Source organism: Pseudoalteromonas sp. AWM4_233 (genome assembly GCF_056158285.1).
Genome location: NZ_JBSWSZ010000001.1, coordinates 3342018 through 3572703 on the forward strand (window position 1 = coordinate 3342018; position 230686 = coordinate 3572703).

The 230686-nt window shown below is 42.0% G+C and carries 197 protein-coding genes, 5 tRNA genes, 6 rRNA genes and 2 riboswitches (2 of these 210 only partly in view); of the genes, 57 read left to right on the forward strand and 151 right to left on the reverse strand.

The features are described 5' to 3' along the window. The 3 genes from thiC to ACXAC4_RS15215 all read right to left on the reverse strand — a co-directional run. Window positions 1-1611 carry the 5' portion of a phosphomethylpyrimidine synthase ThiC gene (gene thiC / locus ACXAC4_RS15205; protein ID WP_475163068.1) on the reverse strand. The gene continues 339 nt to the left of window position 1, outside the view, so 1611 of the gene's 1950 nt are visible here — the first part of the coding sequence; it begins with the start codon at window positions 1609-1611; the stop codon falls past the left edge of the window. 131 nt (window positions 1612-1742) lie between these two features. After that, window positions 1743-1843, reverse strand: a riboswitch (TPP riboswitch). 32 nt (window positions 1844-1875) lie between these two features. Continuing rightward, complete coding sequence (locus tag ACXAC4_RS15210; protein ID WP_475163070.1) at window positions 1876-2322, reverse strand: META domain-containing protein; 447 nt, start codon at window positions 2320-2322, stop codon at window positions 1876-1878. Between the two features lie 31 nt (window positions 2323-2353). Further along, window positions 2354-2743, reverse strand: coding sequence for an acyl-CoA thioesterase (locus ACXAC4_RS15215; protein ID WP_058031117.1), 390 nt, complete (start codon window positions 2741-2743; stop codon window positions 2354-2356). 187 nt (window positions 2744-2930) lie between these two features. Between ACXAC4_RS15215 and ACXAC4_RS15220 the strand changes: the two genes are divergently transcribed. Then, on the forward strand, window positions 2931-5012 hold the full coding sequence (locus tag ACXAC4_RS15220) for a TonB-dependent receptor (protein WP_475163071.1): 2082 nt from the start codon (window positions 2931-2933) through the stop codon (window positions 5010-5012). A gap of 58 nt (window positions 5013-5070) precedes the next feature. Here ACXAC4_RS15220 and speD read toward each other — a convergent pair whose 3' ends face one another. The 11 genes from speD to rpe all read right to left on the reverse strand — a co-directional run bounded on the left by speD (window position 5071) and on the right by rpe (window position 15264). Next, window positions 5071-5880, reverse strand: coding sequence for an adenosylmethionine decarboxylase (gene speD / locus ACXAC4_RS15225; RefSeq protein WP_058031119.1), 810 nt, complete (start codon window positions 5878-5880; stop codon window positions 5071-5073). An 84-nt stretch (window positions 5881-5964) separates the two neighbouring features. Then, on the reverse strand, window positions 5965-6378 hold the full coding sequence (locus tag ACXAC4_RS15230) for an OsmC family protein (RefSeq protein WP_349285086.1): 414 nt from the start codon (window positions 6376-6378) through the stop codon (window positions 5965-5967). An 81-nt stretch (window positions 6379-6459) separates the two neighbouring features. Continuing rightward, complete coding sequence (locus ACXAC4_RS15235; RefSeq protein WP_058031121.1) at window positions 6460-6795, reverse strand: DUF3802 family protein; 336 nt, start codon at window positions 6793-6795, stop codon at window positions 6460-6462. 153 nt (window positions 6796-6948) lie between these two features. Further along, entirely contained in the window at window positions 6949-8421 is a 1473-nt protein-coding gene (gene astD / locus ACXAC4_RS15240; protein ID WP_475163074.1) for a succinylglutamate-semialdehyde dehydrogenase, read from the reverse strand. Window positions 8422-8436: 15 nt separating this feature from the next. Beyond that, window positions 8437-9453 (reverse strand): arginine N-succinyltransferase, encoded by a 1017-nt coding sequence (gene astA, locus ACXAC4_RS15245; RefSeq protein ID WP_475163076.1) that lies wholly within the window; start codon window positions 9451-9453, stop codon window positions 8437-8439. 69 nt (window positions 9454-9522) lie between these two features. Next, window positions 9523-10734, reverse strand: a complete 1212-nt coding sequence (locus tag ACXAC4_RS15250) for an aspartate aminotransferase family protein (RefSeq protein WP_475163080.1) — start codon at window positions 10732-10734, stop codon at window positions 9523-9525. A 299-nt stretch (window positions 10735-11033) separates the two neighbouring features. Continuing rightward, window positions 11034-12209: an HDOD domain-containing protein gene (locus ACXAC4_RS15255; RefSeq protein ID WP_475163082.1), complete on the reverse strand. Its 1176-nt coding sequence runs from the start codon at window positions 12207-12209 to the stop codon at window positions 11034-11036. Window positions 12210-12243: 34 nt separating this feature from the next. Continuing rightward, window positions 12244-12831 carry an anthranilate synthase component II gene (locus ACXAC4_RS15260; RefSeq protein WP_475163085.1) on the reverse strand — a complete coding sequence of 196 codons (588 nt, stop codon included), beginning with the start codon at window positions 12829-12831 and terminating at the stop codon, window positions 12244-12246. A 56-nt stretch (window positions 12832-12887) separates the two neighbouring features. Further along, on the reverse strand, window positions 12888-13892 hold the full coding sequence (trpS, locus tag ACXAC4_RS15265; RefSeq protein ID WP_349285091.1) for a tryptophan--tRNA ligase: 1005 nt from the start codon (window positions 13890-13892) through the stop codon (window positions 12888-12890). A 26-nt stretch (window positions 13893-13918) separates the two neighbouring features. Beyond that, window positions 13919-14584 (reverse strand): HAD-IA family hydrolase, encoded by a 666-nt coding sequence (locus tag ACXAC4_RS15270; protein ID WP_475163088.1) that lies wholly within the window; start codon window positions 14582-14584, stop codon window positions 13919-13921. Next, complete coding sequence (gene rpe / locus ACXAC4_RS15275; protein WP_475163090.1) at window positions 14581-15264, reverse strand: ribulose-phosphate 3-epimerase; 684 nt, start codon at window positions 15262-15264, stop codon at window positions 14581-14583. Before rpe ends, ACXAC4_RS15270 begins: the two co-directional genes overlap by 4 nt. A 228-nt stretch (window positions 15265-15492) precedes the next feature. Between rpe and ACXAC4_RS15280 the strand changes: the two genes are divergently transcribed. Further along, the gene (locus ACXAC4_RS15280; protein WP_475163091.1) at window positions 15493-15795 is read left to right on the forward strand and encodes a hypothetical protein; all 303 of its coding nucleotides are present in this window, start codon (window positions 15493-15495) and stop codon (window positions 15793-15795) included. A 20-nt stretch (window positions 15796-15815) separates the two neighbouring features. Continuing rightward, window positions 15816-15983 (forward strand): DUF2970 domain-containing protein, encoded by a 168-nt coding sequence (locus tag ACXAC4_RS15285; RefSeq protein ID WP_475163093.1) that lies wholly within the window; start codon window positions 15816-15818, stop codon window positions 15981-15983. Window positions 15984-16097: 114 nt separating this feature from the next. Here the strand turns inward: ACXAC4_RS15285 and ACXAC4_RS15290 are convergent, their stop codons facing one another. From ACXAC4_RS15290 to ACXAC4_RS15330, 9 genes are all read right to left on the reverse strand, one after another. Then, window positions 16098-16937, reverse strand: coding sequence for a Dam family site-specific DNA-(adenine-N6)-methyltransferase (locus ACXAC4_RS15290; protein ID WP_475163096.1), 840 nt, complete (start codon window positions 16935-16937; stop codon window positions 16098-16100). 190 nt (window positions 16938-17127) lie between these two features. Further along, entirely contained in the window at window positions 17128-18600 is a 1473-nt protein-coding gene (locus tag ACXAC4_RS15295; RefSeq protein ID WP_475163100.1) for an AAA family ATPase, read from the reverse strand. Next, the gene (gene aroB, locus ACXAC4_RS15300) at window positions 18600-19670 is read right to left on the reverse strand and encodes a 3-dehydroquinate synthase (protein WP_475163102.1); all 1071 of its coding nucleotides are present in this window, start codon (window positions 19668-19670) and stop codon (window positions 18600-18602) included. Before aroB ends, ACXAC4_RS15295 begins: the two co-directional genes overlap by 1 nt. A gap of 19 nt (window positions 19671-19689) precedes the next feature. After that, window positions 19690-20208, reverse strand: coding sequence for a shikimate kinase AroK (gene aroK / locus ACXAC4_RS15305; protein WP_138478285.1), 519 nt, complete (start codon window positions 20206-20208; stop codon window positions 19690-19692). 162 nt (window positions 20209-20370) lie between these two features. Next, window positions 20371-22422, reverse strand: coding sequence for a type IV pilus secretin PilQ (locus ACXAC4_RS15310; protein WP_475163104.1), 2052 nt, complete (start codon window positions 22420-22422; stop codon window positions 20371-20373). Between the two features lie 18 nt (window positions 22423-22440). After that, on the reverse strand, window positions 22441-22983 hold the full coding sequence (locus ACXAC4_RS15315) for a pilus assembly protein PilP (RefSeq protein ID WP_475163107.1): 543 nt from the start codon (window positions 22981-22983) through the stop codon (window positions 22441-22443). Beyond that, a complete protein-coding gene (locus tag ACXAC4_RS15320; RefSeq protein WP_349285100.1) occupies window positions 22984-23586 on the reverse strand; it encodes a type IV pilus inner membrane component PilO in 603 nt (200 codons plus the stop codon). A 12-nt stretch (window positions 23587-23598) separates the two neighbouring features. After that, window positions 23599-24171, reverse strand: a complete 573-nt coding sequence (locus ACXAC4_RS15325) for a PilN domain-containing protein (protein WP_475163109.1) — start codon at window positions 24169-24171, stop codon at window positions 23599-23601. Further along, the gene (locus tag ACXAC4_RS15330; RefSeq protein WP_421965357.1) at window positions 24159-25238 is read right to left on the reverse strand and encodes a pilus assembly protein PilM; all 1080 of its coding nucleotides are present in this window, start codon (window positions 25236-25238) and stop codon (window positions 24159-24161) included. The genes ACXAC4_RS15325 and ACXAC4_RS15330 overlap by 13 nt, the downstream gene beginning before the upstream one ends. 131 nt (window positions 25239-25369) lie before the next feature. Here ACXAC4_RS15330 and ACXAC4_RS15335 point away from each other — a divergent pair, with 131 nt between their 5' ends. Then, on the forward strand, window positions 25370-27820 hold the full coding sequence (locus ACXAC4_RS15335) for a penicillin-binding protein 1A (RefSeq protein ID WP_475163110.1): 2451 nt from the start codon (window positions 25370-25372) through the stop codon (window positions 27818-27820). Window positions 27821-27901: 81 nt separating this feature from the next. Here the strand turns inward: ACXAC4_RS15335 and metL are convergent, their stop codons facing one another. Together metL and metB are read right to left on the reverse strand one after the other, a co-directional pair. Further along, window positions 27902-30250: a bifunctional aspartate kinase/homoserine dehydrogenase II gene (gene metL, locus ACXAC4_RS15340; protein ID WP_475163113.1), complete on the reverse strand. Its 2349-nt coding sequence runs from the start codon at window positions 30248-30250 to the stop codon at window positions 27902-27904. Between the two features lie 6 nt (window positions 30251-30256). Continuing rightward, a complete protein-coding gene (metB, locus tag ACXAC4_RS15345; RefSeq protein WP_475163115.1) occupies window positions 30257-31480 on the reverse strand; it encodes a cystathionine gamma-synthase in 1224 nt (407 codons plus the stop codon). Window positions 31481-31779: 299 nt separating this feature from the next. Between metB and metJ the strand changes: the two genes are divergently transcribed. Continuing rightward, window positions 31780-32103: a met regulon transcriptional regulator MetJ gene (gene metJ, locus ACXAC4_RS15350; RefSeq protein WP_058031143.1), complete on the forward strand. Its 324-nt coding sequence runs from the start codon at window positions 31780-31782 to the stop codon at window positions 32101-32103. A 74-nt stretch (window positions 32104-32177) separates the two neighbouring features. Here metJ and ACXAC4_RS15355 read toward each other — a convergent pair whose 3' ends face one another. After that, window positions 32178-33431 carry a malic enzyme-like NAD(P)-binding protein gene (locus ACXAC4_RS15355; RefSeq protein WP_058031144.1) on the reverse strand — a complete coding sequence of 418 codons (1254 nt, stop codon included), beginning with the start codon at window positions 33429-33431 and terminating at the stop codon, window positions 32178-32180. A 598-nt stretch (window positions 33432-34029) separates the two neighbouring features. Next, window positions 34030-34245 carry a 50S ribosomal protein L31 gene (gene rpmE / locus ACXAC4_RS15360; RefSeq protein WP_058031145.1) on the reverse strand — a complete coding sequence of 72 codons (216 nt, stop codon included), beginning with the start codon at window positions 34243-34245 and terminating at the stop codon, window positions 34030-34032. A gap of 254 nt (window positions 34246-34499) precedes the next feature. On the opposite strand from rpmE, the gene priA reads away from it, so the two are divergent. The 5 genes from priA (at window position 34500) to ACXAC4_RS15385 (ending at window position 39625) form a co-directional block, all read left to right on the forward strand. After that, complete coding sequence (priA, locus tag ACXAC4_RS15365; protein WP_475163118.1) at window positions 34500-36671, forward strand: primosomal protein N'; 2172 nt, start codon at window positions 34500-34502, stop codon at window positions 36669-36671. A gap of 7 nt (window positions 36672-36678) precedes the next feature. Further along, window positions 36679-37212 carry an SPOR domain-containing protein gene (locus ACXAC4_RS15370; protein WP_475163119.1) on the forward strand — a complete coding sequence of 178 codons (534 nt, stop codon included), beginning with the start codon at window positions 36679-36681 and terminating at the stop codon, window positions 37210-37212. Between the two features lie 84 nt (window positions 37213-37296). Further along, a complete protein-coding gene (gene hslV / locus ACXAC4_RS15375) occupies window positions 37297-37815 on the forward strand; it encodes an ATP-dependent protease subunit HslV (RefSeq protein ID WP_058031148.1) in 519 nt (172 codons plus the stop codon). 9 nt (window positions 37816-37824) lie between these two features. After that, window positions 37825-39153 (forward strand): HslU--HslV peptidase ATPase subunit, encoded by a 1329-nt coding sequence (gene hslU, locus ACXAC4_RS15380; protein WP_475163122.1) that lies wholly within the window; start codon window positions 37825-37827, stop codon window positions 39151-39153. 88 nt (window positions 39154-39241) lie between these two features. Next, window positions 39242-39625: a gamma-butyrobetaine hydroxylase family protein gene (locus ACXAC4_RS15385; protein WP_475163124.1), complete on the forward strand. Its 384-nt coding sequence runs from the start codon at window positions 39242-39244 to the stop codon at window positions 39623-39625. A gap of 68 nt (window positions 39626-39693) precedes the next feature. On the opposite strand, the gene ACXAC4_RS15390 is transcribed toward ACXAC4_RS15385, so the two are convergent. Together ACXAC4_RS15390 and ACXAC4_RS15395 are read right to left on the reverse strand one after the other, a co-directional pair. Next, complete coding sequence (locus ACXAC4_RS15390; RefSeq protein ID WP_475163125.1) at window positions 39694-41550, reverse strand: methyl-accepting chemotaxis protein; 1857 nt, start codon at window positions 41548-41550, stop codon at window positions 39694-39696. A 130-nt stretch (window positions 41551-41680) separates the two neighbouring features. Next, complete coding sequence (locus ACXAC4_RS15395; protein WP_475163127.1) at window positions 41681-42709, reverse strand: glycosyltransferase family protein; 1029 nt, start codon at window positions 42707-42709, stop codon at window positions 41681-41683. A 251-nt stretch (window positions 42710-42960) separates the two neighbouring features. On the opposite strand from ACXAC4_RS15395, the gene rraA reads away from it, so the two are divergent. Both rraA and ACXAC4_RS15405 read left to right on the forward strand, forming a co-directional pair. Then, window positions 42961-43470: a ribonuclease E activity regulator RraA gene (gene rraA / locus ACXAC4_RS15400; protein ID WP_349285111.1), complete on the forward strand. Its 510-nt coding sequence runs from the start codon at window positions 42961-42963 to the stop codon at window positions 43468-43470. Further along, window positions 43470-44522 (forward strand): formimidoylglutamase, encoded by a 1053-nt coding sequence (locus ACXAC4_RS15405; protein WP_475163131.1) that lies wholly within the window; start codon window positions 43470-43472, stop codon window positions 44520-44522. Before rraA ends, ACXAC4_RS15405 begins: the two co-directional genes overlap by 1 nt. A gap of 14 nt (window positions 44523-44536) precedes the next feature. Here ACXAC4_RS15405 and ACXAC4_RS15410 read toward each other — a convergent pair whose 3' ends face one another. Both ACXAC4_RS15410 and hutI read right to left on the reverse strand, forming a co-directional pair. Next, window positions 44537-46315: an EAL domain-containing protein gene (locus ACXAC4_RS15410; protein ID WP_475164167.1), complete on the reverse strand. Its 1779-nt coding sequence runs from the start codon at window positions 46313-46315 to the stop codon at window positions 44537-44539. Window positions 46316-46346: 31 nt separating this feature from the next. After that, window positions 46347-47570 (reverse strand): imidazolonepropionase, encoded by a 1224-nt coding sequence (hutI, locus tag ACXAC4_RS15415; RefSeq protein ID WP_475163132.1) that lies wholly within the window; start codon window positions 47568-47570, stop codon window positions 46347-46349. A gap of 112 nt (window positions 47571-47682) precedes the next feature. On the opposite strand from hutI, the gene hutC reads away from it, so the two are divergent. After that, window positions 47683-48402: a histidine utilization repressor gene (gene hutC, locus ACXAC4_RS15420; RefSeq protein WP_475163133.1), complete on the forward strand. Its 720-nt coding sequence runs from the start codon at window positions 47683-47685 to the stop codon at window positions 48400-48402. Window positions 48403-48409: 7 nt separating this feature from the next. Here hutC and ACXAC4_RS15425 read toward each other — a convergent pair whose 3' ends face one another. Further along, entirely contained in the window at window positions 48410-49165 is a 756-nt protein-coding gene (locus ACXAC4_RS15425; RefSeq protein ID WP_475163135.1) for a Rossmann-fold NAD(P)-binding domain-containing protein, read from the reverse strand. Window positions 49166-49305: 140 nt separating this feature from the next. Here ACXAC4_RS15425 and ACXAC4_RS15430 point away from each other — a divergent pair, with 140 nt between their 5' ends. Further along, window positions 49306-51336 carry a methyl-accepting chemotaxis protein gene (locus ACXAC4_RS15430; RefSeq protein ID WP_475163137.1) on the forward strand — a complete coding sequence of 677 codons (2031 nt, stop codon included), beginning with the start codon at window positions 49306-49308 and terminating at the stop codon, window positions 51334-51336. Between the two features lie 107 nt (window positions 51337-51443). Next, the gene (hemN, locus tag ACXAC4_RS15435) at window positions 51444-52814 is read left to right on the forward strand and encodes an oxygen-independent coproporphyrinogen III oxidase (protein WP_475163140.1); all 1371 of its coding nucleotides are present in this window, start codon (window positions 51444-51446) and stop codon (window positions 52812-52814) included. A 71-nt stretch (window positions 52815-52885) separates the two neighbouring features. Here the strand turns inward: hemN and envZ are convergent, their stop codons facing one another. Together envZ and ompR are read right to left on the reverse strand one after the other, a co-directional pair. Beyond that, window positions 52886-54187: a two-component system sensor histidine kinase EnvZ gene (gene envZ, locus ACXAC4_RS15440; protein ID WP_475163143.1), complete on the reverse strand. Its 1302-nt coding sequence runs from the start codon at window positions 54185-54187 to the stop codon at window positions 52886-52888. An 8-nt stretch (window positions 54188-54195) separates the two neighbouring features. Further along, window positions 54196-54915: an osmolarity response regulator transcription factor OmpR gene (gene ompR, locus ACXAC4_RS15445; RefSeq protein ID WP_138478239.1), complete on the reverse strand. Its 720-nt coding sequence runs from the start codon at window positions 54913-54915 to the stop codon at window positions 54196-54198. A gap of 182 nt (window positions 54916-55097) precedes the next feature. On the opposite strand from ompR, the gene greB reads away from it, so the two are divergent. Both greB and ACXAC4_RS15455 read left to right on the forward strand, forming a co-directional pair. Next, window positions 55098-55571, forward strand: coding sequence for a transcription elongation factor GreB (gene greB / locus ACXAC4_RS15450; protein ID WP_058031162.1), 474 nt, complete (start codon window positions 55098-55100; stop codon window positions 55569-55571). Window positions 55572-55659: 88 nt separating this feature from the next. After that, window positions 55660-57984: a Tex family protein gene (locus ACXAC4_RS15455; protein WP_475163145.1), complete on the forward strand. Its 2325-nt coding sequence runs from the start codon at window positions 55660-55662 to the stop codon at window positions 57982-57984. 80 nt (window positions 57985-58064) lie between these two features. Here ACXAC4_RS15455 and ACXAC4_RS15460 read toward each other — a convergent pair whose 3' ends face one another. The 3 genes from ACXAC4_RS15460 to bioH all read right to left on the reverse strand — a co-directional run bounded on the left by ACXAC4_RS15460 (window position 58065) and on the right by bioH (window position 60126). Further along, on the reverse strand, window positions 58065-58970 hold the full coding sequence (locus ACXAC4_RS15460; protein WP_475163146.1) for a putative metalloprotease CJM1_0395 family protein: 906 nt from the start codon (window positions 58968-58970) through the stop codon (window positions 58065-58067). A 5-nt stretch (window positions 58971-58975) separates the two neighbouring features. Next, window positions 58976-59284 carry a hypothetical protein gene (locus ACXAC4_RS15465; protein ID WP_475163148.1) on the reverse strand — a complete coding sequence of 103 codons (309 nt, stop codon included), beginning with the start codon at window positions 59282-59284 and terminating at the stop codon, window positions 58976-58978. A 104-nt stretch (window positions 59285-59388) separates the two neighbouring features. Then, a complete protein-coding gene (bioH, locus tag ACXAC4_RS15470; protein WP_475163150.1) occupies window positions 59389-60126 on the reverse strand; it encodes a pimeloyl-ACP methyl ester esterase BioH in 738 nt (245 codons plus the stop codon). Window positions 60127-60182: 56 nt separating this feature from the next. On the opposite strand from bioH, the gene ACXAC4_RS15475 reads away from it, so the two are divergent. Beyond that, entirely contained in the window at window positions 60183-60887 is a 705-nt protein-coding gene (locus tag ACXAC4_RS15475; RefSeq protein WP_475163152.1) for a ComF family protein, read from the forward strand. Here ACXAC4_RS15475 and ACXAC4_RS15480 read toward each other — a convergent pair. Next, window positions 60849-63404, reverse strand: coding sequence for a M14 family metallopeptidase (locus ACXAC4_RS15480; RefSeq protein WP_475163155.1), 2556 nt, complete (start codon window positions 63402-63404; stop codon window positions 60849-60851). The two genes, ACXAC4_RS15475 and ACXAC4_RS15480, sit on opposite strands and share 39 nt — an antisense overlap. Window positions 63405-63550: 146 nt before the next feature. Between ACXAC4_RS15480 and nfuA the strand changes: the two genes are divergently transcribed. Beyond that, window positions 63551-64126, forward strand: coding sequence for a Fe-S biogenesis protein NfuA (gene nfuA, locus ACXAC4_RS15485; protein WP_475163156.1), 576 nt, complete (start codon window positions 63551-63553; stop codon window positions 64124-64126). Window positions 64127-64128: 2 nt separating this feature from the next. Then, window positions 64129-64404 carry a hypothetical protein gene (locus tag ACXAC4_RS15490; RefSeq protein ID WP_475163158.1) on the forward strand — a complete coding sequence of 92 codons (276 nt, stop codon included), beginning with the start codon at window positions 64129-64131 and terminating at the stop codon, window positions 64402-64404. Here the strand turns inward: ACXAC4_RS15490 and ACXAC4_RS15495 are convergent. After that, the gene (locus ACXAC4_RS15495) at window positions 64349-65680 is read right to left on the reverse strand and encodes an MATE family efflux transporter (protein ID WP_475163159.1); all 1332 of its coding nucleotides are present in this window, start codon (window positions 65678-65680) and stop codon (window positions 64349-64351) included. The genes ACXAC4_RS15490 and ACXAC4_RS15495 overlap by 56 nt on opposite strands. Between ACXAC4_RS15495 and ACXAC4_RS15500 the strand changes: the two genes are divergently transcribed. After that, window positions 65657-66694, forward strand: a complete 1038-nt coding sequence (locus ACXAC4_RS15500) for a polysaccharide deacetylase family protein (RefSeq protein ID WP_475163160.1) — start codon at window positions 65657-65659, stop codon at window positions 66692-66694. The two genes, ACXAC4_RS15495 and ACXAC4_RS15500, sit on opposite strands and share 24 nt — an antisense overlap. On the opposite strand, the gene ACXAC4_RS15505 is transcribed toward ACXAC4_RS15500, so the two are convergent. The 24 genes from ACXAC4_RS15505 to tesB all read right to left on the reverse strand — a co-directional run bounded on the left by ACXAC4_RS15505 (window position 66684) and on the right by tesB (window position 91108). Further along, window positions 66684-67715: a protein-glutamate methylesterase/protein-glutamine glutaminase gene (locus tag ACXAC4_RS15505; protein WP_475163162.1), complete on the reverse strand. Its 1032-nt coding sequence runs from the start codon at window positions 67713-67715 to the stop codon at window positions 66684-66686. The two genes, ACXAC4_RS15500 and ACXAC4_RS15505, sit on opposite strands and share 11 nt — an antisense overlap. A gap of 8 nt (window positions 67716-67723) precedes the next feature. Beyond that, window positions 67724-68341 carry a chemoreceptor glutamine deamidase CheD gene (gene cheD / locus ACXAC4_RS15510; RefSeq protein ID WP_421965330.1) on the reverse strand — a complete coding sequence of 206 codons (618 nt, stop codon included), beginning with the start codon at window positions 68339-68341 and terminating at the stop codon, window positions 67724-67726. Window position 68342: 1 nt separating this feature from the next. Beyond that, on the reverse strand, window positions 68343-69155 hold the full coding sequence (locus tag ACXAC4_RS15515; protein ID WP_475164169.1) for a CheR family methyltransferase: 813 nt from the start codon (window positions 69153-69155) through the stop codon (window positions 68343-68345). A gap of 101 nt (window positions 69156-69256) precedes the next feature. Next, window positions 69257-71974 (reverse strand): methyl-accepting chemotaxis protein, encoded by a 2718-nt coding sequence (locus ACXAC4_RS15520; RefSeq protein WP_475163164.1) that lies wholly within the window; start codon window positions 71972-71974, stop codon window positions 69257-69259. 23 nt (window positions 71975-71997) lie between these two features. Further along, a complete protein-coding gene (locus ACXAC4_RS15525; RefSeq protein ID WP_138478211.1) occupies window positions 71998-72483 on the reverse strand; it encodes a chemotaxis protein CheW in 486 nt (161 codons plus the stop codon). Continuing rightward, window positions 72484-74589: a chemotaxis protein CheA gene (locus ACXAC4_RS15530; RefSeq protein WP_475163167.1), complete on the reverse strand. Its 2106-nt coding sequence runs from the start codon at window positions 74587-74589 to the stop codon at window positions 72484-72486. 14 nt (window positions 74590-74603) lie between these two features. Continuing rightward, window positions 74604-74966, reverse strand: coding sequence for a response regulator (locus ACXAC4_RS15535; protein ID WP_058031180.1), 363 nt, complete (start codon window positions 74964-74966; stop codon window positions 74604-74606). Window positions 74967-74980: 14 nt separating this feature from the next. Continuing rightward, window positions 74981-75247 (reverse strand): STAS domain-containing protein, encoded by a 267-nt coding sequence (locus ACXAC4_RS15540; RefSeq protein ID WP_349285132.1) that lies wholly within the window; start codon window positions 75245-75247, stop codon window positions 74981-74983. A gap of 155 nt (window positions 75248-75402) precedes the next feature. Further along, a complete protein-coding gene (locus tag ACXAC4_RS15545) occupies window positions 75403-76005 on the reverse strand; it encodes an SCO family protein (RefSeq protein WP_475163168.1) in 603 nt (200 codons plus the stop codon). Beyond that, a complete protein-coding gene (gene cyoE / locus ACXAC4_RS15550) occupies window positions 75993-76892 on the reverse strand; it encodes a heme o synthase (RefSeq protein WP_475163171.1) in 900 nt (299 codons plus the stop codon). The genes ACXAC4_RS15545 and cyoE overlap by 13 nt, the downstream gene beginning before the upstream one ends. Beyond that, the gene (locus ACXAC4_RS15555) at window positions 76889-77890 is read right to left on the reverse strand and encodes a COX15/CtaA family protein (RefSeq protein ID WP_349285135.1); all 1002 of its coding nucleotides are present in this window, start codon (window positions 77888-77890) and stop codon (window positions 76889-76891) included. Before ACXAC4_RS15555 ends, cyoE begins: the two co-directional genes overlap by 4 nt. An 8-nt stretch (window positions 77891-77898) precedes the next feature. After that, a complete protein-coding gene (locus ACXAC4_RS15560; RefSeq protein ID WP_475163173.1) occupies window positions 77899-78387 on the reverse strand; it encodes a transmembrane cytochrome oxidase associated protein in 489 nt (162 codons plus the stop codon). Further along, the gene (locus ACXAC4_RS15565; protein WP_475163175.1) at window positions 78377-79099 is read right to left on the reverse strand and encodes an SURF1 family protein; all 723 of its coding nucleotides are present in this window, start codon (window positions 79097-79099) and stop codon (window positions 78377-78379) included. Before ACXAC4_RS15565 ends, ACXAC4_RS15560 begins: the two co-directional genes overlap by 11 nt. A 20-nt stretch (window positions 79100-79119) precedes the next feature. Beyond that, complete coding sequence (locus ACXAC4_RS15570; protein ID WP_349285138.1) at window positions 79120-79989, reverse strand: cytochrome c oxidase subunit 3; 870 nt, start codon at window positions 79987-79989, stop codon at window positions 79120-79122. Window positions 79990-79997: 8 nt separating this feature from the next. Beyond that, the gene (locus tag ACXAC4_RS15575) at window positions 79998-80549 is read right to left on the reverse strand and encodes a cytochrome c oxidase assembly protein (RefSeq protein WP_475163176.1); all 552 of its coding nucleotides are present in this window, start codon (window positions 80547-80549) and stop codon (window positions 79998-80000) included. Window position 80550: 1 nt separating this feature from the next. Beyond that, window positions 80551-82131, reverse strand: a complete 1581-nt coding sequence (gene ctaD, locus ACXAC4_RS15580; protein ID WP_349285140.1) for a cytochrome c oxidase subunit I — start codon at window positions 82129-82131, stop codon at window positions 80551-80553. A gap of 2 nt (window positions 82132-82133) precedes the next feature. Further along, window positions 82134-83273 (reverse strand): cytochrome c oxidase subunit II, encoded by a 1140-nt coding sequence (coxB, locus tag ACXAC4_RS15585; protein WP_475163179.1) that lies wholly within the window; start codon window positions 83271-83273, stop codon window positions 82134-82136. A 249-nt stretch (window positions 83274-83522) separates the two neighbouring features. Next, the gene (lexA, locus tag ACXAC4_RS15590) at window positions 83523-84140 is read right to left on the reverse strand and encodes a transcriptional repressor LexA (protein WP_349285142.1); all 618 of its coding nucleotides are present in this window, start codon (window positions 84138-84140) and stop codon (window positions 83523-83525) included. A gap of 416 nt (window positions 84141-84556) precedes the next feature. Beyond that, window positions 84557-84670: ribosomal RNA gene (gene rrf / locus ACXAC4_RS15595) — 5S ribosomal RNA — on the reverse strand. 118 nt (window positions 84671-84788) lie between these two features. Then, a 23S ribosomal RNA gene (locus ACXAC4_RS15600) occupies window positions 84789-87670 on the reverse strand. Window positions 87671-87924: 254 nt separating this feature from the next. Beyond that, window positions 87925-88000 (reverse strand) — tRNA-Ala (locus ACXAC4_RS15605). 43 nt (window positions 88001-88043) lie between these two features. Then, window positions 88044-88120: transfer RNA gene (locus ACXAC4_RS15610), tRNA-Ile, on the reverse strand. Between the two features lie 75 nt (window positions 88121-88195). Continuing rightward, window positions 88196-89728 (reverse strand): 16S ribosomal RNA (locus tag ACXAC4_RS15615). Together the 16S, 23S and 5S rRNA genes with 2 tRNA genes alongside form the textbook arrangement of a ribosomal RNA operon. 516 nt (window positions 89729-90244) lie before the next feature. Next, window positions 90245-91108 (reverse strand): acyl-CoA thioesterase II, encoded by an 864-nt coding sequence (tesB, locus tag ACXAC4_RS15620; protein WP_475163181.1) that lies wholly within the window; start codon window positions 91106-91108, stop codon window positions 90245-90247. A gap of 124 nt (window positions 91109-91232) precedes the next feature. Here tesB and ACXAC4_RS15625 point away from each other — a divergent pair, with 124 nt between their 5' ends. After that, the gene (locus ACXAC4_RS15625) at window positions 91233-91697 is read left to right on the forward strand and encodes an EVE domain-containing protein (RefSeq protein WP_475163183.1); all 465 of its coding nucleotides are present in this window, start codon (window positions 91233-91235) and stop codon (window positions 91695-91697) included. Window positions 91698-91754: 57 nt separating this feature from the next. Here the strand turns inward: ACXAC4_RS15625 and ACXAC4_RS15630 are convergent, their stop codons facing one another. Continuing rightward, window positions 91755-92819, reverse strand: a complete 1065-nt coding sequence (locus tag ACXAC4_RS15630) for a potassium channel family protein (RefSeq protein ID WP_475163184.1) — start codon at window positions 92817-92819, stop codon at window positions 91755-91757. A 174-nt stretch (window positions 92820-92993) separates the two neighbouring features. Here ACXAC4_RS15630 and ACXAC4_RS15635 point away from each other — a divergent pair, with 174 nt between their 5' ends. From ACXAC4_RS15635 to ACXAC4_RS15655, 5 genes are all read left to right on the forward strand, one after another. After that, on the forward strand, window positions 92994-93938 hold the full coding sequence (locus tag ACXAC4_RS15635) for a chemotaxis protein CheV (RefSeq protein WP_475163186.1): 945 nt from the start codon (window positions 92994-92996) through the stop codon (window positions 93936-93938). A 149-nt stretch (window positions 93939-94087) separates the two neighbouring features. Beyond that, window positions 94088-96253 (forward strand): DNA helicase II, encoded by a 2166-nt coding sequence (gene uvrD / locus ACXAC4_RS15640; protein ID WP_390449578.1) that lies wholly within the window; start codon window positions 94088-94090, stop codon window positions 96251-96253. Next, a complete protein-coding gene (locus tag ACXAC4_RS15645) occupies window positions 96231-98297 on the forward strand; it encodes a tRNA(Met) cytidine acetyltransferase TmcA domain-containing protein (protein WP_475163189.1) in 2067 nt (688 codons plus the stop codon). Before uvrD ends, ACXAC4_RS15645 begins: the two co-directional genes overlap by 23 nt. A 46-nt stretch (window positions 98298-98343) precedes the next feature. Beyond that, complete coding sequence (locus tag ACXAC4_RS15650; RefSeq protein WP_475163190.1) at window positions 98344-99384, forward strand: ABC transporter substrate-binding protein; 1041 nt, start codon at window positions 98344-98346, stop codon at window positions 99382-99384. Between the two features lie 43 nt (window positions 99385-99427). Continuing rightward, window positions 99428-100276 (forward strand): CZB domain-containing protein, encoded by an 849-nt coding sequence (locus ACXAC4_RS15655; protein ID WP_421965761.1) that lies wholly within the window; start codon window positions 99428-99430, stop codon window positions 100274-100276. Window positions 100277-100370: 94 nt separating this feature from the next. Here the strand turns inward: ACXAC4_RS15655 and typA are convergent, their stop codons facing one another. After that, window positions 100371-102194 (reverse strand): translational GTPase TypA, encoded by a 1824-nt coding sequence (gene typA, locus ACXAC4_RS15660; RefSeq protein ID WP_058031200.1) that lies wholly within the window; start codon window positions 102192-102194, stop codon window positions 100371-100373. Window positions 102195-102760: 566 nt separating this feature from the next. Between typA and glnA the strand changes: the two genes are divergently transcribed. From glnA to ACXAC4_RS15690, 6 genes are all read left to right on the forward strand, one after another. Next, the gene (gene glnA, locus ACXAC4_RS15665; protein WP_058031201.1) at window positions 102761-104167 is read left to right on the forward strand and encodes a glutamate--ammonia ligase; all 1407 of its coding nucleotides are present in this window, start codon (window positions 102761-102763) and stop codon (window positions 104165-104167) included. A 205-nt stretch (window positions 104168-104372) separates the two neighbouring features. Continuing rightward, window positions 104373-104894 (forward strand): DUF4124 domain-containing protein, encoded by a 522-nt coding sequence (locus ACXAC4_RS15670; protein WP_475163196.1) that lies wholly within the window; start codon window positions 104373-104375, stop codon window positions 104892-104894. Window positions 104895-104962: 68 nt separating this feature from the next. After that, the gene (gene glnL / locus ACXAC4_RS15675) at window positions 104963-106045 is read left to right on the forward strand and encodes a nitrogen regulation protein NR(II) (RefSeq protein ID WP_475163199.1); all 1083 of its coding nucleotides are present in this window, start codon (window positions 104963-104965) and stop codon (window positions 106043-106045) included. Continuing rightward, window positions 106042-107442, forward strand: a complete 1401-nt coding sequence (ntrC, locus tag ACXAC4_RS15680; RefSeq protein ID WP_475163202.1) for a nitrogen regulation protein NR(I) — start codon at window positions 106042-106044, stop codon at window positions 107440-107442. Before glnL ends, ntrC begins: the two co-directional genes overlap by 4 nt. Before the next feature lie 20 nt (window positions 107443-107462). Then, window positions 107463-107921, forward strand: coding sequence for a Crp/Fnr family transcriptional regulator (locus ACXAC4_RS15685; RefSeq protein WP_475163204.1), 459 nt, complete (start codon window positions 107463-107465; stop codon window positions 107919-107921). 98 nt (window positions 107922-108019) lie between these two features. Then, window positions 108020-108190 (forward strand): hypothetical protein, encoded by a 171-nt coding sequence (locus ACXAC4_RS15690; protein WP_171037261.1) that lies wholly within the window; start codon window positions 108020-108022, stop codon window positions 108188-108190. Between the two features lie 56 nt (window positions 108191-108246). Here ACXAC4_RS15690 and ACXAC4_RS15695 read toward each other — a convergent pair whose 3' ends face one another. The 7 genes from ACXAC4_RS15695 to nudE form a co-directional block, all read right to left on the reverse strand. Next, window positions 108247-109485, reverse strand: coding sequence for a cysteine desulfurase-like protein (locus ACXAC4_RS15695; RefSeq protein WP_475163207.1), 1239 nt, complete (start codon window positions 109483-109485; stop codon window positions 108247-108249). Between the two features lie 9 nt (window positions 109486-109494). Further along, window positions 109495-110127, reverse strand: a complete 633-nt coding sequence (locus ACXAC4_RS15700; protein ID WP_138630925.1) for a 2OG-Fe dioxygenase family protein — start codon at window positions 110125-110127, stop codon at window positions 109495-109497. Between the two features lie 461 nt (window positions 110128-110588). Further along, window positions 110589-110665 (reverse strand) — tRNA-Met (locus tag ACXAC4_RS15705). A gap of 57 nt (window positions 110666-110722) precedes the next feature. Beyond that, window positions 110723-110799 (reverse strand) — tRNA-Met (locus tag ACXAC4_RS15710). A 58-nt stretch (window positions 110800-110857) separates the two neighbouring features. Next, window positions 110858-110934 (reverse strand) — tRNA-Met (locus tag ACXAC4_RS15715). Window positions 110935-111127: 193 nt separating this feature from the next. After that, window positions 111128-111928, reverse strand: coding sequence for a 3'(2'),5'-bisphosphate nucleotidase CysQ (gene cysQ, locus ACXAC4_RS15720; RefSeq protein ID WP_475163210.1), 801 nt, complete (start codon window positions 111926-111928; stop codon window positions 111128-111130). A gap of 3 nt (window positions 111929-111931) precedes the next feature. Then, on the reverse strand, window positions 111932-112495 hold the full coding sequence (nudE, locus tag ACXAC4_RS15725; RefSeq protein ID WP_475163212.1) for an ADP compounds hydrolase NudE: 564 nt from the start codon (window positions 112493-112495) through the stop codon (window positions 111932-111934). A 61-nt stretch (window positions 112496-112556) separates the two neighbouring features. Between nudE and yrfG the strand changes: the two genes are divergently transcribed. Further along, a complete protein-coding gene (yrfG, locus tag ACXAC4_RS15730) occupies window positions 112557-113213 on the forward strand; it encodes a GMP/IMP nucleotidase (RefSeq protein ID WP_475163214.1) in 657 nt (218 codons plus the stop codon). Window positions 113214-113221: 8 nt separating this feature from the next. On the opposite strand, the gene ACXAC4_RS15735 is transcribed toward yrfG, so the two are convergent. The 16 genes from ACXAC4_RS15735 to ACXAC4_RS15810 all read right to left on the reverse strand — a co-directional run bounded on the left by ACXAC4_RS15735 (window position 113222) and on the right by ACXAC4_RS15810 (window position 145303). Continuing rightward, a complete protein-coding gene (locus tag ACXAC4_RS15735; protein ID WP_390449520.1) occupies window positions 113222-113842 on the reverse strand; it encodes a dUTP diphosphatase in 621 nt (206 codons plus the stop codon). A 52-nt stretch (window positions 113843-113894) separates the two neighbouring features. Beyond that, on the reverse strand, window positions 113895-116237 hold the full coding sequence (locus ACXAC4_RS15740; protein ID WP_475163218.1) for a fatty acid cis/trans isomerase: 2343 nt from the start codon (window positions 116235-116237) through the stop codon (window positions 113895-113897). Further along, the gene (locus ACXAC4_RS15745) at window positions 116237-116602 is read right to left on the reverse strand and encodes a hypothetical protein (RefSeq protein ID WP_475163223.1); all 366 of its coding nucleotides are present in this window, start codon (window positions 116600-116602) and stop codon (window positions 116237-116239) included. The genes ACXAC4_RS15740 and ACXAC4_RS15745 overlap by 1 nt, the downstream gene beginning before the upstream one ends. Before the next feature lie 111 nt (window positions 116603-116713). After that, window positions 116714-117379: an SDR family oxidoreductase gene (locus tag ACXAC4_RS15750; RefSeq protein WP_475163227.1), complete on the reverse strand. Its 666-nt coding sequence runs from the start codon at window positions 117377-117379 to the stop codon at window positions 116714-116716. Window positions 117380-117435: 56 nt separating this feature from the next. Beyond that, a complete protein-coding gene (locus ACXAC4_RS15755) occupies window positions 117436-118239 on the reverse strand; it encodes a VOC family protein (RefSeq protein WP_475163229.1) in 804 nt (267 codons plus the stop codon). Window positions 118240-118354: 115 nt separating this feature from the next. Then, window positions 118355-122830: a PKD domain-containing protein gene (locus ACXAC4_RS15760; RefSeq protein ID WP_475163231.1), complete on the reverse strand. Its 4476-nt coding sequence runs from the start codon at window positions 122828-122830 to the stop codon at window positions 118355-118357. A gap of 257 nt (window positions 122831-123087) precedes the next feature. Then, window positions 123088-132465, reverse strand: coding sequence for a leucine-rich repeat domain-containing protein (locus tag ACXAC4_RS15765; protein WP_475163234.1), 9378 nt, complete (start codon window positions 132463-132465; stop codon window positions 123088-123090). A 116-nt stretch (window positions 132466-132581) separates the two neighbouring features. Next, window positions 132582-133571 carry a hypothetical protein gene (locus tag ACXAC4_RS15770; protein WP_475163235.1) on the reverse strand — a complete coding sequence of 330 codons (990 nt, stop codon included), beginning with the start codon at window positions 133569-133571 and terminating at the stop codon, window positions 132582-132584. A gap of 2 nt (window positions 133572-133573) precedes the next feature. Next, window positions 133574-134512 carry an autotransporter outer membrane beta-barrel domain-containing protein gene (locus ACXAC4_RS15775; RefSeq protein WP_475163237.1) on the reverse strand — a complete coding sequence of 313 codons (939 nt, stop codon included), beginning with the start codon at window positions 134510-134512 and terminating at the stop codon, window positions 133574-133576. 378 nt (window positions 134513-134890) lie between these two features. Continuing rightward, window positions 134891-135952: an OmpA family protein gene (locus ACXAC4_RS15780; protein WP_475163239.1), complete on the reverse strand. Its 1062-nt coding sequence runs from the start codon at window positions 135950-135952 to the stop codon at window positions 134891-134893. A gap of 125 nt (window positions 135953-136077) precedes the next feature. After that, window positions 136078-137868: an ABC transporter ATP-binding protein gene (locus ACXAC4_RS15785; RefSeq protein ID WP_475163243.1), complete on the reverse strand. Its 1791-nt coding sequence runs from the start codon at window positions 137866-137868 to the stop codon at window positions 136078-136080. Beyond that, the gene (locus ACXAC4_RS15790) at window positions 137868-139289 is read right to left on the reverse strand and encodes a protein adenylyltransferase SelO (protein WP_475163244.1); all 1422 of its coding nucleotides are present in this window, start codon (window positions 139287-139289) and stop codon (window positions 137868-137870) included. Before ACXAC4_RS15790 ends, ACXAC4_RS15785 begins: the two co-directional genes overlap by 1 nt. Further along, window positions 139289-139987 (reverse strand): DNA-3-methyladenine glycosylase I, encoded by a 699-nt coding sequence (locus ACXAC4_RS15795; RefSeq protein WP_475163246.1) that lies wholly within the window; start codon window positions 139985-139987, stop codon window positions 139289-139291. The genes ACXAC4_RS15790 and ACXAC4_RS15795 overlap by 1 nt, the downstream gene beginning before the upstream one ends. Window positions 139988-140400: 413 nt before the next feature. Then, window positions 140401-140514: ribosomal RNA gene (rrf, locus tag ACXAC4_RS15800) — 5S ribosomal RNA — on the reverse strand. Between the two features lie 118 nt (window positions 140515-140632). Continuing rightward, window positions 140633-143514, reverse strand: a 23S ribosomal RNA gene (locus ACXAC4_RS15805). Window positions 143515-143770: 256 nt separating this feature from the next. Further along, a 16S ribosomal RNA gene (locus ACXAC4_RS15810) occupies window positions 143771-145303 on the reverse strand. 578 nt (window positions 145304-145881) lie between these two features. Here ACXAC4_RS15810 and ACXAC4_RS15815 point away from each other — a divergent pair. Then, entirely contained in the window at window positions 145882-146355 is a 474-nt protein-coding gene (locus ACXAC4_RS15815) for an RNA recognition motif domain-containing protein (protein ID WP_475163251.1), read from the forward strand. On the opposite strand, the gene murI is transcribed toward ACXAC4_RS15815, so the two are convergent. Both murI and ACXAC4_RS15825 read right to left on the reverse strand, forming a co-directional pair. Then, window positions 146352-147122, reverse strand: coding sequence for a glutamate racemase (murI, locus tag ACXAC4_RS15820; protein WP_475163256.1), 771 nt, complete (start codon window positions 147120-147122; stop codon window positions 146352-146354). The genes ACXAC4_RS15815 and murI overlap by 4 nt on opposite strands. Window positions 147123-147183: 61 nt before the next feature. Then, window positions 147184-148284 carry a DUF5610 domain-containing protein gene (locus ACXAC4_RS15825; RefSeq protein WP_475163260.1) on the reverse strand — a complete coding sequence of 367 codons (1101 nt, stop codon included), beginning with the start codon at window positions 148282-148284 and terminating at the stop codon, window positions 147184-147186. Window positions 148285-148464: 180 nt separating this feature from the next. Here ACXAC4_RS15825 and trmA point away from each other — a divergent pair, with 180 nt between their 5' ends. Then, entirely contained in the window at window positions 148465-149562 is a 1098-nt protein-coding gene (trmA, locus tag ACXAC4_RS15830) for a tRNA (uridine(54)-C5)-methyltransferase TrmA (RefSeq protein ID WP_475163265.1), read from the forward strand. A 5-nt stretch (window positions 149563-149567) separates the two neighbouring features. Here the strand turns inward: trmA and ACXAC4_RS15835 are convergent, their stop codons facing one another. From ACXAC4_RS15835 to ccoG, 5 genes are all read right to left on the reverse strand, one after another. Continuing rightward, a complete protein-coding gene (locus tag ACXAC4_RS15835; protein WP_475163269.1) occupies window positions 149568-150032 on the reverse strand; it encodes a 2-thiouracil desulfurase family protein in 465 nt (154 codons plus the stop codon). Between the two features lie 57 nt (window positions 150033-150089). Continuing rightward, window positions 150090-150719: a thiol:disulfide interchange protein DsbA/DsbL gene (locus ACXAC4_RS15840; RefSeq protein WP_475163272.1), complete on the reverse strand. Its 630-nt coding sequence runs from the start codon at window positions 150717-150719 to the stop codon at window positions 150090-150092. Between the two features lie 13 nt (window positions 150720-150732). Beyond that, a complete protein-coding gene (locus ACXAC4_RS15845; RefSeq protein ID WP_475163276.1) occupies window positions 150733-151362 on the reverse strand; it encodes a thiol:disulfide interchange protein DsbA/DsbL in 630 nt (209 codons plus the stop codon). 16 nt (window positions 151363-151378) lie between these two features. Further along, entirely contained in the window at window positions 151379-152353 is a 975-nt protein-coding gene (locus ACXAC4_RS15850; protein WP_475163279.1) for a serine/threonine protein kinase, read from the reverse strand. A 68-nt stretch (window positions 152354-152421) separates the two neighbouring features. After that, window positions 152422-153846 (reverse strand): cytochrome c oxidase accessory protein CcoG, encoded by a 1425-nt coding sequence (ccoG, locus tag ACXAC4_RS15855; RefSeq protein WP_475163281.1) that lies wholly within the window; start codon window positions 153844-153846, stop codon window positions 152422-152424. A 235-nt stretch (window positions 153847-154081) separates the two neighbouring features. Here ccoG and ACXAC4_RS15860 point away from each other — a divergent pair, with 235 nt between their 5' ends. After that, window positions 154082-154441 (forward strand): hypothetical protein, encoded by a 360-nt coding sequence (locus tag ACXAC4_RS15860; RefSeq protein WP_138477870.1) that lies wholly within the window; start codon window positions 154082-154084, stop codon window positions 154439-154441. Next, on the forward strand, window positions 154441-154650 hold the full coding sequence (locus tag ACXAC4_RS15865; protein ID WP_475163286.1) for a hypothetical protein: 210 nt from the start codon (window positions 154441-154443) through the stop codon (window positions 154648-154650). The genes ACXAC4_RS15860 and ACXAC4_RS15865 overlap by 1 nt, the downstream gene beginning before the upstream one ends. Before the next feature lie 33 nt (window positions 154651-154683). Here the strand turns inward: ACXAC4_RS15865 and ACXAC4_RS15870 are convergent, their stop codons facing one another. The 13 genes from ACXAC4_RS15870 to gspC form a co-directional block, all read right to left on the reverse strand. Beyond that, window positions 154684-155262: a UPF0149 family protein gene (locus ACXAC4_RS15870; protein ID WP_475163290.1), complete on the reverse strand. Its 579-nt coding sequence runs from the start codon at window positions 155260-155262 to the stop codon at window positions 154684-154686. After that, window positions 155262-156020: a type II secretion system protein N gene (locus ACXAC4_RS15875; RefSeq protein WP_475163293.1), complete on the reverse strand. Its 759-nt coding sequence runs from the start codon at window positions 156018-156020 to the stop codon at window positions 155262-155264. The genes ACXAC4_RS15870 and ACXAC4_RS15875 overlap by 1 nt, the downstream gene beginning before the upstream one ends. A 1-nt stretch (window position 156021) precedes the next feature. Continuing rightward, window positions 156022-156495 carry a type II secretion system protein GspM gene (gene gspM / locus ACXAC4_RS15880; protein WP_475163294.1) on the reverse strand — a complete coding sequence of 158 codons (474 nt, stop codon included), beginning with the start codon at window positions 156493-156495 and terminating at the stop codon, window positions 156022-156024. Then, the gene (gene gspL, locus ACXAC4_RS15885; protein WP_475163297.1) at window positions 156492-157697 is read right to left on the reverse strand and encodes a type II secretion system protein GspL; all 1206 of its coding nucleotides are present in this window, start codon (window positions 157695-157697) and stop codon (window positions 156492-156494) included. The genes gspM and gspL overlap by 4 nt, the downstream gene beginning before the upstream one ends. Beyond that, window positions 157694-158695, reverse strand: coding sequence for a type II secretion system minor pseudopilin GspK (gene gspK / locus ACXAC4_RS15890; protein WP_421964861.1), 1002 nt, complete (start codon window positions 158693-158695; stop codon window positions 157694-157696). The genes gspL and gspK overlap by 4 nt, the downstream gene beginning before the upstream one ends. Further along, window positions 158692-159381, reverse strand: a complete 690-nt coding sequence (gene gspJ / locus ACXAC4_RS15895; RefSeq protein WP_421964862.1) for a type II secretion system minor pseudopilin GspJ — start codon at window positions 159379-159381, stop codon at window positions 158692-158694. Before gspJ ends, gspK begins: the two co-directional genes overlap by 4 nt. Window positions 159382-159383: 2 nt before the next feature. Beyond that, a complete protein-coding gene (gene gspI / locus ACXAC4_RS15900) occupies window positions 159384-159758 on the reverse strand; it encodes a type II secretion system minor pseudopilin GspI (RefSeq protein ID WP_058031235.1) in 375 nt (124 codons plus the stop codon). Further along, window positions 159755-160351 carry a type II secretion system protein gene (locus ACXAC4_RS15905; protein WP_475163302.1) on the reverse strand — a complete coding sequence of 199 codons (597 nt, stop codon included), beginning with the start codon at window positions 160349-160351 and terminating at the stop codon, window positions 159755-159757. Before ACXAC4_RS15905 ends, gspI begins: the two co-directional genes overlap by 4 nt. 5 nt (window positions 160352-160356) lie before the next feature. Further along, window positions 160357-160785 carry a type II secretion system major pseudopilin GspG gene (gene gspG / locus ACXAC4_RS15910; RefSeq protein ID WP_475163304.1) on the reverse strand — a complete coding sequence of 143 codons (429 nt, stop codon included), beginning with the start codon at window positions 160783-160785 and terminating at the stop codon, window positions 160357-160359. Window positions 160786-160842: 57 nt separating this feature from the next. Further along, window positions 160843-162066, reverse strand: a complete 1224-nt coding sequence (gene gspF / locus ACXAC4_RS15915) for a type II secretion system inner membrane protein GspF (protein WP_475163307.1) — start codon at window positions 162064-162066, stop codon at window positions 160843-160845. A gap of 2 nt (window positions 162067-162068) precedes the next feature. Beyond that, complete coding sequence (gene gspE / locus ACXAC4_RS15920) at window positions 162069-163550, reverse strand: type II secretion system ATPase GspE (RefSeq protein WP_475164171.1); 1482 nt, start codon at window positions 163548-163550, stop codon at window positions 162069-162071. A gap of 61 nt (window positions 163551-163611) precedes the next feature. After that, window positions 163612-165678, reverse strand: a complete 2067-nt coding sequence (gspD, locus tag ACXAC4_RS15925; protein ID WP_475163309.1) for a type II secretion system secretin GspD — start codon at window positions 165676-165678, stop codon at window positions 163612-163614. Window positions 165679-165702: 24 nt separating this feature from the next. Continuing rightward, window positions 165703-166596 (reverse strand): type II secretion system protein GspC, encoded by an 894-nt coding sequence (gene gspC / locus ACXAC4_RS15930; RefSeq protein WP_475163312.1) that lies wholly within the window; start codon window positions 166594-166596, stop codon window positions 165703-165705. A 212-nt stretch (window positions 166597-166808) separates the two neighbouring features. On the opposite strand from gspC, the gene hslR reads away from it, so the two are divergent. From hslR to ACXAC4_RS15945, 3 genes are all read left to right on the forward strand, one after another. Further along, window positions 166809-167219, forward strand: coding sequence for a ribosome-associated heat shock protein Hsp15 (gene hslR / locus ACXAC4_RS15935; protein ID WP_058031241.1), 411 nt, complete (start codon window positions 166809-166811; stop codon window positions 167217-167219). Between the two features lie 10 nt (window positions 167220-167229). After that, complete coding sequence (hslO, locus tag ACXAC4_RS15940) at window positions 167230-168075, forward strand: Hsp33 family molecular chaperone HslO (RefSeq protein WP_475163319.1); 846 nt, start codon at window positions 167230-167232, stop codon at window positions 168073-168075. 261 nt (window positions 168076-168336) lie between these two features. Further along, window positions 168337-169875: a phosphoenolpyruvate carboxykinase gene (locus ACXAC4_RS15945; RefSeq protein WP_058031243.1), complete on the forward strand. Its 1539-nt coding sequence runs from the start codon at window positions 168337-168339 to the stop codon at window positions 169873-169875. A 433-nt stretch (window positions 169876-170308) separates the two neighbouring features. Here the strand turns inward: ACXAC4_RS15945 and ACXAC4_RS15950 are convergent, their stop codons facing one another. The 8 genes from ACXAC4_RS15950 to ACXAC4_RS15985 all read right to left on the reverse strand — a co-directional run bounded on the left by ACXAC4_RS15950 (window position 170309) and on the right by ACXAC4_RS15985 (window position 178530). Next, entirely contained in the window at window positions 170309-170983 is a 675-nt protein-coding gene (locus tag ACXAC4_RS15950; protein WP_475163325.1) for a hypothetical protein, read from the reverse strand. Further along, a complete protein-coding gene (locus ACXAC4_RS15955; protein WP_475163327.1) occupies window positions 170980-171627 on the reverse strand; it encodes a hypothetical protein in 648 nt (215 codons plus the stop codon). Before ACXAC4_RS15955 ends, ACXAC4_RS15950 begins: the two co-directional genes overlap by 4 nt. 113 nt (window positions 171628-171740) lie before the next feature. Next, the gene (locus tag ACXAC4_RS15960) at window positions 171741-172853 is read right to left on the reverse strand and encodes a GGDEF domain-containing protein (protein ID WP_475163330.1); all 1113 of its coding nucleotides are present in this window, start codon (window positions 172851-172853) and stop codon (window positions 171741-171743) included. Window positions 172854-172947: 94 nt separating this feature from the next. After that, entirely contained in the window at window positions 172948-175335 is a 2388-nt protein-coding gene (locus ACXAC4_RS15965) for an EAL domain-containing protein (RefSeq protein ID WP_475163333.1), read from the reverse strand. Next, window positions 175328-176518, reverse strand: coding sequence for a hypothetical protein (locus ACXAC4_RS15970; protein ID WP_475163336.1), 1191 nt, complete (start codon window positions 176516-176518; stop codon window positions 175328-175330). Before ACXAC4_RS15970 ends, ACXAC4_RS15965 begins: the two co-directional genes overlap by 8 nt. A gap of 228 nt (window positions 176519-176746) precedes the next feature. Next, window positions 176747-177148: a hypothetical protein gene (locus ACXAC4_RS15975; RefSeq protein ID WP_475163338.1), complete on the reverse strand. Its 402-nt coding sequence runs from the start codon at window positions 177146-177148 to the stop codon at window positions 176747-176749. Window positions 177149-177376: 228 nt separating this feature from the next. Further along, window positions 177377-178165 carry an EAL domain-containing protein gene (locus ACXAC4_RS15980; protein ID WP_475163340.1) on the reverse strand — a complete coding sequence of 263 codons (789 nt, stop codon included), beginning with the start codon at window positions 178163-178165 and terminating at the stop codon, window positions 177377-177379. 14 nt (window positions 178166-178179) lie between these two features. After that, window positions 178180-178530, reverse strand: coding sequence for a winged helix-turn-helix domain-containing protein (locus tag ACXAC4_RS15985; protein WP_475163341.1), 351 nt, complete (start codon window positions 178528-178530; stop codon window positions 178180-178182). 381 nt (window positions 178531-178911) lie between these two features. Here ACXAC4_RS15985 and ACXAC4_RS15990 point away from each other — a divergent pair, with 381 nt between their 5' ends. Beyond that, entirely contained in the window at window positions 178912-179202 is a 291-nt protein-coding gene (locus ACXAC4_RS15990; protein ID WP_475163343.1) for a hypothetical protein, read from the forward strand. 76 nt (window positions 179203-179278) lie between these two features. Here the strand turns inward: ACXAC4_RS15990 and ACXAC4_RS15995 are convergent, their stop codons facing one another. The 6 genes from ACXAC4_RS15995 to ACXAC4_RS16020 form a co-directional block, all read right to left on the reverse strand. After that, window positions 179279-180502: a sensor histidine kinase gene (locus ACXAC4_RS15995; protein WP_475163347.1), complete on the reverse strand. Its 1224-nt coding sequence runs from the start codon at window positions 180500-180502 to the stop codon at window positions 179279-179281. A 3-nt stretch (window positions 180503-180505) separates the two neighbouring features. Next, complete coding sequence (locus ACXAC4_RS16000; RefSeq protein ID WP_475163349.1) at window positions 180506-181195, reverse strand: response regulator transcription factor; 690 nt, start codon at window positions 181193-181195, stop codon at window positions 180506-180508. A gap of 59 nt (window positions 181196-181254) precedes the next feature. Next, window positions 181255-181770: a DUF2489 domain-containing protein gene (locus ACXAC4_RS16005; RefSeq protein WP_138477839.1), complete on the reverse strand. Its 516-nt coding sequence runs from the start codon at window positions 181768-181770 to the stop codon at window positions 181255-181257. Beyond that, window positions 181770-182363 carry a Der GTPase-activating protein YihI gene (gene yihI / locus ACXAC4_RS16010; RefSeq protein ID WP_475163350.1) on the reverse strand — a complete coding sequence of 198 codons (594 nt, stop codon included), beginning with the start codon at window positions 182361-182363 and terminating at the stop codon, window positions 181770-181772. The genes ACXAC4_RS16005 and yihI overlap by 1 nt, the downstream gene beginning before the upstream one ends. Beyond that, window positions 182360-183019, reverse strand: coding sequence for a class I SAM-dependent methyltransferase (locus tag ACXAC4_RS16015; protein WP_475163352.1), 660 nt, complete (start codon window positions 183017-183019; stop codon window positions 182360-182362). The genes yihI and ACXAC4_RS16015 overlap by 4 nt, the downstream gene beginning before the upstream one ends. A 652-nt stretch (window positions 183020-183671) precedes the next feature. Then, window positions 183672-184304, reverse strand: coding sequence for a c-type cytochrome (locus ACXAC4_RS16020; RefSeq protein WP_058031249.1), 633 nt, complete (start codon window positions 184302-184304; stop codon window positions 183672-183674). Window positions 184305-184611: 307 nt separating this feature from the next. Between ACXAC4_RS16020 and yihA the strand changes: the two genes are divergently transcribed. Then, window positions 184612-185274, forward strand: coding sequence for a ribosome biogenesis GTP-binding protein YihA/YsxC (gene yihA, locus ACXAC4_RS16025; protein WP_475163354.1), 663 nt, complete (start codon window positions 184612-184614; stop codon window positions 185272-185274). Between the two features lie 5 nt (window positions 185275-185279). Here the strand turns inward: yihA and ACXAC4_RS16030 are convergent, their stop codons facing one another. The 3 genes from ACXAC4_RS16030 to polA all read right to left on the reverse strand — a co-directional run bounded on the left by ACXAC4_RS16030 (window position 185280) and on the right by polA (window position 189838). Continuing rightward, entirely contained in the window at window positions 185280-185798 is a 519-nt protein-coding gene (locus ACXAC4_RS16030) for a DUF1285 domain-containing protein (protein ID WP_475163356.1), read from the reverse strand. A 26-nt stretch (window positions 185799-185824) separates the two neighbouring features. Further along, window positions 185825-186394, reverse strand: a complete 570-nt coding sequence (locus tag ACXAC4_RS16035; protein ID WP_475163359.1) for a YceI family protein — start codon at window positions 186392-186394, stop codon at window positions 185825-185827. 696 nt (window positions 186395-187090) lie between these two features. Beyond that, a complete protein-coding gene (polA, locus tag ACXAC4_RS16040; RefSeq protein WP_475163362.1) occupies window positions 187091-189838 on the reverse strand; it encodes a DNA polymerase I in 2748 nt (915 codons plus the stop codon). 419 nt (window positions 189839-190257) lie between these two features. On the opposite strand from polA, the gene elbB reads away from it, so the two are divergent. From elbB to ACXAC4_RS16055, 3 genes are all read left to right on the forward strand, one after another. After that, a complete protein-coding gene (elbB, locus tag ACXAC4_RS16045; RefSeq protein ID WP_475163364.1) occupies window positions 190258-190908 on the forward strand; it encodes an isoprenoid biosynthesis glyoxalase ElbB in 651 nt (216 codons plus the stop codon). A 166-nt stretch (window positions 190909-191074) separates the two neighbouring features. Then, on the forward strand, window positions 191075-191467 hold the full coding sequence (locus ACXAC4_RS16050) for a c-type cytochrome (RefSeq protein ID WP_058031255.1): 393 nt from the start codon (window positions 191075-191077) through the stop codon (window positions 191465-191467). 154 nt (window positions 191468-191621) lie between these two features. Next, window positions 191622-194195, forward strand: coding sequence for a diguanylate cyclase domain-containing protein (locus ACXAC4_RS16055; protein ID WP_475163367.1), 2574 nt, complete (start codon window positions 191622-191624; stop codon window positions 194193-194195). Here ACXAC4_RS16055 and rep read toward each other — a convergent pair. Then, on the reverse strand, window positions 194184-196199 hold the full coding sequence (gene rep / locus ACXAC4_RS16060; protein WP_475163368.1) for a DNA helicase Rep: 2016 nt from the start codon (window positions 196197-196199) through the stop codon (window positions 194184-194186). The genes ACXAC4_RS16055 and rep overlap by 12 nt on opposite strands. 161 nt (window positions 196200-196360) lie before the next feature. On the opposite strand from rep, the gene ubiK reads away from it, so the two are divergent. Further along, complete coding sequence (gene ubiK / locus ACXAC4_RS16065; protein WP_138477818.1) at window positions 196361-196633, forward strand: ubiquinone biosynthesis accessory factor UbiK; 273 nt, start codon at window positions 196361-196363, stop codon at window positions 196631-196633. A gap of 53 nt (window positions 196634-196686) precedes the next feature. Here ubiK and can read toward each other — a convergent pair whose 3' ends face one another. The 8 genes from can to ilvG form a co-directional block, all read right to left on the reverse strand. Further along, window positions 196687-197343 (reverse strand): carbonate dehydratase, encoded by a 657-nt coding sequence (gene can, locus ACXAC4_RS16070; RefSeq protein ID WP_475163370.1) that lies wholly within the window; start codon window positions 197341-197343, stop codon window positions 196687-196689. 9 nt (window positions 197344-197352) lie between these two features. Continuing rightward, the gene (locus ACXAC4_RS16075; protein WP_475163372.1) at window positions 197353-198540 is read right to left on the reverse strand and encodes a methyltransferase; all 1188 of its coding nucleotides are present in this window, start codon (window positions 198538-198540) and stop codon (window positions 197353-197355) included. Window positions 198541-198565: 25 nt separating this feature from the next. After that, a complete protein-coding gene (locus ACXAC4_RS16080; protein WP_475163374.1) occupies window positions 198566-199648 on the reverse strand; it encodes an ABC transporter substrate-binding protein in 1083 nt (360 codons plus the stop codon). Window positions 199649-199726: 78 nt separating this feature from the next. Then, a complete protein-coding gene (ilvA, locus tag ACXAC4_RS16085) occupies window positions 199727-201268 on the reverse strand; it encodes a threonine ammonia-lyase, biosynthetic (protein WP_475163376.1) in 1542 nt (513 codons plus the stop codon). 2 nt (window positions 201269-201270) lie between these two features. Continuing rightward, window positions 201271-203127, reverse strand: coding sequence for a dihydroxy-acid dehydratase (ilvD, locus tag ACXAC4_RS16090; protein WP_475163379.1), 1857 nt, complete (start codon window positions 203125-203127; stop codon window positions 201271-201273). A 120-nt stretch (window positions 203128-203247) separates the two neighbouring features. Then, entirely contained in the window at window positions 203248-204168 is a 921-nt protein-coding gene (locus ACXAC4_RS16095; RefSeq protein ID WP_475163380.1) for a branched-chain amino acid transaminase, read from the reverse strand. Between the two features lie 52 nt (window positions 204169-204220). Further along, window positions 204221-204466: an acetolactate synthase 2 small subunit gene (gene ilvM / locus ACXAC4_RS16100; protein ID WP_058031265.1), complete on the reverse strand. Its 246-nt coding sequence runs from the start codon at window positions 204464-204466 to the stop codon at window positions 204221-204223. Beyond that, window positions 204466-206112, reverse strand: coding sequence for an acetolactate synthase 2 catalytic subunit (gene ilvG / locus ACXAC4_RS16105; protein ID WP_475163386.1), 1647 nt, complete (start codon window positions 206110-206112; stop codon window positions 204466-204468). The genes ilvM and ilvG overlap by 1 nt, the downstream gene beginning before the upstream one ends. Before the next feature lie 514 nt (window positions 206113-206626). Here ilvG and ACXAC4_RS16110 point away from each other — a divergent pair. From ACXAC4_RS16110 to ACXAC4_RS16140, 7 genes are all read left to right on the forward strand, one after another. Further along, on the forward strand, window positions 206627-207511 hold the full coding sequence (locus ACXAC4_RS16110; protein ID WP_475163389.1) for a TraB/GumN family protein: 885 nt from the start codon (window positions 206627-206629) through the stop codon (window positions 207509-207511). Window positions 207512-207650: 139 nt separating this feature from the next. Next, window positions 207651-208271, forward strand: a complete 621-nt coding sequence (locus ACXAC4_RS16115; protein ID WP_475163393.1) for a hypothetical protein — start codon at window positions 207651-207653, stop codon at window positions 208269-208271. Window positions 208272-208467: 196 nt separating this feature from the next. After that, a riboswitch (Lysine riboswitch) is annotated at window positions 208468-208660 on the forward strand. A 114-nt stretch (window positions 208661-208774) separates the two neighbouring features. Further along, window positions 208775-209659 (forward strand): 4-hydroxy-tetrahydrodipicolinate synthase, encoded by an 885-nt coding sequence (gene dapA, locus ACXAC4_RS16120; protein WP_475163397.1) that lies wholly within the window; start codon window positions 208775-208777, stop codon window positions 209657-209659. A gap of 11 nt (window positions 209660-209670) precedes the next feature. Beyond that, window positions 209671-210411, forward strand: a complete 741-nt coding sequence (locus ACXAC4_RS16125) for a 2,3,4,5-tetrahydropyridine-2,6-dicarboxylate N-succinyltransferase (protein ID WP_138477796.1) — start codon at window positions 209671-209673, stop codon at window positions 210409-210411. After that, window positions 210411-211616 carry a PLP-dependent decarboxylase gene (locus tag ACXAC4_RS16130; RefSeq protein ID WP_475163402.1) on the forward strand — a complete coding sequence of 402 codons (1206 nt, stop codon included), beginning with the start codon at window positions 210411-210413 and terminating at the stop codon, window positions 211614-211616. Before ACXAC4_RS16125 ends, ACXAC4_RS16130 begins: the two co-directional genes overlap by 1 nt. Window positions 211617-211624: 8 nt before the next feature. Next, window positions 211625-212737 carry a succinylglutamate desuccinylase/aspartoacylase family protein gene (locus ACXAC4_RS16135; protein ID WP_475163404.1) on the forward strand — a complete coding sequence of 371 codons (1113 nt, stop codon included), beginning with the start codon at window positions 211625-211627 and terminating at the stop codon, window positions 212735-212737. A 179-nt stretch (window positions 212738-212916) separates the two neighbouring features. Continuing rightward, on the forward strand, window positions 212917-213942 hold the full coding sequence (locus tag ACXAC4_RS16140; RefSeq protein WP_475163406.1) for a phospholipase A: 1026 nt from the start codon (window positions 212917-212919) through the stop codon (window positions 213940-213942). Between the two features lie 273 nt (window positions 213943-214215). On the opposite strand, the gene ACXAC4_RS16145 is transcribed toward ACXAC4_RS16140, so the two are convergent. Further along, window positions 214216-215109, reverse strand: a complete 894-nt coding sequence (locus ACXAC4_RS16145) for a bifunctional GNAT family N-acetyltransferase/hotdog fold thioesterase (protein WP_475163408.1) — start codon at window positions 215107-215109, stop codon at window positions 214216-214218. Window positions 215110-215305: 196 nt separating this feature from the next. Between ACXAC4_RS16145 and ACXAC4_RS16150 the strand changes: the two genes are divergently transcribed. Beyond that, window positions 215306-215995 (forward strand): spermidine synthase, encoded by a 690-nt coding sequence (locus tag ACXAC4_RS16150; RefSeq protein ID WP_475163413.1) that lies wholly within the window; start codon window positions 215306-215308, stop codon window positions 215993-215995. Here the strand turns inward: ACXAC4_RS16150 and dtd are convergent. The 3 genes from dtd to ACXAC4_RS16165 all read right to left on the reverse strand — a co-directional run bounded on the left by dtd (window position 215992) and on the right by ACXAC4_RS16165 (window position 218403). Beyond that, window positions 215992-216429: a D-aminoacyl-tRNA deacylase gene (gene dtd / locus ACXAC4_RS16155; protein WP_475163418.1), complete on the reverse strand. Its 438-nt coding sequence runs from the start codon at window positions 216427-216429 to the stop codon at window positions 215992-215994. The genes ACXAC4_RS16150 and dtd overlap by 4 nt on opposite strands. 110 nt (window positions 216430-216539) lie before the next feature. After that, window positions 216540-217478: an alpha/beta fold hydrolase gene (locus ACXAC4_RS16160; protein WP_475163421.1), complete on the reverse strand. Its 939-nt coding sequence runs from the start codon at window positions 217476-217478 to the stop codon at window positions 216540-216542. 25 nt (window positions 217479-217503) lie between these two features. Then, a complete protein-coding gene (locus ACXAC4_RS16165) occupies window positions 217504-218403 on the reverse strand; it encodes a virulence factor BrkB family protein (RefSeq protein ID WP_138477903.1) in 900 nt (299 codons plus the stop codon). Between the two features lie 87 nt (window positions 218404-218490). Here ACXAC4_RS16165 and ACXAC4_RS16170 point away from each other — a divergent pair, with 87 nt between their 5' ends. Next, window positions 218491-219141: a DUF2959 domain-containing protein gene (locus tag ACXAC4_RS16170; protein ID WP_475163422.1), complete on the forward strand. Its 651-nt coding sequence runs from the start codon at window positions 218491-218493 to the stop codon at window positions 219139-219141. A 725-nt stretch (window positions 219142-219866) separates the two neighbouring features. Here ACXAC4_RS16170 and ACXAC4_RS16175 read toward each other — a convergent pair. The 12 genes from ACXAC4_RS16175 to rpsJ all read right to left on the reverse strand — a co-directional run bounded on the left by ACXAC4_RS16175 (window position 219867) and on the right by rpsJ (window position 227167). After that, entirely contained in the window at window positions 219867-221891 is a 2025-nt protein-coding gene (locus ACXAC4_RS16175; RefSeq protein WP_475163423.1) for a S9 family peptidase, read from the reverse strand. A gap of 311 nt (window positions 221892-222202) precedes the next feature. Further along, window positions 222203-222460 (reverse strand): 30S ribosomal protein S17, encoded by a 258-nt coding sequence (gene rpsQ, locus ACXAC4_RS16180; RefSeq protein ID WP_058031279.1) that lies wholly within the window; start codon window positions 222458-222460, stop codon window positions 222203-222205. Then, window positions 222460-222651, reverse strand: coding sequence for a 50S ribosomal protein L29 (rpmC, locus tag ACXAC4_RS16185; RefSeq protein ID WP_058031280.1), 192 nt, complete (start codon window positions 222649-222651; stop codon window positions 222460-222462). The genes rpsQ and rpmC overlap by 1 nt, the downstream gene beginning before the upstream one ends. Next, entirely contained in the window at window positions 222651-223064 is a 414-nt protein-coding gene (gene rplP, locus ACXAC4_RS16190; protein ID WP_058031281.1) for a 50S ribosomal protein L16, read from the reverse strand. The genes rpmC and rplP overlap by 1 nt, the downstream gene beginning before the upstream one ends. Window positions 223065-223077: 13 nt before the next feature. Continuing rightward, complete coding sequence (rpsC, locus tag ACXAC4_RS16195) at window positions 223078-223779, reverse strand: 30S ribosomal protein S3 (RefSeq protein ID WP_058031282.1); 702 nt, start codon at window positions 223777-223779, stop codon at window positions 223078-223080. 12 nt (window positions 223780-223791) lie between these two features. After that, window positions 223792-224124: a 50S ribosomal protein L22 gene (gene rplV / locus ACXAC4_RS16200; protein WP_058031283.1), complete on the reverse strand. Its 333-nt coding sequence runs from the start codon at window positions 224122-224124 to the stop codon at window positions 223792-223794. A gap of 12 nt (window positions 224125-224136) precedes the next feature. Continuing rightward, on the reverse strand, window positions 224137-224415 hold the full coding sequence (gene rpsS, locus ACXAC4_RS16205) for a 30S ribosomal protein S19 (protein ID WP_010367084.1): 279 nt from the start codon (window positions 224413-224415) through the stop codon (window positions 224137-224139). Between the two features lie 16 nt (window positions 224416-224431). After that, window positions 224432-225256 carry a 50S ribosomal protein L2 gene (gene rplB / locus ACXAC4_RS16210; protein WP_058031284.1) on the reverse strand — a complete coding sequence of 275 codons (825 nt, stop codon included), beginning with the start codon at window positions 225254-225256 and terminating at the stop codon, window positions 224432-224434. Between the two features lie 17 nt (window positions 225257-225273). Beyond that, window positions 225274-225576 carry a 50S ribosomal protein L23 gene (gene rplW / locus ACXAC4_RS16215; protein WP_058031285.1) on the reverse strand — a complete coding sequence of 101 codons (303 nt, stop codon included), beginning with the start codon at window positions 225574-225576 and terminating at the stop codon, window positions 225274-225276. Further along, window positions 225573-226175 (reverse strand): 50S ribosomal protein L4, encoded by a 603-nt coding sequence (rplD, locus tag ACXAC4_RS16220; RefSeq protein WP_058031286.1) that lies wholly within the window; start codon window positions 226173-226175, stop codon window positions 225573-225575. The genes rplW and rplD overlap by 4 nt, the downstream gene beginning before the upstream one ends. Window positions 226176-226192: 17 nt before the next feature. Then, window positions 226193-226828 carry a 50S ribosomal protein L3 gene (gene rplC, locus ACXAC4_RS16225; protein WP_058031287.1) on the reverse strand — a complete coding sequence of 212 codons (636 nt, stop codon included), beginning with the start codon at window positions 226826-226828 and terminating at the stop codon, window positions 226193-226195. A 27-nt stretch (window positions 226829-226855) separates the two neighbouring features. Next, window positions 226856-227167, reverse strand: coding sequence for a 30S ribosomal protein S10 (rpsJ, locus tag ACXAC4_RS16230; protein WP_058031288.1), 312 nt, complete (start codon window positions 227165-227167; stop codon window positions 226856-226858). Window positions 227168-227547: 380 nt separating this feature from the next. Here rpsJ and plsB point away from each other — a divergent pair, with 380 nt between their 5' ends. Continuing rightward, entirely contained in the window at window positions 227548-229974 is a 2427-nt protein-coding gene (plsB, locus tag ACXAC4_RS16235; protein ID WP_475163431.1) for a glycerol-3-phosphate 1-O-acyltransferase PlsB, read from the forward strand. A 505-nt stretch (window positions 229975-230479) separates the two neighbouring features. Here the strand turns inward: plsB and rplQ are convergent. Continuing rightward, a protein-coding gene (gene rplQ / locus ACXAC4_RS16240) for a 50S ribosomal protein L17 (protein ID WP_058031289.1) crosses the window boundary here: on the reverse strand, window positions 230480-230686 show its 3' portion. 192 nt of this gene lie beyond the right edge of the window; only the last 207 of its 399 coding nucleotides appear in the window; its start codon lies off the right edge, out of view; the stop codon is at window positions 230480-230482.

The window sequence follows — 230686 nt, forward strand, 5'->3', positions numbered from 1 at the left end:
AATTTGTGCACCTGGGTGACCTTTTGCTAAATCAGCTGCGTGAGCGGCGATTTTGTATGTGATAAGGCCTTCTTTCACGTCTTCTTTGTTTGGTAGACCTAAGTGCTCTTTTGGTGTTACATAACACAGCATCGCCGTACCATACCAAGCGATCTGCGCAGCACCGATACCAGAAGTAATATGGTCGTAACCCGGTGCGATATCGGTCGTTAATGGACCAAGTGTATAGAAAGGCGCTTCATGGCAGTGCTCTAATTGCTCGTCCATGTTTTCTTTGATCATATGCATTGGCACATGACCTGGACCTTCGATAAACACCTGAACGTCATGCTCCCAAGCAATCTTCGTCAGTTCACCTAAAGTGCGTAACTCTGATAATTGTGCTTCATCGTTGGCATCTGCAATTGAGCCCGGACGTAAACCATCACCCAGTGAGAAACATACGTCATACTGCTTCATGATCTCACAGATGTCTTCGAAGTGTGTGTATAAGAAGTTTTCTTTATGGTGCGCTAAACACCACTTCGCCATAATTGAACCACCACGCGATACAATACCGGTTACACGTTTTGCCGTCATCGGTACGTAGCGAAGTAATACACCAGCGTGGATCGTGAAGTAATCCACACCCTGCTCTGCTTGTTCAATCAGCGTATCGCGGAAAATTTCCCATGTTAGGTCTTCAGCAACACCATTTACTTTCTCAAGTGCTTGGTAAATTGGTACGGTGCCGATTGGCACTGGTGAGTTACGTACCACCCATTCACGCGTCTCATGGATATAACGACCAGTAGACAAGTCCATTACCGTATCTGCACCCCAACGCGTTGACCATACTAGCTTCTCAACTTCTTCTTCGATTGAAGAGGTAACAGATGAGTTACCAATGTTAGCGTTCACTTTTACTAAGAAGTTACGACCAACAATCATTGGCTCTGATTCAGGGTGGTTGATGTTGTTAGGAATGATAGCTCGACCACGTGCAACTTCTGAGCGAACGAATTCTGGTGTGATAAACTCTGGAATTTCAGCACCAAACGACTCGCCTTTGTGCTGTTGCGCTAATAATTCTTCACGAATTTTTTCACGGCCCATGTTTTCACGGATCGCTACGAACTCCATTTCTGGGGTAATAATGCCCTGACGCGCATAGTGCATTTGCGTGACGTTTTTACCCTTTTTAGCACGACGAATTTTAGGTAAGTGCTCAAAACGAATGTGATCAAGACCTTCATCAGCCATGCGCTGTTGAGAGAACTGTGAGGTTACAGACTCCAGCTCTTCTGTGTCGTCACGCTCTAAGATCCACTGCTCACGGTATTTAGGTAAGCCCTTGCGAACATTTAGTTCAAAGCCCGGCTCTGTATAAGGGCCTGATGTATCGTAAACACGGATTGGGTCATTTTTCTCAAACACAGGGTTTTCTTCTGTGCCACCAATAAAGCTGTCGCTTAGAGTGATTTCGCGCATACCCACACGTACACCCGCCTGCTCACCTTCTACATACACTTTTTGTGAGTTTGGAAACGGTTGACCAGTAAGGTTATAAATATATTCTGATGCCGCGGCACGGGTTTCGCGACGGCTTGGCTTGCTACTATTGTTTGACATGACTTGCCTCATGGTTAGTTAAGGTGTCTTGTCAGATCTCCAGATGGAGAGAGATGGGGGTTAGCCCAATTGGTCCGAGCTAAATGCATGCACGACGCATCTTAGCTTTTTGCAGCCAGCAAAGATATTTGCTTGCAAGGCAGCTTGTTCCCTACGCAGGTTTTAACCTGATCAGGTTCACGGATCCCGCAAATAATGCGATCTCAGCCCGAAGGCACTCCGACAAGTAACGAATTGAGTGCAGTCTACTTCATAAACAATGGCTTATTCAAGACCATCTAAACGTTTAAAGGTCAGGATTGGCTTACCATTTAGTATTAGCGCCTTATCTGACACCGTAAGAGGCACACCGATTTCTAACATATTCAGTAGCATACGCTCTTGTTCATCGAGCTCATCGGAGCAGAGCATTTTTGTCATGCCGATTTGCTCAACATACAGCTGATTGTCTTCAATACGGGTTTTACCAAAGAAGCGGTTGCATCCAGTGTGGCCCATGATCTGATTGTCTTCAACGAGCTGAATGCGCATCTCACTACTAGTCTGCGCAACCTCATCAATCTGACTTAATTGCCAATGCCCTTGCGGTAACGTCTTTTCAGAGAAAGGGTTAAGGCTATTTGGATCATCCCACACCATGGTACATCCTGATAAAACAGCAGAGCCTGCTAAGCCCAAAACAATGGCCAAAGTAGGTAACTTATTTTTCATGCAAGGTTTCCTATGTTTAGGGCTTAATTTTTTATGTAAATAACTGCTCAAGTTGCTCAGGCACAAATGGGCGACCTTTTGCATTTACCGATGTGCCTGTCACAACTGCATCCAGCATCAGTTTATTATCTGCTGCGCGGATCACCTTTTGATTAAAGGCGAATTTCAAACGGCTTAAACGCTCCACTTCGACTTCAACGTAAAATGCATCGCCTGGCTTTAATGAGTCTTTGTAGTTCATTTCTGAGCGGATCACCACTAAATTGACCTTATCACGTGCAAGTTGCGCAAAATCGATATTTTTAGCTGCCAAAAACTCATGTCGTGCATGCTCTAGATAATTGAAATAGACGCTGTTGTTGACGATGCCTTGTAAGTCGCACTCGTAGTCACGCACTTTAAACTCAACTTTGAAACTCATTTAATCCTCATTAACTCGGTGATGTTGGCCGCAGTTATAACACAATTAAACATAGTTTCACTTCTCTGTATGGTCTGATTTGTTAGAATAGCCAGCGCGTGCCGAACTTAACTACTGATTTTGAATTGAACAAAACTGATATTCATAACGTATGCACGCCTCACTATCAAAACGGAATAGCCTGAAAATGAAAGCAAAAATCTCTTTGTTATGCGCAGCCATGCTGCCTTTATTTGCCGCTAATGCGGTTGCTGAGCAAAATAGCCTTGAAGTGATTGAAGTCACCGGTGACTTCAAAAAAGAAAGCATTCAAACCTTAAGCGCCAGTGCCAGTGTATTAGGCGAGCTAGAAATTACACAACGTGGTGCCAGCTACCTAGATGAGATTTTAAATTCAGCGGCTAACGTCAACTTCACAGCTGGCGCATCTCGCGGTCGCTTTGTACAGATCCGTGGCGTTGGTCTTCGCTCTCAATTCCAAGACCCAATCCAGCCTAGTGTGGGCTTACTCATCGATGGTATCAACTACTCAGGCCTTGGTGGCAGTGCATTGTTATTTGATGTTGAGCAAGTGGCGGTTTATCGCGGCCCGCAGGGAACTCGCTATGGTGCAGATGCCATGGCAGGTATGATTGATATGCAAACCACTGCGCCTAGCCAAGATAAAGCATTGAAGGTGAAGTTAGGTGTTGGCAACTATAATAGTTATGAAGCAGGTATTGCTGCAGGCACTGGCTTAACTGATAGCTCAGCTATCAGAGTGAGCGCGTTCCAACGTAAATCAGATGGCTATACCGATAACCTATATCTGGATCGCCCAACCCAAGAACAAGATGAGCAAGCTTTACGATTGAAGCTTAATAATGAATGGAGCGACAGCTTTAATACTTCAATTGCTGTACATCACATCAATATCGAAAACGGTTATGATGCATTTACACTTGATAATAGCCGCAACAGTGTTGCTGATGAACCGGGCCAAGATAACTTAGAAAGTGATGCTTTCTCTTTAACTGCAAATTACACCGGCTTTGAAACAGTCAATATCACAACAACGGTAACTGGACTGCAAGCAGACTCACTGTATAGCTATGATGAAGACTGGGTATGTAAAAACGCCAACCAAGCAAGTTTATGTGCAGCAGGTCTTCACCCTTGGGGTTACAGCTCTACTGATATTTATTCACGTGATACTGAAAAAGGCACTTTCGACCTGCAAGTAAGCGCTAAACAAAATGACTGGGTTGTTGGCCTTTATTCTGAGCGTCGTGATGTAGACTTAACTCGTATCTATAATGACCCAAGCAATCCTTTCAATTCTAGTTTTGATATCACTAACACCGCTGTGTATGGCCAAAAAGTAACATCAATCGCAAAAGATGTTGAGCTGATCACCGGATTACGTGCAGAAAGCTATGAAGCTGACTACAAAGACAATAATGGCTTTTCAGAAACAACCGATAAAACCATGCTAGGTGGTAAGGTTGCACTAGAGTATCAAGTTGTCCCACGTACAATGGTCTACACCAGCCTCTCTCGTGGCTACAAAATCGGTGGTGTAAACGGCGAGGCGCTTGCGAAAGCGAAAGATAAAAACCTAAATATTCAGCCAGAGAACTACACCTTCGACCCTGAATATTTATGGAATGCCGAATTTGGTGTGAAAGGCAAATCTGAAGATAAGAGCCATACTTTGCGTGTCACTGCTTTCTACATGAAACGTGATGATATGCAATTGAAGCAATGGCAAGTTCAAGACCAACAATTCGCTGGATATTTAGATAATGCTAGCTCAGGCAAGAACTATGGTTTTGAAGTAGAAGGTACAAAACAATATACAGAACGCCTTGCTCTTAACTATAGCTTTGGCTACTTACGCTCAAAAATTAAAGGTTTCACAACTTCTGATGGCATCAATCAGCACGGCAGAGATCAAGCACAAGCACCTAAATATCAATATGCGTTCAGCTTTAACTATGCGCTAACAGATAAGCTAGAAGCACAACTTGGCTATGAAGGTAAAGATAGTTATTACTTCTCAGACAGTCATAACGACCAAGCGCCTAATCAAAATCTGATTAATGCAAGTATAAGCTATCATAGAGATAACTGGTCACTGACTGCTTGGGGAAGAAACCTGGCTGATAGAGACGTGCCTGTTCGCGGCTTTGAGTTCGGTAATAATCCACTTAAAGAGTACGCGACTGAAAATTACTACCAGTATGGCGAGCCTCGCCTTGTAGGTTTGACGTTTAAATATGAGTTATAAAACTTAGACATAAAAAAAGCGCGCATTTAAAAGTGCGCGCTTTTCTTGTTCTAATAGATTAACCTAATTCAGGTAGGTTGCGACCATAAAATACTTCTTGGATCTCACGCTCTACTTTCGCGCGGATTTCTTTTTCTTCTTCTGCACTTAAATCATCGGTACTTAAGCCGAATAGATAAGTATTTAGATCTGTCTCTTTTAACATCATCTTAGTGTGGAATAAGTTTTCTTGGAAAACATTCACATCCACCATGTGATACGCTTCTTTGGTATCTTCTGTCATGTAATTCTGGATTGAGTGAATTGCATGATCAATGTAGTGTTTTACCCCTGTGATATCACGAGTAAAGCCACGTACACGGTAATCGATTGTCACCACATCCGACTCTAAAGAGTGGATTAAGAAGTTCAACGCTTTGAGCGGAGAGATCACACCACAGGTTGATACTTCGATATCTGCGCGGAATGTGCAAATACCATCGTTAGGGTGCGCTTCAGGATAAGTGTGAACACAGATGTGACTCTTATCTAAATGTGCAACCACTGACTCAGGAAGAGGTCCTGGTGTCTCGTTACTATCAAATGTCTGCTGCTCTACAGGCTCTTCAGACACAAGAATCGTTACACTTGCACCTTGCGGATCATAGTCTTGGCGAGCAATGTTCAGCACATTTGCACCAATGATATCGACAACTTCTTTAAGAATATCCGTTAGACGATCAGCGCTATATTGCTCATCAATGTATTCTAAATATTCTTTACGCTGTTGCTCCGTTTTAGCGTAACAAATGTCATAGATACTAAAGCTTAAACTTTTCGTTAAGTTATTAAAGCCATGGAGCTTAATTTTATCAAAGGGCTTGTTCACTATACTCAACCTTTAAACAATAAATCTGCAACGCAGAACTCAAAGAGGGCGGATTTTATACGAAAAATCCGCACTGAAAAAGCGTTATTTTGCAACGCTTTCAACAACCTCATGACTGTGAGTAATTTCTACTGTTTTATCAAGCATTAAGGCCACAGAACAGTACTTCTCAGCAGACAGCTGAACTGCGCGTGCAAGGTGCTTTTCAGAAACATTTTTACCGGTAACTACAAAGTGTAGATTCATTTTGGTAAATACTCTAGGCGCACTTTCTGCACGCTCTGCTGTTAGCTTAACTTCAACATTCTCAACCTGTTGTTTTGCTTTTTTTAGAATGCTCACCACATCCACCGATGAACAACAACCCGTCGACATTAAGACCATTTCCATTGGGCTTGGCGCAGCACCATCAGCGCCTGTATCAAATACCACATTATGGCCAGACTGTGAGCGGCCAATAAAAGTATCGCCATCAACCCACTTAATATTCGCTTCCATTTTTTACCTCTATAAATACAAAAACCGCCTGAAAGCGGCGGTGTTATAAAATGCTATAAACTGTTTGAGACTGCAATTATTTTAGATTGCGGCGTCGAATAGGTTTTTAACCAAACCTGCAAACTCTTCTATAAACTCTCGTTGCTCTTTGGTCACTCGCTGCTCTGTCACGCTAGACAGCACTTCTTGCAAGTCATAGACGATACCATCAACCTCACGGACAATTAAGCTACGTTGCTCAGTTGATAGCTCTGTATTTTGCTCACAGATTTTTATTACGTACTCAGCAATGACATCTTCAATTAACTCCATCACCCTTGGTGCACCTGGCTCAATCTCACCAGGCTTTTCAAACAAGGTTAAATTGTGGGTTAAGTACATTACTAACTCATCATAGCCCTGTTTATCTAATACCATAGTTTGTCCACCTGAAACTCTCAAAGCATCTCCTATTGATTTAAGCAGAAACTCACATGCATTGCTACTTTTACAGCTAACGGATGAAAAAAAAGCAGCCTAAGCTGCTTTTTTTAATACTTTTATTCTACCTAAATAGATAGAGACTGTGAATTAGTCGATTGATAAACCTGGGCTTAATGCACCTGGCAATGTCACCTTTTCTAACTCAACAGACGCTACTGGGTAAGCACAGTAATCTGCTGCATAATATGCACTTGCTCTGTGGTTACCTGATGCGCCAATACCACCGAACGGTGCTGCACTTGATGCACCTGTGATAGGACGGTTAAAGTTTACAATACCTGCACGAATACGACGTAAGAAGTGGTCGTAATCTTCAGCATTGTCACTTAATAGACCAGCAGAAAGACCAAAACTTGTATCGTTTGCTTTTTCGATTGCTGCATCAAAGTCTGTGTAACGGAATACTTTTAATAATGGACCGAAGTGCTCATCATCTGGGAAGTCAGTGACATTTGAACACTCAAGGATACCTGGTGTTACAAAGCCTGTGCCTTCTTTATGTGTAAGTTCGATGATAGTCTCAGCGCCTAAGTCAATCAGTTGCTGCTGTGCTGCAACCATACCTGCCGCCGCTTGATTTGAGATCATAGAACCCATGAATGGCTGTGCTTCATCATCAAAGTTACCCACTTTGATTGCTTTTGTTGCACGTACTAGGTGCTCAAGGATCGCATCACCCTGCTCGCCAGCAGGTAAGAATAACTTACGGGCACACGTACAACGTTGACCGCTTGAGATAAATGCAGATTGAATGATGTCGTGAACGACCGCTTTCGTATCAGACGCATCTTTTACGATTAATGGGTTATTACCACCCATTTCTAGCGCAAGAATTTTACCTGGCTGACCAGCAAACTGCTCATGAAGGATATGACCTGTACGAGAAGAACCTGTGAAGAATAAGCCATCGATACCACGGTGAGAAGCAAGTGCTTTACCTGTTTCTACTTCACCTTGTACTAGGTTGATCACGCCTGCTGGAAGGCCTGCTTTTTCCCAAAGCTTAAGTGTAAGCTCAGCAACATAAGGGGTTAGTTCTGACGGCTTAAAGATAACCGTATTACCCGCTAACAATGCAGGCACGATGTGACCGTTTGGTAAGTGACCAGGGAAGTTATATGGGCCAAATACAGCTACGACACCATGTGCTTTGTGGCGAATAACCGCGCGGCCAACTGGCATTGCGTTTTCAACCACACCTGTACGCTCATGGTAAGCTTTTTCTGAAATGGCAATTTTACCAACCATAGCACCCGCTTCAGTACGCGTTTCCCACAGTGGCTTACCTGTTTCTTTCGCAATCGCAATTGCCAGCTCTTCACTGTTTTCTTTTAACTGCTCAGCAAAACGTTTAACAACCTCTAAACGTGCTTCAAATGCCATGTCGCTCCAGCTATAAAAAGCTTCACGCGCTGACTTAACTGCAGTATCAACTTGCTCAGCCGTTGCTGAGTTTGCTTGCCAAATAACTTCGTTGTTTGCTGGGTTCAGTGATGAGAATGCCTCACCTTGACCTGCTAACCATTCACCATTAATAAATTGTGCGGCATGTGTTGTCATAATAAATCTCTATATTTATATAGTTGCGATGCTGACTTTGTCACCATCCACTAAATTCAATGCGTTTGCCAACTCAGCTGAGATAACGACGTTATCAGTATTGTCATCAATCTGAAGCTCAGCAACGGTTGCACGATACCCTTGAAGTTTATCATTTGCAATCATCACAGGTGAACCACCTGGATTATCGCCAATTGACACTGTTTTGAAGCTTGATGAACGTACTGTACGAATATTATCTACTTTTGCTTCAACTGTCGGACCTGCGTCGAAAATATCAACATAGCCGTTAAAAGTGAAACCTTCACTCTTAAGTAGCTCAATCGCTGGGCGCGTATTATCGTGTACTTGGCCAATCACTTCTTGCGCTTCTTCACTCAACAGATTCACATAAATTGGGTATTTTGGCATAAGCTCAGCAATGAACACTTTCTGACCGATACCTGTTAGGTAATCTGCCGTTGGGAAATCCATTGAGAAGAAGTGCTCTTCAAGCCATTGCCAGAATGGGCTTTGACCATTTTCATCTGATACACCACGCATTTCAGCGATAACCGTATCTGCAAAGCGCTGCTGATGTTGTTTAATAAACATAAAACGCGACTTTGATAGCAACTTGCCATTAAAACCTCTGCGATGCCCTTCTTTCAAGAACAAGGTACATAACTCAGTGGCCCCCGTGTAGTCGTTACACAGAGTCAGAATATCAACCGCTTTATAAACATTTAAGGTGCGTGATGAATGGATCACCTTACTAAGGTGGTAATGATAAAACGCATCATCTAAACCAACAGCTGCTTCAATCGCGCTGGTACCCACTACTTCGCCAGTTTCAGTGTCTTCTAAAACGAACAAATAGCCTTCATCAAAAGGGACATCCGTTTCTTTTTTGAAAGACGCTTCAGAGCGTTCGATTTTGCTTTGTAATAGCTCTTCATTATTTGGTAATGAAGTGAAACCATGACCTGATTCATGGGCAATTTTTAAAAGCGCTGGATAGTCGCTTTGCTGGATTGGGCGAAGGATCATCATGAGTCCGCTTACTCCTAAAAAGTTAACTTGACGGTAGACAAGGCCAAGCAAGCTTGGCCACTCAAGGAATTAAGCGTTTGCAGCTACAACTGCAGCAACTGCTTTTTCGAAACGAGCCATACCTTCACGGATATCCGCTTCAGGAATAACCAATGATGGCGTGAAACGAACAACGTCTGCACCAGCTACAAGTGACATCACACCTTCTTTTACGCCTGCTACTAAAAACTCTTTCGCACGGCCTTTGTATGTTTCGTTTACAACACCACCTAATAATAGACCTTTACCACGAATTTCGCTGAATACGTTGTACTTGTCATTAATTGCAGTCAGTAGTTCACGGAATAGTGTTTCTTTCTCTTTAACACCGTTTAAAACAGCTTCATCATTTACCGTATCGAATGCCGCTTCTGCAACAGCACAAGCTAGCGGGTTACCACCGTAGGTAGAACCGTGTGTACCAATCTTTAAGTGCTTCGCGATTTCAGTCGTTGTGATCATCGCACCGATTGGGAAGCCACCGCCTAGCGCTTTTGCAGTTGTAAGAATATCTGGAATAACATCTAAACCTTGGTAAGCGTATAGGTCACCAGTACGGCCAACACCTGTTTGTACTTCATCAAAAATTAGCAGCGCATTGTGCTTAGTACACAACTCACGAACACCTTTAACAAAGTCAGCTTCTGGAGATACGATACCGCCTTCACCTTGAAGTGGCTCCATCATCACAGCACATGTGTTATCAGAAATTAATGCTTCAAATGCAGCTAGGTCGTTATAGTCACAGTGAACAACATCACCTGGCTTAGGACCAAAACCATCAGAATAAGCAGCTTGACCACCCACAGTTACTGTGAAGAAAGTACGACCGTGGAAGCCTTTGTTGAATGAGATGATTTGTGATTTTTCAGCACTGAAGTTATCAAGCGCAAAACGACGCGCTAATTTAAGTGCTGCTTCGTTCGCTTCTGCACCTGAGTTTGCAAAGTAAACTTTCTCAGCAAATGTTGCGTCTGTTAATTTTTTCGCTAAACGCAATGCAGGCTCGTTTGTCATTACATTTGATAGGTGCCAGATTTTTTCACCTTGCTCTTTCAGCGCATTAACTAATGCTGGGTGACAGTGACCTAAACAGTTAACAGCGATACCACCTGCAAAGTCGATAAACTCGCGGCCTTCTTGATCCCAAACGCGAGAACCTTCGCCTCGAACTGGAATAACTGCTGAAGGTGCATAATTAGGTACCATTACCTGATCGAATAATTCACGATTAATAGTCATTTTCTATCCCCATAAAGTTGAGTTAGGTGCGCTAAAACTAGTATTGAGTGTAGCTAGTTCGCGGCTAAAAATAGCCGTATGGCACAAATTTCATTCACCCATTATTTCAGAAAAAAACCTTAAAGTCTCATTTAAAACTTTCATAGAGCCCTTGATATTCAAGGGTTTGGGATAGTTTTTCATAGTGAGTGAATAACTATTTAGGTGCACTCGATAGATTTGACTGTTAAGAAAAGGAAAAGCCACTAATCGAGTTAATTAGTGGCTTGAATGAATAGTCGCAAAAAAAATCTTAAATTTTACAAAATTGTTAGCTGTAAACTATTAAAGTTACATTTTGCTAGCGTAGTGAGTTCCTCTTTTGATAACCCCAGGTGAGCAAACCAATGAGCTGCTTCATCCTTTTCGATAAACTGATTGTCTTTGAGGATCATATACAGACTGTAGCCATGTGCCTTTCGCAGTACCTGACTAAGAGGTAAATAATCGGCTGACTGACTATGCGACTGAGGTAAATAATTAGCAGCGAACTCTTCCATCGGCGCCATAAATGGCAAATATCTAAACGCCATTTTTTCTATCAATTTAGCCGAGAGATTTGCTGAGTGATTGAGCAAAAGGCCCCTTAAAAAGAGTGGATCAGGTGATAGCTCTAAAAGTGCAGAGTGAAGGTCTTTATGGTTTTTATCACGCGCGATGCGCACCTTTTCCTGCCAGACCTTTTCAAACGTTCTTAGATACAAGCGCGTTAAAGCGACTTTACCCACATCTAATAACATACCTAGCGTAAAAGCATGCTGCTCTTTTACACCGTTCAATTCAGCTAAATGCTTTGCTGCAATTCCCGTTGTCATACTATGATCACGGAGTTTGCGCTTTAATAAAGGAAATGGCGATGTATCGTGAGGCATCCAGTGACGCATTGCAAAAGTCGGAATGACCATTTGTAAATTCTCAAGCCCAAGATAACGTAGTGCAAGTGCTGGCGTGTCAACTTTGACTGTGACACCTTTTGAGCTTTGCTTACGATACTGCGGTAAATTTACTAAGGAGACCAGGTCTCTGCCTAACCAGGTTAATTCATTAACCAAAGGTTCAAGGCGTCCAACCGACGCTGACTTAACGCCCAATATATCTAAAATAGTCGGTACCGCATCCTGAATGCCAACAATCTCATGATAGATATTATCAATATCATCCATTTGTTGTTGAATTGATGACTCTATAATTTGATGCAAATGATTACTGGCTTTCGCAATATATTTATGGTGACTGGTGCTGCTCTCTTTTCGTTTTGCTGCCGCAGCAATTTCAACCTCAAGCATGGTACGTTGCGGTATCTTCTCACCATAATTTAGGTCTAGAGTATGAATATACCCTAACTGTTGCTGCGCAAAGTTATGACTAATAAACAAATCATGTGCCCGCTCATTGAGCGCGATTGAAATCCTTAATTGCCGAGATAAGTCAGTCATTGAACGTTCTTATATTCCTATTAAAGCGTTGCTTTTACTTAGAAAAGCGGCGAATAAAATTGTTGAGTAAAGCTAAACCTTGTTCTGTAAGTATCGCTTCAGGATGAAATTGCACACCTTCTAAGGCCATTTCAGTATGGCATAAGCCCATTATTTCATCCACTTGTTGCATGCCATTCTCTGTCCATGCAGTAATCTCAAGGTCTTCAGGCAAGCGCTCTTTGGCAACAATCAAAGAGTGATAGCGGCACACGGTGAGTGGATCTGGTAAACCTTGAAACACGCCTTTATTTGTATGGCGAATTTGCGACGTTTTACCATGCATGACTTCTTTGGCTCTTATCACTTGTGCGCCTAGAGCTTGTGCAATCGTTTGATGACCCAAGCAAATTCCTAGTATTGGAAACTGACCTTTTAATTGCTCAACAACAGACAAAGAAATGCCCGCCTCATTGGGGCTACAAGGTCCAGGAGAGATCACTATATGTTCAGGGTTAAGCGCTCTTATATCAGCAATACTCAACTCATCGTTTCGTTTTACTACAACGTCTTGATCTAAGCGTTGGAAATACTGCACTAGGTTATAGGTAAACGAGTCGTAATTATCGATCATTAATAACATAGAAATTTCCATAAAAAAGCCAGGCGATAAAGCCTGGCCTAAATTATAAAACCAAATTATGGACGAGGTATGAAGCCAACTGCATCATAAACCGCTTTAAGCGTCTGCTCAGCGCGTGCGCCCGCTTTTTCTGCACCATTACGCATGATGTTATCTAACAGCGTTTGATCTTCACGAATTTCTTTGAAACGCGCTTGAATTGGTTCGATCATATTCACCACTGCCGCAGCGGTATCTTTCTTCAAATGACCATACATTTTGTCAGCATATTCTGGTACTAAATCTTCTACTGAGCGTTTTGTCGCCACTGACAATAAAGTAAGAAGGTTTGATACACCCGGCTTTTCATCGCGGTCGAAATAAATACGTGCTTGCTCATCTGAATCAGTGACGGCTTTTTTTAGCTTTTTCTCGATTTTCTTTGGCTCGTCTAACAGCATGATGTACGCATTTGGGTTTTCATCCGACTTAGACATTTTCTTCAGTGGATCTTGCAAACTCATCACGCGCGCGCCAAGTTCTGGGATATAAGGTTCTGGTACTTTAAAAACATCACCGTATAAATTATTAAAGCGTGTTGCGATATCACGAGTTAACTCAAGGTGTTGCTTTTGATCTTCACCGACTGGTACTTGGTCAGCTTGATATAATAAGATATCTGCAGCTTGTAACACAGGGTATGAGAATAGACCTACATTCACATTGTTTGAATGCTTTGAAGACTTATCTTTAAACTGCGTCATGCGATTTAGTTCGCCCATTTGCGCGTAACAGTTAAGTACCCATGACAACTGAGCATGCTCAGGCACTTGAGACTGTACAAACAGTGCTGACTTTTCAGGGTCAATACCGCACGCAGCATAAAGTGCAACGCCATCTAACACGCGCTCGCGTAGCATTTTAGGATCTTGGCGAACTGTGATCGCGTGTAAATCAACTAGCATAAAGAAACAATCATGATCTTGTTGTAACTTAAGCCACTGGTTTATGGCGCCTACATAATTGCCTATCGTCATACCACCGGTTGGCTGAATGCCACTTAACACTACTGGTTTAGTCATGTTGTTCCTTTATTAAATTTACTGATTTATTGCTGATTAATGATTGGGATTATATCTAAGAACCCGTCGCATAGGTACTCAGGTTCAAGCTCTTTTAAGTCGAATCCTTGATTGTAACCATAAGTAAGCGCGAGTACATCAATTTCTGCGCTTTTAGCCGCGACAATATCGCTCTTTGAGTCTCCAATCATGATTGCCTTTTCTGGCGAAATATTAAGTGCCTCACAGGCTTTTAAAAGTGGCGAAGGTGACGGTTTTTTCTCACCATCATCACCACACACTAATACTTTAAAATGTGACGTTAGGTTTAACTTTTCTAAAAGTTGCTCGGTAAAAACACGATCTTTATTAGTCACAATGGCTTTTGGTAAATGCGCTGTTGCCGCTAAGCCTGTTTCAACATGTTGATAAAGCGCGACATAGTCACCCGCAAGTTGCTGGTAATGATTTTTGAATCTCGCGACCGCATCGACGACTAGCTGTGGAGGTAACTCAGGATTGACAGCCATGTCACCACTCAATGCTCGCTTCACGAGCATTTCAATACCATTACCAACCCAAGTCGTTACTTGCGCATAACTTACTATTGGAAACGCTACTTCTGTCAAAGTCAGATTCAGCGCCATGTACATATCTTGGGCGCTGTCGACTAAAGTGCCGTCTAAATCAAATAGCACACCTTGGTATTTCATCGTGAAACCTTCACTAGTTCTTCACGCATTTGCGTAATCACCTGCGCATAATCAGGTTGATTAAAAATAGCTGAGCCCGCCACAAACATATCAGCGCCTGCTGCTGCTATTTCTGCAATGTTCTCGACCTTCACACCGCCGTCGATTTCTAAGCGGATATCTCGACCCGATGCGTCAATACGCTCACGGACTTGCTTTAGTTTGTCTAAGGTTTGTGGAATAAAGCTTTGCCCACCAAACCCAGGGTTCACTGACATCAATAAAATGACATCTAATTTATCCATCACATAATCTAGGTAATGTAATGGTGTTGCAGGGTTAAATACTAAACCCGCCTGACAGCCGTGCTCTTTGATTAATGAAATGGTTCTATCAATGTGCTCGCTGGCTTCTGGATGAAAAGTGATGATACTCGCACCTGCTTTAGCAAACTCTGGAATGAGTGAATCAACCGGTTTTACCATTAAATGCACATCAATCGGCGCCTCAATACCATAATCACGTAATGCCTTACATACCATAGGACCAAATGTCAGGTTTGGTACATAATGATTGTCCATCACATCAAAATGTACGACATCAGCGCCTGATTGAATAACACGCTCTACGTCTTCACCAAGCCTTGCGAAATCAGCAGATAAAATAGAAGGAGCAATAAGGTATTGAGGTTGTTTTTGCACGGTAAACTCTCTTTAAATGATACATCGGTTGTCAGCGTTACTTTACCGCAATTCATGCCTTGTACCCAAGTTTTATTCTCCTTGTTCCTGCATCGAAAATAGACTAAAAACTCCAATCACATTATTTTACTTTATGGCGATTAACGCACAAATTTTTACGTTATCTATGTTTGTTTTCTGAACAGTGACGGTGTATTATATTGAGATAACTGTTGGGTGGAGTTACACATGTTTAGTCGGCTTAAAACACGGATGCTTGCGGTGACAGCTGTTGTTACATTATCAGCAGGAGTTTACTCTGTTGATTACAGTGAAGAAGTTGCCAGTAGCACATGTTCATGTAGTACAAATACAGTTCAAGTTAATAGCAATTTGCTTGAACAATGCAAACTTGAAGCACATACAAGCTGGTACGCTTGGTTAACAGGCGAAAGTAGCAGTGCACAGTTTCATTATTTAGATTTACTTGAGTTACTTTTGGGGTCTGATGAAACCGAAAGTAACACTGAAAGTTTCACTTCGCATTTCTAATTAATATGCAGCTGCTAAGCATGATCCAAAGTGTTTTAGCAGCTATGTTTGGTGTTCAAAGCCAAGACAAGCGTCATCAAGACTTTTCAAACAAACACCTCTTTATCTCGTTTACACTGATTTCAATTGTATTTGTATTTCTTTTAGTGCTTTTACTTGTTTGGCTGGTAGGCATTATCACTAGCTAACTCTATGATATTTTTTAGATGAGAGAAGATGAGGTTCTTTGTGTAACAATTTGAGTTCGTCAGTATCTCGCGCCCCAAAAAGTAACTCTGTTTAATTGAGCGTTGCGCTAAGTTTTAAGCTTTATACAACGCCATGACTTCTTCAATCTTGCTACGAACACTACCTTTACAACTTATATTACGCTGAACTTGTAGGGTGGTTATCTTATCAGCACTTCGGTAAAGCTGTTTTGTAAAATCAACATAATGGTTTGAAATAAGTGTTGATACGCCTCGCTGTTTAGCTGCCATTGCGCATTCTACTAAACGTGCTTGATCTTCATCCGTAAATTTATTGCCCGCATAAGCCGTAAAGCTTGAAGTGCGATTTATCGGAGAATAAGGTGGGTCGCAATAAACGACGTCGTGTTTATCCGCTTTACTAAAAGCATGTTCAAAATCATTACATACAAATGTCGCGCGCTTGGCCACATTGGCAAATTGCAGCAGCTCTTCTCGCGGGTAATATGGGTGTTTGTAACGACCAAAAGGTACATTAAAGCCACCCTTTTGGTTGTAACGACATAGGCCGTTGTAACCATGGCGATTAAGATAAATGAACAATAATGAACGCTTGTATGGATCTAAGGTATCGTTAAACTCTTCTCTAAGCTGATAATAACGGGCTTCTTCGTTATGATCACCAATGAACAAATACTCGGCTTCACGAATAAATTCTTTTGGTGAGTCTTTAAGAATATTAAACAGGTTAATTAGGTCTTTATTTACATCAAGTAGCAAATATTCTTCAAAATCAATATTTAAAAATACAGAGCCACCACCGACAAAAGGTTCAATTAAACGCTGTTTACCCTTTAAAGGTAAATTCGCTTTAATTTCTTCTATTATCCGCTTTTTTCCGCCCGCCCACTTCAATGGAGAACGACGATTAATGACAGATGAGCCGTTTGCCACTTTAGACCCTTACATTCTTTTTATTCTTTGCATACACAGCGCCACTAGTAAAAAACGACAGCTTAAAACATTCACAGCGATGCGACACTGTAAATAAAGTAACGTCATATTTAACCACAGATAGCGACATAAAAACCATTTTTGTTGTGATGCATTTAAAGTTGGGCGATTCTACACTAATTCACGCTAATTACCGAGCAACAAGCTGAATTTCCTGCTTGATACGCTCGAATTTTTTGAAAAAAGGCTGCCCTGCCAGCACATTTTTAGGCAATTGCTGACGCGCACTTCTTGCTTCATCAATATTTGCAAACGGCGCTTGAATAACAACCCACCAAGGCGTACTGTTTCTCACCGTTTCATAGACATACACGTCTTTTAACTCATTTGTTAAGACAAAGCTATTTGCTATGGCTTTGTCTTTCACTGCAAGTAACTGAATAGCCCATACGCTGTCATTTTGCGTCAGTAACCATTCTGTTGGTGATAAATCTAATTCGTGATTTTTTGTTTCCACGAATTCTTTTACAGGCTCTGATTTAAGAGGCAACTTTGTCGATTCAGTGGTTGCTACATCTTGTTCAATATCATTACTTGCTGAATTTAATGTTTCAGCAACCGTATCAGCTTCTCCACTTTTAACTGACTGTGAGTTATTTTGTGGTCTAACAACCTCAGCATCTTTACTTACCCTTGGAGTTTCAAGTGCAGTTAAAACTGCAGAGACGGTATCTGAAGTTGAACCTTTAGATGCTTCTTCTAAAGTTTCTTTCGGCACTTCATCCATAGCTTCGTTAGTTTGTATCGAAGGCTGAGCTGCTATAGTGCCTTGTTGCTGCAATGACTTATCCGTTTGTGTTTCGGTACTATCTAGATTTAACACCTGCTCTGCAGGTAGCACAGTTGCGAGAGGCTCAGCATCATCCACTTGGTCACTAAAATAGAACTGAATTTGCTTTTGATACATAAATGCGACAAGCAACAAAGCCAAGAGCACTGTCAAAGCAATTAAATGCCAACGATAGCGCTTTTTAGGTATCTGTGTTCTCAACTGGCTCTGTTGCGATGCCTGCCAATTCAGCAGTAACGCGGGGTTGCCATGTGACTCTTGCAAGAACGCCTGAAAAATAGGATCTTCTTCCATTGGTAAGTCTCTGAAGAACATCGCCATCAGTTGTTTAGACTCAGACAGTGACAAACGTTCTAAGTGAATATCAAGTGCACTTGGCAACATTCTAGGCGCTTGTGCTGTTACCAAAATAAACAGCTCAACAGGGCTTTTTGCTGACAATATTCTCAGTTGTTCAATGATTTCATCTGATAGATGCCTTGCACCATCTAATACCCAAAAACATGGGCCACAAGGTTGTGTTTGATAAAGTTGAAAAAAGTTGTCTGAAAGCGTTTGCGTTTGATCGACCAACGGCGCTCTAAAGCTATTTTGTAGCAACTGAGTCATCAACTCAGTATCTTTCATCTGTGCTGTTACTTGAATATAGGCTTTATTAAATTCAGGATACTTTTCAGTGATTATGGTCTCTGCTAAATAGCTTTTTCCTAACCCTGAAGGACCAACCAAAGCAATGAGATTTTGCCCATATTCGAATTGCATCGCAATTCTATCAACCAAGGCAGCTCGACTCGGCAATATTTGCGATTGCATTAGCGCCCTATTAGCTGACTCACGGCTTCATCAGACACATCATCAACGAGTGCACATTGCCCTAGCTGTGTAGGGACAATGAATCTGATCTTGCCTTGTTGGTTCTTTTTATCTTTACGCATATGACCAATAAACTGCTCACTAGTCATGGTTTCTGGAGCACTTACTGGTAGGTTGTAACTTGCAATCAGCGCTTCAACTCGAGAAACGTCAGACTCACTAACAGAGCCTCGCATGTGCGCAAGCGTCATTGCTAACATCATACCCGCAGCAACCGCTTCACCATGTAACCAGTTGCCATAGCCCATTTGTGCTTCGATGGCATGGCCAAATGTGTGACCCAAATTAAGAAGTGCCCTCAAGCCTGCTTCTTTCTCGTCTTGAGAAACAATTTCAGCTTTGATTTCACAGCAACGGTAAATAACTTTTTGTAACACATCGTTTTGTAGATTGCTGAGTTCTTCATGTTGCTCTTCTAAAAAGTTCAGAAGTGCTAGGTCGTAAATTAAACCGTACTTGATAACTTCAGCCATGCCCGCTGCAAACTCTCTACTGGGTAGAGTTTTCAAGCTATTGATATCGATGAAAACTGCTTTGGGCTGATAAAAAGCCCCGATCATGTTTTTACCTAGCGGGTGGTTTACTGCTGTTTTACCGCCTACAGAAGAATCAACTTGTGATAGCAAAGTCGTTGGAATTTGAATGAATGGTACACCGCGTTGATAGCACGCCGCCACAAAGCCTGTTAAGTCCCCAATTACCCCACCGCCAAGCGCGATTAAACAGGTATCTCGACCACAATTATGTTCAAGTAAAAATGCTGAAACTTTTTCAAACCACTCAAGGGTTTTAAATTGCTCACCATCAGGGAGAATAAAATGCAGAGGCTCTAACTCGTTGAGTTGAGTTAACAGTGAGTCTAAGTACAGAGGGGCAACCGTTTCGTTGCTGATGATCACTGGGCGACATTTACCTATATGTGATAACAATCGCCCACTGTCGGTAAGAAGGTTTTCACCAATATAAATGGGGTAGCTACGCTCGTTTAAATCTACATTAAGTTCAAGCATTGGCTACTCCTTTTATAATTTAGAAATCTAACTTCTCAATAATTTGATTTGCTACTACTTTTGCGCTCTGCTCATCAGTGCGAACAACAAAATCAGCAACTTCTTGGTATAAAGGCTCACGCTCTTCAGCTAAGCGCTCTAGTACATCACGCGGTGCTTCTTCAGTTTGTAGAAGTGGACGACGCTTATCTCTTTGAGTGCGAGCAACTTGTTTTTCAATTGGTGTTTCTAGGTAAACAACAATGCCACGCGCTGACAGTTTGTTACGAACTTCTTTGCTCATAACTGAACCACCGCCAGTAGCTAATACAATACCTTGCATCTCAGTTAGATCAGAAATTACGCCTTCTTCACGACGACGGAAACCTTCTTCACCTTCAAGATCAAACACCCACGCAATGTCTGCGCCAGTACGACGTTCGATTTCTTGATCTGAGTCGAAGAATTCAAGGTGTAATTGGTCTGCCAAATGACGACCAATTGTGCTTTTACCAGCCCCCATTGGGCCTACTAGAAATATATTACGTTTCTCAGCCATATCTATTTAGTACTAACGAACTCTAAAATTTGAAAATAAACCCCGCCTCACGACCTGGCCCCAAAAATTAAGGAGGGGATTATCTCAGTAATCCGTGCGCAATTTCAAGTCAAATCATTTAATTTACCGTAAACCACGCAGAATATAATCATTAATGCGCTGTTACTGGCCGTCTAACATGATTTTCGGGGTCACGAATATCAGCAACTCTCTTTTTTCATTAATGTGACGCGTGTTCCTAAATAAAGCACCTAGGTAAGGTACATCACCTAAAAGCGGCACTTTAGTCACAGCACTGGTGATTTCTTGCTGATAGATACCACCCAGTACGATGGTTTGACCATTTTCGACCAATACCTGTGTTTCTATTTGCTGGGTATTGATAGCAACAGCTGGCCCGGTCGGCGTTTGTACATTATCACCACGCGTATCTTGTGTGATAACTAGATCCAAGATAATTTTGTTGTCAGGTGTGATCTGTGGCGTGACTTCCATGCTTAACACCGCCTTTTTGAACGTAACAGAGGTCGCACCGCTCGCGCCAGCCGATTCAACATAAGGGATTTCTGTACCTTGCTCAATACGTGCTTTTTTCTGGTTAGCAGTCGTAATGCTTGGTGTAGCAATAATTTCGCCTTTGTTTTCTTGCTCTAACGCCGAGAGCTCTAAGTCAATTAGCGTACCATCCGCTAATTTAGCAAGATGAACCCCTATGCTGCCAGCTGGGTTAGTGACCGGTAAATTGACATTTAAACGATCTGTAAAGGCAGGAATAACACCACCTGATAATTGATCAGCACTCGACAACTTACCAGAGATTGCATCTGATCCTTGCTGATCACTAAAGCCCCAACGAATACCTAGGTCATCTGAAACGTTATCGCTTACTGTTACCATACGAGATTCAATGCGAACTTGCTTAACCGGTACATCCAATGTTTCAACCATACGACGCACATTTTCAATACTTTTCGCAGTATCTTTGATGATCAAAGTATTGGTTCTAACATCCACTGAGACATTACCGCGATTACTAATAATGCTGTTAATTTCTGTTTTTAGTAAATCTGCAAACTCTTCCGCTTTAGCATAGTTTAATTGCATATACTCGCTATAAAGTGGCTCTAGCTCTTCTACCTGACGCATTGCTTGCAATTCTTTCGCTTCCCTTGCAGCTAGCTCTTCTGCAGGTGCAACCATTAAAATTGAGCCTTCGGTGCGCTTATCTAAACCTTTAACTCGCAGTACAACATCTAGCGCTTGATCCCACGGCGTGCCTTCTAAACGCAAAGTGATATTGCCTGATACGGAGTCACTGGTGACCAAATTAAAATTGTTGGTATCGGCAATGATCTGTAATACCGAACGAATTGGAATATCTTGGAAGTTTAAGGTAATTGGCTCACCTTGATATACTTTCTCTTCACCAAACTTTTTAGTTTTATTATCTTTTTCGATAGTCAGTGTGAAGATATTGTCGAGTTGCTCATACTTAAACGCAAATGCGCTGTTTGGCTCAATCACCAAACGGCTTTTGTTACCTTCTGAAAAGGTCTCGATTTTGCTGACCACAGTACCAAAGTCAACTACATCTAATTCATAAAGTAATTCATCCAAAATATCAATATGATGGAAGTCTGCAATGATTTTTCCACCGCGTTCCTGCACATCAATTGCAGCTTGTGAAGTCTCTAGAAACACTAATACTTTTGCTTCGCCTTTTTCACCACGGCGGAAGTCAATTGATTGAATGCGGTTTATGTGTTGAGTGAGCTGACCTGCTCCTTGCTCTGAAGACTCTGAATCGTCATAAATTGGATTTTCAGAAATTTGCAGATATACCAAATTGTTTTTAACTTTAGTTTTATAAAGCTTAAGTTGATCCATTTCGATTGTAACAATAAAGCCATCTTTGACCATGGTACTTTTGATCTGTTTAATTCCCGCTTTATTCACTTTCAGTTGCTGCAAGCTCTCTTCAAACTCAGCGCCCGAGAAGAACAACTCTAAACGTGCAGGATCATTCAGCACTGAGACTTTGGGCTCCAAATTTAATTGCTCATCAAACACCAACTGCAATTCTGTCTCTGAATTAGAAATCGGGTTATAGCGCACATCATATAACATGGGTAAGGCATTAACTGAGCCAGATAACACAAGTAAAAGGCTTGAGAAAATGGTAGTTTTAAGCAAATTCGCAACCATGCGAGTCATAGTAGTGTACCTTTATTGTTATTCGCTTGCTGAAAGTTGAGTAGATTCAATAATCTCAACTTTAGTTAATCGTTCTTTCCAACAACCTGTTCCATCGGGGATCAGCTCTAATAATTCTACATGGTCATCATAAATACCAACTACTTCACCATGATACAGGCCCATATATTCCCCCTGCTTCACTCGGAAAAGGCCCTGATCAGCAGCTCGTATCAACGCCCAAGTAATGCCTGATAAGGCTATTGTGCCTTTCATCACAAGATTATCAATAGGATACTTTTCTAGAGGATCTCGAGCACGATTTTGATCTGGCTGTAAACAGTTTTTGACCTGAACTAACCTGCTTTCAATCACTTCAGGTTGAGGCGCATCAAATGGACTACGCAGTGAACCGGCGCTATATGGAAAGTATTCAAATTCTTTCATATTAGGGATCGGCTCAACTTTCGGTGTTGCACTGGCTTGCACTTGATCAATAAACTCTTTCTGCTGCGCCGTATCATCATTGCAAGCAGCCAAAAAAATTAGGCTTAAACTGATAGCTACACTTTTAAGGTGCATTTATTTAGCTCCTTGTTCATAGCGATATGTTCTTGCAATAACACTAAATACTAAGTCACGGTCATTAGCTCGTTCTATTCTAAAATCATGCAAACTTACAATTCGTGGTAATTGTGCAACCTTGCCAACAAACTCACCAAACTCATGGTAAGTGCCTACCACCTCAAGATTAATCGGTAATTCTGTATAAAACTCTTTCTTTATCTCTGGCATCCAACCAATCTTTAAAAATGTTAGACCACTTGAAGTGCCCACATAGGTCAAGTCATCTAATAATCCAGGTGTTTCGTTAGATGTAGGGAGTCGTTGTAAGAGTTGAGAAAATTGCGCTTCCATATCTTGCATTTGCTGCTTGTATAAATCTAAATTGTTCGCCCTTGCATACTTGAAGCGATACGAATTTCTCAGCTCTTGCTCTTTATTTACTGCAAAGTCATACTCATCAATTGCTGAAGATACTAAAATTGAATAGCCAATAAACAACATGATCACAGTAACCAGAACGACGCACATGGCTTTGACAGGCTTTGGCCATTCACCAATATTATCTAGCTCAATCTCATTCCAATCGATATCTTGTAACGCTTTAAGATCAAAGTTCATCTAACCATTCCCTCACTTTTTCTCTTTGGCATCTTCAAGTTCTTGATAGGACTTAACGTAAAAGTGCATGGTGAAATCGCTCAACAAGCGATTAGTTTGTTCACCTGCAATAATCCCCTGAATCGTAGGCTTTTCTAATAGATAAGAAGACTCAACCTGCCTTAGCATTTGCGACAAACGATTATTTGATTCACTACGACCTACCACTTTTATCATGTTGCCATCACGCTGGAGATTGGTGAGGTAAACACCCGATGGAACAACACGCGCCACTTCATCTATAATTTGTGTGCCAAGATTACGATTACCTTGTAACTCTTCAATTAAGCGAATACGACGTTGTAAATTACCCTTTTGCTTATTTAAATCATTGATTTCTCGGATCCGTGTATCTAATTTTCGGATCTCAGACTGCAGGTAGTTATTTTTTATTTCTTGCCCTGTGCGAAGGCTATCGTAAAAGCTACCGATCAAATACATCACAAATAAAGAAACACCCACAATACTGCCAATCAGAATTAGGAACTTTTGTTGTGAAGCTTGTCTTTGTTGCTCGCGCCAAGGTAGGAGGTTTATATGTGGCATGTGGTGAAACTCCTAAGCGCTAGACCTGTGGCAAGGGTAAACTGAGGTTTGTGCCTTAACAGTACGTTTCGGTCTACTTTAGGTGCAATTTCCATATCTGAAAACGGATCGGCAATAATCGTGTGGATCCCCAATTCATCGACCAATAGTCTATCGAGACCTTCAACCAAAGCTGTTCCACCTGATAGCACTAGATAATCGACATGGTCTTTACCACTGGTGGTCATAAACATTTGTACTGCTCGGCGGATCTGTTGCAATAAAGCAGTTTGGAATGGCGCTAGTACTTCAAAAGTATAATTTGGCGGTAAGTCCCCGGTTGTTTTTGCCAACTCGGCTTCATCGAACGTTTTGTTGTAGTAAGCAACAATGCTATTGGTATATTGCTCACCACCAAAGACCTGATCTCGGGTATAAATAGTCTTACCTGATTGAACCACGCTCATCAATGAAATCACCGCACCGATATCAACAATCGCAACGATTTTATCAAATGCATCGGAAGGAAGCTGACCATATAAAGTATCAAGTGAACGACTCAAGGCATAACTCTCAACGTCAACCACTTTAGCTTTGTAGCCTGCCTCTTCTAATGCACTCACTCTTGCTAGTACACTCTCTGTTCTAGCTGCAGAAAGCAGTACATTCACTTTCGACGGATCGGCTTCATTGACCGATATTTTCTCAAAATCTAGACTAACCTCGTCTAATGGGTATGGAATTAAGCTGTCGGCTTCAATGGCGATTTGCGACTCTAGTTCAGCATCAGTTAATGAAACATCCATAAAGATCACTTTGGTTATAACCGTTTGACCTGATACAGCAACTGCTGCGAAAGGGGCATGTTTTGGAAAGCGTTTTTTTAGTTTACTGATTGCACGACCGACCGCCTCAATATCTTGTACGGCTCGTTCAGTAATTGCACCTTTAGGGATAGGTTCAATAGCAACAGCTTCAACGCGATAACCGCTGTGAGTTTGCGAAAGCAAAACAGCTTTAACACAGTGAGAGCCTATATCTATGCCAACCATGAGTGGGGCGTGTGCTTTGAACAATTTACTTAACATACCCTGTGTTTTTATCCTTTATTTTAATTTAAACAGGTTATTATTTATGAACAAAAAATACTAATCGAATTTTGTTCAAGCTATACTAGCAGCCTCTACCCACAATTGGGAGTCTAACTAGGGAATATTACGTGACTTTATTAAAAAGATTTTTACAGTTTATTATCGTCTGCGGGTTTTTAGGCGTACTCACGTTACTAGCACTATATTACTACGTAAAATCAGATATCCCTAGTGTTGAGGTACTTAAAGAAGTTCAACTTCAAACACCTATGCAAGTTTTTACTAAAGATGGAAAATTAATCAACCAATTTGGTGAAAAGCGCCGTATTCCCGTTAAGATTGACGACGTTCCTAAACCTTTACTCAATGCATTTTTAGCAACAGAAGATAATCGTTTTTATGAGCATTTTGGTATAGATCCTATCGGGATCGTACGTTCGGCTATTGTATTGATCAGTACAGGCCAAAAGAAACAAGGTGCCAGTACCATCACCATGCAGTTGGCAAGAAATTTCTTTTTAACCCGCGAAAAAGCTTACATTCGTAAGGTAAAAGAAATTTTCATTGCGCTACATATAGAACAATTATTGTCAAAAGATGAAATCTTAGAACTGTATTTAAATAAGATTGAATTAGGCCACCGTTCGTTTGGCATTGGTGCCGCAGCACAGGTTTATTATGGTAAAGAGTTACACGAGCTCACATTAGCGCAGATGGCCATGATCGCTGGCTTACCAAAGGCACCTTCAGCGCTAAACCCTATCAGTAACCCGACTCGCGCCAAATCTCGCAGGAATGTGGTTTTAGGTCGAATGCTGACAGAAAAGTACATCACTCGCAGTGAATATAATGAGGCAACACAAGCCCCTATTACTGCAAAGCGACACGGTGCAGAAATAGAGCTTTATGCACCTTATATTTCTGAAATGGTCCGTGCATATATGGTAGAGCGCTATGGTGCTGACAAAGCCTATAACACTGGCTTTAGAGTTTATACGAGTGTTGAATCTGAAATTCAACTTGCCGCACAACAAGCACTCATTAACAACCTGCATGATTACGACATGCGTCACGGCTATCGCGGGCCTGAATCTGTGCTATGGCAACACGAAATAGAGCCTATTCCTGCTCGTACAGAACTACTTAAAACACTCAATGACGTTAATGAAATTGACCCACTCGTTGCCGGTATAGTCACGCATGTTTACGAGCAGAGCGCTGAGGTGCTATTAAAGTCAGGTCAATCTGTAGTCATTGAGTGGGATGGTCTGAAGTGGGCACGCGCATACATCAACGAAAAACGACAAGGTAATGCCCCTAAAGCAGCGGACGATGTACTTTCGCCTGGTATGCAGATTTGGTTACGAGAAAATAATGGCTGGCAATTAAGTCAGTATCCACAACCATCGAGTGCCATTGTATCTTTAGATCCAAAAGATGGCCGGATCAAAGCCTTAGTCGGTGGTTATAGTTTCGCACAAAGCCAATATAACCGTGCAGTGCAAGCGAAACGTCAGGTTGGTTCAAACATTAAACCTTTTATCTATTCAGCGGCATTAGAAGACGGTTACACGCTTGCTTCAATTATTAATGACGCACCTATCAATCACTGGGATAAAAGCTTAGGGGTTGCATGGCGACCTAAAAATAGTCCTGAAGTTTATAGTGGCCCGATTCGAATTCGTCGCGCATTAGCGCAATCAAAAAACGTCGTCTCAGTTAGATTACTAAGAGGCGTTGGTTTACAGCGCTCTGCCAATCATTTACTTAAATTTGGCTTTGCTGATGAAGACATTAACCGCAGTGAATCTTTAGCATTAGGTAGTGCGGCCATTACACCACTAGAAATGGCTCGTGGCATGAGTACCTTTGCCAATGGCGGTCACCTAATTGAACCTTATTTTATCAGTGAGATAACAGATGCCTATGGTAATTCACTGGGTAAAGCTCAGCCATTAATCGCATGTGATGAAGAGCTGCGCCTCGAAAATGCCATGCAATGTGCACCACAAATTATCAGTGAACAAAATGCTTTTCTTGTCTCAAGTGCATTACATAGCGCGATTTGGGGTGGCGGTAGCTGGAAACACAAAACAGGATGGGTTGGTACAGGTTGGCGAGCGCAAACTTTAAAACGCAGAGACTTATCAGGTAAGACTGGTACCACCAATAACTCAGTGGATACTTGGTTCACGGGCTACAATCGAAATGTATTAACCACAGTGTGGGTGGGCTTTGACGATGCAAGCAAATCTCTTGGTCGCGCAGCCTACAACAATAATCTAGGTAAAGGCCAAGCAGTTGGTGCTGAAGCAGGCGCAATTACCGCACAGCCAGCTTGGGTGCGCTTTATGAAAACAACACTACAAAATGAACCGCTTGCACCGATTGACCCGGCACCTGGCTTAACTTCTGTTAGAGTTGATTTAAAAACTGGCTTATTAAGTTCAAAAAACGATCACACTAGCCGTTTCGAATACTTTGAGTCTGACACTGTACCGACTAAATATGTGCAGCAAGATAAGTCAAAAACCCCATTCTCTTCTGACTCTTTGCCTGAACAAGATGAGCTATTTTAATTAATATGAAGAATAGCCTTAACAAAAAAGCGAAGTGCTAAAAACACTTCGCTTTTTCAGTTCTAAATTATCAGCTATTCACTACTTAAGATTCTGACATAACCAGAATAAGTCTGAGTGAATACCTGCTGCAGTCACTTCTTTACCAGCGCCAGGGCCCTGGATAACCAGTGGGTTTGCATCATACCATAGGGTTTTCACTACAAAGATATTATCGCCTGGTGTTAAGTTGGCAATCGCAGAACCTTGCTCAGCAAACGCAATACCCACTTTTGCGTCAACCTTGCCATCTTCAGCGATACTTAATAAACCGGTATAACGCAGCTCGCAATCATTGTCTTTCGCCTGTGCAAACTTAGTCTCATAAAACGCGTCTAGCTCGTTTTTCTTGGCAAGAAAGTCTTGCCAGCTACCAGTTGCTAAATGCTCTGGCATTAAAGGCTCCAGACCAATATCATCCACATCGAGAGAAAGACCAAGCTCTCGAGCGAGAATTAACAACTTACGCTGCATGTCTCGTCCCGATAAGTCTTCGCGAGGATCTGGCTCTGTATAGCCCATAGCCTGTGCTTCTAGTACTAAATCTGAGAAAGCTTTGCTGCCATCATACTCACTGCACAACCAAGACAAAGTACCCGAAAACACACCTTCAACTTGGGTGATTTTATCACCGCTATTTTGCAGGTCGGCTAATGCAAAGTTAACCGGTAAGCCCGCGCCAACACTGGTGTTATAACGCCATAGTAAATTGCGTTCTTCAAGTTGCTGACGCAAAGATAAATACCAGTCTTGTTTCGCTGTACCAGCATATTTATTGGCACTGATAAGGTGACAATCACGCTTCACGAATTCTGGGTATAACAAGCTAAAAGACTCACTCGCAGTGATATCAATCACCACTTTATGTTCATAATCTAGCTCTTCAATACGCTCTAGCACTTCACTTTGCTCGTATACTTGCGCTTCATTTTGCCACTGAGTTTGCCAGTTATCTAAATTCAAACCACTGGCTGCAAATAGCATTTGCTGCGAACGTAATAAACCAACGACTTTTAAATCAAATTGCGATTGTAAACGAGCAACCTGAGTTTGACACTGCTCAAGGAAAACCTCACCGACATTACCTAGACCCGCTATGATAACCGCCAGCTCTCGACCTTTGTTCACTAGTTTGTCATGTAATATCGCCAAAACATCGCTGTCAATCGCTTGGTCAGTCAAGAACAGTGCATAATCTTCATCACTATGTGCAAATCTGAGTACCACGTCTTGCTCTGCCAACACTGATTTAGCCTGCAGTTCTAATGCTGAGATATCGGATTTTGGTGCAACCAGTGCAAAGCCTTGTAAGTGGCTTTCAACCAAGGTGAGACGGCCAGCAAAATATTGGCTTACTTGATGTGTGAAAGCACCTGGTAGTAATAAAAACTCTTCGCCATTTTGTACAAAGTGATGAATGCTATGCTGGATAAGCTGACTCACTTCACGCACTTCATTAACACCTAAACGGTCAACACGCACAAGCTCTAAATTATCAAATGACGTAATAAAACGTTTCGCCTTACTGTAACCCGCTTTAACGATTTCAGTACCTGGTGCTTCAGGGTCAAAACTGCTACGAACCTGTAACTTGATGCTGGTATTTTTCAAAGGAGATAAAGTTTTAGCATGCAATACAGGATTACCTAAACGCGCTAGTAAATTTGCTTGTTCACGACACACTTTAGGGTATTTAATTGCATTGCTGACTTTACGCGGGTCGGTGCTGAATACACCTTGCGTATCTGTCCAGATAGAGACTGCTTCTGCATCGCTATAATTTGCTAACAATGTTGCGCTGTAGTCGCTGCCATTGCGTCCCAACGTCACAGTATTGCCTTGGTCGTCAGCGGCAATAAAACCTGTGACCACAAAGATGTGATCGTTATCTAAGGTCGCTAAGCACGCTTGCTTATTTTGTTGATGCACTAACTGACCGTTATGCACAGTAAATAACGTTCTGGCATCAATCGCTTGGGCTTGTAAACCGGACTCTGATAAATAGTTTGCTAGAATGCGCGCAGACCATAATTCACCGTGTGCTAATAGCTCAGCTTCATTTAGAGTTTTACTGTTCGCAGCTTGGGTGATCACTTGTAATTCAGTTAACAGTGTATCGGCCAATTCACGCTGCTTTACCCCCTGGAATAGTGCGTTAATCAGTTCGACTTGATGGTTCTCAACCTGTAATAGAATATCGTTAAAACTTTGATGCTCTTGTTGCTGATAACTCTGCCATAGTTTAACTAGGGTATTGGTTGTTTTACCTGCTGCAGAAACCACAACACAATCGCCCAACTGACACTGGCCAACCACGATCTGTGCGACAGCCTGATAACGCGAGGCCGAGCTTAAGCTCGACCCACCAAATTTATGTACTACTCTTGTCATTTTCTTTTACCAAAGTGCTGGATGGGCAGGTGTTAATTTACAGGCTTTGTTATCAGCAGGCGCAGGCGCTTTACCTGGCTGTGTTTTAGCAAAAGCCGCTTCGAGGTCTGCAAGTAGATCTACTACTTCCTCAATACCGACAGAAATACGAATCAAAGTATCGCCTACACCCGCTTCTAAACGTGCTTTAGGTTCCATGCCTGCATGTGTCATGGTTGCAGGGTGACAAATTAAACTCTCAACACCACCTAAAGACTCAGCCAACGAGAACTCTTTCACTGTTGTTAAGAATGCCGCAGCATCTTCAAGACCACCTGCGATATCAAAACTCACCATACCACCAAACCCTAACTGCTGTTTTTTCGCCAGTTCGTGTTGTGGATGTGATTCAAGACCTGGGTAATACACTTTGCGAACGTACTCAGACTGTTCTAAGTACTTGGCGATAGCTAAGGCATTTTCTTCGTGCTGCTTAAGACGCACTTTAAGAGTTCTTAAACCACGTAATGTCAGATAGCTATCGAATGGTGCACCAGTAATACCAATATTATTTGCCCACCAAGCCAGCTCTTCGCCTAACGCTTGGGTTTTCGCAATCACGGCCCCGCCAACAACATCAGAATGGCCGTTAATGTATTTCGTGGTCGAATGCACCACAATATCAACACCAAACGAAATTGGGTTTTGTAGCGCAGGAGATAAAAACGTATTGTCAGCCCCAACTAATGCGCCCACTGCATGGGCTGCATTCACAACCGCCTCTATGTCTGTAAGACGAAGAATTGGGTTACTCGGTGTTTCAATCCAAACCAGTTTAGGTTTGATCTCTGCAATTTGTGCAAGGCTGTCAGCGCGAGTTAAATCTAAAACTTTTAGTTTTAACAAGCCACGCTTTTCAAGTGATGTGAATAAACGATAACTACCACCATAACAATCATGTGGAATAACTAAGGTATCGTCGTGATTTAAAAGTTGTGTTACTAGGTGGACAGCTGCCATACCGGTCGCTGTGATGATGCCTTTTTCTCCACCCTCAAGCTGCGCTAATGCTTCAGCTAGAATATCGCGATTTGGGTTACCGCTACGGCCGTAATCGTAATCACGCTTAGTATCGAAGTCAGCGAACGAATACGTTGTTGAAAGGTAAAGAGGAGGCACAACCGCACCATGATGTTTATCGGCTTCGATACCATGTCTGACTGCGACTGTTGATTTATTGCGTTGGCTCATATCACCACCTAGTATATGGATGTTTAGACGTCTAAAAGGTTAGATGATCAAATTAGAGAAGTCAAAACATTTATACTGCTAAATGGCTATTTAACTAGAATTTGACTATCTTTTTTAAACCGATAAAATTTCGCCACCTCGTTAACTAATATTGTTAATAAGACTGGGTTTTTGACCATAAATCGGTACATTAACCTTAGTTTGAGTTGGGCGTTAGTCAAACTAGGTCAATTAAAGCCGTCGCAAACGAGCGTAGTCTTATTGGCAGTAATTACTCTAAAGGCATCAGAAAAAATATTATGGCTAAATGGAATGGTGAATATATTCACCCTTATGCAGAGCATGGCAAAAAATCAGAGCAAGTGAAGAAGATCACCGTATCTATTCCTTTAAATGTGTTAAAAGTACTGACTGATGAGCGTACCCGCCGTCAAGTGAACAACTTGCGCCATGCAACAAACAGCGAGTTACTGTGTGAAGCATTTCTGCATGCCTTTACGGGCCAACCGTTGCCGAGCGACGAGGACTTACGTAAAGACAATCCGGAGAAGATCCCTGTTGAAGTGCGTAACATTATGAAAGAGATGGGCTTAGAGATCCCTGAGATTAACGAAGAAGGTTAATCAGCTTTTTTGTTATTACAAAGAAAACATAAAAAAACCTCGCCATTGCGAGGTTTTTTTTAATTTAATCTTGCCTAAGATTCAAATTGTGCCATGTAGTTTTCTGGTAAATCGATTTGTGCAACGCCAGAATCAATCGCAGCTTGTGCTACAGCTTTAGCAATGCGAGGCAATAAACGCGGATCCATTGGCTTAGGAATAATATACTCAGCGCCAAATTCTAACGACTCAACATCGGCCGCTTTAAGCACTTGCTCAGGCACTGGCTCTTTCGCAATACCACGAATGGCTTCTACCGCTGCGATCTTCATTTCATCGTTAATCGCTGTTGCACGCACATCAAGTGCACCACGGAAGATAAACGGGAAACATAAAACATTGTTCACTTGGTTAGGATAATCTGAACGACCTGTCGCCATAATTAAATCGTTACGTGCACCATGTGCAACTTCTGGATTAATTTCAGGGTCAGGATTTGAGCAGGCGAATACTACTGGCTTGTCTGCCATAAGCTTTAGGTCTTCTGGAGAAAGTAAGTCAGGGCCAGATACACCCACAAACACATCTGCTTCTGCAATAACGTCTTGAAGCGTACGCTTATCAGTGTTGTTAGCAAAAAGCTTTTTATATTCGTTTAAGTCATCACGACGCGTATGGATAACGCCTTTACGGTCTAGCATGTAAATGTGCTCACGCTGTGCACCACATTTAATCAGCAGTTCCATACATGCGATTGCTGCAGCACCTGCACCTAAACATACAATGATAGCGTCATGAATGTCTTTGCCTTGTACTTCCAATGCATTCAACATACCCGCAGCAGTTACAATCGCTGTACCATGCTGGTCGTCGTGGAATACAGGAATATCACAACGTTCTATGAGCGCTTTTTCAATCTCAAAACACTCTGGTGCTTTAATATCTTCAAGGTTGATACCACCAAAAGTGTCTGCAATATTCGCAACCGTGTTAATAAAGTCTTCTGTAGTGCGGTGCTTTACTTCAATGTCGATTGAATCTAAGCCTGCAAAACGTTTGAATAGTAGCGCTTTACCTTCCATAACTGGTTTAGAAGCAAGTGGGCCTAAGTTACCTAAACCTAAAATTGCAGTGCCATTACTGATCACCGCAACCATATTGCCTTTACCTGTATATCGGTAAGCATTAGCAGGATCTGCAGCAATTTCTCGAACCGGCTCAGCCACACCTGGGCTGTAGGCCAACGCAAGATCTTTAACTGTTTCGGCTGGTTTAGTTAATTCAACACTGATTTTACCTGGAACGGGATGAGCGTGGTAATGTAAAGCTTGTTCACGAAAGTCTGACATGACGCGATTTTTTCCTGCAAAGAAGTTAAAAGTGAGAGTGAAATAATTCGCAATAACTAAAAGATACTCGCTTTCTAGATATATTCAAGCAATTTCAGGTCTATCCACTTTTTAGCGAAATTTATCTGCAAGATGCCGTAATTTTGCAGATTTTATGAAACATTCTTTTAGCTTTTTTGACATTTTACTGACCTAAAAAAGGGTCAATACGTTTAATAAACCAGCAATTTATACGACTAAAAATGTCACCATACCAAACATAGAAAGAAAACCCAACTTAGCTACATTTACTGCATTTTAGACTCTTTTAAACACATTTAGACAACTTTAAATCTCAATCAAAACCAATTTAAGCAGCCGTACCTTTGAGAAAGCTAAAGTCAATCTCAATAAAAAGTGCAAAGTTATGCATTTAGTTTTTACGCCATTTTCTACGGCTGTGCTATGAAAAGGGTTTGATGTATCAGAAATAATTTTGCAGAAGAACGATCAGATAAGCAATGCTAAGCCAGCTGGAAATAATGAATATTCAGAGGATTAATGAGGTTCAGGCATAAAAAAAGCACCCAAAAGGGTGCCTTTCTCAAACAAGCGATGCTTATTTCTTGCTGCTAAGAGCACCGAAACGCTTGTTGAAGCGATCAACACGACCACCTGTATCAAGGATCTTCTGCTTACCAGTGTAGAACGGGTGACATGCAGAACATACGTCTAGGTGAATGTCTTTACATAGTGTTGAACGAGTTTCGAATTTGTTACCACATGAACAAGTTGCTGTGATTGACTCGTACTTAGGGTGGATACCTTCTTTCATAGTAAACCTCTAGGTTAGGCCGTATCGCTCTCCAAACCCGAAGTTTGGCACCATACGTAGTTATATTCAAATTAGTGGACGCGTATTTTATTGAAGTAGCCAAAGATCTACAAGCAAAAATTGCACAAAAAGTAAATAAATCCCGCGTTCATTACACCTAATCCAATGAACAGCAATTTACCGAGCGTTTTTCACTGGGATTTCAAGGTCTGCTTTAGTACATTATAACCATCTACTGTCATGTTCGAACATTCATGCTATTTGTTGAAGTTGCCCTAAAAGTCCCACTACATAAAACCTTTGATTATAAAATCGCCCCGAATATTACAGTTCAAAAAGGCTGTCGTGTATGGGTGACTTTTGCCAATAGAAAATTGGTCGCCATGGTCGTTGACATCAAGACTCAGTCAGATGTGCCCGAAAATAAAATCAAAGCCATTACCTCTGTCATTGATGAGCTCCCGATTATCAATAATGCTTATCTGACCTTTTTGAAATTTACAGCACGTTATTATTGCCACTCGCTAGGCGAAACAATTTTTACTGCGCTACCAGCATCTTTGCGTCAAGGTGAACACCCAGATAAAACCCTAGTGCCCGATTACACTCTCACTGAGGAAGGAAAAGCATCTCCCAAGCTTCGCGCAAAAAAACAATTAGCACTGATTGAGCATTTAAAAGGCTCGGGCGTCACGAGCCTCACTGAGTTAAAAGCATTAGGATTTACAACACAACAAATTAAACCGCTCAAAGAGAAAGGCTTAATAACAGAAGCCATTAGCCACTGTGAAGCTTGGTCGTCAAACACACTTGAGATTGCAAGCAAACCGCGTCTAAATGAAGAGCAAGCTGCCATTTGTGCCGCTGTGAATCAACAAGTAGGGTATCGCACTTTCTTAATTGAAGGGGTCACGGGTAGTGGTAAAACTGAAGTTTACTTACAATGTCTAGAGAAGGTACTTAATGCCGGTAAACAAGCACTGGTTTTAGTACCAGAAATTGGCCTGACGCCACAAACCGTCAATCGCTTCAGGCGCCGCTTCCCAGATACTCCCATTGATTTATGGCATTCAAATTTAACTGATAATGAGCGCTTACACACTTGGCGGCGCGCTGAGCAAGGTAGTAGCGCGCTAGTTATCGCAACTCGTTCAGGGATTTTCTTACCTTTTAAAAGCCTAGGCATGGTCGTGGTAGATGAAGAGCATGACGGATCTTTTAAGCAACAAGATGGACTGCGTTATCATGCTCGAGACTTGGCCGTTTACCGCTGTGCGACACAACAAATACCACTTTTATTAGGCACTGCAACCCCCGCACTCGAAACCCTACACAATGCACTCAGTGACAAATACCAATTAGTGTCGCTGACTAAGCGTGCACAAACCAAAGTTGATAACGCCTACTTGTTGGTTGATATGAAAGGCCAGCCGCATCAAAATGGTTTTGCACCAACCACTTTACAGCATATTGAACGTACGCTTGCACGTGGCAAGCAAGTGATGGTGTTTTTAAACCGACGGGGTTATGCACCTACTTTAATGTGTCATGAGTGTGGCTGGCTCAGCGAATGTCACCGCTGTAGTGCCAGTGCCACCTACCATAAAGGCATGTCTCGTTTAGTCTGCCATCACTGTGGTGAGCAAAGCTATGTGCCACCCCAATGTGTTGACTGTGGCAGTACCAATATTTTGCCCGTGGGTTTGGGCACTGAACAGGTTGAACAGTTTTTAGAAGCACAGTTTCCCGACACACCAATGAGCCGTATAGATCGAGATTCAACCCGCCGTAAAGGCGCACTCGAAGAAGCCCTCAATGAAATTAATGAAGGTGGCGCACGTATTCTGGTTGGCACTCAAATGCTGGCGAAAGGTCACCATTTTGCCGATGTCAGCCTAGTGGTTATCTTAGATGTCGACAGTGGTTTATATAGTAGTGACTTTAGAGCCACGGAACATATGGCTCAGTTAATCACTCAAGTTGCTGGACGCGCTGGGCGCAGTGGCGAACCCGGCACGGTATTATTACAAACTCATTATTGCGAACACCCGCTATTACAAGATCTAGTTAATAATGGCTACGGCGACTTTGCCCGTTATGCACTCAAAGAGCGTGAAGAAGTTGCATTACCACCATTTTCTTTCTTAGCTTTAATACGCGCCGAAGCTAACAATGCCAAATTAGTCATCGACTTTTTATCGGATCTGGTTCCTGCAAGCCCATTCTCTGGTATACAATTGCTCGGACCAATTCCCGCGCCGATGGAGCGTGTGGCAGGAAAATATCGATATCAATTACATATTCAAGCGCAGGACCGTGCAATTCTACATAGTTACTTAACTCAGTTATTAACCTATGTAGATAAGCATCCATTAGCAAACCGACTGCGCTGGAGTATAGACATAGATCCTATGGATACTTATTAAGTAACTTATGGCACAACACGACTTTATAAATAAAAAGCCCAAAGGCAGAAACACCAAAAAACCGGCACCTAGCCCAAAACCCGTCTCAAAATTGCTTATCTTGCTGGCCTTACTGCTCGTTGGCGGTTTTGCATATGGTCTTTGGTATATCACACAAAATGCCGACCCTAAAAAAGTAGAAGAAGCCGCCAAACCAGTTGCTAAAAAAGAGCAACCTCTAGAGAAGCCAAAACCTAGAGATCCTGATTTTATTCAAGAGATTAAAGACGCAGAAATCAAAGTTGAAATTAAAGAAATCAAAAAACGCGGACCATACCAGATGCAATGCGGTTCATTTAGAAAACACGAAGACGCAGAGAGCATGAAAGCACAAATTGCGTTTGTTGGCCTAGTGGCTGAAATCCGCAGAACCGAAGGATCAAATGGTGTCTGGTTTAGAGTTCGCTTAGGTCCTTATGAAAGTAAGCGACAAGCAGAAAGCGATAAAAATAAGCTCAAGCGTATCAACATAGTAAGCTGTGGAATTTGGGGCTGGACTTGATTTCTCATTAATAGCCCATATACCTACAGCAATCTAAGATATTTAAGTAAGACAAGTGTGAGTTAACGCACAGTAAGGAATTTTATGACTACTATCGTAAGCGTGCGTCGTGACGACAAAGTTGTTATCGGCGGCGACGGTCAAGTGTCACTTGGCAATACAGTAATGAAAGGTAATGCCAAAAAAGTACGCCGTCTTTATAACGGTAAAGTATTAGCGGGTTTTGCCGGTGGTACTGCAGATGCATTTACGTTATTTGAGCGCTTTGAAAGCAAACTAGAAATGCATCAAGGCCATTTAACCAAAGCGGCAGTTGAAATGGCGAAAGATTGGCGTAGTGATCGCGCTCTTCGTAAACTAGAAGCCTTGCTGGCAGTGGCTGATGAAACTGCTTCATTGATCATCACAGGTAACGGTGACGTAGTGCAACCAGAGCATGACCTAATCGCCATTGGTAGTGGTGGTAACTTTGCACAATCTGCTGCAACTGCACTATTAGAGAATACAGATCTAAGTGCACGTGAAATCGTAGAAAAAAGCCTGAAAATTGCTGGCGATATTTGCGTATTCACTAATAATTTCCAAACCATCGAAGAACTATAGAGGATTGCCATGACTGCGATGACCCCAAGAGAGATCGTGCACGAGTTAGATCAGCACATTATCGGTCAAGATAAAGCCAAAAAAGCCGTGGCAATTGCACTTCGTAATCGCTGGCGTCGTATGCAACTTGACGACGACTTACGCGCTGAAGTAACCCCAAAGAATATTCTAATGATCGGCCCAACAGGTGTCGGTAAAACTGAGATTGCACGCCGTCTAGCAAAACTTGCAAATGCACCTTTCCTGAAAGTTGAAGCAACTAAGTTCACAGAAGTAGGTTATGTAGGTAAAGAAGTTGAGACTATCATCCGTGATCTGGTTGATATCTCAATCAAGATGACGCGTGAGCAACAAGCTAAAAAACACCAACATCGCGCAGAAGAAGCCGCAGAAGAACGTATTCTTGATGCGCTACTTCCACCAGCAAAAGATGCATGGGGTGAGACTCAACCAGCCGAAAACAACAGTACTCGTCAGGTATTCCGTAAGAAATTGCGTGAAGGTCAGCTAGACGACAAAGAAATTGACATTGATGTTGCTGAAGTTGCACCTCAAGTTGAGATCATGGCACCACCAGGTATGGAAGAAATGACCAACCAACTACAAGGTCTATTCCAAAACATGGGTGGCGACAAGCGTAAAAACCGTAAGCTGAAAATCAAAGATGCTTTCAAGCTTCTTGTTGAAGAAGAAGCCGCTAAAATGGTGAATCAAGAAGAGCTTAAAGAACAAGCTATTTTTGCCGTAGAGCAAAACGGTATTGTGTTCATCGATGAAATTGACAAAATCTGTAAGCGCGGTGAAGCACAAGGTCCTGATGTGAGCCGTGAAGGTGTACAGCGTGATTTACTACCTCTAATTGAAGGCTCAACGGTCAGCACTAAACACGGTATGGTTAAAACTGACCATATTCTTTTCATTGCCTCTGGTGCGTTCCAAATGGCAAAGCCGTCTGACTTAATTCCTGAGTTACAAGGTCGCTTACCTATTCGTGTAGAACTTGAAGCTTTATCGGCAGCTGATTTCAAACGCATTCTTACCGAGCCTCATGCATCGCTTACTGAACAGCAACAAGCACTACTTGGCACCGAGCAAGTGACTGTCGAGTTCACTGATGATGCGCTCACTAAGATTGCAGAAGCTGCATGGCAAGTAAATGAGAAAACAGAAAACATCGGTGCACGTCGCCTTCATACTGTGATGGAAAAGCTGATGGAAGAAATCTCTTTTGATGCTTCTGAGAAGACAGGCACAACGCTTTCTATCGATGCAAGCTATGTTGAGCAGCATTTAGATATGCTGGTACAAGATGAAGACTTAAGCCGCTTTATTCTTTAAATTTAGTAAAGATTATGCGTTACTATTAAGCGGGGCCTGTGCCCCGCTTTTTTGTAAGATATAGATAAAATACTCATTGAGAACAGTCATGTATATTGTCAATAAACTTCACTATCATACCGTTTCCAAAGCGCTCGACATTCATTTCGATGATGAGCAAGTATTCACGTTAAGCTGTGAGTATTTAAGAACACACTCCCCTTCTGCTGAAGTACAAGGGCATGGTAATAAGTCTAAAGATCCTCTGAACTTGGTGTTAAATAAGCAAGAAGTAGCCATCAGAAAGCTTGAGCCTGTTGGACATTATGCTGTGAAACTTATTTTTGATGACGGCCATGACTCAGGGCTGTATAGCTGGCAATATTTACGAGCACTATCAGAAGAACAGACTGAACGTTGGCAGAGATACCAAGCGAGAGTTGAGGACTATCATGCCAATAAAGATCGTATTCCAATCAAGTTCACGCCCTAGCCTAGAGCGCTAAAACTTGAATATAAAAAAACGCAGCAAACGCTGCGTTTTTTAATTTTAGTAGCAAGCTAGTAGCGGTACTTGGCAACTGCCTCATGTAGAACTTTGGCTTGCTCTGAAACCTCTTCACTACTTTGGGCGTTACTCTGTGCATGCTCAGATGCAACTTGCGCAATATCTCGAATGCGAACAACGTTCTTATTCACCTCAGAAGCAACCTGGTTCTGTTCATCAATGGCAGTTGCGATGTGCGTACTCATTTCCATAATGGTTTGCACATCTGCTGTAATCGAGCTTAATAACTCACCTGCCTTCTCGGCCTGAGAAACACTCTCACTACCTTGAGAGCGACATTGTTGCATGATACTGACAACAGACTGTGTGCGCTCTTGTAGAGTAGAAATGATACTCTCAATTTCTTGTGTCGAATCCTGCGTACGCTGTGCTAAAGAGCGAACTTCATCAGCAACAACAGCAAAGCCTCGACCTTGCTCACCTGCACGTGCAGCTTCAATTGCCGCATTCAAAGCAAGTAAATTTGTCTGCTCTGCAATACCACGGATGACATCTAAAACCGAGCCAATTGTTTCTGCATCACGCTCAAGTTGCGAAACAACGTCTGATGCGCCACCTAATGAATCAGATAAGGCCATAATACGCTGAATTGTCGCATCGACTTCTACTCTACCTTGTTGCGCATTACCATTGGTTGACTCAGCTTTATTCGCTGCAGCTTCAGTATTATGTGAGATATCTTGAATCGTCGCTTGCATCTCAGTCGCTGCAGTCGCGACCATATCCGCCTCATGCAACTGCTCATGCATACCCGCACTGGTTTGTGCGGTGGTTTCACTTAAATGATGAGTTGCTTCATTAATCGTGCCTAAAGCAGTGTTTACTTCTGAGATTAAAATCTTGAAGTCATCTATCAAGCTATTAAAATCTTCTGTCATCGTGGTAATTTCATCATTACCTGTAGAGTCAATTTTTATTGCTAAATTATTTTCACGGCGAATGCGTTCAATGGTTTGATACACCCGCTCCACAGGCCCAATGATTGAACGACTGGTAGACAGTACCAAAATCATAACGATAATCGCTGCAACGACAAATATACCTATGGCAGCAGCTTGCGTTGCTTTAGCGTTATCTTCGATAGCTTGCTTAGTTTGCAATACGATATTTTCAACCGTTGCATCACCTTGCTTTACAATTTTAACCATCTCGCCTAATGCACCGCTATCAAGTGATACACCTAGTTCGACTTGTGCATCAACAAGGTTAGTAAACTTGTTCTTATATTCCAGAAGTAAAGGTGATAAACCGTAAGGCTGTAACTTAGGATAGAGTTGATCATAAGTTTTATTGAATTTACCCAGATATTTAGTATCTAAACGAAGCATAAAATCTTTTTCTGCACGTCTTAGTTGTAGCATCAAGCTTAGTAATTCGAAGTTGTTGTGTTGCTTTAACCCTGTTTCTACTTCATGCACAGCAGAACGTAACGCACCATATAATGCATCTTTAGGGTGTAAACCAATTTTCTTTTGCAGATCGACTACATTCTCAAACGTTTCTTTGTAAGATCGACTTAACCCTCGAAATTTTTCTAGTTCCCCTTGATCAATAGATAAATCATCCAGTAAAACATTTAATAGATCTATCTTTGTGATTAAGTGCTGATATTCTTTATCAAATTGACTAAGCGCTTCCGTGTCCTTATAGAATAGAAAATTCTTCTCAAACTTGCGCATGGATAACTCATGAATTTCAAGCTCTTCAGCGTACTGAATTGCTTCGTTGAGTTTAAGCATTGTGCGAGCTTCAAAGATAATCACCGCTAGCATTACCAGCATTGCGATACCAACAACTATCGCATTGAGCTGTAAACGCCTTTTGATGGTTAAATTTTCTAATAAGGCCATACTGTTACCTAAGGTTATAAAACATATGCTTAGTATAGACCAAGGCTGAAAATTAGGCTTTTAGATTTCACATAAAAACAATAAAAAAGTGCCAATATGCGCAATAATTAAACGGATTTTCTATTTGGAACTATCCAACTTTCAATGATTTCCAAACGAAATCATGCAATGCGCTGACATCATGCCATTGCTCTGCTTTAATCCACTCAACAAGGGCACACGGATCTGCTGAAAAATCCACCGATTTTTTAGGCGCGGTGTCCAAAAAATCTTCAACTGCATTGGCATTTAAATAATGCATCTGCTTTGCCCAACCAAGTTTAATTAACAAGCTTGCATCAATCACCTGTGTTAGTTCTTGCTCAAGTGGTTTAATTAATAGGCTTTTTCCCATATTCAGTGCTGCATTAAGTACTTCAAATTGCGCATGTGCAATCACGCCTTTACAACTTTTCATATCATGTAATAACTGCTCATGATCATCGGGCCGGTAATGAATATTGCCCACCGACCTCACCTCTGCTGCTGGGTGAAAACAATAAAATTCCGTATTTGGAAAACTTGTCAGCAATACCTCTATCGCCTCTAATTTTTCTGACGGCAAATAAACAACCACCTTATTTTTAATACAAGTCGTGTTATAGCTAGGCACGATAGGAGGCAAAATATTTTTCGCAAAAGGGATCCAGTGAAACCCGACACGGTAATCAGCAGGCACTAACCATTGCTGCCAAATTCTCGTTAGATTCGCCCCTTCAAAAGGCAGTTGATGATGGTTTACTGCCACATGATGCCCCAAAGCGAGTACAGGGATCCCTGAAAGCTTTGCCGACCAGGCGACAATCGACTCATTGTCAGTAATGACTAAGTCATAATTTGCGACTTTAAAATATGCTCGATGAGTAAAAATATCAGAAACTTTTTGTCTGAAGGTTTTCGTAAAGCGATTTGGTTTATGCCGCACCGAGCAACTCCCCACTTTAAGCGCTTCAATTTCGGCAATTATCTGCTTACTCATAAGGTTTGACAGACTATTACCGGATAGGATCACATCTGAGTTTACTTGATGCGCTTTGAAGCACTGAATCAACAAAAGTGTTTGCTGTAATTGTGCAAGATCGATGATTTTTGCTGCATATAACACTTTCAATGAATTCACCTTATTTGTTCCTTGTGGCAAGAACACCTGGGCGTTGTCAAAACTGGCATTTCTTACACAAAACTGTTGTCTACTGATTAAACTTTAGACTTTAAAAGTAACAGTTGGGTGAACTTTTTAAGACACTATTATGGAATTCAAAAGACTTTGATTGAACGCACAAAGTGCCTGCTTTTACAGCAATTTTGCCATTGCTATGAGCTTGCATCAGAGTATACTGGAGCAAACACACACTCTCTGGAGAACTCAATATGGACTACAGCACATCTGACTTATGCGATCATTTTGCAGATGCTATCGATGTACTTGAACCCATGTTCATTAACTTTGGTGGACACTCTGCATTTTGCGGTCGCATCGTCACAGTGAAATGCTTTGAAAACAACGAACTGATTCAAGAGATTTTAGAACAAGATGGTACTGGTAAAATTCTATTAATTGATGGTGGTGGCTCTTCGCGCCGAGCGCTGATTGATATCGAATTGGCTGAACTGGCTGTAGAGAATCATTGGCAAGGTATTGTTGTTTATGGTGCAGTAAGGCATGTTGATGAACTCGAAGAGTGTGAATTAGGTATACAAGCTATTGCGTCTATTCCAGTCGCAGCTGATAGCCAAGGTAGTGGCGAGCAAGGTGTCCCCGTCAACTTTGCAGGTGTTTCGTTTTATGAAGACGATTACCTATATGCTGACAGCACTGGGATTATCATTTCCGCCGAAGAGCTGGTACTTGAAGATGCGCTTGAAGAAGTCGAAGCATAATGAGTAACTGGTTAATTCGATATAGTGAAGCCGATACAAAGTGCTTTACTACCAGCAGAGCGAATGAAACTCGCTTTTGGCAATCAATCTCTTATTTAGATCAATCAGCCCCTTTAGAAAGTGCACTAAAAGATGCAGCTGAGTTTGGTATTAAATATGTTTTACTCGGCATTAACGAGGACATAGGCCCAAGAGCAAACTGTGGTCGCGGAGGCGCAACACAAGGTTGGCAAGCGTTTTTAAAACGCTTTTTAAACTTACCTAGTAATGAGTTCCTAGATCCCAAATCAGTATTGCTGTTAGGCGAAGTCAATTGTGATGATTTGCAATCACAAAGCAAAACATTGGATAACGCAAATGCCGAAGGTTTAGCACAATTAAGACGTTTATGTGGCGAATTAGATGAGCGAGTGACAGCCGTTTTAAAACCTGTTTTTGATGCAGGTTTAGAAGCGATTGTCATAGGTGGTGGCCACAATAATTGTTACCCAATTTTAAAAGCCTTAAGCACCAGTGAAGCTAAGCCATGTAATGCCATTAACTTTGACCCACATGCTGATTTTAGGGCCATTGAAGGTCGTCATAGTGGCAACGGTTTCCACTATGCATATCAAGACGGATACTTACATGATTACCATGTAGTTGGCATGCATGAGCAAAAAAATAACCAAACCATTATCAGCTCGCTGACTAATGCCGGGTTTACCTACACCACTTACCAAACCTTGCAAGTTATGCGCAGCCGTAGTTTAACTTCAGACTGCACACACAGTTTAGCCCGCTTTAAAATTGATAAACCTTTAGGTATTGAAGTTGATGTAGATGCCATTAGTGGCATGCCTGTTAGCGCTTTTACTAATTGTGGTTTTTCTGTCAGCGATGCAGAGCATTTTGTCTATCTGGGTGCAACGCACAGTGCTAGCCGTTATTTACATCTGTGTGAGGCAGCACCTTCGACACACCCGAATGGCTTAGAGCAAGGCATAACTGAAGCTGGGCAAGTATTAAGTGGCTTAGTCTGTAGTTACTTGTTGGGTAAACAGCAAGGGTAGCAATAGCTACCCTTTTAATGATCAACTAAATGATGGTGCTCAAGCTGATATTGCTTTATCCAGCTCAACATACCCACACTACTCAATGGCCTTTCGAAATAATATCCCTGAGCGGCAAAAGTATTTAAGCTTTGCGCAAAGTTAAGCTGCTCTTGGCTTTCAACGCCCTCACAAATAACCGCACAATCTAACTGATGCTGCATGTCTACCAGCCCTCTGACAATGCCTCTGAGTGCACCTTGGTGTTGATGATCTCGGGTAAGGGACTGCCCTACTTTGACATAATCAACGGTTAATTTCGGTAACTTAGCCAATACTAGTGGAGCCTCACCGAAGCCGTCTACACACAGACGAACACCAATACTGCGAAGACGTGCTATCATGGCCACGCCCTGTGCATCCAAAGACATAAACAGCGCAGATGGACACTCAATAATTAAGTCACCTGCTTCAAGATGGTGAGTCAACAGCACATCGTCTAAAAACTCAATAAATTCTTCATGCAGCATTTCTGGACCAAAAACATTGACGCTCAACGCCATTTTGATCCCTTCCATTTTCAGCGCCATCGCAATCTCCGCAGCTCGCTCTATCACGAACTGAGCAACAGGCAAGGCTAACCCTGCAATGCGAATATCATCAATGAACTTACCGGCAGCTAAAATCCCCTGCTTTGGATGCTGCCAACGCAGCAATAACTCTAAGAACTCAATACCATTATCGCTATGACGAATGACTGGTTGAAAATATAGCTCGAGCTGATCTCTAAAGTCGTGATGAGTAAGCTCAGCCAAACGTGCTTGCTGCTCTTGTTTCGCAGTTCGCATGCTATTTTGATATTCAGTCACGACCTTATTAGGCTCTGAATCGAGCGCTAAAAATGCACACGTGATGGCATTATCAAAATCACTGACTTTATCAGCGAAAGAGACATAACTGGCCTTGGCTTTTATTTCTATGGTGCAATGACCTACGTTAAACGGCTTTAACGTAGTTTGCACTATGGCACCTATAACTTGTTCATGAAGATGTTGTTGATGGGCTAAGGAGCATAAGAACACAAAGTTTAATCCTCCTAAGTGCGCAAGCTTAGCGCATTCATCCCCTTGTTCAATATTTACAATGTCCTCGTTTTGCAATTGCTGCTTAATTCGGTTCGCTGATTGCGCAAGTAATAAATCGCCGTACTCTCGACCTAAATGAAAATTCACCTGTTCAAACCCTTCGAGGCGGATCATCACTAATACCATAGGAGAAGCATCTTGCTCTGTGTGAGCATAATAAGCATCTCTCAACGCACTTCTAGGGGGTAAACCTAGAACATCTTGCTTTCTTATTTCGCCCTGCTCTGGTAAATCTGAGGCGCTATTATTACTTGGTTTTAAAGAGAACTCATAAAGCTGTGAAATATAAATCAAGAGTAAAGGCAGTAACGTTAACTGAATTGGCCAGTACCAAACTATCGCTCCCCCTAATAACAGTAAATATGCTGCTGCCGCGAGAAACGACATCAAAAGTAAAGGTTTTGAACCAAGTTTAAGTGCTAGGTAGAGGTGGCCGAATAACACCAGAGAGATTGCATACGTTGCCCACATATTGGGAAGCAATGCGGTGAAAGCCACCAGCATAGTAACAACATGAAGAGCGCGACTTGATTGCGAATGGGTAAGGATAATTAAAGCGATACTGCCCATTAACACTAACCCACCTAAAAACGCGGTTAGTAGTGCCAGCTCCCCCTGTTGCAATCCATTGAATACAGGAAAGCTGGTCAATGTACCTAGTAAGGTCATCACCAACTTTCACCTATAAATTAAATACTTCTTATTGGATCAGTTTACCTGAGATCCACAAATTTGATAGCTCATTTACACCAAATTGATAACTTAATTGCGCTGGAGTTGCAATATCCCATAGGGCTAAATCGGCTCGCATGCCCACTTTAAGCATGCCTCGATCTGCCAGTCCAAGTGCTTTCGCAGCATTTACCGTTACCCCTTGCAAAGTCTCTTCTGGTGTTAATCTAAATAGAGTACAGCCCATATTCAGCATCAAACGTAATGAACACAACGGTGCAGTGCCTGGGTTAAAGTCACTGGCGATAGCCATCGGGACTTTATATTGACGAAGTAACTCAATCGGTGGCATTTGTGTTTCTCTCAGGAAATAAAAAGCACCAGGTAATAACACCGCAACCGTACCTGCATCAGCCATCGCTTTTACACCTGCTTCATCGAGATACTCAATATGATCTGCCGACAGACCTTTAAACTCAGCAACTAATTCAGTACCGTGCTGATTTGATAATTGTTCAGCATGGCATTTTACTGGTAAGCCTAGTTGACGTGCTTTCTCAAATACCCGCTTTGTCTGCGCATAACTGAATCCAACATTTTCACAGAATACATCCACCGCATCTGCCAAATTAAGCTCAGCCACTTTTGGCAACATGACATCGCATACTAAATCGATATATGCATCTGAGTCATGTTTAAACTCAGGCGGTAATGCATGTGCGCCCAAAAATGTACTTTGAATATCAACAGGGTGGTTGTCATTTAAGACTTTATTCACTTCAAGTAATTTAATCTCAGTGTTTAAATCTAAGCCATACCCCGACTTACTCTCAACCGTCGTTACGCCTTCGCTCAATAAGCTATTTAAACGATTTTTACCTGCTACGAACAAGGTTTCTTCGTCTGCTTCTCGAGTGGCACGTACAGTACTAGCAATACCACCGCCTTGCTGAGCTATCTCTTGGTAAGAAACACCATTTAAACGCTGTTCAAACTCGCCGGCTCGGTTTCCTGCAAAAAGAATATGCGTATGACAATCAATTAGGCCTGGCGTTAACCACTGTCCTTTTGCGTTAATCACAGGTATCGCTAGAGCATCGAACTCAGGCAAGTCACTTTGCTTACCTATCCAAGCGATTTTATCGTCTTTGATTATTAACGCGCCTTGCTCTATTGCACCATATGGAGCATCTACATTGCTATCCATGGTTGCCAGATTAACATCGGTTATCACTAAATCTGCTTCAAACATCACAGCCTCATTTGAGTTTGTTTAATTGCCTATAAGCCTATCACGCAAACTTGTATATACAAGAAATCTGTGCCATTTTTAATGGCATATACTCTCTATTTAATTATCTAGTATGGCCAACGAACCTAAATTTGCATTGATAAAACAGCATATCACCGACCAAATTAGTGCTGGTATTTGGAAAGAAGACCAACGTGTTCCCTCTGAAAATGAACTTGCTGAGCGATTTAGTGTAAGCCGTATGACCGCCAGACGCGCTTTGAGTGAATTGACAGACAGTGGAGTATTAACGCGAAGTCAAGGTTTAGGTACATTTGTAGCCAGCCTCAAGTCACAGTCTTCTATGTTAGAGATTAAAAATATCGCCGATGAAGTAAAAGAGAGAAATGGTGAGTACAGTGCTGAGGTCGTCGCTCTAGAAGAAATCGCCGCCATGGCGCCTATCGCTATCGCACTCGGTGTTGATATAGACAGCAAAGTATATCGCAGCGTGATTGTTCACCACGAGAATGGCCAAGCTCTCCAAGCTGAAGAGCGTTTTGTAACCCCAGCACTTGCACCTGATTATCTGGCACAAGACTTTACTATCGTCACACCACATGAATACCTTTCGGCAGTGGCGCCGCTGACTGAAGCAAAACACACCATTGAAGCCATTATGCCAAGCCAAGATGTTTGTCAGTGGCTTGGTTTATATAACGAAGAGCCTTGCTTACAAATGATCAGAAGAACATGGAGTGCTAATGGTATTGTCAGCTTTACCCGGCTCATTTCTCCAGGCAGCAAATATCGTTTAGGCGGTCATCTCACCTTTAAGAAAAAAGTAAAATAACGCACAGTTAAATCTCAGCCTGATAGCAAAAGCCCAGTGCTTCAATGGCTAAACCATCTATCACTCTTGCACTGGCGATGTCACTTGCAAATGAAGGGGGCTGTGTGCCTAACTTAGCGCATCTTTGCTGGTAATAATCTTGACGAGTTGGGTGGCTAGGGTGACAAACATTATAAACAGCATTAGCTCCCGCCCAGTTGAGTATTACCGTCTCAATGGCGGCAACGACATCGGCTTGGTGCACCATGTTTACAACAGCTTGACTGCTACTTTTAAGTGTTTTACCCGCTACAAATTGCCCTGGTTCTCGATTTGGCCCAACGAGCCCCGCCAAACGTAAAACCTTTCCCTTGGCATCAAATACTTTTTGCTCTGCTGCAAGCAAAATCTTCTTACGCGTGGTTTCAGTGTCTAATTCACCACTTTCGGTATAGGTACCATCTTGCTCTGAATACACACCTGTACTTGAGCATAACAAAAACCCTTTACACGCTAATTCATCAGAAAGCCTTAACGCAGCAGATAAAGTTTCAAGATAATTGCTGTCAGCATGACGTGCTCTCGGAGGAATAGCGCACACCCAATAAGCGTCTTTTAAATCCACAGAATGAATTAACTTGTCTTCTTGCAATGTAAACTGTCGAATGATTACACTACTGGAGTTTGAGCTACGACTGGTACCCTGTACTTGCCAATTTACCTCTGTGGCTCTCTCGATTAACGCACTTCCCAGCCAACCAGCCCCCAAAACAACTAGCTTCATCTCATACCTCTGTATTAATTTCAAACCGCAAAGTACTATTATAGGAACAATATAACGTCAATCTTATGTTAACTGTGGTCAAAGCGACTCAGATATGCTTTGATTAAGAGTAGTGCGGTTACCAATAAAAAGAATATATCATGCTTAACAACTTATCCCTCAGGAGAAAAATACTCCTACTGATCGGTGGTACAATTTCTGTACTGCTTATTATCGCCTCCAGCTACTTTGTAAATCACCTGGCAACGATTTCTCGCGACAGTGTTGAACGTGAAGCGCAAAGCTACATTTATGCCGAAAAACTGTCGATGGAATCGTTTTTTGCACAATACGGTGAACTAGTCAGCACCTTTGCACAAAGCGCTCATGTTGTAGACTTTTTTGAGCAATATACCGAGCGCGAAGCTGAGCTATCAAGCCAACCGGGTTATGACCTAGTCAATCGAGATTTTGATAGGCTCACGACAAATAATGATAATGTGTTGTCAACTTTCTTTGCGTCTGCTATTACAGGTGAGTACTTCAAAGAAAACGAACGTACTTCTCACTTCTCTGATGGTCGTCCATATTTTGCTTATAAGCGTGGATGGTGGCCAGAGGCAATGGCGATTGGTAAATTGCATGTGAGCCCGGTTTCAGTCGATGCAAACACAGGCGACGTATCTGCCGTGATCAAGCTACCTGTCTACAATTCATCGCGTAAGTTATTGGGGATCGCAGGTATTGATTTGCAAATGGAACAAATCAACCAGTTGGTTGAGCAGATCCGCTTTCAAGGCCAAGGGTACGGCTTCCTGCTAGATAACAATTTAAACGTTGTTCATTTATCAAAACAAACAGGCCACAAGCTGTCTATTACCGATGAAGGTCCGAATGGAAAAGAAGGCCTAGACGGGCTAGAAAAACAGTTTTCAGATACCAGAGGCTTCCGAGCATTAAACTCTGAAATTAAAAATAATGAATCAGGCACATCAGTTGTTACCTTCAAAGGCCAAGACTATTACGTGGTGTATAACAGCGTAAAACTCGATGAACCATTACTCGATTGGCATGTGGGTGTCATGATCCCAGTATCATTTATAGAAGAGCCAGTAAATGAAGCCGTCATGAGTACCGTGATCGCCTTCCTAGTGATTATCAGCATTGTGGTTCTTATGATCTTATGGGCGACACAGATGATCACTAAACCGATAGTGTCTCTTGCCGACACTATGCGTGACATTGCGTCAGGTGAAGGCGACTTAACGCGTCGGATCAATATTGAAAGCAATGATGAAGTTGGTCAGCTTGCTTCCCATATGAACACTTTTATTGAAAAGCTGCGTGCAATGATGCAAACCACAGCGCAACAAGCCTCTCAGCTAGGTCATGCCTCTGAACAATTAAGCTCTGTGTCTGCCAGTACCAATAGTGAAATCCAACAAGAGAAAGAACAAGTTGACAGTGTCAGTGCTGCGGTAACAGAAATGGCTGCAACTGTGACTGAAATCTCACGCAATGCACAAGAAGCCAGTCACGCTGCTGAGCAAGTACAACGCATGACGAACGACGGCGCGACGCGTTCAAGCCAAGCACAAACAGTGATGACTGAATTGGCTAACCACATCGGTGAGGCTGCGAAAGTTGTTGCAGGTCTTGAAAAAGAAACTACTAACATTGGCGCGGTAATTGACGTGATCAATGGCATTGCCGAGCAAACTAATTTACTGGCACTAAACGCTGCGATTGAAGCGGCACGTGCTGGTGAACAAGGTCGAGGCTTCGCAGTAGTTGCTGATGAAGTGCGCTCGCTGGCGAGTAGAACGCAAGAATCAACAGACGATATTCGCAATATGATCACGCGACTACAACAAATTGCACAGCAAGCATCAACTATGATGCAACAAGGCCAAGATCAGGCTGAGGGCTCTGTATCACAGACACAAGAAGTGCTCGATTCATTGCAAGAAATCGCCAGCTCTGTGGCAACGGTTCAAGATCAGAGCCATCAGATTGCAACCGCAACTGAGCAGCAGACCATTGTGGCTGAAGACATTAACACCAGCTTAAATGCAATTAATGACCTAGTTAACAGCACTGCTAATCACGCTCACACTTTGGCTGATGAGGCACATGATCTAAATGGATTGGCTAAATCACTTAATAGTACGGTAAACCAATTCAAGCTTTAACTATTCTGAGCAGGGCATGATTTATGCCCTGCTTTGCTACAGATCAAAACCGACCTTCACTTCTCGTCATACACTACACACTCTAATCTAATAGATGAGTGCGTATCGTGATTAATTTACCAACTTGGGATGAGTCCCTAATCAAAAAATATAATGTGTCTGGGCCAAGATATACTTCTTATCCAACTGCATTATCATTAGAGAGCGGTTATCAACAGACTGATTTACATACCGCAGTGAAGCAGTCAAAAAATCAGGCTTTATCGCTCTATATTCATATCCCATTTTGCCACCAGCTTTGTTACTACTGTGGTTGCAATAAAATCGTGACACGCCATCAGTCAAAAGCTGACGTCTATTTAGATCATCTAGAAAAAGAAGTACAGGCGCAGTCCTCTGTGTTTGCGCATTACCGTGTTGAGCAATTGCATTTAGGTGGCGGTACGCCAACGTTTTTAACTGCCGAGCAAATGACACGCCTGATTGATATTGTAGAAGCACACTTCAACTTCACTGAAGACGCGCAACGCGGTATTGAAATCGACCCGCGCTCTATTGCTGACGACATGTTAGTCACCTTGAAAAACTTGGGATTCAACCGAGTTTCGTTTGGTATTCAAGATTTCAATGATGAAGTACAAGCTGCGGTAAACCGTCCGCAATGTGTCGAAGAAGTTTTAGCACTGGTAAAGCAAGCAAGAGCACTCGGGTTTAAATCCGTCAATACAGATATGATCTACGGCTTACCTCACCAAACCCCAGAAAGTTTTAAGCAAAGCATTGAGCAACTGATAGCGCTGAGCCCAGACAGAGTGTCGGTGTTCAACTACGCTCACCTCCCTGATAGATTTGCCGCGCAACGCAAACTAAAAGAAGCGGACATGCCAAGTCCGCAGCAAAAGCTTGAGATCTTCAAAAATACGCTACAGCAAATGACTGAGGCAGGTTATCAGTTTATCGGTATGGACCACTTTGCTAAAAAAGACGACGAGCTTGCTGTTGCGCAAAGAAATGGAGAGCTTCATCGTAACTTCCAAGGCTATACAACACATGGTAATTGCGACTTATTAGGCCTAGGAGTGTCGTCTATTTCACAGATTGGTAATGCGATTTTGCAAAACCAAAAAGAGCTCAAAACCTATTACTCAGACATTAACGAGATTGGCTGTGCGACCCATAAAGGGATGCGCCTAAATAATGACGATGAGCTCAGAGCCGATGTTATCAAACAACTGATATGTCATTTTGAATTAGACATAAAGGCGATTGAGGCTAAATATAATATCGACTTTATCGATTACTTCAGCGAAGCCCTAGAAGCACTCAAACCACTGGCAGAAGATGAGCTCGTGACATTATCAGCGCAGCGTATTGAAGTCACCAGCAAAGGCAATTTATTCATTCGTATTATCTGTATGTGCTTTGACGCGTATTTACAACAGCAGATTAAAAATACGCGATTCTCACGCGTTATTTAAGCACTGCTCATCTAATAAATACGTACAAAAAAGGTTGGCTAAGCCATCCTTTTTACTTTCTAAGTCAGATATTAGGCTAAAGCCGGTAAATATACTTCAGCACTTAAGCCGCCTTCTTGACGATTACGAAGCTTCACCGTACCGCCATGTGTCGCGACAATGCGTTTTATAATTGCCAAACCCAAACCACTGCCTTCACTGCCCCGAGCTTGGTCACCTTGCTTAAAAGGCTCAAAGACACTTTCCAATTCAGCTTCAGGAATACCCGGTCCACGGTCTTTCACAGTGACAATCACCATTTTCTTACGCGGGTTGTATGCAGTGCTGACATCAATGGCCTCATCGGAATAACGAATGGCATTTTCTATCATATTGGTAACAACACGTTTTAACGCAACCGTATTCATGATCACTTTTGGTAAGCTATCAGCAGCTGTTAAGTTAATTTCACGCTGATGTTGCTGCTCAGCATGCACAACCTCAGACACTAGACTATTCACATCATCAGGGTGCATTTCCCCGCTGTTGTGGTGACGAAGATACTCAATAAACTGATCAATAATGGCATTCATATCTTCAATGTCATCAATGATCCCTTCTTTTAAGTAGTCTTCTTCGTCTGACATCATTTCGGTAGCTAAACGAATACGGGTCAGTGGTGTGCGCAAGTCATGAGAAACACCGGCCATCAAGAGTCGTCGGTCATTCTCGAGCTCAGCGATTCCTTTCGACATCTTGTTAAATGCTTGTGTTACTTCAACAACTTCCGTTGATCCTCGCTCCACGAGTCGAGTAGAAAAATCTCCCACACCGACTCGACCGGCTGCTGTTTGTAATGCTTTTAGTGGGCGGTTAAGATGCCTTGCAAACCACCAGCCCCCCAATACACTCAAAAAGCCAATACTCGACAGGTAGAAAATCAAAAACTCCATTTTTGTTTCACTAAAGCCTGTCAGCGGTACCCTCACCCAATAGCCTGGTGCTTGCGGCGCTTCTACCCAATAGACCACGGGGTCGCCTTGGCTGATCCGCACTCTTGCAGAACCATTTAACTGCTCAGACATACTCTTAGACAACAAACTATATTCTTTGGCCTTGTCTAAACCATTCATATACGCTTGTCTTTGGGTCATTACTTCAATACCCGTGATTTCAAAGAATTTATCTGAGGTCGCTTTGTTTATTTCGACCCCTTCTTCCCAATCAATGAATACTGTTTTGACTTGCTTAGCCAACATCAAATTCACTTGCTCGAAGGTTGGCTTAAACACATACAGTGTCACTGTAATATAAGAAACGATTTGGTTGATAAGCAATAAAGCACCAACAAAGAAAACCGTTTGCCCAAAAGCGCTACGTGGAAAAAAGCTCATAAACGAAACTACTTTTCACCGTCTGGCACAAACACATAACCTAGACCCCAAACAGTTTGGATGTATCTAGGGTTCGCTGCATCTTCTTCAATCATACGGCGTAAACGTGATACCTGAACGTCGATACTACGCTCAAGGGCACTATAATCACGGCCACGTGCAAGATTCATTAATTTGTCACGACTCAATGGCTCTCTTGGGTGCTTCACTAAAGCCTTCAATACCGCAAATTCACCACTGGTTAGTGAGATAACCTCATCACCCTTTTGCATTTCACGGGTCGCCAAGTTCAGTTTAAAGATACCAAACTCTACTTCATTTTCTTCGGCAGCAGGCGCACCTGGTACTTCTTTGGCGCGACGACGTAAAATAGCCTTAATACGCGCCAATAACTCTCTTGGGTTGAATGGTTTCGGGATGTAATCATCAGCCCCTAACTCTAGACCTATAATACGGTCAACTTCATCACCCTTGGCTGTTAGCATGACGATTGGGATCTCGTTCTCTTTTTGACGTAAGCGGCGACAAATAGACAAGCCGTCTTCGCCAGGAAGCATTAAATCTAACACCATTAAATGAAAGTTTTCGCGCTCAAGTAAGCGATCCATTTGCTCACTGTTAGCCGCAGCACGAACAATAAAACCTTGCTCGACGAGATAACGCTCCAACAAACTGCGTAAACGCATATCATCGTCGACAACTAATACCTTGGTAGTTTCATTTCCCATGATTGATTTCTTCTTTTTATCCAATATCTTTGCTTAATATAATTGAAAATGTCATTTCTCGACACCATTACTATGAAGAGTTTTGTTACCGAACATTACAATTTTTTAATATTTTGCTAGCTCGACACCCAGATGATTTTTTATTACCGTGTCAGGTGAGTAAAGATAACCCTAATTAGCGAATGAAAACTAACTTAATTACCCCTGAGGGTTATAACCAACTGCAAAAAGAGCATGACCACCTCTGGTATGAAAAACGCCCTGAAATAACCAAAATTGTGAATTGGGCAGCCAGCTTAGGTGATCGCTCTGAAAATGCTGATTATACCTTTAATAAGCGCTTATTGCGGCAAATAGACCGCAGAGTACGCTATTTAAGAAAACGTTTGCCCGATTTAAAGATTGTTCAATATGACCCTCAACAAGCCGGCAAAGTCTACTTTGGCGCTTGGGTTGAAATTGAAAATGAACAAGAAGAAATAAAACGTTTCAGAATTGTCGGTCCAGATGAAATTTATGACCGAAAAGACTATATTTCTATAGACGCACCAATGGCACGAGCACTATTAGGTAAGGAAGTCGACGACGAGTTTGTCGTGCGCACACCAGAGGGAGAAAAGCTCTGGTATGTAAATACTATCGAATACCTTAAATAAGCTTCTTATTCATAGACGCTATGCTATGATCGCCCACATAAAATACGCTTAGACAGCACGTATACATCTGAATTTATAAGGATTTTGCATGAGCAACATCTCTGCACGTTTGGCACAAGAGCTAAATGCAAAAGAACAGCAAATTATTGCTGCCACTGCACTTCTTGATGAAGGTGCCACAGTTCCATTTATTGCTCGTTACCGTAAAGAAGTAACCGGCGGTCTAGACGACACACAATTACGTCTTCTAGAACAACGACTTGGTTATTTAAGAGAACTAGAAGACAGAAGACGCTTCATTCTTGATACCATTTCAGAGCAAGGTAAGTTAAGTGATGCCCTTGCCGCTGATATCAACAGCGCGCAGAGTAAAACCGAGTTAGAAGATTTATATCTACCCTACAAGCCTAAGCGCCGTACTAAAGGTCAAATTGCCATTGAAGCAGGTTTAGAGCCACTTGCAGATGCCCTTTATAAGGATGCTGCCTTAGACCCTGAAAGCCATGCAGCTCAATTCGTAAATGCTGAAAAAGGCATTGAAGATGACAAAGCGGCACTAGACGGTGCTAAATTTATTTTAATTGAACGCTTCGCCGAAGACGCTAAGTTACTGGCAAAGCTAAGAAAACAAATCGACACACAGGGTGTAATCGAAGCCAAAGTAATCAAAGGGCAAGAAGACGCTGGTGCTAAATACCGCGACTACTTTGAGCATTCTGAGAAGCTCACAAAAGTCCCTTCGCATCGTGCATTAGCTATGCTGCGTGCCCGCAACGAAGGCATATTACAGTTAAACATTAACCCTGAACCAAGCAGCGAAAACCCAGCACAATATTGTGCACAAATCATCGCTGATCATTACCAATTAAATGTAAGTTCAGCAACAGCAAGTGCTTGGTTAATGTCAGTGGTTCAATGGGCTTGGAGAGTAAAACTATCTCTGCACCTAGAAAATGAGTTTTTAGGCACCATGCGTGAAAAAGCAGAGGCACAAGCCATTGATGTATTTGCCAAGAACTTAAAGGACCTATTGATGGCAGCCCCAGCTGGTCCTCGTGTCACTATGGGTATCGATCCAGGCCTGCGTACGGGCTGTAAAGTGGCTGTGGTTGATGCAACAGGTAAGCTGTTAACCACAAATACTATCTTCCCACATGCACCACAGAATCACTGGGACAAGTCAGTTCGTACTTTAGAGCAATTATGTCGTCAGCATAAAGTAGAGCTAATCGCCATTGGCAACGGTACAGCTTCTCGTGAGACAGATAAACTTGCAGCTGAACTATTAGCTAACAACAAAGAGCTCAACATGAGCAAAATCATGGTCAGTGAAGCAGGTGCATCTGTTTATTCTGCTTCTGAGTTTGCCGCGAATGAATTCCCAAATTTAGACGTATCGTTACGTGGTGCAGTTTCAATTGCTCGCCGATTACAAGACCCGCTTGCAGAGCTGGTAAAAATTGAGCCTAAATCAATTGGTGTAGGCCAATACCAACACGATGTTTCTCAAAGTCAACTAGGTCAGTCACTTATCTCTGTGGTTGAAGATTGTGTAAACTCGGTGGGCGTTGATGTCAATACCGCTTCGGTACCACTACTTACCCGCGTTTCTGGCCTAAACAAAACACTGGCTAGCAATATTGTGCAGTTTAGAGATGAGAACGGTTCATTTAACAACCGTACACAGTTGAAAAAGGTCGCGCGCTTAGGGCCAAAAGCATTTGAACAAGCAGCCGGTTTCTTACGCATTGTAAACGGTGCTGATCCACTTGATAGCTCAGCGGTTCACCCTGAAGCATACCCTGTGGTTAAACAGATCTGTACTGAAAAAAATATCGAAGTGAGCGACCTGATCGGTAACAGCGAAGTTTTAAAACAACTCGAGCCTGCTCTATTCACGAATGACAAATTTGGTTTACCAACGGTCACTGACATCATTTCTGAACTAGATAAGCCAGGGCGTGACCCTCGACCTGAATTTAAAACGGCAGCCTTCAAAGCCGGTGTCGAAACCATTCAAGATCTAAAAGTCGGAATGATTTTAGAAGGCGTCGTATCAAATGTGGCTAACTTTGGCGCCTTTGTTGATGTAGGTGTTCACCAAGATGGTCTAGTACATATTTCTGCGATCACCAATAAGTTTATTTCTGATCCGCGCGAAGTCGTAAAAGCGGGCGATATCGTAAAAGTGAAAGTGTTAGAAGTCGATGTGGCTAGAAAACGCATTAGCTTTACAATGCGTCTAGATGATGACGTGCAGCAAGCTGCGCCTCAGGGTAAGTCTACTTCGAGTAAACCTTCGCAAAGTAAACCTAATAACAAGCAAACCAAAGGACAGCGCCCTAAAAAAGATGCTGGAAATGCTGCAATGGGCAATGCCTTTGCAGAAGCTTTTGCTAAACTGAAAAAATAATATCAGTGCCCGTCATAATTAATCAAAATGGTTGATATTGAACCAATAAAAAAGCCGCTCCAAGCGGCTTTTTTAATATATTAAACTGACACAGATAAATTGCTATTGGTGTTGGGCACAGCAACGTGCTGATAAAAATCACTGATCCGCAATGCTCTAGCCTGAATTTCAGGATCAGGTTCTATAGGTAAAGCAACTGAATAGGGGTCGCCTTCACTTTGCAATGAAGCTCGCTCTAAAGTTTGAATGTCATTATCAGAGCTATCTTCTTCACTTAATCTACGTGTTTCATATGTCCCCACTGAACCACTTTCAGATTCAGCTTGCTCGTCACCACTAATCACTTGCTGAGCCAAATCAGCTTGTGCAGACGCCATTTTTTGAGTTGCATCAGCCGCTATTGCTCTATCTGCACCTGACGGTTCTGCCGGTGCCAGTGCAGCAGCACGCACCGTTTGCATTTTGTCTATGGTTGCTTTTGGATCGTTGGGTACCTCAGCAACATCAATCATTACCTGACCACCAACAGCATAGTTGTTACCGTCTGGTCCTCGCTGATATTCATAAGTTGGAGAGCCTGCATATTGCCCACCGACACGCGCATGCGCCTGCTCATGCAAACGCACCTCTCTGTCTCGAGTTTTTAACTCTTCAATTTGCTGCTGCTCAGCTTCTTGGTTTTGTTGTTCTTGTTCTGAAGTTTCTTCTTGCGAACTACCTTTACTCTGTTGCTCGCGTTGCTCATCATCTTCAGCAATAACCTTATTTTGCTGTAACTGACCAGTACTGTCGTAAGTACCGCTATCATCGTTAAGATGAGAACGTGATTTCTCACCATCGTTCAGCGCTTTATTTTCGGTATGACTTGCATTAGATGGGGCTGGTTTAGGTATTACTTCGCGCAGCTGATTATCACGCCTAGCTGTTTCTGTGTAGACGTTGGATGTATTTAAGTTAATCGCCGGCTGCGGCGTTGCAATATTCATAACATTTAAACTGATATATCTATCAAAGTACCTAGCACTTCATCTGCGGTGCGGATCGACTGAGTGTTTGCTTTGGCGTTAAACTCTTCGACTTTAAGATTAACTAAGGCTTCATCAACTTTTGCTGGTTGAGATACAGGCGCAGTGACAGCTTCGTCAGGACTAGCACCTTGCAACTGACGTTGTTGTGCAAGCTGAGATTCATCTTGCTCCGACGCAGTTGCGCGATTTATCTCTGCCGTGGCACGTTCAATACCTTGACTGGCACGGTTGTAACCGTCTATACCATTATTCAGCACGTCACCAATAGGCATAATAAGCACCTTCGCAAAAATCTAAATATGTTTAATTATTGCGCAAACATGGTACAAAATAAAGTTTTCGGCAGTAAAAAGCGGCAATTTTTTGCCGCTTTTTATTAAAGTACTGATTTTAGGAAATTTAAACTTTCAGCTCGATGTGAAATAAAAGGCGCATGTGACGCTTTTGATAAAACCTCTGCTTGGAAGTTAACGTTTAAGGCCTTCATTTTAGCAATGCTTCGTCTTGGCACTAAAGAGTCTAACTTCCCAAATAAGCCATATATTGGCTGTTCGAGCGTGCTAAAAACCTTCCGATAATCATCATTTAAAAGAATATCGAGCCCAGAACTCAACGCTTCGGAGTTTGCCTCTGGCGCTTCTAATAACCAAGCTCTTAATTGTTTAACATCTTGCTTAGCGTGTTCTGACCCCATAGCTTGTATCGCTAAAAAACGTTCTATAGTCTTTGCACTATTCTCAAGCAATTGCGCTTTAAAGTTTTCTAGCACCTCTACCTTAATACCTGACCAACTATCTGATTCAGCAAAAAACGGCGTTGAGGCAATTAGCACTACTTTGTTTACCTTTTGTGGATAGTACTTTGCAATATGAAGCGCAACCAAGCCACCAAGTGACCAACCAACTAAGGTTGAATTATCAGCTAGTTGTTCCGCAATAAGCGCTGCAGCGGAGGCAAGAGAATAAGGTTGTTCAGGCATTTGAGCATGACCAAAACCCGGTAAGTCTAAACTTTTTACCTGCCCTTCAACAACGCCTTGTAACTCTTGCTCTAATAACTGCCAAACCTGTCGGTTCATACCCCAACCATGAAGCAACACGATTTCTTTTTGCATTATTTCTACTCTAAACCAAACTTAGCCGTATGATACTGATACCAAGGATGAACACAATGTCACTATTGAAGAATTTAGCAGAGGTCTTATTTCCAAGTCACTGTCATATGTGCCAGAACCCACTTTCAAGTAACGAGGGGATCTGTCAATTTTGCCTCTCAGATTTTTCTTTTATCTCATTAGAGCAGCCAAACTTATTATTCCAGCCTGACATAGCACGCATGTTTGACTTGCCTCATTGTCATGGATTACTGGCATGTGCGTGGTATCAAGGCGCAATGAAACAATGGCTAAGTGAATTTAAGTTTACCAAACAGAGCCATTATCAAGCGGCTATCAATGCAGTTATTGCGACTCAACTTGATCACTTTGAAAGTACATCTACTTTCTCACCAGATGTATATATTATTTTGCCGCTTCATAAAAACCGTTTAATCGACCGTGGATTTAACCAAGTTGCACAAACCTGGTTGAGCCATTTTCCACCTACAAAAATAAGCACCGAAGCTTTAACACGTATCAATGCAACAAAAGCGCAAAGTGGTTTGAGCCTCAAACAACGCAAGCAAAATGTAAAACGCGCATTTGAAGTGAAGCAAAATCTACAAGGGAAGAAAGTGGCGATCATCGATGATGTGATCACCACAGGTTCGACTATCAACGCTGCAGCAAAAGCATGTTACGCAGCAGGCGCTGAAGAGATATGGGCTTATGCCACAGCATTAACGCCCTTGCACAGCCAAAGTGTGACCAAAAAATAATGTGTTCGTTAGTAAGCGACTACTGCCTTTCCAGAAGCCCCTAAACAGAGGGTTATCTATCATACCAACCACACTGCCCTGACCATAACGATGACCTATCAATGCTGCCGTGTTTGCAATTTGAGTGACATTTTCTGTCGCAGCATATCCTGCCAATAAAGGTTTTGACTGATATTGGCTAACCGTTAGAAATGGCTTCTCGGGCATCTCAAACAGCTGTGTGCTATTTTTAAATAACGGCAGCAATTCACGCTCATAACCAAAACTGAGTGGGTGTGTTAAATCAAGTTTTGACGCAAAAATGGCACCAGCAATACGCTGCTTACCTGATAAAACTTCTCTATCGCCATAACTTAAATCAGCAGTATCAAACTGCTCTGCCACTTGTTTAGGCGAGATCAATTGTGCGCTTAAAAGTTGATTATCAACTAACCATTTAGCACCGCCTTTGTGGCCCCAGACCACTCCGCCTTTACTCACCCATGCAGCAATTTTAGTTTTGGCTTTTTCCGCCATACGACGATAACTGCCATGGGCTAAGATAATGTGTGTGTATTTAGAAAGATCGGCACGGTGCAATCTATCTTGTTCAATGAGAGTGGGTGCAATACCTAACTGTGTATCTAAATGATACCAAACTTCGCCCACTTCATACTGACTGCTGCCCGCCCCTCCTATCAGCAAGACCTTCGGAGCTTTAATTGGTCTTAACTGACGAGAGCCTAGATCAACGCCTTCGCTGGTTAAGCCACTTTGGATTGCATAAATTTGTACGCCATAGTCAGCTTGTGCTCGTTGCATGATGGCTACAATGTCAGATTGCTTTTGCACACCTGAAGCGACAACAATACTACCCGCTTTGAATTCTCGGTTTCCCAGTCCCGTTTTTGCTTTAAAACCTTTAAGTGCAACACGTGCATCGACCCCTTGCTGTAAAAGTGTATTTAATAGCTTAGGGGCAGCGCTTGGCTGCCAATCAAATGCATAAGCATAACTCTCTTTTACTGCCGGAAAGTTTACATCTTCTGACTGCCAAGTTTGCTTAGATACATCTAGCCCCCAGCGACTAGATACTTGACCAAACTTTAAGTTGTAAGCATGTGCTAATGTCCAACCAGATACATCATAAAACGTATTGTCTTGAAAGTTTGTTTGCTCAGAAAAAAGGGCTTTAATTAAACGGAATTGAGCTTGTTTCAGTGGAATATACACATCACCCTGCATGAAGCTTTTATCAGAGGCTTTGATGGCTTTACTTAAACCATACGCTTTAATTTGATGCTGTGACAGCACAGACATAAACTCATTGAAACGTTGTGGGTCTTCCCCTTTAGCAACGACATAACCCATAAACTTCTCTTTATCAGCCAAAGTTTCGGCTTGATGGTAGAAGTTATTCTTGTAGTCAATTAATTGCTGCTTGTTTGCCATCGCACCTGCAAAAGTAGACAAGCTAGTTGTAACTTGGTTTTTAATGCTTTGTGCAAATGTCAGTTGCCCATTAATGGTCTCTTGGACATGGCCTCGACTACTTGCCTGTTCAAAGAGAATACCCACCGAGCCATTTATATCAGGGTATGTTGAGCCTTTTCCGTAGTAAAAGTCATCAAAGCTTTCTTGTGTAAAATAAAGCTGATTTTGCGCATCTAAAGCTTGCGCATGAAAATCTGCAAGCGCTGTTGTTAACTGGGTATTTTTCTTAGGCGTAAGTGGGTGAGTTCGCGTCGGGATCCCCGGCTGGAAGAAATACGTGCTGTTAGGGCCCATTTCATGAAAGTCCGTTAAGACATGTGGCTGCCACTTATGAAATGCGGTAATTCGAGCACGTGATTCAGGATGCTGTAGTAACAGCCAATCTCGGTTCAAATCGAACATGTAATGGTTTGTACGACCTGAAGGCCACTGCTCAACATGCTCACGGTGTTGAGGATCTGAAGATAAGGTTTGCCCTCTATTACTATTTGCCCATTGAGCGAAACGTGCCAAACCATCAGGGTTTAAGGCCGGGTCTAGTAACACCACAGAATTATTTAGCAGTTGCTCTACTGCTTCTCCCTGTGCTGCGGCTAAATAGTAAGCAACTAATAAGGCGGCATTACTGCCAGATGATTCGTTACCATGTACGCTATACCCCATCCAAATGAAAGCGGGTAAATCTTTCGCTGGCTGCTTTGCAAAAACTTGTGCGCGATGCTGCTCACGAAGTTGATCTAACTGAGCAATATTCTCTGGGTTACTAAACTTTAGTAGCAGTAGCGGTCGCTGCTCATGACTAAAACCTATGGTTTCAATACTCACTCTAGGGCTTTTTTCGGCTAACACCTGCATATACTTAACCAATTGGTCATGACGCACATGCCACTGGCCGACTTGATAACCTAATACCTCTTCAGGCTTTGGAATAGCAGGATCAAACTGGACATTCTGTTGGAAGTAATAGGAAACCGGTTTTGCTATTGCACTACTTGAGAATAAGTAAATGCAGCAAAACAATGTGAGTGCGAGGAGCGTGCGCATACTAAAACCTTTTGCTTAAAATTGTAGCAAGTAAGCTAACAAGCCAAATCAGATAAGCCAAATTTTTACGTTCAACACTGGCGACAATGCCACCAGCGGAGTATCATAGCCATTAACCGAGTAATTTAGTCAAGTATAGTTCGATTATGATCACAATTTCTGAAACTGCACAAAGTCACTTTGCCAAGCTATTGGCTGATCAAACTGAAGGCACAAACATTCGTGTTTTCGTTGTAAACCCTGGTACTTCTCAAGCTGAATGTGGTGTGTCTTACTGTCCACCTGATGCTGTTGAAGAAACTGATATTCGCCTACCATTTAATGGTTTCGACGCGGTTGTTGATGAAGAAAGCGCACCATTTTTAGATGAAGCTGAAATCGACTTCGTAACTGACAAAATGGGCACTCAGTTAACACTCAAAGCGCCTAATGCCAAAGCTAAACGTCTTAAAGATGATGCTTCTTTAGCTGAGCGTGTTGAGCATATGCTAACGACTGAGGTAAACCCACAACTTGCCAATCATGGCGGCCAAGTAAGCCTAGTTGAAATTACAGCTGATGGTATCGCTGTGGTTCAATTTGGTGGTGGCTGTAATGGTTGCTCAATGATCGATGTAACGTTAAAAGAAGGCATCGAAAAAGAGATGGTTGCTAAGTTTGAAGAGATTACAGGGGTACGTGATATCACTGAGCACCAAGCAGGCGAGCACTCTTACTACTAATTATGTTGAAGCCCATAATTTACCGTCTAGGGCAACAACCTAAACTCAGCCTCAAACGCTTTTTTATCGGTTTGGGGCTGTTTGCTATTGCTGTTGCTTTTATCGCTTGGGGCTATTATTACCAAGCCTGGGTGCAAATAATTGGCCTGATCTTTCTCGCGCCAGCAATTTTCTTTGCGGGTTGGGGCTACTTAGGTATCTTTGCTAACCGTTTCTCACAAGTTATTGCAACAATAAACCCTGCCGTTGAATTTGACGATAGCGATAAGCCAAAGTAACGCCTCTCAATAACATAAAGCAACTCATAGCAAACCACAGACCATGGTTTTCATACTCCAATGTTAGCCAAATAGGCACCATAAACCCAAAAATGGCAGAAAAGAACATACTGTTTCGCATATCCTGAGCTCGGGTTAAGCCGACAAAAATCCCATCGAATATAAAACACCACATTGCCAATAAAGGTAGAAGAATGAGCCAGAATAGATAAGTTGTTGAGGCACTGATAACCTCTGGAATATTTGTTAAAAGCTTGACGATACTTAAACCAAACACAGCAAAGACTAAGCTATAAAGCAACGCGAACACAGCCCCCCAAAATAAACTTAAATTGACCCAAATTTTCACTTTTACTTCTGAGCCTTCTCCCTTGGCCTGACCTACTTTTGCTTCTGCAGCATACGCAATGCCATCTAAAGCAAAACTCACCAACATTAAAAAGTTTAATAAAACGGCATTGACCGCCAGTGTCGTTTCGCCCAATCGTGCGCCATAAAAAGTCATAAAACTAAAGCAAAGTTGCAATAACAGTGAACGAATAAAAATATCTCGATTTAGTGATAACAATGACAAAAACTGAGTTTTATTTGGCAGCAACCAACGCCAATTAACTTGGTGTTGTGCAAGTTGATTTTTAATTAATGCAATCGCGACTAGCAGCGCCGTGTAGTCCGCTATCACCGATGCCCAAGCAGCGCCTGCCACTTGCCACCCAAAACCAATCACAAACAGCACATCTAAAATAATGTTAGTGATATTTGTAAATAGTAGTAAGTAGAATGGTCCTTTCCCGTATTGCATACCCAACATAAGACCCAAAAGCACCAAGTTAGTCATCGCCGCAGGTGCACTAAATATTCGAATTTCAAAATAGCTTTGTGCCTGGGCAAAAACATCCGAGGAAGCATTTGATAAGGCTTTTATGCCATCTAATAACCAAGGAGACAGAAGGATTAATGAAATTGAAAAAGTCCAAGCAATAAGCAAACTCGCTAAAAGCTGCTGCTGTAATCTAGGCCAGTTTTTTGCTCCATAAGACTGTGCGAGCACGCCCGTGGCGCTCATCCTTAGAAAGCTCGCAAGCCAAAATAGCAAGGAAATACTGCCCGACCCTAATGCGATACCAGCCAGAAAGTGAGCTTCTGATAAGTGGCCAATCACCGCTGTATCAACTAACCCTAACAATGGCACAGATATATTTGATAAAATCATCGGACCCGCTAGCAATAGCAAACTTATATGGTGCGTTTTATGATTTTTAAATATCTTTTTCATTGTTTTGTTTTCGCTTTGTTATTGTTTTCAAACCCATCACTATCAGCTGTGATCTTACAGTATCACCACGTCAGCGAAAAGTTACCAGCGGTAACATCAGTGAGTGAAGAAACGTTTAAAACTCATTTAACCTTTCTTAAAGACAATGACTTTAATGTTATTCACTTGGATAAGTTACTCCAGCATACACAACAAGGGAAGGCACTGCCTGCCAAAACCGTGGCCATCACTTTTGATGATGGTTATGACAATAACATCGAGCAAGCGGCTCCCATTCTTGAAGCGTTTGGCTACCCATATACCATTTTTGTAAACCCTCAGCTTATCGATGAAAATAAATCGTATGTGATGACTTGGGACGAACTCAGAGCTTTAGCAAAACGCGGTGCATTAATTGCTAATCACAGCGCGAAGCATGATTACCTACATTTAAAACAAGACAGTGAAACCCAAGCGCAATGGTTGAAACGTGTCCGTGAAGATATCCTATTCTCAGAAAAGCGCATCAAAGAAGAAGTGGGTCATAATGTAAAGTTGCTCGCCTACCCCTATGGTGAGTTCAATAGACAACTACAAAACCTCGTTAAAGAACTCGGTTTCATTGGTATTGGGCAGCACTCTGGTGCGGTGTCAAAATTTACCGACTATACACGCGTCCCACGATACCCTGCATCAGGCTTTTACAGTAAATTAGACACCCTAAAAACCAAATTACACTCACTACCTTTTGCAATCTCAGAGCTTGCTTACACAGACTCTGTAACAACTAATCCAACACCCACTATTGAGATCGAGTTTGCCAGTAAAGATTTTTACAAATCTCAATTTGCATGTTTCGTTTCAGGTATTGGACGTGCTGATATTTCCTGGGAAAATGAGAAAAGGGTGTCGGTCACTTCACCTAAAGACATTAAAAAAGGCCGTACACGTTATAACTGTACAGCCCCTTCCATCAAACACTCCGGTCAGTTCTATTGGTTTTCACAGCCTTGGGTGCTGCAAACTAACGACTAGTAGACTTGAGCAGATGTGCTGCCACACTTTGTAGTGGTAGCACTTTTTGTGCAGCGTTCATATCTACAGCCGCTTTTGGCATCCCCCAAACAACACAGGTTTGCTCATCTTGTGCAGCGGTTTTTGCCCCCGCTTCTAACAAGTCCAGCATACCTCTTGCACCATCACTACCCATGCCTGTAAGCAACACAGCTGATACATGTTTAGCAAATGGTTTTAAGGAATCAAACAATACGTCCACTGCTGGTTTATGTCTATTGACGAGTGCGCCATCGTCTAAAACACAAACTTTATTTAACCCTTTGTTGACTACTTTTAAATGTTTATCTCCTGGCGCGATATAAACTCGGCCAAACTCAAGAATATCACCGTCTTCAGCTTCTTTGACATGCATTGCACAGGTTTTATCCATCCTCATTGCGAACGACGTGCTAAATACAGGAGGAATATGCTGGGTAATGACTATTGGGGGGGCATCTTTTGGCATTTGAACCAAAACTTCTTTAATCGCCTCGGTACCACCTGTTGAAGCGCCAATAGCAATAATCGAGTTCCGTTCGAAAGATTGCCCTGAGGGTAGTTGAGCTTTATGAACCGCAGCCTCAGAAGTGCGATATGGCCGCAAGCGTGCAGTTGCAGCTGTGCGAACTTTTTCTTGCACTGTTTCAGCATAATGTTGTAATTGCTCTGCTACATTAACTTTGGGCTTGGCAATAAAGTCAACGGCACCAATTTCGAGTGCCTCTAACGTAATAGGTGAGCCTTGTTGCGTTAAAGTTGAAATCATCACAACAGGCATAGGACGAAGACGCATCAGGTTTCTTAAAAAGCTGATACCATCCATTTTGGGCATTTCAATATCTAGCGTAATCACATCTGGATTAAGCGACTTTATCATCTCTCTCGCTTGGTAAGGGTCCTCAGCACTACCTACCACTTCAAGATCATTAGCCTGCTGGATCACCTCTGTCAGTATCCCTCGGATTAAAGGCGAGTCATCAACAATTAAAACTTTTATCATGCCAACTCCTAAAACAGCTCAATATCTGTCTGTGCATCTTGCGATTCAATATCATGTAAATAACGCACTTCTCGTCTTTCAATCGTGTCGTTATGCATTTCTCTTAATTTCTTGACTTGTGCACGACCAGTTTGTGGATGAAATACCACTTTGCGTGGCCAAGGACCACCGACATCATGAGAAACCAACTCGAGTCCTTCCTCTTGTATGTAAGCATTTGCGAAACGAATATTACCGACACCAATATCTGTCATAGAGCGAATTATTTTACCACCACCAAAAAGTTTAACTTTCAGATTAGCTTTTGATGCACCGTTCTTGAGCACTTCATTGATTAGGTATTCCATTGCCCAGTTTCCGTAACGGCAAGTTAAATCATCCGCATGAATTTCTTTAATCCCTTTTGCTGCTGGCAGCATAAAGTGGTTCATTCCACCTACGCCCAATTTATCATCATATACACAAGCAGCAATACATGATCCTAGTACAGTTGAGATTAGCTCATCATTTTTTGAGACATAGAACTCTCCTGGTAACACTTTGGCTATCACACAGCCTCTTCCTGAATCCCAAAAACGTTTGACGTGCTCAAAGCCGCTGATAACCGGCTTAAATCGATTATCCATACTAAACCTTTTGATACATGGTGCGGCCTAAATTTTTAAACTCATGATGTTCTTTACCCATGGTTTCTGAGTGGCCAATAAATAAGTGCCCGTCTTCACCTAGCATTTGGTGGTAGCCTTTAAACAACTTATCTTTTGTTTCCTTGTCAAAGTAAATCAACACATTTCTGCAGAAAATCACATCAAAAGGTCCCTTCATTGGCCATTTTTCAAGTAAATTTAGTCTTTTAAAAAAGATTAATGACTGCAGGCTTGGCTTAACCTTATACGCATGATTGTCAGAGCTCTTCAAAAACCACTTTTTCAAAACGTCATCATCGAGTCCGGTTACATTGCCAGCATCATAAACACCACTTTGCGCCTTTGAGAGCACATTGGAGTCTAAATCTGTAGCGAGAATTTTCACATCCCAATCAGACGGGAAACGGTTTGCGATTGTCATGGCGATACTATAGGGTTCTTCACCTGTAGAACAGCCAGCCGACCAAATACGTATTCTCTTTGAGAGTTTATTTTCTTCTAGAAGCTTAGGAATAACCGTATTCGATAGATATTCAAAATGATGATTTTCTCGAAAGAATGAAGTGAGGTTTGTCGTGATAGCGTTGATAAATTGACTGAACTCTTGTTCTTCATTCTCTTCTAAGAATCTTAAATATGAAGAAAATGAATCCAACTGATTTGCCCTAATGCGCCTCGCCAGTCTTGAATAAACCATTTCCCTTTTATGAGGACCAAGAACAATACCACATGCTTTATAGACTTTTTGTGCAATGGTCTGAAAATCCTGATCAGATAGTGCAAATTCTCTCATCATTTATCCTATAAACAGGCAACACTAAAACGAGTGACTCAACAAGAAAGGTGTATTTAAGATTTGAAGGTGCTCACAATAAGCACCTTCTTCATACCTAATTAAAACTCTTCCCATTCATCAGAGCTATCTGCGAACTGATTAGCAGTCGCTACAGAATTCACAGGAGACTTCACTGGTGACTGGATCTCTGACTTAGTTTCTTGAACAGTCGAAGGCGTCGGAGCTATTCTCGCTGGTGCTTTGTTTGGCTTAGCCTCTGAAAGCATCATCGATGTTGAAGTCGAGTCATCGATTGTAAAGAAATTAAGCAAACGGCGCATATCATTAGCTTGCTCAGCCATAGACTCACCTGCAGCAGATGCCTCTTCTACTAATGCTGCATTTTGTTGCGTCATTTCATCCATTTGTGTCACGGCTTTATTGACTTGCTCAATACCAGAACTTTGCTCAACAGATGCTTCAGCAATATCTGAAATCATGTCAGTAACACGCTTCACCGACGCGACAATGTCTTTCAACGTTTCACCTGACTCATTCACGAGTAGTGTTCCGTCTTCAACTTTACTTACACTATCGCGGATCAAGTCTTTGATTTCTTTCGCAGCACCTGCTGAACGCTGTGCCAAGTTTCTAACCTCACCTGCCACAACTGCGAAACCTCGTCCTTGTTCACCAGCTCTAGCCGCTTCCACAGCTGCATTTAATGCAAGCAGATTGGTTTGGAAAGCAATCTCATCAATAACCCCTATGATATCAGCAATCTTTTTACTAGATTCATTAATCCCAGACATACTCTGTACTGCACGGTTCACAACTTCGCCACCTTGCATTGCCTTAGAGCTTGTTTCTTCTGCAAGTTCATTGGCAACTTTTGCATTATCAGCATTCTGACGAACAGTACTTGTCATTTCTTCCATACTTGAAGCTGTTTCTTCAAGCGAAGATGCTTGTTCTTCTGTACGCTGACTTAGGTCTGCATTACCTTGCGAGATTTCTTCAGCCCCACTGGCCACAAGCGTCGCGGAGGAACTAATACGATTAATGACCTCAGTTAATTTATCAGCTGTCACATTCGCATCGCGTTTCAACTTATCAAATGAGCCGTGATACTCCTGCGTAATTCTTTGTGTTAAATCACCATTCGCCAACGCATCAAGCATTTGTGCAGTGTCTGTTACTGCATCATCAACAATGCTGACCAGTTGATTTAAACCTTGTGATAATCTGAGGTAGAAGCCTTCCTTACCCGATTCATTAATCCTCTGAGTCAAGTTACCTTCAGAAGCTGCACTAACAAGATCTGCAACCTCTTTCTCTATTACGACTTCACTTGTTCTATCATTCCATTCTACGATGGTGCCAATTCTTTCATTTTCATCGTTGAAAACTGGGTTCGCAACCAAAGCAAAAGTTCTTCCACCTACAACGATTTCTGTTTTATATGTAGAACTTAACCTTTCTAGCATCGCCCTTTGATGCGCTGGGTTCTTATGGAAGATATCTATATTGGCACCCAATAATTTGGACGAATCGAAGTTAGGCAAGTCTTTCTTCAGGTCACTTTCTGCATTGCGCATCATGCTTACAACAGCGTCATTTAAATACACAATGTTAAATTCAGCATCGGCTATCATCGCATTTGTAGTGACATTATCGAGTGCACTCTTAACACGAGCGTTTTCATTCGCAAGCTTAGCCGCAGCTTCTTCTGCAGCTAGTCGTTGGGTCTTATCATCCCATTCGACCACAGTACCTACTTTATCGCCTTGGTCATCATAAACAGGGGTTGCGATCAACCCAAAAGTAAACCCTGCAACATTAATATCAGTTTTATAGGTATCAGTTAAGGCACTTAGCATCTGTCTTTGATGGGCTGGGTTTGCATGGAAAACATCAATGTTTTCGCCAATTAAGTTGCTTGCATCAAAGTTTGGCAGTGCGGAGCGTAACTGCTCTTGATTATTACTCAGCATTTCAAGTACTGAGTGATTAGCAAAAACAATATTTAGGTCTGTGTCAGCCAACATGACGTTTGCTTGGCAAACATCTAATGCACTTGTAATTCTGGCATTGTGCGCTGCAGAAATTTGTTTTTCTTTCTCGAAGGCAATTTGCTCGGTGAGGTCTTTCCATTCAACAAGCGTTGCTATACGCTGTTGCTGGTCATCAAATACTGGGGTGGCTATAAGATCAAATGTTAAACCTGCTACGGTAATTTGTGTTTTATAGACCGATCTTAAGTTGGCTAGTAAGCCCCTTTGATGACTTGGGTTTTTATGGAATACATCAACATTCTGGCCTACTAAAGAAGCAACACTGAAGTTCGGCAGATCTCTTTGTAATTTATGTTCATTGGCAGAGAGCATGTCCGTTACTGAATCATTCAAGTAACTTATGTTTAAATCAGCGTCGGCAATCATAATATTTGCCTGACATACTTGTAGTGCACTAATCATGCTTTCAACAAGTTGCCCATCATCCTCCAACTCTGCTTCTGTATCATCTGCAACCAACAAAGTACGTAATTGAGGATAGGCATCTAAGTCTAAGCGCTGTGCGGCTTCTTCATCTTTAAACTTTAACAAGTTTATCGCACTATCAACCGTTTCTAATTGTGCCGCATAAGTGCTGAAACTTTGTTTTAAATAAAATATAACCGCTAAAGTGATGACGAAAGGCAAGCCTAACCCAATCGCATTTTCACCACTCAATGACACACCTAAAATTTGCAATGCAATTGCGATTGACACCACTATAACTACTGCTGATATCAATAGCTTATTGGTTATTTCACTTTGAACGTTTCTACCACTCATCTTGACCCTACCCGTGCTTATTTTTACTCTAAGTTTAAAACGCTTTCCAAATTAAGAAGAACAACCATTTTCTCCCCAACATTAACCAATCCATGAACAAACTCGGCGTTATCTGAATCTTGAAAATCAGGCACATCTTTAGCCTGCTCTTCAGAAATGCTATATACATCTGAAACAGCATCAACCACGATACCCATTACTTTGTTCTGACCATTTATTTCAACTGCGACAACAATAACAACGGTAAGTGGACCATACTCATTATCTGCAATACCAAATCGCAGTCTTAAATCTATAATCGGCACAATCGTGCCACGAAGGTTAATGGCACCTTTCACAAAGCTTGGTGAATTAGGGATTGCAGTGACATCTTCCCATCCACGAATCTCTTGTACAGCCAGAATATTCATTCCGTACTCTTCACCTGCCATCATAAATGTCAGGTATTGATTTTCGTCGTGCTGACCTTCCAAGATCAATTGCTGATTTTGTTCTGCCTGTTCTGACATTTATGCTGCCCCCCCTACTGCGTTTTGCTCGACAATTAAGTCTTGGGAACCTGGTCTTTTTAAACCACTTAATTTAATTAAGCCACTGATATCGATAATTAAAGACACCCTGCCATCGCCTAAGATTGTTGCACCAGAGATACCATCAACTTTTTGGTAATTCGCTTCAAGACTCTTAATAACAACCTGCTGTTGAGCAAGTAAATCATCGACCAATAAACCAACTTTATGGTTATCACTTTCAACAACAACGAGTAATGTTTTATCTAACTCTTCAATCGCACCGTCATGATTGAAAATATCGTATAATCGAAGAATCGGAATATATTCATCTCTAAGCCTTAACACGTCTAGGTCTTTCCCAACTCGGCTGACTTTACTGATATCTATTTGTAATGATTCAACAATTGAAATGAGCGGGATAATGTAGGTATGTTGGGCAACCTTAACTAATTGACCATCCAAAATAGCCAACGTAAGTGGCAAGCGAATTGTAAAGGTTGAGCCAACTCCTGGAGCCGAGGCCACTTCAACCGAGCCGTTTAAAGCTTGAATATTTCTTCTAACAACATCCATGCCCACGCCTCGGCCGGATATATCACTTACTTCATCAGCCGTAGAAAAGCCAGGCATAAAAATCAACTCGTTTATTTCATCCGGCGAGAGTTCATCAGTTTCTTGAATTAAGCCATTGGCAATGGCTTTGCTTCTTATTTTTTCAGTATTTAAACCTTGTCCATCATCCATTATCTCAATGACAATGTTACCGCCTTGATGGAACGCATTTAACGTAACAGTACCAACCGGATCTTTACCTGCAGCAACACGCTGCTCAGGTGTTTCTAACCCATGATCTAAAGAATTTCTCACAAGGTGAACCATAGGATCTGATATCTTTTCCATAACGGTTTTATCAAGTTCAGTTTGTTCACCTAATAATTTCAGCTCTACTTGTTTACCCAGTTTTTGAGATGTGTCTCTTACTAATCTTGGGAACCGACTAAACACGAAACTAATCGGCAGCATGCGGATCCGCATGACATTTTCTTGCAAGTCCCTCGTGTTGTGGGCAAGTTGAGCTAACCCTTCTTGTAATGCTGTAATCGTTGATTCGGTAATTTCTTGCTCACCAATTTGACTCAACATGGCTTGTGTTATCACAAGCTCACCCACCATATTAATTAAGGAATCAACTTTATCTATGCCAACACGGATAGAGGTTGCTGAGGAGTCGGATGGTTTCTTAGCCTCAGCTTTTTTCACAACAGGAGCATTTGTGGCGATTGACGTGACCGCTTTACTTTCAGGCTCAGGGTTTTCTAATCTACTTTCAGATTCAGTGGACACTTGAACTGAGGGAGTAGAACCTTCATCATCTGATAAATCAGATTCAAATAACCCACCACATAAAACAATGTCTATATCGGCATCGTCTTCAACCCACTCAAATATTTCAGAAATCGCAGATTCAGGCTTAGATGTCGTTAAAAAAAAGCGCCACGCCAAGAAGCACTCTTCAGCATGTAATGAATCTATATCGGGTATGGCATCATAAAATGCCTGCGTTTCTAACTCACCTAACTCGGCAAGTTCTGAAATCATATATAAGGGCTCGTTACCCGTTTTGAATAAATGAGGGTGAGGCTTAAAATCAATTTGGTAAGTATTTTCGCTTTGTGTTTCTGGAGTTTCTGAACTGGTTGAATCAGAGTCTTCAGAAAGACCCAAAATAACTTCAAAGCGCTTTCTAATTTCATCGGCTTCAGTTAGGTCTGGTTCTTGCTCTGCCTGTAACGCTGCCAACATGCCTCTTAAACAATCAACTGATTTCAGTAAAAGGTTTACATGTTCTGCTGTTAATGCACGTTGTCCATCTCTGATTTGATCTAACAATGTTTCTAATACATGTGTGAAATCAGAAACAGAAGTAAAGCCGAACGTGCCACTTCCTCCTTTTATAGAGTGCGCAGCACGAAAAATAGTATTGATGGTTTCCATGTCTTCATTGCCGGGCTCTAAGTTTAGGAGCTCCGCTTCCATTGCATCTAACCCTTCGAGACTCTCTTCAAAAAAGACCTCGAAAAACTGACTTAAATCAATACTCATAACAACACCCTAGCTTAGCGAATAACTTTTTTAAGAACAGCTAGCAACTGATCTGGGTTAAAAGGTTTAACAATCCACCCTGTCGCGCCTGCAGCTTTACCTTCAGTTTTTTTGTCTAAACCTGATTCAGTCGTAAGCATTAGTAGTGGAGTAAACTTATAGCTAGGTAATGTTCTTAGCTCTTTAATAAGTGTAATCCCATCCATCACAGGCATGTTGACATCGGAGATCACGGCATCAAAGCTTTGTTGCTTAGCAATACCTAAAGCCTCACTGCCATCCTTTGCTTCAACTACTTCAAAACCCGCTTTTTTTAAAGTAAAGCCAACCATTTGTCGCATAGATGCTGAATCATCCACTGCCAAAATCTTTTTCATAATGACCTCTTAATTCACGCCGATAGGGCGAGTAATTCTGTTAAACCAAGCTCATCAACCGCTTTATTAAGCGCCTGACTTTCACCATGCCAACGAATTCCATTGTTAATTTCAAGAAGATGCTTTTGCAAAGCACATAAAACTTGTATTGATGCTGTGTCTACACGTAGCACATCTGACACATCAATACTGACATCGTGCTCAGCATGAAGCACTTGCAATACCTGTTGATGAAACTCTTCAACATGACTTATTGTGAGTTCTGAAGGAAGTTTTAACATGCGCGATGCGCTCTCCTTGTGTAATTTTTATATTTTTAGCTTAGACCCAGTTAGCAGAAATGCCATAAAAGTTATTAACTAAAAGCTAAAAATAATTAGGGTGTTAGCTCGATTTATGAATCAATCATAAAGCTCACCCAGTTTATCCAAGCACTCTAATGCACGATAGCATTAAAATCTTTTATTACTTGCGCTGCATCAATTAATGGTACTTCATTCGCTGCAAATTTAGCCTTAAAAATACCACTTAGATTTCCCTGTGGGTTAATCAGTGCAACTGAAGCACTGTGGTCCACATAATATTCTGTTTCCTTACTGTTATTGATCGCATATATCAAACCGATATTTCTGACAAAAGGAAATAGGTTTGCATGCTCTGCCGATACCGCCTTAAAGTCTGAGTTGAAATAGTCTATATATGCCTTGCGCTGTTGCTGAGTATCTCTATTAGGATCGACCGAAACAAACCAAACTTTAACATTATGTTGTTGTGCTAATTCAGTATTTATCTCGGTAAGCTTTGCTAGTGTCATTGGACAAATATCAGGGCAACTTGTGTATCCCAAAAATATCATTGTCCACTGCCCAAGTAAGTCTCGCTTTGTGACTGTATTGCCATGCTGATCTTGCAAATTAAAATCTTGGATTTCTTTTGCTTGTTTATAGTGAATAGCATGTTCTGAAACAGGCACATTTTTATCACATCCAAACAATAATAAAGCTAGCAAAAACAATATGTAGCGCATCAAAGGATCCATCTATCAATAAATAGCGATATAAAGAGTAGCAGCAAATAAGTAATTGAAAAATGAAAAAGTGCCATCGCAGCTTCATCTGAACATTTTATGTACAGAACAATGCTTTTATATAAAAAAATACTGTTAAGTATAAGTACACAAAGCAAATATAGGTTGCCTGACATAGTAACTAGATAAGGCAGCAAGCACACTACAAATAAAAGTATTGAATAAATTACAATGAAGAATCTAGTAAGTTCACTACCATGTGTGACAGGTAACATAGGTATATCAGCGCGTTTGTAGTCATTTCTTCTTGCTATGGCCAAAGCCCAAAAATGTGGAGGTGTCCAAATAAAGATTATCATGACTAGCAGCCAAGCTTGCACATCGAGCTGACCTGTTTCACTGATCCACCCCAATAGCGGTGGCATTGCCCCCGCTAAGCCACCAATAACAATATTTTGTGGCGTCGCTCTTTTTAAAAACATAGTGTACACCACCGCGTAACCGACTAATGCGCCGAGCGTCATGAAGAGCGTTAAGGTATTGCTCCAATAAGATAATAACGCACTCCCTATCAAACCAATGAACGCAGCAAACCCAAGTGCTTGTTTCACGCTCAGTTGAGTTTGCACCAGCGGCCTATGTCTTGTTCTTGCCATTTTTTTATCTATCTCTCGATCTACGACATGATTTATCGCAGCGGCCGATGCTGACAATAGCCCTATACCTAATAAACTCATGCTTTGCTCAAGGAGCGTTCTGTTCATATCAGGCGCAAGCATTAACCCAACCCAAGCGGTAATGACTAGCATAGCGACTACTTTTACCTTACAAATACCCAAGTACGCAGATAAGTTTAATGACTGAAACAGTACTTCGGGCTTGAGAGTAAGACTTTTCATGCTGCCTCCTTGGTACTTTTATAAGTAAGTAAAAACCATAAAAATAAGCTAACAATCAGCAAACATGCCGCCATTAGATTATGAAAAAGTGTAATTAATATTGGAAATTGCAGGTGCACGATCAATGCTCCCAAAAACAGCTGAAGAACTAAGCCAGCAATAAGTAAACTTGCAGTATTCTTTAAAAGTTTTTCTTTACTGTTAGTCAACACATACCATGCCCATATACCAAGTGTAAGTACTGTGACAACCGCCCACACTCGATGAACCATATGTATGGATAGCCGAGTTTCAAATGGCAATACACCATATTCATAGTTCAACTCCCCAATGGGAAGATGAAATAAACTTTCTACAGAAAATAAATGGATATTCTCACAAATAGGCAATCCGACGCAGTGTGGTGCCGCATAATTAGCAGCGACCCAGCCGCCTAACGCGATTTGTAACACCAAGACAATCAAGCTAATTTCTGACAACCTAGCAGGGATTTTTGTAGGAGATATGAGAAAACGCTTTTCTGGTGTAAATAAATAAAAGCAATGCATTGAAAGTAGTCCCAAAATAGTAAATCCACCGAGTAAATGGCCCATCACTATAAAGGGCTGCAAATTCATTGTTACTGTCAGCATGCCTAACTTACCTTGCAGTAAAATCAGCACAAACAAAGCAATAGTTAACTTTTTAGGGACTTTCTCAACACGCTTTCTAAGCGAAAAATACAACAAGCCAATCACCAACAGACCTAACGAAGACGCAAAATAACGATGGATCATTTCAATCCAAGCTTTAAAAGGTTCAACTGTACTGCCAGGAAAAGCATTAGCTGCCGCTTGTAACTCATCTGCAGTGTTAGGCACGGTTAAAAAACCATAACACCCAGGCCAATCTGGGCACCCTAACCCCGCATTACTCAAGCGAGTATAAGCCCCTAAAGCAACGACACAAAAAGTAATAAATGTGCTAATTACAGTGAGGTAAATATATTTTTTATTCATTTTTCCTCCTAGCTACTGCGCGCATAATTGAGTAACTTTTTTAGATCCGATAACAATCCTTTATGTAACACTCTACTTTTTTGCTCACTTTCTTCGTATGGATAAGCAAGCACAACTAAACCATGGTGATCGACAAGATAAAGCCATCCAGCTTGCAACTCAGTTAGTGCCGGATACTGAGTCATGTCATTATTTTTCGCCTCACCAAAAATCACTAGGCTTACTTTGTCTTGTTTTTTGCCAAGGGCTTGATACACATTTTGTAAGCGTTGACTTTGTTGAATACAGACCAACCCACAATCAACCGGCGCTGATAGTGCGATACTCCAAAGCGTATTATCATTTACCTGCCAATTAGGTACTTGTATATCGTTACTGAGAAGGCGCCCTTTATTCGTTGTATTATCTGGCAGCCAGTTTGTCTGAATTGCCGCATACGCTAAAATAAATGGCGTAATACAGCAGATAACAAACATCCACATAGGTTTAAGCTTCATTCGGCACCTCTGTTCTTGTTGCTTTGAATGCGATGAAAGCCGCTGCGACTGCAATTAAAAACCACTGCAAAGCATAGGCATGATGTTTTTCAGGACTCATTACTACTGGTTGATAGTGAGGTTCAGCAATCACTGCTGAGTCAGGTAATTGATAAAAAATGGCAGGGTAGATATCTTTACCTGTTAAGTTTGATAAGTACAAATGATCTATAAACTGCAACCGCTGAGAGTGAGCTTCAAGCGCTGACTTTGCTAAAGTAAAGTGCTCTAAGTGGCGACTTTTTATCACTAAATTTAAGTTTTGAATTTCGTCAAAAGAGAGTGTGTCAGGTTGCCCTCGGCCTTGAAGCGGTATAAACCCTAAGTTAACTAATAGATACTTTTCTAAACCCGCAACTTTAAAAAGGGAAATGACATCAACACCGACACGTCCATCCACAATTCTATTATCTAAAAACCAGATGTATTGTTGCTCTAGCCTTCCCATTAAAGAAACGGTTTGGCCATGCAATCTTTCAATAGGGCGATTTTGCAATGCTTGGATAAACTCGAACGAAGTCAACTCAACTTGACTAAATTCATCAAGTTGAAGCTGCTTTTCTTTTGCTCTAGAAAACTGCCAGTAAGACAAACCTAGGCACGTTGTCACAACTGTGATGCATACTAGCCAAATGATTATAGCTTGCCATGGCAGCGCTCTGATTAAAGCCATATAAGTCCCTCATTTCGCACCTATAAAACGTAGACGAAAACAAATAAACATACCCATACAACATCGACAAAATGCCAATACCAAGCAGCGGCTTGAAAAGCGAAATGTTTATCTTCGGTAAAATGTCCTTTTGCCACTCTTATTAATACAATCGTTAATAAAATTGCGCCTATGGTGACGTGCATACCATGAAACCCAGTTAAAAGATAAAAGGTATTGCCATAGATACCTGACTGAAGCGTCAAGTTGAGCGCTTCATACGCATGGACATATTCTTGGGCTTGTAGTGCTAAAAAGATAAAACCAAGTATTACCGTGATAAGTAAGAAAAGAGTGAGCGGTTTGCGTTTATTTGACTCGATGGCTTTATGCGCGAAATGTAAGGTTACAGAAGATGTAAGCAGAATAATCGTATTAATAAGTGGCAGACCATACCATGGCATACTCTGTGTTACATCTCCAGCCGGTGTTGAAAGTAGCGGCCACATCGCTTCAAAGTTTGGCCATAGTACTTCATTCGTCATTTGGTTATTGCTTGCACCTCCTAGCCAAGGTACAGAAAACACTCTTGCGTAAAGCAGAGCACCAAAAAATGCAAAAAAGAACATCACCTCAGAAAAAATAAACCAACTCATACCTTGCTTGAATGAACGATCCATTTGCGCTGAATACAGGCCTTTATCAGACTCTTGGATAACATGCTTAAACCAGCCAAAAAGCATATAAAGTAATATCAAAACACCTAAACCTAATATGAGAACACCACTTAAATCTTCACTACCCAATTGCATGACAGTCAGACCTGCCCCAACAGCAATGAAGAACATAGCTACAGCACCTATAATTGGCCAAGGACTTTGGGCGGGTACATAATAACTTTGAGATTGCATAATTCCTCCTAACCTTTGTAAGGTTCGGTTTTCGCGTCATCACGCGCTAACGCGACGTCACTGATATCAAAAATGGCGTAAGATAAGGTTAGCTCTTGAACGTCTTGAGGTAACTCTGTATCAACATAAAATACGAGCTTGAACTCAACTTCTTGATTAGGTTCGAACGGCTGTCTATCAAAGCAAAAGCAAGCTACTTTATGTAAGTATTTGGCTGCTTTTCCTGGTGAAACAGACGGTACTGCCTGCATCACTCTCTGGTATTCACTAAGGTTTTTAGCGACAAAAATAAGCTCTGACATCTCACCTGGTTTTACAGCGACAGAAAACTGTTTTGCTTTTACACTAAACGGCACACCTTGCTTAGTTTGAGTAATAAAACTCACATCAATCATTCTCGATTCATCCACTAAATTACTAGCCTGTGCTGCTTCCATATCAGGCTTTCCGTTTAAGCCTGTTACTTCACAAAAAACGTCATAAAGCGGCACAAGTGCAAAAGCAAAAGCAAACATGCCTACTACAGCGATTATGAGTTTCTTAACGAGTGCCGCATGCATACTACTTCACCTTAGGAGGAGTACTGAATGTATGTAAAGGTGCTGGGGAAGGTACCTCCCACTCTAGCCCTTCTGCACCATCCCACACTTTAGCTGGCACCGATTCACCACCCCGTGCACATTTGAACACACACCACACAAAAATGAGCTGAGAAAGGCCAAAGGCAAAACCACCAATGCTAATGATGGCATTGAAATCAGCAAACTGAAGCGCGTAATCAGGTATGCGTCTTGGCATACCCGCAAGGCCTACAAAGTGCATTGGGAAAAATAAAATGTTGACGCTAATTAATGACATCCAAAAATGCCACTTCGCTGTGGTTATACAGTACATGTTGCCAGTCCATTTAGGTAACCAATAATAAACAGCCGCCATAATGGAAAATACAGCACCTGTTACAAGTACGTAATGGAAGTGCGCCACAACAAAATAAGTATCATGGTACTGGAAGTCTGCTGGAGTGATCGCAAGCATCAACCCCGAGAAGCCCCCCAACGTAAAGAGCACGATAAACGCAATGGAAAACATCATAGGGATCTCAAAACTAATCGAGCCACGCCACATAGTTGCAACCCAATTAAAGACTTTGACTCCCGTAGGTACAGATATCAGCATGGTCGCATACATAAAGAAGAGCTCTCCAGCTAACGGCATACCTGTGGTAAACATATGGTGTGCCCATACGATAAAAGATAAAAAAGCAATAGAAGAGGTTGCGTATACCATGGAAGAGTAGCCGAATAGCTTCTTCCGGGAAAAAGTAGGCACTATGGTCGATATAATGCCAAATGCAGGCAGTATCATGATGTAAACTTCAGGATGACCAAAGAACCAAAAAATATGCTGGAACATAACAGGATCTCCGCCACCTGCTGCATCAAAGAAGCTGGTACCAAAATATTTATCGGTAAGTACCATAGTTACAGCACCAGCTAATACAGGCATTACGGCAATCAATAAAAAAGCGGTTATTAACCAGGTCCATACAAAGAGAGGTAACTTCATCCATGTCATGCCAGGGGCGCGTAAATTGACAATGGTTACAATGACATTAATTGCTCCCATGATTGAACTGATGCCCATTATATGAACTGCAAACACAAACAATGCTGTATTGTCGTTACTATATGTTGTGGATAACGGTGCATAGAAAGTCCAGCCAAACGCTGGGCCCCCTCCTTCCATAAACAGTGAAGCAAGTAAGATTGCAAATGCAAAAGGTAAAATCCAAAAACTCCAGTTATTCATTCTAGGCAGCGCCATATCTGGTGCGCCTATCATCATGGGGATCATCCAATTAGCAAGGCCTGTAAAGGCAGGCATAACAGCGCCAAACACCATGATCAAACCATGCACTGTAGTCATTTGATTAAAGAAATGTGGGTCAACTAGCTGCAGTCCAGGCTGAAATAACTCAGCTCTGATCACCATGGCCATAGCGCCACCAATCAAAAACATCACTAACGAAAAGATTAAATAAAGAGAGCCAATTTCTTTATGATTAGTCGTAAACAACCAACGCTTTATACCTGTAAGATGCTCCTCATGAGCATGTTCTGAACTTTGAACCTGAGTACTCATGATTACTCTCCTGACGCTTTATCGATGAACGCTTGAACTTGGCTAGGCTGGATTACTTCACCCGTATCATTGCCCCAGCTATTACGTTTGTAAGTGATAACAGCCGCAATTTGTTTTACTGTAAGTTGCTTTGCAAATGCCTGCATTGCTGTACCTGGGCGACCGTTTAGCAGCACATCTATATGCTCATCTAGATCCCCTTTAACAACCGCATTATCTTTAAGACCAGGGAAGACGCCAGGCAGCCCCAATCCTGTAGGTTGATGACAAGCTGCACAATATCCCATGTAAACTGTCTGACCTTCTGTCATTAAGTCTTCTTTACTTAGAGTTTGTGATAGTACAGCTTCGGCCTCTTTCGCTGCTTCTGTTTTGGCTAACTGTTGCTCAGTTAACCATTGTTCGAATTTTTCAGGTGAGACAGCTTCAACAACTACAGGCATGAAGCCATGGTCTTTACCACATAGCTCAGCGCACTGACCTCGGTAAATACCTTCTTCATTTACTTTGGTCCAAGCTTCATTGATAAACCCTGGGTTGGCATCTTTCTTAACTGCAAAATCAGGTACCCACCATGAATGAATAACGTCATCTGACGTCATTAGAAATCTCACTTTTTTGTTTGTAGGTATTACCAGCGGTTTATCTACATCCAATAGATAGGTCTCTGTTTTTTCTTCCTCATTATTAACCTGAGATAAAGGCGTAGATAACACAGAAAAGAAATCAACGTCATGACCAAGGTATTCATAGTGCCATTTCCACTGTGACCCTGTGACCTTGATTGTTATGTCAGCCTTGCTGGTATCCTCCATAGCAATTAAAGTCTTAGTTGCGGGGATCGCCATGATGACAAGAATAAGAAAAGGAATAGCAGTCCAAACAATTTCAACTTTGGTACTTTCATGAAACTGTGCAGCCACAGCTCCTTTTGATTTTCTGTGCTTTAATAAAGCCCAAAACATCACTGAAAATACAATCAAGCCGATTACACAACAGATTAGAAAAATGGTCATATGTAGTTCATAAACACTATGACTTACATCAGTAACCCCTTTTCTCATGTTGTAGTCACTATTGGCTAATGAAAGTGGACTAAGCAACAAAAAAGTAAGCAAATAAGCAAATTTACTTATTCTCATACGACGCCCCCATTTATCGACTTCAGCATGAAGTTCGCAGTTAGAATTATTGGATGACCGTCATAGGATCCGACTAAAGTCGAAGGCAATACATGACCTATTAACAATTAGTCAATAAATAAGCAATTAGCAAGAAAGTAAAATAGAAGAATTTGATATATTAAAATGGAAAGTAAGAAGAGATATGGTTAGCTGACTAAAGAAACAGAAAAAGAGAGCAGCTAACCTATTGTTAGAATTATATAGAAGTTACATCCAATTAGAATTTCTTATAACACCTACAGCAAGACCTTCAATAGCAAAAGGTTCGTGTTCTAGATCAACCTCGATTGGAGAAAACTCTTCATTTTCAGCATGTAATAGCACTTTGCTACCTTTTTGTTCTAACCTTTTAACTGTTACATCGTTGTCTACTCGAGCAACAACAACTTGACCATTTTGAGCAACTTGCGCTTTATGTACAGCCAAAAGATCACCATCAAGAATACCGATGTCTTTCATGCTCATTCCATCTACACGTAATAAGTAATCAGCAGCAGGCTTAAATAAACTCGGATCAACCTCATAATGACTTTCGATATGTTCTTGAGCCAAAATAGGCTCTCCTGCAGCAACTTTACCAATCAAAGGAAGCCCTGTATCTTCAGACGAGCCATCGTCGACTAATCGAATACCACGACTAGCCCCAGGCACCATTTCTATCACCCCTTTCTTAGCTAAAGCTTTTAAATGCTCCTCAGCAGCATTAGCACTTTTAAAACCAAGCGCATCAGCAATTTCAACACGTGTAGGAGGCATACCTGTATCTTTGATGAAGACTTTGATGAGTTCAAATACTTGTTCTTGTCGTTTCGTTAGTGGTCGCATACAACTGGTTTTCCATACAGGTAAAGATACTGTGAGTATATACAGTTGTGTCAAAATGGCAAACTAAATTTGGATAGATTTAATGCAATAAAGTGCAAAATTAGCGACTGTGAACGCAGTGAGTGCGCTTCTTTTGCGCAAGTATAGTGCGAAAGGTTTATGACAAGCGCGCAGCGCTTACATTCTTTTCGCGCAAGGTGAACTGAATTAGTTTAACTGAAGTTTAGGGTTTAGTTATTTAGACGTTTGAAAAATGTGTCAGAATCAACAGAGTGGCTACTGTGAAGGCTGCTCATTTCACCTTACGCTAATTCGTCTTTTTATCACCGAGCATTGCCTCATCACCGTGCAGGACGATTTAGCACCATAAACGCAAAAAACCCGCTGCATTGCTGCAACGGGTTTCTTTAATTAGGCCCTGGCGATGTTCTACTTTCACATGGGAAGCCCACACTATCATCGACGCTGTTTCGTTTCACTTCTGAGTTCGGCATGGGGTCAGGTGGTTCCAAAACGCTATAGTCACCAGGAAATTCGGTGCGCTAATCGCTTTCGCAATTAACTTAAAATCTGGAAAAAATCTGATAATTTCTAAAACTTCTACTCTAGTTCATATTAGCTTCTGAGCTAAAACCACTTTGGCGTTGTATGGTTAAGCCTCACGGGTAATTAGTACTGGTTAGCTTAATGTATCACTACACTTCCACACCCAGCCTATCAACGTTGTAGTCTCCAACGGCCCTTCAGTTAACTTAAAGTTAAAGTGAGAACTCATCTCGAGGCTCGCTTCCCGCTTAGATGCTTTCAGCGGTTATCGATTCCGAACGTAGCTACCGGGCAATGCAATTGGCATCACAACCCGAACACCAGCGGTTCGTCCACTCCGGTCCTCTCGTACTAGGAGCAGCCCCTCTCAATTCTCAAACGCCCACGGCAGATAGGGACCGAACTGTCTCACGACGTTCTAAACCCAGCTCGCGTACCACTTTAAATGGCGAACAGCCATACCCTTGGGACCGACTTCAGCCCCAGGATGTGATGAGCCGACATCGAGGTGCCAAACACCGCCGTCGATATGAACTCTTGGGCGGTATCAGCCTGTTATCCCCGGAGTACCTTTTATCCGTTGAGCGATGGCCCTTCCATTCAGAACCACCGGATCACTATGACCTACTTTCGTACCTGCTCGACGTGTCTGTCTCGCAGTTAAGCTGGCTTCTACCATTACACTAACCGTACGATGTCCGACCGTACTTAGCCAACCTTCGTGCTCCTCCGTTACTCTTTGGGAGGAGACCGCCCCAGTCAAACTACCCACCAGGCACTGTCCACAACCCCGATTAGGGGCCTATGTTAGAACATCAAACATACAAGGGTGGTATTTCAAGGATGGCTCCATGACATCTGGCGACGCCACTTCAAAGCCTCCCACCTATCCTACACATGTAGGCTCAATGTTCAGTGCCAAGCTGTAGTAAAGGTTCACGGGGTCTTTCCGTCTAGCCGCGGGTACACAGCATCTTCACTGCGATTTCAATTTCACTGAGTCTCGGGTGGAGACAGCGTGGCCATGGTTACACCATTCGTGCAGGTCGGAACTTACCCGACAAGGAATTTCGCTACCTTAGGACCGTTATAGTTACGGCCGCCGTTTACCGGGGCTTCGATCAAGAGCTTCGCCTAAGCTAACCCCATCAATTAACCTTCCGGCACCGGGCAGGTGTCACACCGTATACGTCATCTTACGATTTTGCACAGTGCTGTGTTTTTAATAAACAGTCCCAGCCACCTGGTCACTGCGGCTCCCGTCCGCTTAGAGAGTAAATCTCATCACAGATAGGAGCGTACCTTCTCCCGAAGTTACGGTACAATTTTGCCTAGTTCCTTCACCCGAGTTCTCTCAAGCGCCTTAGTATTCTCTACCTGACCACCTGTGTCGGTTTGGGGTACGATTCGAAATAATCTGAAGCTTAGAGGCTTTTCCTGGAAGTAGGGCATCATCAACTTCACTACCGTAGTAGCTCGTCTCGACTCTCAGCCTTAGCGACCCGGATTTTCCTAAGTCACCAGCCTACAGCCTTTCACATGGACAACCAACGCCATGCTTGATTAGCCTGCTCCGTCCCCCCATCGCAATTATTCCAAGTACGGGAATATTAACCCGTTTCCCATCGACTACGCTCTTCAGCCTCGCCTTAGGGGTCGACTTACCCTACCCTGATTAACATGGGATAGGAACCCTTGGTCTTCCGGCGTGCGGGTTTTTCACCCGCATTATCGTTACTCATGTCAGCATTCGCACTTCTGATATGTCCAGCATGCCTCCCGGCACACCTTCAGCCACTTACAGAACGCTCCCCTACCCCGCATACTAATGTATGCAGCCGTAGCTTCGGTGGTATGTTTAGCCCCGTTACATCTTCCGCGCAGGCCGACTCGACTAGTGAGCTATTACGCTTTCTTTAAAGGATGGCTGCTTCTAAGCCAACCTCCTAGCTGTTTTAGCCTTCCCACATCGTTTCCCACTTAACATACACTTTGGGACCTTAGCTGACGGTCTGGGTTGTTTCCCTCTCCACGATGGACGTTAGCACCCACCGTGTGTCTCCCGGATATTACTTTACGGTATTCGGAGTTTGCAAAGGGTTGGTAAGTCGGGATGACCCCCTAGCCTTAACAGTGCTCTACCCCCGTAAGTATTCGTCCGAGGCTCTACCTAAATAGATTTCGGGGAGAACCAGCTATCTCCCGGTTTGATTAGCCTTTCACTCCAAGCCACAGGTCATCCCCTAACTTTTCAACGTTAGTGGGTTCGGTCCTCCAGTTGATGTTACTCAACCTTCAACCTGCCCATGGCTAGATCACCGGGTTTCGGGTCTATACCTTGCAACTCAACGCCCAGTTAAGACTCGCTTTCGCTACGGCTACCCTAAACGGTTAACCTCGCTACAAAATATAAGTCGCTGACCCATTATACAAAAGGTACGCAGTCACCCTCGAAGGGCTCCTACTGCTTGTACGTACACGGTTTCAGGTTCTATTTCACTCCCCTCACAGGGGTTCTTTTCGCCTTTCCCTCACGGTACTGGTTCACTATCGGTCAGTTGGGAGTATTTAGCCTTAGATGATGGTCCACCTATATTCAGTCAAAGTTTCACGTGCTCCGACCTACTCGATTTCACTTTAGATAAGTTTTTGTGTACGGGACTGTCACCCTGTATCGTCAAACTTTCCAGAATGTTCCACTAACTACACTAAAGCTTAAGGGCTAGTCCGATTTCGCTCGCCGCTACTTTCGGAATCTCGGTTGATTTCTTTTCCTACGGGTACTTAGATGTTTCAGTTCTCCGCGTTCGCCTCGTTAACCTATGTATTCAGTTAACGATACCTGTAAACAGGTGGGTTTCCCCATTCGGAAATCCTAGTCTCAAGCGCCTCTTACTGGCTTGACTAGGCTTATCGCAAGTTAGTACGTCCTTCATCGCCTCCAACTGCCAAGGCATCCACCGTGTACGCTTAGTCACTTAACCATACAACCCAAAATGGTTTGTATCGTCAAAGACAGTTTTAACTTCGCCAGAAGTTAATATTGAATACTAAAGTAGACGCTAATAAACAAATGAATGTTTATCGGCATTGTTTTACTTTTGAAAACTCTTTTTAGAATTTCTTCTAAAAGAATTAATTATCAGCTTTTCCAAATTTTTAAAGAGCAAGAGAATTACTTCTCAGAGTTAAAGACTCTGAAGTCAAAGTGTTTATCTATGAGGAGTAAGTAGTAAAGTGGTGGAGCTAAGCAGGATCGAACTGCTGACCTCCTGCGTGCAAGGCAGGCGCTCTCCCAGCTGAGCTATAGCCCCACATTACTAGGAATACATTGTTTATGACCGACTTTAAGCAAAGTGGTGGGTCTGAGTAGACTTGAACTACCGACCTCACGCTTATCAGGCGTGCGCTCTAACCAGCTGAGCTACAGACCCAAACAATGTTTTGTTCTCTAATTCTATTCAACAATCATCTGTGTGGACACTACGAACAAATCTGTTCTAAATCGTTAAGGAGGTGATCCAGCCCCAGGTTCCCCTAGGGCTACCTTGTTACGACTTCACCCCAGTCATGAATCACTCCGTGGTAAGCGCCCTCCCTAAGGTTAAGCTACCTACTTCTGGAGCAACCCACTCCCATGGTGTGACGGGCGGTGTGTACAAGGCCCGGGAACGTATTCACCGCGGCATTCTGATCCGCGATTACTAGCGATTCCGACTTCATGGAGTCGAGTTGCAGACTCCAATCCGGACTACGACGCACTTTAAGTGATTCGCTAACTCTCGCGAGCTTGCAGCACTCTGTATGCGCCATTGTAGCACGTGTGTAGCCCTACACGTAAGGGCCATGATGACTTGACGTCGTCCCCACCTTCCTCCGGTTTATCACCGGCAGTCTCCTTAGAGTTCCCGACCGAATCGCTGGCAACTAAGGATAGGGGTTGCGCTCGTTGCGGGACTTAACCCAACATCTCACAACACGAGCTGACGACAGCCATGCAGCACCTGTATCAGAGTTCCCGAAGGCACCAAACCATCTCTGGTAAGTTCTCTGTATGTCAAGTGTAGGTAAGGTTCTTCGCGTTGCATCGAATTAAACCACATGCTCCACCGCTTGTGCGGGCCCCCGTCAATTCATTTGAGTTTTAACCTTGCGGCCGTACTCCCCAGGCGGTCTACTTAATGCGTTAGCTTTGGAAAAGTTGTCCGAAGACCCCAGCTCCTAGTAGACATCGTTTACGGCGTGGACTACCGGGGTATCTAATCCCGTTTGCTCCCCACGCTTTCGTACATGAGCGTCAGTATTGACCCAGGTGGCTGCCTTCGCCATCGGTATTCCTTCAGATCTCTACGCATTTCACCGCTACACCTGAAATTCTACCACCCTCTATCATACTCTAGTTTGCCAGTTCGAAATGCAGTTCCCAGGTTGAGCCCGGGGCTTTCACATCTCGCTTAACAAACCGCCTGCGTACGCTTTACGCCCAGTAATTCCGATTAACGCTCGCACCCTCCGTATTACCGCGGCTGCTGGCACGGAGTTAGCCGGTGCTTCTTCTGTAAGTAACGTCACAGCTAGCAGGTATTAACTACTAACCTTTCCTCCTTACTGAAAGTGCTTTACAACCCTAAGGCCTTCTTCACACACGCGGCATGGCTGCATCAGGCTTGCGCCCATTGTGCAATATTCCCCACTGCTGCCTCCCGTAGGAGTCTGGACCGTGTCTCAGTTCCAGTGTGGCTGATCATCCTCTCAAACCAGCTAGGGATCGTCGCCTTGGTGAGCCATTACCTCACCAACTAGCTAATCCCACTTGGGCTAATCTAAGGGCGAGAGCCGAAGCCCCCTTTGGTCCGTAGACGTTATGCGGTATTAGCAGTCGTTTCCAACTGTTGTCCCCCACCCTAAGGCATATTCCCAAGCATTACTCACCCGTCCGCCGCTCGTCATCTTCTAGCAAGCTAGAAATGTTACCGCTCGACTTGCATGTGTTAGGCCTGCCGCCAGCGTTCAATCTGAGCCATGATCAAACTCTTCAATTAAAAGTTTTTTGAATCCGAAGATTCGTGCTCAATGAATTCTGTATAAATTGACTATATAGTCACTCATAAGAAATTGAGACTCTAAATTTTTTTGCTCCTGAATCAAGAGCTGTTAGAACTCAATCTGTACGAGTGCCCACACAGATGATTGCTTCATATTTTTAAAGAACATTCCGGTTACCCGGGTGTAACTCGATGAGTTACCGCAGCCTTGCTGCGAAGTGGAGCGCCATAATAACGACTTCACTTTTTATGTCAACACTTAATTTTAATCTTTTTTTTAAGAGAAAGTTTAAAGCTAAATTTTATTTGACTCGACATCGTTTTGATTTGCTTTTCAGCGTCTCGCCCCGTGTCAGTGTGGTCGCATTATAGGGAGATCATTTTTTTGATCAACCCCTTTTTGCAATTAATTTTAAGAAATGTGTTCAACCGCTCAAAAAGAAATCAAAACTCTGTTTTTAGTCGCTTTTTGCTAACATTTAATACAGGTTATTTGCATTTAAAGCCTAAGATCTAGTTAGATCTTAGTCTCATCACGCCTTCTTGTATGGTTGAAGCAACTAATTCACCTTGTCTATTAAAGAATTGCCCCCTTACTAGACCACGGCCACCACTCGCACTTGGACTATCGACACTATATAGCAACCATTCATCCATTCTAAATGGACGATGGAACCACATAGCGTGATCTATCGTTGCAACTTGCATATTAGGTTGCAAGAAAGAATGCCCGTGCGGCTGTAGTGCCGTTGGCAAAAACTCAAAGTCTGATGCATATGCTAATAAGTAGTTATGTATGCGTCTGTCATCAGGCATTGTGCCATTTGCTCTAAACCAAACATGTCTTTTTGCTTCAGTGCTTTTTGGCTTAAATGGATTTTGAAAGTTTACCGGACGCATTTCGATAGGCATTTCGCAGGTAAATTTATTTCTCAGTTGCTCTGGAATTAGATCTGCGTGCTCTTGGTAAAACTCAAGTGAAGACTTAAGCGTTTCTGGTGCTGGCACATCAGGCATCTCTGTTTGATGAGATAATCCCTCTTCATCCCCCTGAAAGGAAGCTGTCATATAAAAGATGGGTTTACCATATTGGATTGCGCAAACACGACGTGTACTGAAACTTCTCCCATCTCTGATAGTTTCAACATCATAAACAATTGGCTTGCTGGCATCGCCCGGACGTAAAAAGTATGAGTGTAAAGAATTAACATAACGATCTGCTGGCAACGTATATTTGGCTGCTGATAGGGCTTGCCCCATTACCTGACCACCGAAGACTTGTGGAAAACCTAAATCTTGGCTTTGCCCTCGATAGATCCCTTGTTCAATTTCTTCTAATGAAAGAAGTGACAGTAAATTCTCTAATACCTGACTCATAACTCATTACCCTCAAACAACATAACGCTTTAATCATACTACACGTATCTGTTTATTGTGTATTTACCTTGCTCAGCTTTGTCATTTCATCAACAATATTAAAAAACACTATCTGAAGATTTTTATGGCTTATTGGTTATTCAAAACGGAACCTGATGCATTTTCTATTGATGATTTAAAGAGTGCACAAGAGCAAAGCACTTTTTGGGAAGGTGTAAGAAACTATCAGGCACGAAACTTTCTAAGAGATGATGTCAAACTAGGTGATCAGATCTTTATTTATCACTCCAGCTGTAAAGTGCCTGCAATTGTCGGGATCGCAGAAGTAACAGAAGAAGCACACCCAGATCCCCACCAATTCGATCCAAGTAGTGATTACTTTGATGAAAAGTCTAAGCCAGATTCCCCAAAATGGTTTGGTGTCACTGTTCAGTTTAGAGAAAAGTTAAGGCCTATCTCTCTGAAACAGATTAAGGCAGACCCTAGAATTATCGACTTACCCCTCAAAAAAGCTGGCCGATTGTCTATCATGCCAGTTACAGAGGAAGAGTTTTTATTATTAAAACATTACCACCATAGCGAGCAATGACAGTTGCTCGCTATTATCTACCGCAAAACGATTACAATTTTTACGACTTCAAAAATACTATTTGATTTCTGACCACTTTACTTCTGACGGTAAAATACGCTCAGGTGAAATATAGTGAAGAATATCACCGCCTTTGATTTGATAATGCAGGGGTGGATTTAAGTCCATATTAAATGCATTCAGATCGTGAGCAACTCCTAAAATGATTGCATCGTGCTTTTCCTTGAAGTAGTGAAAGAAAGAAGAGAAAGGAAGTGCTGCAATATTCTCAGGTAACTGTACACTAAACTGAGTATCGCCATGCAAAGTTGAAAGTAATTCCTCTTGCACTCGACTCGAACCAGGATCTTGCATCGCGCGCACTAAGATCTCAGCTGACTTTGTACTAGAACACTCAACATTCTTGCAATGAGTGCGAAGCAGACTGACTTTACTCTCATCAATGAAATGCGCACTAATATGTGCAGCTTCTTTTATTAACGGGCTTATCATTAATGCAGTAGTGAAGGTCTGATCGTCATCTTTGCCATCTATAATAATTTTATCAGCTTGAGAAATCGCAATACGCTCCAATTCTTTTTCATCTGTAAAACTCGTCAGATGGGCAAATTCAACTTCAGAATAGTTAGCTAGAGGGTGCTCTTCGAGATCATTAACAGCAAGAATGATTTGTCGGTCTTTTCTTTTATTGTCGGCAAGTATGTAATCAACAATCTTTTTTGTTCTCTGCTCATGCCAGCCAAAGATAACGATGTGATCAGTTAAGTGTGCTAAGTTTTTGTTTCCCGTCATTGCTCTTTTTACCCAAAATGTAACTAACTGCCCGACTTTGCCAAGCAAAACACCAAATAACGCTAAGCCAAATGGAATTTGAAATAGTGCCACGACCCACCGACCCATAGGGGTTACGGCACTCATATCGCCATATCCTACCGTTGAAGTGGTAACAACATAATAATAAAAATAGGTGTTGAGCCCTAAAAGCTCGGTTTCGTTTGCAGCAAGAAGAAGTAACCAAGTCGCAGCTATATGCAACACTGTTACTGCCATTAACAGCTGCCAACTAGCTTTGTCTATATGTGCTCTTAAGAGCATGGCTAGTTTTTTAAAATACAGAGGCATAACTAAAATAATTGAATTTAATGATTTTTGTTCACAATACGCGATATCTATTTGCTTGCAAATACCACTTTAAATAAATCTAGGATAGACTTATAAATGACCTCATTTTAGGTTTATTAGATTTCTACCTCGTGTTAGGTATACTGAATTTATCTTCTTCTAAAGGATAACGACATGGCTGGTGTTTTAGCTTCTGTAGATCAAAGAACTCAACTGGTGGGTGAAAACCGACTTGAGTTGTTGTTATTTCATTTACATAGCCGCCATCTGTTTGCTTTAAATGTCTTCAAAGTAAAAGAAGTTGTAAAGCTACCACACCTAAATATCATGCCAAACGCGCATCCGAAAGTATGTGGTGTAACTAGCATTCGTGGAGAGTCCATCCCAGTGATCGACCTTCGCAGAGCAATCAATTTGCCAGAATGTCAGCGTGATGAAGACTGCAATCTCGTTATCACTGAATACAACCGTACTGTTCAAGCTTTTCTAGTCGGCAAAGTTGACCAAATCGTCAATACCACTTGGTCGGATATTATGCCCCCACCAAGTTCTGTGGGTAAAAACCATTATCTTACTGCCTTTACAAAACTAAAGCGTGACGGCCAAGAACACCTCGTTGAAATTATCGACGTAGAGAAAGTGCTGGCAGAGATTATTAGCTACGACATACAGATATCAGACGATATACTAGATGAATCAATCCTGCCTGAATTTCAAGGTAAGAAAATTCTTCATGCGGATGATTCACCAACTGCACGTCGGCAAGTATCAGACACACTAGCGCAGTTAGGAATTGAAATTATTCCTGCTACCGATGGCAAAGCCGCTTTGGACATTTTGAAAAAGTGGGCTGATGAAGGCAAAGACATTAATCAAGAAATACTTGCGGTGATCACCGATGCCGAAATGCCAGTGATGGACGGATACCGCTTAACCTATGAAATTAGGAATGATCCTCGCCTTAAAGATCTTTATGTAATTTTGAATACGTCTTTGAGTGGCAGTTTTAACCAAGCTATGGTTGAAAAAGTGGGCTGTAATGCGTTTCTATCTAAATTCCAACCTGACTTATTAGTTGAAGAAGTTCAAAATCGCTTAAAAGAATATATCGGCCAGTAAACTGGTTATTTATACAGTTTAATTTATTTTCATTCTTCATATATTTCAAAAAGTTAAGTTTTTACGCATAGTAAAAATGTGTGTCTTGCTGGGAAATAGACGCTAGCCTAGGTATACTTTGCTGCATTCTGATTTGGCAAGGTAACCTAATGGACGTTTCTGATTTAATTGACGGCTTAAACGATAAACAACGCGAAGCTGTAGCTGCTCCTTTGCAGAACATGCTGGTGCTGGCTGGCGCAGGCTCAGGTAAAACGCGAGTACTTGTTCATCGTATTGCATGGTTAATGCAGGTAGAGCACGCTTCTCCTTATAGTATTTTTGCTGTGACCTTTACCAATAAAGCTGCCAAAGAAATGCGTACCCGTGTTGAAGAAACGCTCAAATCACCTGTCGGTGGTATGTGGATCGGCACTTTCCATGGTTTATCTCACCGGATCCTTCGCGCTCATCACCGTGAAGCTAACCTACCAGAAGCATTTCAAATCTTAGACACTGACGACCAAGTACGTATGATCCGTCGTCTGTTGAAAGCCATGAATATTGATGAAAAGAAATGGCCGCCAAAGCAGATAGCCTGGTATATCAGCGCCCGTAAGGATGAAGGTCAACGTCCAAAAGATATTCAAGCTTATGATGTGAACGAGCAACTCATGTTGCGCGTTTATACGGCTTATCAAGAAGCCTGTGACAGAGCGGGTTTAGTCGACTTTGCTGAAATCTTATTACGCTGCTTTGAGTTGCTACAACAGCAGCCGACCTTGCTGCGCCATTATCAGCAGCGTTTCCGTCATATGTTGGTAGACGAATTCCAAGATACCAACAACATTCAATATCGTTGGTTAAAACTACTGGCGGGCGGTGACAGCAATATCATGATCGTAGGCGATGATGACCAAAGTATTTACGGCTGGCGTGGCGCTAAAATTGAAAATATCAAACGCTTTTTAGATGACTTTGATGCCGAGACTATTCGCCTTGAACAAAACTATCGTTCTACGGCAACTATTCTAAAAGCATCAAACGCGCTGATTGAAAACAACGCCGAGCGAATGGGAAAAAGCCTTTGGACCGATGGCAACCAAGGCGAGCCTATTTCGATTTATGCTGCCTTTAATGAGTTAGATGAAGCCCGTTTTGTGGTAGGTAAAATCAAAACTTGGCTGAATGGGGGTAATGCTTTACAAGATTGCGCCATTCTTTATCGTAACAACGCCCAGTCACGTATTCTTGAAGAGGCCATGTTACAAGAAGGCTTAAAGTATCGCATTTATGGCGGTATGCGCTTCTTCGAACGCCAAGAGATCAAAGATGCTTTATGTTACCTACGCCTGATCTGCAACCGTCAGGATGATGCCGCATTTGAACGTGTAATCAACACCCCAGCGCGTGGTATTGGTGACAAAACTTTGAGCCATATCCGTGACTGTGCACGCAATGAATCAATGCCATTATGGTACGCCGCAAAAGCAATTCTAGAGCAAAAGCATTTAGCAGGTAGAGCAGCAACTGCCGTCACTAAGTTTGTTGAACTTATCGAGCATCTCAGCGATAAAATCGATGAGCTAGAATTGAGCGAACAGGCTAAACAAACCATTGAAGTATCTGGTCTAATGGCAATGTACCAAGCCGAAAAAGGCGAAAAAGGTCGCGCTCGAGTAGAAAACTTAGAAGAATTAATCAGTGCCTGTGGTCAATATGAACCGCCTATTGATGAAGACTTTAGTTCGCCACTACAAGGCTTCTTAGCCTACACGTCACTCGAAGCGGGTGAAGGCCAAGCTGATGAACATGAAGATGCTGTGCAAATGATGACTTTACACTCGGCAAAAGGTCTAGAATTCCCACTTGTATTTATGGTTGGTGTAGAAGAAGGTATGTTCCCTTCACAACAAAGCCATGAAGAGTCGGGCCGCTTAGAAGAAGAGCGCCGCTTATGTTATGTCGGTATGACCCGCGCAATGGATAAACTTTATATTAGCCATGCAGAAAGCCGTCGTTTGTATGGACAAGAAAAACATCATAGTCCTTCGCGCTTCTTACGTGAAATCCCTGAAGACTGTGTAGAAGAAATTCGCATTAAAACGCAAGTTTCGCGCCCAGCAAGTACAGGCCGCTTCAGTAACACCATTACTTTGGCAACCTTTGAGGATAGCGGTTACAACCTTGGTCAACGAGTTTTACATGCTAAGTTTGGTGCTGGCACCGTATTAAACTACGAAGGGAATGGCGCGCAATCGCGTATTCAAGTCAACTTTGACGATGTGGGTACTAAATGGCTTGTCACCGCTTATGCAAGACTCGAAAAAATATAATTTAGAGGCGCTATTTGAGCGCCTTACTTTTAATCAGCACCGTCAGTTAGTGTTGTTTTGCGGCTCACAAATGTGGGCTGCCACTGAGTTAAATAAACTCACAAACAAAACAACTTCTTTTTTAACACTGTCAAAAGAACCTGCTTTTAATCAAGCGCAATGGCCTGAGCATCTTCATCAAATTCTCGGTCAAGAGTTCGAGGTCGCAATATACGATGGATACTCAGGGATTATCCCTAATAAACTCGCGGCACTGAGTGGCACAGTAAAGGCAGGCGGAATACTTGCGCTCGTCTTACCTGAACTTGGACAATTAAGTTTTTGGTGTGACCAAGGGATCACAACTTGGCAAAATCATCAGCAATCGCTAACAACAAGTCCATTTTTAGCGCGTTGGCAGCGCTTATTTTCTCAGCTACCTATCTCTATTATTTCTGAAACGAACCATGCAAGACTGTCTTTACCAGATTTAAAACCTGCTTCAGAGCTGAACCATAGATTAGGTGAGCAAGATAAAGTGATTGAAACGCTCACTACATTACTCACCAAATCTCGGCAACATACTTTGCTTACAGCCGATAGAGGCCGTGGTAAATCATCGGCTTTAGGTTTATTAGCGAGCAAAATGCCTGAGCAATCATTTGTGGTATGTGCTCGACAATATCAAGCAGTAAAAAGTAGCTTTATGCATTTGGCCAAAGCCCTCGGAATTGAATATTCAGGAAATGAGAAAACACTCGCTAACTTAAGCTTTTGTCCACCAGATAAGTTACTTCAAGAGGATATCAGCGATGACATCATTCTTATTGACGAAGCCGCAGCTTTACCCGTGCCTACCCTCATCAAAATAGCGGATAAGTTTAAGCGCTGTGTATTTGCGTCGACTTTAGTGGGCTATGAAGGTAATGGTCGAGGTTATACGCTAAGATTCAAACGTTTTTTAGCAAAACAATACCCGACCTATCAGCAATTAACCCTCAGTGCACCGATCAGGTATGAGCAGTGTGATCCGTTAGAAAGCAGCATAAACAAACTATTCGCACTCGATGTGGAGTTTAAAGCACCAAAGCAACTTGAACAGTTCGAGTTTACTCATCTTACACCTGAAGATTTACTTCACGATGAACATCTACTCAGACAAGCATTTTCATTATTAGTGCTCGCTCATTACCAAACCAGTGTTAATGACTTAAGGCAATTGCTCGACCAGCCTGCTAACAAACTTTTTGCAATCAAACAGCAGAATTATTTGCTTGGCATTTGTCTGGTCAGCATTGAAGGCGGTTTAAATGCTGATAGTATCGCAATGATTGCGCAACAAAGCAGGCGACCCAAAGGACACTTGCTACCGCAACAACTTTACCACTTGCTACAACAAGATACATTTTTAAGTCATAAAGCCGCCAGAGTTGTCAGAATCGCTATCGCACCAGATTTTCAATGCCAAAAGCTGGGTCAGCAGTTATTGAATTACACTGAGCAGCAACTACAAGATGAGGTCGATTACTTTGGCAGTAGTTTTGGCTGCACTGCACAGTTATTAAAGTTCTGGCAAGAGAACGAGTATCAAATTGTAAAGTTAGGCTTTAAACAAGACAAAGCTAGCGGTGAGTATTCTGCAATTGTATTAAAGAATAATAAAAATCTATCTGAAGAACAGCATCAGTTGCGAGTACGCTTTTCTCAGCAATTTACTTATCAATTGCTGACGCAGTATCAAATGCTAGATGACACACTTGTCAGTCAGTTAATGAAACCAACATCTGGCAACTCACTCATCTCGGCTGAGTATAAACAGCAGTTAAAAATATTACTCGACCAACCTGCGCATATCGAACAAGGCTTAGCCTTGATTTGGAAAATAGTGTCACAGAATCCACAAATACTATACAACCTTTCGGCTATTTCCCATCGACTACTAATTAAGCTAATATTACAAGGTAATAAAAAAGACGTAGTTCAGAAAGAGTTATGCATTGACTCAAAAAAACAACTAAACCTATGTTTATCTAATCTAGTTGCAGAAATTTATGCCCAAATTTAAGCCCTCAATTTTGCTTACTTCTTGCCTACTGTGGGCAAACCAGCTTATGGCTTCTGGATCGCAACTCGACATTAAGCTAGGTATGTCGGTAGCATTAACTGGACCTGCCAGTGAAATAGGCAAACAACTTGCTTCGGGATCTAGAATTTACTTTGAGCAACTCAACAAGCAAGGTGGAATTCATGGCTCGCTTATCGAACTCGATGTGAGAGATGATGGCTATGAGCCAAACCATACCGTCAACAACACACGCTTTTTTATTTACGATAAAAAAGTACATGCATTATTTGGTTATATGGGTACCCCAACCACAACTGCCATAAAATCCATGCTAGAGCACACGCAAATACCTTTACTTATGCCCTATACGGGTGCTGCATTTTTAAGGGAAAGACCCGCATTCAAAGTGTTTAACTTAAGAGCCAGCTACCTTGATGAGGCAAAAGAACAAATCAGTTACTTAGTTGATGAATTAGGCCATTCAAAAATTGCATTGCTCATACAAGCTGACGAATTTGGTATTACATTACAAAAAAGTCTCACTGCGGCACTAAGAATGAGGGGGTTAGAACCTCAGGTTGTCGGCCGATTTCGTAGAAATACCAATGAAGTTGAGAAAGCACTCAAACTAATTGGCAACAGTGAAGCCACTGCCGTTGCTATGGTCGGCACTTATGAGCCCTTATCACACTTCATCCTGCTATCACAAAAGCAAAACAAGAAACTTGCATTCACCACTGTATCATTTGTCTCCAGCGAAGACCTATTAAGTAAGCTGACTCAACCAAGCAAATTAATGGTCACAGAAGTGGTGCCAAATCCAGTCTCTTGTGAGGGTAAAATTTGTGAGCAATTCAGAGCAACGTTAAGCACACATTCTTTACCTATTACGCACGCCATCTTTGAAGGGTACCTCAACGCATTAGTGTTTAGTCGTGCCGCAAAAATGTGTCCTTTACCATTTAATTCTAACTGTGTCCTCAATGCCTTAAGCAATGTGATCAACCAAGATGATGAATTACGTCATTTATTTAAGATCAAACCAAAGCAAAAGAAATTACCAATTTTCCGTTCATATCATTCGTAATTGATCTATCATTAGTCATACTTATAAGCATGATGAGGCAGACATGGATTTAATTAACTTTCGTGTTGGGCAAAAAACAATTTCTTTAAAGATCTTAGACATATTGCTGACCGAGCGCTATGAAGGAAACCTAACCTCATTGCCAAACGGCAACCCAAGCTTCTTGGGGGTCAAAGATTACATGGGCACCCCAACGCCTATTTTTGATCTTGGCTTAATCTTAAATAACCAATCTTCCTCTGAAGTGAATCAAGCACTCGTAAAACTTCTACATGATCGTGAACAAGATCATAAAGCTTGGTTAGTGGCACTTGAACACAGCATTCATGAAGGTGTCGCTTTCACCAAAGCACGAGATCCTCGACAATGTGAATTTGGTAAGTGGTTTTATAGTTTCAAAACTGATAATGAAGATTTAAAAGCTTTACTTGCACGCTTTGAAGAACCACATACAAAATTACACAATCTTTCAAGCACCTTATTAGATATGTGTGCCAAAGGCGAAAAAGAACAAGCAGTAAGAATGCTCGAGAAAGAGCGTACTACAACTTACCAAAAACTGATCCGATTATTTGAGTCAGCGAGAGATCAAATCACGCTCGATCATAAACCTATTATTGTTTTTACAACCTTAGATGGCCAAAAACCGCATATCGGCTTATTGGTAGATCAAGTTCAAGACAATATTCACTGTGATGAAAGTGAGATCAAACCACTTCATGAGATCACCAATATCGGTTTTGATATCGATCCGCAGACTAAGCAAATGATGAAAGGTTTAATTAAACGTGATGATACACATAGCGTATTAATCGATCCTAGTGCGATTTTTAGGCCAGAACATTTACACAGTTATGAACCTGAAGAAACCGAAAGCTATGGTTTGTTTTAATTAAAAGCCAAAAAGTAATTCTTCTAAATAGTTTGCTTTATTTAGCTACAAAAAAACCGCTCAGTTGAGCGGTTTTTTTACATCTCGTAAGAGGTTATTTCTTAGCTTCACGGCTCGCGCGCTTACGCTCGCTTTCAGTAAGTAGTTTCTTACGGATACGGATGCTTTCTGGTGTTACTTCTACTAGCTCATCATCATCAATGAACTCAAGTGCTTGCTCAAGTGTCATAACGATTGGTGGCACAAGGTTTTGTGCTTCGTCAGTACCAGATGCACGTACGTTAGTAAGCTGCTTACCTTTAAGCGCGTTTACAGTTAGGTCGTTATCACGCGCGTGAATACCGATGATCATACCTTCGTAAACTTCAACACCGTGACCGATGAATAGCTTACCACGGTCTTGTAGGTTGAATAGTGCGTTAGTTAGTGCTTTACCTGCCGCGTTTGCGATAAGTACACCGTTCTTACGTTGGCCAATGTTACCGCCTTTGTGTGGGCCGTAGTGATCGAATGTGTGGTACATAAGACCTGAACCAGATGTTAGTGTCATGAAGTCAGTTTGGAAACCGATTAGACCACGTGAAGGCATCATGAAGTCCATACGAATACGGCCTTTACCATCTGGTGCCATATCAGTCATTTCAGCTTTACGAAGACCAAGCTGTTCCATGATAGAACCTTGGTGCTCTTCTTCAACGTCAACAGTTACTGTTTCATATGGTTCTTCTAATTGACCATCTACTTCACGAAGAATTACTTCTGGACGAGATACTGCAAGCTCGTAGCCTTCACGACGCATGTTTTCGATTAGGATACCTAGGTGAAGTTCACCACGACCTGAAACACGGAAGCTATCTGGGTTGTCTGTCTCTTCAACACGTAGTGCTACGTTGTGAACAAGTTCAGCTTGAAGACGCTCAAGGATATTACGTGAAGTTACGAATTTACCTTCTTGACCAGAGAACGGAGACGTATTTACAGAGAACGTCATTGTTACTGTTGGCTCATCAACAGAAAGCGCTGGAAGTGCTTCAACTGCGTTTACATCACATACAGTATCAGAGATCTTAAGTTCACCTAGACCTGTGATTGCAATGATGTCGCCCGCTTGCGCTTCTTGTGCTTCGTGACGGTCAAGACCTAAGTAAGTCAGTACTTGGCCAACTTTACCGTTACGAGTAGAACCGTCAGCACCAACAATTGTTACTTGTTGGTTTACTTTAACAGTACCACGCTTGATACGACCAACACCGATTACACCGATGTATGAGTTGTAGTCTAGCTGTGAAATCTGCATTTGGAATGCGCCTGCAGGATCTGCATCGGGCTTTTCTACTTGCTCAACGATCGCTTCGAACATTGGTTGCATGTTGTCTGAAGGCTCGTCTAGGTCAAGCGTTGCCCAACCGTTAATTGCTGAAGCGTAGATAACTTGGAAATCAAGCTGCTCGTCAGTTGCACCTAGGTTATCGAATAAGTCGAATACTTGGTCCATTACCCAATCAGGGCGTGCACCTGGCTTGTCGATTTTGTTGATAACAACGATTGGCTTAAGACCAAGAGCGAATGCTTTTTGCGTTACGAAACGCGTTTGCGGCATTGGACCTTCTTGCGCATCAACTAGTAGTAATACTGAGTCAACCATTGAAAGAACACGTTCTACTTCACCACCGAAGTCAGCGTGTCCCGGAGTGTCTACGATGTTGATGTGGTAATCGTTCCACTCAATCGCGGTGTTTTTAGCTAGGATGGTAATACCACGCTCTTTTTCGATGTCGTTGGAATCCATCACGCGTTCTTCATTACCGCCACGTGTTTCTAACGTGCCCGATTGCTCTAGTAGCTTGTCTACTAGGGTCGTTTTACCGTGGTCAACGTGCGCGATAATCGCGATATTACGTAATTTTTCAATGCTCATGTTTATAACTCAGATAATTACTCGAAAGAGTGGGTTAATCCTATACACCAAATCGTGTAGCACAGCCCAAAATAGGCCGCTAGAATTTAAAAGGGGCGTATTATCCCCTAATAACGCCATAGATGAAAGTTTATGCAGCATTATTTTTTCAACTGACGTCATTATTCGACGAATAAAGGGTCAATTCAGTATAGAAGCTGAAATAAACCACGCCATAAAAGCGCCCGCTTTAATACAACAATCTCAACAAAATACCTTTTATAAATGTGATTTAAATGACAATACAGCCACCCTGCAGCTAATACAGCATGGAAATGAAATTAACGTGTGTATTTTTGCAACTAAAAACTGGGCAAAAAAGCATCATGCACTATACTGGAGCTGCACCACGAACGTGCATTAGCGGATCATGTTGGTGCACCACCAAGGTGCAACACAAATTAAAAAACACAAAAAACCTTTAAATTCATTTAGATAAAAAACTGGCACAATACCCGCTTATAGCTGCGCAGTAATAACGAAAGTTATAGCAAAATAACTAACCCAACGAGTTTTGGAGGACACACATGTCTCATACAGTTTTACAATTTATCAAGGAAAACGACGTTAAGTTTGTTGACCTACGTTTCACTGACACTAAAGGTAAAGAACAACACGTTTCTATTCCTCATCACCAAGCTGACGAAGATTTCTTTGAAGATGGTAAAATGTTTGATGGTTCTTCAATCGCTGGTTGGAAAGGCATCAACGAATCAGACATGGTGCTAATGCCAGATGCTGACTCAGCAAAATTAGACCCATTTGCTGAAGAAACAACACTCATCGTGCGTTGTGATGTTGTTGAGCCATCAACACTTCAAGGTTACGAGCGTGACCCACGTTCTGTTGCAAAGCGCGCAGAAGAGTACATGCGTTCGACTGGTATCGCAGACACTGTTTTATTCGGTCCAGAGCCTGAGTTCTTCCTATTTGACGATGTTAAGTACAAAACTGACATGTCTGGTTCTATGTACAAAATTGATGCTCAAGAAGCATGTTGGAACTCTGACAAAGATTACGAAGGCGGTAACACGGGTCACCGTCCAGGCGTAAAAGGCGGTTACTTCCCAGTAGCACCAGTTGATTCTTCACAAGATTGGCGTTCTGCAACGTGTTTAGTTCTAGAAGAGCTAGGCCAAGTTGTTGAAGCACACCACCACGAAGTAGCTACAGCGGGTCAAAACGAAATCGCAACTCGCTTCAATACAATGGTATTGAAAGCAGACGAAATTCAAGAAATGAAATACGTTATCCACAACATGGCGCACCTATATGGTAAAACGGCAACTTTCATGCCTAAGCCAATCGTAGGCGATAACGGTTCAGGCATGCATTGTCACCAATCACTAGGCAAAGATGGCCAGAACATCTTCGCTGGTGACAAGTACGGCGGTCTTTCTGAAGAAGCACTATACTACATCGGTGGTATCATCAAGCACGCTAAAGCAATCAACGCATTCGCTAACGCGTCTACTAACTCATACAAGCGTTTAGTACCAGGCTTCGAAGCACCAGTAATGCTTGCATACTCTGCACGTAACCGCTCTGCTTCAATCCGTATTCCAGTTGTTCCTTCTGAGAAAGCACGTCGTATCGAAGTACGTTTCCCAGATCCAACAGCAAACCCTTACCTAGCGTTCTCAGCAATGCTTATGGCTGGTCTTGACGGTATCAAGAACAAGATCCACCCTGGCGATGCAATGGACAAAGATTTATATGACCTACCTGCAGAAGAAGCGGCTGAAATCCCAACAGTTGCAGCTTCACTAGAAGAAGCGCTTTCAGCACTTGATGCTGACCGTGAATTCCTTATCCAAGGTGGCGTATTCACTGATGACTTAATTGATGCATATATCAAACTTAAGTCACAAGAAGTGGAAAAACTGAACATGACGACTCACCCAGTTGAGTTCGAAATGTATTACAGCGTTTAATTACCCAGTAATTATTCTCCGTATATTTAGTGCATGACAACTCACACTACATGTGACGAGTTTAAAATGCACTCAAGCGTGTAACTGACACGCGCCTAAATCATATGTGTTCTCAAGCCCGCGAAAGCGGGCTTTTTTATGGTAAAGCAGTTCATAAACAACTAAAGTATTTATTGCATTGTGTGATAAGAGTTAGGGCAAAAAAATGAAATGGACGGTAAAGGGGTTATGTATTTTAATGGCACTGATTGCGCTGCCAAGTGACGCTAAAATTTATCGTTGGAAAGATAAAAATGGCAATTGGGTCTACTCAGACACCCCCAGAAAAGGCGCGCAAGAAGTAAAGTTAAATAAGCCATTGGTCATGCCAAGTACCAATACCAATACCAATACCAATGTTCTGCAATCATCAAACACCCAAAAGCAAATCTCTTATCAAGCAAATATCACTTCTCCCAACCACGAACAAACCATTAGAGAAAACACTGGTACCGTTTATGTCAGTGGTCAGGTGCTGCCTAGCTTTCATAAAGGCTTTACCGTCCAGCTCTTCCATAACGGCAGTACTGTAGGTGCAAAGCAGTCTTCCACTTCATTTGTACTTAAATCACTCTCACGAGGTGAACATAAGATAAAAATGGCTGTTTTTAATCCTCAAGGCACACAAATTGCGACAAGCAAAGAGCACACATTTTACCTTCATAAAGCCAGTGTCAGTAAGCGTTGATGCAAGTCAAATGTAGGCGTATGATAAAACGCACCAAATTGGTGCATAACAATGAAAGCTGATCCATCATGGTACACTCCTTAACGTCTTTTGCCGAAAACGTTTGGCAAAATCTATCAACTTGCATCTTAGTCATTGATGATGCTTACACTATTCAATTTGCCAACAATTCTTGTAGTGAACTGTTTGGCTTGGGCCTAAAGCGCCTACTCAATCAACCTCTACTCAGTATTTTTAATCATCATAGTATCGACCTAGAAAAGCTCTCTCAATACGTGCTAGATGAAGGCGTTGATTGCCAGCAACACAGAGTAGACGTGGTGTTCATCGATAATCGCTCTGCCACACTGAACATATACAGCCGTAAAATTGTGCATCAGCACCAAGCGTACATTTTGCTTGAATGTCGCAAAATTGATGACGAAGTAAAATTTGATCAAGCCTCTAAGCAAATGCACCAATATCATGCTGCGCGCACACTCATTCGCGGTCTTGCCCATGAAATAAAAAATCCATTGGGCGGAATTCGTGGAGCGGCGCAATTATTGCAGCATGAGACTTGCCAGCAAGAGCGCGAGCAATGTGCACAACTGATCATAGAGCAAGCAGATAGACTGACTGAATTGGTAGATAAATTATTAGGCCCTAACCAGCTCCCTAATAAAACATCGTGCAATATCCACCAACTGTTAGAGTCTGTGATCAAACTATGTAGCTTTGAGCTGGGTCAACACATCAGCTTAAAGAAAGATTACGATCCGAGTATTCCTGATGTGGTTATTGACCAAGCTAAGATCCAACAAGTGATCTTAAACATCGTGCGTAACGCACAGCAAGCGCTCAAACAAGGTGGAGAGATAACCTTAAAAACCCGATTCAGACATCGTGTTCGTCAAGGGGATCATGTCGTTAAAAAAGCACTGCTTATTCAAATCAGCGACAATGGACCAGGTATAGACGAACAATTAAAAGACACCTTATTTTACCCTATGGTAACCAATAAAGAAGGTGGCTCTGGTCTCGGGCTCTCTATTGCACAAACACTGATAGAACAACATGGTGGCAGTATTGAATGTGACAGCTGGCCGGGTCATACCGAGTTCAATATATATTTGCCATTTACATCACAACCATCGGGGAATCACGAATGAAATCAGTCTGGTTAGTTGACGACGATGCATCTATTCGATTCGTTTTAGATAAGGCTTTGTCTCGTGCAGGTTTTGCCACAGAAAGCTTTACAAATGGCCAAGATGTACTGACTGCGCTTGAATACAACCAACCGGCAGTGCTTGTATCTGATGTGCGTATGCCAGGTATTGACGGCATGGCGTTACTCGAGCAGATTAATAGCCAGCACCCTAATCTGCCTGTGATCATTATGACAGCACACTCAGACTTAGATTCAGCGGTCAATGCATTTCAAAAAGGGGCATTTGAATATCTGGCAAAGCCCTTTGATCTGAACGAAGCAACCCAACTAGTTGAACGTGCTTACGAGACTCAGCAACAAAACCGTAAAACCAAAGCGCAACCGAGCACACCACAAAACAGCCCTGATATCATAGGCGAAGCCCCTGCAATGCAGGAAGTATTTCGCGCCATCGGTAAATTATCGGCTTCAAGTATGAGTGTTTTGATCAATGGTGAATCTGGCACGGGTAAAGAGCTTGTTGCAGGCGCATTACATAATCATAGCCCGCGTAAAGCCAATACTTTCATCGCACTCAACATGGCGGCTATTCCAAAAGATCTTGTAGAGTCAGAGTTGTTTGGCCATGAAAAGGGCGCTTTCACTGGCGCTGATAGCATGCGCCGCGGTCGCTTTGAGCAGGCAGATGGTGGTACGTTATTTTTAGATGAAATCGGTGATATGCCACTCGACGTGCAAACTCGTTTATTGCGCGTGTTAGCCGATGGAGAGTTCTACCGTGTTGGTGGACATCAAAGCATTAAGGTTGATGTAAGAATTATCGCGGCCACACACCAAGATCTCGAAACCTTAGTGCAAAGAGGTAAATTCCGTGAAGACTTATTCCATCGCCTCAATGTAGTGCGTTTGAAGATCCCTGCCTTACGAGAGCGCCCAGAAGACATTGAACGTTTAGCCGTTCACTTTTTAGCAAAGAGCGCGAAAGAATTACAGGTCGAAAGTAAAACGCTTTCTGCTGAAGCGATCAAGACCATGCAGTTGTATCACTGGCCAGGTAATGTACGCCAATTAGAAAACACCTGCCGCTGGTTAACTGTTATGGCACCTGGCGAACTAGTTGGTGATATCGACTTACCCGACGAGTTACAGCACACGCAAGTACAACCCGAAGCGCAAGGCGATTGGCTCGATGCCTTTCAAGTCTGGCTTAACCAAGAGCTTAAAAACGGCAAAGAGAATATTTGGCCGGCAGTTCAAGCGCAACTTGAAACCCGTCTGATCAAAACCGCTTTAAATGCCTGCCACGGTCATAAACAAGATGCTGCACTTCGTATAGGTTGGGGCCGCAATACATTGACCCGAAAACTAAAAGAGCGCAATATTCAGGATAGTTAAAACTATTCTGAATATTATCTATGAAGTTACTAGAACATGTACCGCTGATTAAACAGCTAGAAATAATCAATCGTCTGCCTTTTTTTAGTGACTTCACTTTAGCTGAAAGACAAGTATTGCTTGAGTCTTTCAGCCATTTATATCTCGTCCAAAAAGACAAGCATGCCTTCAAGCGCTTCGATAAAGATAACCGTTTATTTATTATTCTAAGCGGTGAGCTCGCTATATTTAAAAAAGGAGAACTCAGTCAGCTCGGCAAGGTAGGTCCGGGTGAATTCATAGGTGAAGGCGCATTTATTTGTAAACGTGAACATAGTACCAATGCCAAAGCACTCAGCGACAGTATTTTACTGACCATTACACCAGAAGCATTAACTCGCCTACCAAGTGTGATCAGAGAAAAAATTAAAGATAGAATTATTGAAGGTATGGGCCAGCGAATCGCAAAGCTAAATAATTATATTGAAGAAAATATTTAGCTTGTTTTTCATACATTAATATATTTCATTTTACTTCAAGTGTAATTGCAGCGATTATTTTTCACTCAAACAAGCAAACTTTAATTAAGGAGAATAATATGAAGTTGCAATTAAACAAAAAGAAAATGAAAAGCCTGTCAAAAAACAGCAGCGATTTACCACAAGCTGTTACCCCAAAAGTAGCCGGAGGTTGGGATCCTAATTGGACACAGCCTGCTTGGCGTTGTATGAGCTACTTAGGTTGCGTTAGCAATAAAGATTACTGCTAAGACTACCGCTAGAAATAAAAAAGGCACTTAATAGCGCCTTTTTTATTCAAGCAAAATTAGCGATTCAGTAACGCTTCAAACACACTGAATAATTTTTCTAGCTCTTCAATGGTGTTGTAGTGCATACAACCAATACGAACAACACCCCCTTTATCCATTACACCAAGCTGCTCACACAAGCCTTGCGCATAGAAGTTACCATCCCACACGCACATATGTTGCTTGCCTAAGAACTCAGACACTTCTCGCGGTGCAAAGCCTTCAAATGTTAAAGCAAAAGTTGGTGTACGCTCAGCAAGACGAGATTCATCTTCGATACCGTATAAACGGATCTGAGGAAAATCAGCAAGGCGCTTTAAGAAATACGCACTTAATGCCATTTCATGTTCTTTGGTGTTAGCAAATGCTTGTGCTAAACGCTCACGACGTGGCGTGCTTTCTGGTAGGTCACTTAGACTCGCAATATAGTCAATCGCAGCAATCACACCCGCTAGGCCTTCAAAGCTCTGCGTACCTGTTTCCCAACGACCTGGGATCACATCTTTTGCAGGCTCCACTTTATATGGTGTAAAACCTTCTAAATGTTCACGCTTACCATAAACAATACCTACGTGCGGGCCAAAGAACTTGTAAGCCGAACACGCTAAGAAGTCACAGTTAAGTGCCTGAACATCGATAAGCTCATGAGGCGCGTAGTGAACCGCATCCACATACACCAACGCACCAACTTGGTGCGCAAGTTCAACGATCTGTTTAATATCGTTAATAGAACCCGTCGTGTTCGACGCATAAGTCACTGCAACTAGCTTAGTCTTGTCATTTAACAATGACTTGTAGTGTGCTAAATCTAGAGTGCAATCCGCTTCATTGATTTTTACAGCGTGTACAAGTGCGCCTTTATCTTCAGTAGCCTGACGCCAAGAAGACACATTTGAGAAGTGATCGGCATTGGTCACAATCACCTCATCACCCGCTTGCCAGTCACGTGATATCGCACGACTAAAGCTAAATGTTAGACTCGTCATGTTCGCGCCAAACACGATTTGCTCTTTGCTAGGCGCATTTAATAAATCAGCAACTGCTTGACGCGCATTGTCCATTAAACTGACAGTTTTATCGCTTGAGAAGAATGCACCACCTAAATTTGAGTTGTAGTAACCCAAATAAGCCGACATCGCACTCAACACTGTCTGAGGTACTTGCGAGCCACCCGGACCATCAAGGAAGATAGGAGATTGACCATTCACCTGCTGCATAAGTGCAGGGAACTGACGACGCAATTTTTGTAGTTCCATTATGGCCTCTTACGCTGTAAACACGAAGCAATCTAAATAACCAACTTCATCGGCATTTAGTTTATTCATCGGTGTGGCGTTGTGCCAAACTTCACGGTCATTCACAAGTGCAAACAAACCGTCTTTGATTTCCATCTTGAAGCAAGGCTCAGCTTCTTTGTGCTCGTATACCAGCAGCTCACCGCCTGCGATATTTTCATGAGAGACGCCACATACACATACATGATCAAAACCATCTTGGTGAACTCCTTCTGGTGCCGGTGGTGTGTCACTTTCAATCGCTAACATTCTGAACTGATGAACTTCGATGTCACGGCTCTCTTCAATGCCCGTCATCGCTCTGAATTCAGTCAGTAAGTGCTTAAATGCATCGCTATTAATTAAATCGGTTTCTAAATTCTCATAAACACGCTCAATGTTACCCTGAAAGTTGTTAATTGAGTCGTCTTGAACAAACGCTTTAGTTGGCTGAAGGCTTACTTCATTATCAACAAACTTCAATACCGAATAACGACGTTTACGGAAAGCACCGTCTGCATATGGGTTATCAGGTAGATGATCAAAGAATGGTTTTACACCATCAATATGAGGCTGTTGAATAAAACGTAATTGAAGCAAATTCTGGTTGTTTACTGCTGTCATGTTGCTCTCGTTTATGATTATAGAATTGGCGCAGATCTTAATCTATTTCGAGCAGTTAATTGATTTAAATTACACACGCAAACATCAATAATTACATTGATAATGCATTTTATAAATTTATAAGGCTAAATTTTCTAATTTTGAAAAGGCTAAAAAATTTGCAACTAAACTGGTCGGTCCAGAGCAAAAATAGCTCAGTTAAAACTGATAAGCGATAAGCGATAAGCGATAAGCGATGCTAATTATTAATCACGTTTAAACGTCAAATTGAATTTGATGAAAAATGTTTAATTATTATGTTTTTAAGAGATCAGAGAGTTGGACGTAGAAACCGGGTTTGAACCAATGAGCTTTATGAATAATAAGAGCGGGTAAGACATAACATACGAAAGTTTAAAACTATATTCGAGCTAAAAGTCTAATTAGGGTATTTAATAAAGGAAATTTAAAGGTAAGAAAGTTGGTTGCGGGAGCCGGATTTGAACCGACGACCTTCGGGTTATGAGCCCGACGAGCTACCAGGCTGCTCCATCCCGCGTCAGATGGTTTGCATAAGCAAACGAGCCCTAGAGTTTTGGATTCACTCTAGAAGAATTGGTTGCGGGAGCCGGATTTGAACCGACGACCTTCGGGTTATGAGCCCGACGAGCTACCAGGCTGCTCCATCCCGCGTCCGAATGGTTTGCATAAGCAAACGAGCCTTAGAGGTTTTGATTCTCTCTAAAAGAATTGGTTGCGGGAGCCGGATTTGAACCGACGACCTTCGGGTTATGAGCCCGACGAGCTACCAGGCTGCTCCATCCCGCGCCTGTAACATTAAAATAAATTGAATTATTTTAATGAGTTTTGAAAGGTCTCCCTTTCAAGAGGTCGCTATAATAATGGATTAAATTTTTATTGCAAGGCATAAAACACGAAATCGCGTTCAAATGGATAAAAATAAAACAAAAGTCTAGCAAAGTACCGAAAAAGCTAGCATTACCTGCTAGCTTTTTAACATTTACTCAACAATACGCTGGTGAGGCGTGATCAGCTTTTGGAATTGCCAATCAGGATGACCCATAACGATAAAATCAGGATTTTCTGTGGTTTCTCTTTGATTATAAGTTAAAGGGTTAAACTCAGAATCAGTGATACAGCCACCGGCTTCTTCTACAATTACCTGTGAAGCGCCCGTGTCCCACTCGCCTGTTGGGCCAATTCGTAAAAAACAATCGGCTTTGCCTTCTGCGATGATACACGCTTTGAGTGAACATGAACCAAGCGCAACGGTATCAAATTGGCTATTCAAGTACTGACTTACTGCTTCGAGTTTTTGTCTGCGACTCACTGCTAAAGTTAAGTTATCAGGTGAGGCAACGCTAATTTGCTGCTGTTCTTCACCCACACGTTTGAATGCACCTAAACCTGCATAAGCAAAGTATGTGGTATTTTTAGCAGGCCAGAAAATCACCCCAAGCACAGGTTTGTTGTTTTCTATCAGTGCAATATTTACCGCAAAGTCACCACTTTGCAGAATAAACTCGCCTGTACCATCCATAGGATCAAGTAACCAATAACGCTGCCACTCTCGGCGTTTTTCAAGGGCTGGAATAGGCGTCTCTTCAGACATAATCGGAATGTCGGGAGCCATAACCTGCAAACCTGCCATCAACACTTCGTTAGAGGCCAAATCAGCTTTGGTGACTGGTGTATGATCTGACTTTTCTTGCTGGCCAATGTCATCTTGTTTATAGATATCCATAATGGCTTGGCCTGCTTTTTGGGCAAGCTCAATACAAGGCTCTAATAATGACTGCATATGCTACTCCTTTGCTGCTAGGAAGGTTTGTAACAACATAAGCGCTGCCACACTACGCGCTTCAGTGAAGTCTTCTTGTTCAAGTAAGGATTGCCATTCATCTAATGGCCATTTTACAACCACCAGCGGTTCAGGCTCATCACCTTCTAAACTTTCTGGGTAAAGGTTTTGCGCAACCAAAATATGCATACGAGCATTAAAATAACTCGGTGCTAGTGACAGCGTTTTTAGCTCATCAAACTGCTCTGCGCCCATGCCTACTTCTTCTTTTAGCTCGCGGTTGCCAGCTTGCTTTGCCGTTTCTCCGGGATCAATTAAACCTTTAGGAAAGCCGAGTTGATAATTATGCGTGCCCGCACAATATTCTCTGACTAATAAAAGCTCGTTGTCTGCGGTGATTGGTACCACCATCACAGCACCTCGGCCACCGCCTCGAATTCGTTCATATTGACGCTGTTCACCATTTGAAAAGGTCAAATCTAAGGCTTCAACGGTAAAGAGTTTACTTTTGGCCACTACATCGCAGTGGATAATTTCGGGTGGGTTTGGATGCTTTTTCTGTGACATAGGCGTTTATTTGCTAATATGGCAGTTAACTTAATCATAAAGCCTTTAACGACAAATGCCTATGTTAAATTGGTCAAAAATCGATACCGTTTTATTAGATATGGACGGCACTCTGCTCGATCTGCATTTTGATAACCATTTTTGGTTAAATGTAATCCCCGAGCAGCTCGCAAAAAAACACAATATCAGTGTCTCAGAAGCTTTTGCAGATATAGAGAAACGCTACCAAGCTGTAGAAGGAAAAATACAGTGGTACTGCTTAGACTATTGGCAAAAAGAACTCGATCTCCCCATTATGGAAATGAAACGAGAGATACAGCACCTGATCACTGTGCGTGACGATGTACCTGAGTTTTTAAAGGCGCTAAAGGCCGCAGGCAAAGAGTTAATTCTACTCACCAATGCACACCCTGATAGTTTGAGCTTAAAAGTCGAACGTACTCAGTTTGACCAATACCTCGATAAGCTGATTTCAACCCATGAGTATGGTGTGAGTAAAGAAAGCCAAAGCTTATGGCTGCAAGTTCAAGCTGATTTGGGTTTTGATAAAAGCAGAACTCTGTTTGTCGATGACAGTTTAAGCGTATTAGCTTCAGCTAAACAATTTGGTATTGAGCACTTATTAGCTGTTGCTAACCCAGATAGCAAACAGCCAGTGAAAGACATCACTGGCTATTTATCAATTACTGACTATCGCACTTTATTGCCAATAGCTTAGAACAAATATTATGCAGGGTAACGCGCTTCTAACCCTGCATAAACTTGCTTAGCAAAATCAGCATGCTCAGTATCTAGACTTTTCACAACTTCAACTAGATGCTCATTGTCTTCTTGACCATTCCACACCTTGATGTAAGAGCCATCTTTATAACCATGATCTTGTCGGAAGAAGTTCAGCGTATTCTTGCCCACATAACCACGATATAAATCATCAATACTCATACCGATTTGCTGCATGCAGCCAGCAAATGCTTGCGCGTTAAAAGACTTATCAGCCACCGCACTTGCCGCTAGCTGCTCAAGTGTTTGTTTAAAGTCTTCAGCAAGTTGCGGCTCGCTTAATTCTTTTTCCAGTTCAGTTGCTAGCTGCTCGTAACTTTTAACGCCATCAATACGCAGCGATAGGCCGAAGTGGAAAATATCCACCAGCTCTAAAATCACTTGCTCAGTATCTGGTGTTTGCTTTTTCCACCACTTCCAACCGTAGTGGTCTAGCATTTCAGCACACTCAACCCAAATAGCGCGATACCATTCAAACCCTTGGTTAAACCATTGCTCATGAACCTTAGTGTTCATGGCGTTTTGCATTTCTAGCATAACGACTAGCTTTGTTGTGTTCGCAGACATGGTGCGCTTCCTAATTTCGTTTTTTAATTAACGACTATCATACCCAACAGAGTTATCTGTTCTCAAGTCGATTGTAATCAAACACCCCATATTCGATGCCTTTGTACTGCTTAGCAATCTCATGCAACAGGTCGCTGTATTGCCAAAATTGCGGATGGCTTCGACGTATTGCGAATTGCTCTTTTAGAGCTCTGTAGTCGGCCTCACTTTGCATGCTATGCAAATTTTCAACAAAGCTATGAACATGCTCCGAATTAGGTAAATACCATATGGCAGCAGGATAATCTCCAATAAACCCAGGAACAAGGGTCGCGGTATCTTCATCGTAAGCACGCTGACCTTCTTCATTCAATAAACTCGAAATATTGTAGTGCGCGTTATGATGAATAAGCGTATACGCTTTATGCTGCTCGCCGTGCTTGACCAAAATAAATGACACTTGAGGCAATAGGTTAATGGCTTTGCTCGGTAACGCATTGAGTTTTGCCAATAGCTTAGGTACTAAGTTATAGGCATAACGCTCACTTAAAATAGGCTGCAAATGCTGTTTAAACTTGCTGTATAGCTCTAACTTAGGCTCAGTGGTGGTAAATTGCATCCCCGTCGGGGCAGCTAAAATGGTCTTACGATTAATAAACTCACTTAAGCTTAAATGCGACTTACGGTACCAGTGATTTTTGACTTTTTGCCTTTCATCTTGCGGCAGTAAATTAATGAAGTTTTGCTCGCCTTCTAGGCGTAAAAAGTCCATATATAAACGGGTAATGAGCTGATGACCTACATTGCCATACACGTCAAAGCCGGCCACTAGTAAGTAGTGAATACGCTCAAACAACGCATAATCTAATAGCCACATGGTTTTTGGTGGTTGGCCAACAAAACCTTTTACCACAGTGGCGCTGTCGAAGTGGCGAAATACTGTGAGTGCTGCATTACGGTTATGCCCTTCACCTTGCCAAATTAAATCTGTGGTTAAATTGCTGCCATCGGCAAACACTTGGTTCGCTAATTTCGTTTTAGCATTTAAATACTCATGCTGGCGTTTGGCATATTTAGCCCAACTTGAAAGAGGTAAGGCATTGCTTTGCTCTTCAGCAGGCAGCGCGAGTTCATCGTCATTGTGAATTAAGAACTCGGCCATTTTTGGTGAGCTATTTTTTTCTGGATCGACAAAGGCGACCCAAAAGTGATCGTTAATCACATTCAATGCAATTTGACCACGGCAAACCGGCCCTTTGATAAAGCCACTGATGATCAAATGTGCTTCATCTAGCATAAACTGATATTTAGACTTAACGGGTAGCTGCGCAAAACTCTTAAACGGATTCGAAGCGACCTCAGGTGCATAGCCTGGTAGACTCAAAACTTGATAATCCGCTTCGATAAACTGTGCTTTTAAACGCGCTAACTTTCGATCATTAATTGCCAACGGCATATGGGTTTTCGATAATACTGTGCCGCGCTGATGTTGAAAACGATAATATACGCGCTCAACGTTTGGCTCATCAAAAGGTCGGCGCGTTGCGATAATTTCAATTGCCTGCCCCGGTGGTGTTTTAGAGCGTACTAATTTAAAAAAGCTCGGCGAGTCTGATTTTTTTGCTTCATCAAAGTAAATGTTCGCCAAATACCAATGCTCGTATATATAACGCGCTGACAAACGCGCCTTAAGATTATCTTGATTTAGAAAAGCTTCCCAGATTTCAATTTGTGCAAGCTCAGTTAAGGTCGGCGGCGCAATCTGGGCCATTTTAGCACCGCTTTTTAACCAATCGTGTAATACAGCAAATTCTCTTTGCTCTAACGCTGGCAAACCATAAGGCATACCCGCATGAGGCTGGTTTTGCGCATAACTGTCGAACTCTTCAATGCTTGGGCAAGTGGCCGTTCTATCTAAGCTAAAATCAAATTCATCACCTAGCACTTGCTGTGCAGGCAACTCAGCATTTTGTTTTAATAGTAATGAACGATACATCACAGAGGCTGCTAAGTTTGCATCTGCACTTTGCTGATGTTCGTTAAGCACCGTGGTAAAACCTTTATCGCGCCATTGTTGTGTAGATGTGGCATCTATCAATAAACGTGACGGTGTTTGCGCCAACAAACGAGTCCCGTCATACACAGGCTCTTTACTTAAGCCACGGTCAATACCTTCTGGAGAGGAGAGCTTCAACTGACATGGTGCATCATAACAACCATGGCATACCACACAGCGCTGCTCAATAATCGGCTTTACGTCATTGAGGTATTGCGTCGCATGAGGTGTATTTGCAACGACCTCACGTTGTTGTGGTTGTGCTGGTCCAAACAAAGTCTCGTAGTGGTTGGCAGCCAGTGCAACACAACCACTTAGAAAAAGTAGGCAAGTAAGAACAAATCCTTTTTTACAAGGCATTACGCCTCCTCTTCTTCGTCGCCTAGATCAAATGTCGGCATCATTTCTACTGGAGGAGAAATAAAGACTTGCTCACCACTGCTGACGACAGCGCTTAACACAGGTCCTCGGTTAAGTAATAACTGAGCTTGATGTGCTTCACTGATCACAGGTTTGAAATCAGAGTTATCGGCAAATAGTTGATAGGTTTCTAAATTAATACTGATGCTTTGATCTTCTGCCGGATTTTGACAGAGGTTAGCCAGTAAGGTTTCGTCTAAGATCACACTGAGTGTTAAATCAGAGGTTTCTAGGTCGCGCTGCTCAATATGTTCATCAAGCAAAAAAAGCGGCAGTGTGAGTGGTGTGTTTTGTTCTAATTCCATGATAATTGTTCAGGATAGGTGATCATTGCCACAAGTTTAGCAAACCTAACCTGAACACGCGACGAACAGAAAGCATTGCCTGCCATCTGTTCATGTTTTATATGCTCTATTTTACCAAGGTAAAATGTCACCGTTTGAGTGCCAGAAGCTACCTGTATTATCTAAGTTCAGCTCTTCGATGCGTTGTATTAATCGCTCTGCAGCAACTTGAGGTGGGATATCTCCGGCGAAGTTAACCATCTGAGTTTGCACAAAACCCGGGTGTAATAAGGCAACTGCGACACCTTTATGTTTTAGTTCATGCGCTAAACTGACACCAGCTGCATTGAGTGCCGCCTTTGACATACGATAGCCTATATAAGCACCTGAGCCATTATCAGCGATTGAGCCCATACGACTGGTGATCATCGCCACTTTACTGCCACTGTCTAAGTTAGCTTGCAAAGCGTGTGTGACTCGCACAGGCGCAACTGCATTGATCTGAAGCTGCGCATTAATGGCCTCAAAGTCCATATTGGCGAGGCTTTCGTTTTCAAAAATACCTGCGTTGTTAATAAGCACATCAATAGACTTACCGTTAAGCACTGATGCTAATCGAGCAACATCATCACTTTTGCTCACATCAATACCTTCTATGATGTTAACCGATAATTCTTGTAGCTCAGTTGATGGCTTACGAACAACTGCGGTTACTTCATAACCTTGCGCCAAATACTGCTTTGCGAATTCAAGGCCGATACCGCGATTTGCCCCTGTAATCACCACATGTTTTGTCATTGTATCCTCCTAGCATCTTTTAATGCTTACTGAACTTGGGGCAAATACCTTTAATATCAAGCATCCAGATCAATATCGCCATTATAAGACTGCATAATTGAGAATACTGCGCCTTGCGGATCTGTGATGACGGCAAAGCGCCCAATGTTTGGAATATCTGTGGGTGGCACACAAACTTGCCCGCCTAAAGACGTAGATTTTTCAGACATTGCATCACAATCAGCGACAGCAAAATAGATCATCCAATGAGGTGGAATGCCCTCCCATTCTTCGGTCATTTCGAGCATGCCTGCAACAGGCCCCTGCTCATTACAAAACAAGGTATAATCCATGTGTTCCATTTTTTCGACTTGGATTTGCCAACCTAATAGTTCGCTATAAAACTGCCCGATTTTTTCACTGCCCCGACAAGCTAGCTCATGCCAATAAGGCGTATTTTTCTCTAATATTCTTTGTGTGCCGATATGCTCGTTCGCTTGCCAAAATGCCACAAATGCTCCACCTGGATCGCTTATCATCACCATACGACCGGCACTCATCACATCACAAGGACCATGAATGACCGTTGCACCTAGCTGCTTTGCTTTACCGGCGATGGCATCAACATTTTCGACTGCAATATAGCCTAACCAATGACTAGGAATATTTGCCTCTTTTTGCTCAGGCATCATTTGATACATGGCCGCGACATCATCGGCTTGCTTCTTTAGCATAGTGTAATAACAATCTTCACCGATGGGTTGATCGTCAAACTGCCAGTCAAAGAGTTGCGTATAGAATTGTTTTCCGCCCGCCCAATCCGATGAGCATAATTCTGCCCAGCAAAAAGCTGAAATGGGTGGTGAAGTGACTTTGGCCATAGTTAATTCCTTCTTGTTGTTTGCATTTACTTATTAGTTGAACAGTGCTTAATTAGCAAGCAACAGCCAATAAAAAAGGCCCGTAATGGGCCTTTTCAATAATTAAAAATGGTAATTAGTTCGGAGGACTAAAGAATAAAGGGATATGATCTTGTGTTGTACAAGTATTCCCTTTTAGATACTTACACAAGGTTAAGCCATCTTTATTGTTACTGCCCGGGACTAGTTCAATAATGGTATCTTGTCCGTCCATCAACTGCATTTGTCCATTTTCAAACGTGAATTGCACCGCTTCAGCATCGCCGATTTGTAATGTGTAAATGTCTTCACCCATATCATCTGTTGCTGTAGTCGAATACCAAGCCACTTGCCCATCATCTACTGCCTGATAAAGATAGAAGAAACTAATATGATAGTCTTCAAGCTTTTCAATATCCGTTGACTCATTTCGCTCACCAACGAACATGACACCTGAACCTGGACGCTTAGTTCCATCAGCATCAAAACTGCTGAATTCTCTTGCCCAGAAGTAGCGCCCTTCATGCTCTGCCACCATTTGATAGCGCATTTCAGCTTCGAGCACACAAGTTGGTGACGCTTCACAGAAGCGGGTTCTCTCTTTTGTCTCAGGATTTACATAGCGTGCTCGGACAACCTGGCCATCCTCATAACGGCCTTGATAAGAGCTTTTGCCTGTACCAAATACGAATGTCAGATAAGAATCGTCTTCATCTTCTGGGTAGATTTCAGTACCATTTTGACCACTGACTTGATCTGCACCATCAAAGTAAACCCAGCGCCCTTGGTAGTCTTCTTTACTGAGTTCTGGAGCCATATCTTTGACAAGTATGCCTGAAATAATCTGGCTTGAATAAACATCTGCCAAATCATCAAAGTTATCAACAAACTGGTAGCCTACCGATAAGTCTTTAGTCATGTGCAAGTTATCAAACTCAGTATCCTCAAAGTTTAATTTTAATGCTCGTCCCATCACCGACCATGTAAAGTCACCATTTTCATCTGGTTCATCGAATGTCGATTTCACAGTACCAGTGCCATCAGCCATAAATTCTACATGACTAATTTGATTGCCATCAGCTCTATCATAAGCGACCCACTTACCAACAAAGTCGACCTCTGATAAATCTATGAAGTCTCTTTCATAGTAAAGTTTACCCATAAAGTCATGATTAACGTCGCCGCTCATATAACCATCTGTGTAAACATCAACGCGTTCGGTGACTGCTACTTTCATGCCCTCCATAGCGTCGAGCTGCACCGTATAACCTTTTAGTTTATGTTCCGTTATCATACTGTTGTCAGTATTGCTATAGATAACAGATGGATACATTAAATTAAGCTCTATCATACCTTCAGATGTGACATACCAGTTTACATCGTACTCACCCATTGGTGTTTTAACTTTACCATTACCCCATCTATCTAAGCTCAAACCCAGTGTTTCACCTAGGTAAAGATCTGAGTTGTTAATAATAGAGTTACCCATTAATGGCATTTGCTTCCAAATCTTCACCATGGAATCATCGGTGCAGCCCGATGGTAAGGAATAATTAAAGGTGACACCCGAACATGTGCTATCGGCAGATGCATCGCACACTAGTGCTTCACCATCATTATTTTGCAGCGTATCAAATGTTATTTGCGTCTCAGTTGTTTGGTAGTTACCGCGCTCAAAGCCAATGTAGCCATTTTCTTCTTCCCACTGAATAGCAAAGTATCGGGTTTCAGGTAACAGCATAAGTAAAGCCGCATCGTCTAATAGCCCCCATGTGCCCTCAACACCTTCAGCAGCAAAACTTACTTTACTAAAAGAGATTGATCCCTCATCAGTGCCACCCAAGACAAACTCGGAGTCAGATACGCTGTATTCAAAAGAAACACCTGAGCAACCTTGCCCTGCAGGTGCATCACACACTAAAGCTTCGCCATCATGATTTTGCTCAGTTTCAAATGTAATGCTGGTACCGTCAGTTGTATAAGCCCCTCTTTCAAAACCTACAAAGCCATTTTCTTCTGCCCATTGAATGGCAAAGTATCTGCTGTCAGGTAAGAACATGAAAATAACATTTTCATTTGCCAGTTCCCAAACACCTTCTAAACCAGAAGTCGCAAAGCCAACTTTGTGGAATCCAACAGACCCCTCACCCTCAATCTCGAATGACAGCCCCGAAGAAGGGTATAAGCAGGCCTGAATATGCTCTTGAGAACTGTCTATTATCTCTAGGGTATACTTAGCACCATCAACAAAGTAAACAATATTGCCATCTTCAAAGTTAAAGTTATAACTTTGCTCTCCAAAAGTAATGACACCGTCAAATTCTTCACTATCACGATTGATCTTCACCATCATCAAGTTACCCATGGCATCTTGCACCCACACATAGGTATCGCCATAATTTGGTAATGTTTGATCAAAGGCCGTGATACTTAAATCACTGTCATATTCAAAGATAAACAGTGCAGATTCGCTGACCTCCATCATGCCTTGCTCATTCATCCATAAGAACGTACGTTTAAGGTAATAACGGTCATTCACCATAGCGAGAATTTCATGATTAGTAATGCCAATCAAAGCACAATCATCACGCGCTTCTAAACAACTTTCAACGCGATTACCATTTTGCATATAGACTTTACGCACCATGGTATTGCCATCAATATCCCAAACATAATCACTGCGTTCTAAACCAAAATAAATTGACCCATCAGGATATAAGTCCATGTAATAGCTTTGGTTCAAGCCATAGAAACCATGCCAACGGCCAGACATTGTGCTTTCGTTTACCGTGACATCTGAAGGCTTGATAAGTAAACCATATTCAGTATTTGGCCACTCATCGTCAGTGGTATCTAGCGTAACGACTTGGTATCCCGCATCCAAAACTTTGGTTAGCCAAATTGAAGCCGAACCTTCATATTCAAGTGTTTGCTTGGTGTCATCGGTAAAGTCTTTATAGTCGACAACAATGGCTCGCCCCTCAATGCGCCATGTCACTTCTTCATCAGAGAATTCAGTGGTGATTGTGCCATCTGCATTAAAAATAAGTTTTGACACTTGCTCTTCAGGTTCGTCATTAAGTGTGAAATCTCTATCATCTAAATCCAAATACCAGAGACCACCGTCTGAAGTGAGTATCTCAGTAGTGGGAGCTGAGGTTTGGCTCTTGCTAATAAGATTACTGATATAGGTGACTGTCTCTGAATCTTGAGCAGCGCCATCCAATGTTTGGAAAACTGTTTCAGTGACTTCAACGGTTCTAAATACTTCATTCTCTCCGAGTACCAACATACTCATGCCGGTGACGAACGTTTCAACTCGCTGCTTAGTTTCATCTTCAAGAGTATTTTCAGATACAGACTTCTTCAAAGGCTCTGCAAATGTCAGTGCTAACTTGTTGCCATCTAGCGCCCAGCTACTTATCGCTTGCTGATCTATGCCATGAATAACCCCTGTGTTATCTTCTTTTAAACTGACGTGGTAAGCGATATTGTTGTAATAACGAGGTGACTGAAGTATGTACTCACCCACTAAGCTACCCGATGGACCCGTTACCAGATCAGTATCTTCTTTAATCTCGGTCTTCGTTTTTTCGATGATGGTCGGATCTTTCTCATTCACCTCAGCCTCAAACGCTTCTACCGTTTCTGTCGATGAGACGAGCTCAAGGGTATTCTCTACCCCCTCTGGCAACTCAAAGTCTGGGTTATCAACAACCACTTTGATTAAGGTCGCAAGCTGAAGTTTTTCATCAGCATCCACGTTTAAGAGTGCTGATTTAAGTGCTTCATCGTCTTGCGGTGTTTCGCCATCACGCGTAATGATGGCGTATTCTGCGGTAGTGACGTTGGTGACATTCACTGAGAAGTTTTCGTCCTTTTGCAGTACACCGTCTTCACCCGCTTGCTCGATTACTGTCTCTACTGAATTAAGTAGTGACCAGAATTCAACCTTACTTTGTTCACCAGTGCCCCGAGCTTTAATTTGCACGAGATCTTTAACCTCAGACTCATCCACAATCAATTCAAGTGAATAACTGCCATCGCTGCCAGCTTGGACTTGCGCTGATGAGCCACCAGCAGAAATGGTGACATTGGCATTTGGTATAGGTTCGTCTGTGACAATACCGGTAATTGAAACTGATGATACCTTGCGCTTTATCATAACAGTATGTTGCGCTTGCGCAGTTTTGGCCGTCGAGCCGTTATCAGTCACGGTGATAGTAAAAGTCACCTCAATGTCTTCAGAGATATCAGGGCTCGTTACAGTTAGCGTGCTTGTATCTTGCCCACTAAGCGTTAAATCAAGGTTGGAAGTGGTTGTCCAAGCATAGGTACTAATTTCACCATCTTCATCCGCAGCGGTTGCTGTGAGCGAAAATTCAGTTTGCTCTTTAGCTTCAGCGACTGCATCAACCGATACGGTTGGTGCTTTATTCTCTGGCGTTGGGGTTGGTTCTGGTATTGGTGTCGGTGCAGGGTCATCTGATCCCCCACCGCATGCAGTTAAGACCAGACTAAAAGCGATTGGCGCAAGCAGTGAGCTCCAGTCTTTGTATAATCCTGTTTTCATGACTTATCCTGTGCAGTTTTTTTATAGCGCTAAAGCCTCAGCGAAAGCACTTTATTCAAAATTACGGCACAATAAGCGTAGGTTAATTTTTAACCGAACAGTTGGTTATTTCTGTCTATAGAATAAAAAAGTCTAACGAACAGAGTTTAATATCCATTTTATTAATTAAAAGGGTTATTTGGGCATGAAAAAACGCGCCTCGAAAGGCGCGTTTTAGATACTTAATGAAAGTATTGTGGTTATGAAAGCACTGCTTATTACTGCGCTACAAACTCAACCTTAATTTCACAGATATCAGTTACAGGTCCAACTGTAAGTGTCGTGCCATCTAAAGAGAACTCGCCACGACAGCCTGTTACACTCTCCACAACGGAGTTGTTATTAGTGTATAAGTTGACCATTTTACTGCTATCAGGGCCTAAGAAAAACTCAGTGTCATATACGTATCCATCGCCTTTTGTAGCAATAACCACAGGATAAGCTTTGTGATAGTATAGATTATAATAACCTAACTCATTTTTAAGCCTTTCAAACTCTCCAGCGGTCTCATCTGATATAGGTGTTGGGTCAAAGTATAGACTTACCCCCTTGTCTTCAATTGAATCAATACCTGTTACAGTTGATATGTGTGTCCAAGATGCGTTAACGTAATTCAACTTAGTATTAGCTTCTAGAGCCAGACTCTTGATTGGGTTATTTTGAATATGCAGCTCTGTCAGCGCAATATTTTTGCTCACATCTACAGCTGAAAGTTGGTTTTCTTCTGCCAGCAACTTTTGAAGCAATAGGTTAGAAGTAAGTAATAGTTCACTTAGGCTATTACCATTCACTTCAAGTATTTCAAGCTGTGAGAATGACTCGGCATTAAACTTAGTTAATTGGTTATTACTTAAAACTAGCTCTTTTAAGCCCGTAAATTGCGCAAGGTTTAATTGCGCTAATTCAGTATCATCAAGTTGATTCTCTGATAGAGATAAACGCTCAAGCTGCTCAGGGTTCGCTAAAGTTAATTCAATTAGTGGCTGATCTGTATTACGACCATTTAAAGTTAGCTCTTTCAAAGAGGCAACCGATGATAGGTCTACTTTCTGCGTGGTTAAATAGCTCAACTCCAAGTTAGTCAGATTAGTAAAAGCACTTAATTCAGTGAAACTTTGAATGTCATAGCCCCAACAATTTAGCGCTTTAACTTGCTCTGTCTTAATAAAGTTAGAATAATTCACACAATCCATAAGAGGCTGATTATCTGACGTAATACCGGCTTTTTCGGCAAGCGCTACTTTATCTACAAACTTGATATCTAACGTACATGCTTGAGTGATAGGTTTGACAATCAAATGGTTTGCATCTACTAACTCAAACTGACCATCACACCCTTCGATAGTGCCTATCTCAAGGCCATCATTCGGATAAATATATAGATCTAAGTTAGTTTCACCATCACTGTGATACTTACCACTATCTCCCCACGCTTGGGTGGTATCAAAATTCACCATAACAGGGTAAGAGAGTGAGTAAGATATGTAATAGCCTTCACCTTTAAGTCGTTCAAACTCATCAACCATTTCTTGCGTTAATGGGTTTGAGTAGAAATTAAGACTTTGCAGCTTATCTACATCAAGAAATTCAATACCAATTACAGTGTCAATAAACGCATTGCTTGCATTAACACGCTGAAGTGCCAAGTTATTACTTACATCTAACTGACTCAACTGAGTTTCATACACTTCTAACTTTCGCAACTGAGTGTTCTCGGCCAGGTTTAGTTCAGTTAATGGGTTATTTCCTAAATGCAACGACTGCAGTTGAACGTTTGTCTTCAAATCAACCGCTGTGACTTGGTTATCTGAAATATCTAACGCTTCAAGTTCGGTTAATACTGAAGTATCAAGCTGTGTTAACTGATTGCCGCGTAAACGCAGCTCTTTTAAAGCAATAAACCTAGAAATATCTAACGTCGCTAGAGCATCATCGTTGAGGTACATGTACTCAATCACGAAAGATTCCAGCAATTCAGGATTGGTTAGTTTTAACTCTGAAGGAGACTGCCCGTACCTGAAATAAAGAGATCTCAGATTAGCCAAACCTGTTAAATCAAGCACTGATTGTTGGTTGTCATATAACTCTAACGTATGTAGATTTTCAAACTTACTTAACTCTGCAAAGTTCTCCACGTTATAGACACTACAGCTAAGTGACTTAACTTGTTCTGTTTTAATATAATTTGTATTGTCCACGCACTGCGCTAATGACTCATTAGTAATGCCTGCCTTTTCTGACAATGGTTTCGCTTTTACAAACGATACGTCCAGCGTACACGCTTCTGAAATTGGCCCTACAATTAAACGGCTTGCGTCTAGTAGTTCATATTGTGACGCATCACAACCAGTAGCCGTAATTTCACCCACTTCAAAACCATCGTTCGCATATAAGTAAACTTCTCTCGTCTTATCTTTCGGTAAGAAAACTTTACTATTATACGTATAGCCATTGTCGTCGGTATTAATGGTTACCGGGTAAGCGATTGAATAATAAATATTATGGTAGTCTTCATAGTCGCGCAGACGCTCTATTTCAGCAACCATATCCTCAGACAGTGGCGTATTATCCAAATTGATATGTACCCAGTTTTTCAAGTACTCAATACCTGAAACTGATTGCAAGCTTGACTCATAAGCATATAAGCCATCTAAACGTACATTAGCGCTAACATCTAGTTCAGTTAATGCCGTTCTTTGTAGGTGCAACTGTCTCAAGAAGGCATTGCTCGATGTATCAAGACTAACAAGTGGGTTATTGTCGGCTTTTAAATCTTCTAAGAGCGTATTACCCGTAATCACCAACTCTTTAATGTCGTTATGATACACACTTAAGTATTCAAGCTGGGTGAGAGATGACGCATCAAACTTAACTAATTCATTATCGTTAAGCTCTAAGCGTTTTAAGTTAGTTAACGCTGAAATACCTGAATTATCAAGCGTCTCATTGGTTAAATTAAGACCATTCAACACTAATACTTCTAGTTTCTCTGACTGAGGTAACGTTAAGTTAGTTAAGTTATCGCTGTTAGACACTATCAAAGTTGAGAGGTTAGATAATTTAGATAAATCTAATGCATCTGACTGAACATCATACACTTCAAAACTTGTCAGTGTAGTGACATTAGCTAATTCAGAGAAATCTAGAATTTCACCACCGTAGCAACCTAAGCTTTTTACTTGCTCTTTCCAGATGTAGTTTGAGTTATTTACACATGAATATAAGCCTGCATCCTGAATATCTAATTCTTTTGCCAGATCGATTGCTGGACCAAACTCAATTGTCAGATCACAACTTTGAGTATTTTCATCAAATACCAAAGTGTCGGCTTGCAATTTAAGTTGACTTGCATTGAACAGAATGTTCGCTTGGCTTGCTCTGTCTTCTGCAATACCACAGCCTGACAGGCTAGCTACTTGGAAACCGTTATTTGCATAAACTGACGTATAGTAGTGCTCCCCTTCACCTAAAATAACTTGCAGCTCTTGTACATCACCGTCATTACCAGGTTTTAAGTTAACCTTATAAATACGTGAATAATACAAGTTGAAGTAGATGTCAGAAAGGTATTCAAGATCTGCAACCGCTTCGTTCGTGAATGGATTTCTCTCAAAATATAATCCCGCCCATTTATCGCTGATATTTTCAATACCAGTGACTTCAGAGAGCTGATTCGAATTAGCACTCACATGATGTAGCTGGGTATTGTTGCTGAGGTCCAAGCTGGTTAGCGCATTGTCATATACTTCTAACTCTTTTAACTCAGTGTTACTACTAATATCCAATTCGGTTAGTTGGTTATATGACGCGTTCAAATACATCAACTTAGCATTACCTGATATATTTAACTCAGATAACTGATTGTTTCTCAATGACAAACGTTCTAGTTGTTGCAATTGAGATGTATCAAGCTTAGTCAATTGGTGGCCATATAGGTTTAACTCTTTTAAATTCTTAAATTGAGCTAGGTTCAAACTCTCTACAGCTATATCGTCGAGTCCGCTATGAACAGCTAATCTAGTTAACTGCTCTGAATTGTTAAGCGTTATCGAATTTAACGGTATTTGGTTATAATTGCTGACCTCAAGTGATGTTAAGTGCTCTAAAGCAGATAAGTCTAAAGCGTCATCAGAAAGGTTTTGCAAACTCAATGAGTGAAGTGCAGGTAACTTAGCTAGCGGGCTAAAATCTTGGATATCTCGCCAACAGTTCAAATATTTAACCTGCTCAGCCCAAATATAACCAGAGTCATTTAAACATTTAGTTAGAGCAACATTGTCTTCAGGAATTTCAAGCTTAGTCGCAAGCGGCACCGCTTCAGTAAACTCAACATTGATAGTACATGCTTGTGTCACTGAGGTGATTTCTAAGTGTTTCGCATTCAGAAGTGTTACTTGGTCGTTTTCTGCATCACAACCTGAAATACTTGCTACTTCATACCCTTCATCTGGCTGGATATACACACTTACCGGCTCCTGACCTACAAGTACTTCAGTGTCATTCACCTGTCCATTTTCACCTGCGCTGATAGTAACTAATTGCGCACGAGAGTAATGGATATTGTTAAACCCTTCTTCTTGTTTTAAGCGCTCTAGCTCATCGACCGTTTCATCTGAAAGCGGGTTGTTATGGAACTCAAAATAACCCCATTTACGTTCGCTATTCTCTAAACCAGTAACAGTTACTAGACCTGTGCTATCTGCATAAATATTGTCAATCAATGTGTTATTGCTGACATCTAGACTTTCAATATCGTTAAACGAGATACCAAGTTTTTCTAGCATTGTATTATTGCTAACATCAATCTGCGTTAATTCATTGTCAACAACCCAAAGAGAAATTAAGTCTAGGTTATTAGACAAATCAATTGATGTCAGCTCATTGTGAGAGACAGAAAGATACTGCAATTGCTCAAAGACAGATGGATCAAGCTTAGTGATAACATTGGAATCTAAGTCAAGATGTTGCAGATTGATATACTCATTCAGCCTCAAGCCTTCAAGTTGAGCATCACTCAGTCTATTACCACGCAATGACAGTGCAATAATATTTTCTGGGGCAGCCACGGTTAAGCTGTTGAATCTTTCATTGTAGCTGTAGTCAATGCTCACACTGGTTAACGCTGTTAACGCAGATAGATCGACATCAGCAATATCAATGTTATGTAAATCAATACTCTCTAAGTTAGGGAATACTGCAAGTTCAGCTAAGTTATTTATGCCATTATATTGATGATCACATTGTAGCGCTGTGACTTCATCTAAAGCCCAGAAACGTCGTTCATGTGACTGCTTATCAACACAAATCGCCAGTTTTTCATCAGTGATCGAAGCCTGCTCTGACAGTGGCGTAAACTCTTCGAAGCTTGCTGTGATCGTACAATCGCTGGTCAGGGCATCGATAACATAATCGCCACCATCTCTGTAACCATTACACCCTTCGATTGCTTTTGGTGCAAAGCCATAGTCAGGTCTGATTTCGAATCTAACTGTGTCGCCATGACGGTATATATGGTCACTGTCATACATATCCGTTAACTTGCCATTCACGTCAGACTCGATAGTCACTTCGTAGGCTGGTTTTTCTTTTACCAGTGTTACTTTATCGTCTTCTTGACAAGCAAAGCCCTGCTCATAACGACAAACTACAATTCCATTTTGATCGTTATCAACCAACTCGATTACATAGTCAGTGTCTTCTAGCGGCTCATAGTAGTTAAGTTTTCCACCTGCAAGTTCAAGATGACGAGTTTCATCCTCATCCAAACTTAAGAAGAATTGTGATTCCTCTTGCTCAGCGTCATATTCACTATAGAATCGCCATTCTACTGCTGAATCTGGCAGTATCTCAAACAAACGACCATATAGATTATTTTCATTAAACTCAGTGACTTTTGTTGAACCTGTAAATTCAACCGTCCAGAGCAAAGAAGCTGCACTAACTAATTCACCTGAACCTTGATAATTATAACGATTCCACACCCTTTCAATGAAGTAACGATTTTCATCTTGCGCAATTAAACGATAATCTACTTGAGTATTTAAAGCGCATGATGGAGATGCCTGATCACAATGTGCTTGATGCGTATTAAAATCTCGATATAGATATCTAGTGTAACCGTTATCATCAAAGACACCTTGTGGGCCAAAACTCGACATCAAACTGCCAATATGACCATCTTCATAGATGATATACCCGCTGCTAGTTGCATCTTCTAATTCACCATAAGTCTGATAATGCGCACCAACAAAGTTATCTTTGGTAATTGTAATGTCACCACGCTCTACCATCAGCGCAGCACCAGACGCAATTAAACGACCTTCACTGTCAAACTCTTTGGCGATAGCTTGTAAGCCAACACTGATGTCTTTAGTATTAACAAGCTGAACTTGATTACCATCTTCTAAGTTAAAGGTCAGAACATCATTCTCATCAATTGACCAAGTGGCCATTTCAGTTTCAGATTCTTCAATACTGCGAACTTCTGCACTACCGCCTTCAGCAAATTTAATCGCAACAACATCATCAAATACCGATAAGCTCCACTCTTTACCCGCAAGTTCAGGGAAAGGTACACCTAACTCACTGGTATTAAATGCAAACGTGTTAAAGCTATTTGGGCGAGACTCTTCATCGGTTGGTTGACCATCTTGAGAGTTATAACGAGTTATATTGGCAGTAAACTCATACTCTTGCTCTTTTGCATCAACAATTTCGAACTCAATGCTCTCAAGTACATCTTTCCAGCCTTGAAAGTAACCTAAATAATCATTATTCCAAGTGATAAGCTCTTCAATTGGTGTGACCTTGATTACACCTTCTTCGTCGCTCCATAGCGCATCGACCGAATAGTTTGAACTTGACAAAGTCGCCGTGCCATCATTCTTCAGCGTCACTTGATAAACGCTGCTACGATAGTAGTCTGGGTTGTAGAAGGTTAAGTCACTGATCACGCCATCACTCGATGCGTCAGCCTCTTTAAAGCTAACGTCAACTTGACAATTTTCGGTGAGTTCACCAATTAGGTATTGTCTGCCCTGCAGCGTTCCATTACAGCCTGTTACCTGATCAATGGCAAAACCAAAATCAGGTAAAATTGACAATGCTATATGCTCGTCATAAAGCAGCTCAGCCTGCTCTGGCGTCACTTTACCGTTTTCACCTACATTGGTTTCAACTGTAAAGCTCGGTTTAGCAGTGTTGAGTGTTAATAGGTTTGTGTCTGAATCACAGCCTTTAGACTTATCGAAAAGGCACACAGATAATGAACCGGCTTCATACCCTTCTAATGAAATGCGATATGTAACGCCATCGGTATAGGTGTACTCAAGCGCGCCTTCAACAAGTTGTGCGACATAAGTTACGCCATCAATGGTCACGCTATAGCTATTGTCAGCGTTTGGCGAGATAGATAACTCTGCGTATTTTTCTCCATCGAAGTAATTTAATGTGGCATCAAATGCCAACATTTCAGCTTCGAATTCATCATATGCAAGATCTGTCTTTTCATATATATACAGCCCTGCATCTGACAACTCTAATTCGCCTAGGCTGTTTGCACGCCACTCTTGGTGATAACCAAACCAGATTTCGTCATCCGTATTCAGAATTTCTAGTTCGCTTCTGTAGTAGGCCGTACAGTTTTCTTCGCTGGTATCACAGAAATCTACGTTTTCACCATCAAGACTATAAATACCACGATGAATGATACCATCTTCAACCCTTGCCACTATTGGTGTACGGCTTAAACCCGCTTCCACACTTAGATCTGGTAGAATATTGACATCATAGTCGTCCATTGTATGGCCTAAACCAACGCGCCAACGACCAACAATATTTTCCTCATTGATTTCGACGTCATCTAGCTTAACAAAAAGACCATAGAAGGTTTCTTTCTTACCGCTGTTATCTAAACCAACGGCTTGATAAACTGCATCTTCTTTCCACTCTTTCGTGAGCCAGAAAGTAATAACCTGTTCAGTGCCTTCATCGTTGTAGGTAATGGTTAATTGGCCATTTGCATCAAGCGTCCAACCTAAAGTAGAGCCATCTTCGTCAGAAATATTACCTTCAGAGTCAATCGTAAAAACGAATACTTCATCGTCTTGCTGGTTGTCATTGAAGCTTTGAATTGCCCATGTGCCTTGCCATGCCTGCGCATCAAGCGCAAAGGTCTCTGATTTTTTGAATAGATTCGCTACGCCTAAAAGAGGACCGGAACTGATAACGCTTTTTTGTTCACCGTTTTCGTACTGTTCGACATCAGCCTTACTGATTTCAATAACTGTGAACGCATCTTTATCTTCTAATAACGAAAACTCGAGTGATGAGAGTCTCTTCTCGTACTTTTTAGCTCCATCAGTCCAACTGTCAAGCAGCAGATTGTCTTCAGTTAAGTCAACCTTTACTACACCGTCGATGACTTGCCATGTGGTCTTTACAGCTTGGCTAGCTGAAATAACCGCTTCACCAGAAGTAGCACCGTCATCTGCACCGTTTAAGGTAAGGTGGATTGCTCGGTTGTTATACGCACGCGGCTTATTAATAATAAAGTCACCAAGTAAGCTTCCTGACACGGCTTCAAGTAGTTCTTCATCTTCTTTGATGTCTTTAAGTGCTTTTTCTAAAACTTCAGGTTGAGTTTTCTGAATTTCAGTTTTTGTTTTTTCTGCGTTTTCTTTGCTTGTTACAAGGTCAAGCGTTGATTTAACGTCATCAGGTAACTCAACACCATAATCAACAACCGTTTTGATCAACGCTGCTAATTCTAACTTTTCTTGCGCATCGATACCTTTTAGGCGGTTTTCTAACTCAGCTTCATTTTGTGGTGCTCCACCATCACGCTGTAGTAGCGCATACTCAGCTGTTGATACGTTAGTAACATTAACCGCAAAACTTTCTTCTTTTGTTAAAACGGCATCATCACCCGCCAAACTTTGCAGTGTATTGGTTGAAGGCAACTGAGATTTAAACTCAACAAATGCTTTTGTCGAGTCTGGCTGACCCTTAGCTGTTAAAGTAACAAGCTGATCAACTTCACTTTCATCCACGATGGCAGTAATTGAATAAGCGCCTTTGTCATCCGCTTGAGCATCCACAGTGCTATTACCCGCAGTCACTGTGACTAATGCATTTTCAATTGGCCCGTCGGTTACAATACCTGTGATCGTAACACTGGAAACTTTACGCTTAATTGTGACAGATTGAGTCGAAGAAGCTGTGTCACCGTCATCATCGGTGACAGTTACCGTGAAGCCTACTGTTATATCTTCTGATATATCAGGCACGGTGAAAGTCGCAGACTCTGAATCTGTATTTTCAGGTTTTAAATCTAGTTGAGAATCATGAGTCCAATAAAAAGACTCAACAGAACCATCTTCATCACTTGCAGTTGCCTTTAGTGTAAAAGCAACTTGCTCTTTGGCTTCTGTCAGTGCCTCTATGGTGACGGTCGGTTTTTTATTTTCAGGGGCCGGAGGCGGGGTACCGCCACCACCAGAATCAGGAGTATCATCACTCCCTCCTCCACAGCCAGTGAGCATTAAACTTGTCGATAACAAGCTCAGTGCGAACTTTCTTGATAGATGCATACGCATTGTGGTCTCCATTTCCAAATATGTATGCAAGGGCAAATTCCATATCAATAGAATTTGTAAGTCCCTTTGCAAATATATTTTATATTGTTATGAAATTATTGAAGTATTTTGAATTATTATAATGCTTTTTTCAGTTCATTTAATTGATCAGAAAAGCTTAAATGTCTTAAGTCTCCCAACCCAGCTTTTTGAGTTAGTTGAAATAACTGTGTTTCAAGCGCCAGAAGTTGTGCCTCTACACTTTCGCTCTTAAGTGCCTGCTCTCGAGATTTATGCTCAGAGAAAAGGCTGTTAATACGTTGTATTTGCAGCTCAGCAAGTCGCGTTTTATCTTTAATCCCGTCATAGTCTCGAACATTATTTCTTGCAAAAGCTTGGGCTGTTTCGGCAGTGTCTTTTACATCGGCATACACAGATGGCAAAACCTCTGATTTTTCTGAATTAGCTAATGACTTTAACTGTGAAAACACTTCGCCTAAATAAAACTGCTCTACAGCATCTTGTTCGAGGTTATGTAAGCGCTGACTAAATTCAGGCAAATACTCTTCAACTTTGGCTTGTTCACCTTCAATTAAAAGCGCTTTCAATTCATCATGGCGCTCAACTAATTGTGTATATTGTTTTGAAAAGTTCTTTTGCGTTTCAATATTGTCCAAAACTAAAAAGTGCGCCCTAATCGGTTCAAGAACAGCAACAATGGCATTTTTTGAATTCTCAGCACTTGTGATCAGCGCAATGATATTTTGTGACTGCTCCATGACTTCATCAGCAACCGTATTCGAAGAAAATAAAGATGCTTTATCTAAGGCCCTTTCAGGCTTAGCCTGAAGCTCAGCAAACTCTTCCTGTAAATCACTCCAAATTTTATTGGCATCTTTAACGCGCTCAGGATCATAGTCACTTAATGACTGAGACGAGGCATTTTGCATCGCTGTTTGAGCCGATGTGTAAGCCTCTTGAGCTTTGCTATAGGCTGCTTGAACTTGTGCTTGATCGACTTGTTTACTGCCGACTAAATCACCTAACCCTCCAGGTACAGCGTCGAGTGTTTTACAACCAGACAAGGACAAAGCGGTTATGGCTACAACAATCGCTGCTCTTCTCATTTTTAATAGCTCCATTGTACACCCGCTGAAATTGATACATTTTCAAATTTAATATTAGGTACTGTTCTACGACGACCATCTACTTCTTCTGAAATTTTATCGCGCTCTTTATATTGCGCATCTACGCCAACCATCAATGCAATATGGTCCATAAGTTGATAACGTACACCCGCTCTGCCCATTACTCCCCAACCATTGAAGCTGTCTGTTAGTGTCACAGATTCAATACTGGTATTTTGAGTTCGAGAGTAAAATGGCGTGCTTATTTCTGTTTCTGCATACCAACTCACATTATTGAAAGTGTCGGCCAAACGGCTATCGTAACGAATACCTACTGCGCCTAAAATACCCATCTGGTCTTCGGTAATAGAAATAACCGGGGTTAAATAACTCGGGTTGTTAGCAAGAATATCAGTCGCCTCTTTGCGCTGTCCTGGTAAATCGAACCTTGGTAAATCATCTCCTTCACCTAGCGCTTTTAAAGCTTCATCAAAACTGTTTGCACCAGCACCTAATTTAAAGCTTGAACGCGTAAAGCTAGACGTATGAATGCGTGTTCCAAAAGTTAGCTGCACTGATTTGCTTAAGTTATAGGCCATAGACAAAGCAATTTCATTCGCTTTAATTTTAAAGTCATTTTGCTGAACATCACCAAACTCCTCAGCCGTCCATACTTCAGTGTCAATAGACGTTGCAATAGTTGCGGCACTGGCAATATAAAACCCCCAGTCGTCATCAATACCAGTATAAGAAAGCTGACGAATAGCAGGGTTAGTAACAGAAGCCTTTTGTTTTAAATCCGTAATACCTGCGACATTGTTTAATTGCTCGTTATAGTCAATGGACTCGAAACCTAAACGCACTTCACTAAAAGATGGATTCGGAGCAGCAACGGCAGAAGTTGAAAGTAGAATACTAGAAAGGAGAAAAGCCTTTTTCATAATTAAACCTTGAGCTAAAAGTGAGTAATTCAAGGTTAAGTGTAGCCCAATCCCTGATTACAACTTATTACATTTGTTGAACAATTTTAATACACCCAAGCACTTAGTCAAGAAAGATTATTAACAGAAGCTTAATAAAGTAAGACAGCCCGGATACGCTTACATCAATAATTAAGTCATTAATGGTAATTGAACAAAGTCGCGGTCAACCCTTTTCAATGATCATCATATCGGTAAAAAGTGTAATTTTGATAATGGTATTGTTAACTTCTTACTTAAACAAGTTGCTTATTAAGAGTTTTAAACTTAAACAACCTGAAAATATTGTACAAAAAAGCCAGCATAAGCTGGCTTTAGTATTTATCAGCGCTCTTTATTTTAGCGCTTCACTTTTACACGTTTAACCGAAATCAATTTCGCTTCTACACGTCTATTTTGTGCATGTGCTTCTTCAGTATTAGCTGTGTTCTTTAAGCGCTCCTCACCGTAACCAATTGCGCTCACTCGACTCGCGTCAATACCTTCTTCGATTAGCTGCTTCGCAACTGAATCTGCACGCTTTTGAGATAGCCATTTATTATATTCTGCCTTACCAACTGCAGATGTGTGCCCCTCTAAACGTACGGTCGTCTCAGGGAATTCATTTAAGAAATTCACTACAGCATCAATGTCATTTAAATATTGCTGAGAAACAGCTGAGTTATTATTCGGGAAGCGTACTAATAGACTCACTGTCACTTCTTCATCCTTATAAAGCGTGCAACCACTCGCATCTACTGCATCCGTCATAGGCGTATTAGCACAGCGATCTTCAGCATCAATAATGCCATCTTTGTCTGCATCTTTAGGAGCTTGAACAACAGGCTTTGGTTCAGGCTTAGCAATTGGTGCTGGTGCAGGAGCTGCTTTAACAGGCTTTGAAGAAGTAGCGCCAAACGCATAGTTAATACCTAATTTTGCACCTACATCTGTATAACCGCGATCTAAACCTTGGTAGAGTGCTGTTTCAGCATTTACAAATAAGTTATCAGTTAAATGATGACGATAGCCTGCACCTACATTAGCAAATGTATTTGATGTGAAAGCATCGATTGATTTCAGGCCAAACAATGCATAGAAAGGACCACCATCAAAGTGATAAAGTCCGTCAACACCAAAACGATCGCCACTTAAAGAACCTGTTTTTGAACCGGACAAATCAAAATCCATATCAGCGTACTCTAAACGTGCACTCCAATAGTCGTTAAAACGATAACCTAGCTCTGCACCCCATGATGTTGAGTCGTCAACATTTACACCCGCTGCATCTCGCATTTGTTGCCACTTAGCTTTGTAGTAATCGCCGAATACACCTAGGTATACACCTTCCTTTTGCTCTTTAGCATTAACTGCTGATGTAGCTAAAATAGCTACTGCAAGGCTTAGCATTTTAAATTTCATTGTCATTCCCCATTTATAATCAAGATAAGCAACTCAGTTCGTCGCTTGTGTGTGATTATAGTAGAAGAGCCAAGCTTAATCTTTACTTAATACTTTAATATTAAATTGTTCATTCAACATTCACATTACAACTGATGAGAAAATAGCGTCTGATATAAACCTTCTTGCCTTATCAGTGTGTTATGCTCACCGAACGCTGATACTTCACCATCATCTAATACATAGATCAAATCAGCTTGAGAAATTGCGCTTAGCCTGTGAGCAATAATCAGAGTTGTTCGATTTTTTAAAAACTGAGTTAAGTTACGATGAATTTTTGCTTCTGTCTCTATATCTAATGCCGATGTTGCTTCATCTAGAATAACCACTTTAGGATCTGCTAATACCATTCTAGCGATTGCTAAGCGCTGTTTTTGACCACCTGATAAACGCACTCCATTACGGCCAATTAAAGCATCTAGTTGTTCATCTAACTTTTCTATGGTTTCAGTTAGTTCAGCAGTCGCCAAAGCTTGCCACAGTTGCTCATCAGTAAACTGACCGCCCATTGATAGGTTTTCTCTCACTGAGGCATTCAGCATAACGGGTTGCTGCAGTACGGTCGCAACATGCTCTCTGACTTGTAGATAACCAATTTGCTCTATTTGTTTATCATCAATAAAAATGCTGCCAGATTGCTTCTCATATAAGCCTAATAGCAATTGCACTAACGTTGACTTACCGCCGCCAGAAACAGCGACAACCGCAACTTTCTTACCCGCAGGGATATGCATAGAAACGTTTTTTAGCACCGGTTGCTCACTGTGATAACCAAAGTGAACCTGTTCAAAACGAATATCTACTTGCGGATTTTTAAATGCTTTAACACTTGGAGTCGCTGCAGGTTTCTCCGTCTCAAAAGCAAATACTTGGTTCAAACGCTGTAATGCAGCGGATGCACCATAGTAGGCATATTGCATACCTAATAGCTCTTGCACTGGCCCCATCATAAACCAAAGGTAACCAAACACCGCGAAAATTTGCCCAACCGTTAGGTCTGCAAACACCACCATGATCATCGCAATGGCTCTAAACACCTCAAAACCGAGTAGGAAAATAGTAAAACTAAGACGACTAACTGCATCAGTCTTCCATTGAGATTGAACAGAATAATGCTTTAGATCTTTTGCTGTTGCTTTTACTTGCTCGAAATATTTTCCTTCACGGCGAATTGCTTTTAACTGCGCAATCGCATCTAAAGTTTCTACCAGTGAAGATTGAAACGCCTCAAATGCGCCATTTTCTTTTTTCTTTAGATCTTTAACACGTTTGCCAAACTGTCTTGAGAAATAAATAACAGCAGGGTTCAACAGAAGAATAATGGCTCCTAATGTTAGGTCTATCCAAAGCAAAATAACTGCGGTGCCAATAATAGTTAACAAGCTAATTAGAAACCGTGACAAGGTTTGGCTAATAAAGTTATCAAGTGTTTCAACATCAGTAATACAGCGAGAACTGATCGCGCCACCACCTTGCGTTTCATATTCTTTGAGTTGTACTAATGGCAAATGATTTAACAGCAAACTGCGAACTTGAAAACTGATGTCTTTCCCAATAATTGTAAATTGTCGAGATTGTAAAACACCCAACACCAATGCCGATAATCGCATCAGCACAACACTCAATAAAACAAAGAGAATATAGCCAACTGCATTGTGTGCAGAATCAGGCAAAAGCGTATTCATAAACTCAATGGCTGCGCCTGGCTTTTCGAGTAGAACTTCATCTACTAATAAGGGCATCATTAAGGGTATAGGCACACTAACTAGTGCGGCCAATAGTGCTATGATATGGGCATAAATAAGCGACTTACGATGTGCAAGCACACCCTGTTTAATTGTTTGCCAAGTTAGCGGTTCACCAGAACTGATTTGCATTATGTACCACAGAAAGTTTGATAGGTTTCAGGTTTCGAATGACGCGCAGTAAATACTTGGTCATATTCTTGATAATCATATGGGTTATTTAACATAGGTAGCCACTTTTCAAGTAAAGGGCTGTGTCCTTTTTCATAAAATTCCTCTATGACTTTTTCGACTAATTCATTACGCGGCACAATGGCTGGGTTTGCCTTTGACATCAAAGTAGCCACCTCGGCAACATCATACACTGAGATCCTTGTTTGCCATTTTGCTACCCATTCATGCAATTCTGCAGGGAGCGTAAACAATACTTCTTTGTTTATTGCCAAGGAAGTCAATGCAGCAAAAGTATTGGTGTAATCTAGTTGGTGATTCTTCATTAACACCAACAATTCCGAGAGGAGGTCGCTATCTGAATCACGCCAATCTGGTAACCCTAATTTCTGTGCCCACATAGTATGGTAGGCTGCGTTGAAAGACTTAGAAAAATCAGTCAGCACACCGGTCAGCTTTTCGAGCGCCTGCTCTTCATCACACGCCATAATTAACATCAGAGATTCTGCTAAACGTGCACAATTCCAGTGGGCGATATTTGGTTGCTGACCAAATGCGTAGCGACCTTGTTTATCTATAGAGCTGAATACAGCATTGAAATCGAAAGCCTCAAGCATGGCGCACGGCCCAAAGTCGATGGTCTCGCCAGACACCAAACAATTATCGGTATTCATAACTCCGTGAATAAAGCCCACTCTTAACCAATCAATAATCAATGAGATTTGGTTGTTACAAACATGCTTTAAGAAATCACATACTCTATCATCACCTTCAGATTGAATTTGTGGGTAATGCCGCTTAATCGCAAGTTCTAATAAACGTTCCATGCCCGATTTATCTTGCTGTAACGCTAAATATTGAAAAGAACCAACCCTTATATGGCTAGATGCCACACGGCAAACTACCGCACCTGGCACATAGCCCTGCCTATAAACATCGTTGCCTGTTGTGATTACAGACAAACATTCTGTTGTTTTAACCCCAAGGGACTGAATAGCTTGGCTCATCACAAACTCTCGTACTGCTGGGCCAAGTGCACAAAACCCATCACCGCCACGAGAAAATGGTGTTGCCCCAGAGCCTTTTAGCTGTAAATCAAAGGGATTGTTACCTTGAGTAGTGCCTAAGTAATGCGCTCTACCATCACCAAGTGTTGGATTGAAATGACCAAACTGATGACCTGAATAGGCTAATGCAGATGCTGGAATGCCCTCAACGCTATTTGAACCTGAAAGGTAAGAGATCATTTCTTCTTCTGTCCAATTTAACTCTAATCTTTCAAACAGCTCTTTGTTAAATAAAACGAGTTTGGTTGAACTTGGTTGAGCCATAGGGTAATCAACAGCAAAGCCTTCTGTAATTGCCGCATAATCATTCTGCATTATTCACCCCCATCTACATTAACGTAGTTATCACCAACACTATAAGCAATAAGCTGGCTTAGCGCAGTTAAAGACCACCCACTTTCTTCTGCTAGCTTATTAAAAAAAGACTGAATTGCAGTGAGGGATTTCTTTGTTTGCAAACCACCATCAATGATTTTGTGTGCTCTAAGATAAGACTCTACATCTCGTGACAAAATAAATGTATCTTTACCCATCGCACGCAAAGCGTAAGGCCCAGTGTTACCACCTAATCGCGCACCCTGTTTCTTTAGTTCAGCCCAAAGGCCAATAATGTTATCTTCAGGCCAATCGGAAACAAATTTAGCAAATGAGCCATGTTTTTGTGCAATTTCATAGATCATATAGCAGTTATGTGGAATCGTTTGTACTTTCTTGAAGTTACGGATGATACGCTCATCCTGTGACTTCTCTTCGAGTTGCTCAGGCGACATCATCAGTAATGCATCGATATCAAACTGCCAGAACACCTCTTTAAAACCAGACCACTTTGCATTTATCACTGACCAATAAAAACCACTTTGAAATACTTTCTTTGTAAACGCTTCTAGCCAAAGCGAATCTGAGTGTGCTAATAACGCTTGTTTAGTGAGTGGTGATGATATTAACAACTTCAAATTTTGCTCACCTAACTTTCTATCACATGCTCTTTCATAAATCTCTTTGAAGGATTCCAAACCAATACCTGTCAATTAATTAAAACGCTTAATACGCTGAAGATCTCTAATGTGTTTAATGATAAAGGAATTAAGTACAAATAGGTGCAAAATTAGCGACTGCGAACGCAGTGAGTACGCTTCTTTTGCGCAAGGTGAAGTGAGCTAGTTATAAACGTAGCTAAGGTAATTCTCTTTTCAGTAAAGGAAGGAAGAAATAAATGTTCGTTAGGTAAGTAAATTTGAGTGTGTTTACTAACAAGCGTGAAAAGAGTTTCAAAATAAACAGAGTGGCTACTGTGAAGGCTGCTCTCTTCACCTTGCGCTAATTCGTCTTTTTATCACCGAGCATTGCCTCATCACCGTGCAGGACGATTTAGCACCATAAACGCAAAAAACCCGCTGCATTGCTGCAACGGGTTTCTTTAATTAGGCCCTGGCGATGTTCTACTTTCACATGGGAAGCCCACACTATCATCGACGCTGTTTCGTTTCACTTCTGAGTTCGGCATGGGGTCAGGTGGTTCCAAAACGCTATAGTCACCAGGAAATTCGGTGCGCTAATCGCTTTCGCAATTAACTTAAAATCTGGAAAAAATCTGATAATTTCTAAAACTTCTACTCTAGTTCATATTAGCTTCTGAGCTAAAACCACTTTGGCGTTGTATGGTTAAGCCTCACGGGTAATTAGTACTGGTTAGCTTAATGTATCACTACACTTCCACACCCAGCCTATCAACGTTGTAGTCTCCAACGGCCCTTCAGTTAACTTAAAGTTAAAGTGAGAACTCATCTCGAGGCTCGCTTCCCGCTTAGATGCTTTCAGCGGTTATCGATTCCGAACGTAGCTACCGGGCAATGCAATTGGCATCACAACCCGAACACCAGCGGTTCGTCCACTCCGGTCCTCTCGTACTAGGAGCAGCCCCTCTCAATTCTCAAACGCCCACGGCAGATAGGGACCGAACTGTCTCACGACGTTCTAAACCCAGCTCGCGTACCACTTTAAATGGCGAACAGCCATACCCTTGGGACCGACTTCAGCCCCAGGATGTGATGAGCCGACATCGAGGTGCCAAACACCGCCGTCGATATGAACTCTTGGGCGGTATCAGCCTGTTATCCCCGGAGTACCTTTTATCCGTTGAGCGATGGCCCTTCCATTCAGAACCACCGGATCACTATGACCTACTTTCGTACCTGCTCGACGTGTCTGTCTCGCAGTTAAGCTGGCTTCTACCATTACACTAACCGTACGATGTCCGACCGTACTTAGCCAACCTTCGTGCTCCTCCGTTACTCTTTGGGAGGAGACCGCCCCAGTCAAACTACCCACCAGGCACTGTCCACAACCCCGATTAGGGGCCTATGTTAGAACATCAAACATACAAGGGTGGTATTTCAAGGATGGCTCCATGACATCTGGCGACGCCACTTCAAAGCCTCCCACCTATCCTACACATGTAGGCTCAATGTTCAGTGCCAAGCTGTAGTAAAGGTTCACGGGGTCTTTCCGTCTAGCCGCGGGTACACAGCATCTTCACTGCGATTTCAATTTCACTGAGTCTCGGGTGGAGACAGCGTGGCCATGGTTACACCATTCGTGCAGGTCGGAACTTACCCGACAAGGAATTTCGCTACCTTAGGACCGTTATAGTTACGGCCGCCGTTTACCGGGGCTTCGATCAAGAGCTTCGCCTAAGCTAACCCCATCAATTAACCTTCCGGCACCGGGCAGGTGTCACACCGTATACGTCATCTTACGATTTTGCACAGTGCTGTGTTTTTAATAAACAGTCCCAGCCACCTGGTCACTGCGGCTCCCGTCCGCTTAGAGAGTAAATCTCATCACAGATAGGAGCGTACCTTCTCCCGAAGTTACGGTACAATTTTGCCTAGTTCCTTCACCCGAGTTCTCTCAAGCGCCTTAGTATTCTCTACCTGACCACCTGTGTCGGTTTGGGGTACGATTCGAAATAATCTGAAGCTTAGAGGCTTTTCCTGGAAGTAGGGCATCATCAACTTCACTACCGTAGTAGCTCGTCTCGACTCTCAGCCTTAGCGACCCGGATTTTCCTAAGTCACCAGCCTACAGCCTTTCACATGGACAACCAACGCCATGCTTGATTAGCCTGCTCCGTCCCCCCATCGCAATTATTCCAAGTACGGGAATATTAACCCGTTTCCCATCGACTACGCTCTTCAGCCTCGCCTTAGGGGTCGACTTACCCTACCCTGATTAACATGGGATAGGAACCCTTGGTCTTCCGGCGTGCGGGTTTTTCACCCGCATTATCGTTACTCATGTCAGCATTCGCACTTCTGATATGTCCAGCATGCCTCCCGGCACACCTTCAGCCACTTACAGAACGCTCCCCTACCCCGCATACTAATGTATGCAGCCGTAGCTTCGGTGGTATGTTTAGCCCCGTTACATCTTCCGCGCAGGCCGACTCGACTAGTGAGCTATTACGCTTTCTTTAAAGGATGGCTGCTTCTAAGCCAACCTCCTAGCTGTTTTAGCCTTCCCACATCGTTTCCCACTTAACATACACTTTGGGACCTTAGCTGACGGTCTGGGTTGTTTCCCTCTCCACGATGGACGTTAGCACCCACCGTGTGTCTCCCGGATATTACTTTACGGTATTCGGAGTTTGCAAAGGGTTGGTAAGTCGGGATGACCCCCTAGCCTTAACAGTGCTCTACCCCCGTAAGTATTCGTCCGAGGCTCTACCTAAATAGATTTCGGGGAGAACCAGCTATCTCCCGGTTTGATTAGCCTTTCACTCCAAGCCACAGGTCATCCCCTAACTTTTCAACGTTAGTGGGTTCGGTCCTCCAGTTGATGTTACTCAACCTTCAACCTGCCCATGGCTAGATCACCGGGTTTCGGGTCTATACCTTGCAACTCAACGCCCAGTTAAGACTCGCTTTCGCTACGGCTACCCTAAACGGTTAACCTCGCTACAAAATATAAGTCGCTGACCCATTATACAAAAGGTACGCAGTCACCCTCGAAGGGCTCCTACTGCTTGTACGTACACGGTTTCAGGTTCTATTTCACTCCCCTCACAGGGGTTCTTTTCGCCTTTCCCTCACGGTACTGGTTCACTATCGGTCAGTTGGGAGTATTTAGCCTTAGATGATGGTCCACCTATATTCAGTCAAAGTTTCACGTGCTCCGACCTACTCGATTTCACTTTAGATAAGTTTTTGTGTACGGGACTGTCACCCTGTATCGTCAAACTTTCCAGAATGTTCCACTAACTACACTAAAGCTTAAGGGCTAGTCCGATTTCGCTCGCCGCTACTTTCGGAATCTCGGTTGATTTCTTTTCCTACGGGTACTTAGATGTTTCAGTTCTCCGCGTTCGCCTCGTTAACCTATGTATTCAGTTAACGATACCTGTAAACAGGTGGGTTTCCCCATTCGGAAATCCTAGTCTCAAGCGCCTCTTACTGGCTTGACTAGGCTTATCGCAAGTTAGTACGTCCTTCATCGCCTCCAACTGCCAAGGCATCCACCGTGTACGCTTAGTCACTTAACCATACAACCCAAAATGGTTTGTATCGTCAAAGACAGTTTTAACTTCGCCAGAAGTTAATATTGAATACTAAAGTAGACGCTAATAAACAAATGAATGTTTATCGGCATTGTTTTACTTTTGAAAACTCTTTTTAGAATTTCTTCTAAAAGAATTAATTATCAGCTTTTCCAAATTTTTAAAGAGCAATATTAATTAGCTATAAAGCTAACTAACAATCATCTGTGTGGACACTACGAACAAATCTGTTCTAAATCGTTAAGGAGGTGATCCAGCCCCAGGTTCCCCTAGGGCTACCTTGTTACGACTTCACCCCAGTCATGAATCACTCCGTGGTAAGCGCCCTCCCTAAGGTTAAGCTACCTACTTCTGGAGCAACCCACTCCCATGGTGTGACGGGCGGTGTGTACAAGGCCCGGGAACGTATTCACCGCGGCATTCTGATCCGCGATTACTAGCGATTCCGACTTCATGGAGTCGAGTTGCAGACTCCAATCCGGACTACGACGCACTTTAAGTGATTCGCTAACTCTCGCGAGCTTGCAGCACTCTGTATGCGCCATTGTAGCACGTGTGTAGCCCTACACGTAAGGGCCATGATGACTTGACGTCGTCCCCACCTTCCTCCGGTTTATCACCGGCAGTCTCCTTAGAGTTCCCGACCGAATCGCTGGCAACTAAGGATAGGGGTTGCGCTCGTTGCGGGACTTAACCCAACATCTCACAACACGAGCTGACGACAGCCATGCAGCACCTGTATCAGAGTTCCCGAAGGCACCAAACCATCTCTGGTAAGTTCTCTGTATGTCAAGTGTAGGTAAGGTTCTTCGCGTTGCATCGAATTAAACCACATGCTCCACCGCTTGTGCGGGCCCCCGTCAATTCATTTGAGTTTTAACCTTGCGGCCGTACTCCCCAGGCGGTCTACTTAATGCGTTAGCTTTGGAAAAGTTGTCCGAAGACCCCAGCTCCTAGTAGACATCGTTTACGGCGTGGACTACCGGGGTATCTAATCCCGTTTGCTCCCCACGCTTTCGTACATGAGCGTCAGTATTGACCCAGGTGGCTGCCTTCGCCATCGGTATTCCTTCAGATCTCTACGCATTTCACCGCTACACCTGAAATTCTACCACCCTCTATCATACTCTAGTTTGCCAGTTCGAAATGCAGTTCCCAGGTTGAGCCCGGGGCTTTCACATCTCGCTTAACAAACCGCCTGCGTACGCTTTACGCCCAGTAATTCCGATTAACGCTCGCACCCTCCGTATTACCGCGGCTGCTGGCACGGAGTTAGCCGGTGCTTCTTCTGTAAGTAACGTCACAGCTAGCAGGTATTAACTACTAACCTTTCCTCCTTACTGAAAGTGCTTTACAACCCTAAGGCCTTCTTCACACACGCGGCATGGCTGCATCAGGCTTGCGCCCATTGTGCAATATTCCCCACTGCTGCCTCCCGTAGGAGTCTGGACCGTGTCTCAGTTCCAGTGTGGCTGATCATCCTCTCAAACCAGCTAGGGATCGTCGCCTTGGTGAGCCATTACCTCACCAACTAGCTAATCCCACTTGGGCTAATCTAAGGGCGAGAGCCGAAGCCCCCTTTGGTCCGTAGACGTTATGCGGTATTAGCAGTCGTTTCCAACTGTTGTCCCCCACCCTAAGGCATATTCCCAAGCATTACTCACCCGTCCGCCGCTCGTCATCTTCTAGCAAGCTAGAAATGTTACCGCTCGACTTGCATGTGTTAGGCCTGCCGCCAGCGTTCAATCTGAGCCATGATCAAACTCTTCAATTAAAAGTTTTTGAATCCTAAGATTCGTGCTCAATGAATTCTGTATAAATTGACTATATAGTCACTCATAAGAAATTGAGACTCTAAATTTTTTTGCTCCTGAATCAAGAGCTGTTAGAACTCAATCTGTACGAGTGCCCACACAGATGATTGCTTCATATTTTTAAAGAACGGTGTAACTAACGCTTGGTTAGTTACCGCAGCCTTGCTGCGAAGTGGAGCGCCATAATAACGGCTTCACTTTTTATGTCAACACTTAATTTTAAAAAGTTATTTAAGATTAAGTTTTATTTGACTCGACATCGTTTTGATTTGCTTTTCAGCGTCTCGCCCCGTGTCAGTGGGTGCGCATTATAGGGAGAAATTAAAAGTGCGCAACCCCTTTTTTCAATTAATTTTAAGAAATGTGTTCAACCGCTCAAAAAGAGAACAAAAAAGACTTGTTAGAATAAAAAACGCTCTATTTACCAACTTTGAATAGCTAATTTCTCTTTTTAATTATTGCTTAAACATTTTAAGACGCTAAGATAGCAGCTCGTTTGTTAAATTATTGTATACTCATTGTATATTGGTAGATCCTTATGAACCCAACTCAACAAAAGTCTCTTTTTATTGTTTTAGCAATTGCGATAATCGGCTATTTTGCAGCTAATGCTCTTCTTGCAGACTCTTCTCTTAATCTTGGTGCTACTTTTTCTATTGGCACACTCATCGGTGGTTTCATTGCAACTGTTATGTCGACAAGTAATGCAACCACACAATCTGATAATGCTGAAGTAAAAACAAAAACGCTTTATGTAGGTAACTTACCTTACAAGGCAAATGAAAGTGTCGTTCGAGAACTTTTTTCTGAACAAGGCCGTGTATTCAACGTTCGTTTATTAAAAGATAAAAATACAGGTAAACGTCGTGGTTTTGGTTTTGTGGAAATGGCAGAAGCTGATGCAGATAAAGCCATTGCAGCATTGAATGAAAAAGAGTTCCAACAACGTACGTTGAAGGTTAGAGCTGCAAAACAAAAACCAGAGACACCTGAAGAAGCTGTTGCAAGTTAAAGATATAAACTTTTCACATCGTACCCTGTATTAACAGGGACCTCATTTAAAGCCGTTGCATAAAACTGTAGCGGCTTTTTTATTTCTATTTTACCTATACTGCCAGATAATAAGTGCTGAACTCTTTTTGCTATTGCAGTTCCGGAGTCGATTAATACACACTGCGTCTGATAAAACCCTGCTATTTCATACTTCAATATTGGAAAATGTGTGCACCCTAAAATCAGAACATCAGCTTGATTATCGACCTTAATAGCTGATAGCTCCTTATTAACACCCTCTCGTACATCTTCATTTAACCAAAACTTACGCTCTGCTAGCCTTACCAACTCTGTTGAATGGTAGAAACTTACTTGGCAATCACTAGCAAACTCACTCACTAAAGATTGCGTATACTGATTATTTGAAGTAGCAGGCGTTGCCAATAAAGCAATATGCTTTCTAATACTAATTTGTGCAGCAGGCTTTATTGCAGGTACCACGCCAACAATCGGAATTTGAGTAAACTGGCGAATATGTGCCAGTGCGTAAGTTGAAGCTGTATTGCAAGCGATCACTATTAAGTCAACTTCCCCAAAAAAATTTGAAGATATTTTATTAACGAGACTTGCCAGTCTATTTTGAATTGTTTCTTCAGTCTGAAGACCGTAGGGCAGTAAAGCATTATCCATTATGTAGGTATAGTCTGCCCCTGGTAGGGTATTTTGGATATGTGTTAGGACACTGGTCCCACCAATACCTGAATCAAAAACTAAAATGTGCGGCAAACTAAGACTCCTCTGTATAGAGGTGCAAGTTTGCCCGAGCCTATATAACTTGCCAAGTCACTTAAGCTGATTTCTCTGACTTATTATCAAGTTGATTGAAGAAGCCTTGCGCATAATCTAAAAGCTGAGCCATTCTTGCTTGTCCATCGTTCATCCAAGCCATGATATCTGGCAATTGCTGCTCAATGCCTAATGCTTTACCTTCTGAATGAATACTCTCTAATTGTTTATCTAGAGGTTGAAACGCTTGTTCTAACTCTTTTATGGGGTTGGCTTGTTGATATTGTGCAATTGCAGCGGTTGTTTTTGTCTGACGCAAATCCATCGTGAAGTTGGTAATTTGATCGCTCTCTATATTTAATGCCGATGCTTTTTCAAATGCATCGTCATATTCACCAGAGAAAAATGAATCACTGACATTGCGAATGTCTTTCATCATTTCATTTATGGCTTTTTGCTCTTCTTTATTAAGCTCGCCATTCACACTAATTGAAAAACTGACTTCCTCACTCGATTGCTCTGAAACAGCCAAACCATAATTATCACCGTTTTGAGCATAGCTGGCTGCTTGACCTTTTGAACGAGCATCACTCAGTGAAATAGTTACTTCATCGCCCTCTGCAGTTGTAAAACTATATTCTGCTTGATTCGACAAACTTGCATACTGTGCTGCACTGACCTGCATATAAGCAGGTTTAGGGTTAAATAACTCTTCTTCAAAATCATCGAGTCCTTTGAAAATGCCTTCTCGGGATTTTTCTATACCCTCTTCAATATCATCATTAAAAAGCGCACTTTCTTTTAACTCCGAAGTGGCTTCATCAATGCCCATTTGGACACCTTTTCGTGCAGCACCCAACATATCTTTTAAAGTGTCGTCATCTTTACCATCTGCTTTTGCTTTGTTCACTGCACCTTTGACAAAGTCGAGCACATTTTTAACGATAGCTTCGAAATCAAATAATGGTTTTTTCTCTTTCTCTGGCTTTTCAATGCCTAAAGCTTCTGCCAATTTATCATCTAATAATTTAGCTGCTATTTTACTCTTATCACCATGATAGCTATCTGGGTTTAAATGCATGGTCGGCTTAAAGGCAGCTTTATTGTTCGCCTTATTTGCCATAGCAGGATTAAGAAGCTGGTTAAGTTGTCCAATTTTCATGTTCTGTCTCCCAGAAATAATGGTAACCAAGCATATGCTCGGTTATTTTCTGCTTATCGGCAAAAATTAATGACCCTTGAGTGTTTAGTATAAAAAAACAACAAATTTTAGCGAGAAACTGGACAAATCACCTATGCCCCCTACAATAGCCGCTCTCGAATTTGTAAGGTCAGTTTAACTATGCCAGTCATCACTATTGATACCGCCACTTATGAACAGCAGCTTGCTGAAAAGCAAACGCGTATTAGTGCTCAATTTGCTCGCTTTAACGCACCAGAGCTTGAAGTCTTTGACTCAGCAAAAACGCAATACCGTCAACGTGCTGAGTTTAGAGTATGGCACGATGGTGACGATCTCTACCACATTATGTTTGACCAAGAGAGCAAACAAAAAATTCGCGTGGAAACATTTGACCCTGCCGCGCCGCTTATTAGTGAAATCATGCAAGTTATGATGGAGAAGTTACGTCATAACGAGATACTTCGCCGTAAGCTTTTCCAAATCGATTACTTATCGACGCTAAGTGGTGAGATCCTGGTAAGCCTGCTTTATCACAAACAGCTTGATGATGAATGGTTAGCAGCAATTAATGCATTACGTTCTGAACTTCAGAAAACCTATAAGATTGACTTTATTGGTCGCGCTCGCAAACAAAAGATTGTTTTAGGCAATGATTTTGTTACAGAGCAGTTGACTGTAAATGGCCAAACGTATCAGTACCAACAAGTTGAAAATAGCTTTACGCAGCCAAATGCGAAAGTAAATGAGAAAATGCTGGAATGGGCGCAAGACCTTTGTGCGCCACTGGAGAATGATTTACTTGAGCTATATTGTGGTAACGGTAACTTCTCAATTGCTTTAGCCGGTAGCTTTAATAAAGTGCTAGCGACTGAAATCTCTAAATCTTCGGTAAACTCGGCACAAATTAATATTGCAGCGAATAAGGTTAAGAACTTAGATATTGTTCGCATGTCGAGTGAAGAGTTTACGCAAGCGATGAAAGGTGAACGTCAATTCTCAAGATTAAATGGCATTAACCTTCAAGACTACAACTGCCAGACTATTTTGGTTGACCCACCACGTGCTGGCATGGATGAACTCACTTGTCGTTTGGTGTCTAACTACGACAACATCATTTATATTTCATGTAACCCAGACACACTAGAGCGTGATTTAGACATGCTATGCAAAACACACTCTGTATCTCGCATTGCGATTTTCGACCAGTTCCCATATACACATCATGTGGAGTCTGGTGTATTTTTACAGCGTAAATAATCCCGCTAATTCTTTTCAGCAATTGCCAGAGCAGTGACTAACTGTGGCAATTGCTCTTCACTAAAAACCTGTATACCAGCTTTAACGAGCTTTTCTGCAGTTAAACCCATTCCAACCACTTTAATTCCCTTATGCGACCCATCGTAAATAGTATTTCGACCACATGAAGGGCTAGATTCTTTCAACAACGCAAATTTAATTTGCTGCGCTTTACATAATGCGAGTGCTTTTTCAGCACCTAACTGAAATTCACTGGTGACATCCTCACCTGTAGTCGTGATCACCTTTTCGGCATTGATCTCTGCAGGCGGTCTGGGGGTTGGTAAGCCACCCGCAACTTCAGGGCAAAATGCAACAACTCGCTTTTCTTGCAACCACCGAGTCAGAATATCATTTGTTAGTCCTTTAGATTGCCCATCATAACGGACGGGTTGTCCGAGTAAGCAACTTGAAACCAAAATTTTATGCATGTCTTTTCCAATAAAAAAGCCTCGCAAGTGCGAGGCTCTGTTCTAACTCATAATTAATTATTTAGCAGCTAAATAATTAATTAATGCACTGATCTGCTCTGGAGTCGTCGTTTTTGACTCACGTAAACGCAGTTTATATTTACCATTTACGATAAACGTAGGCACGCCTGTAAGCGCACGCTTTTCAGACCACTTTTGTTGCATACGCGCCATTCTCGAAGTCTTAGTACGTACAGCAAAGCTTTTGTACATTTTATCAAACTTAGTAGCGTCTACGCCTTGTGCAACGAAGATGTCTTTCATATCCGCCAGTTCATTGATCTTATTACGCTTACCATGAATATGCGTAAAAATTGCAGCAATGATTTTATCTTTTTGAGGAAGCACTTCAGCAAGAGCTAAGCCTTGAGCCATAATCTTTTGTACTTCAGGGTCACGAGGGCCTGTGAAGTCTACGTGGCTCTTTTTAAACTTTACACCTTCATTCAGTTTAGGTTTTACCTGAGCGATCAAAGGTTCAAACGCATTACATGCAGGGCAGAAAAATGAGAAGTACTCTGTCACTTCAGGTTTCTTAGTACCACGCTCGGCAACCACTTCGTAGTGAACACCTTCTTCAAACTGAGCTGCGTTTGCAACTACAGGCAGCATGAGTGCCAGCGCAGCGGCTTTAATTAGCTTTAACATCTTATTCTCCGTATTATTTTGCTAATAAATGTTTAACCAATGCGTTGAATTGCTCTTGGCTCTTTAAACTGTTGGTATTTACTTTGTATTTATCACTCACGATAAATGTAGGCACGCCAGATAGTGCGCCCGCTTTTGAAAAACGATTTTGGTCGTCTTGCATCAGCTTTTCAGCCGCAATCACAGGCATACTTGCTAGTGCAGCATCAAACTGCTTTTCGCTGATACCATTAAGATCCAGTAGCTTTTTCACATCTTTAATGTCATTCAATGGCGCTTTTTTTACATGGATACTGTCGAAGATTTTAGCTGCAATTTCATCACCTTTGCCCATTTGCTTTGCAACGATATAGGCATAGCTTAAATTACTTTGTACTTGCGCAGGCAAACCACCTAAAAAGTTCACATGGCTTTTTTCAAATACAGCGCCTTCTGGCAAGCTTTGCTCTAATGCTTTAGCAACTGGTTCAAAACGGAAGCAATGCGGGCAGTAAAATGAGAAAAACTCAGTCACTTTTGCTTGCTCACTTTTTTGGGTGGTTAAAGTTTGGTAGTGCACACCTTCTTTAAAATCAAATTCTGCAGCCATGGCTAACAACGGCAAACAGAAAAATAGAATGGATAGTTTTAACGCTTTTAACATAGTTATTTCTCAATTTTTATGGAAACAGTTGTAATGCAGGTTCTTGTAACGCTGCAAGCTGTTCTTTCAATGCTAAGATCTGCTGCTCCCAGTATTTGTCTGTTGCAAACCAAGAAAAGTTCCGTGTAAATGCAGGATCTTCCCACCTGGCAGCTAACCACCCCATGTAATGCACCATTCGCATCGCACGTAGCGGTTCTATCAGTTGCAGCTCTTTTGCATCAAAAGAGTTAAATTCTTCGTACCCCATCAATAGTGTATCGAGCTGAATTAACTGCTCGTTTTTATCACCATTAAGCATCATCCATAAATCTTGGATTGCAGGGCCTGAGCGACAATCATCTAAATCCACTAAGGTCAGTGAATCGCCTGTGCAGAGAATATTGCCAGCATGTGCATCACCATGCAAACGAATAGGCTTATCGACATGATACATTTGCACTGTTTGCGAAATAACCTGTTCTAAAATAGTGTAAAACGCGGTTTCTAGATGTATAGGTACAAGCTTACTATTTTCAATAACTTCCTTGGCATCGAATAAGTAGCTCTGAGTATTAATACTCAGCCTATGCTGGAATGGTTTACTCTTACCAACTAGGTGAAGTCGTCCGATATAACGGCCAAGCATTTCAAGCTGATCTAAATTGTCGATTTCAAACTGGCGTCCACCGACACTTGGAAAAAGCGCAAATTTGTAGCCAGCATGTTCGAATAAGCTTTCGCCAGCTATTTCGACTGGCGCGACAATAGGCACTTCTTCATTAGCAAGTTCAAGCGCAAAAGCATGCTCTTCTTTTATTTGCGCCTCAGTCCAGCGTTCGGGACGATAAAACTTAGTGACATAACGCTTACCGTCTTCGGCTTTAAACTGATAAACGCGATTTTCATAACTGTTCAAAGGTAGCAAGCCTGTTTCAGGGTAAACCCCAATGCTTTCTATGGCATCCAAGATACGATCTGGATTTAAATTCGCAAAACTAAACTCGCTCATGTATTCCTCATTTGGCATAAAAAAAGCGGGGAATACCCGCTTTTGCTTGGTTTAATTAGTGTATCTAATTATTTGCCTTTAAAGAAGTTGGTAGGCTGTGATAATGATACTGTCGGGTCGCCTTTCACTTGAACTCTAAAGTGGAATTCAGTCACTGGCTTTTTAAGGTCATAAGGGTCAATGATCACAGAAAGTGGCACATTCATCGATTCACCCGCTTGAACTTCAATCGCCAGTTTGCCCAGCACATTAAAGTTATTTAGCCCCTCAACCGCAATGTCGTATTGTTGTGTTTGCTGGGTTTTATTGATGACTTTTAGGGTGTAAGTGTTTTCAACTAAACCATCGAAATTGACTCGATAAAGCTGATTTCTATCACGAATAATATCGAGTTCCATTGGCTTACGCATGGCAACATTAACGACTAGGGCAGCAATTAACACTGTCATGATTAATAAGTAACCTGCCAGCTTGCCACGGAATGCTTTGGTTTTATTATCTGGTGTTTCAAGGTTGCGCTCTGTGGTGTAAGAAATTAAACCTCGAGGATAATTCATTTTATCCATCACCCCATCACACGCATCTATACATGCACCACAGTTGATACACTCATATTGCAAGCCATTACGAATATCGATGCCTGTAGGACATACCTGAACACACAGATTACAGTCGATACAGTCACCCAACCCCATTTCTTTGGGATCTTGTTTACGAGAGCGAGGACCACGTGACTCACCGCGTTTCGCGTCATAGCTAACTGTAAAGGTGTCTTTATCGAACATGGCAGATTGAAAACGTGAATAAGGACACATATGTAAGCACATAATCTCCCTCATCCAGCCTGCATTACCGTATGTACACGCCGTAAACACTAAGATACTGATAACTGCATAACTTCCTGCGCTCCAGGTCAGTAAATCTGGCACTAATTCACGTATTGGAGTGAAAAATCCAACAAAGCTAATGGCGGTCCACAAAGAGAATAAAATCCAACTACTATGCTTTGCCGTTTTTCGCCAAAACTTATCAAAGTCCATTTTTCGACTATCGAGTTTTTTACGTTGATTAGCGCTGCCTTCAAACTTCTCTTCAAACCACAAGAAAATAAAAGTCCAAACGGTTTGCGGGCAAGTGTAACCACACCAAACACGACCATAAAACGTGGTCACCACAAACAGTGCAAATGCAGCGATCATAAGAAAAAATGCCAGCACCGTTAAATCTTGTGGCATCAAGGTTAACCCGAAAATATTAAACTTTTGCTCAAAGAGATCAAAATAAACGGCTTGATGACCCTCAAAATTAATCCATGGCATGAGCATAAACGCCAACATACCAATAAAACCTAAGCGCTTACGAAGTTGCTGGTGTAGCCCCTTAACTGCACGCACATAAATACGGTTACGAGGGTTAAACCTATCAGGCTGGAGCTCCGGCTTTTGTATTTTTACATCGCTCGGAATGTTTTTTACTTTTATTTGTTTGTCCATCTCGGCTCCTCATGGCTGTGATCGACAGGTACTTGCTACAGTGACCTTTTTATCTATAAGGATATTATATGCAAGCAAATTCAAGCTGGGTACAATTGGTTCAGAAATTATTGAATTTTCCTTAACCAGGGACGCGCTTATGCAGTGTTTATAACTTAATCACTTGCTTTTGAAAGCCCCATTTTATTACACTCTGAATTGTTTCCTCCTGTTTAGATCAATATTACGGTATCCAATGAAAAAGTTTTTGTTGCTTGTTGTTGTCATTTTGGCACTTTTTACTATCGAACATCCGGCTATTAAAGAGCCAAGAGAAGCACTATTAGGCGAAGGTGTGAGCTTACTGAGTGAACAAAGCAAAGTAGCGAGAAGCACTTCAGCTAAAATCGCCAGAACACAAATTTCGCAAAAACTAGAGTTAGATGAAACCGAATTAGAATATTTAAATGATGCGTTAGGTACTGATGATAAATTAAAGGCCTTCCACCTTCGTTACTGCAAAGAAAACGATCTTAATCTCTATTTTTATGGTAATAAGCTAAATGAGATCTGTAGAATTGCTGGCGAATCTATTTTTGAAGGAAAATCGTTGTAATGAAGCTAGATATTGATGCTTTTAATAAAAAGCGTGCCGCAGCATTTAACCAGCACAAAAATATACTTAAAAAACTGAGCAAAGGGCAAACCTTGTTATGCGAACAATGCGACAAGCCTCTGCTATTAGATCTAAATGGACAAGATAAGAATAAAGGTTTGGTAAGTTGTGCAAAAGGCTGCACAAGTATTGAATTAGAGCTGGGGTAAGTGCTCGCTTACCCAACAGTAGACTCTCGGGTTTTAGCCCTCTTCATCATACAAGCCACTCTCAACAGCGGCGTTTTCTACTAATTGCACATAAGCCATGGCAAATTCGTTCGCAATTGCATGTTGCTGATGACAAAAGCTATTTAGCTCAACATTATTAGCATCACAGTAAGCAGCAATTTGTGATTGCTCTAGAGCGAAGAAACCCAGTTGCTCTGTGCTACTGATCAATGCTTGTTTAAGCTCATCATTTAAAACTGCACTATTAATTAGCTCAGCATAAAAGTGCTCAATGCCCGCTAAAAAGCCTTGGCTCCATTGTTGTAGTTCTACAAAAGCTGATGACGCATAAGGCAACTGGAACTGGCCCGCAAAGACACGCTCGCTGATATCGTGATGCATTGCCATTAAAGCAAAAACATGCTCTTCTGCAATTTGCTCATCACCGCCACTGACGATCGTTAGCCACTGCTCCATTTCAATACCTGCTGGGCTGCAAATAATTGCAAACAGGTAGCCTTCACAAACAGCATAAGGCAGAGCCTGCTCTGTGCTAGATAAATAATCGATGAGCAACGTCTTATGTTGCTCTGTAAACGAAAACTCTAACATTACAAGTTCACCGGATAACGGCCCTGTGCATCAGGGCGCCCTAAGAATTTAACCGCATCATGTACTTCTTTCGGTAATGAGGCATCTGGCTTTACGTTACCAGCAACTTTAAATTGAAAGTTGTTTCCTAAAAGTACATCTGCCTGTAAACCCAATAGATTATCAGGCTGAACTACCGCAGCTAGATCACCCGACTTACAGTTTAAATCGGCGCCCAGCTCACCAATTGAGAACCAACCAGTTAGCCCTTCAACACGAACATTTGGGCTAAATACATCGCCTTTAATTTGCTGACAGTAAGGTTTGCCACTTTCAAACTCATCAATGTTAAAAATCACGCGACCCGTTGCCTTAACAGGTAATGGGAGGTTTAACTGTCCCATTAGCTGTTCAACTTCAAAACGCAGTACAGCATCTTTCAAGCTCGCTTGTTGGTCTAACAATGAAAGACTGAAATGGCTTTTTCCTGACATTTCTTCGCTCGCTCTCGGGTTACCCCAAGTTAAATCACCAGCAAGGTTGCCTGTTAGTAAAGCGATAGGCTCTAACTGCCAACGAACATTGAAAACCTGAACCTTATTGACGCGAACTTCACTGACTTGCCCCTGCCATATTGAGCCGCTCAAATTGCCAAAAGCCACATTTTTAGGCAAGTAACCCTGTGCGACTTGCACCGCAACTGATGCGGGCAGCTGAGATAAAGCAAAAGCCAAAAACGAGAAAATAAATAACAGAACTAAATAAACTTTTTGCTTCATACTACTTCTCTAACACCAATCGACTTACACGCACAAAGCCTGTGTCTTCACCTTGTGAAATATCTAGGTTTGCCACAGTGACACCATGTTGGTGTACCAGTTCGTCAAGCCAACCAACTAATTTATTAAATTCAACGTTTTCGATATTTACACGAAGACTGTCATTGTTTGGTTGCATCTGACTGATAACAATGCCATATCGGCCTCGACTGCGGTTCACTAATTGCGATAAATTGCCTGAAGCAGTGCGAGCTGAGTTACCAGCTGCTTTTAACTTGCCAATGCTTTGCTCAACAAATACTTGAAAGTTTTGCTCACGCTTTAGTTTTTGCTCAGCTTCAGCAACTGCCTTATTGAGTGGCTTTAATACTCCCATCACTAAAACGAAAACAATAAAAACAACACCCGCGATGATAAGTAAACGTTGCTCTTGCTCTTTTAGCGAGCCCCAGTAGTTGATTGCTTGTTGTTTCATACATCACCTCGCAATCTAATTTCACCAATAACAGCATCACCATCGTTATTTAATGAACCTTGCTGCACTGTTAAACCTTTTTGCTCAAGAATCGTTTTAACTTGACCAAACACTTGAAAGTCTTTGGCTTTTACACGAATACGCAATTCATTACGTTTATGGTCATAGCGTAAAGTCTCAGGCTGGAAATCTTTGACTTGGCTATAAACTGACACAAACTTGTCTGCCAAATCTAAGAAGCCACCTTGTTTGGTCGCAGAAATGGCTTTTAATTCACCTTCAATTTGACGTCTAAGTAGCGCTTCGCGTACTCGTTTATTTGGAAATGCTTGTTGATAAGTTGCAACTGCTTCTGCTCTTACTTTTTCGGCCTGATCTTTCAGTTGTACAACTTGAATGCCTTGAACAACCACAAAACCAAACAACGCCACTGATGCTGCAATTAAGCCTGACTGCCAATCTTTCCACCATTGTGGCGTACTTTTCTTTGCGGCAAAGATGCCTTGGCGTAAATTGAATGCTGTGCTGGTTAAATTTTTAGCCAATAATGCAAGCGGCAGTTCATATTCTGCCTCTTTTGCCACCTTAGGCGCCACCTCTGGCAAGGCATCAGCAGGACTATAATGAGAAATTTTTTCGACCGCTAGCGCATGCAAGTAATCAGCCCCCCAGCTTGGCTCAATCACACATGCATGCCACTGCCCTAAGCGACATAACCATTGACCATCAAGCTCTACAACAGCAAGTTCACTTTCTGCCTGCTCTGGCAGTAATAGAGCATCTGGCAGAACTTGCTTCGCGAAAATCTGATACTCATCTAAAGCTGCAAATAACTCAGCAAGTAAAGTTCGATCACATAAGGCTATATTAATGGTCGGTTTATCATCTTTAACGCTCGGCTCACCTATTGCGATGAATACATCATCAACATCACAAGCCAGTTGCTCTTCCAACATAAATGGCAGTGCTTGTTCTAGTTTTCTATTCCACTTTGTTGGTAGTTCAATGGTTTTTAACTGCACCATTGATGCAGAAAGCAATACGCTAGTTTCTCTACCTTGCGCTTTCTCTGTTAACTCAGCTAAATCTGATAGTTGTTTGTACTCACCACTGGCAATAATTTGCTGGTCGGTTGAGTAGACCAACCAATGTATAGCCTGTTTGGCGGATTGATCAATACGGATCAATAATTTTTCTGTCACTGTACGCCTCCAAATTTTCGCGCCAGTATGCTCGCTTGACCTTCTTTTATTTGAATAATTGAGGTCATTGTGAAAAGCCGTTCATCGAACATGGCTTTTGCGCGCAACTTGAAATAGTCACTATTTACGGTAAATAGATCGGTTACTTGCTTAATATTCTGAGCCCCTTGGGCGGTGGCTTCAGAAAGAAAATCTTCCACTTTGTCATACCCCTGCTCTGGACGTGCAGAGATGATACTTTGTGCATCTGATTCACTTAATCCATCGATTAGTGCACTCAGTAATAATGCTTGTTCTGGCAAAATGGTATTCACGTTAATTTTTAATTCTTCACTACCAGGGATAACACATACATAAGGGAGCAACTTTTCCATAACTAACGGGTTAAAGCCTCTGATCACACGTAATTCAGACACTGACGCAAATGCGTTATTTGCGGTTAAATAAGGTGTACGCAACGACATATATTCGTCTTCTTCTGCACCCGAGCGAAACGTGATGCTATCGGCGTCAAGCCAATCATATACACTGTCAGCCAAGGTTTCTTCACTCTCATCTGAAGGCAAGTCTTCTATGTTCTTCAACAGCTCTAAAAAGGCTTTATGCGCTGGATTCGTATCATTAATACTGGCATTTTGTGCCTTTGGTGCGCGCAGCGCGTTTAAGTTTAAACACGCTTGAAGATCGGTCACTTGCCCACTTAAGGTTCCATGGTCTACTGGGAAAGGAGTTTCTTCTAACGCCCAAGGTTGGCCTAAATGCACCTTCTCAGGGTCTTTTTTCTTGCTTTCTATCAGGACTTTTTTCACCAGCTCTTCTGCACCATAGCTATACCATTTTGCTTGCTGATGAGTTTGAATATTTTGTGCTCGCTGAACTTGGATCATTAAATTCGTGGCCATTTCAGCAGCAATAACGGCTGCAAGCGCGACAATAAACAAGACAATGATCAGTGCTGCGCCTTGTTGCTGGCCATGCTTATAGGTTAACTGGTTCATGGGCCAGTTCTCCCACTACCAGTGTTATTGCCGTTATTTGTGTTTGATGTACTGCTTGCCACTTTGCCATCACCCGGCGTGAGGAAAAAACGCGTGATAGGCTCCATTTCTTGCATTTTAATGGTTACAGAAACCGCTAAAGGCAGCGCTTTCTTTTCCCAATTTTCTTGCCATTTTTGTTTGTCGTCTAAGAATTCAAACTTTAAGTCTTCAATATTCTCTAGTATGACTTGGCTGCGAGGTTCTGTACCATCTAGTTGATCTACATAAACACGATAAAGACGCTCTAATTTATCATCAACCACACGATAACCCACAGCTTGCAACTCAGAGCGAGGCAATAGACTAATTGGATTTGTCCAGCCGTCGCGTACAAACGCGATGCCATCATATTGACTATCTAAATTGTAACGACCATGAAGAATATAACTCGGTGTAAAGTCGCCCGCTTCATTACGCGTTTCACGCTTGGTCATTTGGTTAAAATCTTGGTCCATCAAGCGAAAAGTCGTATTGAGCGCGTCTAATTCTGCAATCACTTCTTCAGAGCCTTGTTTAGCCTGAATCGTTGAATTTAATATCTGGTGAGTCGCCAACACCACAAAGCCGAGAATACCCAGGGCAATCATGACCTCAAGTAAAGTGAAACCACGCTGACGGTTTTTCTGAGGATAAGTAAATCGCATCGTTACTTACCCTTTAAAATGAATGTACTTAAGTCATACAAAGAATTTTTATATTCAGCATCGCTGAATACTTCAACTTGCACTTTGACAAAACTTGGGTCATTGGTTTTGGTGACTTTCTCTTGCCAGTACCAAGTCATACCAGCTAACTCTTCTTCACCTTTGTTGTTATTCTTACCATTCCACTTATCACCTTGTGCGCGGATCATCACCAAACGATTCTCTGCTACCCAAGATGCATAAGTTTGTTCTTCTAATGAAGCAATATGGGAGACATGTTCGCCTGTCACTTGCATGGCAGCAATACCTGCCATGGCACAGATCCCCAAAGCCACCATCACTTCTAACAGAGTAAAGCCAGCTGATTGCTTCTTCATACTTCAGGCTCCACTCTTAAATTAACAGGGGCGATAAACTCACCTTCAATAAAGTAACGCGCTTGTTCTGCATCTCTATCTGATAGCTCGACACTAAACTGAAACGCGCTCACTTCGCCTGAAGATAAAATTAATACTTGCGGCACTTTGAGCTTTTTTAACTCGAGCAAGCTTTCGTCATCACCGGTGCCCATTAATTCTCGCCAATTAGCTTGCTCAAGCAAATTGTCTTGCGACCAAGATAAATCTTCAATATTCAGATTAACTTTGTATTCTTTACCGAAGGTAATAGGTTCATATAATTCTTCAGCATCAAATACCGCCCACTTCTCACCATCGAAGACTAAAAATTCTAAGACATTTTTATCAAGGTGAAAGCCAAGCTCAATTTGGTTTAATACTGCAAACTCAGAGGCAAGATTAATTACTCTATATACTCTGAGCGCTTGTTTTTCTAATTCTTCGGCTTCGGCATCATCAAAGGTGTAACTCACCATCTTCACTGACATGGCGATGATCACAAGCACAACAAGGACTTCAATTAAACTGAAGCCCTTTGCTTTATTGATATTTTGCCCTAAGCCTAAACGCATACGTATTAACGCGCTTCGTCTTCGTCAGTCCAGTTACCTATATCGTCGTCAGTACCCAGTTCACCGTCAGGGCCCATTGAAAAGATATCAATTTTGCCCATTTCACCTGGACTAACTAACTGGTAATGGTTATCCCATGGATCTAGAGGTAGTTCTTTAAGATATCCACCTTCAGGGAAGCGGCGTGGGATAGGATCTATCGTCGTTTTAGTTACCAGAGCCTCTAGACCTTGCTCTGTGGTTGGGTACTTTTTATTCTTCAGCTTGTACATATTCATCGCATCTTCAAGCTGTTGAATATCTAAGCGTGCTTTATCTAAAGCAGCCTCTTCTTGCTGGCCCATAATGTTTGGGGCAACGATTGATAAGATCATACCGATGATAACCAGTACTACCATTACCTCTATTAGGGAGAAACCTGATTGCTTTTTCACAATGAATACCTCTTAAACTATATAATAGCTGTTATTTTTAAACTCTTTCTTTGACAATTAACCGATAGCATTGTTCATTGCCATAATCGGTTGCAGAATTGCCATAACAATAAACAACACAATAATGGCCATGGTAGCTATCATTGCCGGCTCTAACAGCTTCAATGATACACTGACCATGGTTTCAAATTCTCTATCTTGGTTATTGGCCGCTCGCTCTAACATTTGCTCTAGCTCACCAGACTTCTCACCACTGGCTATCATATGCAGCATCATAGGCGGGAATAACTTGGTTTGCTGAAGCGACGCTCTTAAGCTTGCACCTTCACTGACTCGAACTGCAGCTTCGGATACCGCTAATTTAATCTTCTCGTTTTCAAGTACCTGCCCTGAAATCTTCATACCTTCAAGTAGCGGTACTGCACTTGATGACAAAATACTAAGAGTACGCGCAAAGCGCGCTGTATTAGTACTTCGACTAATTTTGCCTAAACCTGGTAAACGTAATAATTGCGTATCGTACCAAAAACGAATCTTGGGTTTCAGTAGCGCCTGTTTGATGCCAATTGTTATAGCAACAATACCGATTAAACTTGGCATCCAATAGGCTTGTACAAAGTTACTTGCAGCCATTACCCACTCAGTGGTCCAAGGCAGTGTTTGTTTCGACTTTTCAAAGGTTTTCAAAATCTCTGGAACCACAGTACCAAGCAATACCGCCACAATACCAATGGCAAAAACCACAAGAATACTTGGATACACCATCGCCTGGGTGATTTGGCTACGCATGTGTTGGCGTTGCTCTGTGTAATCAGCTAAACGATTTAGTACTTCATCAAGATGACCTGACTTTTCACCTGCTGCCACCATGGCGCGGTATAAGTTATCGAACACATGAGGAAACTCTGACATACCATCAGCCAAAGTGTAACCCTCAACAACTTTAGAGCGCACCGACATCAGCATACGCTTCAGTCGGGGTTTCTCACACTGCTCTGCCACTGCCATCACAGCTGCTTCGACTGGTAATGAAGACTGGATAAGTGTTGCCAATTGACGGGTGATTAAAGCAATATCAGAGACCGAAGGCTTATAACCTGTAAACAGTTTAAACCCACCACCGGATTGCTGCTTTTCTTTCTCAGCAGCCGGCGCAACTTCTAAAGGCATCATGCCTTTTTCTCGAAGTTGTTGGCGGATCTGTTTCGCGGTATCGCCCTCTAAGATACCTTTCTTTTCTTTGCCCTTACCATCGAGCGCTCGATACTCAAACGCTGCCATGGTTAGCCTTCCTCACGGGTTACACGTAACACTTCTTCTAAAGAAGTTTGTCCTTGCAGAACCCGAGAACATCCATCTTGACGAATACTAGGACTGAAAGTACGAATATACTTTTCTACCGCCTGCTCACCCTTACCATTATGGATGAGTTCACGCACCGCTTCATCAACCACCAATAACTCATGAATACCGGTACGACCTTTATAGCCATTATAATTACATGATTCACAACCAACTGGACGGTAAATGGTTGTATTGCTGTCTTTGCCTACACCTAGTAATTCACATTCACGCTCATCGGCTTGATGTGGTTCTTTACAATCATTACACAAGGTACGGACTAGACGTTGAGACAACACACCTAATAGAGAAGAAGACAATAAGAATGGCTCTACACCCATATCTTCCATACGTGTGATAGCACCAGAAGCCGTGTTGGTATGCAGGGTCGACATAACTAAGTGACCTGTCAGTGATGCCTGAACCGCAATTTGACCCGTTTCTAAATCTCGGATCTCACCAACCATTACTACATCAGGGTCTTGACGAAGAATTGCACGTAAACCTCGGGCAAACGTCATATCAACTTTCGGGTTAACCTGAGTTTGGCCAATGCCTGGAATTTCGTATTCGATTGGATCTTCAACCGTTAGAATATTACGGTCTTTTGAATTGATTTGGCTCATACCTGCATACAGAGTGGTACTCTTACCTGAACCTGTTGGGCCGGTCACCAAAATAATACCGTGCGGTTTGGCAATTAACTCGCTGAATAACTCACGGTTACGTTCAGTCATACCCAAATCTTCTAGGTTTAGACGCGCATTATTTTTATCGAGAAGACGTAGTACTACACGCTCACCAAAGCTCGACGGCATAGTCGATACACGCACATCGACGGCACGACCTGCGATACGTAATGAAATACGACCATCTTGCGGGATACGCTTTTCGGCGATATCGAGCTTAGCCATTACCTTGATACGTGATACAAGTAGCGACGCGAGTTTTCGATTTGGCTTTAAAACTTCTTTTAAAACGCCATCTACCCTAAATCGTATCACCAAATCTTGTTCAAAGGTTTCAATGTGAATATCTGAGGCGCCATCTTTAATAGCTTCACTCAGCATGGCATTGATTAACTTGATGATCGGCGCATCATCATCAGCCGCTAATAAATCTTCCGTTTGCGGTAACTCTTCCGCTAACGAAAATAGATCGACTTCGTTGCCAATGTCTTCCATCATTTGCTGGGTTTCGGAGCTATCACGCTGATAAGCCTCTTCGAGCATAAACTCAAACTTTTCAGCTTCTAACTGTTCTAGCTTAAATTCAGCCCCTGCTACTCGGCGAATTTCAAGTAAATGAGCAACATTTAAATCACCCGTATAGAAAACTTTAAGACCGCCTTCTTTTTCGGCTAATAGCATATTTACACGACGCGCATAAGAAAATGGCAGCCTAAGGGATAGCTCTCGAGCCATCTCCTCAGTTGGTGCGTCGGCAAGCAATTCTGTGTGCTCGCTTTCTAGTTGATTGTTACTATCAATCATCTTTGCGCTCTTTCTTATTTTGCTCTTTTAAATACTGCTCATACGTTGGTGGCAATGTCAGTGCATCGTTCCACTCAGGTAACACTGGTGAATCTTCAAACGGCATCAGGTCGATACCATCTTCACGTTGCTTGTTCTGCTCGCCACGAATAAAGTTATACTTTGAATGACTTAATTCATTCATGCTGCGACTATCACGCAGGATCGTCGGACGAATGAATACTAGAAGGTTACGCTTACGCTTCGTTGTACTCGTTGACTTGAACAAGTGACCTAAAATAGGAATATCGCCTAACAATGGTACTTTTGACACACTTTCTTGTACGTCTTCATCAATCAGACCACCAAGGATCACCATACCACCATCATCAGCAATAACTGTGGTGTTGATTGCACGCTTATTCACTGCAATATCAACTGCGGTTGCACCACTGACACTCGATACTTCTTGCTCAATGGTCAACTGAACTGCTGTGCCGTCATTTATCTGAGGCGTAACTTTTAGCTTAATACCCACTTCTTGACGGTCAACCGTTTGGAATGGGTTTGAGTTGTTACCACTGGTTGTTGAACCGGTAATGATTGGCACCTCTTGGCCTACAATCATCGACGCTTCTTCGTTATCCATTGTGGTTACAGAAGGTGTCGCTAGAATGTTTGATTTCGTGTCTGTTGAAATTGCCTGAATGATCGCGCCCCAGTCATTCTTAATAATGCCAGCAGCAAGACCGTTAACACCACCAAGTAACGCAGCTAGCGGACCTAAGTCACCTTCTTGAGTCTCAGTAAATGGCGTTGTAGTGCCAGTTTCACTACCCGTAATTGTTTTTTCAATGGTTTTATCACGGGCTTGCTCTGCAGCAACTGCTAACGAACCCACAGGGACATTACTGCCATTATTGAATTGCAACATACCGCCTTGCTCTGAAATCCACTGCAGGCCTAGGTTGATACCATCGCCTTCTAGTACTTCAACAACAATCGCTTCAACCAATACTTGAGCACGACGAATATCTAACTTTTTAATCACCGATGCCAATGAGCGCATGGTATCTGGCTGTGCTGTGATCACTAATGAGTTTGAATCTGGATGCGCTTCAATGCTAGTTTCATTCTTGTTATTTCGGCTGCGACTTTTATTGTTACCGCCTTGCGCTTCCTCTTGCAGCGTTTTACTTACACCTTGTAGTACTTTTACAAGATCTTCTGCTTTTGCATAATCAAGATAGAAAACCTGCGTATTACCTTGGCTTTTTAGTTCTCCATCTAAACGCTTAACTAAATCTACCGCTCTAGAGCGCGCTTGACCTTCACCACTGACAATGACACTGTTGGTACGGTTATCTGCCACAACTTTTGGTATTAGGAAGTCAGGAATACTGTTTTTACCAGATGACTTGTAAATGCTCTCAACTACTTTTACCACGTCATCTGCAGTTGCATGCTTGAGTTCAATAATTTCAACTAGCGTGTCACCTGCTTGGTCGACTGATTTAATAATATCGACGAGACGATTTACAGACGCTGCGTGGCCTGTCAGCATCATCACGTTAGCAGAACTGAAGTTAGTCACATGACCACCATCTTTTTGGTCACTGAACTGACGAATTAATGGGCCAAGCTCTTGAACAGACACATTCTTAACACGGATCACTCGCGTAACTAAGGTGTCACCATCCGTCGAAGTATTATCTGAAACTAATGGCACATTACTTTTCTTACCATCTGAACTACGTAAGATTTTTAAAATGCCGCTGTCCATTTCAATAACGGCATAGCCATATACTTCTAAAACATTTAAAAAGAACTGGTAATAAAGCTCTTCGTCCATCAATTCATAACTGCGCACGTTAATATTGCCACGAACGTTAGGATCGATAATGATGGTCTTGTTCAGGTTTTTACCAACGATATTAATAAATTCATTAATATCAGTACCTTTAAAGTTCGCTGCGTATTCAACAGCAGAAACAGATAACGATAACCCAGCTGCAAACATCAGAGCCGCATACTTAGCTAACCCTTTTTTGATTTTTCTGAGGTCTAGCTTATTTCTCATTATTATTAACTCCAAAAATTGTGCTTACAGGCTGAATTGTACGTCGATCACACGACCGTCTCGTTCAATGCTAATTGTGGCATCAGTGGCTTCTCTGAGCTCTTGCATTGCAGTCATTGCCTGTCTCATATCCGTTAGTTGATAACCATTGATTGCAATGGCCAAATCATTATTCTTTAAACCCATTTTTTTAAATAGCTCAGGATCTTTTCCTGGGCTTAAACGATAGCCTATTAACTCACCGTTTCTTCGAGCCTGAGAGATTCTGATGTAATCGAGTAACTTACCTGGCTCTCTTAGTAACTCTTGGCGACGCTGTGCCAATTCAGAGCGGTCGATGCTTGGCTTTCTCTGTGTGTCACGCACTTCACGTGGACCAGATACCGGCATGGCCACTTGTTTTGTATAAGCAAGACCATCAAGCATGAGCGTTTCAAAACGGCCATTTACATCTAGCAAGACTCGATCAGGCAACACTTGTGCTAATTTTGCACGCGTACCTGTAATGGCATCTTTTACTTCGTACGTTTCTTGTCGCCCCTGTGATTCGATAATCGCCAAGCCCGCTGTATCATTTAAACTGACAGCAACAATACCGGTAAGTTTCACATTTAATGTTGTTTTAGGCGCATCAGAAACACGTGCGACGGGCTTAGGGGGGGCTTTTGGTTTTTCGTTAGCAACACCAAACAGGTTTTGCTGAATAATTGCTTGGGTGTTGACGTTATTGGTTTTACTGCTTACTGAACTTGAAAGCGGTGCTAAGTTCGCGCTTTGTGGTTGAGGCCAAAACAACCAAACGAGTTGGGCGCATAGATAAGCAATATAAACAACAGTCAGTACTACAACCAAACGACTGAGTCTGGCATGCGGCAACTTCTGAAATATGCTCGTTAACTGTTGTAATTGTAATTCCATATGAGACTTTTTCTTATTCTGTTGAACGGCCAAGTGTACCGCGACGAAATTAATTCAACAAGCGTACAAATGTGAAACTTTGTGACACTTGTATTACGTGAGATTACCCACATTATGTTGAAGGAAGGGTGAACAGCGCCCGCTTTTGTTGGGCCTGAATATATGATAAATTTCACCTCACAAATCCCTCAATCCTTGATGGTATTCTCGTTGTGAAAAAACAATCCTCTGAACAAAACAGCCAAATAGAAGCAGTTCGCTTAGATAAGTGGCTTTGGGCAGCGCGTTTTTATAAAACCCGCAGTATTGCTCGAGAAATGATCCAAGGTGGTAAAGTACACTATAACGGTCAGCGCTGTAAACCCAGTAAAACGGTTGAAATTGGTGCGACTGTAAACCTTGCTCAGGGTTATGAGGAAAAGGAAGTGACGATTTTAAAGGTCTATGACAAGCGTCAGGCCGCGCCACTTGCTCAGCTATTATATGAAGAAGCTGAGCACAGTATAGAAAAGCGAGAGCAAAACGCCATCGCTAGAAAGAACAACAGCTTTTTTGCGCCGCGCCCGGAAACCAAACCGGATAAAAAGCAACGTCGCGAATTACTAAAGTTAAAATCAAGCTAGGATTTTATAAATGCAATCAGATTTATTACACCGTTACATTTTCGATCAGTTAGACGTTCGTGGTGAGCTAGTACAAATCGAACAAACGTTTAAAGACATTATCGGTGAACACGACTACCCAGAGCCTGTAAAGCAATTATTAGGTGAGTTGCTAGTCGCAACCAGCCTACTGACCGCCACTTTAAAATTCGAAGGCGATATCGCGGTGCAACTGCAAGGTGATGGCCCAGTTAAATATGCGGTAATAAACGGTGACCACAATCAAAATATGCGCGGCATTGCACGCTTACAAGGCGAAGTTACTGGTAACAGTATTCAGGACCTAATGGGTCAGGGATATATGGTTATCACTATCACACCAACTAAAGGTGAGCGCTACCAAGGTATTGTACCTTTAACCTCTGATAATTTAGCAGAATGTCTAGAAGGTTACTTTGAACAGTCTGAGCAGTTAAAGACGCGTTTATGGTTTGCAACACGCACTTCGGGCGAACAGCTCAAAGCTGCAGGCCTGTTTTTACAGGTTTTACCTGTGAATAAAGAAAAGTCACAGCAAGACTTCACTCACCTAGAAGCGCTTAGTAACACCATTAAAGATGAAGAGCTACTCGATCTAGATGCTCAAACGGTATTAACTCGCCTTTACCATGAAGACAACCCACAATTATTCGAACCGCAAGAGCTGAGCTTTGTTTGTGGCTGTAGCCGAGACAAAACCATCAATGCTTTGGTGAATGTAGGTCAAGATGAATTACTGGCTCAAGTGGCAGAAGACGGTGAAGTAAATATCAGTTGTCATTACTGCCTGAAAAATTACCGATTTGATGAACAAGATATCAAGGCTATTTTTAACTAAAAGTAGTATTGACTCAGCATAAGCTAAAAAGCCGTCAAAACGACGGCTTTTTTATGTCTAAAAAATGATACCGGTGTCATTTTAAATGGCTTTTTTATGACACCGGTATCATTGAAATTATTCAAGTTTTTTACCAAATTTATGCCTTTTTAACCCTTCCAAAGGCTCGAATATCTCAATTTCATCTGTTACTATAATTTCAGCTTAAGAGTATTAAGAACTCAGAGCTATCCCGTTCAATTCTCACATTTAGGTAATAACATGACATCAAGCGCTACTCGTTTTGTCGATTTAACTGCAGCTGAACTTGTCGAACACGCAATTAGCCGTGGCGAAGGGACTTTAGCCGCAAATGGAGCTTTCGTAGCTAAAACTGGCCGTCGTACAGGTCGTTCACCAAGTGATCGTTTTATCGTTAAAGAGCCAAGCACCGAAACTGAAATCCAATGGGGCAATGTTAACCGTCCTTTCGATGCTGAAAAGTTTGATGCGCTATGGGCACGTGTAGAAGCACACGTACAGGAAAATGACCACTTCGTCTCTCACCTAGAAGTTGGCGCAGATCCTGAACACTACCTTCCAGTTGTTGTAACAACTGAAACAGCGTGGCACCACATCTTCGCTAAGAACATGTTTATTGAACCTAAATCATACAATGCATCAGATTTACCTCAGTGGCAGATCTTAAATGTACCTTCATTTGTATGTGACCCAGAGCGTGATGGCACAAACAGCGATGGTACAGTTATTATCAACTTTGCACAGCGCAAAGTACTACTGGCAGGTATGCATTACGCCGGTGAAATGAAGAAGTCGATGTTCTCTGTTCAGAACTTCCTACTTCCTGCAAAAGGTGTTTTACCAATGCACTGTAGTGCAAACGTTGGTGAAGCTGGCGACACAGCACTATTCTTCGGTCTTTCTGGTACTGGTAAAACAACTTTATCGGCAGATCCAACACGTTTCCTTATCGGTGATGACGAGCACGGTTGGGCACCAGGCAGCGTATTTAACATCGAAGGTGGTTGTTACGCTAAATGTATCGACCTTTCGCAAAAGAACGAGCCAGTTATCTGGAACGCAATTAAGTTCGGTACAATTCTAGAAAACGTAGTACTAGATGAAAACCGTGTACCAGACTTTAACGACACAAGCCTAACGCAAAACACGCGTGCAGCTTACCCATTAGAGCACGTTGAAAAGCGTAAAGTTGAAAACCGTGCTGGTGAGCCAAAAGCAGTTGTGTTCTTAACATGTGACGTAAGTGGTGTATTACCACCAGTATCTGTACTTTCTGAAGAAGCAGCCGCTTACCACTTCTTAAGTGGTTACACAGCGAAGGTAGGTTCAACTGAAATCGGTTCAACGTCTGACATCGAGTCAACGTTCTCAACTTGTTTCGGCGCACCATTCTTCCCACGTCCAGCTGGCGTTTACGCAGAGCTTCTAATGAAGCGTGTGCGTGAGTTTGGCGCGAAAGTATACCTAGTTAACACAGGTTGGACTGGTGGTCCTTACGGCATTGGTAAGCGTTTTGACATCCCTACAACACGTGCTGTTGTTGATGCAATCGTATCTGGTAACCTTGCTGATGTTGAAACTCAACACATCGAGTCACTAAACCTAGACGTACCAGTAGCAGTACCTGGTGTTGCAACTGAACTTCTTAACCCAATCAATACTTGGGAAGACAAAGAGAAGTACGCTGAGTACGCAGCTAAATTAGCAACTGACTTCCAAGCTAACTTTGAGAAGTACGATGTATCAGAAGCGATTAAGCAAGCTGGTCCTCGCGGCTAATTAGCACAACCAATTCCTTTATCAAAAGCGCCCCTCGTTGGGCGTTTTTTTGTGACTGAAATACAGCACGTTAACCTGTTTAATTTGGGTAAGATTAAAATTAATAGATGAGCATACTGTTAAGAAAAGCGTCTTGCTGAAGAAATGTCTAATGAGCACTCGTTGACTCATATAAACCTCTACCCATACCAACAAAAATGAACATATTAGCTTCATAGATATAGCTGATTGGGTATTGATTGCGTCGATATAACCGCTAGCTTAAACGTTTGGTTAAGCCTACCCCAGAAAAAGTTTCTATACCCTCGTAGCACCTACTTTGTGTCAGGGATGTATTTGCTGTTTTTAACCTTAAACGCAGCTGACACTGCCTCTTTTAGATAGACTCCATGCAGGCAACAAAGTCCATCTAAAAGGCAACTTTAAACTTTGACTAGTTATCATAGCCCTGACTAGCAAGCTGCACACTGGCAATATTATCGCGAGTAATCAACAAAACTTGCTTTAACTCTACAGAATAAAAGAAGCTAAACCGCTCGGTTTCTGTAACTAGCTTTAAATGGTCAAAACGAAGCATAGATTGCTCATTAAGTGATACTGGATTTACCAAGTCAATCTGATAAACCTTACCCTCTTCTTGGAGGACTCGTTCTGCATCAAGGCGGCCGATTAAAGCTGAATAAATCAGTGGTAAACATAGGAAAGCAAATATACCTAAAATAAGCGGATTTACTTTATAAACAGGCCGCCATGTCTCAAACCAACTTCTCCAGCCTACACTCGGCTCAGTTCGTTTTGACTTTGCTTTCTCACTTTTTTTTATTAAAAAAAACCCGATTGCCATGGTGCTAATCGCTCCAATACAAGAATATAAAATTTGAGGGGTTGCCAGAAACGCCATGAAGAAATCAACCAGCTCTAGATATTTAATAATGTCCACACCAACGCCACGCCCAAGTACATAGAGATAAATTAAACCTGAGAAGCTGAGTGCCAGATAAGTTAAAGACAACAACACACTGGGGTTTTCATAAAAAAAAGCTTTGCTTTTTTCTAAAGAAGATTTAAACCAAGCGAAGTAGGCTTCATCGGTTGTGATACGATTCATATCTCCCCCTGCTTTACATTAAAAATAGTGGCAATATTTCCCAGAGGCACTACTACCGATTTTTTCGTATCTGGGTGGTAAATAAACACATACCGACTTGTGCTGGCCACTACTTTCACTTTATTTAATTTTGTGATCGTTTTACCCAGCCAATTCACTGGATAGTTGAAACTGACCTCGACTAAGTCTGACTTTGTATGTTTGATGGCGCTAGCTCGACTCTCTGCCAAAATATTTGCACTAAAAAAAATAGCGATGACTGAAGAGCTAAAGCCATATAAAACGGGGATCTTTAAAAATGGCCGGTTCAAGACACTAATAAGTTTACCAATAGACAAAAATTGAATACTTGAAGAAGCGCGATCTATGGGAATAAAGAAGGCCAATAGCACCAGAAAGGCAACGAATGCTCCGAGTAACCAAAAGCTTGAAAAAATAATCGTAAGAAAATCACCGAGCCCAATGTGTTTTAGCCCATCAAAATCAAAGTGAGACAACAAACACGTCAGATAGTACAGACCCGCACCACTTGAAACTAAGTAAATTACAGCTGGCAAAAGACTGGGGTTAACTTTTAAAAAGCGCTTCACTTCAAGTAACTGTCGAAGATAACGAAAATGATAAACGCGAGTTAAATGATCCATATTTATGCTTTTATTTTTTCTTTGATTTTAACGTTATCGTTGCTTTATGTCATTACTGGAGAGAGTACAAGAAATGAAGTTAAAAACTCTATCGAAAAAATAAACGCTTAAACTTAAGAAGAAAAAATAATTTGATTTCGTCCATTTGCTTTTGCTAAATATAGAGCTTTGTCTGCTCCATCAATCAGATTTTCAATATCATGACCAAATAATTTTAATGCCTCTTGTGAATTACAGCCGACACTAATAGTAACTATTGGTAAACAGCGTGATGCTACATGTGGAACTTGTAAATCCGCCACACTTTCGCAAAGAGAATCTAATGTTGATTTAATCTCTTCATCCAGGGATAAGATCAGAAATTCCTCTCCCCCAAATCTACATAAAATTGTTTCATTAAGGCCTGAAAATTTATGCTGCAGTACATTTGCTATCATTTTTATGATTTTATCTCCAGATAAGTGCCCATAGTGATCGTTGTAAAGCTTAAAACAATCAATATCTACCATTATTGCTGTAATTGTTTTCTTTTCCTCCTTCGCTTTTAGCAGCATGGCATCTAAGCTATTGTTCAGATAAAATCTATTCTTTAGCCCCGTAAGAGGATCAGTTTCTGAGAATGTTTTTAACTTTTTATTTAATTCATCAGTTTTTACCCTGTATTTGATTTGGCCAACACACCTTTCTCTAAGTTTCTCTAAATATCCACTTATGTAAAAAACCGCTACCAATACTATTGTCGCTACCTCGAAGTATAACCCCTTTGAAAAAGCAGCATAGCTTAATGTAGGTAGAACTGTAGACCAAAAATATAGATGGCTATACTTCTTGAAATTAATGTAATGAATACACCCGGCATATGCTAAATTCATACAATAAATGAGTGCAAGAAGTGTTGAAGAGCGGTAATCTGTTACATTCATCACAATAATTGTTGCATAAGACCACAATAACCCTGCTAGAACTACTGAAATGCTTGTGAAATAACTGTAGGCTTTAATATTCAGGCTAGATGATTTTATAAGCTTTGAATGAATTTTGTAACGAACTAACAGAGTGATAGCTAAGATAGTAAACCATGCGCTGATTTGAGTAATAGCTTTATCGTCCCCCAAATGCATTACCACAGCAATTAGTAGCATACCGCATACTATATGCGCTTGAACGGCTGATCTGAAAGACTTTATTAGATCTTCATAAATATAGTGTGTAATCTGCTGTTTCAACTTAAAAAAACTATCTTTCTATTTAGTTTAATGCAATAGAGAATAAGCTTTTCTAAGTCATATGTCCTCAAGCCTTAATGAAAATTAATACTTATTAATGTTTGTTAAATCTTGAAACATCGCTTAACGGTGAGGGCTTGTGGAAATAAAACCCTTGTAGATAGTCCACCCCCAATGATTTCAGAATATCCGCGACTTCTTCTGTGTCTACATATTCAGCCGTAACTTTACAATCAATATGCTTGCATAATTCAATAATTGATTTTACTAAAAAATACCTGAAGCAACCTACTTTAATACCTTGAATTAAAGTCCCATCGATTTTCAATTCGTTGAAGTAGCTAGATGCAAGTTGCTGATAAGAAGAATAACCTGAACCAAAGTCATCCATCGAGATGGAAACTTTTTGTTGCTGGTAGGTACTAACTACATCTTTGAAGGTCATGTCATTATCATAGAAACTATGCTCTGTAACTTCTATTACTAACCTTTCTTTGTTTTCTGCAGGTAATTCCTGAATAGCTTGCTGATATCGTTTAGAATAAAGACTAAGTGGTGATACATTTATAGACACTTTTACTTTAGGGCTAAACCTTTGAAAGGCCTCTTTTGCGTAAGCCACCATGACAAGATCTAGCTCTTCATGTAAATCATGCGCTTCGACTATGTCTAATAACTTAAATGCTGGGTGGACTTTCCCTTCTTCATCTCTAAACCGACACAGCAGTTCAACTTTATCTAGCACTCCGTCATGACAAGGGACTATCTTTTGAAAATAGCAAACTACACTGCGAGGATTCATAAGCTCAAGAGCTTTATCTTTATAGCCTTCTAAGCAATACAAACTGATTGAATCCGTTACATCCCACTCTAAAAACTGAACATTGGTTTTTCTTGCTTTCAAAGCCGAATACTCAGCCATATGAAACACACTTAACGCATCCACATTATTACTTATAATTGAATGGCCTATATTTAAAGATGTTCCAACGAACTCACTCGACAGCTCTTGAAAAACACTAGTAATGAGACTGATGGGACATTGAGAAGGTTCACATACCAACACAAACTCATTAAATTTCACTCGATACAATTCTCGATAATGATTCTTTTTATTTATTTCTAACTTATTTGTAAATTCAACCAACACCTTTTCAGCTAGGTTCTGTCCATAGCTAGATTTTTCTAAGCTGCTACCGCCCAATGTACAATAATAAAAGCTCTCATTTTTCATACTACCAAGATCTTCTATCAAGCAATTGTAATTTTTAACACCTGTCAAATAATCTAAAGTTGAGCCTTTGAGTAATCTATTATACTGACCCAAAGTAATGACTTTGCTATCTTTAAGGTCTATAAACATCATTAATACAGGTGGAAGCAATGGCAAAAGTAATACAACTTTAGCCCAGCTAGATTCAAAAATTTTTAAGTGAATTCCGTAGAAAAAATAAAGCTGAATACATAAAATATAAAGAATAGATGCAGTAACTATGTACCTAACCACTTTACGTTTCGTTTTATCTAGATAGAAAGTGATGTAGCTTGATAAAGCAAGATAGCTTAAGGTAGTGATCACAAGAATAGAGACGGCTTCCTCAGCAAATAAATACAAAGAATTCAAAGCCAGTATGAAAATTAAATAAATAACCATTCTCACCCTTTTTACTGTGTTCTTAGCTGCCTCTTCGCTAGAAAAAAAGAGTTCGAATAGTAAAGTTATTGCCACAATCGCAGAGATGAATTGCTTAATTCTACCTTGATCAGAATGCATCATTTCATCTACAAACGAAAAATGAAACATCGATAAGAAAATGAAGAGTGATATATAGTAGAGAAAAGAAAGTAATACTTGAAAAATTGCTGCTTCTTTCCTAAGCACTACATATGAAACAACAATGGTAAAAAATACAAATAATAAAAAAGCATTTACCGACATGCCTAAATTATAATCCCTCTCAAAGCGTCTTTTTGAAAAGAAATCACCATTAAGAGTTACGCTTTCACCTTTGGAAAATTCGATTAAAACAACTTGGCTGCTCTGAACTAAACCTTCAATCACAATATTATTAAAATGCTCTTGCACTCTAATAAAGTAAAAGTGCTGCCTCTCAGCAACTCGCTCTTGTTCTTGCTCAAACAAAGCTTTATTAATAAAATGAAACTGAGCAGAATTATGACCGAAATATCTCACCCTCATCATAGGCTGAATCGTCGAGCTGTTATTTAATTCCAATTTAAAAACACATTTTTGATTTTTCTTGGGTCGACAACGCTTACCAATATGCATGCCTTTTTCTAAGGCTGTATAAGCATTAACTCGCTCATCTGAAGGCAGAAGATAATGCCCCATATCATTAAACTGCAAATGATAGGGTGCTTCATTTACTAAACTATCGGTTAGCTCTATGGGGTTTAGTTCACTTGCTATAGCCTTATTAAACATTAAGAAAGCAATAAGAAATAAAAAAACTTTATTCATTAAAATATACACTGTAAGGTGAAATTCCAGAGCGCTCAGCTAACTTTTCTTTATTATGGCTTGAGTTAACCCATGTCACAAACCCTTTACTAAATAAAGGTTTGAAAGGAGATATTTCGTTAAGCAGTTCATTTAGCTCTTCTATTTTAGAGTAATCTCCGTCATGCTCAATCTGTTCGAAGAGTGCTTCCGCTTCTTTAGAGCAAAAATCAACATGGTTGAATATCCCCTTAATCGTAAGTTTGAAGCTTTTTCTACACCTATAAAGCATCTCTTGCAAAAATAACTCATTACCAGTTGGGTTTATAATTGCCGATACATAGCCATCATAATGAGTATTCTGCTGCCAAGATGAGTCTATAGTAATATTAAGTAACCCACTGGCTTTGAAGGAAGCTTTTAAATGCGCTATAAACTTATCAGTATCAACACCTGCTAAACTCCCATTTAAAACATACACTTTGTACTCGCTAGAATACAATTTGGGGTTTCTAGGTTTATGGTTAACCACCCTATATGAAGGCTCATCAACAAGTTTCGACACTTTGCCCTTCAAGGAAAAGTTTTGAGATACTCTTTCAATTAACTGATGGTTTTCACGACTATCTTTAAGAAATTTTCCTTGCAAAATAACTCTAAAATAATCCTGTCCGATTACTTTTTCAGCGTTTAACTTTATTAGCTTTTTAGATAGTTTTTGGGGTGGGTTTTCAATCACCGAGATAACACGCTCTTTAAACGAACGAAGCAAAAACTCAGCATCATTAGACCAATATACTTTTAAATGCTTATTGCAGCCTTTTGAGCTTTGCTGTTTTAGTTCAAAATAATGATACTTTTCATTTTCTTCTAGTTTTAATAATTTCCAGCCCAAGCCTGTCGTTTTATTTGATTCATAAGTGGCTAGTATTTCTATATCATTTAAATATACCAACTCAAATAGTTCATAAAGACTATATTGAGGCCTTTTTAAAACCACCTCTAATAACGTATCTTTAAGAACCGTATAATTCACATTTAATATCAGCTCAGAAAGTAATACGTTTTCTTTTTCCCCATTAAAAAGCTGATTTAACTTAATTAGCTTCTTTTTTCCTAGTTCATCAATGGCCCGAAACTCAATTCTTTGAAAATCATAGCTTCTAACACTTAAAGAATTATCTATACTATGCTCTTCATCCAATAGACGCTCATAAACCAATCTGTTCACTTTTTCACACGATTCACTCGTGCACGTGCCCGGCGGCGAAAAATATTGCTTTATGCTACCTAAAGAACCTTCTATATAATGACCCACGGAAACCTTCTGCTTACACTCAAAAGCAAATACGTTAAAACTAAGCAACAGGCTTAAAATACAGTAATGAATCCTCGACAAAGGCTTACCCTATATAAAATAATCTTTTAAAGCTTAATCAGTCTTTTTTAACAGAAAAGATGTAGGCAATTCAATGCAAATACCTTCAATAAAGCAAAACTCTTCAAGAGCGATAACCATTTCTTCTGCACACTTTTGAGGCCGGCCTGCTTGATGTAAGCATAGTACAACATTACTTTCATTGTATCTTTGAGAACTTCTAATCTTTATATCTTTTTTAAAAGTAATTAAATAATCGCTTTTATATCCGATAACAACACACAGCTTGTTAGAGAGTGGGTCTAAAAAGCACTCAACAAACTTGCAATTTTTAGGGTTTATATTGTTATTTATTTCATGTAAGCGATAGTTAAATTCGATTGCCACTGCCTTGCCATAGACATCAAGCGCTTTCGGGTTAAACAAGTCTAATTTTAGTTTTATATCTGAGAACATGACCTGAACCTTTGAGTTGACAGATACTCAATATAACTATTCAAGCTTCTCCTTGTTAATTAATAACTGTTATTGTTTATTAATAAGTATTAAGAAGTGGAAGTGATATAAGAGGTAGGTGGAAAGTAAGAAGCGCCCTGAGAGTATAAAAAAATATGACATTCTAAATTAGGAAGTTTATGAAACCATTACTGTAAAGATAAGTCCTTTTCTTTCCTCTCCTATTCTTCATACTATTTGCATTATAAATTGTGTTTCTTCTTTCGTTAAAAGTTGGTACTTTTCTAGCTTAGTCTTAACTCTACCTAATGACGTACTCACTTTCTTTGAATATGAATTATTAACATGCTCGAATTTTCCAGGCTTTCCAAATACATAACCTTGTATTAAGTTCACCTTATTATTATTTCTTGCAGCAGCTAACAACTCTAAGTTTTCCACCTTTTCCAAGATCACTTCACACTGTTTTGGTAACTCAAATAAATTATTTAAGACCTGTAAATTATCTACCTTCACAAAACTAACCAGACCGGAAACCAACGCGGCATACCTAAAGCCACACAAACTGCCATCGTAATCATCTAAAGCAAATTTAACACCTAAAGAGGATAAGTCTTGAATGCTCTTAAAGACCTCCTTTGGATCTACACCATAATGGCGCTCAGTTATTTCAAATATGATTTCAACATCAACTGCATTACATTGCATGCTAGTCTTATACATCGCTTTTAATATATGCCTATCTAAAAGCTGAGACTCCTCCACATTTAGAAAGAATTTCTTTCCTTCGTAAATACAACCTTTAGCATTTTCAGTAAGATTACTTAGCTCTTCAAGTTGTTCAAGTAACACAGTGCCTGACGATAGCGATGACTGCATAGCCGCTGAAGATATGCCATTTCTCTGACATTCATCTCTATCTAATAGCACCTCCCAGCCTATAGTCATATTATTTTTATTCTTAATATCTTCAAGTTTAATTGAGTGATTGGTTAATAGCATCGATTTAATATCCATACATTTTACTCCTATTATATACCTTGCTTATCAAGAATCGCGTAACCTTGCGCTCTCACAGTCATTAAAACCAATTCTGTGCCTTTAATTGCATCTCGAATAGACTTAATAAGCACTGGTAAGCTACTACTACCTATCATGCCATGGCTCCAAACTGATTTCTCAAGCTCTTTCTTAGTCACTATCTGACCTCGATTATCTAGAAGAATATCAAGTGCTTTTACCATATTGATATTTGATCTCACTCGCTCTTCACCACTTCGGCTTATATATAACTCCCCCCTATCAGAAAGCTTAAACTCAATTGCTTTAGTAACGAAGTGACCATTTATTCCTACAATCATGTTGTTTACACTTTTTGCCATAGCAACCACCTCTTTCTGAATCAAAAAAACATTAATTAACGTGAACAAATATTATCGCAACTTAATTAACAGACGGGCTTTTGTGACAATAAGATGGAAAACATTACACTTCGTCAAAAACTGTTACACAGTGTTACACAAACGCATTTGATACAAGTACAGCTTTAGGTTGGTGTATAGCTGGTACTTATTGCGTAAAGAAAATTAAAAAGCATTACTGTTTATTAATGACCATTTACAACACCTAGGGGATGCTTCAACATTTATTAGGCAAGGATGCTAGCGTCGACTGAGAGTGAGTGGTGAACTGATATTGTGGTATTTAGTTCACCCCCTCTTTTTATCTGGAGAGTTTTTAAATTCTTAAGAGAGGTGATGTAAATGATAATAGAAAAGCTAGAAAGTGGGCTACATATCATGTGCGACTTTCGTCATTATCAAGGCGTAACAAAGGCGGGGACTCGATATTATTATTCAGGAAAACAGCTATTAACCTACAAATTATACAAACTGTTTACTAAAGATGTTTCTAGCTTAGCAATTGCCGAACATTGTAAAAGCACCGGTTTAAATATCGGCTATTTTATTGCTTTAGATATTTTAAAGGCTAGAGGGGTTACGACTAAGCGTAAGCATTTACTTGCTTTAATCTTAGCCTTACACTTCTCATAATCGTTAAATGCCTCACCTTAATTTGGTTACAAGGATTGGAGCACTAAAAGGATTTAAGAGCTAGACCCTCTCCCATTCAATTGTCTTTATATCTTGGTAAAGTAATAATAAATCTTGCACCTTCATTATAATTGCCATCAAGATTGCATTGTCCACCATGGAATACAGCGACCTTTTTAACTATTGCTAATCCCAAGCCATATCCTTTAGAAGCCCCCTCATGCAATCCTCGGTTAAAAGGCTCAAATATTTTCTCTTGCAAAGTTTGAGGGATCCCTGGTCCATTATCTTCAAAAGATAAGATAAGTTGTTGCCCCACTTTCGTTATAGAAATTTTTAGGTGCCCATCTGCATACTTATCAGCATTAAGAATTAAATTCTGAAAACACCTATCAAGATACTTTTTATTACCATTGATAAAGGACTCTCTACTACCTTGAAGTTCAATTTTTAAATCACAAACCTTTCCTACTTTCTCTACTAACCCAACAAGTAATGCATATACATCAACTTTTGATTTCGCGTAACTATAACTTTCAGACTCTAACCTAGCATAAGAAAGCATCTCTTCTACCATATCGTCTAACTCATCTAGGTCTTCATGAATTGAGTCTTTCGTCTCTTTTTGATCTTCAGGTAAAAAGCTTAAAGAGAACTTAATTCGCGCAAGTGGAGTACGTAGCTCATGAGAGACTGAATTAACTAATAAGCGCTGACTTTCTATTAATTCCGATAATCTAGAAGAAATTTTATTAATTTGTTCTGTAACATCTGTAATTGCAGAGAACCTTACTGGTGGCTCTGCTGTTATCAATTTACCATTAGCTAAAGACTGAAGCTGCTCTTTTTGTCGCATTAAATCACGCCAAATAGGCAAGAGCCAAATAGATATGATTAGCCATAAAGCTGAGTAAGCAACTAACTTGAAAATAATATGTTCTTGAATATTATCCTCAGAAAAAATAAACGGGCCAACTTGGCCCGCTCTATTTATATTTGGAATAAAGAATAAAACATACGTATTACCCTCAGAATCAAAGGTAAATAGCTCCTTACCATTTACAAAACTTTGATGTTCTTCTTCATTGAGCTGTAATTCATCTAAAGCATATGTTTTTATGCCAACAAGATCTTTCGACTCCGCAACATTGTTCTTAAAGCTATTAATAACTAATCTTATGTTGTAAAACTCTTCAGTCTTATTAAAAAAGTACCGACTATAAACATAATCACCAAAAAAATTGATCGCAAGAATACTTGAAGCAATGACAATATATAGGCTAAGAAAGAGCTTTAGCATAGTTTAATTCCACCCTGACTTAGAACATAAATACCCTTTTCGCCTTATTGTTTTTAATCTTGCAGCAGATTCTAAATCATCACCAAACTTTTTTCTTAATCTTGAAATTTTCATATCAATACTACGATCCAAGGCACCAGCTTGCCTTCCCATGACTTCTAAGCAAATTTGGTCTCGGCTCATTACTTCTCCAGCATTGCTGGCTAGCAACCATAATATGTCAAATTCATCGCTGGTAAGCGTAACGACTTCTCCCTTAAAAAAGGTATGTCTGTCACTTTTATTCATTACCAGCTCACCAAGCTTAAGGATATCACTTGCTTTATTCTTACGGGTTTCTCGGCGAAGTAAAGCATTAACTCTTGCTAGCAGCACATGAGGCTCTGTCGGCTTACGTAAATAATCATCTGCACCATACTCAAGGCCTCGTATCTCATCGAAGTCACTATCCCTAGCAGTGAGCATTAATATAGGTCCTGTAAACTCCTCTCTTACCCTCAAGAGAACTTTAAAGCCATCCAAATCAGGTAAACTAATATCAAGGAGTAATATATCGGGATGACTATCTAAAACCACTTGAGTCGCTTCATAACCAGAAGAAAAGACCGTCACATCAAAGCCATTCATTTCAAGAAACTTCTTTGTAAGCTGCGCAAGCTTTTGATCATCTTCAACAAGAATTAACTTATGCATTGCTTCCTCCGTGGAAAAGACATGATTAAATAGTAATTTTTATTACTCAATATGTCTAATTACTGAAATACCACGTTTTCACTACCAGGTAAGGGTTGAAACTCGCTAACCAGTTGCTCACAATCTTTAAGAATATCTTTCTCAAGACGTTCTTCAGCACGCCAGCGCTCAGTGTCCATTTTGAAGATTTCTTTTTTAGAGTACTTCTTACGTGCATCGTGCGTCGGCATGTCTTTTACCACTTCATACATTTGATGAATGCCCGGGTAAGTTTCTTCTAGGTTAACTTCTTTCTCAAAACCATATTGAGAGATAAGAACCCAAATACGCAAACACCCTTCCGAATACTCACATTGCTTTTGATTCATGGCTTTAGCAATGAGATTAATACTGTCAGCAAGCTTGGCATTACGCTCTTGACGCTTTTTCTTTTGCTCAGCTTCATGTTCTGCACGCTTTTTGGCAATGAGTTCATTTTGAGCTTTCACTTGCCAAATCAGCTTACCTGCATAAAAAGATAAACCAGCAATAATAAGTGCACCAATAACCAGTGCAATGATCCACTCAGTTGCCATTATTTATACTCTTCCTCTTCATCGTCGTCATCAAACCACTCATTAGCCAAATCGTCTGACATGAAGTTCTCTAAAGGATCATCTTCAATGATGTCATCTTCTTCAAACTCATCATCAATACCGAGTAGTTCGCACAGCTCTTGGTGACGTGCTACTGAGCGATTGAAGAACTTCGCATCTTTACCTGTGATCAACTCACCACGTTCATGCTGCTCCAGTAGCTTCATTAGACGTGGATCATTCTCTAGCTGTTCTAACTCTTGCTCAGGAGTAAGTGACGGCTTCACTTCTTTTAACTCAACCTGAGGTTTTAAGTGACGCATCATCTTAGGCTCAGCTGATTCAGGCTTTACCACTTCTGGTTTCAAGCTAATTGGCTTTTTACTACCTAAACGCTTATCTTTGTTGCTCGAGCCAGTAGTTATTTGCTTGTCTTCTTTAAGCGCTTCTGGTGCATTACGCGACCCAGCTTTGGCACCCTTAGACTTTTTCTTGCGCTGGTCTTTTAGAGCGCGTAGTTCTAATAGCTTTTCTTTACTTAAACGCGGGGTGCCCGTTTGAGCTACCTTACGTGATTTTTTCTTTCTAGTCATAAATCTTCTCTGTCGTTACTTTTCGACTTAGTTAATACAATGACGTCATTGCCGATAAATTCAACCTGACAGTCAAAGCGCGCCGCGACATAGTCAAATGTTTCACGGCTAAAGAATGCGATATGGGTTAAATCATTTTTATAGTGCCACTGAGCAAACCGATTTTGATCAATAATCAGTTTAGTCATCAATACCAAAGGACCGCCAGCGTCGAGTAGTGACAACAATTTTGCTAACACCTCTCCGGGCTGAGATAGATGCTCAATTACTTCGGTGCACGTTATGAAGTCATACGTTTTAGTCAGCACTTCAGGCTCGTTTGCATAAAACAAATCAAAACAAGCCATTTCAAAGCCTACTTCTTTGAACATTTCAGCCAATAAAGGCCCTGGCCCACAGCCAAAGTCTAAGCCCTTGCTGTGTGAAGGTACTCTTTCTATCGTCGGCTCAAAAGCACGAGATAAAAAGCGACGATAACCTTCATCATGTAAGCTATTTTCGTGAGTATCGTAGATGGCTTTTTCATCTTCAGGAGATAATCGATCTCGCTCATCAACAATCACAAGTGCACACTGCGTACATTGTAAATAACGGCGACGTTTATCTTGGTGATAAGGCTGTAACTCATCTGAGCCACATAAACCACATACTGACATGATAAATAAGATACCGACTTTGAAATTGGTCGGCTATTGTACCAGCAAAGCACCGCGGCACAAATAAAAAGGCGGCAGAGATTGCTCTCTACCGCCTATCTAATCTGAGCGTCACAAACTTGGACACTTCTCCCTTCGACTTTTTAAGCCTTATTATTATTTTTATTTACTATCCGTATTTTTATTAGTGCTTCCGTACATAGTCCATATTGTTTTTATTTTATACTTCCATGAGACTATTTTTTATTTTCGGTCTTCCTAACGCTTTCTTGTTCATCCATAGAGTACCAAGTTAGTACTAACTATTGCTGCCTACGCTTCCAGTTGCGATGTTTCCATTTTGTTTTGTTGTCTTGGCAACACGTAGTAATCTACTCCTTAATGATTTTGTTACAACTGGTTAATAATCTTTTTTTTGAAAAGATCTGAGTCAGCTTTATGTGATCAAAATAAAAACAATAACTTACGCTTATTTAATAGATAAATTTAAGCAATAGCTTACACTTACTTATGGCAAATGTCTTACAAATGGAATGGGAATTATCTAACAAGTATTCGAGGATCAAAAAAGGCAGCCAAGGCTGCCTTTTGACTAATATATAGTTTATTATCAGAAAGATAACTAAACTATACTACTTTAGTAGCTTAGCGATTAGTGTAAGCCACCTAAGTACTTAGAAAGTACTTCAATATCTTTATCTGTTAATTTCTTCGCGATATCACGCATCATGCCATTCATGTCATTGTTACGTGAGCCATCACGGAATTTCTCAAGCTGCGCTTTGATATATTCAGGATGCTGGAAAGAAATTTTCGGGAACTTAGCAAGTGATGTACCGTTACCACGTGGACCGTGACACGCTGCACATGAAGGAATACCGCGCTCAGCATCACCAGCCATGTATAACTTTTTACCTACTTCAACTACGTCTTCAGGTGTTGTACCTGCACTCATAGTTAGAGAAGCGAAATAAGCAGATAGGTCTTTCATATCTTGATCTGAAAGCGGCATAGCCATACCACTCATTACAGGATCCATACGACCTTCTTTACCACCAGACGTCATACCTAGCTTAAACTCTTTTAACTGCTTATAAATATAGTCAGCGTGCTGACCTGCAATTTTTGGATAAATGTTTACAGGTGCGTTGCCATCTGGACCATGACACGCGGCACAAGTAGCAGCCTTCGCTTTGCCTGCTTCGGCATCGCCATCAAATGCTAGTGCGTTGCTCGCTGACAAGCTACCAAGCAACATCGTTAAAGTTAATGCTATTTTTTTCATGGTAAATTCTCTGTTTCCGACCCTGTAATTAATACCTAGCGATTGAAACACCTATTTTCAGGGTTGCTAGGGAAAAATCAATGCTATTTTTACTTTGCTAGTTGGCTATTCTACACGATTTAAATTTTTCTGGCACGTTTTCTACTCATATTAGACTTATAAATTATAGGGTTTTGACCTAGATTAATTTTAAAAATCAATAAAAAAGTCATTTCACACTGAAATCATCTGTAAATGCTTGCTTTTGCCAAATAACTAACTGGTATAAAATAGCCTAATTAATATCTTCAATCTGTCAGGAGAGCCCGTGATCAAGTCACGTATGAAATACCAAACAGCCACATTTATTACCAGTGCACCAGATATCAGCCGTCTACCAATTGATTCTGGTATTGAGGTCGCATTTGCTGGCCGTTCGAACGCGGGTAAATCAAGTGCATTAAATGCATTGACCGATCAAAAGCTAGCAAGAACCAGTAAGACACCGGGTCGTACGCAACTTATCAATACCTTCGAGTTAGATGAAGATAAGCGTTTAATCGACTTACCGGGTTATGGCTTTGCAAAAGTCCCTCTTGAGATGAAGAAAAAGTGGCAACGCGCGCTGGGCGAATACTTACAAAAGCGTAAGAGTCTAAAAGGCATCGTTGTCCTAATGGATATTCGCCATCCACTTAAAGATCTGGATATGGATTTAATTAACTGGGCGGTAGATTCAGAAATCCCAGTATTAGCGCTATTAACCAAAGCAGATAAATTAAAGCAAGGTAAGCGTAAAGCTGAAGTGCTTCAGGTTAAAAAGAAATTAGCTGAACTCGACGCAGACATTACCGTGTGTGCTTTCTCTTCATTGAAAGGCATTGGCTTAAAAGAGCTAGCTTGGAAACTTGATGACTGGTACTTAGGCCCTTATAAGCCTGAAGATGACGTTGAAGCAGAGTCAGAGCCTGCACAGCCAGACTCTGAATAAGCACATTAAGTCAGATAATATGACTGTCCCGCTGAGTTAAGATAGAGACCTTTTTCATCTTGCTCAGCGCTTTCTGCCCACTGATAATAAACCGCCCTATTCACCCTTGCCGCCAAGCCATAACTTAGCTTTAAGTAAGGCACTTCTTGCCCTTGATATAAACGAATTTCGATTTCAAATTCACCCAATATCGGCCATTCTCTTTCAAGATTGTCTTGGCAAACAATCACATTACCTTGCTCTGAACTTATTACTCGCCAACCAACAATGATAAATGGCACATCTTCTACATCGACCTCACATTGTTCTGCAGGCGTTGTAACGGTATAAACCCCGTCCTGACACTGCAATACACTGGCAAATAACCGACAAAGTGCCTGCCTTTTAATTTCGGAGTCTTGGTAGTACCAACGCCCTTCTTTATCAATGCGAATATCACCGCTACTGCAAGTTTGTTGTGGCCACTTTTCGGTTGGCGCGTGTGGCGTCAGTAACGCCGCTTGTAATTCATTCAGGCTTTGCATTTCTAACTAACCGGTTCCCGGGGTAACTAAAAGTCTTGCTGGTTAAATACCAAATTAAAGGTCACAGGCACAGATTGCGCAATACTGTCTAGTCCTGCAATTTTACGCAGCGCTTCGATACCCTGTTCAAGTTTATAATCAGTGGCATTCACTAAAACTGCTTTAGTCGGGCTAACGATTAATTGCCTTGCCGTTTGCACAACCGCAAGGTCTAACATGAGCTGTTGCTTTTGACCATGCAGGTTAAGTGTCACCGGTACTGACTTTAGTACCTGATGACCAAGTTTTAAGCTGCCTAAATACGGCGCTAAGTCAGCTTCAATCACAGCCTTAGGAAATTGCGCGACATTAAACAACATTTTTTGCATGCGCTCATTACGAATAGGGATCAGCGACTCAACACTCGCCAACTCAATGACCATGCTTAATTGGTTATCATCTATCTGCGCTGAAAGTTGTTCAAAGTGATGGTTTTCAGCAATGCTGTTTTTCTTAATAGAAGTGAAGCTCAGTTGGCTTGCATCATTATCTAATTGCCAGGCGGCAAATGCTTGAGTCGACAGTAAAGACAGAGAAAGAAGTAAAGGTTTAAGCATGACGAGTCCTATCTAAAATTATGTATTAAAACTATTACGGTATGAATTTGAAAACCGATTTAGCAAAAATTGAATTATACCAATCCGCTTAACCAAGTGGTCTATTTTGAGGCAAGAAAACCTTGTTGGTAGCACCACTCACGCGTCCTGCTATCTCTGAGGTACCTACAACCATGTAGGCAAGGCAAATATTTCGTTATTTAGTTGTTCTAAATGAGAAATCTTTAACGCAGCTATCATCAGGTTTAATCCCTCAAAATGATTAAGTGTTAGTGCGGATTGGTATTAATGTCAGAAAGGTACAGTGTAACTGTCGAGGAATTATGAAGGAATTAAAAAGAATAAAAGTCGTGAAGAAAAAAACGGCCCTCGAAAACTAGGAGGGCCGCTATAGCAATTCTGGGGAGAAGCTATCAATACTCTGTATCTTCTTGCGAGAGATACATCATCAACAGGATGTCCTACAGGATGAGGACGCGCGCACTGTAACAAATGGATACAAAAAAATAAATGCCAAAAAGCAAAACTTAGGCCAATTTGATATTTTTTAAACATTCTGTTGTCTAAGTTTACGCTTTTTTTACTTTATCTGCTTTGTGAGCCTTGCTGCTCCTGTGTATTTACTTAATTACTCTATTTTCTGCAGACATAAAAAAAGAGGCATAAAGCCTCTTTTTTAAAGTTCTAGCAAGCTAATTAGTGTGCTTGTTCCCAGTTGTCGCCGTAATCAGCTTCAACTAACAATGGCACATCTAAATTAGCCGCTTCGCTCATTAAAGAACAAATGCGTTCGCTAAACGCTTCTACTTTATCTTTCGCTATTTCAAATACTAATTCATCGTGTACTTGCATAAGCAATTTGATGTCATTAGTCGTTTGTGTAGCGAGCCAATCCGCCACTTTCAGCATGGCTTTTTTGATGATATCAGCGGCGGTGCCTTGCATTGGTGCATTGATCGCTGCGCGTTCTGCCGCCTTGCGACGCGCACCATTTCTTGCCTTGATATCTGGCAAATGCAAGCGACGGCCAAATAGTGTTTCGACATACCCTTTTTCAGCCGCTTCTTCGCGCGTACGCTCCATATATTCAAGTACACCCGGGAAGCGCTCAAAATACTTATCCATATAATGCTGTGCTTCATTACGTGGAATATCGAGCTGACGCGCTAAACCAAAGGCACTCATGCCGTAGATTAAACCGAAGTTAACCGCTTTTGCTTTACGACGCATGTCCGAGGTGACTTCTTCAAGCGGAACACCGAATACTTCTGAAGCCGTTGCACTGTGTACGTCTTTACCTTCAGCGAATGCTTTCAATAAACCGGCATCTTGTGACAAGTGCGCCATAATACGCAATTCAATCTGGCTGTAGTCCGCCGCCAAGATCACGTGCCCTTCATCGGCAATAAATGCCTGACGAATACGACGACCGGCTTCGTTACGAATTGGAATATTCTGTAAGTTTGGATCGCTTGAGCTTAGACGGCCTGTTGCAGTCACAGCCTGATGATAAGAGGTATGCACACGACCCGTTTCAGGGTTCACAAGCTTAGGCAGCTTCTCAGTATAAGTAGACTTAAGCTTAGCTAAACCACGATGTTCAATGATAAGTTTCGGCAACGGATAATCATGTGCTAATTCCTGCAGTACTTCTTCAGCCGTTGAAGGGGCACCTTTAGGGGTTTTCTTCAATACCGGCAAGCCAAGCTTATCGAATAAGATCGCTTGTAATTGCTTAGTCGAACTTAAGTTAAATTCTTCCCCTGCAATCTCGTACGCTTCTTTTTCAAGCTCAGTTAGGCGCGCAGCGATTTCGACACTTTGCTCGGCCAACATTTGGCTATCAATTTTCACACCGGTGCGTTCGATATTTGATAACACAGATAGCAACGGCAGTTCAATGTCGTTAAATACAGGGAGCAGCTCTGATTGCTCTTTCAGCATAGGCCAAAGTTGATTATGCAAACGTAATGTAATGTCTGCGTCTTCTGCGGCGTAAGGTGCAGCTTTCTCTAGCTCAATTTGATTAAATGTAAGTTGCGCTTTACCTTTACCGGCAATTTCTTCAAAGCTGATATTTTTATGGCCTAAATATTTTAGTGCCAGCGAGTCCATATCATGACGTGTGCCCACACTATTAAATACATAAGACTCGAGCATAGTATCAAAAGCAATACCATTGAGTTCTAAACCAGCTCTAGCTAATACGCTTTTATCGTATTTAAGGTTCTGCCCTACTTTTCTCACATTGTCGTCAGCCAGAATTGGACCTAATACGTCGAATACTAGCGCTTTCGAAAGTTGCTCCGGAGCGCCCATGTAATCATGCGCAATCGGTAAGTAAGCGGCTTCGCCTTCTGTCACGGCAAAGCTCATACCAACCAAGTCAGCTTGCATGTAGTCTAAACTCGTCGTTTCTGTATCAAATGCTATTAGCTCTGCACTTTTAAGCTTTTCGGCCCAAGCGGTTAACTGAGCTTCAGTTAAAATGGTTTCGTAATGTGCTTCGATTTTTTTAGCTTCAGGCTGTGCTTGCTCTGTTGCAGTTTTAGGCGCTTCTTTACCGTCGAGTAATTCACTAAGCCAACGCTTAAATTCACATTGCCCATAAAGTTCGATCAAACGATCTTTATTCATGTCAGCAATGGCGAAAGTCTCTAGGTTTTGTTCAACTTCAACGTCTAGTTTAATGGTCGCTAATTCATAAGACAGCTCTAGCTGCGCTTTATGTTCTTCAAGTTTTTTAGCCATGGTTTTAGAACCACGGAAACCAAGACCTGCAATGTCATCCAATCTTTCATAGAGTGACTTAATAGAACCAATGCCTTGCAGCATAGCCAGTGCAGTTTTTTCACCCACACCAGGTACACCTGGGATGTTATCAACCTTATCACCCATAAGGGCAAGATAATCAATGATAAGCTCAGGACCAATACCAAACTTATCAACCACCCCTTGTGGATCTAGTACGGTGTCAGTCATGGTATTAATTAAGGTGACATGCTCATTCACGAGTTGAGCCATATCTTTATCGCCCGTGCTGATCAACACATGACGTTGCTGCTCAGACGCAATGCGCGCAAAAGTACCAATCACATCATCGGCCTCAACGCCTGTGATGCTGACTAAAGGTAAACCCATCGCTTTGATGATCTCATGGATCGGTTCAATTTGCGTACGCAGATCATCAGGCATTGGCGGGCGATGCGCTTTATATTCGCTGTACATTTCATTTCTAAATGTCGGACCCTTGGCGTCAAATACCACAACCATATGGCTCGGGTTAAATTGCCTAACCAGGCTCTTCAACATATTGATCACACCATAGATGGCCCCCGTCGCTTCACCTTTTGAATTGGTTAAATGCGGTGGAGCATGATACGCACGGAATAAATAAGAAGAACCATCGACCAAGATCAAAGGATTTTCGGGGATCTGAGACATAATTTAGTGGATCCTAAATGAACTTTTAAAAACCCAGTAAGGATGCCATAAGCAAACGGATAACTCGAGTAATTATGTCCAGATAAAGCCTATTCGAAGCAGAACAATCTGTGGATAACTTTGTAGATAAAGATGTAAATATTCAGGTTTTAAATTTCAAGATCAAAAAAACAACCCTAAAACCTTTGATTTTAAGGGGTTTTAACATTTTGCGCTTAAACAGAAATATAAAGCGAAATGTGGAAAAGCTATTTTATTGGCGGTCATTGCCACTGTTATTATTTACCACTCTTCCAAAGCGGGCGGACATACTACCAAGATTTGATCAGAGATCAAACAAGATCCTTTATAATTTTTTGATCTGAACATACACTACTTTCAATATAAATAGATTTATCAACTTTAAAGAAGGAAAAACCATGAAAAAAGTCGCGATAATACTAAGTGGCTGTGGCGTGTTTGATGGTGCCGAGATCCATGAGTCTGTTCTAACTATGTTGCATTTAGAAATGGCAGGAGCAAGTTACCAATGCTTCGCACCAAATATTGATCAACACCATGTGGTTAATCATCTTAATGGCGAAGAAATGGACCAAAAGCGCAACGTACTTATTGAAGCCGCGCGTATTGCGAGAGGTGAAATACATGACCTTGAGACGCTTAATGCAAATGACTTTGATGCACTCGCGATCCCTGGTGGTTTTGGCGTAGCGAAAAACTTAAGTGACTTTGCGTTTAAAGGCGGTGATTCAACGATTCTTGCAGCTTTAAAAACTGCTTGTGAAGCATTTAATCAACAAAAGAAACCTATCGCTTATGTCTGTATCGCCCCTGCATTGGTTGGTCATATTCATGCTAAAGGCATCAAAGCAACCATTGGCAATGACGCAGACACTGCCGCTGCTATGTCTGCATTAGGTGCTGAACATATTAACTGTGCAGTTGATGACATAGTTATTGATGAAGCTCAAAAGGTAATTAGTACGCCAGCTTACATGCTTGCTCAATCTATTTCAGAGGCATCCGCAGGCATTCAAAAAGCCATGACCAAGCTTGTAGAGTTAGCTTAATCCACTCTAAGTCAGAGGCTAAAATTGCGTTAACGCAAAAAATAATCAGTTTTTAGTCTAATTTGCCAAGTTAACGTTTTATAAATCAATAGGTGGCGTTATAATCGCGTGATTATTCCGTCATCTATCGTGATTGAGCACATCACCAACGAAGTGAGCAAGACAAATGAAAAAACTTTCAGCAGCTTTATTATTGCTATCAACAACTGTTTACGCACAACCTTTTGATAACGCTTTAACTGACGAAGCGATTAAAAAACGCTTAGCACCAGTAGGTTCAGTATACTTAGCAGGTGCAGCAGCTGCCGCTCCAGCAGCGCCTACCGGCCCTCGTTCAGGTGAGCAAGTTTATCAAGTGTCATGTGCGGCTTGTCATGGTACAGGTGCACTAGGCGCGCCAAAAACAGCTGATGACTGGGCTGCTCGTTTGACAAAAGGTCGTGAGTTATTAGTAGAGCATGCAATTAATGGTTTTAATGCAATGCCTCCTCGCGGTACTTGTATGGATTGTTCTGATGAAGAGATTGCAGCAGCAGTCGATTTCATGACTAAAAAGTAATACTTTTTAATGAGAGGTGACCATCACCTCTCATTTAAATTCAATTTTTCTCAACTCCCCATTTTGTTCCCTATTTTCTCCTTGACCCTCCATGACAAAAGTGGAATCATAAGCTTAATAAATAAGCAATATTAATAATAATTGGGTAAAATCATTGGAAGATCCCGCACTTTTAGCTACTCGCCTAAAGTATAAAAATAAGAAGCTAAACAAGCTCTTACAAAAGTACAAACAGCGAGATCAATTACAGAATGCACTCATACAATTGTCTGAGCTGGCTAATACTGTGGCTGAGCTAACTCTGCTGTACCCGGCTATTCACGATATACTTAAGCAATACTTACCTAGCAACAGCTTTTACGTCGTGTTGCAAAACCAATATACCCAGTCCTTAGAGTTGTCTTATTTCATTGATGAAAAAGATGGTATCTCTGTGCCAATTCAAGAGTCACATCACTTTTCTGAAGGCGTTACTGGTTTCACTTTTAGAAAAGGCGAAACCGTTCATATCAATAAGCAAGAAATGAGTCGTCTTAGTGAAGAAGGCCGGTTTAAATTGCTTGGCACACCCGCTGAACACTGGCTAGGCGTGCCGATCCGCCAAAATAGACACATTATTGGTGTGATGGTGACACAAAGCTATGAAGCTGATCTCAGCTATAATGAACAGCAAGTGGAGCTACTTGAATTTATCTCACTTTATTTGGGTACAGCCATAGAGCGCGTTAAGAAACGTGAGTTACTTGAATCTGAAGTAAAAATTCGTACTCGTGCAGTCATGCAAAGTAACGAAGCGCTAAATAAAGAAATAGAAAGTCGAAAACGCGCGTTAGAGCGCCAGCAAATTCTTTTCAAAATCTCAGAGCTAGCAACACAGTTTACTGACATAGACGATGTATACAAACAAGTACATCGTATTATTCGTTCAATTACGTTTGCTGATAATCTCTATATTGCTTTATATGACAAAGAATCTAACTGGTTAAGTTTTCCTTATTGCATTGATGAAGTTGGTGATTACTGCCCACGCCCTTTTGCCAATGGCTATAGCGAGCTTGTTATTAGTACAGAGCGCAGTCAGCTCATTAACCGCGAGCGTGCCGATAAACTGATCAAGCAACAAATCGTCATTCGCAGCGGTGATGATATTATTAAACCAGCAAGCAGCTGGATGGGTGCACCGCTCAAAACAGCAAATGGTGTTATTGGTCTCATTGCTTGCCAAGCTTACGATGACGCGTATGAATTCACGCATGAAGATCTTGAACTTATTTCGTTCATTTCAAATCAAATCGCATCGGTTTTACAAACCCATCTTGCCAATCAAGCACTGAAGCTAAGCCACCAACAGTTAGAGCAGCGCGTTGCAGATAAAACCAAAGCATTACAGCAAAGTAATTTGCATCTACAAATGCAAATTGAAGAGCGTAAAAAAATTGAAAAGCAGCTCTATCACGACGCGCATCACGATCCGCTAACAGGTTTGCCAAATCGCAGTTTGTTCTTAACTCAATTAGAAAAGACATTACTCAAATATCAAAGACACCCTGATTATAATTTTTCAGTACTCTTTATTGATTTAGATAAGTTCAAAGAAATAAACGATGAGTTAGGCCATCAAGCCGGTGATCAATTCTTAATCTGGGTCAGTAAAGCTTTTGGTGAGTGTATTAGAGATCATGATTTACTCGCTCGTCTTGCTGGTGATGAATTTGTCATTTTATTAGATCACCTCAGTGATAAACAACAAGCTGAAGACGTCGCTAAACGCATTATAAAAGTGATGCAGCAGCCCTTCGTAATGAAAGGACAAACCGTTTACAGCGGCGCCAGTATTGGTATTACCTATTCAAACAAACGCTATCAACATATTGACGAAATTATTCGCGATGCCGATGCCGCTATGTATTACGCTAAAAATGCAGGCAAAGGCCGCTATGAGTTTTATCACCCTCTGCTGACCGCAGGCACTACCTCAAATAAAGTTGAAGCTGAACAACATAATTTAAGTAGCTTAACGACACACTTTAGGTCAACCGATGTCATCGACTTCTCAAGTAATCAAGTACAGCTACAGTTACTCGAGATCTTCGGCAATCATCCTATTTTAGGCAGCACCAGTTTTGATGTGTTAAAGAAGTTCACCGCAGAGAAAAATGAATTACTCGATCTCGAGTTTGCTTTGTTGAAAAAAGCGCTGTTCTTGAGTGAAACACATCATCAAGAGCTTTTATTTAGCTGTGCCGCAGTCGTACTCGAAAGCGATAACTTTACACACCTCTGCCATTTACTAAAACAGCATAAACATAACGTGTGCTTATTATTTAGTGAGGAAGAGCTCAGGTTTGCATCTAGTACGCAATTGCAAAACCTCGAAGCGCTCACGCAGATGGAATTTGCCGTTGGCCTTAATGACTTCGGTAAAGATCGCTGTGATTTAAGTCTGATTAGTAAAATTAACTTCCAGTACTTACTACTCAGCTCGACTTTTAGTAAACGCGTTTTGCAGCAACCTTGTTACGAAGTGCAACTGCAAGGTGTATTAGCAGTGACTAAGATGCGTCACTGCAAAGTAATTGCCAAAGGCCCTGCCATTCTAAATTTCAGAACCTTGTTAGAAAACCATGGCTTGCAGTTATTCTTCGGCAAGCAAGTCAACTACGATAAAAATACTCGAGGCAATTCCTTCATCGAACTCACCTCAGAGTCAGAACCTTTATCGCTTTAACATAGCACGTAAATTAGCAACACGTGCTTGCCCTGATTGCATACGTTCTTGTTGTGATTGCACCGTTTTCTTCTGACCTTCAATTTGTAAATCATCTTGTGGTAATTCTTGCACAAAACGACTCAACTCCGGTGTAGATACTTCACCAAACTGTCGACGGTTCTTCGCATATGTCATAGTCAAAGTTTGCTGCGCGCGAGTGATCCCTACATAGGCAAGACGACGCTCTTCCTCTACGTTATCTTCATCAATACTGGTCTGGTGTGGTAAAAAGCCCTCTTCCATCCCCACCATAAAGACATGCGGATATTCCAAACCTTTAGAGGCATGCAGTGTCAGTAACTGCACAGCATCGCTATCGTCTTCTTCTTCATTACGCTCTAACATATCGCGAAGTGTCAGCTTGCTGACTACCTCGGGCAAAGTCATCGGTGGGTTATCTGCATCACCCGTTAACATATCGGTGATCCAACGATATAACTCAGAGACATTTTTCATACGCATTTCTGCTGCTTTTGCGCTAGGCGATGACTCATATAGATACGCTTCATAATTGGTCTCACGTACCATGTCTTTCACCGCTTCCAATGTGTCTCCACGCGTTGCTCTATCTGATAACTCAACGACCCAACGAGCGAAGCCCATAAGCGCATTAAAGCCACGCCCCGCTAATCGGCTTGCCAGTTCAGGCTCAAAACACGCCTCGAATAAACTGATGTGCTTTTCGTTGGCTAAGCTACCTAATTTTTCGAGTGTAACTGGGCCAATTTCTCGTCTTGGTGTATTCACAATACGTAAAAATGCGTTGTCGTCATCCTGATTCACTAACAAGCGTAAGTACGCCATGATGTCTTTGATTTCACTGCGTGCAAAGAACGACATGCCACCACTGATTTTGTAAGGAATACGGTTACTCATCAGGGCTTTTTCAAACACTCGCGCTTGGTGGTTACCGCGATATAAAATGGCGTAATCTTTATAACTGGTACGCTTCATAAACTTATGGGAGATGATTTCGGCAACTACGCGTTCTGCTTCGTGCTCTTCGTCTTTGGTCGCTATCACACGAATTGGGTCGCCATACTCTAGCTCACTGAATAACTGTTTATCGAATTCATGCGGGTTATTGGCGATCAAAATATTCGCAGCTTTCAGAATTCGCCCTGCACTTCGGTAATTTTGCTCCAACTTAATCAAGCGTAATCCCGGGAAATCTTTTGACAGCAATACTAAGTTTTGCGGCTTTGCCCCACGCCAAGAATAAATTGATTGGTCATCATCCCCTACCACGGTAAAGCGCGCGCGTTCACCCACCAGCAATTTAACTAACTGATACTGACTGGTATTGGTATCTTGATATTCATCCACCAGCAAATAACGAAAACGCGCCTGCCAGCGTTCTCTCACATCAGGGTTTTGCGCCAACAGTAAAGTGGGGATCATGATTAAGTCATCAAAATCTAACGCGTTATAGGCACGTAACTGCACCGCATAACGGGCATAGAGTTGCGCGAACAAGGCTTTCTGCGGTTCACGGGCTTCGCGAATAGCACGCTCAGGCAAAATAAGTTCGTTCTTCCAACTGCCAATTTGCATCTTAAGCAAATTCAGTAAATCTTTATCTCTGTCTAATTCTTTTTCGGTCAACTCTGCCAATAGTTGGTGGGTGTCTTGATCGTCAAATAACGAAAAGCCCGGTTTAAATCCCAGTGTTTTTAGCTCTTTTTTGATGACCTCTAAACCCAAGGTGTGAAAGGTAGAAACCCATAGACCTTTTGCCTCTTGCTTGCCCAGCGTTTGCCCCACACGCTCTCGCATTTCTTTTGCTGCTTTGTTGGTAAAGGTTACAGCTGCAATGTTTTTTGCTTGGTATTCACAATGTTGCACAAGGTAAGCAATTTTGTTGGTAATTACGCGCGTTTTGCCTGAGCCTGCGCCCGCTAAAACGAGGCAAGGGCCACTGATATATTTAACCGCTTCATCTTGTTTTGGATTGAGTTTCATTTTTGGCAGGTCCGAAATTCTGGGGCAGTAATTCTATCGCAAAGCCCAGTGACTAACTAGTAAGATTAAACAGCATTTGATCTAGAAAGGTGCCGAAACTAAACCGAATTTGCTACTATGGCGTAAGTTTAATTAATCGCCTCCATATCAGGTAATCAATCATGATAAACCCAGCTAAAATTGAAGAGATCGCCAAGCAGATTTCTAGCAACATGCCACAGGGTGTAAAAACTCTAGCAGAGACTTTCGAGTCAAAAACCAAACAAGCTATCCAGAATAAATTAACTGAGATGGATTTTGTCAGCCGTGAAGAGTTTGATATTCAATCTCAAGTGCTGATCAGAACCCGTGAAAAGCTGATGCAATTAGAAGAAAAAGTTGCTCAGCTTGAGGCGAAACTTGCTGAGCAAGATCCAGCTGATAAGGCGGAATAAGCTAATTCTATTAGTAAAAAGGAGCCTAGCAGCTCCTTTTTAATTTCATGTACTCATTTAAGATAACGCTCGGCGATATGCTCTACCGCCTGACGATGCATTAGGTCCACTTCACTGCCATGGCAAGTTTGCGAGTTGAGCGCTTTCAACAAGCCATCTTCTAAACCATACACCCAACCATGTACGGTGAGTTCTTGCTGTCTATACCAAGCGTCTTGCACCACATTGGTTAAACACACATTGCGCACTTGCTCAATGACATTCAACTCACACAGGGCTGCACAACGCTGTTGCTCAGCGACACTCGACAACAACCCTTGATGCTTTTCTTTTACATCGGCAACATGCCTTAACCAATTATCTATCAAGCCTAATCGCGATTCATCAAGAACGGCTTGCACGCCACCACATCCATAGTGACCAACGACCATAATGTGCTTCACTTTTAACACTTCAACAGCGTATTGCATCACCGACAAACAATTATGATCGGTATGAACCACCACGTTCGCGACGTTACGATGCACAAATAGCTCACCCGGCATCAAATCAACAATTTCGTTCGCTGGCACCCGAGAATCCGAGCAGCCAATCCACAGATATTCAGGTTTTTGCTGCGAAGCGAGTTTGCTAAAAAATTCAGGGTGCTTTGCTTGTGTGCGCTCTGCCCAAGCTTGGTTATTTTGCAATAAATGGTCGAGTTCACACATAATTTAGCCTTAGTTTGTTATTTTATTTGCCTGAATGAGTATATTGCGCGGCGTTAGAGACTTTTCACAAAACTCACTGAGTTGCACATCATAGCCCGCCTGTTGCAAATACAATGCTCTATCTAGTACCAACCACAATTCAATGGCTCGTCTGAATATATGCCTGACTAATTCAATACGATCGGTGATTCTCTTTCTTTGCTCACCTAAGCGCAGATAATGCTGATAGTCACATAGCTCAGGTAACTCTACCTGCTTTTGATCCGCCGCCCATTGACAGAAATCAGCAAACTCACCAGAAAATATTTGTTTATTAATAGAAGGCACGCTGACATAACGCTCTACGCCCGTCACTTCTCGACGCAACGCATCAAAGCCCAAGCGCCAAGTAACCTCTGTTTGTCTAACCTTAGTCACTCTGCTCGGTGCCGTAACAGTTTCTTGCAGCGCTAATTTCATATCACTGTGGGTTAATTGCAGTGTGCTTTGCTTACCTTCTGCACTCATGGCCTCATAAGTCGGCTCGGTAAACAAGTGATAACAGCAAGGCGATAAGCTAATTTTGTCACATTCGGCTTTGATCGCCTGCTGCATAAAGACCTGATGCAAACGACCACAGGCATGGAGAGCCACAGCATGTTGTTGCTGAGTAAAACAGTCATCGGTGTTATCTTGCAACACATCCGCACAGCGAAAGTGCATGTTTAAGCCCTGCTGTTTTGCGCTATGCTGCCCTTGCTCACACAAATTGGCTTGTAATTCGACACTTTGCACATGCTGTGCACCTTGGTGTGCCAAGATACGGCCTAAATGCCCTTTCCCTGCGCACCATTCTAATACTGGCTGCTCGCCATTATCGAGGTGTGAGACGAAATCTTTTAGCTGCAGTAATTTACGACCTTTAATGCCGTTACTGAGCCAAAAAGGCAAATCGGCCCTTTGCTGTTCGCTATAAGGTAGGGAAGTCAACTGTGATAACTCTTCGACAGCAGGAATAAAATCAGCAAACACTTCATAAAGACGAGCCTGATCAGCGTCTAGTTCTCGTACCTGCTCGTCACTGAGCTCATTTAGAAAATATGTTAACTGTTCATCGCACCAAGGAAATTCACTGTAATCAAAAGCAACGCACTGCCAGTAGGCGCGTGTTTGCTGTAAGCAATGATCTAACTGAATAAATAATGACGATAACGGCACAACACTTCCCCGACGCAAAAAAGGGCTATTCTACCTCGTTTTCATTTTCTTGTGCTGACTCATTCAGCTTGTAGCGACGCTTTTTGGTGAATATAAGGTGTAAGTAGAGAGGAATACTGAATAAAGTGACTGCACACGCTGCTATCAACATCCATGACCAAGGAAAAAGTGGCTCTGACGGTTTGAGCTCATAAATAAAGCGCTCTCTAATAGCGTCATATTGCGCCATATCTAAGCCATAAATTTGCCCTATCCATCGCCAATGTAACTCTGACATATTACCAATGATCACCCCCGGTGGAGCGATGTAAGGGCGGAGCTTTTCAGCTTCATAGGCAATTTGCTCTACGCTTTTATGTGTGGCGTATTTCTGGTGAGTGATTTCGATACTTTCTTGTAAGTGCAACATAGCATAACGCCAACCCTGAAGGCTCGCTTGCTTAAACTTTTCGACTAGCTCAGGACGATGCTGTAATACGTTTTCGCTGGTAAACAAAATATCAGCATATAAATTGAGTCCATATTGTTTTGGGCAAATTTGTCTAATGGCAACACCTTGTTGCTGCATCTCAAAGGGCTCATTAGAAGTATACACTTGTAAGGCATCAAACTTTCCCGCCTTGAAATCAGCAATTGGCTCAAAGCCCGCATATAAAGAAATGTCATCTTTGCCGACACCAGCCTGCTCTAGCATCAGCATCAACTCTGCCACGCCAAGGTGACTGACTCGTTTTCCTTTGAAATCGACAGGGTTGTAGATGTCACTGTCAGCTTTGACCATCCAGCAGTACGGGGAAGATTGCAACATAGCAGCAATTGCAACTAGCGGTTTACCTTGTAGGCGATCGGCTAAAATACCTGAGTGAGTTACTCCAAAATGCGCCTGACCTGAGAGCACTTTAAAGTGAGTGTCAGGGTCTTCAATATCGGCCGGAATAATCGTGACATCCAAACCCACACGCTCATAAAAGCCTTTTTCCACCGCCATATAATAACCAGCAAACTGAAACTGATGGGTCCACTTTAATTGCAGCACCACAGACTCTAATGCAAAGGCTGGAGACAGAAAAAATAACAGTAAGCTTATCAAGCTAAACCGTTTGAGCATGAAAGTCCCTTGTTCTTCTAATTAATTAGGCGTGACTAAACTATAGAAAAACAAGGGTGATTTGCAAGCACTAAGCGCTTAACTTGCTTGCTGTTGTTCAAGCTCTTGGTTCTGTAAATACTGAGCAAAACACGGGTTGTTAGTCTCGTCCCAATACTTATACCCTAACTTAGCAAGATGAAGATTAAATAAACTCAGTTGCTCTGGCGCAATATCAAATGCAGCAAGCACATTGCCCTCTGCCGCACCGTGGTTACGATAATGGAATAAAGTGATATTCCACTCACTGCCCAGCGTTTCTAAGAAACGTGCCAATGCCCCAGGATATTCAGGGAACTCAAAACGGAAAAGATGCTCATTCAATGGCACTGGCGGTTTACCCCCCACCATATAACGAATATGCAATTTTGCCAGTTCGTTCTCTGAAAGATCTTCAAACCCATAACCATTAGTTTGCAGTACTGACTTAACCTCATCTAACTCTGGCTGCCCACCACGCAAGCCAACGCCTACGAAGATTTGAGCATCACCTTCACCAGCATAACGGTAATTAAACTCAGTGATGGCTCTGCCCCCTAAAGCATGACAAAAGCGCTTGAAGCTGCCTTTTTCTTCTTTAATCGTGACACCAAAAAGTGCCTCACTTTTTGCACCCAACGCGGTGCGCTCAGCAATATAGCGTAAGCGATCGAAGTTTAAGTTAGCACCCGACAAAACTGCGGCGATTTTAAGCCCAGTCTGACCACACTGCTTGCTCCACTTAGTTAAGCCCGCAGTGGCCAATGCACCTGAGGGCTCAGCGATAGCACGTGTGGCAACAAAGATATCTTGCACTGCAGCGCAGATTTCGTCTGAGCTCACTGTCACGACTTCATCACAGAACTTTTGCGCTAAACGAAAGGTTTCTTTACCTATGATCTTTACCGCAACACCGTCTGCAAAGCTGCCAACTTGCTCAAGCTCAACTGGCTCACCGGCTTTCAGCGCCGCATCTAAACAAGCGCTTTCTGCTGACTCAACGCCGATGACTTTAATGTCTGGTCGTAACGACTTGATATACACCGCCATTCCCGCAAGCAAACCACCGCCGCCAACAGGTATAAATACCGCATCGAGGTTGTGTAATTGTTGCATTAATTCACGCGCGACTGTGCCTTGTCCGATGATCACATCTGGGTCGTCAAATGGCGGTACAAATACCGCGCCTTGTTGCTCAGTCAGTGCATAGGCGTGTGATTGTGCGGCATCAAAATTATGACCATGTAAAACCACTTCGCCACCAAGGTTACGTACTGAGTTTACCTTGATATCAGGCGTTGTGACGGGCATCACTATGGTCGCTTGATGACCTAAATGCGCCGCGCTCAATGCCACACCTTGGGCGTGGTTTCCCGCAGATGCGGTGATCACTTTACTGCCCTTAGGCAATTGGCGAAGCTTATTGTAAGCACCACGTAATTTAAATGAATAAACTGGTTGTTGATCTTCGCGTTTTAAAAAGACCTGATGGTTAAGTTGCTTGCTAAGCGAGGTCAGCTCGCTGACCTCTGTGACTTTCGCAAGCGGAGCCATATCCGCTTGGATGATGGCCCGAAAGTAATCGAGCTCTTGTGCCACCATGACTAACTTAACTCCTCGAGTTTAGCTAAGTCACGCACCGCGCCTTTATCGGCACTGGTTGCTAATAAAGCATAAGCTTTTAATGCTGGCGACACTACGCGTTGTCTATCTAATGGCTTATAAGCGTCTTTGCCACGGGCATCTTGCTTTTCACGACGCGCAGCCATTTCAGCATCGTCAATTAATAGATGAATACCGCGATTTGGAATATCGATGTGAATGCGGTCACCATTCTCAACCAGCGCGAGCGCTCCACCACTGGCCGCTTCTGGCGAAGCGTGACCGATAGATAAACCAGAAGTACCACCCGAGAAACGGCCATCGGTCAGTAGCGCACAATCTTTATCTAAGCCCATCGACTTTAAGTAACTGGTCGGATAAAGCATCTCTTGCATACCCGGACCACCTTTTGGTCCTTCGTAGCGGATGATAACCACATCGCCTTTTTTCACTTTGCCGTTTAAGATGCCATCGACTGCGTCGTCCTGAGATTCAAACACTACGGCAGGACCCGTAAAATCAAGCATTTCGTCGACCACACCGGCACTTTTTACAATACAACCATCTGGGGTCAGGTTACCTGAAAGTACTGCTAACCCGCCATCTTGACGGAAGGCATGCTCAACACTGCGCACACAGCCATTTTCGCGGTCAATATCAAGGGTGTCCCAACGATACTCTTGGCTCATTGCCTGGGTAGTACGAATACCCGCAGGACCTGCACGGTAGAAGGTTTGCGCACGTTCATTATTGCTGTCAGTTGCATCCCAACGCTGTAACACATCGCCTAATGAGCCACCTGCTACATGGCCTACTGACAAGTCTAACTTTTCAGCTTTGGCAAGCTCATTCAGAATTCCCATGATGCCACCAGCACGGTGCACATCTTCAATATGATATTGCTGAGTCGCAGGCGCAACTTTACATAAGAAAGGCGTAGTACGTGATAGACGGTCAATATCACTCATATCAAAATCAACTTCACCTTCGCGCGCCGCTGCTATTAGGTGTAATACCGTGTTCGAAGAGCCGCCCATAGCAATATCTAAGGTCATGGCATTGGTAAACGCCGCTTGGTTAGCAATGTTACGTGGTAATACCGCATCGTTGTCGTTGCGATAATACTCGTCACATAAAGCAACAATGCGTTTAGCTGCCCCCATGTAGAGTTGATGACGGTCTTTATGGGTTGCCAAGGTCGTGCCATTGCCCGGCAACGCTAACCCTAGCGCTTCCATTAAACAGTTCATCGAATTCGCGGTAAACATGCCTGAACACGAACCACATGTAGGGCAAGCCGAGCGCTCGACTTTTTCTGAGTCCTCATCGCTCACCGACGGATCTGCGCCTTTCACCATGGCATCTACTAAGTCGAGTTTGATATCAATGTCGGCTAAACGGGTTTTACCTGCTTCCATTGGGCCACCAGAAACAAAGATCACCGGAATGTTTAAACGCAGTGCCGCGAGTAACATCCCCGGGGTGATCTTGTCACAGTTAGAAATACACACCATGGCATCAGCACAATGGGCATTCACCATATACTCAACTGAGTCAGCAATCAGGTCACGCGAAGGCAGTGAGTACAACATGCCACCATGACCCATGGCGATGCCATCGTCGATCGCAATGGTGTTGAATTCTCTAGGCACACCGCCCGCTTCACGAATGGCATCCGCCATTAAATCGCTGAGCTGATTGAGGTGCACATGACCCGGTACAAACTGCGTATAAGAGTTCACAACAGCAATGATTGGTTTTTCGAAATCACTGTCTGTCATCCCTGTTGCACGCCAAAGTGCGCGAGCACCTGCGCGTTGTCTACCTTCAGTGGTGGTCTTACTACGTAGTTTAGCCATGGTTTAGCCCTCAATAATATGCGGCAGTTTCTGGTTGCTTGCCGACTTTCCTCATTCCCAATATTCAATTCGTTGGCTGCTATTAAGGTCGCAGCCAGACCTTAAACGCTCAACAGCGTCTTAGTCGATATAAGTTAACCAACCGTTTTCGTCTTCACTTTGGCCTTTTACTAGGTCAAAGTAAGCTTGCTGTAATTGCTCGGTGATTTCGCCACGTTTACCCGTACCAATTTCAATTTGGTCAACGCTGCGAACCGGTGTTACTTCTGCTGCAGTGCCTGTCATGAAGAATTCATCTGCAAGATAAAGCGCTTCACGTGCAATGGGTTCTTCGCGTACTTCTAAGCCTGCTTTGCGAGCAAGGTGCATCATAGTGTCACGCGTCAAACCTGGTAAGATTGCCGCTGTGGTAGGAGGGGTGAATAACACGCCATTTTTGATCACGAATAAGTTTTCACCTGCGCCTTCACTTAGGTAACCGTTCACATCTAGCGCAATACCTTCAACATAGCCATTACGCTTTGCTTCACCTGAGATAAGTTGCGAAGATAAATAGTTACCACCAGCTTTAGCCGCTGTAGGCATCGTATTTGGTGCTAAACGATTCCAAGAAGAAATACAGGCATCAACACCCGCTTCTAATGCACCATCACCTAAGTAAGTGCCCCATTCCATTGCTGCAACTGCAACATCGGCTTTGTGTGATTTAGGATTTACACCCAACCCCACATTGCCTAAGAATGCGAATGGACGTAAGTAGGCATTCTTTAAGCCATTCTCACGTACCGCTGCTTTACAGGCTTCATTGATTTCTTCAGCCGTGTAAGGGATCTGCATACGATAGATTTTTGCAGAGTCGAATAAGCGTTTAGTGTGATCTTGTAAACGGAAAATCGCCGGACCTTTTGGTGTGTCATAGGCACGCACCCCCTCAAACACTGAACTACCATAGTGAAGTGCATGGCTTAATACGTGTGTCGTCGCTTGCTCAGACGGTACCATTTCACCATTGAACCAGATCAGGTCAGATTTATTACTCATGTTTATTACCTTGTATTAATTATTCTTTTCTTTCGCTCTTAATATAGAACGATTATCCAATAGCCTGTTGCTGCATTGGTTGCAACTCAACCTGTTTTACCTCAACCAGCTTACTCAGTTGCGAGGTTAATAGATAGATGGGTTTGTCACTGTCCACGGTCATTTTGACTTGAAACAATTCATCTTGTCCTTCCAAGGCTAGGTCTAATAACTGGAATCCACGGTGACGGACCACACGTAAGAAACGTTCAATTGCGACACTTTGTTGTTTTACTGCAATATTTAGTTGGTGTTTCATTATGCATTCTCCGTCATCATTTCATCATTTGCGGCACCCGGTGGAACCAGCGGCCATACGTTTTCTTTATCATCGATACAAGCGTGTAAGATATAAGGCCCTTCAGATGCCACTAGCGCATCCACCGCCGCATCTACTTCGCTTGCATGGGTAATGGTTTGCCCCGGAATACCAAAAACAGCTGCAAGCTGCACAAAGTCAGGGTTATCCGATAAATTCGTTTCACTGTAACGCCCTTCAAAAAACAGCTGTTGCCACTGTCTTACCATACCGAGTCTCTGGTTATCTAATATTAAGATCTTTACAGGAAGATTATTTCTGCGGATGGTGGCCAACTCTTGGATGTTCATCATGATTGACCCATCACCTGAGACAGTGATCACCATGTCATCAGGACGTGCGATTTGTGCACCGATTGCCGCAGGTAAACCAAAGCCCATGGTACCTGCACCGCCACTGCTTAAATGGTTGTGTGGGCTGGTGAATTTCATATGCTGCGCCACCCACATTTGGTGCTGGCCCACATCACAACACACCACGCCAGTATTTGGCATACGCTTACTGAGTTCATTTAGAAGATAAGGCGCAAAGACTTTTTCGCCTGGGTAGTCATAACGCCAAGCATGTGTTTTCTTCATTTCCAAAGTGTGTGCTAACCACTGTGCATCTGTCACAAAGCACGCTAAATGAGGGATGGTGGCTTTAAGGTCGCCAATCATAGATGCCGCAGCGGGCTTGCGCTTGCCAACTTCTGCTGGGTCAATATCAAGATGAATTACTTTCGCCTTCGAGGCAAACTTAGCCAAGTTACCTGTTACGCGGTCGTCAAAACGTGCGCCGATACAGACTAAAACGTCACACTCTTGCACAGCAATGTTGGCAGCTTGACCACCGTGCATACCTAACATGCCTAGGTCATATTCATAGTCAGGTAAAACACTGCCTAGCGCTTTTAATGTTGAAACAGCCGGCATGTGCGTTTTATTTAAAAATTGCATCAGCTCAGCTTGCGCATTGGCGTTGTGCACCCCACCACCCACATAAGCCACTGGCTTCTTCGCTTGTGCTAGCAGTTGCTCCGCTTTGACGACTTCGTTCATGTCGAGCTCGGGCGCTTCTTCTTCAAGCGCAAGCCAGGGGTGAAATGGTACTTGTGCTAGCTGAATGTCTTTAGGAATATCAACCAACACAGGGCCCGGACGACCTGATAACGCTAAATGCATGGCTTCTTGCAATACTTCTGCTAAGTCTTCAGCGCGCTCAACCATGTAACTATGTTTTGTACATGACAAAGACATGCCTAAAACGTCAACTTCTTGGAATGCGTCAGAGCCGATAGCCGCCGTCGGTACTTGCCCTGTGATGGCCAACACAGGCACTGAGTCCATCATGGCATCAGCAAGTGAGGTAATTAAATTAGTTGCACCTGGGCCCGACGTAGCAAAACATACCCCTAACTTACCAGTACTGCGGGCATACCCTACTGCCGCAAAACCCGCGCCTTGCTCATGACGAGTTAGGTAATGTTTGACAGGCGCGCCATACAACGCATCGTAGATTGGCATGATTGCCCCACCAGGGTAACCAAATACCTCTTTAACGCCATGTTTGGCTAGTAAATCTATTAGTAACTCTGCGCCTGTCATCTTCGTTCCTCATTCCCAATCTGACTGCTGTTTAACTTAAATTCGACCCTAAAACGAAAAAGCCCCCCGAACTTTTCAGTGCGGGGGGCTTTTTGCTTAATACTTTTCTTTCAGCACTAACCAGCCCCCGCGGTAATAATAATCACCACGTTGATAATCACGACTAGTAGAGAATGTGCTGTTTTGAGCATTTAAAAATCACCTGAATTATTTACGGCAACGGTATACAATATTCATCGCGTTGCGTTCTTTTTCTATTAGTACCGCGAGTAGCCTATTAAGTCAACAGCAAACCCTATGTTATTTACAGATTCAAAGCATCATAGAACGCATTTAAAATTCAAAAAAACCAAAAATAAGAAATAAATATCCAATCAATTTAAAATAACTCTGCCTTATTCAATACATACAAAATTTAACAACACATTTTTTGTTTATTCAAAAAATCACCAAATCTCCCTTTTTTATACAAACTTGTTATTATGTTGGGGAAATTTTTTTACAAGGGAATACTATGTTCAGCACTGTAAACCGCGTTTTTTTTACGCTGCTTTTAGCTTTTTTAATTGGCTTTTCTAGTCACTCCGTCGCACTTTCTCCGGCCCTGTTCAAGGTCGAAAAAGCGGGTGTCACATCTTATTTATTTGGCACAGTTCATGTTGGTGATAAAAGCATGGATGGTTTACCAAAGAAAATCACACAAGCGATTGAGCAAACTGATGAAGTCATCGTTGAAGTAAACGTTGAGGCACTCAACGCATTTGAAATACAAAAACGCTCCATTCCTTTTATGACTTTACCGCACGGTAGAACGTTAAAAGATGAAATAAGCACCGAGCACTTCGAAGCATTAAAGCAATATTTTGCAGCAAAACAGATCAATATTGCGCTTTTTGAAAACCTAGCACCTTGGGCTGTGATGGTCACTATGATGCAGATTGAGTATCAAAACCTGGGCTACCTAGAAGACTATGGGATCGACAAACAGGTCATTGCCCATGCTAAGAAACATAATAAGCCTATCGGCGAGTTAGAAACTTTAGAGCAACAACTAGAAATGCTGAGTTCGCTAGGTGTAAAGAGCGACTTAATGATAAGCACTACGCTTGCGCAATTAAAAGACGTTGAGCAGTACTTTCTAGATTTAGTTAATGCCTGGAAAAAAGGCGATATGGACACCTTAAACAAGTATTACCAACTTAGCTTTGATGATTCTGACTATGGTAAGTTCAGTGAAGAAGTAATGCTGACTCAGCGTAATAATAATTGGGTTGAACAATTAACACCAAGATTGACAAAAGAGTCATTATTTATTGCTGTGGGCGCCCTTCACTTGCCTGAAAAGCATGGCTTAATCACTCAGTTAAAAGCACAAGGTTTTAATGTAACTCGCTTATAACTCAGTTGGTTAAACCCTTACTGCACAGGCAATAGCGTTTCTTTTCGCTGTTGCCTTAAAATTTTTTTAAATTCTTTTAAACCTTTTTCAACCCGCCTGTCGTCTAACTTATTAAACAACATCAATCAGGGTGACGACGATGAAAAAACTATTATTAGCTGCTTTAACCACTGCTGTTATTTCTGCGCCAGTTTGGGCCGAAGATTCTAGAACCATTGAGCAATCATTTAATCTTGAAAACAGCACAGAATTAGAAATTGATTTTCCAGTTGGCAGCCTAGAAATGACTAGCTACGATGGCGATCAAATCCAAGTCACTATTCGCTTAGAGCCAAAAGATAATGATGGCTGGTTTACTGATAAAGTCGATTTAAGCGCAGTACAGCTAAAATCGTCGCGTCAACGCCAAGAGTTATCACTGTCTATTGATGATGATAATTTAGAGCAAACTTGGGAGGTCAAAGTGCCTAAAAGTATGCGTCTAGATGTTGAAGTCGGTGTCGGTAAAATTGAAATACAAGCACTTGAAAATACAGCGGATGTTGAAGTAGGTGTGGGCAAAGTGCGTATCGACACAGCCATTGATGACTTCAAACAAGTTAACCTTGAATCCGGTGTAGGTAAAACGAGTCTATCTGGTTTTGCGGGCAAAGCTCAGTCTCATAAAAAAATGGTCAGCTCACAAACAGAATACTTCGGCTCTGGCCAATACAACTTAGAAGTTGAAGTGGGTGTAGGCAATATCAAAGTACGCCACTAAGCTACGACACTTAATTTAACAAACTCCCTTTGCCCGGTCTTGTACCGGGCTTTTTGCTCTCTTTTACACCCTTGTTTATAACCTCAGGTTTTAAAGAGATGATTTTTTAATCCCCTTTGCTTGACACCTAGACGGCTAAAATGTTTCAATGCCGCCTCACCCTATTTGAGCGCAGTGGAGCATTGTCTCGGCTGCCAGGGCTGGAAGAGGTGCGTTATTCAGGTAGCGCGGTTGAGGAGAGCAAACTCCGTTGATGCCGTAGCGAGGGGAACTAACGCCGAGAAGCAAGCGTATTTGCTAGACGTTTACTTCGGGCGACTGGGCTGAATCCCAGCGACTGTCACCAATTGCGCAAGACGCAAGAATTTTGGTGGAGAGCTTCTGGTCTTAGAATAAATAAGGCCAGTTTGCCTTATCTTTTTTAAGTCCATTGCTCTTCGAATTTTAATTGTTCGAAGTATGGACACCCTCCTTACTCCGAACATGCTATAAGTTCGGTAGAGATGAAATCACAATACGATTTATCCAACTATCCTTTATGGACAGCTTTGGTGACGCCTTTTGACGCGCAAGACCAAGTTGACTTTGACACACTTACAACACTCGTCCGTCAGCAAGAACAAGCAGGCAATGGTATTTTGTTGCTTGGTAGCACAGGTGAAGGCTTAGCACTTACCCTGTCTGAACAACAAGCGATTGTTGAATTTGTTTGTAACTTGGCACCTAACGTCCCCCTTATGGTCGCGGTAGGTGGTATCAACTTACAAGAACAATTAGCTTGGGTTGAGTTTTGCAATCAGCACCCTATTCACGCTTACCTACTTGGCTCACCGCTTTATGCCAAACCGGGTGTAATTGGTCAGACTCAGTGGTTTGATGCATTACTTAACGCCACTGACTTACCTTGTATGCTTTACAACGTACCGGGTCGCAGTGCCGTCGAAGTGTCACCACAAGTACTAAAGAATCTTGCACACCACGACAACTTATGGGCGTTAAAAGAAGCCAGCGGCGACATCAGTAAATTTGAGCAATTCCGTGAAGCAGCGCCTGAGTTGGCCATTTATAGTGGCGACGATGGGTTGATCCCCTACTTTGCTCAAGCGGGCGCAAAAGGCCTAGTTTCGGTTGCAGCCAATGCCTGGCCAGAGCAAACCGCTGAGTTTGTGCGTCGCTCTTTAGCAGGTACTTATCCGAACTTATTCACCACCTGGACGCAAGCTGTAAATAGCTTGTTTAGTGTCGCCAACCCAATTCCTGTCAAAGTGCTCATGCACCAACAGGGAACTCTGGCAACACCGAATCTTCGTCCTCCTCTTACGCACCTAGAACTGCAATGTAATGCAGCGATTGAGCGTGCAAACGACACAATTTTATCTTGGAATTAAGGCAGTAAAACATGAGCTGGTTAGAACTATTAAACAATTTAGAAAACGGTAGCGTACGTGCGGCAACTCAAGACGAGCAGGGCAACTGGCACGCCAACGTGGAAGTAAAGCAAGGCATTTTAGAAGCATTCAGAAACGGCACGAACGTTGAATTCCCAGGTGGTTTTGTTGATAAAGACAACCTAGCACCACAAGGTTTCAATGCAGAACAAAACGTACGTATGGTTCCAGGTGGCTCAAGTGTACGTCGCGGCGCCTATGTGGCATCTGGCACAATCATTATGCCACCAGCGTATGTAAACATAGGCGCATTCATCGATGAAGGTACTATGGTAGACAGCCATGCACTAGTTGGCTCATGTGCACAAGTAGGTAAAAACGTTCACCTAAGTGCAGCTGTGCAACTAGGTGGTGTATTAGAGCCTGTTGGTGCAAGCCCAGTGGTTATCGAAGATGATGCGTTTATCGGCGCAGGTTGTGTGATCGTTGAAGGTGTGGTTGTTAAGAAAGGGGCTGTACTTGCACCAGGTGTACGTTTATCTGCAACCATTCCTGTTTACGACTGTGTGAACGAGCGCGTATTAGAAAAAGGCGAGCCAATCCCTGAGAATGCGATTGTTATTCCTGGTTCTCGTCCGTCTTCAAGTGCATGGGGCCGCGAGCAAGGCTTAAGTATGTCATGTGCTTTAATTGTTAAATACCGCGATGAGCAAAGCGATGCGTCTTTAATCCTTGAAGAGGTATTACGCTAATGAGCTTTTTGAGCACACCGCTACGTCAGCATATCACTGCGATAAGTGAACAGAACGACACACCGTTTTTTGTCTATGACCTAGATGCGTTATACGCGCATTTAAAACCACTGACAGAGCAATCTGTGGTGAAGTTATGGTATGCCGTTAAAGCCAATCCACTTTCTAAGGTGATCCAAACTTTAGATAAAGCAGGCTTTGACTTTGACGTAGCAAGCAGTGGCGAACTTGACCAAGTATTGCGTCAAGGCGTGGCTGCTAACCGTGTGCTCAACACCGGACCTGCTAAATCTAAAAAGCAGATCCAACACTTTTTGTCACAAGGTGTACGCACCTTTGTGGCAGAAAGTTTGAATCAAGTAGCTTGGTTAAACCAAGCTGCAACAGAACATCAGGTGCAGTTGCGCATTCTACTGCGTGTGCAATTACGCTGGCCCGATGGCGAAAAGAACCCACTTGGTGGCGACAGCTTAACGCCATTTGGTTTAGGGCTTGAAGAGTGGCAACAACTGACTATTCACGACTACCCTGCGCTTAACTTTGTTGGCCTGCATATTTTCCAATGGGGCAATATGCTCAGCACCAAAAAATTGGCTGAGCTATGGTCGCAAATGGTCGCGCCATTGACCGACTTGGCTGAGCAACTTGGTTTTGCCTGCCAAATTTTAGATTTAGGCGGCGGTTTAGGTATTCCTTACACAAGCGATGCTGATCGCCTCGCTTGGCCAAAATTAGTCGACGCACTGGCAACCATTAAAGCCGCGGCTGGAGTTGAAGAACTGTGGATGGAGCTAGGCCGTTATGCGGTGGGTGAAATCGGTCACTACATCAACCCTGTGGTTGAGCAAAAACTAAATTATGGCGAGCACCAGCTTATCGTCGCAGGCGGTATTAATCATGTGTTACGCCCCGCGGTGACAAACCAGGCTTTTCCGGGTGAATTATTACGCCAATCTAGCGCACCATCACAAGACTTCCTAGTACATGGTCCACTGTGTACCGCACTCGACAGTTTGGGTAAGCACTCACTACCTGAAGATATTAACGAGCACGACTGGGTGATATTCAGTCAATGTGGTGCTTATGGGTACACCGAAAGTATGCCTTTCTTTTTATGTCATGAATTGCCTGCTGAATACGTGATTGAGCAAGGCCAAGTTGTCTGCGTGCGTGAAAGTCAAAACGCCGCAAGTTATTTAGTGTAGGTGATCCCATGAACACAATTACTCAAGAACATATTCAAGTTGGCGAGATTGCCAATGGTTTACCTTTAACCATTCCTGTGTATCGTTTACAAGGCGATGGCAGCGGCCCTAAAGTGTATATTCAAGCCAATATGCATGGCGCAGAAGTGCAAGGTAATGCGGTTATTTACCAATTACTTGAGCGGCTAAAAACACAAACACTGGCTTCAGACATCACCTTAGTGCCTTACGCGAATCCGATCGGCTGTAATCAAAAGTCGGGGGAGTTTACTTTAGGTCGTTTTGATCCGATCACCGGCACCAACTGGAACCGCATGTATCACGATCACAGCAAATTGATCGAGTCATTTGTAAGCGAACATTTAGATGCGCCAGAAGATGAGATCAAAGCAAAGTTCCGCGCTCTGCTTGTTGATCAGACCCAAGCGTTTCTAGATCAACCCGCTTATCGTGTCAATACCGGCAAACGGATCGCTGTGACCTTGCAGCGTTTAGCACATGAAGCTGACATTGTGTTAGATCTTCACACCGGTCCGATCTCGGCAAAGCATTTATACTGTCCGGAATATGCGAAAGCCAGTGCGAGCTACTTTGACATTGAACACGTGCTGTTGATCCCCAATGAATTTGATGGCGCGATGGACGAAGCGACTTTTTGCCCTTGGTGGCAATTAAGCGAAGCCTACAAAGCACAAGGCCGCAACATTCCTGTATGGGTTGAAGCTTTCACCGTTGAGCTTGGCTCACAAGAGAAAATCGATTTAACCGAAGCCAAACTCGATGCTGAAAGTATCTTGAGTTACTTAAATCACAAAAAAGTGTTTATCGGTGCTGAGTTTACGCCTAAGCCTATCACCCGTTATGCCTGCATGCTTGACGACTATCTTGCGTTTTATGCCCCTATGGGTGGCATGGTCGAGTACAACGCCGAACTTGGCAGTCACATTAAAGCCGGTGACACCATTGCGAAGATTTTACGTATGGAACAGTACTTATCAGAAAAGCCATTGCATGAAATCACGTTAGATACAGATGCCATCACAATTTTGCATTTTGCTTCGGCCAGCGTGAATCAAGGCACTGAACTGTATAAGTTCTTCACAAACTATTTCGAGCTGTAAGGCTTCACCTTATTGCGTGAGAGTAAGCACCTTTTATTGAGTGTCGCTTACTAAGGTATGGCGGCTTTTGCCGCCAGCCTTTTCCTGTTTTTCATTTACAACTCAATGCGTTTATTCACGCTAACTTCATGCATCTCATGTATACTCGTTTTGTTCAAGGAGCATATAAAGAGGCAATCATGCGCTATCTACTCACATCTTTGAGTATTTTATTTACTTTTCCATTGCTGGTTTTTGCCACAGAAACGCCAGTGGAAGAAGATGAAATCGATCTCGTCAAACAATGTGTTATCAATGAACTGATTAATGCTGACGACAACACTCTAGTCGCAGATATTAAAGAAAAGTGCTCTAAGTTAGAGGCCGCTGAAAAGTTCAGCCTACTCGATCAGCGTATGGCCCGAGAACGTGTGACGCAAAAGAACCGCAACGTTCTAACGCCCCATCACCGTAATTACATTTTGCCTGTTTCTTACATTAGTCAGCCAAATAACCGCCCATTTGATGGCATAAAAGCAATTAGTGACGAACAAGGTGAGCCACTCGATAACTTCGAGGTAAAATATCAGTTGTCTTTAAAAGTGCCTGTTTATACCGGCTTTTCAGACCCTGATCAGGCCATTTATACCGCTTTCACCCTGCAATCCTATTGGCAGTTTTATAATAAGGATATCTCTTCACCCTTTCGTGAAACAAACTATGAACCTGAGGTATTTTGGGTAAATTTTTTAGATGATGAGAATGTGTTGTGGGGCGATGAGATGGCTGTAGTGGTCGGTTTATCACATCAGTCAAATGGTCGCAGCCAGCCAAACTCTCGTTCTTGGAACAGACTGTATGCCAACTTTATTTGGGAAAACAGAGGCTTTGTTTTTAGTTTTAAGCCTTGGTATCGATTGCCTGAAGACGACAAACCAGATGTTTTAGAGGCAAAAGGCGACGACAACCCAGATATATACAAATATATGGGCTACTTTGAGTTTAGTGGCGTGTATCGTCAGGGCGATCATGAATTTGGTTTCATGGTGAGAAATAACCTTCACAGCGATAATCGCGGTGCTTTACAGCTAGATTGGTCGTTCCCGCTTTGGGGTAGGCTCAGAGGATATGCGCAATACTTTAACGGCTATGGTGAGAGCATGATTGATTACAATGCCGATATACAGCGTTTTGGTGTAGGTATATTGCTCACCGATATTTTGTAATACCAATTCTCTTAATTAAGCAGTCTATTTTGAGGCAAGAAAAACTAGTCGATAACGCCGCTCACGCGTCCTGCTATCGCCGAGGTACCTACATCCATGTAGGCAAGGCGGAAATTTTGCTATTTAGTTATTCTAAATAAGAAATTTTCAACGAAGTTAGCGTCAGTTTTAGTACCTCAAAATGATTAAATATTATTGAGGATTGGTATAACTTCTACCCAATAATAAAAAAGCCAAGCGAGTAGCTTGGCTTTTAAGATCTAACGCTTTATTTTAGCGAAGCACAACAAAGCAGCCTTCAAACTTGGCAACTAGCTTATCGCCATCGTACACATTCACTGGTACATAGTATTTCGCTTTACCTTCAGTTTCTAACTCAAGCAATTTGCCCGAACAATCTGCGATAGTCACAGTTGCACTTGGTGCCGTTGTGAGTGGCTTAAGGTATTTGATTTCAGCATCAGCTAATACAATGTTACCTTCAAGGTTGAGCTCTTTAAGCGCCAAATAGGTCGCGCCCCACCCTGTCAGGGTCGCCATGCTGTATACCGAGCCTGCAAACATTGAGTTATGTAAATTTAAGTTCGCTTTTAAGTCTGCTTTAGTTGAAAACTGCCAGTCAGTGTAGCTTTCAACTTTAATGCCCATCGCATCACTGATTGGAATAGACTCACGCCATGTGTTTTGCAGTACCTGCGTCCAGTCAGGGTGGCGGAACCAACCTGGCTCACAAGGCTTTTGCTTGACCATTTTCCAGTGCTGTACGTCACCGTATGCAAGGTGGGCTTTTTCTAATACGGTATAACCATGCTTCTCATAAAAAGACAGCGCTCGTTCACGGGCAAATAGTACTAGTTCATCAGCATTTTGCTGCCAAGCTACCTTTTCAAGTTCATGCAGTAAGCGGCTACCTAAATGTTGGCCTCGGTGCTTTTCATCTACCGCCATATAACGCACTTGTGCTTGCTGTTGGTTATTAAAGTGCAAACGTGCAACGGCTAATACATCTCCGTCATTATTCTTAATATAACGATGCTCCGCTTCTTGCTCTAAATCGTCTTGCTCAGAGCCGCGAGGCTGATCCCACGGGGCGCGTAAAACTTGCCAACGTAATTGATAATAGGCTTGCCAGTCTTCGCTACTTTGTGGCGCAGTTACCTGAAACATAGTTACTCCTGTTGAAATGCATCTCTGGCCGTCGATTTACTTACAAAGCAACGGCAACTTGGTGTCGTTTTTATAAACTCACCATACTAGAAAACCACAAAATAAAACATAGTTTCGCGCTGCTTCAACAACAATCAATGTAAAACTTGGTGGACACACTGGCATTACAGAAAAGCTCAGCTATGATGATGTAATTATGGAAAAATTTTTCACAAGCTCTGACACTTTGAGCACCGACTTTGTTTTTCACTGCCACGATTTTGGACATCTAATTTATTGGCAGAAACATGGCCAGATCAGTATTCAAGTGCGCCAAGAAAAACAGTATCGATGGCTCTTAATCAACGACACTTTACAATCAGTGATTGATAGAGACGATGCTACGCGCCTGTTACTTCCGCATTTACAGCAGCTTGCAGCGCTTTGGCAACCATTGGCAGCGCCGAAAACCGTATTAGAGTTAGGGCTGGGTGCTGGGGCTATCCGTAACTACTTAGAATCTAGATACCCAGACGTGCATGTCACCTCAATTGAAAAAGACCCTGAAGTTATCCGTTGTTATAAAAAGTATTTCGATGGTGATGCGCTCAGTGCGCTAATCTGTGATGACGCCGAGCGATTTGTGCAGAAAAGTGCATTATATGACTGGATTATTTTAGATTTATTTAGCCAAGAAGATGCGCCGAATTTTTTGTTCGATCATAAGTTTTATCAAAATATTCGCAATCGCTTAAATCAAGGTGGCTGGCTGTTTATTAACTTTCTCTCCAGCCACCACTCGCAGCTAGAGCAACTTCAGCATCGACTGATCACCAATTTCGGCAAGAAGCCCAATGAAATTGCCATACCCGACTACTTGAATCACATCATTGCAGTAAGCCGCTAAACCGACAGGTTAAAGGTGACCGGCCCGTCGTTACACAAGCTCACTTGCATATCTGCCGCAAATTGCCCTGTTTGCACTTTAATACCCGCGGCCATTGCCTGTGCCACAAAATAGTCGTATAACGCTTCAGCTTGCGCTGGCGTGCCCGCGCTCGAAAAGCTTGGACGTATGCCCTTCTTAGTATCAGCGGCCAAAGTAAACTGCGATACCACTAAAAGCTCACCCTCAATGTCTTTCAGACTGAGATTCATTTTGCCAGCGTCATCCGTGAATATGCGGTAATTACTCACCTTGTGTAGTAGCTTGTCTGCTGTAGACTCATCATCAAGCTTTTCAACGCCCAACAGCAATAAAATGCCTTTACCTATCGCACCAACACACTCACCCGACACTTCTACTTTTGCGTGAGTAACTCTTTGAATTAATCCCTGCATATCATTCTCAAAACGTTATTCTTAATGTGCTAAATATACCGAATTTAGCCGTTTTCTAAAACGAAAGTCTTTACCACATAGAATGTGTAACGTCTGATATAACAAAGGTATTAATGCAAACGACACAGCATTAAGTCAGAAGCACGAATAATGGCATCCATATAGTCACCTTCTCGCTGTGCGTGCCCGGCATTCTCTAATACATAAAATTGCGCTTTATGCTTTTGAGCAAAGCGTTGTACGGGGGCATAGCGACACAATAAATCATCTCGACTATGAATAAGCCAGCATGGTAGATGACAAAGCGACGCTTTAAATTGAGCGATATTACAGAGCTGAGAAAAATTTTGTTCTTGGAAAAAATGACACATGATTTTTGCTTGCTGAACAGTACAGTGCACTTGTTCAATGTTAGCAAGTCTGGCTCTTGCGCCTAAAGCCAACTTCGACTCCCAGGCCATCCATAACTGTGCTGCTTTATGTTGCTCCAGCTCATCTGTGCCTGTCAAAGACTGATAATAATATTGTAAGACCTCTGATTCACTCTTGAGGCCATGGCTGAAGTCTGAATACAACTCAGGATAAAATTGCGCACCAGCCCCGTACGGCCCATACAACCAAGCGAGATCGGTGCTTTCAGCGAGAAAGCTTGCCCAGAGTATTAACCCTGACACTCTTTCTGGGTGAGATTGATAAAAAAGTAACGCCAATGTCGCCCCCCAAGATCCCCCTGCAATGACACTTTTTTCAATACCAAGATGATTAAGCAGCAAATGCATGTCATCCACCAAATGGGCTGGACTATTATGCGCCAGAGAATCAGGGGAAGAGAGGCCGCAGCCCCGCTGACTAAATAAAATAATGCGGTATTTTCGTGGATTAAACAGGCAGCTCATCGCAGGCACAAGACCCGCCCCCGGGCCACCATGGCAAACGACCACAGGCACCCCTTGCTCGCACCCATATTCCTCTACATGAATTTGTGCACCTTGCCCTACTGCAAGGTGAAAGCTTTGACGCGCCGCTTTGAACTCGTAACCGAGAGACATAAGACCTCCAAGGTTATCGCTTTTCTCACTGCGCTATGTGCTGGCTATCCTCAGTATGTTGTTCAGGCGCTTGTTGTTGCTCAAGCCTTTCGCTTAAACACACAGTAAACTCAGCGCCTAACAGCACCACAATCCAAGATAAATAGACCCAAACAAATAGGATCGGCACAGTTGCTAATGCACCATAAATCACTTCATATGAAGGGAAGTGACTGATATACATAGCAAAGCCTTTCTTGGTTAGCTCGAACAGCAATGCCGCAAATAAAGCACCAGGGATCGCAGCTTGAAAAGCAACTCTCTTATTCGGAACTAAAGTATAGAGCATAATGAAGCCGGCCATGGAAATTGCGTAGGGTAAAAGTTTTAATAAAAAGCCACTAAACCCTGGAATACCCTGATCGGCAAACGATACCAAAGACACTATATAAGAAGTCACACCAATACTTGCTCCTAGTAAAACCGGGCCAAGTGTTAATACCATCCAATAAATCGCAAAAGAGATCATAAACGGTCGCTTCTCTTTTACCCGCCAAATGCGATTTAAGGCAGTATCTACATTTCTGATCAGCAATAGCGCCACAGCCGCTAAGAAGCTAATACCCACGGCGGTCATTTGATTCGCATTACCCGTAAAAGCGCTGATATGAGACTTAATAGAATCTGTTGAAGTCGGGACAAAGTTAGTGAAAATGAAGTTTTCTATGGCAACTCGGGTATCTTCAAACCCAGGAAAAGCTGAAAATATTGCCACACCAACTGCAATTAATGGCACCAAAGACAAAAGCGTCACATAAGCCAAATAGCCGGCATTGATGGTAATTTGATCTTCTAGGCAGCGCTTAAAATAATGCTGCCACCAACTAGGTTGACGCGCTAAAAACTCTTTCGCTTTGGACTGTAATTGCTGATAGTGCAGTTGCATAGAAATAAAATAAACAGGAAACGTTTTGCACATCATAGCAATCCGCCCCATAATTTACATCAAGATAGTTAATAAAATAGGTTGATTATGAAACATTTAGCTCTAGCAGCTGCACTGTGCCTAGGCCTCAGCGCGTGCCAAACCGTTTACTACTCTGCAATGGAAAAAGTCGGTGTCCACAAACGTGAGATATTAGTTGATAGAGTCGAAGCCACAAAAGAGTCACAACAGAATTCACAACAAGAGTTTCAATCAGCACTCGAAAGATTAACCACACTCGTTAATTTTGATGGTGGCGAATTACAAACTGCCTATGAACAATTAAATGATGATTATGAATCAAGCCTTTCGGCTGCGAGCGATGTCTCTAATAACATCGACAAAGTAGAAGATGTCGCCGAAGCATTATTTGATGAGTGGCAGGATGAACTTGCCCAATATTCCAATGCCAATTTAAAACGTGAAAGTGAGAAAAAGTTAAAGCAAACACAAAGGCAGTTCTCTAAGCTGCTTAAATCGATGCGTCGCAGTGAAGCTAAAATGCAGCCTGTTTTAGACTCATTGAAAGACAATGTGCTGTATTTAAAGCATAACCTGAATGCCCAAGCTGTCGCGGCGATCCGAGGTGAGTTTGACTCTTTGAAAGTCGATATTCAAAACCTAATCAATGATATGAATCGTTCGATTGCCGATTCAAATGCCTTTATTGAGCAAATGAATCAGAATAAAGTGAACTAGCCTTTATACCTATTCCTCAAGTTAATCGCCTGTCATTTAACATTTTTATGGCAGGCCACTCACAAAAAAAGCGTCAATCTCGGCATTTTGTAAATTCCTAAAGTATTCTCTACGCCTATTCTGTTAGGTTCACCCTGAATGACGCATACTCTTCTACTCTTTATATGTGAAAACTCCAAGCGATGTACAACTTTAGCTAAAAAGGGTACATTCAGGGAAGCAATATTTAAAAACCAGCTGCAAATAATTAAAAATAAGAAAGTCACAATCAGGGGAGGTTTTTTCGGTGACAACTATGTTAAACAAGTATAAAAATGAGCTGATGTACACCTTTTTGATAGCCACCTATATCACACTAAGCGGCTCATCATCTTTCATATTCACACTATGGATCGTCTCAGTTCCTTTGTTGCTGCTTGGTTTGAATTGCTTTTTGAAGTTCAAAACACTGCCAATTAGCAGGAGAAACCAATTCGCCTCGATCGCTTGTCATTTGATTATGTTATTCGTCACTATTTCATTGCACTTTGACATTGGCGGAGTCACTACGGGAAGTTCTACATCAGCAATTGCACTGGTTATGCTACCAATCTTATGTGCCGCAGGAGTGATTGCGCTAGTGGCACTTCACTGGCTGTTTAACTTTTTAAAACACAAAAATGTGATTTAATAAGTGAAAAATAGCTACTTAGGTAGCTATTTTTCATTCTCTCTTCTCAGCGTAATTAATGACGTGAAAACCAATCCAAAATACGATCTAAACGCTCAACTAAATTTGTAGGCGTACCATTGCGAGACAGACCATGTGTCTCACCTTTAAAGATCACCATTTCTACAGGAACATCATTCGCTTTTAGCGCATAAAACCACTCTTGACCCTGCCCTATGGGTGTCACCATATCTTGATCACTGTGGATGATCAGAGTCGGTGTCGAAACCTGATCAGCATACTTCAGTGGTGAGCGATCCCAATATCCGGCAAAGTTGGTCCAAAGCGTACCACCAAACTCTTTCGTCATTTGCGCTGGCGTATACTCTTGCGTGCCCGCCTCAGAGATCCATGAGCTGACACTACGTTGCGTGACAGCAGCTTTAAAGCGATCGGTTTTGGTCGTGATCCAGTTAGTTAAAAAGCCACCATGACTGCCACCTGTAATATACAGCGCATCTTTATTAATCCAGCTATTCTGTGCAATAACCTTATCTAAAAACTGCATGTTATCTTTGTAATCTGCACCACCGTAATCCTTTCTAACAGCTTTACTATGTGCAATACCATAGCCGCTACTACCACGGTAATTCACATAAACGACACCATAGCCTTTGGCAGCATACATTTGGTTTTCATGGAACCACTGGTGCCCCCACATACCACCTGGGCCGCCTTTAATATTCAATACCAATGGGTATGATTTATTCTTGTCGAAATTAATTGGTTTATGAACGAAACCCTGTACTTTCATTCCCAGCTCATTCTCAAACCAAAATGATTCTGCCGGTGAAAGGGCTTTGCTCGCAATCAATGCATCATTAAATTGTGTGAGCTTTTGCAGTTTTTTCGACTGAATTTCATATCGATATAGTTCTGGGAGTGCAGTTGAACTTTCTAAGGTAAAGACTAGAAACTTGCCGCTGGGTGCAATTGCTAAATTTCTAACTGTTTTGTCTATGTCTAATAGTTTTTTGACCGATGCAGCCCTAGTGTCAACTGCGAATAAACGGTGGGCACCATGATCGCTGGTTGTAAAATAAAGCGACTTATTTGTCGGTGACCATAAAGCCTCTGAAGCGCGTCTGTCGAATGCTGCAGTTAAATTTTTTGGCTTACTATTTCCACGCTGTAAAAATAGATCTGCTTGCTCATAGGTGTCTTCTTGGTGGCTGTAAACGACCGATTTACCGTCATGCGAAACGCTCACGCTATATTGACTGCCTTGATGTTGAGTCACCGCGACTTGTTGTTTTGTCTTAATATTCAAACGATAGATATCGCTATTATCATTCCCCTCATACTCGAGCCCTGTTTTATTGGCATGAAAATAAACATATTGACCATCTTTAGACAAAGTTGGGCCATTCACATTCCAATCAGACCCTGCTGTCAGTTGAGTCAATGCTTGGCTTTCTAAATCATAAGTAAATAGGTGGCGACGCTTATCACTTAAATAACCTGCACCATCTCCGATATACCTCGCGTTTTTGACTACCACAATATCTGGTTTAGCACGCTTACTTTCAGACTCGCTGTTTAATGCTTCATTTTCTTTCTCGGGACTGACACTTAAAGTGAGCAGCAACTGCTCGCCAGATGGCATCCATTGAAAACTCGACAGACTTTGCTCTACGAAAGTCACTTGCTTTGCCTCACCGCCATTGGCTGGCATGACAAATACCTGAGATTTACCATCAACCGAACGGATAAAGGCAACACGAGAGCCATCTGGTGACCATTGAGGCGCGCGATCGCCTGTGCCTTGAGTAAACTCAGAAACAACACCCGATTTGTCTATTTTAAAGACCTGACTATTTCTTCCGCTGGCATCGTCATTGACTATTCGTTTAACAAATAAAATGTCTTCGTTATTAGGAGATACCTGAGGTGAACTTAAAAAGACAAAATCAAAGTAATCTTCAGGCACTAAGCCTTTTGACTCTTTCTTTGCTACAGATGCGTGTGCATGTGTGGTGGTAAATAGGGAAAATAATAATGCCCAAGTTAGTAAGCCACTCAAATGGCGCTTTTCATTCATATCCTTCATTCCAAAAGTCAAAGATCAGAAACAATGGCATCAACACAATGAGGAGAGTCATTGTTAATGCATGTCCCGAAAGTAGTTTCAAATTGTAGAATACGTGAGCAACCAGTATAAGTCTTAATAAATCGATAAAAGGACGTTACTGAAATATAAAATGCATTTCATTTCTGTGGAGATTTCATGAATTGAAACAGGTTTAAGCAACCTAGGTTGAATTATATTAAAAATACTAAGCACCTAAACGACAAAAGCCCCAGCAAATGCCGGGGCTTTTAAGCAATTATAAAATTAGTCTAAGACTAAAATTAAGCTTGCTTAGGACTAGAAACAACTTCTACTAAAGTCCAAGACTTATTCTTAGAAATTGGCGCGCACTCACGAATAGTAACTACGTCACCTGCTTTAGCAGTGTTGCTCTCATCGTGTACTGACAATTTAGTAGTACGCTTGATGAATTTACCGTAGATCGGGTGCTTAACCTGACGCTCGATAGCAACAACAATTGATTTGTCCATTTTATCGCTTACTACACGACCTTGAAGAGTACGGATCTTATCGCTCATTATGCACCTGCCTTCTGGTTAATAACCGTTTTAACACGCGCAATGTTGCGACGTACTTTTCTCAGTTCGTGAGTTTGAGCTAGCTGACCAGTGCTCGCTTGCATGCGCAGGTTAAACTGCTCACGAAGTAGCTCTAGAAGTTCAGCATTTAGCTCTTCTACGCTTTTGTCTTTTAATTCGCTAGCTTTCATTACATTACCGTCCGAGTTACGAAAGTTGTCTTGAATGGTAGTTTACGAGAAGCAAGGTTGAATGCTTCACGAGCAAGCTCTTCTGAAACACCTTCCATTTCGTAAAGCACTTTACCAGGCTGAATTTCAGCAACCCAGTATTCAACAGAACCTTTACCTTTACCCATACGAACTTCAAGCGGCTTGTTTGTGATTGGCTTGTCTGGGAACACACGGATCCAGATTTTACCTTGACGCTTGATGTGACGAGTCATAGCACGACGAGCTGCTTCGATTTGACGAGCAGTCATACGACCACGACCAGTTGCTTTCAAGCCGAATGAACCGAAGCTAACTTTGTTACCGTTGTTCGCAAGACCACGGTTGCGGCCTTTATGAACTTTACGGAATTTTGTACGTTTTGGCTGTAACATTAATCGCTACCTCTTACTTAGCACTTTTTTTGGCTTTCTTCGGAGCACGTTTAGCTGGCTTCTCTTGCTCTTGTTTCAGTGGAAGACCACCGATAACTTCGCCTTTGAAGATCCAAACTTTAACACCGATGATACCGTAAGTGGTTAAAGCTTCAGAAGTTGCGTAATCGATATCAGCACGAAGTGTATGTAGAGGTACACGACCTTCACGATACCACTCAGAACGTGCGATTTCAGCACCGCCTAGACGACCGCTAACTTCAACTTTGATACCCTTAGCACCTAGACGCATTGCGTTCTGTACTGCGCGCTTCATAGCACGACGGAACATAACACGACGCTCTAGCTGAGAAGAGATACCGTCAGCAACTAACTGTGCATCTAGCTCTGGCTTACGTACTTCTGCAATGTTGATTTGTGCAGGTACACCAGCAAGCTTAGTTACAGCTTGGCGAAGCTTTTCAACGTCTTCACCTTTTTTACCGATAACAACACCAGGACGAGCTGTGTGAATTGTTACACGGATTGATTTAGCTGGACGCTCGATAACGATTTTAGACACAGAAGCAGACTTCAATTCCTTAGTAAGGTATTGACGTACTTTGTGATCGCCAAAAAGCTGTTCAGAGAAATCTTTAGTATTCGCGTACCAAGTAGATACCCAAGGTTTTGAGATACCTAGGCGAATACCAGTAGGATGAACTTTTTGTCCCATTACTTATATCTCCTAGCTATCCGAAACCACAACAGTGATGTGGCTTGTACGCTTAAGGATGCGGTCTGCGCGTCCTTTAGCACGTGGCATAATACGCTTCATTGTAGGACCATCGTCCACAAAGATCGTAGCTACACGTAGCTCATCAATGTCAGCACCTTCGTTATGCTCCGCGTTCGCGATAGCAGACTCTAGTACTTTTTTAACTAATACAGCCGCTTTCTTAGGGCTGTACGCCAGGATTTCTAGTGCGCGATCAACCGGTAGTCCGCGGATCTGATCAGCAACTAGACGTGCTTTTTGCGCCGAACCAGAGGCGAATTTGTGTTTAGCTAATGCTTCCATCATATCCTCCGATTAACGCTTCTTCGCTTTCTTATCCGCAGCGTGGCCGCGGTAAGTGCGTGTAGGTGCAAACTCACCTAGTTTGTGACCGATCATTTCGTCTGTAACGAATACAGGTACGTGCTGACGACCATTATGGACAGCGATGGTCAATCCGATCATGTTAGGGATGATCATTGAACGACGGCTCCAAGTCTTGATAGGCTTCTTGTCACCGCTTTCCAACGCCTTCTCTACCTTCTTCAGCAAGTGTAGGTCAATGAATGGACCCTTCTTGAGAGAACGTGGCATGGCAATTCCTCAACTATTACTTAGTACGACGACGTACGATTAATTTATCAGTACGCTTGTTTTTACGTGTCTTCTTACCTTTAGTAGGTACACCCCATGGAGATACAGGATGACGACCACCAGAAGTACGACCTTCACCACCACCGTGTGGGTGGTCTACTGGGTTCATGGCAACACCACGAACTGTAGGACGGATACCACGCCAACGATTTGCACCAGCTTTACCTAGTGAACGTAGCATGTGTTCTGCGTTACCTACTTCACCTAAAGTTGCGCGACAATCCGCTTCAACTTTACGCATCTCGCCTGAACGTAGACGAAGTGTTACGTACTGACCTTCACGAGCAAGGATCTGAACGTATGCACCCGCTGAACGAGCGATTTGAGCACCTTTACCAGGCTTAAGCTCAACGTTGTGAACAGTAGAACCTACAGGCATGTTGCGCATTGGTAATGTGTTACCAGCCTTGATTGGTGCATCAACACCAGACTGAATAGTATCACCAGCTTTTAAGCCTTTAGGTGCGATGATGTAACGACGCTCACCGTCTGCATATAATACAAGAGCGATGTTTGCGCTACGGTTTGGATCATATTCTAAACGCTCAACTTTAGCCGGAATACCGTCTTTAGTACGTTTAAAATCGATTACACGGTAGTGTTGCTTATGACCACCACCGATGTGACGAACCGTGATACGACCGTTGTTGTTACGACCACCTGATTTAGAGTTCTTCTCTAATAGCGGAGCGTATGGCTTACCCTTGTGTAGATCAGGGTTAACCACTTTAACGACGTGACGACGACCCGCAGAAGTTGGTTTACACTTTTGAAGTGCCATAATTCTAACTCCCCTTATTACTCGGCGCCGCCGACAAAGTCTAGCTCGCTACCTTCTTTAAGAGTAACGTAGGCTTTTTTCCAGTCTGAACGACGACCGAAACGCATGCCAGTACGCTTTGTTTTACCCTTAACGTTAAGTGTACGAACACCAGTTACTTCTACTTCAAAAAGCTTCTCAACTGCAGCTTTAACTTCAGCTTTAGTTGCGTCTGTTGCTACTTTGAAAACGATTGTGTTGTTTTCTTCAGCTGCAATAGTGCTCTTTTCAGAGATGTGTGGAGCAAGGATTACTTTTAAAAGACGTTCTTCACGGATCATGCTAGCGCCTCCTCAAGTTGCTTAACAGCACCTGCAGTAATTAATACCTTATCGAAAGCGATTAGGCTTACTGGGTCAATGCCAGCTACATCACGTGTATCAACCTTGTATAGGTTACGTGCAGAAAGGAATAGATTCTCATCTACTTCTTCAGTCACGATTAACACGTCTTTAAGCTCAAGCTCTTTAAGCTTACCAACAAGCTCTTTAGTTTTTGGTGCTTCTAAACCGAAGTTTTCAACAACAACTAAGCGCTCTTGGCGTACAAGCTCAGATAAGATGCTTTTGATCGCACCGCGATACATCTTACGGTTAACTTTTTGGCTGTGATCTTGCGGCTTAGCTGCAAAGCTCACACCACCGCTGCGCCAGATTGGGCTGCGGATTGTACCAGCACGTGCACGGCCAGTACCTTTTTGGCTGAATGGTTTCTTACCACCACCACGAACTTCAGAACGTGTCTTCTGAGCACGAGTACCTTGACGAGCACCTGCTGCGTATGCAACAACTACTTGGTGTACTAATGCTTCGTTAAACTCACGTCCAAAAGTAGCTTCGGAAACTTCAAGCGCACCAGCGCCTTTAATTGCTAATTCCATCACTAAATCTCCAGGACTTATGCTTTAACAGCTGGTTTAACGATAACGTCACCGCCGATAGCGCCAGGTACTGCACCTTTAACTAAAAGCAGGTTACGCTCTGCGTCAACACGAACTAGTTCAAGATTCTGAGTCGTTGAACGCTCAGCACCCATGTGACCGGCCATTTTCTTACCTTTAAACACCTTACCAGGTGATTGGTTTTGACCGATTGAACCAGGAGCACGGTGAGAGATAGAGTTACCGTGAGTAGCGTCTTGCATGCTGAAATTCCAGCGCTTAACACCACCTTGGAAACCTTTACCTTTTGAAGTGCCAGTAACGTCAACTTTGTTTACGTCATTGAAAAGCTCAACTGTTAGTTCAGCACCAACTTCAAATTCACCTTCTCCGCCGTTAAGACGGAATTCCCACAGGCCACGACCCGCTTCAACACCAGCTTTAGCGAAGTGACCCGCTTCTGGTTTGTTTACACGGCTTGCTTTTTTCTCGCCTGCAGTAACTTGAAGCGCGTTATAACCGTCTGTAGCGTCAGATTTGATCTGCGTTACACGGTTAGGCGTCGCTTCGATAACTGTCACAGGGATAGATACACCATCTTCAGTGAAGACACGTGTCATACCCACTTTACGACCGACTAGACCTAATGCCATTTTCCTAAAACCTCTCTAATCTTCCGATTAACCCAGGCTGATTTGAACATCAACACCAGCAGCAAGGTCTAGGCGCATTAGAGCGTCTACAGTCTTGTCTGTTGGTTCTACGATGTCGATCAGACGTTTGTGGGTGCGGATTTCATACTGATCACGCGCATCTTTGTTTACGTGCGGTGAAACCAATACAGTGAAGCGCTCAAAACGTGTAGGAAGTGGGATTGGACCACGTACCTGTGCACCTGTGCGTTTCGCAGTTTCCACGATTTCCGCCGTTGATTGGTCAATCAAACGGTGGTCAAAAGCTTTTAGGCGAATACGAATGCGTTGATTTGACATTCTTTAACCTCAATAAAAAGAGCATTTAAAAAGAGCATAAAAAAACCTCCGAAACCACCTAAATATTAGGAAGTCGGGTGTTCTTCTATTTCTACCATTGAACTCCAAATCGGAGTTCCTATTTAATGGCTTGAGATCCAAGCCTTGTTTCTAACTTTCCAGCTAATAATGAGCGGAAAGTTTGCGTATTATATAGAGACTGGTGATAAATGCAACAGTTTATCTTAATAAATATCTTATCTAGCGTTACAGCGAATGAGTCGAGTTCTTTCTGAAAACATCTACACTTAATAGAAGCTTCTGAGATTGATGCTTTTTTGTAAATGGTCAGTCCAGTATTTCCTTGGTATTCTATAGCAAATTTTTTAGCTGGTTATGATATGAACATTTTGACTCGCAGCGCGAACGTAATTGCAGCTGCCGTAAACCGTATTTTGGTTAGAACAAAACTGCTGCCGGAATCTCCTGTTGCACAATTTGATCTCGACCCATCTGTGCCTACGTTTTACGTAACGCGTCTAAATTCAAAAGCAGATTTAGCTGCATTGGCAGCAGTATGTAAACAGCTGGGCTTGCCAGACCCAAGAGAGCAGCAAACACTCTCAGGAAAACAGATCGACCGTTTTATCCCACTTGCTAACCCAACCCCGCTGTTTGGTGACAAAGCAAAACCCAGTGACGCACTGGAAATTGGCAAACAAATCTTCGATGCATTTAGCCTCTCTCCAGAACAGCGCGCACAGGTTGTGCCTGTTACTATTCTTTGGGGCAGAAACCCCGGCAAAGAAAAGCCAGGTATCGGCACACTATTTTCTCATTCAATGACTCCGAGCTGGTTAAGAAAGTTTTTTGTTTTGTTGTTCTCTGGTAGAGATAACCTCGTTCGCTTTAGTCAACCCATTGAACTCAACCAGTTGATGACGGATAAAGCGGATGTTGACGAACTGCCGCACAAACTACTTCGCGTGGCACGCGTGCACTTCAAACGTCAAAAATTGGCTGCAACAGGCCCCAAGTTACCTTCAAGAGAAGCACTGTTCTCAGGCTTACTTGCATCACCAAGCATTAAGAAGGCGATTGCAGACGAAGCTAAAGCGAAAGGATTAAGTCATGAAGAAGCCAAGTTAAAAGCGAAAGAATTACTTGAGGAGATCGCTGCCAACTACTCCGATGCAATGATCAGAGTAGGAGACCGTATTTTAACTTGGTTGTGGAACAAACTTTATAATGGCATCGAAGTAAAATACGCAGAGCGTGTTCATGAGCTAACCAATAAAGGCCACGAAATTATTTATGTACCTTGCCACCGCAGCCACATGGACTACCTGTTACTGACTTATGTTATCTATCACCAAGGGTTAGTACCTCCACATATCGCAGCAGGTGTAAATTTAAACTTCTTTCCTGCAGGGGGGATCTTCCGTCGATCTGGTGCTTTCTTTATTCGCCGCTCATTTGCCGGAAATAAACTTTACTCAGCCATTTTCAAAGAGTACTTAAGCCAGCTCTTTATGAAAGGCTACTCGGTTAAGTTTTATACTGAAGGTGGCCGTAGTAGAACAGGCCGCCTATTGCCACCGAAAACAGGTATGTTAGCAATGACCATGCAGGCTATGCTGCGTGGTATTGAGCGACCAATCTCTATTGTGCCTGTTTATATCGGCTATGAACACGTAATGGAGATTAATACATATCTGAAAGAGCTCGCGGGTAATGACAAAAAGAACGAATCCATCTTCGCAGTTTTTAAAGCGATAAAAAATCTCAAAAACTATGGTCGCGGTTATCTTAACTTCGGTGAACCAATTGCACTTCAACAATACCTAAATGAACACCAGCCTGACTGGCGTGCTCATATTGGTGATGATAGTGCGAAGCCGCAATGGCTTAATACCCAGGTTGCAAACGTGGCGCAAGACATTATGACTAATATAAACAGCGCCGCTGCACTGAATGCTGTTAACTTACTCGCCACAATTTTACTGAGTCGCGACCAATTTGCTTTAAGTAAACCAAAGCTACTAAAGCAGCTGGATTTTTATTTAGCACTTCAGCAGCAAGCAAAATATAACGATCAAGTGACACTTCCTTCAGATGATGCGCAATCACTACTAGAGCATGCGTTAAAGTTGAATAAGTTTGATGTGTTAACTGATGAGATGGGCGAAATCATCTCTATTAAAGACAAAGAGCGCACACTATTTAATTACTATAGAAATAACATCATTCATCTTTTTGCTGTTCCAAGCATACTTGCACAGCTAATTTATCAAAAAACAGAAGTCTCTGTTGAGTCTGCAAATAAGACCGTGAATGCATTGTATCCACTGTTTGCGAAAGAATGGTTTTTAACAACACTGTCTGAGGACTATATCGCGAATATCTTAAACAGCTTTGAACAACAGAAGCTGATCACCACGGATAATGGCATCATCAAGATCACAGCCGACAAGCAAGCGCAAGCTCAATTAGAAATGCTCGGTAACGTGATGCATCTAACCCTTGAACGTTATGCAATTACGACGACGCAGATCATCAATTCAGATGCGATTAAGCGCCAGCAGCTTGAAGCAGATTGTGAAGTGTTAGCCAAACGCTTAGGTACTTTACATGGCATAAAAAGCCCAGAGTTCTTTGATAAGAAGGTGCTTACCAATCTGATATCTGGGCTAAAGGAGCAAAACTATATCAGTATTTGTGAGCAAAACACTATCCATGCCCAAGAGGCTATAGCTAATTTACAATCGCAACTGACTGAATTATTGCCAGCGAGTATTTGGCAATCCATACATGAACACAGTAGTTGATATAAAGACTCTAAAAGCCGCTTTTAAATGCGGCTTTTCTTTTACTAATACCACGACGAGTTTAATAGGTCATAGCCTACCAGTGATACTTCACGCAGTATCATATCTACTTTCAGCACCAATATTTTTTAACCTAGTTAATCAGTTAATCAGTTAATCAGTTAATCAGTTAATCAGTTAATCAGTTAATCAGTTAATCAGTTAATCAGTTAATCAGTTAATCAGTTAATCAGTTAATCAGTTAATCAGTTAATCAGTTAATCAGTTAATCAGTTAATCAGTTAATCAGTTAATCAGTTAATCAGTTAATCAAACTGAGTTTTTAGTAATTGAGCAATTTGTAAACCAAAGGAGGGATAAATTAATAGATATCGGAAGGGGTTAAAAATGGAAATGCTAGTTTGTGGGTTATTTTATTGCTTCGACTGAAAGGTAAATTAAATAGAACGATTCTGAAAACAAAAAGGCCGAGCTAATGCTCGGCCTTTTCATGTCTTATAAAGACTTACTCTGCAGACTGTGCGTCTTCTTGAGTTTCTTCCGCCACTGGACGGTCTAGAAGCTCAATGTAAGCCATTGGCGCGTTATCACCAGCACGGAAACCACACTTAAGAATACGAGTGTAGCCACCAGGACGCTCTGAAAAACGAGGACCTAGTTCGCTGAATAACTTACCAACAACTTCTTTATCACGCGTGCGAGCAAACGCTAA

Bases quoted from the DNA above. Each gene is read 5' to 3' on its own strand.
- ACXAC4_RS15355 (WP_058031144.1), bottom strand. From the start codon at position 33,431: ATGTCAGACTTTCGTGAACAAGCTTTACATTACCACGCTCATCCCGTT.
- ACXAC4_RS15815 (WP_475163251.1), top strand. From the start codon at position 145,882: ATGAACCCAACTCAACAAAAGTCTCTTTTTATTGTTTTAGCAATTGCG.
- elbB (WP_475163364.1), top strand. From the start codon at position 190,258: ATGAAAAAAGTCGCGATAATACTAAGTGGCTGTGGCGTGTTTGATGGT.
- ACXAC4_RS15255 (WP_475163082.1), bottom strand. From the start codon at position 12,209: ATGACTGACTTATCTCGGCAATTAAGGATTTCAATCGCGCTCAATGAG.
- rpsQ (WP_058031279.1), bottom strand. From the start codon at position 222,460: ATGAGCGATAAGATCCGTACTCTTCAAGGTCGTGTAGTAAGCGATAAA.
- ACXAC4_RS15210 (WP_475163070.1), bottom strand. From the start codon at position 2,322: ATGAAAAATAAGTTACCTACTTTGGCCATTGTTTTGGGCTTAGCAGGC.
- glnL (WP_475163199.1), top strand. From the start codon at position 104,963: ATGGTACACTCCTTAACGTCTTTTGCCGAAAACGTTTGGCAAAATCTA.
- rplV (WP_058031283.1), bottom strand. From the start codon at position 224,124: ATGGAAGCATTAGCTAAACACAAATTCGCCTCTGGTTCGGCGCAAAAA.
- ACXAC4_RS15995 (WP_475163347.1), bottom strand. From the start codon at position 180,502: ATGCTAAAGCTCTTTCTTAGCCTATATATTGTCATTGCTTCAAGTATT.
- ACXAC4_RS15270 (WP_475163088.1), bottom strand. From the start codon at position 14,584: ATGAAATACCAAGGTGTGCTATTTGATTTAGACGGCACTTTAGTCGAC.
- gspC (WP_475163312.1), bottom strand. From the start codon at position 166,596: ATGGAATTACAATTACAACAGTTAACGAGCATATTTCAGAAGTTGCCG.
- lexA (WP_349285142.1), bottom strand. From the start codon at position 84,140: ATGCGACCACTAACGAAACGACAAGAACAAGTATTTGAACTCATCAAA.
- metL (WP_475163113.1), bottom strand. From the start codon at position 30,250: ATGACAAGAGTAGTACATAAATTTGGTGGGTCGAGCTTAAGCTCGGCC.
- ACXAC4_RS15845 (WP_475163276.1), bottom strand. From the start codon at position 151,362: ATGTTAAAAGCGTTAAAACTATCCATTCTATTTTTCTGTTTGCCGTTG.
- ilvD (WP_475163379.1), bottom strand. From the start codon at position 203,127: ATGGCTAAACTACGTAGTAAGACCACCACTGAAGGTAGACAACGCGCA.
- ACXAC4_RS16095 (WP_475163380.1), bottom strand. From the start codon at position 204,168: ATGAGTAATAAATCTGACCTGATCTGGTTCAATGGTGAAATGGTACCG.
- ACXAC4_RS15545 (WP_475163168.1), bottom strand. From the start codon at position 76,005: ATGGATCCTTTGATGCGCTACATATTGTTTTTGCTAGCTTTATTATTG.
- ACXAC4_RS16035 (WP_475163359.1), bottom strand. From the start codon at position 186,394: ATGCTTAAACCTTTACTTCTTTCTCTGTCTTTACTGTCGACTCAAGCA.
- ACXAC4_RS15555 (WP_349285135.1), bottom strand. From the start codon at position 77,890: ATGAATAAAAAATATATTTACCTCACTGTAATTAGCACATTTATTACT.
- ACXAC4_RS15565 (WP_475163175.1), bottom strand. From the start codon at position 79,099: ATGGCTTTAATCAGAGCGCTGCCATGGCAAGCTATAATCATTTGGCTA.
- metJ (WP_058031143.1), top strand. From the start codon at position 31,780: ATGGCTAAATGGAATGGTGAATATATTCACCCTTATGCAGAGCATGGC.
- ACXAC4_RS16000 (WP_475163349.1), bottom strand. From the start codon at position 181,195: ATGCATAAGTTAATTCTTGTTGAAGATGATCAAAAGCTTGCGCAGCTT.
- ACXAC4_RS16145 (WP_475163408.1), bottom strand. From the start codon at position 215,109: ATGTTTCAGGTAACTGCGCCACAAAGTAGCGAAGACTGGCAAGCCTAT.
- ACXAC4_RS15635 (WP_475163186.1), top strand. From the start codon at position 92,994: ATGGCTGGTGTTTTAGCTTCTGTAGATCAAAGAACTCAACTGGTGGGT.
- rpmE (WP_058031145.1), bottom strand. From the start codon at position 34,245: ATGAAAGAAGGTATCCACCCTAAGTACGAGTCAATCACAGCAACTTGT.
- rplC (WP_058031287.1), bottom strand. From the start codon at position 226,828: ATGGCATTAGGTCTAGTCGGTCGTAAAGTGGGTATGACACGTGTCTTC.
- ctaD (WP_349285140.1), bottom strand. From the start codon at position 82,131: ATGAGTACTCAGGTTCAAAGTTCAGAACATGCTCATGAGGAGCATCTT.
- ubiK (WP_138477818.1), top strand. From the start codon at position 196,361: ATGATAAACCCAGCTAAAATTGAAGAGATCGCCAAGCAGATTTCTAGC.
- ACXAC4_RS15525 (WP_138478211.1), bottom strand. From the start codon at position 72,483: ATGTCAGAACAGGCAGAACAAAATCAGCAATTGATCTTGGAAGGTCAG.
- gspE (WP_475164171.1), bottom strand. From the start codon at position 163,550: ATGGCTCGAGAGCTATCCCTTAGGCTGCCATTTTCTTATGCGCGTCGT.
- ACXAC4_RS16115 (WP_475163393.1), top strand. From the start codon at position 207,651: ATGAAAAAACTATTATTAGCTGCTTTAACCACTGCTGTTATTTCTGCG.
- ACXAC4_RS15985 (WP_475163341.1), bottom strand. From the start codon at position 178,530: ATGGCAAAAAGTGTAAACAACATGATTGTAGGAATAAATGGTCACTTC.
- ACXAC4_RS16030 (WP_475163356.1), bottom strand. From the start codon at position 185,798: ATGCAAAGCCTGAATGAATTACAAGCGGCGTTACTGACGCCACACGCG.
- glnA (WP_058031201.1), top strand. From the start codon at position 102,761: ATGTCTCATACAGTTTTACAATTTATCAAGGAAAACGACGTTAAGTTT.
- ACXAC4_RS15230 (WP_349285086.1), bottom strand. From the start codon at position 6,378: ATGGAAGCGAATATTAAGTGGGTTGATGGCGATACTTTTATTGGCCGC.
- ACXAC4_RS15955 (WP_475163327.1), bottom strand. From the start codon at position 171,627: ATGGATCATTTAACTCGCGTTTATCATTTTCGTTATCTTCGACAGTTA.
- ACXAC4_RS15575 (WP_475163176.1), bottom strand. From the start codon at position 80,549: ATGCATGCGGCACTCGTTAAGAAACTCATAATCGCTGTAGTAGGCATG.
- ACXAC4_RS15330 (WP_421965357.1), bottom strand. From the start codon at position 25,238: ATGTTAAGTAAATTGTTCAAAGCACACGCCCCACTCATGGTTGGCATA.
- ACXAC4_RS15405 (WP_475163131.1), top strand. From the start codon at position 43,470: ATGAGTAACTGGTTAATTCGATATAGTGAAGCCGATACAAAGTGCTTT.
- typA (WP_058031200.1), bottom strand. From the start codon at position 102,194: ATGAGCATTGAAAAATTACGTAATATCGCGATTATCGCGCACGTTGAC.
- ACXAC4_RS15310 (WP_475163104.1), bottom strand. From the start codon at position 22,422: ATGACTCGCATGGTTGCGAATTTGCTTAAAACTACCATTTTCTCAAGC.
- ACXAC4_RS15685 (WP_475163204.1), top strand. From the start codon at position 107,463: ATGAAGTTACTAGAACATGTACCGCTGATTAAACAGCTAGAAATAATC.
- ACXAC4_RS15965 (WP_475163333.1), bottom strand. From the start codon at position 175,335: ATGAATAAAGTTTTTTTATTTCTTATTGCTTTCTTAATGTTTAATAAG.
- ACXAC4_RS15515 (WP_475164169.1), bottom strand. From the start codon at position 69,155: ATGAGAGAATTTGCACTATCTGATCAGGATTTTCAGACCATTGCACAA.
- dapA (WP_475163397.1), top strand. From the start codon at position 208,775: ATGAAATCACAATACGATTTATCCAACTATCCTTTATGGACAGCTTTG.
- ACXAC4_RS15760 (WP_475163231.1), bottom strand. From the start codon at position 122,830: ATGAAAACAGGATTATACAAAGACTGGAGCTCACTGCTTGCGCCAATC.
- ACXAC4_RS15945 (WP_058031243.1), top strand. From the start codon at position 168,337: ATGACATCAAGCGCTACTCGTTTTGTCGATTTAACTGCAGCTGAACTT.
- hslU (WP_475163122.1), top strand. From the start codon at position 37,825: ATGACTGCGATGACCCCAAGAGAGATCGTGCACGAGTTAGATCAGCAC.
- ACXAC4_RS15870 (WP_475163290.1), bottom strand. From the start codon at position 155,262: ATGTTAGAGTTTTCGTTTACAGAGCAACATAAGACGTTGCTCATCGAT.
- envZ (WP_475163143.1), bottom strand. From the start codon at position 54,187: ATGAGCTTTTTTCCACGTAGCGCTTTTGGGCAAACGGTTTTCTTTGTT.
- ACXAC4_RS15260 (WP_475163085.1), bottom strand. From the start codon at position 12,831: ATGTTATTAATGATCGATAATTACGACTCGTTTACCTATAACCTAGTG.
- dtd (WP_475163418.1), bottom strand. From the start codon at position 216,429: ATGCAGGGATTAATTCAAAGAGTTACTCACGCAAAAGTAGAAGTGTCG.
- ACXAC4_RS15850 (WP_475163279.1), bottom strand. From the start codon at position 152,353: ATGAGCGAGTTTAGTTTTGCGAATTTAAATCCAGATCGTATCTTGGAT.
- ACXAC4_RS15315 (WP_475163107.1), bottom strand. From the start codon at position 22,983: ATGCACCTTAAAAGTGTAGCTATCAGTTTAAGCCTAATTTTTTTGGCT.
- ACXAC4_RS15505 (WP_475163162.1), bottom strand. From the start codon at position 67,715: ATGATAAAAGTTTTAATTGTTGATGACTCGCCTTTAATCCGAGGGATA.
- ACXAC4_RS15410 (WP_475164167.1), bottom strand. From the start codon at position 46,315: ATGACCTTACTAGGTACATTGACCAGCTTTCCTGTATTCAATGGATTG.
- yrfG (WP_475163214.1), top strand. From the start codon at position 112,557: ATGTTAAATTGGTCAAAAATCGATACCGTTTTATTAGATATGGACGGC.
- rplB (WP_058031284.1), bottom strand. From the start codon at position 225,256: ATGGCACTTCAAAAGTGTAAACCAACTTCTGCGGGTCGTCGTCACGTC.
- ilvM (WP_058031265.1), bottom strand. From the start codon at position 204,466: ATGAAACACCAACTAAATATTGCAGTAAAACAACAAAGTGTCGCAATT.
- ACXAC4_RS15220 (WP_475163071.1), top strand. From the start codon at position 2,931: ATGAAAGCAAAAATCTCTTTGTTATGCGCAGCCATGCTGCCTTTATTT.
- ACXAC4_RS16080 (WP_475163374.1), bottom strand. From the start codon at position 199,648: ATGCTCAAACGGTTTAGCTTGATAAGCTTACTGTTATTTTTTCTGTCT.
- greB (WP_058031162.1), top strand. From the start codon at position 55,098: ATGAAAACTAACTTAATTACCCCTGAGGGTTATAACCAACTGCAAAAA.
- ACXAC4_RS15785 (WP_475163243.1), bottom strand. From the start codon at position 137,868: ATGCAAATCAGTTCTGGTGAACCGCTAACTTGGCAAACAATTAAACAG.
- gspI (WP_058031235.1), bottom strand. From the start codon at position 159,758: ATGAAGAAGCAATCAGCTGGCTTTACTCTGTTAGAAGTGATGGTGGCT.
- hslV (WP_058031148.1), top strand. From the start codon at position 37,297: ATGACTACTATCGTAAGCGTGCGTCGTGACGACAAAGTTGTTATCGGC.
- ACXAC4_RS15425 (WP_475163135.1), bottom strand. From the start codon at position 49,165: ATGAAGCTAGTTGTTTTGGGGGCTGGTTGGCTGGGAAGTGCGTTAATC.
- gspD (WP_475163309.1), bottom strand. From the start codon at position 165,678: ATGAGAAATAAGCTAGACCTCAGAAAAATCAAAAAAGGGTTAGCTAAG.
- nfuA (WP_475163156.1), top strand. From the start codon at position 63,551: ATGATCACAATTTCTGAAACTGCACAAAGTCACTTTGCCAAGCTATTG.
- nudE (WP_475163212.1), bottom strand. From the start codon at position 112,495: ATGTCACAGAAAAAGCATCCAAACCCACCCGAAATTATCCACTGCGAT.
- gspF (WP_475163307.1), bottom strand. From the start codon at position 162,066: ATGGCAGCGTTTGAGTATCGAGCGCTCGATGGTAAGGGCAAAGAAAAG.
- ACXAC4_RS15975 (WP_475163338.1), bottom strand. From the start codon at position 177,148: ATGTTCTCAGATATAAAACTAAAATTAGACTTGTTTAACCCGAAAGCG.
- ccoG (WP_475163281.1), bottom strand. From the start codon at position 153,846: ATGGACAAACAAATAAAAGTAAAAAACATTCCGAGCGATGTAAAAATA.
- rpmC (WP_058031280.1), bottom strand. From the start codon at position 222,651: ATGAAAGCTAGCGAATTAAAAGACAAAAGCGTAGAAGAGCTAAATGCT.
- aroB (WP_475163102.1), bottom strand. From the start codon at position 19,670: ATGCTTGAACTTAATGTAGATTTAAACGAGCGTAGCTACCCCATTTAT.
- can (WP_475163370.1), bottom strand. From the start codon at position 197,343: ATGTGTGAACTCGACCATTTATTGCAAAATAACCAAGCTTGGGCAGAG.
- uvrD (WP_390449578.1), top strand. From the start codon at position 94,088: ATGGACGTTTCTGATTTAATTGACGGCTTAAACGATAAACAACGCGAA.
- ACXAC4_RS15475 (WP_475163152.1), top strand. From the start codon at position 60,183: ATGTCACTATTGAAGAATTTAGCAGAGGTCTTATTTCCAAGTCACTGT.
- ACXAC4_RS15455 (WP_475163145.1), top strand. From the start codon at position 55,660: ATGAGCAACATCTCTGCACGTTTGGCACAAGAGCTAAATGCAAAAGAA.
- ACXAC4_RS16135 (WP_475163404.1), top strand. From the start codon at position 211,625: ATGAACACAATTACTCAAGAACATATTCAAGTTGGCGAGATTGCCAAT.
- trpS (WP_349285091.1), bottom strand. From the start codon at position 13,892: ATGACTAAACCAGTAGTGTTAAGTGGCATTCAGCCAACCGGTGGTATG.
- ACXAC4_RS15840 (WP_475163272.1), bottom strand. From the start codon at position 150,719: ATGTTAAAGCTAATTAAAGCCGCTGCGCTGGCACTCATGCTGCCTGTA.
- ACXAC4_RS16170 (WP_475163422.1), top strand. From the start codon at position 218,491: ATGAAACATTTAGCTCTAGCAGCTGCACTGTGCCTAGGCCTCAGCGCG.
- ilvA (WP_475163376.1), bottom strand. From the start codon at position 201,268: ATGGTGGCACAAGAGCTCGATTACTTTCGGGCCATCATCCAAGCGGAT.
- rplW (WP_058031285.1), bottom strand. From the start codon at position 225,576: ATGATCCGTGAAGAACGTCTTTTAAAAGTAATCCTTGCTCCACACATC.
- ACXAC4_RS15280 (WP_475163091.1), top strand. From the start codon at position 15,493: ATGTTTAGTCGGCTTAAAACACGGATGCTTGCGGTGACAGCTGTTGTT.
- ACXAC4_RS15735 (WP_390449520.1), bottom strand. From the start codon at position 113,842: ATGTCTGCGAACACAACAAAGCTAGTCGTTATGCTAGAAATGCAAAAC.
- ACXAC4_RS16110 (WP_475163389.1), top strand. From the start codon at position 206,627: ATGTTCAGCACTGTAAACCGCGTTTTTTTTACGCTGCTTTTAGCTTTT.
- ACXAC4_RS15215 (WP_058031117.1), bottom strand. From the start codon at position 2,743: ATGAGTTTCAAAGTTGAGTTTAAAGTGCGTGACTACGAGTGCGACTTA.
- ACXAC4_RS15390 (WP_475163125.1), bottom strand. From the start codon at position 41,550: ATGGCCTTATTAGAAAATTTAACCATCAAAAGGCGTTTACAGCTCAAT.
- ACXAC4_RS15645 (WP_475163189.1), top strand. From the start codon at position 96,231: ATGCAAGACTCGAAAAAATATAATTTAGAGGCGCTATTTGAGCGCCTT.
- ACXAC4_RS15530 (WP_475163167.1), bottom strand. From the start codon at position 74,589: ATGAGTATTGATTTAAGTCAGTTTTTCGAGGTCTTTTTTGAAGAGAGT.
- ACXAC4_RS15235 (WP_058031121.1), bottom strand. From the start codon at position 6,795: ATGGTATTAGATAAACAGGGCTATGATGAGTTAGTAATGTACTTAACC.
- aroK (WP_138478285.1), bottom strand. From the start codon at position 20,208: ATGGCTGAGAAACGTAATATATTTCTAGTAGGCCCAATGGGGGCTGGT.
- rraA (WP_349285111.1), top strand. From the start codon at position 42,961: ATGGACTACAGCACATCTGACTTATGCGATCATTTTGCAGATGCTATC.
- gspM (WP_475163294.1), bottom strand. From the start codon at position 156,495: ATGAAACAACAAGCAATCAACTACTGGGGCTCGCTAAAAGAGCAAGAG.
- ACXAC4_RS15285 (WP_475163093.1), top strand. From the start codon at position 15,816: ATGATCCAAAGTGTTTTAGCAGCTATGTTTGGTGTTCAAAGCCAAGAC.
- ompR (WP_138478239.1), bottom strand. From the start codon at position 54,915: ATGGGAAATGAAACTACCAAGGTATTAGTTGTCGACGATGATATGCGT.
- ACXAC4_RS15905 (WP_475163302.1), bottom strand. From the start codon at position 160,351: ATGCGTTTAGGCTTAGGGCAAAATATCAATAAAGCAAAGGGCTTCAGT.
- ACXAC4_RS16130 (WP_475163402.1), top strand. From the start codon at position 210,411: ATGAGCTTTTTGAGCACACCGCTACGTCAGCATATCACTGCGATAAGT.
- ilvG (WP_475163386.1), bottom strand. From the start codon at position 206,112: ATGACAGGCGCAGAGTTACTAATAGATTTACTAGCCAAACATGGCGTT.
- priA (WP_475163118.1), top strand. From the start codon at position 34,500: ATGCTATTTGTTGAAGTTGCCCTAAAAGTCCCACTACATAAAACCTTT.
- ACXAC4_RS16125 (WP_138477796.1), top strand. From the start codon at position 209,671: ATGAGCTGGTTAGAACTATTAAACAATTTAGAAAACGGTAGCGTACGT.
- ntrC (WP_475163202.1), top strand. From the start codon at position 106,042: ATGAAATCAGTCTGGTTAGTTGACGACGATGCATCTATTCGATTCGTT.
- ACXAC4_RS15835 (WP_475163269.1), bottom strand. From the start codon at position 150,032: ATGCATAAAATTTTGGTTTCAAGTTGCTTACTCGGACAACCCGTCCGT.
- ACXAC4_RS15500 (WP_475163160.1), top strand. From the start codon at position 65,657: ATGATTTTTAAATATCTTTTTCATTGTTTTGTTTTCGCTTTGTTATTG.
- ACXAC4_RS15570 (WP_349285138.1), bottom strand. From the start codon at position 79,989: ATGCAATCTCAAAGTTATTATGTACCCGCCCAAAGTCCTTGGCCAATT.
- ACXAC4_RS16140 (WP_475163406.1), top strand. From the start codon at position 212,917: ATGCGCTATCTACTCACATCTTTGAGTATTTTATTTACTTTTCCATTG.
- ACXAC4_RS15495 (WP_475163159.1), bottom strand. From the start codon at position 65,680: ATGAAAAAGATATTTAAAAATCATAAAACGCACCATATAAGTTTGCTA.
- ACXAC4_RS15700 (WP_138630925.1), bottom strand. From the start codon at position 110,127: ATGACAGCAGTAAACAACCAGAATTTGCTTCAATTACGTTTTATTCAA.
- astA (WP_475163076.1), bottom strand. From the start codon at position 9,453: ATGATGATCCTTCGCCCAATCCAGCAAAGCGACTATCCAGCGCTTTTA.
- ACXAC4_RS15385 (WP_475163124.1), top strand. From the start codon at position 39,242: ATGTATATTGTCAATAAACTTCACTATCATACCGTTTCCAAAGCGCTC.
- tesB (WP_475163181.1), bottom strand. From the start codon at position 91,108: ATGAGTCAGGTATTAGAGAATTTACTGTCACTTCTTTCATTAGAAGAA.
- ACXAC4_RS15765 (WP_475163234.1), bottom strand. From the start codon at position 132,465: ATGCGTATGCATCTATCAAGAAAGTTCGCACTGAGCTTGTTATCGACA.
- ACXAC4_RS15630 (WP_475163184.1), bottom strand. From the start codon at position 92,819: ATGCCTCTGTATTTTAAAAAACTAGCCATGCTCTTAAGAGCACATATA.
- ACXAC4_RS15650 (WP_475163190.1), top strand. From the start codon at position 98,344: ATGGCTTCTGGATCGCAACTCGACATTAAGCTAGGTATGTCGGTAGCA.
- ACXAC4_RS15860 (WP_138477870.1), top strand. From the start codon at position 154,082: ATGAAAAAGTTTTTGTTGCTTGTTGTTGTCATTTTGGCACTTTTTACT.
- ACXAC4_RS16175 (WP_475163423.1), bottom strand. From the start codon at position 221,891: ATGAATGAAAAGCGCCATTTGAGTGGCTTACTAACTTGGGCATTATTA.
- ACXAC4_RS15825 (WP_475163260.1), bottom strand. From the start codon at position 148,284: ATGAAAATTGGACAACTTAACCAGCTTCTTAATCCTGCTATGGCAAAT.
- ACXAC4_RS15625 (WP_475163183.1), top strand. From the start codon at position 91,233: ATGGCTTATTGGTTATTCAAAACGGAACCTGATGCATTTTCTATTGAT.
- ACXAC4_RS15980 (WP_475163340.1), bottom strand. From the start codon at position 178,165: ATGGATATTAAATCGATGCTATTAACCAATCACTCAATTAAACTTGAA.
- ACXAC4_RS15695 (WP_475163207.1), bottom strand. From the start codon at position 109,485: ATGGAACTACAAAAATTGCGTCGTCAGTTCCCTGCACTTATGCAGCAG.
- ACXAC4_RS15950 (WP_475163325.1), bottom strand. From the start codon at position 170,983: ATGAATCGTATCACAACCGATGAAGCCTACTTCGCTTGGTTTAAATCT.
- ACXAC4_RS16020 (WP_058031249.1), bottom strand. From the start codon at position 184,304: ATGAAAAAAATAGCATTAACTTTAACGATGTTGCTTGGTAGCTTGTCA.
- ACXAC4_RS15480 (WP_475163155.1), bottom strand. From the start codon at position 63,404: ATGCGCACGCTCCTCGCACTCACATTGTTTTGCTGCATTTACTTATTC.
- rpsS (WP_010367084.1), bottom strand. From the start codon at position 224,415: ATGCCACGTTCTCTCAAGAAGGGTCCATTCATTGACCTACACTTGCTG.
- cheD (WP_421965330.1), bottom strand. From the start codon at position 68,341: ATGGATAATCGATTTAAGCCGGTTATCAGCGGCTTTGAGCACGTCAAA.
- ACXAC4_RS15325 (WP_475163109.1), bottom strand. From the start codon at position 24,171: ATGCCACATATAAACCTCCTACCTTGGCGCGAGCAACAAAGACAAGCT.
- ACXAC4_RS15540 (WP_349285132.1), bottom strand. From the start codon at position 75,247: ATGTTAAAACTTCCTTCAGAACTCACAATAAGTCATGTTGAAGAGTTT.
- hutC (WP_475163133.1), top strand. From the start codon at position 47,683: ATGGCCAACGAACCTAAATTTGCATTGATAAAACAGCATATCACCGAC.
- ACXAC4_RS15430 (WP_475163137.1), top strand. From the start codon at position 49,306: ATGCTTAACAACTTATCCCTCAGGAGAAAAATACTCCTACTGATCGGT.
- rplD (WP_058031286.1), bottom strand. From the start codon at position 226,175: ATGGAATTAGCAATTAAAGGCGCTGGTGCGCTTGAAGTTTCCGAAGCT.
- ACXAC4_RS15490 (WP_475163158.1), top strand. From the start codon at position 64,129: ATGTTGAAGCCCATAATTTACCGTCTAGGGCAACAACCTAAACTCAGC.
- ACXAC4_RS15460 (WP_475163146.1), bottom strand. From the start codon at position 58,970: ATGAATATTGCAACGCCGCAGCCGGCGATTAACTTAAATACATCCAAC.
- ACXAC4_RS15250 (WP_475163080.1), bottom strand. From the start codon at position 10,734: ATGACTATTAATCGTGAATTATTCGATCAGGTAATGGTACCTAATTAT.
- gspK (WP_421964861.1), bottom strand. From the start codon at position 158,695: ATGAACCAGTTAACCTATAAGCATGGCCAGCAACAAGGCGCAGCACTG.
- cyoE (WP_475163171.1), bottom strand. From the start codon at position 76,892: ATGAAAAGTCTTACTCTCAAGCCCGAAGTACTGTTTCAGTCATTAAAC.
- rep (WP_475163368.1), bottom strand. From the start codon at position 196,199: ATGAAACTCAATCCAAAACAAGATGAAGCGGTTAAATATATCAGTGGC.
- ACXAC4_RS15520 (WP_475163164.1), bottom strand. From the start codon at position 71,974: ATGAGTGGTAGAAACGTTCAAAGTGAAATAACCAATAAGCTATTGATA.
- rpsJ (WP_058031288.1), bottom strand. From the start codon at position 227,167: ATGTCAAATCAACGCATTCGTATTCGCCTAAAAGCTTTTGACCACCGT.
- ACXAC4_RS15740 (WP_475163218.1), bottom strand. From the start codon at position 116,237: ATGCCTTGTAAAAAAGGATTTGTTCTTACTTGCCTACTTTTTCTAAGT.
- ACXAC4_RS15745 (WP_475163223.1), bottom strand. From the start codon at position 116,602: ATGGAATTAGAACAAAACACACCACTCACACTGCCGCTTTTTTTGCTT.
- ACXAC4_RS15535 (WP_058031180.1), bottom strand. From the start codon at position 74,966: ATGAAAAAGATTTTGGCAGTGGATGATTCAGCATCTATGCGACAAATG.
- ACXAC4_RS16050 (WP_058031255.1), top strand. From the start codon at position 191,075: ATGAAAAAACTTTCAGCAGCTTTATTATTGCTATCAACAACTGTTTAC.
- ACXAC4_RS16165 (WP_138477903.1), bottom strand. From the start codon at position 218,403: ATGCAACTGCACTATCAGCAATTACAGTCCAAAGCGAAAGAGTTTTTA.
- ACXAC4_RS15690 (WP_171037261.1), top strand. From the start codon at position 108,020: ATGAAGTTGCAATTAAACAAAAAGAAAATGAAAAGCCTGTCAAAAAAC.
- ACXAC4_RS15875 (WP_475163293.1), bottom strand. From the start codon at position 156,020: ATGAAGCAAAAAGTTTATTTAGTTCTGTTATTTATTTTCTCGTTTTTG.
- ACXAC4_RS16150 (WP_475163413.1), top strand. From the start codon at position 215,306: ATGGAAAAATTTTTCACAAGCTCTGACACTTTGAGCACCGACTTTGTT.
- metB (WP_475163115.1), bottom strand. From the start codon at position 31,480: ATGAGCCAACGCAATAAATCAACAGTCGCAGTCAGACATGGTATCGAA.
- ACXAC4_RS15295 (WP_475163100.1), bottom strand. From the start codon at position 18,600: ATGCAATCGCAAATATTGCCGAGTCGAGCTGCCTTGGTTGATAGAATT.
- ACXAC4_RS15775 (WP_475163237.1), bottom strand. From the start codon at position 134,512: ATGAAAAAGGCTTTTCTCCTTTCTAGTATTCTACTTTCAACTTCTGCC.
- ACXAC4_RS15655 (WP_421965761.1), top strand. From the start codon at position 99,428: ATGGATTTAATTAACTTTCGTGTTGGGCAAAAAACAATTTCTTTAAAG.
- rpsC (WP_058031282.1), bottom strand. From the start codon at position 223,779: ATGGGACAAAAAGTTCATCCTACTGGTATTCGCCTAGGTATCTCAAAA.
- rplP (WP_058031281.1), bottom strand. From the start codon at position 223,064: ATGTTACAGCCAAAACGTACAAAATTCCGTAAAGTTCATAAAGGCCGC.
- ACXAC4_RS16015 (WP_475163352.1), bottom strand. From the start codon at position 183,019: ATGTCAGTATGTGGTTTATGTGGCTCAGATGAGTTACAGCCTTATCAC.
- hslO (WP_475163319.1), top strand. From the start codon at position 167,230: ATGCAATCAGATTTATTACACCGTTACATTTTCGATCAGTTAGACGTT.
- coxB (WP_475163179.1), bottom strand. From the start codon at position 83,273: ATGAGAATAAGTAAATTTGCTTATTTGCTTACTTTTTTGTTGCTTAGT.
- ACXAC4_RS15770 (WP_475163235.1), bottom strand. From the start codon at position 133,571: ATGAGAAGAGCAGCGATTGTTGTAGCCATAACCGCTTTGTCCTTGTCT.
- polA (WP_475163362.1), bottom strand. From the start codon at position 189,838: ATGTCTCAGATCCCCGAAAATCCTTTGATCTTGGTCGATGGTTCTTCT.
- ACXAC4_RS15780 (WP_475163239.1), bottom strand. From the start codon at position 135,952: ATGAAATTTAAAATGCTAAGCCTTGCAGTAGCTATTTTAGCTACATCA.
- ACXAC4_RS15865 (WP_475163286.1), top strand. From the start codon at position 154,441: ATGAAGCTAGATATTGATGCTTTTAATAAAAAGCGTGCCGCAGCATTT.
- gspJ (WP_421964862.1), bottom strand. From the start codon at position 159,381: ATGCGATTTACTTATCCTCAGAAAAACCGTCAGCGTGGTTTCACTTTA.
- plsB (WP_475163431.1), top strand. From the start codon at position 227,548: ATGAACATTTTGACTCGCAGCGCGAACGTAATTGCAGCTGCCGTAAAC.
- trmA (WP_475163265.1), top strand. From the start codon at position 148,465: ATGCCAGTCATCACTATTGATACCGCCACTTATGAACAGCAGCTTGCT.
- hutI (WP_475163132.1), bottom strand. From the start codon at position 47,570: ATGTTTGAAGCAGATTTAGTGATAACCGATGTTAATCTGGCAACCATG.
- ACXAC4_RS16160 (WP_475163421.1), bottom strand. From the start codon at position 217,478: ATGTCTCTCGGTTACGAGTTCAAAGCGGCGCGTCAAAGCTTTCACCTT.
- ACXAC4_RS15370 (WP_475163119.1), top strand. From the start codon at position 36,679: ATGGCACAACACGACTTTATAAATAAAAAGCCCAAAGGCAGAAACACC.
- ACXAC4_RS15670 (WP_475163196.1), top strand. From the start codon at position 104,373: ATGAAATGGACGGTAAAGGGGTTATGTATTTTAATGGCACTGATTGCG.
- astD (WP_475163074.1), bottom strand. From the start codon at position 8,421: ATGACAACACATGCCGCACAATTTATTAATGGTGAATGGTTAGCAGGT.
- yihI (WP_475163350.1), bottom strand. From the start codon at position 182,363: ATGACTAGAAAGAAAAAATCACGTAAGGTAGCTCAAACGGGCACCCCG.
- ACXAC4_RS16005 (WP_138477839.1), bottom strand. From the start codon at position 181,770: ATGGCAACTGAGTGGATCATTGCACTGGTTATTGGTGCACTTATTATT.
- cysQ (WP_475163210.1), bottom strand. From the start codon at position 111,928: ATGCAGTCATTATTAGAGCCTTGTATTGAGCTTGCCCAAAAAGCAGGC.
- ACXAC4_RS15990 (WP_475163343.1), top strand. From the start codon at position 178,912: ATGATAATAGAAAAGCTAGAAAGTGGGCTACATATCATGTGCGACTTT.
- ACXAC4_RS15750 (WP_475163227.1), bottom strand. From the start codon at position 117,379: ATGACAAAACATGTGGTGATTACAGGGGCAAATCGCGGTATCGGCCTT.
- ACXAC4_RS15320 (WP_349285100.1), bottom strand. From the start codon at position 23,586: ATGAACTTTGATCTTAAAGCGTTACAAGATATCGATTGGAATGAGATT.
- ACXAC4_RS15755 (WP_475163229.1), bottom strand. From the start codon at position 118,239: ATGGCCAAAGTCACTTCACCACCCATTTCAGCTTTTTGCTGGGCAGAA.
- bioH (WP_475163150.1), bottom strand. From the start codon at position 60,126: ATGCAAAAAGAAATCGTGTTGCTTCATGGTTGGGGTATGAACCGACAG.
- ACXAC4_RS15465 (WP_475163148.1), bottom strand. From the start codon at position 59,284: ATGCCTATTGGTGACGTGCTGAATAATGGTATAGACGGTTACAACCGT.
- ACXAC4_RS15560 (WP_475163173.1), bottom strand. From the start codon at position 78,387: ATGAAGCTTAAACCTATGTGGATGTTTGTTATCTGCTGTATTACGCCA.
- ACXAC4_RS15790 (WP_475163244.1), bottom strand. From the start codon at position 139,289: ATGCAGAATGATTATGCGGCAATTACAGAAGGCTTTGCTGTTGATTAC.